Genomic DNA, 230,686 nt, shown 5'->3' on the forward strand with positions numbered 1-230,686 from the left:
GGCCCTGGGCATCGGACAAACGGTACTTGGTGCGCCGGTCACCCATCAAGTCGCGCAGGTCACGGATGCTCATGCCCGTCACTTCATGCATGCGGATCAGCAGTGATGCGCCCACCGGCAGCCGGTGGTGACGGATCTTGCTGATGACGGGCGGCGCCACTTCCAGCAGGCGCGACAATGCGGCATCGTTCTTGAGCTGCATTTTGCCCAGCAAAATGTCGAGCAGGTGGTTGGGGTTGTAGCTTTCCTGGGATGCGAGAGCGTGGTGTGCCATGATGTTCCTCGTCTGTAGTGATGATGAAATGGTGCTGCTATGAACTTAAGGCACGCTTAGCGCACCGCAAGTTCCCAAGGCGTCAGACTGCTTGCCTTTCACACAATATTTTATGCCCAAACCCCTGCATTCCAGCTGCCCGTGGGGGCGTGAAGGTTGTTTGACCTCAACCATCGGCGGAAAAACTTAGCAACATGGCCATTTCATCACATAAAGCAATTTTGTGGCGCACGCCAGCCGGGGGCCCGGTCCAGGTCCGGCGGCCGCGATTTGCGGCGCGATTTACTGCGCGATTTACTGTAAACTAGCGCCTGTCAGCACCGCGCCACCCGGCCCGGTCCGTCATACAGTCATTCCGCCATTCCGCCACACGACGAAGCAGCCCATTGAAAACCAAGACCCCCGTCCAGCCCTACTATTTCATTCCCGAGCCGCTCGATAACGCCCGGCTGACCCACCTGTGCGGCCCGCTCGACGAAAACCTGCGCCAGATCTCGGCCGCGCTGGACGTCACCATCTTCCGCCGCGGCGAAAAGTTCATCGTCAGCGGCAGCAACGCCGAACGGGCGGTGGAAATCCTGGAGCAGTTCTACGCCATCGCCAACAAGGTGGTGCCGATCGAGGAAGTGCAACTGGCGCTGGTCGAGCAGCGCGCCGGCCTGGCCGGCGTGGTGGAGCAGCACCCCGAGGCGCCGTTCGTGGAACCGGACATCGCCAGCCCCGTGCTCAAGACCCGCCGCAGCGACCTGCGCGGCCGCACCCCGCACCAGATCCGCTACCTGCGCAACGTGCTGGAACACGACATCAGCTTCGGCATCGGCCCGGCCGGCACCGGCAAGACTTACCTGGCCGTGGCCTGCGCCGTGGACGCGCTGGAACGCGATGCCGTCAAGCGCATCATCCTGACCCGCCCCGCCGTGGAAGCCGGTGAACGGCTCGGCTTCCTGCCGGGCGACCTGGCGCAAAAGGTCGATCCCTACCTGCGCCCCCTGTACGATGCCCTGTACGATTTGCTGGGCTTTGACCGTACGCAAAAAATGTTCGAAAAACAGGTGATCGAGATCGCCCCGCTGGCCTACATGCGGGGCCGCACGCTGAACCACGCCTTCGTGATCCTGGACGAGGCCCAGAACACGACGGTGGAACAGATGAAGATGTTCCTGACCCGCATCGGCTTCGGCAGCAAAGCCGTGGTCACGGGCGACGTGACCCAGGTCGACCTGCACAAGACCCTGAAGAGCGGCCTGGTGGACGCCGTGCAGGTGCTCAAGGACGTGCGCGGCATCGCCTTCACCCAGTTCACCAGCGAGGACGTAGTACGCCATCCGCTGGTGGCGCGCATCGTCGACGCCTACGAGACGGCCCACGCCCACCACGCCGAAATCGCCCCTTTACTCAAAGCCACCGCCATTAAAAATGTCCGAAAAAAATAAACTGAGCCTGTCGGTGCAATATCCCGATCCCCGCCTGCAAGAAAGCATCACCCGCCCCAAAGTGCGGCGCTGGGTGCAGGCCGCGCTGCTGGCGCCGGCCGAATTGACCATCCGCTTCGTCGACGCCGAGGAAGGCCGCGCCCTGAACCGCGACTACCGGGGCAAGGACTACGCCACCAACGTGCTGACCTTCGCCTACAACGAAGGCGAACAGGAGCTGCCGGACGATGCGCCCACCCAGGCCGACATCATTCTGTGCACCGATGTGCTGGAACAGGAAGCGGCCGAGCAAAAGAAAACGGTGGAGCAGCACACGGCCCACCTGATCGTGCATGGCGTACTGCACGCGCAAGGCTACGACCACCTGGACGACGAGGAAGCGGCCGAGATGGAAGGGCTGGAAACGGACATCCTGGCTAAGCTGGGCGTGGCCGATCCCTACGCCTGACGTCATTGCAAAGCGCCCATGGCGTCGTTGCGGTACGGGTGCGGGGTCAAGCCAAACCGGCAAAATCGGCCCCGCCATCCCGTTTGGTGTATCCTATATCCCTTCGAAACAACGGCTCACGCCTCCTATGCAAGAGCACTCTAGTGGCGTCAAATCTGACGCCAAGCCCCATCGGTCACTGTTTGAACGCCTGACCGCCCTGATTTCCCCCGAGCCCGAGAACCGTGCGGAACTGCTCGACGTGCTGCATGACGCCCACGAACGCAACCTGATCGACGCCGACGCCCTGTCGATGATCGAAGGCGTGTTCCAGGTGTCGGACCTGTCCGCGCGCGACATCATGATCCCCCGGTCCCAGATGGACGTGATCGACATTTCCAAACCCATCGAGGAATGGATGCCGGCCGTGCTGCAGACGGCCCACTCGCGCTTCCCCGCCATCGAGGGCGAGCGCGACAAGGTGATCGGCATCCTGCTGGCCAAGGACCTGCTGCGCTACTATGCCGAGGAATCGTTCGACGTACGCGACATGCTGCGCCCGGCCATCTTCATCCCCGAATCGAAACGCCTGAATGTGCTGCTGCGCGATTTCCGCGCCAACCACAACCACATGGCCATCGTGGTGGATGAATACAGCGGCGTGGCCGGCCTGATCACGATCGAGGACGTGCTGGAACAGATCGTCGGCGACATCGAGGACGAATACGATTTCGACGAGGAAGAGGACAACATCCTGTCCATCAAGGAAGGCCAGTACGGCCCCCGCTGGCGTATCAAGGCGCTGACCGAGATCACCCAGTTCAACGAGGAACTCGACACCGCCCTGCCGGACGACGACGTCGACACCATCGGCGGCCTGGTCGCCAAGCACCTGGCGCGCATGCCGCACAAGGGTGACGTGTTCGACCTGGACGGACTGCGCTTCGAAGTGCTGCGCGCCGACGCGCGCCAGGTGCACGTGCTGCTGGTGGAAAAACTGCCGGCCATGCCGGAGCAAGACGCGTAACATGCGTTTTCGCCGCACCGATCCCAACGCCCCACCCAAGCCCCAGCGCAGCACCCGCGGCCGGATGACCATCACGGCCCTGGCCGGCGCGGCCAGCGTGTTCGCCTTCGCCCCGTTCGGCTGGTGGCCGCTGGAAATCGCCAGCCTGGCCATCCTGTTCTACCAGGTGCTGCGCAGTTCCAGCGTCAAGGGCGGCGCCCTGATCGGCTGGGCCTACGGCTCCGGCTGGACGGCCGCCGGCATCTGGTGGATCTACGTCTCGCTGCACACCTACGGCGGCATGCCCGCGCCGCTGGCTGCCGCCGCCGTGCTGCTGCTGGCCTGGGCCATGGGCGCCTACGTGGCGCTGGCCATGGCCGGCGCCTCCTGGCTGCGCCAGCGCTGGGCGCTGCCGCTGCCCGCATCCAACCTGCTGCTATTGCCGGCCACCTGGTCGCTGTACGAATGGGTGCGCGGCTGGCTGTTCACGGGCTTCCCGTGGCTGTCGGCCGGCTACGCCCACAACCACAGCCCGCTGGCCGGCTACGCGCCCGTGCTGGGCGTGTATGGCCTGGGCTGGCTGGCGGCCATGTGCGCCGGCGCCCTGCTGCTCCTGCTGCACCGCAGCCGCTGGCGCGCGCTGGCCCTGGTGGTGGCCATCCTGGCCGGCGGCGGCGCGCTCACGCAACTGCACTGGACCTACCCGGAAGGCAAACCGATTTCCGTACGCCTGATCCAGGGTAACGTGCCCCAGGACGAGAAATTCAACGGCGCGCACGTGCTGGCCACGCTCAAGCAGTATCGCGACGCCATCATGGCCGCCCCGGCCGACCTGATCGCCACGCCGGAAACGGCGGTCGTCATGCTGCCGCAGCAGCTGCCGCCCGACTACCTGCCCGCCATCAGCCAGTTCCTGCAACGCAGCGGCAGCAGCCTGGCGCTGGGCATCCCCATGGCCGACAGCCAGACGGCGTACTTCAACAGCGTGCTGGGCATGACGCCCGTGGCCAACGCCGCCTACTACCGCTACGACAAGCACCACCTGGTGCCATACGGCGAATTCATTCCGCTCGGCTTCCGCTGGTTCGTCGATCTGATGAACATCCCGCTGGGCGACCAGACCAGCGGCGCGGACATCCAGCCCGCCTTCGCCATCAAGGACCAGCGCGTGCTGCCCAACATCTGCTACGAAGACTTGTTCGGCGAGGAGATCGCGGCCCAGCTGAACCACCCGGCCGGCGGCCAGAAGCCGGCCACGCTGCTGCTCAACGTATCGAACCTGGCCTGGTTCGGCGACACCATCGCCATCCCGCAGCACTTGCAGATCTCGCAGATGCGCGCGCTGGAAACGGGCCGTCCCATGCTGCGCGCCACCAACACGGGCGCCACGGCCGTCATCGACGGGCGCGGCGACGTGGTGGCGCGCCTCGCCCCCAACACGGCCGGCACGCTGGCGGCGACCGTACAGGGCATGGCCGGCAGCACGCCCTACATCCTGTGGGGCAACAAGCTGCTGCTGATGCTGCTGGCGCTGGCCCTGGCGGGCGCCTGGCTGTGGGGGCGCCGCGTGACAAATACGGCAAAAAATCAGCCTAAAGCCCCCTAATCTCTACAGCTGCCCCCAAAACCCGCTAAAATTAGCCGCTTTAGCGAAACTGCAACCGTTGCGCCCCGCTGCGCGCCACCGACCAAACAAGATGCTCACATTTCAACAAATTATCCTGACCTTGCAAACCTACTGGGACAAGCAAGGCTGCGCCCTGCTCCAGCCCTACGACATGGAAGTGGGTGCCGGCACCTTCCACACCGGGACGTTCCTGCGCGCGATCGGCCCCGAGCCATGGCGCGCGGCCTATGTGCAGCCCTCGCGCCGCCCCAAGGATGGCCGCTACGGCGAAAACCCGAACCGCATGCAGCACTACTACCAGTACCAGGTGGTGCTCAAGCCGGCGCCGGAAAACATCCTGGACCTGTATCTGGGTTCGCTCGAAGCGCTGGGCCTGGACCTGAAGCAGAACGACGTGCGTTTCGTCGAGGATGACTGGGAAAGCCCGACCCTGGGCGCCTGGGGCCTGGGTTGGGAAGTGTGGCTGAACGGCATGGAAGTGACCCAGTTCACCTACTTCCAGCAAGTGGGCGGCCTCGATTGCAAGCCCGTGCTGGGCGAGATCACCTACGGCATCGAACGCCTGGCCATGTATCTGCAAGGGGTGGAAAACGTCTACGACCTGGTCTGGACCGAGTGGGAAGAAAACGGCGTCACCAAGAAGCTGACCTACGGCGACGTGTTCCACCAGAACGAAGTGGAACAATCGACCTACAACTTCGAGCACGCCAACACGGAACTGCTGTTCGCCCAATTCGCCAACCACGAATCGGAAGCCAAGCGCCTGATCGAACTGCAACTGACCCTGCCGGCCTACGAGCAGATCATGAAAGCGTCGCACAGCTTCAACATGCTCGATGCGCGCGGCGCCATTTCCGTGACCGAGCGGGCCGCCTACATCGGCCGCGTGCGCACGCTGTCGCGCCTGGTGGCGCAAGCGTATTACGACTCGCGTGAGCGCCTGGGCTTCCCCATGCTGCCCGCCTCCGCCACCGCCGCCTGAGCCGAACCAGAATAGAAACGATATGAACCAGACTCTCTTAATCGAACTGCTGACCGAAGAACTGCCGCCCAAGGCGCTGGCCAAGCTGGGCGCCGCCTTCGCCGCCGGCATCGTCAACGGCCTCCAATCGCGCGACTTCCTGGAAGCCGACAGCGTCGCCACCACCTACGCCACGCCGCGCCGGCTGGCCGTCTCCATCACCGGCGTGCGCGCCACCTCGCCGGACAAATCGATCCGCGAAAAAGTGCTGCCCGTGAGCGTGGCGCTGGACGCGAACGGCAACGGCACCGCGCCCCTGGCCAAGAAACTGGCCGCGCTGGGCTTCCCCGACCTGACCGTGGCCCAGCTGGAACGGGCCCAGGACGGCAAGGCGGAAAGCTTCTTCTACACCTACACGGCGGCCGGCAGCGCGCTGCAGGCGGGCCTGCAGGCGGCGCTGGAGGAATCGGCGGCCAAGCTGCCCATCCCCAAGCTGATGAGCTACCAGCGCCCGGACGGCGCCACCGTCAACTTCGTGCGTCCAGCCCACAGCCTGATCGCGCTGCATGGCGCCACCGTGCTGCCGCTGACGCTGCTGGGCCTGACGGCCTCCAACAGCACGCTGGGCCACCGCTTCCTGATGGCCGACGGCAGCCGCAGCATCACCATCGCCCACGCCGACAACTACGCCGCCACCCTGGCCGAACAAGGCAAGGTGATCGCCGGCTTCGACGCGCGCAAGGAACAGATCCGCGCCGCCCTGCTGGCCAAAGCTGGCGCCGACCAGGTGCTGATGCCCGAAGCGCTGCTGGACGAAGTGACGGCGCTGGTCGAATGGCCCGTGGTCTACGAGTGCAACTTCGAGGAACAGTTCCTGGCCGTGCCGCAGGAATGCCTGATCCTGACCATGCAGACCAACCAGAAATATTTCGCGTTGACGGACGCGCAAGGTAAGCTGCGTTCGCGCTTCCTGATCGTCTCCAACATCGCCACCGCCACCCCGGCCGCCATCGTCGGCGGCAACGAGCGCGTGGTGCGCCCACGCCTGTCGGACGCCAAGTTCTTCTTCGAGCAGGACAAGAAGAAGACCCTCGGTTCGCGCCTGCCGCTGCTGAAGAACGTGGTCTACCACAACAAGCTGGGCACCCAGGCCGAGCGCAGCGAGCGCGTCACCGCGCTGGCCGCCGCCATCGCCCGCGCGCTGGGCAGCGACGTACCGCTGGCCACCCGCGGCGCCATGCTGGCCAAGGCCGACCTGCTGACCGACATGGTGGGCGAATTCCCTGAGCTGCAAGGCATCATGGGCACCTACTACGCCCGCCACGACGGCGAGCACGAGGAAGTGGCGCTGGCCGCCTCCGAGCACTACCAGCCGCGCTTCGCCGGCGACGCCCTGCCATCGACCGCCACCGGCACCGCCGTGGCGCTGGCCGACAAGCTGGAAACCCTGGTCGGCATCTGGGCCATCGGCCTGCAACCGACCGGCGACAAGGATCCGTTCGCGCTGCGCCGCCACGCCCTGGGCGTGCTGCGCATGCTGGTGGAAAAGCGCCTGCCGCTGGCCATCAGCGCCGTGCTGGCCGACGCCGCCGCCGAATTCGCGGCCGTCCCCGGCTTCAAGAATCCGGCCGCCGAAGTGACCGTCTTCATGCTCGACCGCCTGCGCGGCATGCTGCGCGAGCGCGGCTTCTCGCCCAACGAGATCGAAGCCGTGGTGGCCCAGAATCCGGACCGCCTGGATGACGTGGTGCAGCGCCTGGAAGCGGTGCAAGCCTTCGCCGCCCTGCCGGAAAGCGCCTCGCTGGCCGCCGCCAACAAGCGCATTACCAACATCCTGAAGAAGAACGAGCAAGCGCTGGCACAAAGCGGCAACGCCGGCGTCAACGCCGCCCTGTTGCAGGACGCGGCCGAGAAGAACCTGGCCGCCGCCGTCACCCGCGTGCAGCCGGAAGTGGACGCGGCGTTCGCCCGCGGCGACTTCGCCGGCACGCTCAAGACGCTGGCCCAGCTGCGCGACGACGTGGACGCCTTCTTCAACGACGTGATGGTGATGGCCGAGGACGTCGCCCTGCGCAACAACCGCCTGGCCCTGCTGTCGTCGCTGCACGGCATGATGAACCGCGTGGCCGACATTTCCAAGCTGGCGGCCTAAATGGGAAGTCCGGCGCTCAAACTGATCATCCTCGATCGCGATGGCGTGATCAATCATGACTCGCCGGACTTCATCAAGTCGCCGGCCGAGTGGCACGCCATTCCCGGTTCGCTGGAGGCGATCGCCCGCTTGAACCAGGCCGGCTACCGGGTGGTGGTGGCGTCGAACCAGTCGGGCATCGCCCGCGAGTACTTCGACATGACCGTCCTCAACGCCATCCACCAGAAGATGCACATGCTGGCGCAGCAGGTGGGCGCCACCATCGACGCCGTGTTCTTTTGCCCGCACGCGGCGGCCGACAGCTGCGACTGCCGCAAACCCAAGCCCGGCATGTTCGACGAGATCGCCAAACGCTACCAGGTGAACCTGAAAGGCGTGCCGACCGTGGGCGACTCGCTGCGTGACCTGCAGGCCGGCTACGAGCGCGGCTGCGTGCCGTTCCTGGTGTTGACCGGCAAAGGCGAGAAGACCCACAGCGCCGGCGGCCTGCCGCCCGGCACCATGGTGTTCCCCGACCTGGCGGCCACTGTCAGCCACCTGCTCAAGACGGCTTCGGCCGGCGCGCCGCAAGCCGCCACCAATCAATAACTAAACCAATATCGAGTTCTGGAGTCCGCGTTGCGTGATACCGTTTTGTTCCTGCGTTCCTTGCTGTTCATGACCATCATGGTCGTTTCGACCATCATCTGGGCCTGCGTCTGCTTCCTGGCCGCGCCCCTGCCTTACAACAAACGCTTCTGGGTCACCGCGCGCTGGAACGTGTTCATGATCTGGTGCGCCAAGGCGATCTGCGGCATCCGCTACCAGGTCAAGGGCGCTGAGAATTTCCCCGACGCGCCGGCCGTGGTGCTGTCGAAGCACCAATCGGCGTGGGAAACCATCTTCCTGTTGCCCAGCATGCCGCGCCCGCTGGTGTTCGTGTTCAAAAAAGAGATCCTGTACATCCCCTTCTTCGGCTGGGCCATGGCGTTGCTGCGCATGATCCCCATCGACCGCAAAAAGGGCAAGAACGCCTTCAAGGATGTGGTCCGGCATGGCAAACGTCGCCTGAAGGACGGCCAATGGATTATTATGTTCCCCGAGGGGACCCGCATCCCGGTCGGACAGGCAGGCAAGTACAAGAGCGGCGGTACGCGCCTGGCCATCGCGACCGGCGCCGTGGTGGTGCCGATCGCGCACAACTCCGGCGAATGCTGGCCCAAGAACTCGTTTATCAAACGTCCGGGGCTGATCACGGTATCGATCGGCAAGCCGATTTCGCCGGAAGGACACACGCCCGACAGCATGATGCAACAGGTGGAAAATTGGATAGAATCAGAAATGCGCGTCATTTCGCCCCACGCCTACAGCGCTGGCTAGACGACCTGGCCACCGCCGTCAAACCGGCGCCGCAGGACGCGGCGTCGGACGCGGCGCGCCAGCAACTGGACCTGTTCGGGCAGGAGGCGTCCACGCCGGCCGCCACACCGCATAGCGCCAACCTGCTGCGCACGCCGGAGACGGCCAGTCCGCCCGTGCGTCCCGGCGTCGCGCTATGGACGCCACCTGTCACCATCACCCCCGCCGTTCCTCCCACCGCCATTCCCGTCCGGCCGCCCGAGCCGCCCCCTTCCGAACTGCCACCCAAGCGCCAGCTGCTGGTCGGCCAGTTCGTGCTCGAATACACGCTGCGCCGTTCCACCCGCCGCTCGATCGGCTTCATGATCGACGACGATGGGCTGCGCGTGACGGCGCCCAAGCGCATCAGCATCGCCGAGATCGACAACGCCATCCGCACCAAGCAGCACTGGATACTGAGCAAGCTGCATGAGCGGCGCGAACGGCGCGCGGCGCGGCTGGAAAAGCCGCCCATCGACTGGGTGGATGGCGCCCAGCTGCCCTACCTGGGCGGCGACATCACGCTGCGCCTGCTGGTGGGCGGCCGCAACCGCAGCAGCTACAACCCGGCCACGCGCGAACTGTCCATGGTGCTGGTCCCCGGCGCCACGGAATTGCTGCTCAAGGAACGTGTGAAAAGCTGGTTGCAGCAGGAAGCCAGGCTGCTGTTCGAACAGCGGCTGGACCTGTACGCAGCCCGGCTGGGGGTGAATTACCACTCGTTCGCGCTATCCTCGGCCGGCACGCGCTGGGGTTCCTGCACGGTCGAGCGCAAGATCCGGCTGAACTGGAAGCTGATCCACTTCTCGCTGCCGCTAATCGACTATGTGGTGGCGCACGAGCTGTCGCATTTGCTGGAGATGAACCACAGCGCGCGCTTCTGGAATACGGTGGGCCTGATCTACCCGGAATACGAGGAAGCGCGCAACTTGCTGCGCAAGCGCGCGCAGGAATTGCCGGTATTATTTACTTGACACGCCAGCGGTAAGCGGCGGCAGCAAAGCCAGCGTGCGGGCCGTGGCGCCGCGGTGCTGGCTGGCGAAGGCCAGCGCGCGGGCGCCCATGGCGGCGCGGGCGGCACTGTCGCCCAGCAGGCGGGCCGCCTGCTCCATCAGGGCGGGGGCATCGGCCACGCGCTCGGCGCCGCCGGCGGCCAGCGCGTCTTCCGTCACCAGCGCGAAGTTGAAGGTGTGGGGGCCGATCAGCACCGGCTTGCCCAGCGCGGCCGGTTCGATCAGGTTCTGGCCACCCAGCGGCAGCAGGCTGCCACCCACGAAAGCGCAGTCGCAGGCCGCGTAGTAGGCGAACATTTCACCCATCGAGTCGCCCAGCAGCACGTCCACCCGGGCCGGCAGCGCGGCGCCGCCATCCAATCGCAGACGGCTGCGGCGCTGCACTTGCAGGCCACTATCAGCGACCAGCTTTTCCACTTCCTCGAAGCGCTGCGGATGGCGCGGCACCAGCAGCAGCAGCACGTTGGCCGGCAGCGCGGCACGCGCCCGCCGGAACGCTTCCAGGATCAGCACTTCCTCGCCCTCGCGCGTGCTGGCGCACAGCAGTACGGGACGCGCGCCGATGTGGGCGCGCAAGGCGGCGCCCGTGTCCAGCGCCGCCTGCGGCACCACCACGTCGAATTTGATACTGCCCGTGACGGCCACGTTGGCCACGCCCAGCGCGCGCACCCGGGCCGCGTCGGCCTCGGTCTGCGCCGCCACCAGCGAAATGCCGCGTGCCGCGTCGATCAGCAAACTGCCAAAGCGCGACGCCTTGCGCAGCGACCGTTCTGACAGCCGGGCATTGGCCAGTACCACCGGCACCTGCGCGCGCACGCACTGGCCGATCAGGTTGGGCCACACTTCCGTCTCCATCAGGATGCAGATGCGGGGTTCGAAATGGCGGATGAAGCGACGCACCATACCAGCCGTGTCGTACGGCAGATAGGATTGCACCAGCCGCGCGCCATGTTTGGCGAACAGCGACTTGCCGGTGGCGCGGCCGGTCGGCGTCATATGGGTCAGCACGATGCGGCTGGTGGGGTACTGCGCCAGCAGCGCGTCGATCAACGGTTCGGCGGCGCGGGTTTCCCCCACCGACACGGCGTGCACCCAGATCGACAACGGCGCCGCACTGGCGGCAGCACCATAGAAGCCCAGCCGCTCGCCCCAGTGCTGGCGGTAGCCCGGTTCCTGGCGGCCCCGCAGCCACAGGCGCAGCAGCACCAGCGGCAGCGCCAGCGCCCACATCACGGAATAGAAAAGTCGCATGGTCAGGCCAGCAGCGTGCGGGCCGCCGCCAGCACTTCAGCCACCGATGGCGGCGCGCCACGGTCGCCCAGGTTAATGATCTTGGGCGACCAGTTGCCCTCGGTCTTCCAGCGCGGCGAATCGGCATAGATTTCCACCGTCGGCACCGTGAAGGCGGCCGCGATGTGGGTCAGGCCCGTGTCGACGCCGATGGCCAGCGCCGCATGGCGCGCCAGCAGCGTGGCGTCGGCCATCGACAATTTGGGCAGCACGCGGGCGTTGGGCAGGCCGGCGGCCAGGGTTTCCGCTTCCGCCTTTTCCTTGTCCGAACCCCACGGCAGCAGGATGGGCATGGGCGCCAGCTGGCGGCCCAGTTCGATCCAGTTCTGCGGCGCCCACTTCTTGGCGTCGCGCGCGGTGCCGTGGAAGTAGACGGCGTACGGCGTGGACGGCATCCAGTCCGGTTTGGCTTCGTCGGCCGAAACGGCGGGCAAGCCGAAGTCGGCCGGCGTATCGACCGGATAGCCCAGCGCGGCGCCGGCCACGATGCGGCCACGGGCCACGGCGTGGGTGCGCGGGTCGGTGGGCACGCTGTCGGTATGGAACCAGCGCGAGATGCCCTCGTAACCCGAGCCTTCGCTGCCGTTGGCCAGGCCGACCTTGTGGCCGCCTTTGACGATGCGCGCGGCGCCCATGATGATGCCGGTCTTGAGCAAACCCTGGGTGTCGAACACGTAGTCGTACTGCTGCGCGCGCAGGGTGCGGAAGAAGGCGCGGACTTCGGCCCGCGTTTCAGGCTTGCCCAGGCTCTTGCGCCAGCGCCGCAGCGCGAACGGAATGATGGTGCGCACGCGGGCGTTGAGCCGCACCAGGCTGACATAACCCTCTTCCACCACCCAGTCGATATTGGCGTCCGGGTAGTGGCGCGCAATGTCGGCCACCATCGGCAGGTTGTGCAGCACGTCGCCCAGCGAGGAGACGCGCACCAGCAGGATATTGAGCGGCCGCTTGCCGCCCGCTTGCGCGCCCATCACCTTAGAACGGCAGGACCGCGTCCGGCTTGGCGGCCAGGATCACGCTCTTGAACTGAGCCTGGATGCGCGCCAGCGCTTCCGGCGTCTCGGCCTCGAAGCGCATCACGATCACCGGCGTGGTGTTGGACGAGCGGGCCAGGCCGAAGCCGTCCGCGTATTCCACCCGCAGGCCGTCGATGGTGATGATCTGCTCGTGGCCGGGGAACACGGCGTCGCTGCGCAGCTTGTCCATCAGGGCGACGTTCTCGCCCTCCTTCAGCTCCAGGTGCAGTTCCGGCGTGCTGTCGGACTGCGGCAGTGCATTGAGCAGGGCCGACGGATCGGCTTCGCGGGTGAGGATTTCCAGCAGGCGCGCGCCGGCGTACAGGCCGTCGTCGAAACCGTACCAGCGGTCCTTGAAGAAGATGTGGCCGCTCATTTCGCCACCCAGCGGGGCGCCCGTCTCACGCAGCTTGGCTTTCACCAGCGAATGGCCGGTCTTGTACATCAGCGGCTGGCCGCCGCTCTTGGCGATATACGGTGCCAGGTGGCGCGTGCATTTCACATCGAACAGGATCTGCTGGCCCGGATGGCGGGTCAGCACGTCGGCCGCGAACAGCATCATCTGGCGGTCCGGATAAATGATCTGGCCATCCTTGGTGACCACGCCCAGGCGGTCGCCGTCGCCATCGAAGGCCAGGCCGATCTCGGCGTCCGTCTCCCGCAGGCAGCGGATCAGGTCCTGCAGGTTTTCCGGGTGGGCCGGGTCGGGATGGTGGTTGGGGAAATTGCCGTCCACGTCGCAGAACAGTTCGATCACTTCGCAGCCCATGCCGCGATACAGGTCGCCGGCGAACGCGCCAGCCACGCCGTTGCCGCAATCGACGGCGATCTTGATCGGGCGCGCCAGCTTGACGTCGCCGATGATGCGCTCCAGGTAGGCGGCGCGGATGTCGTGGGTGCGGTAGCTGCCCGGCGTGGCGGCGCTGGCGCCGTCATGGTCGACGATGCGCTGGTACAGCGAAGTGATGGCGTCGCCGTGGATCGCTTCACCGGCCAGCACCATCTTGAAGCCGTTGTAGTCGGGCGGATTGTGGCTGCCCGTGACCATGATGCCCGAACGTGCGTCCAGCGCATGGGTGCCGAAGTAGACCATGGGGGTGGCCACCACGCCCAGGTCGATCACGTCCACCCCCGCCGCCTGCAGGCCCTGGGCCAGTGCGGCCGCCAGTTCCGGGCCGGACAGGCGGCCGTCGCGGCCGATCACCACCGTGCGCTCGCCCTTGGCCAGCGCCGCCTGGCCGAAGGCCTGGCCGATCTGGCGGGCCACGCCCGCGTCCAGGGTTTTACCGATGATGCCGCGGATATCGTAAGCTTTGAAGATGGTTTTTGACAGGGAGACCATAGTATGAATGAGCGTGGTTAGAGGGGGCAGCAAGGCCGACATGATACCGCAGCCGGCATCGTCCCGGGTTTGAAGGTGTTTCAAAATGACCATGGCGAGGCGTGGCGCCGAAGACAGTGCGCCTGCACGGCAAGGCGCCACAACGACGCCATGGGCTTTTTGCTAGTGCTTCTTGTGGCGGATCATCCAGCGCGGCGCTCTAAAGCGCACGATGCGGACATAAATCCAGATGTAACTGGCGATAAACAGGACGCAGAAACACATCAGCACCCAGGTATAGCGCCAGAAGATCGTGGCCGGCACCACGGCCATCAACGAAAACAGCCACAGGTAGGGCGAGGTCATGGAATTGCGGCGCATCAGGGCGCGCGCTTCCTTGCGCCCCACGGCCCATTGCACGATGCGGCGGAAGATCAGGCTATGTAAATGGATGCCATCGGGCATGGTGGGCGACTTACCCCGCACAAACAGCCGGCGATAGGCGGAAAACAAGGTTTCAAACGCGGGGTAGATCAACAGCAAGGCCGCGTACCAGGTCGACACCTGGGGATTGCGCATCACCAGCAGCAAGGCCAGTTCGCCCAGCATGAAGCCGATGAAATAGGCGCCGCCATCGCCCAGGAAAATCAGGCCGACCGGATAATTCCACACCAGGAAACCGGCCGTTGCGCCAGCCACCATCAGGGCCGCCACCAGCACGAACATGTCGTTGACCTGCAGCGCCACATAACCGAGCGACAACAGCATGCAGATGGTGACCACGCTGGCCAGGCCGTTGAAGCCATCGATGATGTTGACGGCGTTGGCAATGCCGGCCACGGCCAGTATCGTCAGCGGCAAGGCCAGCCACACGTAGGGCAAGTGCCAGGCGGAGAAATAGGCCCAGTCGATGCGGTCGATGCGCGCGTCCAGCAGGAAAAAGCCCATCAGGGCGGCCACCATGGTCAGCACCAGGCGCCGCGCCGCGCTCACGCGGCCCGTGTAGTCCTCTGCGATGCCGCCGGCGAAGGCCACGGCCGAACAACCGAGCAAGGCCAGCAGCCAGTTACCCAAGATGGGCACGCGCCAGATGGAAATGCAGGAACTGAGCGCCACCGCCACGAAAATAGGCAGGCCGCCAATGCGGGCCACGGAATGCAGGTGCACCTTTTGCACCCCATCGAAATCGCCATCGAGGGCGGGTCCGTGCAAGCGCACTTCTTTAATGACCAACAGAGTCAACAGCGTGGAAGCGATGAAACTCAGTAAAAAGGAGAACATTTATTTTTTTTATCTGAACGAAAATATCGGTGACGCACGATGGTCGATCGCAGGCGGCGCGGGGCCACGGGCCCGCTGATCCGGCTGTTATCAGCACGTTAATGGGCGATTGTACCGGATTAGCCAAGGCGGCCCGCATTCCGGCACCACGGCAGCGAGCGACGGCCGTTCAGGAACCGTCGCCGCCGGCGGGCGGCTGGGGCTGGCGGCTGGGCCTGGCTATGATTGCAGGCACAGCCGCAACGCGTCCTGCCAGTGCGGCAGGCGGCAATGCGTCATCAGGTGTGCGCACGAGAGCACGGAATGGGTCGGCCGGCGGGCCGGCACCGGATAGTCCGCGCTGCCGATGGGCAGCACGCGGCAATCGATGGCGGCCATTTCCAAAATGGCGCGGGTGAACTCATACCAGGTGGTCTGGCCCTGGCTGCTCAGGTGGTAGATGCCGCCGTGTTGCCGCCACCAGGCGCTGTCGGGCGCGCCGGCCTGGGCCAGCACCAGCGCCGTCGTATCGGCGATGGTGCGGCTCCAGGTGGGGGCGCCATGCTGGTCGTTCACCACCCGCAGCTCGTCGCGCTCGCGTCCCAGGCGCAGCATGGTCAGCAGGAAGTTCTTGCCGCGCATGCCATATACCCAGCTGGTGCGGAAGATCAGGTGCGGAATGCCGGCCGCCGCGATGGCTTGCTCGCCGGCCAGCTTGCTGGCGCCGTACACATTGAGCGGGCCCGTGGCGTCGCCCTCCACGCGCGGCAAGGGATCATTGCCGTCGAACACGTAGTCGGTCGAATAGTGGACCATGGCCGCGCCCAGCGCCTTGGCCTCCTGCGCCATCAGGGCCGGCGCTTCGGCGTTGACGCGGTACGCCAGTTGCGGCTCGCTCTCGGCCTTGTCCACGGCCGTGTAGGCGGCCGGATTGACGATCAGACCGGGCCGCACGGCGCGGATCACGTCGCGCACCTGGTCCAGGTCCGCCAGGTCCATGCGCTGGCGGTCGACGGCCACCACTTCGCCTATGCCTTGCAGGCTGCGTTCCAGTTCGTAGCCGACCTGGCCCGTGCTTCCCGTCAGCAGGATCTTCATGGGTACACTTCCGCCTCGGCCAGCAGCTTGCCGGCCTGGTCCTTGCCCGACAGCAGCGGCGCGCCGTCCAGCGGCCACGTGATGCCGATGGCCGGGTCGTTCCACAGGATGGAGCGCTCGTGCTCGGGCGCCCAGTAGTCAGTGGTCTTGTAGAGGAATTCGGCCGCTTCGCTGGTGACCATGAAGCCATGCGCGAAGCCGGCCGGTATCCACAACTGACGCTTGTTCTCGGCCGACAGTTCCAGCCCGTACCACTGGCCGAAGGTGGGCGAGCGCTGGCGCAAGTCCACCGCCACATCGAACACGGCGCCGGCCGTCACGCGCACCAGCTTGCCCTGGGCCTGCTGGATCTGGTAGTGCAGGCCGCGCAGCACGTTGCGGGCGGAACGGGAATGGTTATCCTGCACGAACGGGGCGGTCACCCCTGTCACTTCAGCGAAACGGCGGGCGTTGAAACTTTCGTAGAAAAACCCGCGATCGTCGCCGAACACGCGCGGCTCCAGCACCAGCAAGCCCTCCAGTGGAGTAGTCATGACGTTCATCGCGGTACGACCTTGTCTTCGAGAATTTGCAGCAGATACTGGCCGTACTGGTTTTTCTTGAGCGGTTCAGCCAGGCGGCGCAATTGGGCCGCGTCGATATAGCCCTTGCGGTAAGCGATCTCTTCCGGGCACGCCACTTTGAGGCCCTGGCGGCGTTCGATGGTGGCGATGAATTGCGACGCGTCGAGCAGCGATTCATGGGTACCGGTGTCGAGCCAGGCCATGCCACGCCCCATCACTTCCACATCGAGCTGGCCCGCTTCCAGGTAAGCCCGGTTGACATCCGTGATCTCCAGTTCGCCGCGCGCGGACGGCTTGATCTTCGCCGCGATGTCGCACACCTGGCGGTCGTAGAAGTACAGGCCGGTGACGGCGTAGTTGGACTTGGGCTGGAGCGGCTTTTCTTCGATGCTGACGGCGCGCCGTTCGCCATCAAACTCGACCACGCCGTAGCGTTGCGGGTCGGTCACGTGGTAGGCGAACACGGTGGCGCCCGACTCCTGGCTGGCCGCGTGGCGCAGCAGCGCGTCCAGGTCGTTGCCGTAGTAAATGTTATCGCCCAGGATCAGAGCCGACGGCGAGTCGCCCACGAATTCCTTGCCGATGATGAACGCTTGCGCCAGCCCGTCCGGCGACGGCTGCACCGCGTATTGCAGACGGATGCCCCACTGGCTGCCGTCGCCCAGCAAATCCTGGAAGCGGGGCGTGTCCTGCGGGGTGGAGATGATCAGGATGTCGCGCATGCCGGCCAGCATCAGCGTGGTCAGCGGATGGTAGATCATCGGCTTGTCGTAGATGGGCAACAGCTGCTTGGACACGCTCATCGTGACCGGATAGAGCCGGGTGCCGGAACCACCGGCCAGGATGATGCCTTTGCGGTGATGAATGGGATCGCTCATTGGGTGCCTTCACGGTTGAAGTAATTGGTTTCCACCCAGCTCGCGTAGCTGCCGGACTGCACGTCGGCCACCCAGTCCTGGTGGTCCAGGTACCATTGCACGGTCTTGGCGATGCCGCTCTGAAAGGTCTCGGCCGGCTTCCAGCCCAGCTCGCGTTCCAGCTTGCCCGCATCGATCGCGTAGCGGCGGTCATGGCCGGGACGGTCCTTGACGTAGGTGATCTGGGCCCGGTAGCTGGCGCCGTCCGCGCGCGGCTTCATGCGATCCAGCATGTCGCACAGCGTGTGCACCACGTCCAGGTTGGCCATCTCGTTCCAGCCACCCACATTGTAGGTTTCACCCAGACGGCCGGCCGCCAGCACCCGGCGGATGGCGGCGCAGTGGTCGCTCACATACAGCCAGTCGCGCACTTGCTGGCCATCGCCGTAGATGGGCAGCGGTTTGCCGGCCTGGGCGTTGGCGATGATGAGCGGGATCAGCTTTTCCGGGAAATGGTAGGGGCCGTAGTTGTTGGAGCAGTTGGTGGTCAGCGTCGGCAAGCCGTAGGTGTGATGGTAGGAGCGCACCAGATGGTCGGACGCGGCCTTGGAGGCGGAATACGGGCTGTTGGGTGCATAGGCCGTGGTCTCGCTGAACGGCGCATCGTCCGGCCCCAGCGTACCGTATACTTCGTCGGTCGAGACGTGCAGGAAGCGGAACGCCGCCTGTTCTTCCCCTTCCAGCGTACCCCAGTAGGCGCGGGCCGCTTCGAGCAGGCTGAACGTGCCATTGATATTGGTCTGGATGAAAGCGCCAGGGCCGTGGATGGAACGGTCCACATGGCTTTCAGCGGCGAAGTGCACGATGGCGCGCGGCCGGTGCTGGCGCAGCAGGGCGTCCACCTGGGCCTGGTCACAAATGTCGCCTCGCACGAAGAAGTGGCGGCGATCTTGCTTGAGCGAGGCCAGATTGTTGAGGTTGCCGGCGTAAGTCAGCTTGTCGAAATTGAGAACGGGCTCATCCGATTGTGCCAGCCAGTCCAGTACGAAGTTTGAGCCGATGAAGCCGGCACCGCCTGTCACAAAGATCATTGCCTTAATATCCTGATTTGAGCACCGCATTAATCATGCACATCATTTTATGTGAAACTCGTGGGTCTCCGGGCAAAATTTATTGCCCTGCCCAGGATCACAGCATAGCCGCCCCGGCCCCACATTGAAAGTTGAAACACCACCATGAGAACCTACGTCATCGGCGATTTGCAAGGCTGCCACGACCAGACCGTGGCCCTGCTGGAACGCATCGCCAGCCGCGAAGCGGACGCGGCCGAACCGCCCGCCATCCTGTTCGCAGGCGACCTGATCAACCGCGGCCCCGACTCGCTGGCCACACTGCGCCACGTGCAAGCCTTATGCGAGGCCAGCGATGGGCGCGTCAACAGCGTGCTGGGCAACCATGACCTGCACCTGCTGGCCGTGGCGCACGGCATCCGCCCCGAGCACGACAGCGACACGCTGCGTACCATCCTGACGGCGCCCGACCGTGAAGAATTGCTCAACTGGCTGCGCCGGCGGCCCCTGATGCTGCAAGCGCAAGGCCACCTGCTGGTACACGCAGGCTTGCTGCCCCAGTGGAGCGCGGCGCAAGCGCTGGCGCTGGCCGACGAGGTGGTGGCCATGCTGCGCGGTCCCGGGCTGCCGGCCTTCCTGGCCCAGATGTACGGCAACCAGCCGGACCGCTGGGACGACAGCCTGCGCGGCGCCGACCGCCTGCGCTGCGTGATCAACGCCATGACGCGGCTGCGCTTCTGCACGGCCGACGGCGTGATGGATTTCAAGCTCAAGGAAAGCGGCACGGCCGATCCGGCCTCGGGACTGATGCCCTGGTTCGACGTACCGAACCGGCGCAGCGCCGACCACACCGTCGTGTTCGGCCACTGGTCCGCGCTAGGCCTGCTGCGGCGGCCCCATTTGATCGGCCTCGACAGCGGTTGCGTGTGGGGCGGCCAGCTTACGGCCATCTGCCTGGACGACCACACCGTGCTGCAGGTGGACTGCCCGTGCTACCAACAGCACAGCGGCAAGCAATAGGCAAGCAATAGGCGATAAATAGCCGACAAATAGGCACTAAGCGAGAAAACAGGCGTTCAGCAAAACAGACGCGAACGCCGGCGCCAACACGGGCGCCCGGGACCAGCGCGGCTCAGGCGCGGGCGGCCTTGCCGGCCTGGTCCGCGTCCGGGGCGTCCGGCACCAGCGCCACGCCCAGCGCCGTGGCCACGGCCTGGTGGGCCGCCTCGGCCAGTTCGCGCCGGTGGGCGCCCACGCTGGCCAGCGCCGGCAAGGCCTGCACGCGCGCATGGACGGGGCTGCCCTTGAGAATCGTGATCATGCTTTCCACAAAACTCATCTCGCCCACGAAATCGACGGAAGGATGGGTGCCGCCCTGCCCGTCCAGGTAGGACAGCGCGAACGGCTGCACGTCCACCTTGGCGTCGATGGCCGCCTCGAACAGGTTGGCATGAAATGGCAGCAACGTGCCCTGGGCCGCCGTGGTGCCCTCGGGGAAGAACGCGACCCGCTCTCCCGCCTGCAGGTTATGCACCAGACCCTTGAAGATGTGACGCAGGTCGCGCCGGTTGCCGCGCGCGATAAACACGGTGCCGGCCTGCTGCGCCAGCCAGCCGGCCAGCGGCCAGGAGCGGATCTCGGCCTTGGCCACGAAGCGGCAAGGATAGAGCGCGTTGATGACGAAGATGTCGAGCCAGGACACATGGTTGGCCACCACCATCGCATGGGCCAGCACGGGCGCGCCATCGGCCGCCAGTTCCACCGTCACATTGCACATGGCCAGCAGCTGGCGCGACCAGCGCCGGATATGGCCGTTGCGGGCCGCGCCGCCTATCCACGGAAAGACCAGCGCGCACGTGGCCATGCCGGCCAATAAATGAAGCACTACCCGCACCAGGCGGAACACAAGCAGAATTTTCAATTAACACCGCATCGTCAAGGGAAGCGAAGTCCATGCTCCGCAGAAATGCGGATTTTACCGGGATGCGTGGCTTACTGCCGAAAAACATCGCACCGTGCGCGCGCCGAGCGACCGGCACCCGGCCGCGCTCGCCGCGCATCGTGATTGCATAATTGACATTAATTATCATAAATGCTATACAATGCGACATCAACGACCGGCCGCGCGGCCGACTTTCCCTACCCCCCCTGCCCGGACACGCCCTATGACGATTACCCTTACCCGCAAACTGGCGCTTGGCGCCGCCATCCTGGCCCTGTGCGCCAGCGCCTCAGCCACCGACGTGGCCGCCCACATCGGCTACCACAACCCTGGCCTGGACAACTCGCCCGGGCTGCCCAGCGCCGACGTCAGCGCCAGCCATGCGACCAACGTCCAGCTCGACAGCAGCAACCTGCCCGTGCAGCCGCACGGCGGCTACAGCTCCTACATGTGGCTGAACGCCTCGTCCGCCGCCACCGGCGAACTGGCCACGGCGACCGATTTGGCGGCCAGCGGCAGCGTGGTCGCCAGCGCCAGCTGGCATGACACCATCGTCAACAGCGGCGCCGCCGCGCAGAACTACACCTTCCACTTCGCACTGAGCGACGGCAAGCTGGAAGTGGGCGGCTGGACCGGCGACGAGAACCTGCGCGACTTCCGCGCCAGCTATACGGCCGAAGTGCTGGTCAACGGCGTGGCCGTCTGGCATGCCGAACAAGGCCTGTCGCTCGACGGCAACGGCTTCCACCAAAGCGCCAGCGGTGCCAACATCGGCTCCGGCACCTTCTCGTCCACGGGCGCGCGCGGCACCTACGAGCTGGCTGGCTACACGGGCACGCTCAACCTGGGTCCGGTGGCGGCCGGCCAGTCACTCAGCGTCAGCTACGTGCTCACCAGCCGCGGCTACTGGGATGATCCGGCCGGTTGCGCCTATGAATGCGGCCGGGTCACGGCCACCATCGGCGACCCGTTGGGCGTGAATAGCGCCCGCATCACGGCCGCCGTGCCGGAACCGGAAACCTACGCCATGCTGCTGGCCGGCTTGGGCCTGCTGGGCTGGGCCGCGCGCCGGCGCCAGCGCGCCTGAGACGGCGAGGCGAAAAAAAACCGACGCAATCGCCGGTTTTTTTTTGTCCCCGCCTGTATCAGTCAGCGTGCTGGCGCGCGCTGGTAGGCCACGTGGCCGGCCACGATGGTGGTCTGCACCTGCCCGGCCAGTTCGTAGCCGAGGAACGGCGTGTGCTTGCCCTGGCTAGCCAGCGCCGTCGCGTTCACGGTCCAGCGCGCCGCCGGGTCGAACAGGCACAGATCGGCCGCGCTGCCCACGCTCAAGGTGCCGCTGTCCAGCCCCGCCACGCGGGCCGCGTCGGCCGTCACCTTGGCCACGGCCCGCGCCAGCGGACGCACGCCGCCGGCGGGCTGGCCGGCCGCGTAATCGTCGGCCCACTTGATGGCCAGCGACAGCAGCAGTTCCAGGCCGGTGGCGCCGGGCGACGCTTCGCCGAACGGCAGCAGCTTTTCATCGTCGTCGACCGGGGTGTGGTCCGAGCACAGCGCGTCGATGGTGCCATCCAGCAGGCCGGCGCGGATCGCGTCGCGGTCGCGCTGGCTGCGGAACGGCGGCGTAACACGCGCGTTCGGGTCGAAGAAGCCGATGTCGGCGTCCGTCAGGTGGACGTGGTGGACGCCCACGTCGCAGGTGACAGGCAAGCCTTCACGCTTGGCGGCGCGGATCAGTTCCAGGCCGGCGGCCGAGGAGATGCGGCACAGGTGGACGCGGGCGCCGGTGGCGCGCACCAGTTCGAAAATCGTGTGCAGGGCGATGGTTTCAGCCATCACGGGCACGCCCGACAGGCCCAGGCGCGACGCCAGCGGGCCGCTGGCGGCGATACCGCCACGGCCGATGTGGGCATCCTGTGGGCGCAGCCACACGGTGTAGCCGAAGGTCTTGGCATACTGCAGCGCGCGCAGCAGCACGGTGGTGTCTTCAATGGGTTCCTCGGCCTGCGCGAAGCCGATGCAACCGGCTTCCGTCAGCTCGGCCATCTCCGTCAACGCCTGGCCCTTCAAGCCCACCGTCAGCGCGCCCAGCGGGTGCACGTGGGCCTGGTTCAGGGTCTTGGCGCGGTGCTTGAGCATTTCCACCAGGCCCGGCTCGTCGAGCACGGGGTCGGTGTCGGGCGGGCACACCAGGCTGGTGACGCCACCCTGCATGGCCGCCTGCAGTTCCGATTCCAGCGTGGCCTTGTATTCGTAGCCGGGTTCGCGCAAGCGGGCCGACAGGTCCACCAGGCCGGGCGCCACCACCAGGCCGGTGGCGTCGATGGTGCGCTCGGCCACGAAGCCTGCCGGCGCCTGGCCCACCGCCAGCACCTTGCCGGCGGCGATGTACAGGTCGTTGATGGCGTCGATGCCGTTGGCCGGGTCGATCAGGTGGCCGTTCTTGATATGTAATTTCATGCTTGCGTTCCTGCCAAAATGCTCATCACTGCCATCCGTACCGCGATCCCGAACGTCACCTGCGGCAAAATCACCGCCTGCGGGCCGTCGGCCACGGCCGAGTCGATTTCCACCCCGCGATTCATGGGACCGGGGTGCATCACGATGGCGTCCGGCTTGGCCAGCGCCAGCCGTTCCGGCGTCAGGCCGTAGCTCTTGAAGTATTCCTGCGCCGACGGCAGCAGCGCCCCGCTCATGCGCTCGTTCTGCAGGCGCAGCATGATGATCACGTCCACGCCCTTCAAGCCTTCGTCCATATTGGTGAAGGTGCGCACGCCCATCTGCTCCAGGCCGCCGGGCAGCAGCGTGTGCGGGCCGATGGCGCGCACTTCCGGCACGCCCAGCGTGGTCAGCGCGTGGATGTCGGAACGGGCCACGCGGCTGTGCAGGATGTCGCCCACGATGGCCACCGTCAGGTTGGTGAAGTCCTTCTTGTAGTGGCGGATGGTGTACATGTCCAGCAAGCCCTGGGTCGGGTGCGCGTGGCGGCCGTCGCCGGCGTTGACCACGTGGACATGGGGCTGCCTGGTGTCGATCAGGTGCTTGGCGATCAGGTAGGGCGCGCCCGACTGCGCGTGGCGCACCACGAACATATCGGCGTGCATGGCCGACAGGTTGTCGATGGTGTCGAGCAGCGATTCGCCCTTGCTGGCCGAGGAAGCCTGGATGTTCAGGTTGATCACGTCGGCCGACAAGCGCTTGGAGGCGATCTCGAAGGTAGTGCGGGTGCGCGTGGAGTTTTCAAAGAACAGGTTGAAAACGGATTTGCCGCGCATCAGCGGCACCTTCTTGACGTCGCGGTCGGAGATGCCGACGAAGGAGGAGGCGGTGTCCAGGATGTGGTTGACGATGGACTTGGGCAAGCCCTCGATCGTCAGCAGGTGCTGGAGTTCGCCGTGTTTATTCAGTTGCGGATTAAGCATGGTCGTCATCTATGGTTAGCGTAAATTGTCCGTCGGCGGCGCGCTGCAGCACCAGCGCCTGCTGCGCCTCCAGCGTGACGCTGGTGGCCACGAAGTCGGCCGCCACGGGCAGCTGGCGCCCGCCGCGGTCGGCCAGCGCGGCCAGCATGACGCGCGCCGGGCGGCCGTAGTCGAACAGTTCATTGATGGCCGCGCGCGTGGTGCGGCCCGTGTACAGCACATCGTCCACCAGCAGGATGGTGGCGCCATCCACGTCGAACGGGATCTGGGTCGATTTGACGCCCACGTGCAAGCCCTTCTTGGCGTAGTCGTCGCGGTAGAACGAGACGTCCACGAAACCGAGGCGGGCCGACAGCCCCAGGTCGGCGGCCAGCCGTTCGGCCAGCCAGGCGCCGCCCGAGTAGATGCCGACGATGGCCGGATCGGTGGCGCCGGCCAGGCCGGTTTTCACAAGCTGCAGCAACCTGGCGTACAGCGCTTCCGCATCGAGCTGCGGGGAGTTGGAGGTAGTTGGCATGGTGGTCAAAGAGCGTCGAAATATTGTTGCAGGATGATGGCGGCGGCGCGGTCGTCGATCACTTCGCCCCGTTTGGCGCTGATCACGGCCGACGAATAACGTTCATCAACCAGTTCCACGGGCAAGTTGAAGCGCCCGTGCAGCTGATTGGCGAAACGGCGGCAGCGGGCCGTCATCTCGTGTTCCGTACCGTCCGGATGGCTGGGCAAGCCCACCACCAGCCGCGCCGGCGTCCATTCCGCGATCAGCGCACCGATGGCGTTGAAGCGGGCCGTGTTGTCCAGCGCGCTGATCACTTTTAAAGGCTGGGCCTGGCAAATCATGGTGTTACCCATGGCCACGCCGATCCGTTTGATGCCGAAATCGAAAGCGAGCACGGTGACCGCGTTCACAGTTCCCGCCCCGCCCAGGCGACGGTGGCACGGTGGCCGTCACGCATGGCCGGCCTCGGAGGTGAGCATGAGCGGATCGATGCCGAGCAGGCGCATGGCCGCCACGTAGCGTTCCTCGATCGGCAGGTCGAACAGGATGTGGGTGTCGGCGCCCACGGTCAGCCAGCCGTTGCGGCTGATTTCCTCTTCCAGCTGGCCGGGGCTCCAGCCCGCGTAGCCGATCGACACCAGCATGCGCTGCGGGCCGGTGCCGGCCGCCACTGCTTCCAGTACGTCGATCGAGGTGGTGAACGCCACTTCCTCCGTCACCGTCAGCGACGACGAGTAGCGCGCGCCCGGCGTGTGCAGCACGAAGCCGCGGTCGTCCTGCACCGGGCCGCCGAACATGATCGGTTCATCGATGTGGGCGCCAGGGCTGTCTTCCAGCTTCAGGTCGATGCGGTCGAACAGCACCTGCATCGTCATGTCGGTGGGCTTGTTGATGACCACGCCCAGCACGCCGTTCTCGTTGTGCTCGCACACGTAGACCACGGTACCACCGAAGATGGGGTCTTCCATGGCCGGCATGGCAATAAGGAAATGATTCGCCAGGTTCAGCGCGGCGCTGGCGCCGGCCTGGGCCAGCGGATCGGTCGATTCTTGTATCATGCCAGGCAAAGCCAGAGTCTTGCCAATTTTGCTTTTCTTCATACGCGGTGCTCTCTCTGCTGGGCTGCTTGCTGATCATTCAACGCGGTGTTTTGCTGTCATTTTTGCAGTGAATCTTGCTGTACTATTCGCACGGATAGCGGATTTGCCTGCTTAGAAGTTGACTTCCAAGTGTCAGATAGCGATAGTTTACACTGAATTGCCGCCGCAGCCATCCCTGGCTACTTTCCCCGTGCAGTATCTTGATGGTGGACACAAAACAGCAGCCGCCACATTGCCTTCCCGACATGCCTATGCCACCACCGTCCGCCCTGGTCTGGTTCCGCCGCGATCTGCGCAGCTTCGACCACGCCGCCCTGTCCCGCGCGCTGCAGGCGCATGAGCGCGTCTATTGTGTTTTTGTCTACGATAGCACCATCCTCGACGTCCTGCCCCGCAGCGACCGCCGGGTCGATTTCATCCATGCCAGCGTGGCGGAACTGGCGGCCGAGCTGGAACGGCTGGGCGGCCACCTGATCGCCCTGCATGGCGACCCGGCCGTGGCGATTCCGCAACTGGCGGCGCAACTGAACGCCACCGACGTCTATTGCAACCACGATTATGAGCCGCAAGCCATCGCCCGCGACGCCACCGTGGCCGCCACGCTGGCCGGCGCCGGGCGCAGCCTGCACAGCGGCAAGGACCAGGTCATCTTCGAACGCGATGAAGTGCTGTCCCAGGCGCGCACCCCGTTTTCCGTCTACACGCCGTACAAGAACGCCTGGCTCAAACGGCTGCGGGAGGAGCCGGGCGCGCTGGCGCCCTACCCGGTCGATGGGCTGGCGGCGCGGCTGGCGCCCGGCAGCTCCCGTCTGCCGACGCTGGAACATTTGGGTTTCACACCCAGCAACCTGGCCGCCCTGGCCATCCCCACCGGCATGAGCGGCGCGGCGCGGCTGTTCGAGGACTTCCTGCCACGGCTGGCTAACTACGGCGCGGCACGCGATTTCCCGGCCATCAAAGGGCCGTCGTATTTATCGCTGCACCTGCGCTTTGGCACGCTGTCGATCCGCCATCTGGTGCGTACCGTATGGGAGTTGATGGCGCGCGGCGCCGGCGGCGAGGGCGCCGCCGTGTGGCTGGCGGAGCTGATCTGGCGCGAGTTCTACGCCATGATCCTGGTTCACCATCCACATGTGACGACGCGGTCCTTCAAGCCGGCCTACGACGCCATCGTCTGGGAGACAGGACCGCAGGCCGACGCCGCGTTCGACGCCTGGTGCGCCGGCCGCACCGGCTATCCGCTGGTGGACGCGGCCATGGCGCAGCTGAACCAGACCGGCTACATGCACAACCGGCTGCGCATGGTGACGGCCTGCTTCCTGATCAAGGACCTGGGGATAGACTGGCGCCGCGGCGAAGCCTGGTTCGCGCTGCACTTGAACGACTTCGACCTGGCATCCAACAACGGCGGCTGGCAGTGGGCTTCCTCGTCCGGCTGCGATGCCCAGCCTTACTTCCGCATTTTCAATCCCGTCACGCAATCGGAGAAGTTCGACCCGGCCGGGCGCTTCATCCGGCGCTACCTGCCGCAACTGGACGCGCTCGACGAGAAGGAAATCCATGCGCCGTGGCTGCTGCCGCCCCTGCTGCTGGCGCAAAAAGGCATCACGCTGGGACGCGACTACCCGGCGCCACTGGTGCGGCACGACGCGGCGCGCGAGCGTACGCTGGCGCGCTACGCCGTGGTCAAGACGCCGGCCGGACGCTGACCGCCAGCGGCGGCCGGTCCGGCCATCAGGATTGCAGCAGGCCGGCGATGGCGTCCAGCAGTACCGGTTCCTGGAACGGCTTGCCGAAGTAAGCGTTCACGCCTAATTGCAAGGCATAGTTGCGGTGCTTGTCGGCGCTGCGCGAGGTGATCATGATGATGGGGATGGCGTGCGTGCGCTCGTCGCCGCGCACGTTGCGGGTCAGGTCGAAGCCATCCATGCGCGGCATCTCGATATCGACCAGCATCAGGTCCGGCACCTGGCCCTGCAACTGCTCCAGCGCATCCACGCCATCTTTGGCCAGCATCACAAGGTAGCCTTCGCGCTCCAGCAGGCGCTGGGTCACGCGCCGCACCGTCATCGAATCGTCCACCACCATGATGACTTTTTCCCGCGCCATCGGCACGCCCACAACCGGCGCCGCCTGGCGCGCGCGCGCCGCCGGCTGGTGCGCCAGGTGCTGCGCCATGGCCACCGGGTTGAGGATCAGGACGATCTCGCCCGAACCCAGCACCGTGGCGCCGGCGATACCGGGCATGCGCGACAGTTGCGGCCCGATGTTCTTGATCACCACCTCGCGGTTGCCCAGCACTTCATCGACCTGCACGGCCAGCCGCTCGTTGCCGTTCTTGAGCAGCATCACGGGGCTGGAACGGGGCACGGGCGGACGGGCCGCCACTTCGCCCAGTAACTCGGGCAGGTAATGCAGCGCGGCCTGCTGGCCCAGCATCGTGACATGGCCATGGCGGTAGGCTTCGGCCAGCGGCGCTTCCTTCATCTGCAGCACCTGTTCGACCAGGATGGACGGCATGGCGTAGGTCCGCCCGCCCGCGCCCAGCAGCACCACCTGGGTCACGGCCAATGTCAACGGCAGGCGGATGGTGAAGCGGGCGCCCTTGCCCCGCTCACTGACGGTATCCACCCGGCCGCCCAACGCCTGGGCTTCGGAACGCACGATGTCCATGCCCACGCCGCGCCCGGCCAGTTCGGTCAGCGCATCGGCCGTGGAGAAGCCCGGCTCGAAGATCAGTTCCATGGCCTGGGCGTCGCTTACGTCCTCGTCCTCGCCCAGCAGGCCATTGCCGCGGGCCTTGGCGCGGATGCGCTCCAGGTCCAGCCCGGCGCCGTCGTCGGAGAAGGCGATCACCACTTCATTGCCTTCCTGCGTCACCTGCACCAGCAGTTCACCCGTCTCGTTCTTGCCGGCGGCCGTGCGCGCGGCGCGCGGTTCGACGCCGTGCGCGATGGCGTTGCGCAGCAAGTGTTCGAATGGCGCGGCCATGCGTTCCAGCACGCTGCGGTCGATTTCCACCGTGCCGCCACGAATGTCGAGGTTGACCCGCTTGTCCACTTCCTTGGCGCTCTGGCGCGCCACCCGGAACAGGCGCTCGGAAATGCTGGCGAAGGGCACCATGCGCACCCGCATCAGGTCGCGCTGCAGGTCGCGCGTCTGGCGTGCCTGCTGGCTCAAATCGTCGCTGGCGTTGTCCACGCTGCGGGTCAGGCTGTCGTGGAACGAGGCCACGTCGTTGACGCTTTCGGCCATCATGCGCGTCAGTTCCTGCAGGCGCGTGAAGCGGTCGAATTCCAGCGGATCGAATTCGCGCTCGCTGGAGATTGACATGCGCGAGGCGATCTGGGATTCGGCCTGCATCTCCACCTCGCGCAACTGGCGCCGCAGGCGGGTGAGGTTTTCCGAAAATTCAAACAGCGAGGAGCGCAGCGTGCCGACCTCGTTTTCCAGCTTGGAGCGCGAGATCGACACTTCGCCAGCCTGGTTGACCAGCCGGTCCAGGATGTCGGCCCGTACCCGCACCAGCGGTGACTTGGCGGCCTGCGTTTCCTCGTCGACGCCGGTGGGCGCAGCGGGCAATGCGGGCGCCAGCGGCGCGGCCGGCGTGGCCGAGGCGCCCTCCAGTGCGCTGCCTGGCTGCGCCGCCGACGCGGCCACCGTTTCAGTCACGGCTGAAGTCTGCCCTGGCGCCGCCGGGGCAACGGCAGCCGCCACGGCGGCCGCTTCCTGCCACGCGGCTGGATTTTGCAACTGCTCGAACAGCAGCAGCGCATGGTCGTAATGGGCCAGCAATTCCTCGAACGCATGGGGCGATGCCGAACCGGCGTGCACCATGTTTTCGATGTGGGTTTCGATTTCGTGCGCGTGCTGGCCCAGGCGCATGGCGCCGGCCATACGTGCGCTGCCCTTGACCGTGTGCAGCACACGCAGCAGATTCTTGGCGTGGCTGGTGTCGGCCGGCGCATGCTGCCAGGCGCGCAGCGACTGGCCCACCTGCGGCAGCAGATCGGCGCCCTCCTCCAGGAACACGGGCAGCAAGTCGGGGTCCAGCTCGTCGTGGAACACGGCCGGCGCGGCGGCCAGCAATTGCGGTTCGGCCGGCGCCAACGCGATGACTTCCGCTTCCGCTTCCGGTTCCGGTTCCGGTTCCGCTTCCGGTTCCAGCGCGGGTTCCACTGCCGTCACTGCCGACGCCGATTGCGCTTCCTGTTGCGCGTCCTGTTCCGCTTCCTGTTCCGCTACCGTTTCCGCTTCCTGCGCCGGCGCATCCGGCGGTGCGGCCGACAGCAATGCCACTTGCGACTCGGCTTGCGCCGCCATCGCCATCTCGGCCGCTTCCGCTTCGGCCGCCACACCGGCCAGCGCTTCCGACGCCAGCGCGATGTCGTCCTCGCGCGGCGACACTGGCGCGGCGACCTGTTCGGATAGGGCCTCGCCCACTTGGGGTGGCGCCATTTGTGTCAGTGGCGGCTCGGCGAACGTGTCGTCGAAGGCGGCGTTGAACATGTCGTCGATATCGTCGGCCTGCGCCTCGTACTTCTTGCGCTTGGGCGCGGGCGGTTCGTCCGCTTCGGGAATGGTGCCGCTCAAGCCATCGTAGGCGTCGCGGAACAGTTGGTCCAGCGGCGGTTCATGCGCTTCCTGATCGGCTGCCCGCTCCGGCGACTGGCCGCCACCACCGGCCCTGGCCGGGGCCGTGACGGCGATATTGTCCAGCGTCTCGGCCAGCAGCGTATCAAGACGGGCCTCGATGGCGTCGCTGGCGGCCGGCGGCGTGGTGGCCAGCACTTCACGCAAATCATGCAGCGCCGTGATCAGCTCCGGCTGCGCAACGGGCATGTCGCCTTGCGCGAAACTTTGCAACATCTGGCGGATACGTTCGATCGTAAAGTCCAGCAGGTCGTGCTGCACCTGGTCCAGGTGCGCGGCCGGCGGCTGCAGCGACTGCAGCGTCATTTCCAGCGCGTGCGCCAGTTCGCGCAACACGCTGAAGCCGACCGTGCCGGAGGTGCCCGTCAAGGTGTGGGCGGCGTGCAGCGCGTCCGGCGACACGGGACGGCGTGGCTCGTGGCGCCATTCGCCAAAGTCGCGCGCCAGCAGGCGCACCAGTTCGTCCGTCTCGGCCAGGTAGATGTTGTACAGCGGCAGAGGAATATCGAGCCCGCCGATGTGCTTGATGTTGTCGTCCGGCGCCACCTGCGGCGCGGCGACGGTGGGGAATTCGATCACGTTGCCGGACACGGAAGGCCGGCGTGGCGCGCTGGCGGCCTCGCTGGCCCGCTTCGCTTCGGCCTCCGCCGCAGCGGCCGTCGCCGCAGTCGCCGCATGCGCTTCCGTCTCGGCCACGGCGGCTGCCTGGATGGCCGCTTCGGCCGCCGCGTCAGCCGCTTGCGCCGCCGCCGCTTCCGCCGCTTGCTCCATGTGCGCCTGCTCGACGTGCGCATCCGACACCAGGGCGGCAGCCGCCTGCTCCCGCGCCGCCGTGTCGTCAGCCAGTTCCGCCGCTTCGATTTCCTCCGCGAAGCCGGCCGCTTCCGCCACGGCCGCGAATTCCAGCGCTTCCATCGAATCGTCCGCACGCGCGGCGCCGTGCACTTCATGCATTGCCGGCGCAGTAGCTTGCGGCTCCGGCTCGCCACCCTCGCGCAGGCGATCAGCGGCGGCGATCAGCGCTTCCCCGCCACCGGACGGCATGGCGCCACCGGCCAGTTGTTCGACCCACGCGCCCAGTTCGCGCGCGGCCCGCTCCAGCAGTTCGAACAGGGGCGCACTGGCCGGCCGCAGTTCGGCCAGCCACACGTTCATCACCTTCTCGATGCTGTGCGCGGCGTCGGCGAAGCGGTTCAGGCCCACCATGCGGCCACTGCCCTTGAGCGTGTGGAAGCTGCGCCGCAGCATGGTCAGGTTGTCCAGCGTGCCGGCTTCGGTGCGCGGCAGCGCCAGCGTGGTGCCGACGAACTGCAGCACTTCCTGCGCTTCGGCGATGAAGATCTCCAGCAGTTCCGCCTCCACGGCGGCCTCGCTCGAAGGCGGCGGCGCTTCGGCCACCGGCAACGGCGGCGGCGCCGGCGGCGGCATCTCCTCATCGAGCACGGGGATCGACTCGGCCGCCGCCATCTTGCGGAACGGGACGGCGCGGAACGTGCCATGCTCGGCGTCGAAGGTGAAGCGTTCGCGCGCACCGGCCGGGTTCTGGGCCAGCATGTCGACGAAGAAGCCGAGCGCGCCCACGTTCTGGGCGATATCGTCCAGCGCCTTGGGTTCCTGGGCCGGATCGCCCGTGCCATCGGCCAGCGCGGCGATCGCGTGCTGCACCTGGCCGGCCGCTTCCATCGCGTCATCCTGGTCGAGGATGGACAGCGCGCCGTGCAGCTGGTGCATCACGCCCACCAGTTCCTTCAGGTGCGGGCGTTTGGACGCATCGACGTAGTAATCGTCGAGCACCTTTTCCACCTGGCGCAGGCCGGTCTTCATTTCCATCGCCAGCGCCACCACCGTGTCGTCCTGCTGCATCTGGCGCGCCAGGCCGCCCTGCCACTGGGCCGGCGCGGGCGGCACGTGACCCGATACCAGCGCCTGCAGGCGCGCGGCGATGGTGTCGGCGTGGGCCGCGAAATCGCCCGTCAGGTGACGGATCTGCTGCAAGCCGTGTTCGGCGAACAGCAGCGCGGTGGTGATCTCCAGCGCCAGTTCCTCGCTGCGGCCCACCGTGACAGCCTTGGCGGCCACTTCGGCCAGCTGGCGCAGCAGCATGCCCAGCGCGGGCAGGTTCAGGGCCGGGCACTCATCGGCCACCTGCTGCAGCGCGCGGCCGAAGGCGGCGTCCAGCGTGGGATCGAGTTCGGCGCTGGCCAGCCGGTCCCAGCACCCCTTGGCTTGCGTCATGGCGGCCTTGGCCCGCTCCAGCGCGGCCGCGTCGACCTGGCCGTAACGAGGCGTTTCGTAATCGGCCGGCACCAGGCCGTCGAGCATGAAGATGCGGCGCAGGCGCTGCGCCAGCGGCGGCGCGCCGGCCGCGTCCTGGGCGGCGATGAAGAACAGCGCGTCGCGCAACATGGCTTCCGGCTGCGCCGACTCACCCTGGCTCAGGCGGCGGATCTGCTGGTTGATCAGGCCGAACAACTGCTTGACGGGCACGCCGCCGGGCTGCTGGCCATCGGCCACCAGTTCCGCGAAGCTTTGCATGGCCAGCCAGAAGGCGCGGGCCCGCGCATCGTGCTGGGCGTCGGCCACCAGCGCCACCGTGTCGCGCAGGGTGGCCGCGTGCTCGCGCTGGGCCGCCGGGTCGGCGCTTTTCATGTAGGCCAGCAGCGCTTTTTCGTAGCGCTGGCGCCAGGCCGGGTAATCGGCCGGTGGCACCGTGGCCGCCAGCGGCATGGCCGGCTGGTGCGACAAATCAGGGAAGAACAGGTCGGCCGGGTGCACCCGCTCGGCGCCCACCATGCGCAGCAGGTCGCGGTAGTACGGATACAGCCGCAGCGGCTGCGACGGCGCCCCTTCCAATAACTCCTCCAGGTATTCCACCAGCGCCTGGTACAGCCGCGCCACCGCTTCCACATGGTCGGGACTGCACTTGAGGGCGCCGTCCTTGAAGCGCTCCAATACCACCTCGGCCAGGGCCGTCAAACGTGCCACGCCGTCGATGTCGACCATCTGCAGCGCGCCGTGCGCCTGGTGCAGGTGGGACTTGGCGTGCTGCAGCTGGATCGCCTGGTCTTCCGCCGCCCGCCCCCCCGCCTCGAACAGGGCGGTCCGGGAACGCGCCAGCGCCTCGCGGATTTCCACCATGACCCAGGACAGGGGACCGGTATCGAGTTGCGCCATCGCTGGATGCGGAAAATCAGTCATGCTCATATTGCCAAGGCCTTTCTAGGGAGCGCGCCAGCGTTAATGCGCGATGCGGAAGCGCGACACCGAATTTTTCAGTTCCTGCGCCAGGACCGACAGCTTGTGAATCGATTGCGCCGTCTGCTGGGTGCCATCCTGGGTCTGTTCCGTCACCGTCAGGATGTGCTGGATGTTCTGCGCCACGCCGGAGGCGGACGTGGCCTGCTGGCCGGTGGCCAGGGAAATCTCGGAAATCAGTTCGGCCAGCCGGTTCGACACTTGCGAAATGTCGTTCAGCGCGGCGCCGGCCGCGTCGGACAGGCGCGCCCCTTCCACCACGCCCTGGGTCGATTTTTCCATCGCCGCCACGGCGTCGTGGGTGTCGGTCTGGATGGTGCGCACCAGCGCGCCGATCTGCTTGGCCGCTTCGGCCGAGCGTTCCGCCAGCCGCTGCACCTCCTCGGCCACCACCGAGAAGCCGCGCCCGGCCTCGCCGGCCGACGCGGCCTGAATCGCCGCGTTCAGCGCCAGCACGTTGGTCTGTTCCGTGATGTCCGAGATCAGCTCCGTGATCTCGCCGATCTCCTGCGACGATTCGCCCAGCCGCTTGATGCGCTTGGAGGTTTCCTGGATCTGCTCGCGGATCTCGTGCATGCCCTTGATGGCGTTTTCCACCGCCGTCGAACCCTGGCGCGCTGCCGCCACCGACTGGCGCGCCACGTCGGCCGACTCGCTGGCCGAACGGGACACGTCGGTGATCTCGTGCGCCATCTTGACGACGGTGGCGCTGGCGTCCTGGATCTCGCGCGACTGCTGCTGCGAGGCCAGCAGCAGGTCGCTGGAAATGGTCTGGGCGTGGGTGGAGGCGCGCGTGACCTGTTCGGCGGTGGTGGTGACGCGGCCCACCAGCCCGCGCAGCTCCTCCACCGTATAGTTGACGGAGTCCGCGATGGCGCCCGTGATGTCCTCCGACACGGTGGCCTGCACCGTCAAGTCGCCGTCCGCCACTTCCTGCAGCTCGTTCATCAGGCGCAAAATGGCGGCCTGGTTCTGGTCGTTCATGGCCTTGGCTTCCTCTTCCTTGCGCTGGGCCTGCTGGCGCATGGCTTCCGCTTCCTGGCGCCGGCGGTCGGCGCCGCGGGTGCGGTTGTAGGAATCCTGCAGCAGCACGCGGCCGATGGCGGCCGCCGCCACCAGCGTCAGCAGGCCGCCGGCCACCATCAGCCAGAACGTCAGGTCGAGCGCTTCCTGGTCGCCACGGTAAGCCTGCTGCAACGCGATCAGGCGCTGGCGCAGCCCTTCGTTGTCGTTGAAGATCAGCTGTTCGGCGCTTTTGGCGGCCGTGAACTTGTCGAGCCGGTCCAGGATGGCGCTGACCAGCTTCTGGAATTCACTGAACTGGGTTTGCAGGGCCGTCAGCTGGTCGCGCAATTCCGGCTCGCGCGCGGCCGCCAGACCCAGCGCGGCGCTGCCGTTCAGGAAGCCGTCCAGCGTGGCGCGGAACACGGTGCTGTCGCGCCCCAGCTGGAACGCCGTTTCCGAGCTGATGCCGCCGGCCGTCATGAATTCGCTCGCGCCACGGCTCATGCGCTGGCTCAGCATGGTCAGCTTGCCGATGGCGGCCAGCTCTTTCGCGCTGCCGCCGTGCTGCACCTTGAAGTTGGAGATATCCTCGGCCTTGGCCAGCAGTTGCGGCGCCATGGCGTTGATGTTGCGCAGGGTCTGGTCCACGCCGCTCAAATCGGCCTTCATCTGCAGGATGGTGCCGGCCGCCTTGTCCGACGCGGCCCACTGCTTGCGCGCCGCCGCCACCAGCGGCGCCATGCTGGCGCTGGTGGCGCCGATGTCGCGCCCCTGGTAGCTGCCGCCATCCTGCATCAGCGCGAAGTCGCGGTTCAGTTCATTGCGGCTCTGGTCGAGCTGGCGGAACGCTTCGGCGCTGCCCTGCACGGCGTTGGGCGCGGCCTTGCCGATGCGCTGCGAGTGCATCAGCGCGTCGCTGGCGACCTGGATGCGGGTCGAGCGGCTGGCGCTGTTGATGGTGTTGAGAGCCACGAACAGCACGCTGGCGGCCAGGCTGACGGCCAGCGTGGTGGTCAGGATACTGAGCTGGCGTTGCGGCGGCAAGTGGCCGATCAGGGGCAGCCTGAAGGCGCGGCCGCTGTCGGCCGCCGCCGGGGCCGGGCCGGTGCTGGCGCCCGTGCCACGGCGGCGCAGCGCATCGCGCAGGCGCAGCGGCGCGCCCGCATCCGCTTCCGGCGCGCTCGCGGCCGAGGCGGTCCCGCTGGCGCCGAGGAACTGCGAATCGCCGGCGTCGGCGAATTCCGAGTTGGGCGCCAGTTCCTTGCCTGCGGCGGCCTTGTTGCGCGCGAAGATACCCATGTTGAATCCCATACCGCCGTCTCCCGATTGCCGAAGTGTGCTGCCTGTGATGTGTGTGCCGCCGCCGCGCCGGCTTGCCGTGCCGCTGTCCTTCCTGCAGTCCGTCCTACAGCCCCACTTGCAGGAAGCGCGGATCGCGCACCAGCAGGGCCAGGTCGACGCGGGTCCAGCGCTGGCCCTCGCCGTCCTGGAACTGCTGGCCGCACCATGGCGGCGCGCCGTCCGGCGGCGCGGCCGGCGTCATGTCATCCAGCTTGCGCAGTCCCAGCACCCGCTCCACCAGCAGCGCGCAGTTAAAGCCCAGCGCCGGCGCGAAGGTGACCATGCGGCTGTCGCCACCGGCCGCCACCGCACCCTGGCCCCGGAAACTGGCCAGGTCGATGATGCCCGTCAGGGCGCCACGGATACTGGCCAGGCCCAGGTACCAGGGCTGGGCCAGCGGCACCGGGGTGACTGGCTGCAGCGGCGCGATCTCGCTGACCTGGGTCAGGTCCAGCAGACAAGGCTGGCCGCCCAGCAGCACGCCCAGCTCGCGCCCGCCGGCGGCCACGCCGCTCTTGGCCGCCTGCATCCGCTCCAGCAGCTGCACCTGGTATTGGCGCAGCCGGCTGCGCCGCTCGGCGCCGCCTTGCTGGCTTTCCTGTTCCTGGCCGGGGCGCGCCATGTCAGCCCAGCGCCGCGATCTTGGCCAGCAGTTCGGCCGCGTCCACCGGCTTGACCAGGTAATCCTTGGCGCCCTGGCGCAAGCCCCAGATGCGGTCCGTCTCCTGGTTCTTGCTGGAGCAGATAATCACCGGCACGTCCTGCAATTCCGGGTCGCGCGCGATCGAGCGCGTGACCTGGAAGCCGTTCGCGCCCGGCATCACCACGTCCATCAGGATCAGTTGCGGCTTGTCGGCCTTGATCCGGGCCAGCGCCTCCTCGCCGTTGTCGGCGGTGGTGACGGAAAAGCCGTGCTTGACGAGGATGTCGGTCAGGTAGTAACGCTCGGTGGGCGAGTCGTCGACGATCAGTATGCGTTGTATGGCCATGCTTCCCCCTGCTGCTTGCTAGGTGTTCGATGGGACAGGCGCCGCGCCGCCGGTATGCTCGCGCACGGCCGTCAGCAGGCTGTCCTTGGTAAATGGTTTGGTCAGATAGGCGGCCGAGCCCACCATGGCGCCGCGCGCGCGGTCGAACAGGCCGTCCTTGGACGACAGCATCAGCACCGGCGTGGTATGGAATTTGGCGCTCTTCTTGATCAGCGCGCAGGTCTGGTAGCCGTCCAGGCGCGGCATCAGGATGTCGCAGAAGATCAGGGCCGGATGGTGGTCGTTGATCTTGGCCAGCGCGTCGAAACCATCCTCGGCCAGCACCACCTGGTAGCCGGCCTGGGTCAGGAAGATCTCGGCGGAGCGGCGTATCGTGCTGCTGTCGTCGATCACCATGATTTTCAAAGCGGTAGCTTGCGGCGTCGTCATAGTCGGTTCGCTGAAAAGTTGCTACACGATAACACAGAGCGGAAGCCGGTGGTACACCGCCTCGCGCAGCGCGGCGGCGGCGCCGGCCAATTAGAGTACAACGCCTACAACGCCACCATCTCGAAATCGTCCTTGCGGGCGCCGCATTCGGGGCAAGTCCAGTTCATCGGCACGTCGGCCCAGCGGGTGCCGGGCGCAATGCCTTCGTCCGGCAAGCCGGCCGCTTCATCATAAACCCAACCGCAAATGAGGCACATCCAAGTCTGGAACTCCTGCGTTGTTTCATTGCTACTCACGTTCTGTCACCCTTCAATCTAGTAAAATGCTGAATCAGGTATCTTAATCCACCCGTCGTGCAAAACCAAACTTCTCCCCTGATATTAAGCTTCGGCGCCTGCGATCCGGTTGGCGCCATGGGCGTCCAGGCCGACCTGGCCACTTTTTCCGCGCTCTCCTGCAGCGGCCTGCCCGTCACCACCGCGTTGCTGATCGGCGACAGCGCCCGCATCGAGGATGTGCAGGAAGTGGACCCCGACTGGGTCTGCGACCAGGCCCGCGTGCTGCTGGAAGACATGACCATGGCCGCCTTCAAGGTGGGCGCGCTGACCAATGTCGAACAGGTGGCGGCCATCGCCGAGATCCTGTCGGACTATCCGGACGCGCCGCTGATCCTCGATCCATTCAGTTCCCGCCTGCCGGCCCAGGGCGACGAGGCCCAGGACGAGCTGCTGACCGTGCTGCGCCAGCTGCTGGTGCCGCAAGCGTCGCTGCTGATGCTGTCGCAGGTGGAACTGGGCCGGCTGGCCGAAACCTGGCGCGAAGGCGAGGAAGGCACGCTGGCCGCCGACATCGACTACCTGCTGGCCCTGGGCTGCGAATACGTGCTGGTGACAGGCACCGCCGCCACCGAAGGCCAGGCCGACGGCCACTACGCCAACACCCTGTACGGCGCCGACGGACGCGTCAGCCACGACAACTGGCAGCACCTGGCCGGCCCCTTCATCGGCGCCGGCAGCACGCTGTCGGCCGCCATCGCGGCCCACATGGCGTGCGGCGCCGACGCCGCGCAAGCCGTGCACGAGGCGCAGCGCTACACCCATGCCGCCCTCACCCACGCCCAGCGCTACGGCATGGGCAAGCTGGTACCGAACCGATTTTTTGGCCTGAGCGCGGCCCCTTGCGCGCCCGGCTCCAACCTCACCCTGGACTGATAAAGCCATCATGACCATCTCGAACAACGACAAGCTGTTTGCCCGCGCCCAGAAAACCACGCCCGGCGGCGTCAACTCGCCGGTGCGCGCCTTCCGCTCGGTGGGCGGCACGCCGCGCTTCATCACGCGCGCCGAAGGCCCCTACTTCTGGGACGCCGACGACAAGCGCTACATCGACTACATCGGCTCCTGGGGTCCGGCCATCGTTGGCCACGCCCATCCGGAAGTGGTGCAGGCGGTGCAGCAGGCGGCCGCGCGCGGCCTGTCGTTCGGCGCGCCGACCGAGGCGGAAATCGACATGGCCGAGGAAATCTGCAAGCTGGTGCCGTCGATCGAACAGGTGCGGCTGGTATCGTCCGGCACGGAAGCGACCATGAGCGCACTGCGCCTGGCGCGCGGCGCCACGGGCCGCGACAAGATCGTCAAGTTCGAAGGCTGCTACCACGGCCACGCCGACTCGCTGCTGGTGAAAGCGGGCAGCGGCCTGCTCACCTTCGGCAACCCCACCTCGGCCGGCGTGCCGGAAGACTTCGTCAAGCACACCCTGGTGCTGGACTATAACAACGTGGAGCAGCTGGAAAACGCGTTCGCGGAAATGGGCGACCAGATCGCGTGCGTGATCGTGGAACCGGTGGCCGGCAACATGAACCTGATCCAGGCCAGCCCCGCCTTCCTGCAAGCGATGCGCGCCCTGTGCACCAAGCACGGCGCGGTGCTGATCTTCGACGAAGTGATGTGCGGCTTCCGCGTGGCACTGGGCGGCGCCCAGCACGTGTACGGCATCAAGCCGGACCTGACGGCGCTGGGCAAGGTGATCGGCGGCGGCCTGCCGGTGGCGGCCTTCGGCGGCAGCGCGGCCCTGATGAGCAAGATGGCGCCGCTGGGCGCCGTGTACCAGGCCGGCACGCTGTCGGGTAACCCGGTGGCCGTGGCGGCCGGCATGACCACGCTCAAGCTGATCCAGCAACCGGGCTTCTATGAGCAACTGAGCGCGGCCGCCAAGCGCCTGGCCGATGGCCTGACGGCGGCGGCCAGGGAAGCCGGCGTGACCTTCTGCGCCGACGCCATCGGTGGCATGTTCGGCCTGTACTTCAGCGCCACCCCGCCGCGCAACTACGCCGAAATGATGGCCGGCGACCGCGAACGCTTCAACGTGTTCTTCCACGCCATGCTGGACGAAGGCGTGTACTTCGCACCGGCCGCGTTCGAAGCGGGCTTCGTATCGGCCCAGCACAGCGATGCCGTGATCGACGAAACCATCGCCGCCGCGCGCCGCGTATTCGCCAAGCTGGCCGCCTGAGTCCAGCCAGCGCAATGAAGAACGGGGCCCGCGTGGCCCCGTTTTTTTTCCTGCTGCAGCGCTGTCAGTCCGCCGCCGGCGCTTCATCCCTGGGCTTCTGGATCACGCCCGTGTTGAAGTTGTATTCGAACAGGTCGCCGTAACGGCCCCACTCGATGGCCACCCGCAGTGCCCGTTCCGCCTCGTCCTCGCTCAGGGTGAAGCGCAGCAGCTTGAGGAACAAGTCTTCCGGCAGATCGCCCGATTTGTCCTGCGACAGGCCGTGGCAGATGTAGGCCACCAGTGGCACATGCTCCAGCAACTGCTTGCCGAAGATGTCCTGGCGCTCCGTGTTGTCGGCCGCCACGTAGGCGCTGCCCAATGGCGTGAGCAGGATGTCGCCGCTGGTCAGGTAGGCGAAGCCCAGCAGGATCAGGGCGTTCAGCACTTGCAGCAGCTCGTCGTCGGTCAGCTCCGTCTCTTCCGCCAGTTGCGGCAGGTCGGCGCGGCCGGAGAACGGTTCCTCGGCCAGCAATTCCAGGATCGCTTCCATGTGCGAGATGTCGGCCTGCGGCAGGCGGTCGCCCAGCGCCAGCTTGACTTCCTTCTCGCTGATCAGGCCCGGACGGGCGGCGCCGGCCGTCATCAACTCATACACCTTGTCGATCAGCGCCCGCACTTCCGGCCCGGCCGCCTTGCGCGGCTGTGGCAGCGAAATCGGCAGCTCGGCCCGCACCCGGCCCGGATCGCTGGCGAAGATCAACACGCGGTCGGCCATCATGACGGCTTCCTCGATGTTATGCGACACCACCAGGATGGCCTTGGTGGGGATGCGGCCCGACTGCCACAGTTCCAGGATTTCTTCGCGCAGCCGTTCGCCCGTCAGCACGTCGAGCGCGGAAAACGCTTCGTCCATCAGCAGCACTTCCGGCTCCATCACCAGCGCGCGCGCGATGCCCACGCGCTGGCGCATGCCACCCGACAGCTCGCGCGGCAGCGCGCCTTCGAAGCCGGACAGGCCAATCAGGTCGATCACCTTCTCGGCCCGGCGCGCCCGCTCGTCGGCCGCCATGCCCTGCGCCTCCAGGCCCAGCTCCACGTTCTTTTGCACCGTCAGCCACGGGAACAGGGCGAACGACTGGAACACCATGCGGATACCGCGCGCCGTGCCGTACAGCGGCATGCCGCGATACAGCACCTGGCCGTCATCGGCCGGGATCAAGCCGGCCATGATGCGCAGCATGGTGGACTTGCCGGAGCCGGACTGGCCCAGCAGGGCCACGATCTCGCCTTCGTTAAGGGTGAAGTCCACGCCTTCGAGCACGGAGCGGGCGGAGCCGTCGGCGCCGCGGAAATGCTTGCCGACCGCTTTCAGTTCGACGATAGGGGTGCTCATATGATCAGTCTTTCAAATCGGTGAAGTCGATGCTAGAAGTGCAGCCGGCTCTCGGCCATCGTGTACAGGCGGCGCCACACGAAGTGGTTAAAGCCCATCACGAAAATGCACATCACGCCGATGCCCAGCGCGATGCGGGGGAAATCGCCCTTGGCCGTCATCTCGGCGATGTAGCTGCCCAGGCCATGGGCCTTGACGGTGGTGTCGCCCCAGCTCACGTATTCGGCCACGATGGAGGCGTTCCACGAACCGCCGCTGGCCGTGATGGCGCCCGTGACGAAGCTGGGGAAAATGGCCGGCAGCAGGTAGCGCCGCCATTTGAGCCAGCCCGTGAGGCCGAAGTTGTGCGCCGCATGGCGCAGTTCCGTGGGCACGGTGGAGGCGCCGGCGATCACGTTGAACAGCAAATACCACTGGGTGCCGAGGATCATCAGCGGCGACAGCCAGATATCGGGATTCAAATGGAAGCGCACGATGGCCACCACGGCCACGGGGAACACCAGGTTGGCCGGGAACGCGGCCATGAACTGGGCCACGGCCTGGGTGCGCGAAGCCCAACGGGGATGCATGCCGATCCACACGCCCACCGGCACCCATACGACGGCCGCCAGCGCCAGCAACAGCAGCACGCGCGACAAGGTATACAGGCCCAGTACCAGCACCCGCCCCACTTCGCTCCAGCCCACTTCGGCGCGGATGAAGTGGCCCAGCTCCCACAAGGCATAGAACACGACGGCGGCGATCACGGCGTCCCACACCCGCTGCGGCAGCAAGGAAGCCTGCTGCGGCCGGGCGCGGATCGAGGTGCCGTCGTGCTGCAAACGGAACATGGCGATGGAACGGGCCAGCAGGCCGCCGCACCATTCCACCAGTTGCTGCGTGCGTTCCGTGCGGCGCAGCCAGGTCAGGAGCCACGATTCCTGCGCCGTGTCGCTGCCCGTCTCCTCGAAGCGGAATTTGTCAGCCCACGCCAGCAGCGGACGGAAGAACAGCTGGTCGTACAGCAGCACGCCCACCAGCATGGCGGCGATGGCCCAGCCGATGGCGCCCAGGTCGCGCTGCTCGATCGCCAGCGCGATGTAGGAGCCGATGCCGGGCAGCTTGATGTTCTGGTTCGACACCGAGATCGCTTCCGACGCCACCACGAAGAACCAGCCGCCGGACATGGACATCATCATGTTCCACAACAGGCCAGGCATGGCGAACGGCAGTTCCAGGCGCCAGAAGCGCTGCCAGCCCGACAGCTGGAACACGCTGGCCGCCTCCGACAATTCGGCCGGCACGGTGCGGAAGCCCTGGTAGGCGGAGAACGCCATATTCCACGCCTGCGACGTGAAGATGGCGAAGATGGCGGCGCATTCCACCCCCAGCAGATTACCGGGAAACAGGGCGATGAAGGCCGTCACCGTGATCGACAAAAAGCCCAGGATGGGGATCGATTGCAGGATGTCGAGCAGCGGCACCAGCACTTTTTCGGCCAGCCGGTACTTGGTGGTGAGGGCGGCGAACACGCAGCTGAACACCATCGACGCGCCCAGCGCGATGAACATGCGCAGCGTGGTGCGCAGCAGGTAGTACGGCAGGTAGTATGGTTCCAGCGACAGCGGCAGCGTCTCGCCCACGGCGTAGGGGCGCACCATCTGCTGGCTGCCGTAGGCCAGCAGCACGAACACGGCCAGCACGATGGGCAACATGGCCAGGTCCCACCGGTTGCCGCCCGCCTCGACCACCTGGCGGGGGAAAAACTGCCGTTTTTTTGTCATTGCTGGTTCTTTCATGGCGACGGCGCGCGTTGTGACGAAGGCGGAAAAATCCCGCTAGTTTAACCGATGATCGTGACGGCAAAGTGACGTCCGGCGCCATTCTAATGGATAGGCGTGGCAGGCTGAACGGGCGCCGGGGATGTTCGCCGGCAATGAAACATTATTTCAAAATTCGACTATTTTTGAAATTTTATTCAATGTGTGAGAGTTGGTGAATATGCAAGCATGGTATTAGGCTCATAATTCTGTTTATCATCTGCAACAACGTAGCGCCATGAAACTGATCGCCGAAAAACGCTCGAAATCCGATTTGTACGATGTGCTGCGCTTCGTGCGCAACAACGGCAGCTGCACCGACACGCTGATGCCGCGCCAGGGCATCCTGCCGCATGACCTGCTCCATTACGTGGTGGAGTCGGCGCTGCCGCTGCGCCATGGTTTTCTCAGCCTGGTGGCCCGTGGCGCCGACGTCGGCCAGCCCATGGAGGCCGTGCACGATCCCGTCGACCAATACGCGGAACTGGAGGCGGTGCAGACGGAAGCCATCGTGGCTGGCCTGCAGGCCCAGTTATGGCAGGGCGATTTCGACGAGGATGCGTTCCTCGACGGCGCCGCCCAAGCCTGCCACGCGCGCGACAAACCGCCCTTCGACTTCACCCCGTTCGACGTGCGCAGCTGCCTGTACGAACGGGCGCTGGCGCTGCACCGGCAATGGTGCGCGGCGCCCTACTTCAGCACCCTGTCGCTGGAATTCAGCCCGCGCGCGGCGTGAACCGGCGCGCGGTGAGCATTACTTGAGCCAGCCGCGCCGGCGGAAGTACCAGAACGGCGCGATGGCGCTGGTGACCATCAGCAGCAGCGCGAACGGATAACCGAGCGACCAGTCCAGTTCCGGGAACCAGCCGTGGAAGTTCATGCCGTAGATGGACGCGATCAGCGTCGGCGGCAGGAAGGCCACGCTGGCCACCGAGAAGATCTTGATGATCTTGTTCTGGTTGATGTTGATGAAGCCGACCGTGGCGTCCATCAGGAAGTTGATCTTATCGAACAGGAAGGACGTGTGGCCGTCCAGCGATTCGATATCACGCAGGATCTGGCGCGCCTCCTCGAACTGCTCCGTGTTGAGCAATCGGCCCCGCATCAGGAAGCTGACGGCGCGCCGGGTATCCATCATGTTGCGGCGGATCCGGCCGTTCAAGTCCTCCTCCAGCGCGATCGCGTTCAGGGCGGCGGCCGCGTCCTGGTCGGTGAACTGCTTTTGCAGCACCCGCGCGCTCACTTCCTCCAGGTGCAGGTAGATGCCTTCGAGCGCGTCGGCCGAATATTCGGCGTCGGTCGCGTACAGGTCCAGCAGCACGTCCATGTAATCGGCGATGGAGCCGGGGCGCGAACGGGCGCGCATGCGCACCAGGCGGAACACGGGCAGGTCGTCCGTGTGCACCGAGAACAGCATCTTGCGGGCCAGGATGAACGCCACCGTCACCACGCGCGACGGGCCGTCGTCCTCCTCCAGCAGGAAATCGGTGCGCAGATGCAGGTCGCCGTTCTCCGCCTCGTAGTAGCGGGCCGAGGCCTCGATGTCCTTGACTTCATCCTCGCCCGGCAGGGTCACGCCATAAATGGCCTTGACCCAGGCCCGTTCGTCCTCGGTCGGATCGGTCAGGTCGACCCAGACCGGCGCCACGTTCTCCAGATCGGCGCGGCTGTCGATGGGAACCTGGTTGAGCCGGCCGTTTTGCAGAACGAAGACATTAATCATGGGCACTCTCGGACAACGATGGAGGGGGCGCGGCGCGGCGCGTCAAAACAGCGCAAGTGTACCTGCTCGCCTCGCCGCCGGCCACCCCGGCACAGCCTTTTTTTGCGCGGCTTCCGCCTAGCGGGTAGCCTTCTCGATCATCTTGTCCTGCATGTTGGGCGCGCTGTCGGCGGCCGGTTCCGGTTTGGGCGCCTTGGGCGATTCGATGCCGCGCGTTTCGTGCACCTTGACGATGGTGCTGGTGGGATTGCGATCGGTGCAGTCGACGTCCGACAGCACCGTCTTGCCGTCGATGACGCACTTGCGCAGCACGCCGGCCGGACGGGCGGGTTGGGCTTGCTGAATCGCTTGCCGGGCCGCCTGTGCAGCCCCTTCCGCCCCTTCCGCCGCATTCGGCACGCTGCCTGGCGCGCCCGGCGCCGCGCCCTGAGCCGACGCCGGTGGATGGCCGGTCAGCTTGCCCAGCGCTTCCGCGAACAGGTTGCGCTCACTGCGCATCGACATCATGGCGGCCATGGCGATGGCGGCCAGCGTCGCCATCAAAATGGCGACCTGGATCAGGCCCAAGCCGCGCTGGTGCTGGATACGTTGCATGACAACTCCTTCGCTCACAGGTGGAACATCAAGGCAGTTCGGCCGCGCCCATGCGGTGCAGGATCACGCCCGTGCGGCGCGCCAGGTAGCCGGAATCGCGGTGCTTGTCGAAAAAGCGCGGGTTGGGCAGCATCACGGCCAGCTTGGCCGCCTGCGCCGCGCCCAGGTTGGCCGCGCTCACGCCGTAGTAATGGCGCGCCGCCGCTTCCGCGCCGAAGATGCCGGTGCCGAATTCGACCACATTCAGGTAGATCTCGAAGATGCGTTCCTTGTCCATCACCGCTTCCAGCATATAGGTGATGACCAGCTCCTGCCCCTTGCGCAGATAGCTGCGCGAGCCGGACAGGAACAGATTCTTGGCCAGTTGCTGGGTGATGGTGGAACCACCGCGCACCACCTTGTGCTTCTGGCTGTTTTTCTCATACGCTTTTTGCAGCGCGTCCCAGTCGACCCCATCGTGCTCGGAGAAATTGGCGTCCTCCGACGCGATGATGGCGCGCTTGAGGTTATTCGAGATGCGGTCGTACGGCACCCACAGCTGCTGGATATTGGCGTTCGGGTTCTTCTCGCGCAGCACGGCCTGCTGTTCGCGCATGAAACTGCTCATGCCCGGGTTATGGTCCACCCACCAGCAGATGTGGAGGAAGAACCATAACTGCACCAGCACCAGCAGCGCCAGCGGCGCGATCACCAGCCACTTGATCCAGCGCCGCCGTCCGCCTTCCTTCTTGCGGGCGCCCGTCACAGGGCGGCCCGCATCTGGTGCAGCAGCTCGCCCGTGGCCGGATGCACGCCGCGCCACACGGCGAACGCTTCAGCCGCCTGCTCCACCAGCATGCCCAGACCGTCGCGCACCAGCGCGCCATGCTCGCTCGCGTACTGCATGAACACGGTGGGCTGGGCGCCATACATCATGTCCAGCGCCAGCGTACCCGGTGCGAACACGCCGTCCGGCAGCGGCGGCAGGTCGCCCTGCAAACTGGCTGAGGTGGCGTTGATGACGATATCGAACGGCCCCGCCACTTGCCCGAAACCGCAGCCGCTCACCACGTCCGCGCCGCCCAGCGCGGCGAACTGGCGCGCCAGTTCCTCGGCCGTGGCCACGGTGCGGTTGGCGATCACCAGCCGGGCCGGCCGGTGTTCCAGGATGGGCAGCACCACGCCACGGGCGGCGCCGCCGGCGCCCAGCAGCAGCACCCGCTTGCCGGTGATGGCCACGCCGGCGTTGTTGACGATGTCGGCAACGAGGCCGGCGCCATCCGTGTTGTCGCCTATGATGCCCTGCTCCGTGAAGTGCAAGGTATTGACGGCGCCCGCTGCCTGCGCCCGCACCGTCAGCGCCTGCGCCAGCTTGTGGGCTTCCAGCTTGAACGGCACGGTCACGTTGGCGCCCTTGCCGCCTTCGGCGATGAAGGCATGCACGGCGGCCGCGAAGCCGTCCAGCGGCGCCAGGCGCGCCTCGTAGGTCAATGCTTGCCCGGTCTGGGCCGCGAACGCGGCGTGGATGGCGGGCGATTTGCTGTGGCCGATGGGATTGCCGAATACGCAGTAGCGGTCCATCACTGGGCACCGCCGCTCAGGTTAGCTTCCATTTTTTCTTCACGGGTGAATTTGAATCGGGTGATGATGACCCACAGGTCATCCTTGTCGCTGGACAGCATCTTGGGCGGGAAGCGCCCGAACGGTTGCGCGCGCCGCACGATTTCCAGCGCCTTGGCGTCCAGCGCCGGGTTGCCGGAACTGCGTTCCACGCGCGCGCCGCCATCCTTGGTGTAGATGTGGCCATCCTGGAATACGGGGATGTAGACCACCAGTTCGCCATACAGCTTGCGCCCGTTCTGCTGGGGGAAGTTGAGCGTGCCCACTTCCTCGATGCGGCGCTGCATGGTCTTGTAATACTCGGCATAACCCACTTCGCGCGTGCTGGGCGTGATGAAGGTCTTCTTGGGCCGCTTGTTCTGGTCGTCGATGGTTTCGCTGATCTCGGCCGCCATGCGGGCGATGGCCTTGCTGCTGTCGAGCAGGTCGGCGCCCGTGGGCAGCGGATCGGGCTTGCTCTTTTCCGTCACCGGCGGGGCCGTGAACGGAGTGGGCTTGCTTATCTGGCTCAGCAGGTTACGCTGCTGCTCTTCCAGTTCCGCGATGCGGCGCCGGCTGGCCTTGACGCTGTCGCCCATCTCCATCTTGCGCATGTCGGGCAGGGGCGACTTGGCGCGGCCCGTGTCCACATTGCCGCCGCCATCGAGGTTGGCCTGGGCCAGCGCCTCGGCCTTGAGCGGCGCGCGCGCGTGCTTGGCGTTGACCAGGATGACTTCCAGGCCGGGGTCGGTGGGCTCCACCTTGAACGCCTTGGGCGAGATGAAATGGACCGCGAGCAAAGCCCCGTGCGCCAGCAACGAGACGCCGAACGCCATCATCAGGAAACGGTTTTCTTGGAGAGACTTCACGCTGTGCCAGACCGCAGGGAAAACAAAGTGGGCTGATTTTAACCCGAACCGGTGGGACGGCGATCCAGCCGCCGCCCCACCCCAAGGCTATCACCTAGTCAGCCAGCGGCGCTTCGGCCGTTGACTCGCCCGTGACGATTACAGGCTCGTCCGTGGCGGGCGCCGCTTCGGCCTGTTCCTCGGCGGCCGTTTCCACGGCGGACACGTCATCCTCGTCCTCGTAATCGAGCTCGGCATCCGTGGCCACCGTATCGGTGGTCGGGATTTCCAGCAGACGCGCCTCGATCGACAAATCGACCTCGTCCCAGCGCAGGATGTCGAGCTTGACCTGCGCCCCGCGCGCCACCTGCGGCATGCCGGGCAGGCGGATGATGAGGGGAATATCGACCAGGCGCAGCACTTCATCCTTGAGCACCACCGCTTCCACCTGGCGCGCATCCTCCTGGCCCAGCCAGCGCAAGCACCAGTAGCGTTCCATATTGGACTGGAAGTCGGCGTAGGCCGCATAGGCCGCGTCGAAGGCGGACACGATGGCGAACAAATTGGCATCCTTGGGCTTGAACGGGGCCACCAGCGGCGCCGTCACGCCATGCTCGGCGCAGGCCAGGATTTGCCACTGGTTGACCAGGTCGGTGTAGCGGCGCAGCGGCGAGGTGCTCCACGCGTACTGGTCCACGCCCAGGCCCTGGTGGGGCGCGGCGTGCGTCACCATGCGCACCTGCATCTTGGCGGCCCAGCCGCCCGTGCCGCCACCCTGGCTGCGGTAGATGCCGGGCACGCCGTGCTCGTGCATCATCTTGCCCCAGCTGCTGTTGGCAAAGATCATCAGCTCGGCCACGATCTTGTCCAGCGGCGCGCCGCGCTTGCGGCGGCTGACGGTGACCACGTCGTCTTCCACGTAGAAGTTAAAATCGACGCGGTTGTTCTGCTCGGGCTTGAGGCCGAACGCTTCGCGCTTGGCCATGCGGCCCTGCTCCAGGTGCTGGGCCCACTGCCACAACAGGGCCAGCTCATCCTTGTGGGCATACTCGCCCACGCCGCTGGCCAGGGTTTCCTCGTTGACCAGCTCGTCCAGGTCATTGTGGCGCAGGTTGTTGGCGATCGGCACCAGCTCGGCGCGCGTCACGGTGGACACCACGCTCCAGTCGGCCGGATTCAAGGTGGCGTACAGCGACAGGGCCGGGCAAGTCTTGCCTTCGGCCAGCGTGAACGCTTCCACGATGCTGTCGGGCAGCATGGTGATCTTGTCGCCAGGCATGTAGACGGTGGACATGCGGGCGCGCGCCATCTTGTCGACCGCGTCGTCCGGCTTGATGCCCAGCGCCGGCGCGGCGATGTGGATACCGACCCGCACCGTGCCATCGTCCAGCCGTACGACGGAAAACGCATCGTCGATCTCGGTGGTGGTGACGTCATCGATGGAGAACGCGCGCACGTCCGCCACGGGCAGGTTGGTGGGCGCCACCGGCAGCGGCACCTCGGGGAAACCGGCGCCGCGCGGGAAGTTCTCGAACAGGAATTTAGACAGGTGCAACTGCTTGGGCGAGGCCACGCCGCCCACGGCCAGCATCAGGCGCTGGGCGTTGGTGTGCAGTTCGTCGCAAGCCGCTTCCAGCGCCTTGTATTCGATGGAATTCTTGTCCGGCTTGAACAGCAGTTGCTGCACGATGTTCTGCAGGGACGCGGGCAACTGGTTGGCCTTCAATTCGTCCACGTACTGGGCCTGGATGATGGCTTGCTGTTTCTTCTTCTCGATGCCGGCCTGGGCCGCGCGCAGCGATTGTTCCGGCGCCGCCTTGTAGCGGCCCCGGCCCTTTTTGTAGAAATAGATGGGCGCGCCGTGCAGGCTCAGGATCAGGCCGGCCGCCTCGAACGGCAGCGGCGCGTGGCCGAAATATTCGGCGCCCAGTTCCGCGAAGCCAAACTCCTCCTCGCCCGCCACTTCCCACAGGAAGTCCAGGTCGATGTCGGCGGCCACGGCCCGGGCTTGTTCCTGCAGCTCGGCCGGCGATGGCTTTTCATACTGCAGCAGCACATCCTTGACCTTGACCTTGGTGCGCTTGCCGCTGGCCAGTTCCACCTGGTAAGCCTCGCCCGCTTGCGACAGGACGGTGCCTACCTTGAAATCGCCGGATTCTTCGAAAAATAAATTCATTGCTCGCTTCTATTCGTTATCGTTATGTTGTGTTGCACCAGCTCCAGCACGGCTGGCAGGAAAACTTCCGTCACCAGCAGCGTGCCCTGGCGGCGCCGGTACAGGCAGCGCCGCGCATACAAAATCTGTGGCCCATCCAATCCCAACGCGGCACTGGCGCGCCGCATCAGCGGATGGCCTGGGCGCAAGCGCGCATAGTGCAGCGCACCGCGCCGCACCATCGGGTCGCCGAACAAGGTCGAACCCAGCGAGCGTTCGCCCAGCGCGCTGAACAGTGGCCAATCGGCCGCCGTGGCCGACATGGGCACCACCGTGTGGCCGAACACCACGGGTCTATTATCACACCGTAGCAGCACTTCGCGTTCCCACACGCGCCCCGGGCGATGCAGGCCGATGGCCGCCATCTCGTCCGTCAGGCAGCGCGCCGGGCGCTGGTGCAAACATTGCACGCGGAACGCCTGGCTGTGGTCCTTGAGCTTGGCCGTCAGCGAACCGCCGCCCGTGAGCCAGTGGCGCAGTTCGAACGGCGCGTTGAGCGCGTTGACGTGGCCATACCAGTGCGCCTGCCGCAGCGTGGGCGCCCTCACCGGCCCGCCCCGACGCCGCAGAACGCCAGCACCGGCGCTACATAATCGGCGAAGCCGGAAATGGCGTGGTCGCTGCCGGCGATCACTTGCTGGGCCGCACCCGCGTAGTGGCGCACCATGTCGCGGTAGTCCAGCACTTCGTCACCCGTGGCCGCCAGCAGGAAATACCGTTCCGGCCGCGTGATGCGGGGTACGGCCAGCGCTTGCAGCTCCTCAATATAGTCACGCTTGAATTCGAACGGCTCGTCCGAATGGAATTGCGTGCCCACGCCCACATACGGTTCCAGGTCCAGCATGGGCACCACGGCCGGGTTCAGCACGGCGGCACGGCAGCCGAGTTTCTCGGCCAGCCAGGTGGCGTAATAGCCGCCCAGCGAGGAACCGATCAGGGCCAGCTCGCCGGCCGGTACGCCTGCCACCAGCTTCAGCGCCAGTTCCATGGCCGCCTTGGGCGAGGCCGGCAATTGCGGGCACAGGTAGCCGGTCCCCAGGCCCAGCGCCTGCATGTGCTCGCCCACCAGGCGGGCCTTCATGGAACTCGGCGAGGAACGGAAGCCGTGCAGATAAAGAATCATCGGTCCAGCGCCTGCAGGATTTTCTGGTGCACGCCGCCGAAGCCACCGTTACTCATCACCACCACCTGATCACCGGGACGGGCGGCGGCGGCGATGGCCGCCACCAGCGCATCGATATCCTCGAACGCGCTGGCCCGCTGGCCCAGCGGCGCCAGCGCGTCGCCCAGGCTCCAGCCCAGCGCCTGCTGGCTGCCGTAGCCGAACACCAGGTCGGCGTCGGCCAGGCTGCCCGGCAGCGCATCCTTCATGGCGCCCAGTTTCATGGTGTTGGAACGCGGTTCCAGCACGGCCAGGATGCGGCTCGCTTGCCCCAGCTTCTGGCGCAGCCCGCCCACGGTGGTGGCGATGGCCGTCGGATGGTGGGCGAAATCGTCGTACACGGTAACGCCGTTGACCACGCCGCGCACTTCCATGCGCCGCTTGACGCTCTGGAAGCTGGCCAGCGACTGCGCGGCCTGGGCCACGGGCACGCCCACATGGCGCGCGGCGGCGATGGCGGCCAGCGCGTTGGCGCGGTTGTGCTTGCCCGTGAGCTGCCAGTGCACGGTGCCGGACGGCTCGCCGTTGAAGATCACATCGAAACTGCCATCGTCATGTTCGCGCAAGGTCCAGTTGACGCCGTCGCTCAGGCCGAAGCTTTCGCGCTCACTCCAGCAACCGCGTTGCAGCACCCGTTGCAGCGACGCTTCGTCGCCATTGACGACCAGCCGGCCGATGCCGGGCACGGTGCGCACCAGGTGGTGGAACTGGGTCTCGATGGCGGCCAGATCGGGGAAGATGTCGGCGTGATCGTATTCCAGGTTGTTCAGGATGGCCGTCTTGGCATGGTAGTGGACGAACTTGCTGCGCTTGTCGAAGAAGGCCGTGTCGTATTCGTCCGCCTCGATCACGAAGAAGTCCGAATCCACGCCGGGGCCGGACAAGCGGGCCGAGATGCCGAAATTGACAGGCACGCCGCCGATCAGGAAGCCGGGCGCGTAGCCGGCGTCTTCCAGGATCCAGGCCAGCATGGCCGAGGTGGTGGTCTTGCCGTGCGTGCCGGCCACGGCCAGCACCCACTTGTTGCGTAATATATGTTCGCCTATCCATTGCGGGCCCGACACATAGGGCAGGCTGCGGTTGAGGATTTCCTCGATCAAGGGATTGCCGCGCGTGACCACGTTGCCGACCACATACAAATCAGGCTTGAGCTGCACCTGTTCCGCCCCAAAACCCTGGATCAGTTCGATGCCCTGGGCTTCCAGCTGGGTGCTCATGGGCGGGTAGACGTTGGCGTCGCAGCCGGTGACGCGGTGGCCAGCCTGCTTGGCCAGCACGGCCAGGCCGCCCATGAAGGTGCCGCAAATGCCGAGGATATGAATATGCATGTGATAAAGTCGGTGGGACGATGGTCAGAGATGGGATTTTACCTGACGCGGACGGTTTTTCCCCTTTTGCCTAATCAGGTATCATTTGCGACATGATGCCCAAGCCAAACGACGAAGCCCGGCAGTTGCGCGCGGAAATAGCCGCCGCCGCCGCCCGGCTGATAGCCCAGGACGGGGCCGAGTACGACAACGCCAAACGCAAGGCCGCGCGCCAGGTGCTGGGCGAGGCACACGGTAATATTAATATGTTGCCCGCCAACTTGTTGCCGTCCGACACAGAAATCGAACTGGAAGTGCGCTTGTACCAGGCGCTGTTCCATGCCGACAGCCAGCCCGCCCATTTATTCCGCCTGCGCACGATGGCGCTGCAAGTGATGGAGCTGCTGGCAAAGTTTACGCCCTACCTGACCGGATCCGTACTCAGCGGTACGGCCGGCCCCCACGACGACATCCATTTGCAACTATTCGCCGACAGCGCCAAGGAAGTGGAAATCTTCCTGCTGAACCAGAACCTGACCCTGGACTTCTCGGAAGCGCCCCACTTCAAGGGCCCCCGTTTCGACCCGGTGGAAGTGGTCAGCTTCCTGTGGCAGCAGGAAGGCGTGCACGCGGCCCTGTATGAACTGGACGATTTGCGCGGCGCCCAGAAACTGCGCGCCGACGGCAAGCTGGTGCGGGCCGACTTGGCCGCCGTGCGCGCGCTCTTAATCAGCAGCACCCACTCCGACGAAAAAATTATCAACCCAACATGAAAAAAAATAATCTGATCGCCTATTCCGTCATCGCCCTGCTGTTTGGCGCCATGGGCGCCTGGGTCGGCACCCACCAGAAGGAAGCGGCGCCGCCCGTGACGGCCACCATCGCCCCCGGCGTCACCGGTCCGGTGGACGCCTTATATAAACAGTCGCTGCCCGACGTGAAGGGTGCCAGCCAGGCCCTGGCCCAGTACAAGGGCCAGCCTTTGCTGGTCAATTTCTGGGCCCCGTGGTGCGCGCCGTGCGTGCAGGAGATGCCGGAGCTGTCGGCGCTGGCAGCCGGAGATGCGGGCAAGAAGCTGAAAGTTATCGGCATAGGCATTGATTCGCCGTCGAATATCGCCGAATTTGCCAACAAATTCAAAATCGCCTATCCGCTCTACGTGGCCGGCATGGGCGGCACCGAGCTGTCGCGCCAGTTCGGCAACACCGGTGGCGGCCTGCCATACACGGTATTGATCGGGGCCGATGGACAAGTGAAGAAAACCTATTTAGGCCGACTGAAGTTCGATCAATTGCGCGCCGATCTGGGCGCGCTGTAATCAATTTCATCAGTTTTTTTCTCTTGCCATCGCCCTCCGTTGGCGGCAAAATGCGGAACTTTCGCGGAAAATGGTCCTGAATCCATGGCACAACACCTCTTGTTACTCAACGGCCCCAACCTGAATTTGCTGGGGACGCGCGAGCCTGAGGTCTACGGCGCGAGCACCTTGGCTGATGTGGAACAGGCGGCCCAGGCACAGGCCACGGCCGCCGGCGCCACCTTGTCTTGTTTTCAGAGCAACCACGAAGGCGCGTTGATCGACCGCATCCATGCCGCCAGAACGGAAGGCGTGGACGCCATCGTCATCAACCCGGGTGGATTGACCCACACCAGCGTGGCCCTGCGCGACGCGCTGGCCGGTGTGGCCATTCCTTTCGTTGAAGTCCATATTTCGAATATTTACCAGCGCGAAGCATTTCGCCACCATTCTTTCCTTAGCGCAATAGCAATCGGTACGATCTGCGGCCTTGGCATCGAGGGATATCGCTTTGCCATCGACTTCGCCCTTAAAAGGCGTTAATCTACGCGATCTGCGCGCAATTTTAGCGCGGCGTGGCCCACGAGGCGGCGCTGCACCCACTCAAAACAAGATAATTCCTGGGGGTTACACATGGATTTACGCAAGCTCAAGACCTTGATCGACCTGGTCGCAGAATCGGACATCGCTGAACTGGAAGTCACCGAAGGCGAAAGCAAAGTGCGCATCGTCAAGTCCTCGGCCATGGCACAAAATCAAGTCGTGATGATGCAGCCGCAAGGCATGCAGCAGCATTTCCAGCCAAGCGCCGCCCCGATGGCCGCCGCCGCGCCGGTGGCTGCCGCCGCCGTCGTGGCCGCCGAGCCTGCCGGCCACGTGGTCAAGTCGCCCATGGTGGGCACCTTCTACCGTTCCTCGGCGCCGGGCAGCCCGGCCTTCGTGGAAGTGGGCGCCACCGTCAAGGAAGGCGACACCCTGTGCATCATCGAAGCGATGAAGCTGCTCAACGAAATCGACGCCGACAAGTCCGGCACCATCACCCAGATCCTGGTCGAGAACGGCCAACCGGTCGAATTCGGCCAACCGCTGTTTGTGATAGGCTAAGTCGTTCGCCTGCCCCCGCCCGTGGCGGGGCGCGCCCGACTTCCTCCCCGCACTCCCCTCTACAGCAGCCGCCGGCCCGCCGGCGCTCACAGACCTACGCGAACCTATCATGTTTGAAAAAATCCTCATCGCCAACCGTGGCGAAATCGCCCTCCGGATCCAGCGCGCCTGCCGCGAAATGGGCATCAAGACGGTGGTCGTCCACTCGGAAGCGGATAAAGACGCCAAATACGTGAAGCTGGCCGACGAATCGGTGTGTATCGGCCCGGCCCAGTCGTCGTTGAGCTACCTGAACATGCCGGCCATCATCAGCGCCGCCGAGGTGACGGACGCGGAAGCGATCCACCCCGGCTACGGCTTCCTGTCGGAGAACGCCGACTTCGCCGAGCGGGTGGAAAAATCGGGCTTCGTCTTCATCGGCCCCCGTTCCGATTCGATCCGCCTGATGGGTGACAAGGTATCGGCCAAGCAAGCCATGATCAAGGCGGGCGTGCCCTGCGTGCCCGGTTCCGACGGCGCGCTGCCGGACGATCCCAAGGCCATCGTGCAGATCGCCCGCAAGGTCGGCTATCCCGTCATCATCAAGGCGGCCGGTGGCGGCGGCGGTCGCGGCATGCGCGTGGTGCACACGGAAGCGGCCCTGATCAACGCCGTGGCCATGACCAAGACGGAAGCGGGCACGGCCTTCGGCAACCCTGAAGTCTACATGGAGAAATACCTGGAAAATCCACGCCACGTGGAAATCCAGATCCTGGCCGATGAGCACAAGAACGCCGTCTGGCTGGGCGAGCGCGACTGCTCCATGCAGCGCCGCCACCAGAAAGTGATCGAGGAAGCGCCGGCACCCGGCATTCCCCGCAAGCTGATTGAAAAAATCGGCGACCGCTGCGCGGAAGCGTGCCGCAAGATCGGCTACCGCGGCGCGGGCACCTTCGAATTCCTGTACGAAAACGGCGAGTTCTACTTCATCGAGATGAACACCCGCGTGCAGGTGGAACACCCGGTCACGGAAATGATCACCGGCATCGACATCGTGCAGGAACAGATCCGCATCGCCTCCGGCGAGAAGCTGCGCTTCCGCCAGCGCGACGTGATGCTGGCCGGCCACGCCATCGAATGCCGCATCAACGCCGAAGACCCGTTCAAGTTCACCCCGTCGCCAGGCCGCATCCTGGCATGGCACACCCCGGGCGGCCCCGGCATCCGGGTCGACTCGCACTCGTATGCGGGGTATTATGTGCCACCGCACTACGATTCGATGATCGGCAAGGTGATCGCCTATGGCGCCACCCGCGAGCAGGCCATCCGCCGCATGCAGATCGCGCTGTCGGAAATGGTGGTCGAGGGTATCCAGACCAACATCCCGCTGCACCGCGAGCTGATGATCGACGCCCGCTTCATCGAAGGCGGCACCAATATTCACTACCTGGAACAAAAGCTGGCCGACATGCCCGAGCTGCACAAACTGAGCCTGGGCAACAAGACCGACAGCAAAGGATCGTAATGAGCTGGACTGAAATCGTCATCGAAATCGCGCGCGACCACGCCGAAGCCCTGTCGGACGCCCTGATGGAGGTGGGCGCCCTGTCCGTTTCCGTCGAGGACGCGGACGAAGGCACGGACGCCGAGCGTCCCCTGTTCGGCGAGCCGGGCATGGAACCCAAGGAAGCGGCGTGGGAACACAGCCGCGTCGTCGCGTTGACGGAGCAGGATGCCGACCAGGCCGCCATCGTGGCGGCCGCCGCCGGGCAGATCAAGCTGGCCGCCGTGCCCAAGTTCACGCTGCGCAAGGTGGAAGAGCAGGACTGGGTGCGCTTGACCCAGTCGCAATTCGCCCCCATCCACATCGGCAAGAACATCTGGGTCGTGCCCAGCTGGCACGAAGCACCCGATCCTGACGCCCTGATCCTGGAACTGGACCCTGGCCTGGCCTTCGGCACGGGCAGCCATCCAACCACCCGGCTGTGCATGGAGTGGCTGGAAGCCCATCCTGCGCCCGGCAAGACGGTGCTCGACTACGGTTGCGGTTCCGGCATCCTGGCCATGGTGGCCAAGAAGCTGGGCGCGCAGCAGGTGGCCGGCGTCGACATCGACCCGCAGGCGATCGAATCGGCGCGCGACAATAGCGTACGTAACCAGTGCGAAGTGGAATACTTCCTGCCCGATACGTTCGCCCAGTCGGCCTACGCCAACCAGCGCTTCGACGCGGTGGTGGCCAACATCCTGTCCAGCCCGCTCAAGCTGATGGCGCCCATGTTGTCGGGCCGCGTGGCCGAAGGGGGCACGCTGACCCTGTCGGGCGTGCTGGCGCGCCAGGCCGAGGAAGTGGCGGCCGCTTACGCGCCCTTCATCAAGCTGGGCGTATGGGCCGAGCAGGATGGCTGGGTCGCCCTGCATGGCCGTCTCGGCAGCGACACGGTGCCGCCCGCGCGCGACGCCTAAGCCACCGCAGCGATGGCGCTCGCCACTAAATGCCCCCACTGCAACACGATATTTCGGGTCGCCCATGACCAGCTGAAATTACGTGGGGGCATAGTGCGCTGCGGCGCCTGCAATGAAGTTTTCGACGGTAACGCGGCCCTGCTGGAGCCGCCCGTGCCGCCAGCGGCGCCCATCCCGGCGCCGCCGCCCGCCCCCGCTCCTGTTCCCGCCCCGTTATCGGCTGCGGTCCCGTTCGACGCCGCCATGGCCGCGCTCGACACGCATGCCGCGGCGGCCTTGCAGCCGGCGACGGAAGATGCCAGCGTCACGCTGGAACTTGATACGGCAGAATCGGCGGATACGGCCGAATTAGCGAATACAGCCGAATTAGCGGATGCCGCCGACGCGGCAGATACGTCCGGAACGGCCGATGGCGCCGATGCGTTCATCACCATCACGAGCGACGCCGCCTACGTGCAGCCAGCCACGGCCTACGCGCAAGCCGGCGCGCCGTTCGCCGTGCCGACGTCCCCCTCCTACGCCAGCGGCATCGACGCCACGCCCACGCTGGCGCCCATGCCGACGACGGCCGAAGACAAGCTGGAACTGGACCTGGACCTGGATCTGGACCTGGGGCCGGCCACCGGAATGCAGGATTGGGATACTGCGGCCAGCGCGCCGGCCGACGCCATCCACCTGGCCGAAGCGGCCGCCGCAAACGCCAGCACGATCCCCGACGTCGCGCCCACGCCAGCAGTGGCGGCGGAGCACGACCTCGTCGCCCCAGTGGCCGAACCTGAACGCGACGCCCCGTTCACGCTGGACGACAGCTTCCAGCTCGAACCGGACGACATGGCCGATGCCGGACCGGCGCTGGAAATCGAAGCGGATCGCCTGGCGCCGCTCAACGCGCTGGCCGATGGCCGCCGCGAACCAACCTGGGGCGAACCGGCCACGCCGCCGCCCGCCGCCATCGCATCGGCTACGGCACCGGCAGCGTTGTCCGACACCAACGCCGACGATGAGGACGAAGTGTTGGTCGACCTGTCACCCGCCGCGCGCGCGCAGGTGGAGGCCCCGCTGCCCATCACCGCCAGCCGTGGCGATGATGAACCGGCGTTCGCCGCCCACGCCGTGGCCGACGGCCTGGCCGCCGACCTGGCCAGCGCCGACACCAACACCGACACCACGCCGGATGAACCAGGCTTCGTCAAACGCCACCATCGCCGTCAGCGGCTGGGCAAGCTGTCCACCATCGTCATGAGCCTGGGCTCGGTGCTGCTGGTGGGCGCGCTGGTGGGCCAGGGCGCCACCACCTTCCGCAACCAGCTGGCGGCCAACGTGCCCCAGCTGAAGCCCGCGCTACGGTCGCTGTGCACCGCGCTGGGCTGCCAGGTGGAACTGCCGGCCCAGATCGACTATGTCACCATCGAACAGGGCGAACTGCAAACCCTGAGCGAGTCCACCTTCTCGTTCACCACCCTGCTGCGCAACCAGGGTCCGACCGCGCAAGCGTGGCCCGACATCGAACTGCGGCTCGACGACGCCAGCGACAAGGCCGTGCTGCGCCGCGTGTTCGCACCGCGCGATTACCTGGGCCCGGATGCGGACCTGGGCAAAGGCTTCGCCCCCCACTCCGAACAATCCGTCAAACTGTACTTTGAGCTCAAGCAGCTCAAGGCCTCCGGCTATCACATCGCCGTTTTCTATCCGTAAGGACCAATCATGAACCAGACCACCCTGATCTGCGGCTCGCTCGCCATCGACACCATCATGCAATTTGGCGGCCGCTTTAGCGACACGCTGCTGGCCGACCAGCTGCACAAGGTGAACGTATCGTTCCTCGTGCCCACCATGCGCACGGAATTTGGCGGCTGCTCCGGCAACATCGCCTACAACCTCAAGATGCTGGGCGGCGATCCGCGCATCGTCGGCGTGATGGGCCAGGACAGCGGCCCTTACCTGGAACGCCTGCGCCAGTTCGGCATCGCCACTGACAACATCCTGGTCAAGCAGGACGCCTACACCGCCCAGTGCTTCGTGACGGCCGACGCCGACAACAACCAGATCAATGCCTTCCACCCCGGCGCCATGTCGTTCGCGCACGAGAACCCGGTGGCCAAGGCCGGCCCGGCGCGGGTCGCCATCATCTCGCCGGATGGCCACGAGGGCATGCTCAAGCACGCCGCCGACCTGGCCGCGCTGGGCATCCCCTTCATGTTCGACCCCGGCCAGCAGCTGCCCATGTTCAGCGGCGAACAACTGATCGAATTCATCGACAAGGCCACCTACGTCTCGGCCAACGACTACGAGATCGAACTGCTGATGGACCGCACCGGCCTGACCTTGCCGGACATGGCCAGCCGCCTGGAAGCGCTGATCGTCACGCGCGGTGACAAGGGTTCGGAGATCTATACCAAAGGCCAGCGCATCGAGATTCCGGCCGTGCAGGCGGAAGCCGTGCTCGACCCGACCGGCTGCGGCGACGCCTACCGCGCCGGCCTGCTGTTCGGCATCACGCGCGGCTGGAGCTGGGAAACCACAGGCCGCCTGGCCAGCCTGCTGGGCGCCATCAAGATCGCCCGCAAAGGCGCGCAGAACCACCTGCTGACGGCCGCCGACATCGCGGACCGCTTCGAGGCGGCGTTCGGCTACCGCTACTAAGCGACTGCGGCAAGGGCCCAGGCCCATGCAAAATGCCCCGGCTGCGGCGACGCAGGCGGGGCATTTTCATTTTACGGGACTGTTTGGCCGGCGCTAGGCCGCCTCACCCAACAACAGGACAGCCACACCATCGGGCGTGAGCTTGGCCGCGCTAATTTCCAGCAACTTGCGTTTATTGGTCTGGCCATGCGTGAGCGCGATGGCGCTGCGCGGCACGGACAAGGTATCGGACAGGAAGCGGATCAACGCTTCATTGGCCTTGCCCTCGATAGGCTGGGCATGCAGCTTGATCTTGAGCGCATCATCGAGCACGCCCACCACTTCCGTCTTCTTGGCGTTGGCCTGGATCTGCACCGCCAGCCGCACGCCGCCTGGCAGTGGCGAACACCAGGTACGGCTCATCGGACCGCGAACAGCATGCCCAGCACCAGCTGCGCGATCTGCAGCAGGATGATGGCCACCAGCAGCGACAGGTCGAGGCTGCCCACCAGCGGCACCACGCGGCGGATGGGGCGCAGCAGCGGGTCATTCAGGGCCCGCACGAACGGCGCCAGCGGCGCATGGGGATTGATCCAGCTGAAGATGGCTTCCACCACCAGCAGCGCCATGAAACCGTACAAAATCCATTCGAGGAAGCGCTGCAAGGCGGCCAGCAGCACGGCCGGCGCGCTCCAACCGGCCAGGAACAGCACCGACGTGGCCAGCAGCACGATCAGGAAGGCGCCGATCAGGCTGGCCCAATCGTAACCGCCCACGCCGGGCACGATGCGGCGCAGCGGGCGCACCAGCCAGTCGGACAGTTGAAAGGTGAATTGCGCCACGGACGATGGCGGCCGAACACGGATCGCTTGCATCCAGAAACGTAACAGCAAGGCGCCACCCAACAACGTGGCGGCGGCATCGACGATCAACTTGATAATACTAAGCACGGATTCCCTCCAAAAAAAAACCGCTGTGTGATTGTCTCACACAGCGGTCGCTTGCCTTAACAGGCATCCACGCTTTTTCTTAGGAAGGGCGGGTGCTGGTAGGGAAAGGCCATGCGGCGGCTGGCGCCACCACCGTTTTCACGGCAGGTGCGGCAGGTGCGGCAGGTGCTGCCGGAGTGGCGGCTGGCTTGGCGGCAGCTTTAGGCGCGGCGGCTTTCTTCGGCGCGGCCTTCTTGGCGGCTGGCTTGGCTGCTGCTGGCGCGGCGGCTGCCGGTGCGGCTGCTGGCGCGGCGGCCGGTGCTGCGGCGGCCGGTGCTGCCGGTGCTGCTGCGGCGGCTACTGGCTTGGCGGCTGGCTTGGCGGCGGCTTTTTTCGCTACAGGCTTGGCGGCTGGTTTGGCCGCAGCCTTAACTGGCTTTTTTGCTGCTGGCTTAGCCGCGGCCTTTGCAGCCGGTTTGGCTGCCGCTTTTACCGCTGGTTTTTTGGCGACAGCTTTTTTGGCTGCTGGCTTGGCTGCTGCTTTAGCGGCTGGCTTGGCGGCTGCTTTGGCGGCTGGCTTGGCAGCGGCTTTCGCGGCTGGCTTGGCGGCGGCTTTCTTGGCGGCCGGTTTGGCGGCGGCTTTCTTCGCTACCGGCTTGGCGGCTGCCTTGGCGGCTGGCTTGGCGGCGGCTTTCTTGGCGGCTGGCTTGGCGGCAGCTTTTTTCGCTGCTGGCTTGGCTGCCACTTTGGCTTTGGCTGCTGGCTTGGCTGCTGCTTTCGCTTTCACGGCTGGCTTGGCGGCGGCTTTCTTGGCGGCTGGCTTGGCGGCCACTTTGGCCTTGGCTGCTGGCTTGGCCGCTGCTTTGGCTTTCACTGCCGGCTTGGCTGCTGCTTTTGCTGCTGGCTTGGCGGCCGCTTTTTTCACGGCTGGCTTGGCGGCGGCTTTGGCGACTGGCTTGGCGGCGGCTTTTTTCGCCACTGGCTTGGCTGCTGCTTTGGCTTTCACCGCTGGCTTGGCGGCGGCTTTCTTCACGGCTGGCTTGGCAGCGGCTTTAGCGGCTGGCTTGGCGGCGGCTTTGGCGGCTGGTTTGGCGGCGGCTTTGGCTACTGGTTTAGCGGCGGCTTTTTTCACTGCAGGTTTAGCGGCGGCTTTGGCGGCTGGCTTGGCAGCGGCTTTGGCTGCGACTGCCGGCTTCTTGGCCGCAGGAGCAGCCTTGGCGGCTGGTTTCTTTACTTCGGATTTCTTAGCGGCTGTTGCCATTTTTGTTCTCCTTCATCTGGGATGGGAAAAATTCACGCACAAGATTAAAACCCGTCCGGCCCCGGATTGGGCCAGGCGAATTATTCATCGGCGCAAACTACGGTTTGCGCTAATGAATTCGGCACCAGCTGAACTGCTGCAAATCCTCACGATTGCAGCGCTTCAGCCATCGACACAGCACACCGCCCATCAACGGTCGGCGCCTGCGTCCAAATCTTGTTGCGACATCTTCGGTGTGTCGGGCGTATGCTCAGCACCGTTAACCTCCGTCGCAGCCACAACACGTTTTATTTTTCAAAGAAAAAACCGCCCAACCTGAACTCAATCAGGCAAGGCGGTCGAAAAAAAACGGTGTGGTCTTGTGCATATCCGTGCGAATCTGTGTCCCATTTTTTCGATCTTCGGCGGCATCGTCGCGGCATCGCGCGGCTTCTTCTTCCACGCTTTCGCTAGCACGCCTTTTCAATCTCGTAAAGTACACGAAAACCTTGTCGGTGCGCAACAGGCGCGCAAGGATTTCGCCAGCTTTTTTTACAGGATAGGCGCCACAACTCGCATGCGCTTGCCAATTCGCAGTCGCCGCGCGCGGCGGCGGTACGCACGCATGACGCTTCGGTGGCCACAAAGGTCCGCACGCGGGCGCGACTCACAACTCATCGACTTCAAACCAACCCTTATGCCAATTGGGTGTCTGCGTTTTCGACTGCGCCGGTCGGAATTGACGGCGCGCGCTGTGGCGCTTCGACTGCGCGCGAAGCTGGTGCTTCACACTGTTTTTAAATTCGTCGCGATTATGAGACACAGTTCGGCGCTTGGCAAGGACAATGCGGCAGCGGTGCGCGCGAGCGCGCGCATGCGGGGTGCGGCGCAACTCAACGTCGCGCCACCGCTTGCAGTCGCGCGCCCATTTTTGGCCGGCCGGAAAACGGCGCCGGAAAGAAAAAGGCCAGACGAAAAATTCGTCTGGCCTTGTCGATCACCATCGCCGCACGCGGCGATGGTGACAGCGTGGGAAAAGCTTAATCCCAGTTCAGCGCGCCGCCGGTCTGGTATTCGGTGACGCGGGTCTCGAAGAAGTTGCGCTCCTTCTTCAGGTCGATCATCTCGCTCATCCAAGGGAACGGATTCTCTTCCTGGTCGAACAGCTGCTCCAGGCCGATCTGCTGCGCGCGGCGGTTGGCGATGAAGCGCAGGTAGCCCTTGAACATGGGGGCGTTCAGACCCAGCACGCCGCGTGGCATGGTGTCTTCCGCGTAGGCGTATTCCAGGTCCACGGCCTTCAGGAACAGGTTCTTGATCTCTTCCTTGAAAGCCGGGGTCCACAGCAGCGGATTTTCCATCTTGATGGTGTTGATCAGGTCGATGCCGAAGTTGCAGTGCATGGACTCGTCGCGCAGGATGTACTGGTACTGCTCGGCGGCGCCCATCATCTTGTTCTGGCGGCCCAGCGCCAGGATCTGGGTGAAGCCGACGTAGAAGAACAGGCCTTCCATCAGGCAGGCGAACACGATCAGCGACTTGAGCAGGACCTGGTCGCTTTCCACGGTGCCGGTGGTGAACGCGGGGTCGGTCAGGTTGTTGATGAACGGGATCAGGAATTCATCCTTGTCGCGGATCGACTTGATCTCGTTGTAGGCGTTGAAGATCTCGCCCTCGTCCAGGCCCAGCGACTCGACGATGTACTGGTAGGCGTGGGTGTGGATGGCTTCCTCGAACGCCTGGCGCAGCAGGTACTGGCGGCACTCGGGGGCCGTGATGTGGCGGTAGGTGCCCAGCACGATGTTGTTGGCGGCCAGCGAGTCGGCCGTGACAAAAAAGCCCAGGTTGCGCTTGACCAGGCGGCGCTCGTCTTCCGTCAGGCCGTTGGGGTTCTTCCACAGCTCGATATCGCGCTGCATGTTCACTTCCTGCGGCATCCAGTGGTTGGCGCAACCGGCCAGGTACTTGTCCCAGGCCCATTTGTATTTGAACGGAACCAGCTGGTTGACGTCCGTTTTGCCGTTGATGATGCGTTTATCGTCGGCGTTCACGCGCAGCGCCACTTGCTCGGCGCTCGCTTCGCCGTTCAGCACGGCTTGGTTGACTGCTTGCGGTACCGCCGGAGCGGCTTCTTCGTCCCAGGACAGCGACATGGTGTGTTCCTTCTGAATTCGATATAAACAGAACCGCCCGGCGGGCCGGGACGGTTCACTCTTGATTAGTATGCGCTTATTGGCAGGCTTCGCATTCCTCGAAACCGTCGTCGCCCGGACGCAGGTAGCAGGCGGCGCCGTCGGCCACCGGCGCGGCCGCCGCTGCTGGCGCGGCCGCAGCCATAGCGCTGGCCGACATGCCGCCGTCCACCGCCACCGCATTCAGGGCGCCGGTCTTGGAGGTCGACTTCTCCATGTGGGTGGCGGCGATGGTGCGCAGGTAGTAGGTGGTCTTCAGGCCACGCAGCCAGGCCAGCTTGTAGGTCTCGTCCAGCTTCTTGCCCGAGGCGCCGGCCATGTAGATGTTCAGCGACTGGGCCTGGTCGATCCACTTCTGGCGACGCGAGGCCGCTTCCACCAGCCAGCTTGGCGACACTTCGAACGCGGTTGCATAAATGTCACGCAAGTCTTGCGGGATGCGGTCGATCTTGGTCAGCGAGCCGTCGAAGTACTTCAGGTCGGCGATCATGACCTCATCCCACAGGTCGCGCGCCTTCAGGTCGCGCACCAGATAGGCGTTGATCTCGGTGAACTCGCCCGACAGGTTGGACTTCACGTACAGGTTCTGGAAGGTCGGTTCGATGCAGGCCGACACGCCGATGATGTTGGAAATGGTGGCCGTCGGGGCGATCGCCACGCAGTTCGAGTTACGCATGCCGAACTGCTTGATGCGGGCGCGCACCGGGGCCCAGTCCATGGCGGCCGAACCATCCACTTCCAGATAGCCGCCGCGCTCCTCGGCCAGCAGCTTGACGGAATCCTGCGGCAGGATGCCGCGATCCCACAGCGAACCCTTGTACGAGGCGTAGTGGCCGCGTTCCTCGGCCAGCTCGGTCGAGGCCAGGTAGGCGTAGTAGCACACCGCTTCCATCGAGGTGTCGGCGAACTGCACCGCTTCCATCGACGAGTAAGGCACACGCATCATGTGCAGGCAGTCCTGGAAGCCCATCACGCCCAGGCCGACCGGACGGTGGCGCATATTGGCGTTGCGGGCCTTGTCGACGGCGTAGTAGTTGATATCGATCACGTTATCGAGCATGCGCATGGCCGTGCGGATGGTCTTTTGCAGCTTGACGTGGTCGAGCTTGCCCTCTTTCATGTGGGCCGGCATGTTGACCGAACCCAGGTTGCAGACCGCGATCTCGTCCGGACCGGTGTTCAGGGTGATCTCCGTGCACAGGTTGGAGCTGTGCACCACGCCCACGTGCGACTGCGGCGAACGGATGTTGCATGGGTCCTTGAAAGTGATCCATGGGTGGCCCGTTTCGAACAGCATGGACAGCATCTTGCGCCACAGGTCCAGCGCCGCGATCTTCTTGCAGACGCGGATTTCGCCGGCGGCCGCCTTGGCTTCGTAGCCCAGGTAGGCTTGCTCGAAGGCCTTGCCCACCTTGTCGTGCAGGTCGGGGCAGTCGGATGGCGAGAACAGGGTCCAGTCGCCCTTTTCCATCACGCGCTTCATGAACAGGTCGGGAATCCAGTTGGCCGTGTTCATGTCGTGGGTGCGGCGGCGGTCGTCGCCCGTGTTCTTGCGCAGGTCGAGGAATTCCTCGATGTCCATGTGCCAGGTTTCCAGGTAGGCGCACACGGCGCCCTTGCGCTTGCCGCCCTGGTTCACGGCCACGGCCGTGTCGTTGACCACTTTCAGGAACGGCACCACGCCTTGCGATTTGCCGTTGGTGCCCTTGATGTGGGCGCCCAGCGCGCGCACCGGGGTCCAGTCGTTGCCCAGGCCGCCGGCGAACTTGGCCAGCAGCGCGTTTTCCTTGATGGCGTCGTAGATGCCTTCCAGGTCGTCCGACACGGTGGTCAGGTAGCACGACGACAGTTGCGAACGCAGCGTGCCCGAGTTGAACAGGGTCGGCGTGGAGCTCATGAAGTCGAACGACGACAGCAGGTGGTAGAACTCGATGGCGCGCGCTTCGCGGTCCTGCTCGTTCAGGGCCAGGCCCATCGCCACGCGCATGTAGAACGCCTGCGGCATTTCGATGCGCACATCGCGCACGTGCAGGAAGTAACGGTCATACAGGGTTTGCAGGCCGATGTAGCCGAACTGCAGGTCGCGGTCGGCCACCAGGGCCTTGGCCAGGCGGGCCAGGTCGAACTCGGCCAGTTTCGGGTCCAGCAGCTCGGCGGCGATACCCTTGGCCACATATTGGGGAAAGTAGCTGACGTAGGCGGCGGCGGCGCCGGCTTGCGCCACTTCCTGGCCGAACACTTCCTTGCGGATGGTGTGCAGCAGGATGCGGGCCGTCACTTGCGAGTAGGCCGGGTCTTTTTCCATCAGCGCGCGGGCGGCCAGGATGGCGGACTTGTGCAGCTCTTCGACGGGCACGCCGTCGTACAGGTTCTTGACGGTTTCGGCCAGGATGGCGTCCGCGTCCACATGCTTTTCCAGGCCGATGCAGGCAGCGTTGATCAGGCCGGAGACCTGGTCCATGTCCAGCAGGCGGCGCGCGCCGTTTTCCGTCACGTGGATCTGGGGCGCGGCCACCTTGGAGGCGCCGGCGGCCTCTTTCTGCAGGCGGCGCTCTTCCATGTGCTTGGCGCGGTACAGCACGTAGGCGCGGGCCACGTCATGTTCGCCCGAACGCATCAACGACAATTCCACCTGATCCTGCACATCCTCGATGTGGAAGGTGCCGCCGGACGGCTGGCGGCGCACCAGCGCGGCCACCACGGCGGCCGTCAGCTGTTCCACCAGGTCGCGGATGCGGGCCGAAGCGGCGCCCTGGCCGCCATTGACGGCCAGGAAGGCCTTGGTCATGGCGATGGCGATCTTGGACGGCTCGAACGCGACCACGGCGCCGTTACGGCGGATGATGCGGTAGTCGCCCAACGCCGCCGCTGCCGTGGCCTGGCCGCCAGCGATACCCGCGGTCGCTGCTGGCACCAGCGCAGGTTGGATGGAAGTGTCTTGAGTAGATTGCATTTAAGCTCCCCGATAACAGCGTGCAGTCGTAGCTGCGCGGCGTATGTTGTATAAAAAAGGCCAAAATGAAGCGGCCAGCCTGATCCTACGGCTGGTGTTACAGCGACAAAAAGGGTGAATAAGGGTTCCTGATGCTGGTGGACCGAGGCCGATACCGCTTGGAACCTGGAACATGAGATACCACTACATTTAGTGAATCGGCTTATTCGATACACTGATTGTAGTGGTCAGCATGGGGCAAGACAAGTGGAAATTTTTTATTTCAGATCAATTTTTCGGTTGACTTTCCGGAACGCCTACAGGGAAGCGCAGTTGCCGGTAAGCAGGTACTAACCGCCCCTCCCCCGCTGCCTTTTCCTTCAGCAGACGGCCCCAGATTTCGATATACCTTTGCCAACTAAACAACGGTCCGGGGTCGGTCTTGCGGCCCGGCGCGATGTGTTCGTGGCCTTGCACATCGGTCAAGGGATAGCGTTCCTGCAGCGCCAGCGTCAACGCCGCCAGCGCCTCGTACTGGGCCGTTTCGAACGGCACCGTGTCGGTCCCCTCCAGCTCGATCCCGATCGAAAAATCGTTGCAGGCGGTCCGCCCCTGGAACGCCGACTTGCCCGCGTGCCAGGCCCGTGCGTCGCCGGCCACGTACTGGATCACGCGGCCGTCGCGCCGCACCAGGAAGTGGCTCGACACCTTCAAACCGCGCAGGTCCGCGAACGCGGGATCGGCATTATAGTCTACCCGGCCGGTAAACAAGTCGGACACGTGGGGCGTGCCGAATTGGCCCGCCGGCAGGCTGATGTTGTGGACCACCAGCAGCGTGACGGCGGCACCGTCCGGGCGCGCGTCCGCATGGGGCGAGTCGTAGCGCAGCACGTCGTGGCACCAGCCGTCCGCGCCCACGTCGAAGCGGGCCGCCATCACGCCTCCGGTTCCTGGATGTTGAGCTTTTGCATCTGGTAGCGCAGCTGGCGGAAGCTGATGCCCAGCAGCTGGGCCGCCTGGGTGCGGTTGTACTGGGTCTGGGCCAGCGCCCGCTGGATGATGTCGCGCTCGATCTGATTCAGGTATTCAGGCAGATTCGCCGGCAGCGCATCAAGGTGCGGCAGCGCCATGGCCGCGCCGGCCGCCGCGCCCCCCGCGCTGAATGGCACGCCTGGGACGCCTGGCGTGCCCGCGGTGGGCACGGGCGTGGGCACGGGCGTGGGCAAGTGCATGGATGGCTGCGGCGGCTGCGACGCCGGCCCGGCCGCCGCCATGAACTGCCCGCCCGCCCCGTCCACGCCGAACGCGGCCGCCTCGCTGGCCGCCAGTTGCCGGGCGAAGCCGGGCGCGGGCGACGGCAATGGCACCACGGCCTCCACCATCTTCGCCCCCTTCAAGGCCAGGTCGCCCACTTCGATCACGCCATCGTCGGCAAAGGCCAGCGCCCGTTCCAGGATGTTCTCCAGTTCCCGCACATTGCCGGGGAAGCTGTAGCCGCGCAGCACCTCCAGCACGCCCGGCCCCAGCACCACCTTGTGCTCGAACGTCCCCAGCCGCTCCAGGATGGCGTCCGTCAACGGCTCCAGGTCGTCGAGCCGTTCGCGCAGCGGCGGCAGACACAGCTCGATCACATTCAGGCGATAAAACAAGTCTTGCCGGAAGCTGCCCTGCTCCACGCACTGAGCCAGGTTCTTGTGGGTGGCGCTGATGATGCGCACGTCCACCGGCTCCTCGGCCGTGGCGCCGATCTTGCGCACCCGCCGCTCCTGGATCGCGCGCAGCAGCTTGACCTGCATGGCCAGCGGCAGGTCGGCCACCTCGTCGAGCATCAGGGTGCCGCCGTTGGCCGCCTGGAAGAAGCCATCGCGCTCGTCGGCCGCGCCCGTGAACGCGCCCTTGCGGTAGCCGAAGAACTCGGCCTCCATCAGCGCCTCGGGGATGGCGCCGCAGTTGACGGCCACGAACGGCTTACCGGCGCGCGAACTCTGGGCGTGGATCTCGCGCGCGGCCAGTTCCTTGCCGCTGCCCGATTCGCCCGTGATGGCGATCGGCGCCATCGAACGGGCCAGGCGGGCGATCTGGGCCCGCAGCGCCTGGATCACGGCCGAACTGCCTTTCAGGCGGCTGGCTGGCTGGCCGGCGCTGGCCACCTGGCCGGCGGCCGGTACGGTCAAGCGCAGGGCCGACTGCACCATGATGCGCAGCTGGTCCAGCGCCACCGGCTTGGAGACGTAATCGAAGGCGCCGGCCTTGAGCGCCACCACGGCGTTGTCCGCGCTGCCGAAGGCGGTGACGACGGCGATCGGCGTATTCTTATAGGCGGCGCACACTTCGCGCACCAGTTCCAGCCCCAGCCCGTCGGGCAGGCGCATGTCGGTCAGCACCAGCGCGTATTCCGGGCCGGCCAGGCAGGCGCGCGCCTCGGCCAGCGTGGCGGCGCTGTCCACGTCCAGGCCCATCTTGAGCAGGGTGATTTCCAGCAGCTCGCGCAGATCGGCTTCATCATCGACGACCAGCACACGGGGAACACTCATGAAACTGCCTTTCAAATGAGGCGACCTGGCTTACACGCCCGCCGACAGCGCAGGCGCGGCGGCCGGCCGGGCGAAAGTGATCACAAACCGCCCGCTGGAACGGCGCACGCCGTCCGGGCCGGGCGCCGGCTCGAACCGGTATTCATAGTCCAGCATTGCTTCGTTATTCAAACACAATTCGCGCGCCAGATATAGTCCCAATCCCGTGCCCTTGCTGGAGGTGGTGTAGAACGGCTCGAACAAATGGGCCCGCACTTCGGGCGAGATACCGGGGCCGTCGTCCTGCACGTGCAGTTCCATGCGGCGCGCACGGCCCGTCACCAGCGTCAGGCGGATGCTGGCCGGCGCCCCGCTGGCGTAGCGCACGGCGTTATTGAGCAGGTTAAGCACCACTTCGCGCAGGTGCAGGCTGTCGAAGCGCACCAGCGTGCCGGGCGTGGCCGCCAGCGCCAGCACGTCGCCGGGCAAGCCGTGGGTTTCGTCGAATTCAGTCTTGAGCTCGGCCAGGAACTGGTCCAGCGCCAGCGGTTCGCCGTGCGGCTGCACCTTGCGCGACAGCTGCAAAATGTCCTCCACCATGCGGTTGACCCGGCTCACATTGTCGCCCACGATCTTGAGCAGGCGCAGGTGCACGGCGCTGTCCAGGTCCTCGGCCAGCAGGGCCGTGGCGTGGCCGATGGCCGACAGCGGGTTGCGCACCTCGTGCGCGATGCTGGCCGTGAGCCGGCCCATGGAGGCCAGCTTGAGTTGCTGGGCCTGATTCTCGATGCCCGTCACGTCCTGCAGGAAGATCACGCTGCGCTCCGTGCCCAGGCCGTCCGTGTCCACTGCCGCGAAACGGGCCTGCAAGTGGGCCGCCAGGTCAGGCCGGCCATGCCACACGGCCGGCCCGCCGTCCGGCGCCGGCTCGGCCGGCTTGATGGTGACGTAGGCCGTGCCGTGCGCGGGATCGGCCAGCCAGTCGTCATACGCTTGCGCCAGCGGCCGCAGGGTGGCCACGTCGCCCAGGCGCAAACGCAGTTCCGGCCCGGCCAGGCCCAGCATCTGCTGGGCGGCCGGATTGCCGGCGAATACCTGGCCATGCGGATCGACCACCAGGATGCCGTCGCCCACGTTGGCCATCACCAGCCGGTTCACGGCTTGCTGCACGCCGATCTCGATGCCCCGCTCGATGGCCAGTTCCTCCTGGCCGATCAGCCTGGCGGCCATGCGGTTGACCACCCACACGGCGGCGAAGAAGGCGGCGCCGTACAGGCCGGCCTGCAGCACCACCATGTCGCCTTCCATCAGCAGCATGCGCCAGCCGCTCTCGCCCAGCAGGAACAGCGTGACCAGCGAGGTACAGAACAGCGCCAGCACCAGCGGCGCCAGGATGGCGGTGCCGGCCAGCGGGAACAGGTAGAGGATGGCCAGCCCGCTGCGCACCCCGCCGGCGGCGATGTAGAGCAGCGAGATGGTGGCCAGGTCGCAGGCGATCTGCGACATCAGTTGCAGCAGGAAGCGGCGCTGGACGTACAGCGTCATCAGGGCGAAGACCAGCGCCAGCAGCAAATAGCCCAGGCACACTTCGCCGTAGAAGAACTGGCCGGCGGCACGCAGGCCACGGCTGTCCACGCTCAGGTAGGCCAGCAGCACCAGCGCGATCACCACCCGCGTGGCGTTCAGCGTTTGCAGCGAGCGCCAGAAGGTGGCGCGGTTCGCGCGCGCATCAGCGGCCAGCGCTGGCAGGGAGGAGGTCACTACTCAGGCGGCCGGCAAGCTGGCGTGGGCGGCGCTGCAATAATCGCGGCCGCCGGCCTGCACCGTTTCCGAGGCCGGGTAATAGATGCCGCAGTGGGCGCAGCACAGCATGGTTTCCACCTCCGCGTTGGCGCGGCCGCGGGCGGCCGGGCGGGCGGCGGGACGCTCGGGCTGGCGTGGTTCAGGCGGACGCTGGCCGCCCTGCAGCTCGCGCAGCTTGCTGCGGATCGCGAACAGCACCAGGAACGCCAGCGCCAGCCAGAACAAAAGACGACTCATACAAAACCCCGGTGTAAAACGACTTCAAACACGAAACGGCTGCCGACGTAGGCCAGCAGCAAGGTGGCGAACCCCGCCAGCGTGAACGTGAGCGCCGTCTTGCCGCGCCAGCCACGGAAGCGGCGGCCCGCCAGCAGCGCGGCGAACAGCAGCCAGGACAGGAGCGTAAACACGGACTTGTGGTCCCACTTCAGGGCCTGGCCAAACAATTGTTCGGAAAAGACGATACCCGACAACACCGTCAGGCTCAGCAGAACGAAACCGAAGCCGATCATGCGGAACAGCAGTTTTTCCATCGTCAGCAGGGCCGGCAACTGGTCCAGCGCGGCGGCCAGGAAACCGCCGCCGGCCGTGGTACGCGTATGCAGGCGCGATTCCTGCAGCGCCATCAGCACGGCGTGGAAGGCGGCGATGGTGAGGGTGGCGTAGGCCAGCGTGGCGATGGCGATATGCCAGCCGAACATGACGGACTTGCCTTCCAGTGCGATCAAATTACCGGGAAACAGCGCCTCCAGCGCCACCGCCACGGCGGCGCTCGGCATGACCATGCGGCGCAGGCCGTCCAGGCTGTAGTTGCGGTTTTCCAGCCAATAGGCCGCCACCGACACCCACAGCGCGGCCGACAGCATGGCCGCGAAGCCGAAGCGCAGCGAACCGGGGGCCGTCACTTCCAGCCACAGGGTCACGCCGTGCAGCAGCCAGGCGACGGCGGTGAGGGTGGCGATCAACGGCCCCTGCCGGGATGGCAGCAAGGCGCACACAAGGTACAGCACGGCGGCTGAAATAAGGAAGTAAGTCTGCATAACGGTCAGTTTACACCATGGCGGGCTGAAATCGGCCCGAGCTTAGTCTCGGCTTAGGGAGGGAAACCGGGGACGGACCCACATTACGGGGCGCTGACTGCGGCCACGCTAACTGATAAAGGGTCCGTCCCCTGGGTGGGTGCTCAATCGATGGCCGCCACGCGGATTTCGTCGTTGTGGTGGCGCTGCTGCTCCTCCATCACCAGCTGGCCCAGTTCGCGCTTGAGGGCGTTGAACTCGGGTGCGGCCGGGTCGCGCAGGCGGGGCAAGTCCACCAGCAGGTCGCGCTTGACGGTGCCGGGCCGGTAAGTCATGACGATGATGCGGTCGGCCAGGTAGATCGCTTCCTCGATGCTGTGGGTGACGAAGATGATGGTCTTCTTCAGCTCCGACCAGATGCGCAGCAGTTCGTCCTGCAGGTTGCGCCGGGTCAGCGCGTCGAGCGCGCCGAACGGCTCGTCCATGAGCATGATGGGCGAATCGAGCGCCAGCACGCGGGCGATGGCCACCCGCTGGCGCATGCCGCCCGACAAATCCTTGGGATAGCGCTGGCGGAATTCACTCAGCGACAGCATGGCCAGCAGCCGGTCCACGGTGGCCGCGATCTGGGCCTTGGACTGGCCCTTGATCTCCAGCCCGAAGGCGATATTGTCGGCCACCGTCATCCAGGGGAACAGCGCATATTCCTGGAACACCATGCCGCGCGCCGGCCCCGGCCCCGTGACGGGCTGGCCGTCGGCCGTGATGTCGCCGCCGCTGGGCAGGGCGAAACCGGCCACAGCGTTGAGCAGGGTCGACTTGCCGCAGCCGGACGGTCCCAGCAGGCAGACGAACTGGCCGCGCGGGATTTCCAGGTTGATGTCGCGCAGCGCCACCACTTCCCGCCCGGCGCCGGAAAATACCTTGTCGACGTGGCGGATGACGATGTGGGGCGCGCTGCTACTACGCGTTTCGCTCATATATATTAGAGGGTTCAGTTATCCAGGCCGCGATGCCAGCGCAGCAGGTGGTTGTTCAGCCGGTTCATCAGCACATCGATGCCCAGCCCGATCAGGCCGATGCTGATCATGCCGGCGATGATCTTATCCGACCAGAAGTACTCGCGCGCTTCCAGGATGCGGAAACCGAGGCCATTGTTGACGGCGATCATTTCCGACACGATCACCACGATGAAAGCCGTGCCTATCCCGATCCGCACCCCGGACAAAATGTAAGGCACGGCGGCCGGCAGCATCACCCGCACAAACATGGTGGTACCGGATGCGCCCAGGTTGCGGGCCGCGCGTATATAGATGCCGTCCACCTGGCGCACCCCGGCGATGGTATTCATCAGCACGGGAAAGAAGGCGCCCAGCGCGATCAGGAACACGGCCGGCGGATTACCCAGCCCGAACCACAGGATGGACAGGGGAATATAGGCGATCGGTGGGATCGGCCGCAGCAGTTGCACCAGCGGGTTAAGCCAGGCGTACACCCGCGGGTTGGCGCCCATGGCCAGCCCCAGCGGCAAGGCCAGCCCGGCCCCGACGGCGAAGCCGACGATCACCCGGTACAAGCTGCCCATGGCGTCGCCGATCAGCTCCCCCGAAAAGGCCCAGCGCAGCCAACTGCCGGCGGCCGGGTCGTAGGGCTGCAGCGGCAGCAAGTATTCGAACCACTTGTGCACCACCGCCCACGGCGACGGCAACACCTGCGGGTTGACCCAGCCCAGCGAGGCGGCGCCCTGCCACAGGGCGATCACCAGAGCCGGCACCACCAGGCCCACGCCCGCCTCACGCCAGCGCGACTTTGCCATGAGCATCCTTTCTTATTTGACGTTCAGGCTTTTCTTGGCCGCGTCCAGCAGATCCGTCTTGACCCAGTCGCGCGCCACAGGCGGCTTGGCCATGCGGCCCACGCCGGTCTTGACCATGACGTCGGTGGTGATCTGGATGTGCTCGGGCGTGATGTCATACGAATAGGGCGAATTGCCGATCGCATCGTCGAAGTCCTGCTTGCTCAGCTGGCCCTTGAACACGACCTCACGCACGTATTTCTCGGCCACGGCCTGGTCGTCGATGAAGGTCTTGGTGGCCTCCACGAAGCAGCGCATGAACTTCTCGGCCAGCGGCCGCTTCTCCTTGTAGAACTTCTCCGTCATCACCATGGTGCGCACGGGCGCGCCGATGGGCGTGTCGTAAGGCTTGAGGATTTCGTTGCCGTAGCCCTTGTTGATGGCTTGCGAGGACTGCGGTTCGGACTGCATCATGGCGTCGATATTCTTGCCCAGCATGGCCTGGTTCAAGTCGGCGTAGGCCAGATACACCAGTTGCACGTCCTTGCCCGGCTGGTCCGAGGCCGTCATGCCGGCCTGCTGCAATTCGGCCAGCAGCAGCACTTCCTGGATGCCGCCGCGCGTGACGCCCACTTTTTTACCCTTCAAATCCTTGACGGACTTCATGTGCAGGTCGGCACGCCCCACCAGACGGGCGCCGCCCTTGGCGAAACCGGCCACCGCGTAGATGGGCGCGCCCCCGGCGCGGCCCGAGATGGCCGCCTCGGACGCGGTGGTGCCCACATCCAGTTCGCCGGCGATGATGGCCTGCATCACGTCCAGCCCCTTGGCGAACACGTGCTCATCGACCTTGATGCCGCACTTGGGGGCGATCTCCTTAATATAGGACACGGCGCCGTAGTGGGCGAATTTCAGGTTCCCGAGCCGCACCACTTCCTGCGCCTGGGCCTGTGCCGCCCACCACATGGCGGCCAGCGCCACCGTCTTGATCATCGCCTTGCTTTTCATCGTGTCTCCCTCGTTGCTGAAAGTTGCACAGATCATAGCAAGTGGCGTCGCGCTTGCCTACCGCGGCGGTGCCATCCCCTGCGCCGTCCGATGGCCCGCCGCCGCCACGATGCGGTAAAATGGCGGCCATCGTCCGGCCCCGGCCGGCCAACCTCCAGACTGATTCCAGGTTCATCATGCTAGATAATCTCACCCAGCGTCTCGCCAAGGTCGTCAAGACCATGCGCGGCGAGGCCCGTTTGACCGAGGCCAACACCGCTGAAATGCTGCGCGAAGTGCGGCTGGCGCTGCTGGAGGCCGACGTGGCCTTGCCGGCCGTGCGCGAGTTCATCGCCCGCGTCAAGGAAAAATCCATGGGCGAGGAAGTGATTTCCTCGCTCTCGCCCGGCCAGGCCCTGGTGGGCGTGGTGCAGCGCGAACTGGCCGCCATCATGGGCGCCGACCTGGGCGAACAAGCCGCCCAGCTCAGCTTCGCCCAGCAGCCGCCCGCCATCATCCTGATGGCCGGTCTGCAAGGTGTGGGTAAGACCACCACCGTCGGCAAGCTGGCCAAATACCTCAAGGAAGAAAAGAAGAAGAAAGTGCTGACCGTGTCGGCCGACGTCTACCGTCCGGCCGCGATCGCCCAGTTGCAATCGGTGAGCGGCCAGGTGGGCGCCGACTTCTTCCCGTCCACGGCGGCCGACAAGCCGGTCGACATCGCGCTGGCCGCGCTGGACTGGGCCAAGAAGCATTACCACGACGTGCTGATCATCGACACCGCCGGCCGCCTCGGCATCGACGAAGAGATGATGCGCGAGATCGCCGCCATCCACGGCGCCGTGAAACCGATCGAAACCCTGTTCGTGGTCGACGCCATGCTGGGCCAGGACGCCATCAACACGGCCAAGGCCTTCAACGACGCGCTGCCGCTGACCGGTATCGTGCTCACCAAGCTGGACGGCGACTCGCGCGGCGGCGCGGCGCTGTCGGTGCGCCACATCACGGGCAAGCCCATCAAGTTCGCCGGCGTGTCCGAAAAGCTGGACGGACTGGAAGCGTTCGACCCGCAGCGCATGGCCAACCGCATTTTGGGCATGGGCGACATCCTGGCGCTGGTGGAAGAGGCGCGCAAGGGCGTGGACGCCAAGGCGGCGGCCGACCTGGCGCAGAAGATCAAGGTAGGCGGCAAGTTCGACATGAACGACTTCAAGGCCCAGCTGGGCCAGATGAAGAAAATGGGCGGCATGGCCAGCCTGGTCGACAAGCTGCCGGCCCAGTTCCAGCAAGCAGCCGGCAACGCCAACATGGACCAGGCCGACAAGCAGGTGCGGCGCATGGTCGGCATCATCGACTCGATGACGCCGCAGGAACGGGCCAAGCCGGAACTGATCAAGGCCACCCGCAAGCGCCGCATCGCGGCCGGCGCCGGGGTGCAGGTGCAGGAAGTCAACCGCATGCTGACCCAGTTCGAGCAGATGCAGACCATGATGAAAAAGCTGTCGGGCGGCGGCATGATGAAGATGATGCGCTCGATGAAAGGCATGATGCCGGGCCTGCGTTAAGGCTTTTTCGCCGCCATCGGCTGCCCTCCAGACACCGCCCGCGCGCCCCGCGCCAGGCGGTGTTTTTACGTGCGAAACAGGGGCGCGGCGCCCTTGAACGGCACGGGCGGTGACGGACGCCCTGATTTAAGTGGTGTTTCCGGGAAAAAACGCGAAAAACACTTGCATCCCCGGACAATCCCCACCAATATTAGCCGTGCGATCAATTGCGCAATTTTCCATGTGTTCGTTAAGGAGGCTAGAAGATGGCAACAGCCAAAAAAACCCCAGCAGCAGCACCAGTCAAGAAAGCGGCGGCCGCTAAGCCCGCCGCCGTGAAAAAAGCAGCACCCGCCGTGAAAAAAGCGGCCGCTCCCGCCGCACCGCGCAAACCGAACGCCGCTTTCATGAAGGCCATGACGCCTTCGACCGTGCTGGCCGCCGTGGTTGGCGCCGCCCCGTTGCCGCGCACTGAAGTGACCAAGAAAGTGTGGGACTACATCAAGAAGCTCGACCTGCAGGATCCGGCCAACCGCCGCATGATCAATGCCGACGACAAGCTGAAAGCAGTCTTCGGCGGCAAAGCCCAGGTGTCCATGTTCGAGATGACCAAACTGATCTCCGACCACCTGAAATAAGCACCCTCCCAAAAAAATCGGGGACGTAACACGATTTATCCGTGCGGATAAATCGTGTTACGTCCCCGATTTTTTTGGCTTACAACGGCGACTTGAACTTCCAGTTCTGCCACGCCGACAGCACGGCGTTGGGATATTCCGGGCGGCCGCGGCTGCCGTTGTAGCGGCCCAGTGCCAGATAGAGATTGCCCGCTTCCATATCCAGGTACATGCGCAGGATGGCGCAGCCGTAGCGCAGATTGGTCTGCATATGGAACAGGGCGCTGCGGTTGCGGTCGCCGATCACGTTGGTCCAGAACGGCATCACCTGCATGTAGCCGCGCGCGCCCACCATCGACACGGCGTACTTGCGGTAGGCCGATTCCACCTGGATCAGGCCCAGCACGAGGCCGGGATCGAGCCCGGCCCGGTGCGCCTCGTACCACGCCGTTTCCAGAAATTCCGTGCGCATCTGCTGGTCCGGCAGGCGCCGTTGCAAGCGGGCCGACATTTGCGTCAGCCATCCCTGGTAACGCTGCTGGTCGGCCTGGTCGCGGAAGACGGGCTTGGGCGGCCGCGCATCCAGGATGGCGTTCGACAGCGCCACCCGCACCGCGTCGGCCAGCGCCTCTTCCTTCTGGCTGCCGGCGTGGGCATTGGGGCCCTGCAGCGCCCCCGTGGCCAGCGCCAGCGCCATCGCCCAGCGCTGGGGCCGGGCCCACCAGCGGCGCCGGTCGGCGCCGTCGGCTGGAACGGTTGCAGTCAGGGTGTCCACGGTCAGGCGGCCAGCTTGCCTTTGATGAAGTTGATGATGTCGGCCAGCGGCACGGCGGTCGCTTCGGTGTCGCGGCGGCCCTGGTATTCCAGGTTGCCTTCCTTCAGGCCACGCTCGCCGATCACCACGCGGTGCGGCACGCCGATCAGTTCCCAGTCGGCGAACATGGCGCCCGGACGCAGGCCGCGGTCGTCGACGATGACGTCGATGCCGGCCGCCTGGGCTTGCGCGTACAACTGCTCCGTCTCCGCCTTGACCAACTCGCTGCGGTCCATGCCCATCGGGCACAGCACCAGTTCGAACGGCGCCAGCGAGGTAGGCCAGATGATGCCCTTGTCGTCGAAGTTCTGCTCGATGGCCGCGCCCAGGATGCGGGTCACGCCGATACCGTAGCAGCCCATCTGCAACGGGGCCGGCTTGCCGTTCTCGTCCAGGAACGTGGCTTTCATGCTTTCCGAATAGGCCGTGCCCAGCTGGAACACGTGACCCACTTCGATACCGCGCTCGATGGCCAGCACACCCTTGCCATCCGGCGAGGCGTCACCTTCAACCACGTTGCGCAGGTCGGCCACCAGGGTCGGCTCGGCCACGTCGCGGCCCCAGTTGGCGCCCGTGTAGTGGAAACCGGCATCGTTGGCGCCGCACACGAAGTCGGCCATGTTGGCCACGGTGCGGTCGGCCACCACGGTGACGGGCGCCTTGGTGCCGATCGGGCCCAGGTAGCCAGGCACGCAGCCGTACACTGCCAGGATTTCCGCCTCGGTCGAGAAGCGGTGCGCGGCCAGGCCAGGCACCTTGCCCACTTTGACTTCGTTCAGTTCATGGTCGCCGCGCAGCAGCAGCATGAAGTATTGGGGGGTGATCTTGCCATCCTGTTCGTGATCGACCGTCAGGGCGATGGTCTTGACGGTGCGGTTCAAAGGCAGGCCCAGCAGCTCGGCCACCTGTTCGCACTTGGTGGCGTTCGGGGTCGACGCCTTGACCAGCGCTTCGGCGGCGGCGGGACGCGCGGCCGCCAGCGGCAGCGCCTCGGCCGCTTCCATATTGGCCGCGTAGTCGGAGGTCGGGCAGTACACCAGCGCGTCCTCGCCGGTGCTGGCGATCACGTGGAATTCGTGCGAACCGGTGCCGCCGATGGCGCCGTTGTCGGCCGCCACGGCGCGGAACTTGAGGCCGAAGCGGTTGAAGATGCGGGTGTAGGCGTCATACATGACCTTGTACGACGCTTGCATGCCGGCCAGGTCGCGGTCGAACGAGTAGGCATCCTTCATGGTGAATTCGCGGCCGCGCATCAGGCCGAAGCGGGGACGGCGCTCGTCGCGGAACTTGGTCTGGATGTGGTAAAAATTCAACGGCAGTTGACGGTAGGATTTAATTTCCGAACGAACAACATCGGTGATCACTTCCTCGGAGGTGGGCTGGATCGCGAAGTCGCGGCCATGACGGTCCTTGACGCGCATCAGTTCGGCGCCCATCTTGTCCCAGCGGCCCGTTTCCTGCCACAGCTCGGCCGGCTGCACCAGCGGCATCAGCAGCTCAATGGCGGCGGCGGCGTTCATCTCTTCGCGCACGATGGCTTCGACCTTGCGGATCACCCGCAAACCCATCGGCATGTAGGTGTAGATGCCCGAGCCCAGGCGTTTGATCATGCCGGCCCGCATCATCAACTGGTGGCTGACGATTTCGGCATCGGCTGGCGCTTCTTTAAGCGTGGAAATAAAAAATCGGGAGGCGCGCATAACGGTGAATTCTTTTTAAAAAGAGAGGGTTATAATCAACCTAATTTTAAAGGATTAGCTGGCTGATGCGTCCATACTTTATACAAATGCGTTCAATTGATGGCGTTGCGGCCGTTTTCGTACCCCGAAAACAGGGTCGGCACGCGAATTTGTGGGCAAAAATGTAAGCCGGACGCACAGTCGCAGAAAGTTTTGAGGTGCAACATGCTCGATCGTGAGGGGTTTCGGCCCAACGTCGGCATCATCCTGCTCAACGCCCATAACGAGGTGTGGTGGGGCAAGCGGGTGCGCGAGCACTCATGGCAATTTCCGCAGGGCGGCATCAAATACGGGGAAACGCCGGAACAGGCGATGTACCGGGAGCTGGAAGAGGAGATCGGGTTAAGGCAGGAGCACGTCAAGATCGTTGGCCGCACACGCGACTGGCTGCGCTACGAAGTGCCTGACCATTTCATCAAGCGGGAAATCCGCGGCCACTACCGGGGGCAAAAGCAGATCTGGTTCCTGTTGCGCATGTGCGCGCGCGACAACGACGTCAATCTGCGCCTGACCGACCATCCCGAATTCGACGCCTGGCGCTGGCATGACTACTGGGTGCCGCTGGACGTGGTGATTGAATTCAAGCGGGATGTGTATCAGCGCGCGCTGCAGGAATTGTCGCGCTTCCTGACCTGGCCGGCGCATGGCAACGGCCAGCACCGCCACACGTCGCGCTATTTGCGCCAGCCGCACGCGCCCCGTCCCGCGACGGCGGCGCCTTGCGCGGAAGGCATTTTGACCACCGACGGGCAGCCGCAAGGCACGCCGGCGGCGGCCACGCCAGCCGCGCAGCAAGCGCCCCGCCCTTCCCGGCAGGCGCAGGCGGCCCCCATGGCAGCGGCCGGTCCGGCGGAAGCGGTGGACGTGGTCAAGGTCGGCGGCTGACGGCCGGCAGGTCTGAACGCGGTAAATCGTAGCAACGGACGGGACGGCCAGACGGCGGTCCCGCCCGTTTTCGTTTCCCACCCGCCGCCCGCCCCCGTCACGCGACGCGGCACGGCCGGTCGCGCGCCAGTGGCGGCACGCACGGGGGCGCGAGCCGGCCCGCGCGGCAACGGGTACAATGGCGGCTGGCTGTTCCTTCCCCGATACCACCCATGTTCAACCCCTCCTCCGACGACGTGCGCCGCTTCTTCTGCGAGACGTTCCGCAAGCAGCGCGCCAACGACATCCTCAGCCCCATCGAAGCCATGGCGGCCGACTGGATCCGCCACCACCCCGAATATGAAGACCTCCTGAGCGACGTGGAGGCGGCGCTGGCACGCGACTTCAGCGTCGACAGCGGCCAGACCAACCCATTCCTGCACCTGTCGATGCACCTGTCGATCGACGAACAGATCTCGATCGACCAGCCGCCCGGCATCCGCGAGGCCGCCACGGCCCTCACCTTGCGGCTGGACTCGGCCCACGAAGCGCATCATCAAATCATGGAATGCCTGGGCGAGATGATCTGGACCGCCCAGCGCTCCGGCCTGCCGCTCGATGGCGACGCCTACGTGGAAAGCGTGCGGCGCCGCCTCAAATAGGCGTCGGCAAGCAGCGCGGCGCACGCAAAAAAGCCACGGCGAGCGTGGCTTTTTTCATTTGCTGCCCCCGGAGGGCGGCTTAGCGGTGCGGCGTGGACAGCGAGCCAGGCAGGCTGTGCAGGTAAGCGGCCAGGTCCTTGATGTCCTGGTTGCTGAGCGCCTTGACCTGGCCGCCCATGATGGCGTTGCCGCGGCCGTTGGCGCCATCGCCACGCTTGTAGGCCGTCAGCGCGTGTTCCAGGTAATCCTTGTGCTGGCCAGCCAGCTTGGGATAGCTGGGGTCGATGGGGGTGTTGAAATCCTTGCCGTGGCAAGCGAAGCAGCTGTATTTTTCCGTCAGGGCCTTGCCGGCGTCGATATTGCCGCTGGCGAGGGCCGACAGCGAGACGGCGGAGCAGAACAGGGCGGTGATCAGTTTTTTCATCGGTTCAGTCCTTATTTCGCCGTTTGCTGGGAATAGTATGCCGCCACGTCCGCCATGTCCTGTTCCGACAGGCTGCTCGCGATACCCTTCATGGAAGGATGCTTGCGCTCGCCCTTCTGGTAGGCCTTGAGCGCGTTCTCGATGTACTTGGCCGATTGGCCACCAATCATGGGCACCTGAAACACTTCGGGGAAGGTCGCCTTGTAACCGGGGATGCCGTGGCAGCCGATGCACATTTCGATTTTGGCGGGAGCGGCCTGGGCGTTCCCTACGATGTCGGCAGCCGAGGCGGCGTGGGCGAAACCTGCAAGCACGAGAAGTGCGTAGATTTTTTTCATGGTGTGGTGGCTAAGTAATCAATAGGAATCGGATACAGCCCAAGCGCAAAACTTAACTTTTGCACTATCAATCAGCGATTCTAACTCAAGAATGTTTCCATAGTCTATCAAGAATCATGGACAAACCGGCCGATCTTCGCTAGGCGTGGCGCATTATTCCCACCCCGCTTTGAGGGCGGCCTCTAGTGAACTGCCTTATACTTCAACGATAAATTCTGCGACACGCAGCGTCCATCCCCTTATCCATAGTGAGATCGCCACCCATGCACGCCAACCAAGCACCCGCCCCGCGCTTCGAGGGTTCCGACAACTACGTCGCCACCAACGACCTGAAACTGGCCGTCAACGCGGCGCTCACGCTGCAACGCCCGCTGCTGATCAAGGGCGAACCGGGCACCGGCAAGACCATGCTGGCAGAGGAAGTGGCGGCCGCGCTCAACATGCCGCTGATGCAATGGCACATCAAGTCCACCACCAAGGCCCAGCAAGGTTTGTACGAATACGACGCCGTGTCGCGCCTGCGCGATTCGCAACTGGGCGATGAGCGCGTGCGCGACATCCACAACTACATCGTCAAGGGCGTGCTGTGGCAGGCCTTCACGGCGCCCGAACCGGTGGTGCTGCTGATCGACGAGATCGACAAGGCCGATATCGAATTCCCCAACGACCTGCTGCGCGAACTCGATCGCATGGAATTCTACGTCTACGAGACGCGCGAGATGGTGGTGGCCAAGCACCGCCCACTGGTCATCATCACCTCCAACAACGAGAAGGAATTGCCGGACGCCTTCCTGCGCCGCTGCTTCTTCCACTACATTAAATTCCCCGACCGCGACACGATGGAGCAGATCGTGGCCGTGCACTACCCCAACCTGAAGCGCGAACTGCTAGCCCAGGCCCTGCAGACCTTCTACGAGGTGCGCGAAGTCCAGGGCTTGAAGAAAAAGCCATCCACCTCCGAATTCCTCGACTGGCTCAAGCTGCTCATGGCCGAGGACATCCCGGCCGAAGCCCTGCGCAGCCAGGACGCCAAGACCATCGTGCCGCCGCTGCATGGCGCCCTGCTCAAGAACGAGCAGGACATCCACCTGTTCGAGCGCCTGGTGTACATGGCGCGGGCCAACCGCTGATGAACGCCGCGTTGCAATCACCCCTCCCCGTTACGCTGGAGTGGAACGGCGTGCGGCTCGAGCCGCTGGCGCCGCACCACGCGGACGGCTTGCGCGCGGCCGCCGCCGACGGTGAGCTATGGCAGCTGCGTATCACCTCCGTGCCCACGCCGGAGCAGACCGACGCCTATATCGACAAGGCCATCGCCATGCGGCCATCGCGGCTGGCGTTCGCCGTGATCGACGCGGCCAGCGGCGCCGTGATGGGCACCACCAGTTTCCACGACATCGTGCCGGAACTGGACCGCACCGAGATCGGCTACACCTGGTATGGGCGCAGCCGCCAGCGCAGCCACGTCAACACCACCTGCAAACTGCTGATGCTGGGCCACGCGTTCGACACGCTGGGCTGCGCCGTGGTCGGCCTGCGCACCGATAACTTCAACCACACCTCGCAGCGCGCCATCGAACGGCTGGGCGCCAAACGTGACGGCGTGCTGCGCCACCACGCGCTGCGCCGCGACGGCACCGTGCGCGACACCGTCATGTACAGCATCGTGCGCGGCGAGTGGCCGGAAATCAAAGCCCACCTGCACTACAAGCTGCAGCAGGGCGGAGGGCGCTGACCATCATGCTGATCGATTTCTTCTTCACCCTCAAGGACGCCAAGATCCCCGTCACGATCAAGGAATTCCTGACCCTGCTCGAAGCGATGCAGAAGAACGTCATCGCGCCGTCGATGGACGACTTCTATTATCTGTCGCGCCTGACGCTGGTCAAGGACGAAGCCCACTTCGACAAGTTCGACCGCGCCTTCGCCCAGTACTTCAAGGGCATCAACGCCGCCTTCGAGACCAACAGCGCCATCCCGCTGGAATGGCTGGTGCAGCGCATGAAGCGCGAGCTGAGCGACGAGCAGATGGCCCAGCTGGAGAAATTCGGCTACGACAAGCTGATGGACCGGCTGGCCGAACTGCTCAAGGAACAGAAGGAGCGCCACGAAGGCGGCAGCAAGTGGATAGGCACGGGCGGCACCTCCCCGTTCGGCAACGGCGGCACTAACCCGGAAGGGGTGCGCATCGGCGGCAAGGGCGGCAACCGCACGGCCGTCAAGGTGTGGGAAGCGCGCGCCTACAAGGATTACGACGGTGAACGCGAACTGGGCACGCGCAACATCAAGGTGGCGCTGCGCCGCCTGCGCAAGTTCGCGCGCGAAGGGGCCGAGGAGGAATTGGCGCTCGACGCCACCATCCGCGCCACGGCCAGCAACGCCGGCTACCTCGACATCAAGATGCGCCCCGAGCGCAAGAACAAGGTCAAGGTGCTGATGCTGTTCGACGTGGGCGGCACCATGGACGACCACATCGAGCGCACGGAAGAACTGTTCTCGGCCTCCAAGACGGAGTTCAAGAACATGGAGTTCTTCTACTTCCACAATTGCGTGTACGACCACCTGTGGAAGAACAACCGGCGCCGCCACGCGGAACGCTTCGCCACCTGGGACGTGCTGCGCAAGTACCCGCCGGACACCAAGCTCATTTTCGTCGGCGACGCCACCATGAGTCCCTACGAGATCCTGCAGCCGGGCGGCTCGGTGGAGTACAACAACGAGGAGGCGGGATCGGAATGGCTGGCCCGCTTCACCAACGCCTTCCCCAAGTTCGTGTGGCTCAATCCGGAACCGGAAGGCATCTGGCAGTACCGCCAGTCCGTCTCCATCATCCGCCAGTTGATGAACAACCGTATGTTCCCGCTGACGATGGAAGGGCTGGAACGGGCCATGCGCACGCTGAGCAAATAAACGAAGGTTGGGAGGGGGCGAAATAGCGGCCAGGCCAGGCCAGGCCAGGCCGTGCCGTGCCCCGCTCCGCCCTGCGCGGCGGCCAGGTCGCTACCGCTCACGTGCAAGCCGGCGCCGGCCATCACCGTCAGGTTGCCGTCGGTGGCACCCACCGTGCTGCGCGCCTGGCCGCTTTGCGTGCTCGCGTCCCGGGCGCGGTCGGTGGTGGTGGTGCGGGTGCCGTAGCTGATGCCGAATCCACCGCCACCGCTCAGCAAGCCATGCTCCTGCACACTTTGGTGCGAAGTCGCGCCTTCCTGACCGCCTTTGCCGACTTGGCCCGCCTGCAGCTTGAGGTCGCGCCCAGCCGTGGCCACCAGCGCGCTGTTGGCGGCGATGGTGCCGCCGATGTCGTTCAAGTCCGTCCTGGCGGCCACCGCCACGGCGTCACCGTGGATGCGTCCGCCCAGGTTCTGCACGTTGTCGGCCGCCAGCTTGACCACCTCGCGCCCGGTGATGTGCCGCTGTTGAGCAGGTCGCCCTTGGCGCGGACAGCCACTTGCACGGATGCCAGCATGTAATCCGAGCTGCGCCATTTATCATAGCCGGCGAAGCGCTGGTCGGTCTCGATCAGGTAGTGGGCCGAGGACGACGGATTGACGCGGTAAAGGCTGGCGTTGGGGAGGCGCGTGGCCGGCATGCCCACGCGCACAACTTGCGCGCCGCCGGTCGCGTGCGCGCCCTAGCCCTGTTCGATGCGCCCCACATGCGCCGCGTCGGGGCCACTGCCTCCAGTGGCGGCCTTGACCGCGCTGGCCGCGCCCGTCGGGCCGGCCAGCACATTGGCGGCGACGGTGATGTCCACGTGATGGAGGCTCTGTGCAGCGACGGCGGTGGCGGCCTGCTGGCCGCTGGCCACCTCGACGTTGCCGGGCTGGCCAGCGTGACCGGCGCGCACCGTGCCGATATGAAATCAAAAAGCGCCAACTATTGAAAACAAAAGTTCCTAGTTGAATTCCGGGCGCTTTGCGCGACCTGACCCCGACTCGGGAGCCCGACTCCGCATTGTGTTATGCAGTCTTACTTCACGAGGAGACTACCTCGATTAAATTTACAGGTCGCCATTGATTCCGGAATAGGTCGCCGGCATTCTTCTTTTAGCATTATTTTTTCTTGATCGACAAGTGGAGTAATAGGCTCTAGCGTGACGGATTTTACAATATCCTGAAACACAGCCCGTTTCTTGTTAAACTCGTCTGACTGCGATTGCTCCCCCCCCTTCACCCATGCTTTCATTTCCATTGCCATCAAATAGGGCGTATCCGGAATTTTCAACACCCACAACTCCACAGTGAATACGCCGTTTTTATTTCGAGGCGAATCCCATCTCCTATTTACAGACCAGTTCAATCCATTTATCGTTAGCTGCTCAGAATTCTCGAACCATTTATCAGTTCCTTTCAGTGGATTCGCTTTTACAATCTTTAGAGTAGCACCCACCTTCTCTGAGAGAAAAGCATCCTCGCAATAGTTATCAAAACGCTCAAATTTTCCATTCTTATAAATTCCGACAGTATAAAAATCTGAGCCATTGTCTATATCCCCGCCTATAAGAAACATCACTTCTTTTCGATTTTTATTAAGCGTTGTTGGCTGCACCACTGTACCATGCCATTGCCAAAGTGGACCTTCACTTTCTTCTGACAACGACTGCAAGCCAGCGATTCCTTTCAATTGATTACTTTCAAAATTACATCCATGCAACTCAGAAAGATTTGGTTCATGATCGAACCATGAAAAACCAATGCGCCAACGTTCCAAAAAGCGAAATTTATATTGATATATCGTATTTGAATTCCTTGGCATGCTCGGAACGCCATTAACGTAAAGTATATTACTTGGCAAATCATGGCAAGCAGGAAGATAGAGCAAAACTATTACGATAAATATTATATTTCTCATTTTCCACTCAAGCTAACATTCTTCTGCAGCACGTTGTTGATATATCTAATTACATTGGAATTATTCTGATTAGTTGGTAATTGACCAAACGGAAGCGGGTCTGCAATTGTCACACACCCATTTGCACCACTTCCGTAACAGCTATGCGCACTATTGCTATTATTATAAACATTCCCGAACTCAATGACAGAATCAATCAATTTACCAGGTCCAAATATTCCATTCAATCCAGCAAGCACTGGCACTGGGTCGTTGGCCATATAAGTATATGATACCTTCATTGTTTTAGAATCGGTTTTCGCATTATTGATGCTTGCAGCAGATTCAAAGTAGCTATTTGCCAACACACCGCCGCCAACACCAACGGCAATTAGTTTTTCATTTACAAATCCTTGGTCATGCAGAATATCAAATGAATTAACCTGCACGATAGTTCCTCGGCTATGTCCAAGAGCGACCATTTTATCCTGCCCCTTGTCTTTTATAATATTTGCATAATTAACATCAGCGTTTGTATAACCAAATACCGGGGCGAGCAACTTCTCATAGCCAGCCACCAATATATCGCTAAACGAAGATGCCGGTTTTTCAATATGCATCAAAAGAATAGAGTCAGGTTTTTCAGAATTAGAGTTGACAGGCACGTTCTGGTAAGCCAATTGCCCAGCGCGGCCTAACTCATTCAGAATACCATTGACCGCGATGACGCCGGCATTTTTAATGGCAGTCTTCTCATCGCCCTTTTCGACTTTTGTAATTGTCACCTTACTTGGATCGGATACGCACTCCTCTCGTGAAACTGTACAGGTTACGGTATACAGTATGTTGTCCTTCTTGAACATCACCTCATGCGCTTGATCGGTGTATGCCGTGGCTTCCTTAAACAAGGCATTCTTCGCGTCCTGCACAGTTTTTGCCTCCAAAGCCAAGGTATTGTAATCCTGCTGTTGCACCGTGTTATTGGCCGTTTGCGTCTCACGACTGAGCGCCGTGATCGTCGCCTGCTGATCATGACCAGTCAATGCCAGCTGCTTTTGGCCATCCGTAATGGTGATCACGCCATTGCTGATCGCGCTGCGTGTCGTTCCTGCCGAGCTGTTTGATTCCGAGCCATTGTTCATAGCATTGCCCAGCAGCGCCTTGCCGGCTTCGTATTTGCTGTCCCACGGATTAGCCCCGCCACCATAATTTGCAAGCTCGGTCTTGTATGGTTTGGTTTCAGCAGCAGTTCCATCCGCGACTTTTTTACTGGAGTCCGCATCACCCGTGCCACTGGTAGCTTTGTCGCTCCCCTCTTTCTTCCCGCTGGTGCCCCCAAAACTCACACCCCCGCTCACCCCAGCCGAGCTCGCCTCCGCGAATGATTGATTCTGGATATCGCTCTGCGTCAACGTGCTTGTGATCAGAACATTTTTGTCGATCCCATCCTTCGTACTGCTGATCACGGCGCCCTTCAAGTCCGTGTTGCCGCCCACCTTGAGCTGGAAACCGCCATCGCCGGCCTGGATGCCGCTTTGCTCCTGCACGCTGGCGTAGTCGCTGTGGATCTTGCTCTGGTTGACGCTGCCGCTGATGCTGGCTCCCACGCCCACCGAGCCGCTCACGCTGAGGCTCTGGTTCTTGCTGTCGAACTTGGCCGTGTCCTGCAGGCTTTCCAGGTTCAGGTTGCCGCCCACGTTGGCCACCACTTGCTGGCCGCTGGCCACGGCGCCCTTGAGGTTGGTGTCGCCGCCGCTGACGATGTCGAGCTTTTGGCCCGCCGTCACATGGCTGTTCAGTTGCGTGGTGCCTTCGCCATCCTCCTTGCCCCGGCCCGCGCTCAGGCTGGCCGTGAAGCCGAACGAGGTGCCTTTGGTGCCGATGGTCGCGCCCACCCCAGCCGCCGCGCTCATGCTCTTGCTTTCGCTGTGCTGGCTTTCCGTGTCTTGCGCCGCCAGCAGGTTGACGGCGTTGTCGGCCTTCAGCTTGACGTCGCCCTTGGCGCTCAGGTCGCTGCCGAGCACGGTAATATTGCTATCCTTGCCGCCGCCCGTGGCGCTGATGGTCAGATCGCCGCCGGCCGTGAGCGCGCTGCCGCTATTGCTCACACTGGCCGTCGTTTGCGTCTGCTGCGATTCGGAGTGGCCCGCCGTCAGGCTCACGCTCACGCTCACGCCGTTCTTGGCGAGGTCCGACGCCGCGTTCTTGGCCGCCATGCCCGCCATGGCCGCCGTGGCCGCCGCCAGTGCCTGCACCCGCGCATTCTTGGTGTTGCCGATCGCCTTGCTGGCGCCGTCCAGCGCCTGCAACGCGGACACCACCGAACTACTCACGGCTAAGGTGAAACCGTCCTGCACTTGCGTCAGCGTGAACTTGCCCTTGCTGGCGTCTTGACCGGGGTCGATCACGACGTTCTTGCCGCTCAGGTTCATATCCTGCGTGGCGGCCAGGTCGCTGCCGCTCACGTGCAAGCCCTCGCCGGCCGTCACCGTCAGGTTGCCATCGGTGGCGCCCACCGTGCTGCGCGCCTGGCCGCTTTGCGTGGTGGCGTCCTGGGCGCGGTCGGTGGTGGTGGTGCGGGTGCCGTAGCTGATGCCGAAGCCGCCGCCGCTCAGGAAACCATGCTCCTGCTCGCTGTGGTAGGCCGTCGTACTCAGCGTTTCCGTGGCCGCCGTGATGCGCACGTCGTTGCCGGCCGTGAGCGCCGTGCCATGGTCGCCCACCACGGTCGAACCTTGCACCGCCAGGTCGTGTCCGGCGCCCAGCGCCACCGTGGCGCCGCCCAGGCTGCTGCCCACGGCGCTGCTGCTGTCGCGCGTGTCGCGCGTGGTCACCAGCGTTTTCTTCAGGAAGCCCGTGTCCATGTGCTGGGTCGCCACGTCGGTCTTCTGCGTGGCCACGCCGGCCGTGATGTCGAGGTTGTTGCCGGCTTGCGCGCTCAGGGCGCCGCCGGCCTGCAGGTCGGCCGCGCGCAGCTTGATGTCGGCGCCGGCCTTGAGGGCGATGGCGCCCGTGGCCTGGATCTGGCTGCCCACCTCGGTCGAGGCGCTGTCGTGGCGGAAGTTGTTGGCGTCCCAGATCAGGTTGTTGGCGCTGGCTGTCGTCACCGTGCCCAGCGCGATGTCGCGCCCGGCCGCGAGGGCTGTGGCGCCATCCTGGCCGCCGTTGCCGAGCTGGGCCGCCTGCAGCTTGAGGTCGCGCCCGGCCTTGGCCACCAGCGTGCCGCCGCCGGTGGCGCCGTCGCCCGTCACGTACAGCGCGGCCACGCGGTCGATGGTGATGCGGCTGAAGCTGTTGCCGCCCACGGCGCTGGCCGCGCTTTGGGTGGTGGTTTCGATATTGATGTCGCGCCCGGCCTTGGCCACCAGCGCGCTGTTGGCGGCGATGGTGCCGCCGATGTCGTTCAAGTCCGTCCTGGCTGCCACCGCCACAGCGTCGCCGTGGATGCGTCCGCCCAGGTTCTGCACATTGTCGGCCGTCAGCTTGACCACCTCGCGCCCGGCGATGGTGCCGCTGTTGAGCAGGTCGCCCGTGGAGTGCACGTCCACGTCCTTGCCCGACAACAGCGCGCCGCCGCCATCGAGGTCGCCCGGCTTGACCCGCACATACACTTGCGGCGCCAGCACTTTCTGCACCGAGCCGTCGGCCAGCGTCACGTCCTGTTCCACCAGCCACACGATGTCGCTGCTCAGGGCCGCCATCTGGGCCGGCGTCAAGGCCACGCCGGGACGCAGGTTCCACTGCTTGGCGTAGGCCACGCCGGCATCCATCAGGGCCTTGTATTGCGCGTCGTCGCTGGTGTAGTCGCCCAGGAAACGGCGGCCCGTCAGCTGCGCCACCTGGTCGCGCACCAGCCCTTGTTCATAGAAGCCGTCGCCGAGGCGTTTTTGCGTCACGTCCGGCGCCACTTGCACGGATGCCAGCATGTAGTCCGAGCTGCGCCAATTATCATGGCCGGCGAAGCGCTGGTCGGTCTCGACCAGGTAGTGGGACGTGGACGACGGATTGACGCGGTAAAGGCTGGCGCTGGGGAGGCGCGTGGCCGGCGTGCCCGCGCGCACCACTTGCGCGCCGCCGGTCGCGTGCGCGCCCTGGCCCTGTTCGATGCGTCCCACATGCGCCGCGTCGGGGCCACTGGCTCCGGTGGCGGATTGGACCACACCAGCGGCGCCTGTGGGCCCCGTATGCACAGCGGCGCCAACGGCCAGGCCCACGTGATCGGGACCCTGGGCCACAACGGCGGTGGCGGCGTGCGTACCGCTGGCCACGCCCACACTGCCGGCCTGGCCCGCTTGGCCGGCGCGCGCCGTACCATCAAGTCCGGCGGCGCCGGCGGCGGCTTCCGCATGCCGCGCGGCGACACCGGCGCCGGCATAGCGCACGTCCACGGCCGCGCCGGCGGCGGGCGCATCGGACGTCGCGCTGGCCGCCGCCTGGGCGCCGGTGGCGGCCGCGACGCTGGCCGCCTGGCCCGCGTTGCCGGTGCGTTGGCTGCCGTTCAAGCCGCCCGCGCCGGCGGCACCCGCCGCTTGCTGCCCGCCGGCCGCGTCCACGCCATCCACGCTGGCGCCCGCCATGACGATGGCCGCCTGCCTGATCGTCGCGCCGGCCCGGCCGGCCGCGCTGGTGGCGCCAGTGACGCTGACGGCCGCCGCGCCCCCCGGCGCAGCCGCTATCTGGTCGGGTGCGACGTTGCCTTCATGCCGTTCCGCGCTCACCGTGATCGTTTCAATCGTGTCTGGCGGCGCATAGGCCGTGCTGGCGCTACCCGTGTCGTCGGTGCCGCTTTTGTGGATGCGCCAGTAATGGGTGGCAGTGCCGCTGTCGCTGGTGATGCGCTGGCCCTGTGTGGCGTCGTTGGTCAGGTTACCCGCAATGGCCAGCGCACCGCCGGCCAGGATGTGGCTGTTGCTGTTGAACACGGTGCCGGCCGCGATGGACAGGTTGCCGCCGGCCACGATGCGGCCCGGGTCCGAACTGGCGACGACGGAGCTGCGAGTGCTGCGGGTATAGTCGTACTGCGTGAAGTCGTCATAGTCGCCCCACCAGTCGCCATAGCCGGCCGTGGTCCACAGGTGCAGCGACTCGTCGATATAGGTGTACACCCCGGGTGTGCCGGCCAGATAGCGCGGCGACGGATAGCTGATGCCCTTGCTGCTGTTGCCCTGATATTCCGTCACGGCCGTCACGCTGGCGGTGTCCATGCTCAGCGTGAAATGATTGTTCAGGTTGTTGACCTGGCTGGCCGCCAGGCTCATGCCGCCCAACGCTTCGATACTGGCGCTGGCGTTGTTGACCACGCTGGCCTGGCCACTGGCGATGCCGCCCGCGCCGAGCGCGCCACCGATGGCCAGGTCGCCACCGCTGAAGATGAGCGCATGCTCGATGTTGTTGATCGTCTGGGCGCCGATGTCGAGCCGGCCCCGGGCGGCGATGGTGGCGGCGACGCCGCCTTCGACGTTGTTGTTGAGGGTGCCCGCGCCTATGCTCAGATGGTCGCCATAGATGCGCCCCGTACCCAGGTTGTTGAGCGTGCCCGCATCCACTTCCGTGGTGCCGCCGTCGATCACGCCATGGTTGTTCAACACGCCGGTCGCGCTGACCCGCGTGGTGGCGGCGTGGATGTCGCCGCTAGCCGTGTTCTCGATATTGGCCGCCGTGATGGCCAGCGTGCCGCCGGCGCGCAAGGTACCCGCGTTTTGCAAGTCGCCGCCCAGCACGAGGGTGGCGTTGCCGTTGGTGGTCAGCTCGCCACCCGCGCCCTGGCTGTAGCCGCCGCTCAGGTCCAGCGTCAGGTCGGCCAGCGACAGCAGGCGGCCGTCGAACGTTATGCTGGCCGCGCGGATGCCCGTCAACTGGGTGGCGATCAGGGTGCCGCCCGTGTTGGTGACGGTCAGCGCCCGGCTGGCGCCGGCGTCGGCCAGGTTCAGTTTGCCGCCTGCGCTCATCAGGCCGCCGCTGTTGTCGACGCTGGCGCCACTGGTGACGGTCACATCCTGGTCGGCCCGGATGGCGCCGCCCACGTTGTTCATGACGCCCGCCTTCAGGCTGACGTTCTTCGCCTCTATCCCCTGGTTGGCGCCTTGCGTGTCGCGGTTGTCGATCTGCGCCGCGCTCAGGTTCATGGCGCCGTTTGAACGGATCAGGCTGTGGCGGTTGTCGATGGTGCCCGCGCCGGCCTGCAGCGTCAGGTCGCCCTCGGTCTGGATTTTCCCGCCCTGGTTGTCCAGGCCGGTAATGGCGAAGTTGACGCTGGACTTGCCTACAAGTTGCCCGGCCAGCGTGTTGCTGATGCGGCCGGTGCTGCCGGTGACGGCGCCGCCGGCGCCGAACCAGCCGCCCGCGTTGTTCCAGTCGCCCACATGCAGGGTGGCCGCGCCGCCACTGACGATGCCGCCCACGCTGCCGGCATGCTGCGTCCCATAGGCCGCCGCGTTGGTGTTGGTCAGCGCCGCGCTGCCCGTATCGAGCGCCAGCGTGGTGGCGGCCTGCAGCAGCCCGCCGTCATTGTTCAACGCGCCGCCATGCACATCCAGTGCCTGGCTGGCGGCGACCGTACCAAGCCGGTTGTTGATCGCCTGGCCATGGCTGTCGATGACGACGTTGACGCCGACGATGGCGCCGGCGGCCCCGGAACCGGACGCTTGCGTGTTGCTCAAGCCGCCGTTGCGCAGCGCGATGTCAGCCTCCGCCTGGATCACGCCGCCATCGTTGACGGTGGCGCCGGAGGTGCTCACGTTCACATTGCCGTGCACGGAAGCGAGCTTGCCTGCCGTGTTGTCCAGCACATTGGCCGTCAGCGTCGCATCGCCGTTCGCGGCCAGCAAGCCCGATCCATTGTGGATGCCCTGCGCGGCGGCGACACTCAGCGTGCCGCCGGCGCTGACCTCGCCGTGCTGGTTGGCGATGTCGCCGCCGTTCAGCGCGAGGTCGCCGGCGGATGCGATGCGGCCACCGGCACTGTTGTCGAGCGTGCCCGAAGCGCTCACGGCCAGGGTGCCCGCACTGGCCCCCTGCACCACGCCGCCGCGATTGTCGAGCGCGCCCGTGGCGACTGTCGTGTCGCCATTGCTGGCGATCACGCCGCCCCGGTTGTCCAGCGTGCCGCTGGCGGCGATGCTGGCATGCGCGGCGCCCAGCTGGGTCAAGCTGCCCTGGCGGTTATCGAGATTGCCCGCCGCGATCGTGAGCTGCTGGGCCACGGTGCTGGCGTTGGTGTGGTCGATATTGCCGGCCGTGATGGCCAGGGTGCCGTTGCCCGTGATCTGGCCGCGCGCATCGCTGACGTTGGCCGCGTTGATGGCCAGCGTGCCGCCGCCCGCGTGTTCTATCCTGCCGTCCGTGTTGATCAGCGTGCCCGCGCCCAGGGTCAGGTTGCCGCTGTTGACAGCGATGCGGCCCTGGCTATTGTTCAGCGTACCACCGGGCGCACGCAGCACGATGGCGGTGTCGCCGCCGCCCGTCTGCAGGATCGTGCCTTGCGTGTTGTCCAGCCCGGCCACTTGCGCCACCAGCTGTCCGGCGCTCAGCGTGCCGTGGCCGTTGGCCAGGGTCTGGCTGGCCGTGATAGCCAGCGTGCCGGCCGCCGTCACCACCGCGTTGCTGGTGCTGACGTTGCCGCCATTGGCCGTCAACGCGATCTGGGCGGCACTGGTCTGGCTGCCGCTTACGTCCACCGTCGCACCCGCCAACACGGCTTGGCCGGCGGCCAGGTTCTGGCCATGGGAGATCATGGCTTGCGTGGTGGTGACGCGCAGGTCGCCCGCCGGGGCCAGGCTGCCGTCCGCCTTCACCCCCGCGCCCAGCAGACCGGCCGCGCTGCTGTCCACACTGTTGGCGCTGAGCGTTGTATTGCCCTGGGCCGCGATCACGCCGCTGTTGACGAGCGCGCCGGCCACGGTCAGATTCTGGTTGCCGGCCGCGTACAGGCTGCCGCTGTTGACGACGCTGGCGGCCACCGTGTCGAGCTGGCCGCCGGCGTAGATGACGCCGGCCGTGTTGTTCAGATTCGCCACGTGCAGCGCGGCGTTACCGGCCACGGCTTGCAGGCTGCCATGGCTGTTGTCCACGCTGCCGCCTTGCAACGTCAGGTTGGCTCCGGCGGCGACCAGGCCGCCTGCGTTGTTGAGCGCCGTGCCGGCGGTGACGCTGGCGTTGCCGACGGCGACGATGTGGCCTGCACTGTTGTTCAGCGACACCGCACCCAGCGCCAGGTCGCCATTGCTGTCGACCTGGCCGCCACGGTTGTCCAGCGCGCCGCTGGCCACAATGCTGCCCTGCCCGTTGCCGAGCTGGGCGAACTGGCCGCCCCGGTTGTCCACATTGGCCGCCGTGATCGCGATGCGCTGGGCGGTGGTGCTGGCGTCGCGGTGGTCGATGTCGCCGGCCGTGATGCGCAGTGCGCCGTTGCCGACGATCTGGCCGCGCTGGTCCTGCAGCGTGCCGGCCGTCATGGCCAGGGTGCCGGCGCCGGCATGCTCTATCCTGCCATCCTGATTGATCAGCGTGCCCGCGCCCACGGTCACGTTGGCGCCGTTGAAGGCGATGCGGCCAGCCGTGTTGTCCAGGGTGCCGGCCGGTGCGCTCAGGTTGAGCGTGGTGTCGCCACCACCGCTCTGGGCGATGACGCCGTGGCCGTTGTTCAGGTTGGCCACGTTGAGCGCTAGTTGCCCCGCGACCAGGCTGCCTTGCGTGTTGTCCAGCGTCTGGGTGGCGGCGGCCGCTGCCGTCATGCTCAGCGTACCGGCCGTGCCGATCCTGGCCTGGGCGGTGCGCACGTCGCCGCCGCTGGCCGTGATGGCGATGTTGGCCGCGCCCGTCTGGCTGCCGGCCAGATCGACCGCGGCGCCACTCAGTTGCGCGTCGCCGGCCGCCACGTTGTTGCCGTTCGCCTGCATGGCATGGGTCGCCGTCACCGTCAGCTTGCCACTTTGTGCCAGGCTGCCGTCGGCATGGATGCCCGCGCCCAACCAGCTGCCGGCGCTGCTTTGCACGCTGTCGGCCGCGATCGTCAGGTTGCCCAGCGCGGCGGTCGATCCCGTGTTGATGACGGCGCCGCCCGCCTGTATGGTCTGGTCGCGGCCCGCGTACAGCACGCTGTCGTTGCGCACCTCGCCCGTGATACGCAGCGTCAAATCCGTGCCCGCGCTGACCGTGCCCTGGCTGTTGAGCAGGCTGGCCGCGTTCACCGCCATGGCGCCGTCGCCGGCCTGCAGCAGGCCCCGCGTATTGTCGAGCGCCTGGACGTCCGCGTTCAAGGCATGGGCGGCGCCCAGGGTGCCGTCGCTATTGTTCAACGCCCCCAGGCTGGTCACGCCGGCCGAGGCGGCCGACGTGATGCGGCCATGACTGTTGTCCAGCGTGCCGGCCCGCGCCTGCAGTACGCCATTGGCGGCGATTTCGCCGCTGGCGTTGTCGAGTTGCCCCGTCACTCCCAGCGTCATGCCGCCCGCGCCGCTTTGCAGCAGGTGGCCACCATGGTTGCTCAGGCTGTTGGTCTGCACGCTCAAGTCGCCGGCCAGCGTGGTGGCGCCGTCGTGCATGAAGTCGCCGGCCTGGATGCGCAAGCCGCCGTTGCCGGTGATCTGGCCGCGCTCGTCGTCCAGCGCGCCGCTGGTGGTGATGGCCAGCGTGCCGCCGCCCGCATGGTCTATCTTGCCGTCCGTGTTGACCAGCGTGCCGGCGGCCAGGGTCAGATTACCGCTGTTGACGGCGATGCGGCCGCGGGTATTGTCGAGCACACCATCGCTGGCGGTCAGTATGATGGTGGTGTCGCCGCTGCCCGTCTGCAGGATCGTGCCTTGCGTGTTGTCCAGCCCGGCCACCTGCGCCACCAGTTGTCCGGCGCTCAGCATGCCGTGGCCGTTGGCCAGGGTCTGGCTGGCCGTGATGGCCAGCGTGCCGGCCGCCGTCACCACCGCGTTGCTGGTGCTGACGTTGCCGCCATTGGCCGTCAACGCGATCTGGGCGGCACTGGTCTGGCTGCCGCTTACGTCCACCGTCGCACCCGCCAACACGGCCTGGCCGGCGGCCAGGTTCTGGCCATGGGAGATCGTGGCTTGCGTGGTGGTGACGCGCAGGTCGCCCGCCGGGGCCAGGCTGCCGTCCGCCTTCACCCCCGCGCCCAGCAGACTGGCCGCGCTGCTGTCCACACTGTTGGCGCTGAGCGTTGTATTGCCCTGAGCCGCGATCACGCCGCTGTTGACGAGCGCGCCGGCCACGGTCAGATTCTGGTTGCCGGCCGCGTACAGGCTGCCGCTGTTGACGACGCTGGCGGCCACCGTGTCGAGCTGGCCGCCGGCGTAGATGACGCCGGCCGTGTTGTTCAGATTCGCCACATGCAGCGCGGCGTCGCCGGTCACGGCCCGCAAGGTACCCGCCGTGTTGTCCACGTCGCCGCTGTGCAGCGTCAGCTGGGTACCGGCCAGGATGGCGCCGCCGGCATTGTCCACGCCGCTCGCCACGATGGTGGCGGCGCCGGCAGTGGCGATGCGGCCCTGGTTGTTGCGCAGCTGGTCGGTGTGGATGGCGGTGTCGCCGTTGCTGTCGAATTTGCCGCCGCCGTTATCCAGCGTGCCGCCGACCGTGATGGCGCCTTGGCCGCCGCCGAGCTGGGCGATCTGGCCGGCCCGGTTGTCGAGGTTGTCGGCCGCGATGACGACACGCTGCGCGCTGGTGCTGGCGTCGCGGTGGTCGATGTCGCCGGCCGTGATCCGCAAGTCGCCATTGCTGGTGATCTGGCCATGCTGGTCGCCCAGGGTGGCGGCATGGAGCGCGAACGTGCCGGCGCCCGCATGCTCGATCTTGCCGGACGTGTTGAGCAGCGCGCCCGCGTCCAGGGTCAGGTTGCCGCTGTTAACGGCGATGCGGCCAGCCGTATTGTCCAGCGTTCCGCCGGGCGCGCTCAGCCTGATCGCCGTGTCGCCAGCGCCGCTTTGGACGATGGCGCCGTGATTGTTGTTCAGATTGGCCACGTTGAGCGCCAATTGTCCCGCGCTCAGGCTGCCTTGCGTGTTGTCCAGCACTTGCGTGGGCAATGCGGCCGTCACGCTCAGTGTGCCGGTCGCGCTGACGTTGGCGCTGACGGTGCGCACACTGCCGCCGCTGGCCGAGATGGTGAGATTGGCGGCGCTGGTCTGGCTGCCGCTCAAGTCCACCGACGTCCCGCCCAACAGCGCGTCGCCGCCGGCGATGTTGTTGCCGTTCATCAGCAAGGCGTGGACCGACGTCACCGTCAGCCTGCCGTTCCCCACCAGGCTGCCGTTGGCGCGCACGCCCGCGCCCAGCAGGCTGCCGGTACTGCTTTGCACGCTGTCCGCCGTGATGGTCGTATTGCCTTGCGCGGCGGCCGCGCCGGTGTTGATGAAGCTGCCGCCGATCTGCAAGGTCTGGTCGCGGCCCGCGTACAGCAAGCCGTCGTTGTTCACATCACCCGTGGCATGGGCCAGCAAATCCGTGCCCGCGCTGACCGTGCCATGGCTGTTGAGCAAGTTTGCCACCTGCAGCGACACCGCGCCGCTGGCGGCCTGTATCTTGCCGCCGGAATTATCGAGTCCCTGAGCGGCGACGTTCAGCCCGTACGCGCCGGCCAGGACACCGCCGCTGTTGTTGAGCGCTCCATGGCTGGTCACATCGGCCGCGGCGGCCGACGTGATGCCGCCATCGCCGTTGTCCAGCGAGCCGGCCTGCACATGCAGCGTGCCGTTGGCGGCGACGTCGCCGCCGGCGTTATCGAAGCGCCCCGCGACACTCACCGACATGCCGCCATCGCCGATTTGCAACAAGTGGCCGTACCGGTTTCTCAGACTGTTGGCCTGCACGGACAGATTGCGGGCACTGGTGCTGGCGCCATCATGGTTGAAGTCGCCCGCGTCGATGCCCAGCGCGCCATTGCTCCTGATCTGGCCGCGGGCATCGACCAGGTTCGCGGCGCTCATCACCAGCGTCCCCGTGCCGGCGTGTTCTATCCTGCCGTCCGTGTTGTTCAGCGTGCCCGCCGCCAGCGTCAAATTGTGACTGTTGACGGCGATCCGGCCCTGGGTGTTGTTGATGATGCCGTCCGGCGCGCTGAGCACGATGGAGGTATCGCCGCCGCCAGTCTGGACCATGGCGCCTTGCGTATTGTCCAGACTGGCCACTTGCGCCACCAGTTGGCCGGCGCTCAAGCTGCCATGCGCGTTGGCCAGGCTCCGCGCCGCCGTGATGGCCAGCGTGCCGGACGCCGTCACCGTGCCATTGCTGGTGGTGACGTCGCCGCCGCCGGCGCTCAGCGCGAGGTCGGTGGCGCTGGTCTGGCCGCCGCTGAGGTCCACCGTCTTGCCACTGAGAATGGCGTCGCCCACGGCCAGGTTTTGGCCATGGGCCGCCAGTTCCTGCCGCGCCGTCACGCGCAGGTCGCCCGCGCGCGCCAGGCTGCCATCCGCTTTCACGCCCGCGCCCAGCACGCTGGCCGCGCCGCTCTCGACGCTGTCGGCGCTGAGTGTGGTGTGGCCCTGCGCCGCGATCACGCCAGTGTTGACCAGCGCCCCGCTGGCGGCCAGGCTCTGGTCGCCGGCCGCATACAGGCTGCCGCTGTTGGTGACGCTGGCGGCCATCGTGTCGAGCTTGCCGCCCGCGTACACATTGCCGGCAGTGTTGTCGAGCTTGGCCACCCGCAGCGTGGTATCTCCGCTCAGGGCTTGCAGGCTGCCCTGCTGATTGCGCACATCAGCCGCCTGCACGGTCAGCGTGGTGCCCGCGATGATGGCGCCGCCGGCGTTGTCCACGCCGCTGGTGGCGATGCTGGCGTCGCCGGCGGCGGCGATCCGGCCATGCCCGTTCTGCAAGCCATCGGCGCTGATACTAAGGCCGCCATTACTCTCGATGTGGCCGGCGCTGTTGTCGAGACTGCGGGTCGTTTGCACCGTGGCCAGCCCGGTACCGGTCTGGCTGATGGCGCCGCCACTATTGTCCAGGCTGGCGGCCGTGATCGCGATGGCGCGCGCGGCCAGCGTGGCGCCGCGCTGGTCGATCGCACCGGCCGTGATGGTCATGCTACCGTTGCCGGCGATGTGGCCGCGCTGGCCGCTCAGGGTGGCGACCGTCATGGCCAACGCGCCATCGCCCGCATGTTCGAGCTTGCCGTCCGTGTTGAGCAAGCTGGCCGCCTCCAGCGTGAGATTGCCGCTGTTGCTGCCCAGGTAGCCTTGCCGGTTATCGAAGGTGCCCGGCAGCGCCAGCGTCAAGTCGTCAGTGCCGGACTGGGCGATATGCCCTCCCATATTGGACAGGTCGTGGGCCGCGATGCTCAACCGGGACGCCGCCACCTGGGCGCCGTCCGTGCGCACGGTCCCGGTGGCGCCCAGCGCCAGCGCGCCCGGCGTGGCGACGGTGGCGCGGCTGGCGTCGAGATCGCCAGCCGTCGCGCTCAGCGCCATCTGCGCGGCCGACAGTTGCGCGGCCGACAGGTCGAGCTGGCGCGCCGTGACCGCGATGCCGGCGCCGGCGGCCACAGTGCCGTGCAGGGCGACGGCCTCGGCGGCCGTGGCCCGCAACTGGCCCGTCGTGCCCAGCTTGCCGTTCCCGCCGACGCCGGCGCCCAGCAAGGCGCCAGTGCCGGCCTCAATGCGCGAGGCGGCGCCGTTGGCCAACAGCGTGGTATCGCCCTGGGCCGCGATGGTGCCGTTGCTGGTGATGTTGGCGCCGCCGGTGAGCGCGGTGTCGCCGTCGGCATAGATGGTGCCGCTGTTGTCGATGTCACCGGCGGCGGCGACGCGTAGCGCCGCGTTGGGCCCGGCCGCGCGCAAGCTGCCACTATTGCTGAGCCAACCGTTAGCCTGCAGTACCAGCTCGCCGGCGCTGCTGGCCAGGGTGCCGGCGTTGCGTACGCCCAGGCCGGCCTCGGTGCCGATCAGGGTGATCTTGCCTGCATACATGCCGCCCAGCTGTGCCACGTCGAGCGCGAACAGGGGCGCCGGCCCCATGCCGGCCGCCGGCGTCATGGCCACCGCCGCGTCCGGCGCCAGGTCGATGCGGTTGGCGCCGACTGCCACCTGCAGCTCCTTGGCCCAGATGCCCGCGTTCAACTGCACGGCGCGCGCCAGGATGGCCGTATAGTCGGCCTGCGTCGTGTCCAGCCCGCGGCCGCCGACCGTCACGGCGCCCCGCTGCACCAGGTAGCCGGTCAGCACGCCGTCATTCATTTGCGCCAGGCCGGTGGTGATGGTGACCCGGTTGGCATTGATGAAGCCGCCGCCATCGACGTGCACGCCGGCCGGATTGGCGATGACCACCTCGGCCCGGGGGCCGGCCACTTCCACGAAGCCGCGCAGCTGGCTGGGGTCGCTCGCGTTGACTTCGTTGAGGATCACGCGCGCGGCATCGCGCTGCATCCATGGATTGCCCTGCACCCAACCGCCGAGCTGGCTTTGCACGTCGCGATAGCTGTTGTTCAGCACGGCGCCCTTGTCCGTCACGTCGAACTGCACGTAGGTGTTGCGCGACACGCCAGCCGCGCTGGGCGTCTGGATATTCACCTGTGTCACGCCGCTCGACGTTTGCAGCACGGTCGGACGCTGCTTGCCGGGCGCGTTGGGATCGGCCACGATTTGCGCGTGGACCGGGACGGCCAGCAAGGCCACCATGCCCAGCGCGTTCGACAGGGCCAGCCACAAGGGCCGCAACGCCGCCGTCACCCCCTGCCGATGGCACGCCTGGCCCGCTGGCGCCGCATCGCCGCCACCGCTGGCCGCCTTGCCCGGCACGCTAGCGTTCTCCCCCACGACCATCAGCTGGCCACGGCGTTCATTGAAGATGATGCGGTACAGGTGCTTATTCATATGCGTTCTGGTTTAAGAGTGGATGCAATCGATAACAACTCAGACGAAGTTCAAGCGGCGGCCAGCGGGCCAAAAGGCCAGTCGCGCCACCACCAGGATGTATTGCTGGGCTTTCAAGGGCGCCAGCAAGGTCTGGTTCGGCGCCATTAAAGGCTATTCGCGGTGGCGCGCGGAATGCAGCCACAGCCACGTGGCGGCGCCCAGCACTTCCGCCTCGCTATGGCCGGACAGGCCGAGCGCGGGCGCGGTGATGTTGCAAGCTGTCGATGACATGGCGCTCCTCCTAATAATTCACGTTGATCGAAAAGCCGGCCGTGCGACGGGCAGTGCGAAACGGCGGCGGCTTGCGCACGGGGGCGCCGGCGAAGCCGTCGAACTGCAGCGTGCGCCACTGGCCGCGCAGCCCCAGCACCGCGCCCGTCAGGCGCTTGCCCACCAGGTTCGCGCTGGATGGTCCCGCTACTTCGCCATGGTCCAGGCCCACATACAGTTCCTGCGCCGACGCGCCCAGCGGTACGCCGATTTCGTTGCGCAACAGCCAGCCCCGTTCAGCCACCAAGCTGTTCTCGCCGTCGAAGCCGCGTACCGTATAACGGCCGCCGATGGCGAACCGGTCTTGCGCGATCAGAGTGGTGCGGTTGTGCTGGCTGCGCCAAGCACCCTGGTAGCGCAACTGCTGCCCGGCCACGGTGAACGGCACGCCGATGGTGGCGTCGGTGGCGATCAGGCCGAAGCGCGACGTGCCCTCGCCGCGCGCCTCCTCGACCGCCCGCTGGGCGTGCCAGGCGCCCGTCCCACGGCGGTAATTGAGGTGCAGTTCCAGCGTCGCCGGGCCGATGGTGGCGCGCTGTTCGAGGCCCATTTCCCAGCCGGCCATGCGGCGGCGCTGGACTGCCACTTCCGTGTCGTCGATGAAATTGCGCGATGAACGGGCCCAGCCCCGCAGCGATACCGTGCTTTTGCTGACGGCGTCGCGGTACACCACGCGTGCCAGCTTAAGGTCGCCATTCTTGCTCTCACCGCTGTAGGTATAGGCCTGGAACGCGCCCGGCACCGACTGGCGATAGCGGTTGTGGGCGGCCGTGGCCCCCAGCAGCCAACGGCCGTAGGGCAGCGAATAATGGGCGGTGGCACCCTGCCCGCTGGACTGGGCGTGGCTCAGGGCGTGATTGACGCTGATGAAGAACAGATCGTTCAGCGCCAACGGGTGATCGTAGGAAATCGTCATCGCCGCCTGGTATTTGCCGGTAGCGGCGCTGCCGGAGTCGTCCAGGGACAGACTGGCCCGCAGTGGCCAGCCTTGCCGCCACAGGACGGCCAAGTCGCTGTCGCCCGGGCCCGCGCCCGCGCCCTCGGCCGGCAGGATCTGGATGTCCGCATCGGCCGTCGGGACGCGCTTGAAGTTTTCCAGCCCCTGCTCGACGGCGCGCAAGTCAAGCAGCTCGCCCGGCGCGACCGGGATCGCGTTCCACAACGTGGCGCGCGCGCCGCTGCCGGGCAAGGTGCGGATGGCGCGCACCCGCCCCGCGATCAGCGTCAGCTTGAGCGTGCCACCGCTCAAGTCCTGCGGCGCCACCAGCACCCGGGTGGTGACGTAACCGCGCGCGAGAATGGCGTTTTGCACGCGCTGCAGCACCTGGTCGATGGCCCGCGCCCCCAGGCAGTGGCCGAGCGGGTTGTCCGGCTGGCCCGTCTGCGCCACGCCTGCCGCCGCCAGCGCCCACTGGAAGCGTGCGGCGGCCTCCCCCTCCAGCACCATGTGCCCGATGACAAAGCAGGGCGATTCATCGAAGCGCAGACGGCCGCCATCGGACGGGCCTGCGCCCGTCGGCAAGCGCACTTCGGGCTGGCGTTCGAACTGCTCGCGCAGCGCGCGGGCCCGCTCTTGCTCGCGCAGCGCTTCCTGGTTGGCCGCCGCCTCCTGCGATATCGCCTGGCTCCAGGCGCGCGCCGCCGGCCAGGCAGCCAGCGCCAGCGCCAGCGCCAGGCGGCATGCGAGACCGGCACGCGTGGCCGTGGCCGGAGCCGCAAACGACGGGGTGCGCGCGGGCCTGCGGCCGGCGCGGGTGCGCGCCGCCAGGCCGTCCCGCGGCACGGGAAGCTGATACATGGGTGTCCTCTGATTGTTGAGAAAAGCGGCGACGGCCAGTGGCGGCCATACCTGCCCGGAGACATCGCAAGCGATGCGGTCCCGATCAGGGATCAGGCAAGCATTTGTACTGCTGCTGGCGTGGTGGATGCAGGCGTCATCACCGGCCGCCGGCCTGCCAGGATGGCGGGTGCGGCGCGCGGGATAACGCAAGGTCATCGATCAATGCAAAAACAGCAATTAGCGAAAATATTATAACCAAGTGTAATAAATATTTCCACACGGATACAAAAGTTTTTTGAAAATAAAGATGGGCGATTCGCTAATTTTGTGACGGTTGGAGAGATTTATCCGGGCAGCGCTGTGCTACACGCGCGCGGCGGGAGGCTGTGGCTGGGCCGGGCTACACGCGGCGTCAGGCCGGGCGTCAGGCCGGCAGTTGCAGCCGGTAGCCGACGGCCGTTTCCGTCAACAGGTAACGGGGCTGGGTGGGGTCGTCCTCCAGCTTGTGGCGCAGGTGGCCCATGTAGATGCGCAGGTAGTGACCGTTCTCGGCCTGCGACGGGCCCCACACGGCACGCAGCAGCTGGGGATTGGTCATCACGCGCCCGGCGTTGGCCACCAATACCGCCAGCAACCTGTATTCGGTCGGCGTCAGGTGCACGTGCTGGCCGTCGCGGGTCACGCGCCGGTTCGGCAAATCCACCTCCACCGCGCCAAAGCGCACCGGCCCCGCATTGCCGGCGGCGGCCGGCTGGCGCTGGCGGCGCAATGTGGCGCGCACCCGCGCCAAGAGCTCTCCCACGCCGAACGGCTTGGTCAGGTAATCGTCGGCGCCGGCGTCGAGCGCGCGGATCTTGTCGGCCTCGTTGGCACGGGCCGACAGCACGATCACCGGCACGGCCGACCATTTCCGCAGGTCGGCGATCAAGTCCACGCCATCGCCGTCGGGCAGGCCCAGGTCCAGCACCACCAGGTCCGGCTTGCGGGTGCCGGCGTCGATCAGCCCGCGCTGCAACGTGACCGCCTCGTGCACCAGCCAGCCCTCGTCCTCCAGCGCGCCGCGCACGAAGCGGCGGATCTGCGGTTCATCCTCGACCAACAGCGCGATCGGCATCGGTTCATTCATCGGTGAGTCCTGGTCGTTCTGGTTCTGGTTCTGGTTCCGGCTCGGGCAACGGCGGCGGGCTGCCCACGGGCAGCGAAAACACGAAGGCCGCGCCGCCGGCCGGCGATGACGCGGCATTGATCTTGCCGCCATGGGCTTCGACGATGGCGCGGCAGATGGCCAGCCCCAATCCCACACCCGGCTTGGCTGATTCCCGTTCACCACGCGTGAATTTCTCGAAGATGGCTTCCTCACGGCCGTGCGGCAGACCGGGTCCGTCATCATAGACCATCACGTCCACCCAAGTGCCGCGCGGTTCGGCGGCCACCGTCACGTGCGAACCGGGCGGCGTGTACTTGGCCGCGTTCTCCAGCAGGTTGCACAGCACACGCTCGATCAGCACGGCGTCGAAACGCAGCAGCGGCAAGTCCGGCGCCAGCCGGGTGGCCACCACGTGCGCCGCCAGTTGAGCCCCGCTCACGCGCAGCGCGCTGCCCACCACCTCCTCCAGCGGTTGCCATTGCAGGTTGAAGGTCACATCGCCGCTCTGGATGCGGGCCATGTCGAGCAGGTTGGACACCAGTGCGCTCATGCGGCGCGCCTCGTCGTGCAGCGCGTCGGCCAGCGCCAGCTGGGGCGGCGCCAGCGGCGGGCGCGAGCCGGCCAGCGATTCGGACATGCCCACCAGTGACGTGAGCGGCGTGCGCAAGTCGTGCGACAGGGCCGCCAGCAGCGAATTGCGCAACCGTTCCGATTCCATGTTCACCAGCGCGTCCTGCGCCACTTCGATGTAGTGCACCCGCTCCAGCGCGATGGCGGCCAGGGTGGCGAAGGTGTCCAGGTGCTGGCGCTGTTCCGGCACCATGATCCAGCGCCGGTGCTCGGGCTGGATGGCCAGCACGCCGCGGGTGCGCATGGGCGCCACCAGCGGCAGGTAGAAGATGCGGCTGGCCGGCAGCGTGTCCGTGCCCAGGCCTGCGCATTCGGCGTGGTCGAACGCCCACTGGGCGATGCCGGCGTCGAATACGGCCATGTGGGCCATGGCGGCGGCATCGGACGGGTCTTGCGGCGGCAGCTTGAGCCGGCCGCCGGCGTCCGGCACCAGCAGCGTGGCGCGGGCCCGGAACGCGCTCTGGATGAAACGCTGGGTGATCTCGAAGATCTGCTCCGTCTGCAGCGCGCCGGACAGCTCGCGCGCGTACTCGTACAGCGCGCGCGAGCGGGCCTCGCGGCGCGACGCCACGTGCGCCTGGAAGCGCAGGCCGGCCGTCAGGTGGCCCGTGATCAGGCCCACGGCCAGCATGACGGCGAAGGTGACCAGGTATTGCAGGTCGGAGATGGCGAACGTGAAGCGGGGCGGCACGAAGAAGAAGTCGAAACAGGCCACGCTGACGCAGGTGGCCACCACGGACGGGCCGCGTCCGAAACGTACCGCCACCAGCAGCACGGCCAGCAGGAACAGCATGGCGATGTTGGCCAGGTCCAGGTAGGCCAGCATGGGCGTGGCCAGCAGCGCCGTGGCCAGGCTGGCGGCGCCGGCCCACAGGTAGCCGGCCATGCGCTTGCTGTCGTCCTCCTCGCCGTCGCCATCCGCGTCGGCGCGGGCGCGGGGCGGCGCGGGCTGCTCATCCTGGCGCGGGGCGCCGATCTCGATCAGGTCGATCTCGGGCGCCTGCTCGGCCACGCGGCGCAGGTGGGAATGGCGCGCTGGCCAGCGGTGCCGGCGCTGGCGGCGCGCCATGACGATCTTGGACAGGTTGTGGCCGCGCGCGTAGTCAGCCACGGCCGCCGCCACATCCTCGCCCGACAGCACGGCCGTGGTGGCGCCCAGGCTTTCGGCCAGCTTGAGGGTGTTCAGTATCCGTTCCCGTTCGCCGGCCGGCAGCCGTTGCAGGGCCGGGGTTTCCACGTAGACGGCGTGCCAGGCCGTGCCCAGCTGGCTGGCCAGGCGCGCCGTGCTGCGTACCGTGTGCTCGGCGCCGGGACGGGGACCGACGCAGGCCAGCAACGCAGCGCCCGTCTTCCAGATATCGCCGATCGATTGCTCGACCCGGTAGGCGCGCACGTCGCCCTCGATACGGTCGGCCGTGCGGCGCAGTGCCAGTTCGCGCAGCGCGATCAAATTGCCTTTGCGGAAAAAATTCTGCGACGCGCGCTCGGCCTGCTGTTGCTGGTACACCTTGCCGCCCTTGAGGCGGGCCAGCAATTCGTCAGCCGGCAAGTCCACCAGCACCACTTCGTCGGCCTCGTCGAACACGGTGTCGGGCAGGGTCTCGGCCACGCGGATGCCGGTGATGCCGCCCACCACGTCGTTCAGGCTTTCCAGGTGCTGCACATTGACGGTGGTGAGCACGTCGATGCCGGCGTCCAGCAATTCGCCCACGTCCTGCCAGCGCTTGGGGTGGCGCGAGCCGGGCGCGTTGGAGTGGGCCAGCTCGTCGATCAGGATCAACGGCGGGCGGCGCGCCAATGCCGCGTCAATGTCGAATTCGGCCAGTTGCTTGCCGCGATAGTCGAGCTGCCGCAGCGGCAGCACGTCCAGCCCTTCGAGCATGGCGGCCGTCTCGCTGCGGCCGTGGGTTTCGATCACGCCCACCAGCACAGGCTGGCCGTCGGCCTGCAGCTTGCGGGCGGCCGCCAGCATGGCGTAGGTCTTGCCTACACCGGCGGAGGCGCCGAAATAGATGCGCAGCTTGCCCCGCGCCGCCTTGCGTTCCTGGGCCTGCACTTGCGCCAGCAAGGCGTCCGGGTCGGGTCGTTCGCTATCGTTGGGAAACATGGATACCTATCGAAATGGCCGACAGCGGCCAGTTTAACGCTTCTGGCCACGCTTTTGGCCCGATGCCGCGTCCAGCGCCAGGTTCAGTGCCAGCACGTTGACGCGCGCCTCGCCGAAGAAGCCAAAATATTGGTTCTGGCGGTGGGCCGCGATCAGCGCAAATACACGCTCAGGGCTCAGCTGGCGGACGGCGGCCACGCGGCGCGCCTGGTACTGGGCGGCGGCCAGGCTGATCTCGGGATCGAGGCCGCTGCCGGATGCCGTCACCAGGTCAACCGGGATCGGCAGCTCGTTGTTGGGATCGGCGGCACGCAAGGCGGCCACGCGGCCTTTGACAGCGTCGGTCTGGGCCGGATTGTTGGGGCCCAGGTTGGAACCGCTGGAACCGGCGCCATTGTTGGGCATGGGGCTGGTGGCGGATGGGCGTCCCCAGAAATAGCGGGGCGACGAGAAGGCCTGGCCGATCAGTTCCGAGCCGACGGGTTTGCCACCGGCCTCGATGATGCTGCCGCCGGCCTGCGCCGGGAAGGCGGCGGCGCCCACGCCGGTGACGGCCAGCGGATACAGCACGCCGCAAATGATGGTCAGGGCGCCGAACAGGACGACGGCGGGACGGATGGTGGAAAAGAATTTGGAAGACACGATGGCTCCAGAGTGTAAGGCCCCGCCCGCGCGCACGCGGGCCGGGGCGGACTGGTTAGACGAGATGGAACATGGCCAATACCATGTCGATCAACTTGATGCCCGCGAACGGCAGGATGACGCCGCCCACGCCGTAAATCCAGATGTTCCGGCGCAGCAACGCGGCGGCGCCGATGGCGCGGTAGCGCACGCCCTTGAGCGCCAGCGGGATCAGGAACACGATGATGAGCGCGTTGAAGATCACGGCCGACATGATGGCCGAGTTGGGGCTGGCCAGGTGCATCACATCCAGCGCCTTCAAGGCCGGATAGGTGCCCACGAAGGCGGCCGGGATGATGGCAAAGTACTTGGCGATGTCGTTGGCGATCGAGAAGGTGGTCAGCGAGCCGCGCGTCATCAGCATCTGCTTGCCGATCTCCACGATCTCGAGCAGCTTGGTGGGGTTGGAATCAAGGTCCACCATATTACCCGCCTCCTTGGCGGCCTGGGTGCCCGAGTTCATGGCCACGGCCACGTCGGCCTGGGCCAGCGCGGGGGCGTCGTTGGTGCCGTCGCCCGTCATGGCCACCAGCCGGCCTTCGGCCTGGTAGCTGCGGATCAGTTTCAGCTTGTCCTCGGGCGTGGCTTCGGCCAGGAAGTCGTCCACCCCCGCCTCGGCTGCGATGGCGGCCGCCGTCAGCTTGTTGTCACCCGTGATCATCACGGTCTTGATGCCCATGCGGCGCAGTTCCGCGAAGCGCTCCTTGATGCCACCCTTGACGATGTCCTTCAACTCGACCACGCCCATCACGCGGCTGCCGTCCACCACCACCAGCGGCGTACTGCCCCGGCGCGACACGTCGTCCACGGTGCGCGTGACCTCGACCGGATACGGCTGGCCCAACGCCTCCACATGCTTTTTGACCGTGTCGGCCGCGCCCTTGCGCACGGCGCGCTCGCCGATGTCCACGCCACTCATGCGGGTGTTGGCGGAGAACGGCACGAAAGTGGCGTGCAGCGATGCCATCTCACGTTCGCGGATGTTGAAGCGCTGCTTGGCCAGCACCACGATGCTGCGCCCTTCCGGCGTTTCGTCGGCCAGCGAAGCCAGTTGCGCCACGTCGGCCAGCTGCTGCTCCGTCACACCGGGCGCGGGAAAGAAGGCCGACGCCTGGCGGTTGCCCAGCGTGATGGTGCCCGTCTTGTCGAGCAGCAGCACGTCCACGTCGCCGGCCGCCTCCACGGCGCGGCCGGAAGTGGCGATCACGTTGGCCTGCATCATGCGGCTCATGCCGGCCACGCCGATGGCCGACAGCAGGCCGCCGATGGTGGTGGGGATCAAACACACCAGCAGCGCGATCAGCACCGTGATGGAAATCGGGCTGCTGGCGATGCCGGCCGCCTTGGCCGCGTCCACCGAGAACAGCGAGAACGGCAGCAGCGTCACCGTCACCACCAGGAACACGATGGTGAGCGCCACCAGCAGGATGGTCAGCGCGATCTCGTTGGGGGTCTTCTGGCGCTTGGCGCCTTCCACCATGGCGATCATGCGGTCGAGGAAAGTCTCGCCGGGGTTGGCCGTGACCTTCACCACCAGCCAGTCCGACAGCACGCGGGTGCCGCCGGTGACGGACGAGAAGTCACCGCCCGATTCGCGGATCACGGGCGCCGATTCGCCCGTGATGGCGCTTTCGTCGACCGAAGCCACGCCTTCCACCACTTCGCCGTCGATGGGGATCACGTCGCCCGCTTCCACCAGGATGACATTCCCCTTGCGCAGCTCAGTGGCGGCCAGCGGCGCCCAGGTGGCGCCGTGCCGCGGGCTGGCCAACTTCTTGGCCGTGACGGTCTGCTTCAGGCTGCGCAGCGAGGCCGCCTGCGCCTTGCTGCGGCCCTCGGCCAGCGCTTCGGCGAAGTTCGCGAACAGCACCGTGAACCACAGCCAGATCGAGGTCGCCAGGATGAAACCCGATGGCGCCTCGCCCTGCCCCACCAGCGACTGCACATACAGCAGCGAGGTGATGATGCTGCCGACGTAGACAACGAACATCACAGGGCTGCGCAATTGCGTGCGCGGACTGAGTTTCTTGAACGAGTCCACGATGGCCGGCATCACCAGCTCCGATTCGAACAGCTTGAGCTTTTTGGCGGGCGGATTGGTAAAGATCGTCATCTCGGGTTGAGAAGTTTGGGTGTTTGACATCTTGAGCTCCTGGGATTAGCGGGCGAACTGCGGCGCGAACAGCTGCAAGTGTTCGACCACCGGGCCGAGCGCCAGCGCCGGAACGTAATTGAGCACACCAACCAGCGCCACCACGCTCACCAGCAGGCCGATGAAGATGGGACCGTGGGTGGGCATGGTGCCGGCGTTGGCCTCCAGCCGCTTCTTGCCAGCCAGCGAACCGGCGATGGCCAGGATGGGCACGATCATGGCGAAGCGGCCGAACCACATGGCAATGGCCAGCATGGTGTTGTAGAACGGCGTGTTGGCGGACAGGCCGGCGAAGGCGCTGCCGTTGTTGTTGGCGGCCGAACTGAAGGCGTACAGGATCTCCGAGAAGCCGTGCGCGCCAGGGTTGGTGATGCCGGCCTTGCCGGCGTCCATCATCACGGCGATGGCGGTACCGGCCAGCACCAGCGTGGGCGTGACGAGGATGGCGATCGAGGTCATCTTCATTTCATACGACTGGATCTTCTTGCCCAGGTATTCCGGGGTACGGCCTATCATCAGGCCGGCGATGAACACGGCCAGGATGGCGAAGATCAGCATGCCGTACAGGCCCGAACCCACGCCGCCGAAAATCACTTCGCCGAACTGGATCAGCAGCATGGGGATCATGCCGCCCAGTGGCATGAACGAATCATGCATGGCATTGACGGCGCCGCAGGAGGCGGCCGTGGTGACGGCGGCGAACAGGGTCGAGGCGCTGATGCCGAAGCGGGTTTCCTTCCCTTCCATGTTGCCGCCGGCCTGCAGGGCGCTCATCTGCTGGTCCACGCCCAGCGCCTGCAGCGCGGGGTGGGCCTGCTGCTCGGCGCTCATGACGGACACGGTGCAGACCACGAACAACAGCGTCATCGCGGCCAGCACGGCCCAGCCCTGGCGCGGGTCGCCCACCATGCGGCCGAAGGCGAAGCACAGGCCGGCCGGGATGATGAAAATGGCGATCATCTGGAAGAAGTTCGACAGCGGCGTCGGATTCTCGTACGGGTGGGCGGAATTGGCGTTGAAGAAGCCGCCGCCGTTGGTGCCCAACATCTTGATCGCTTCCTGCGACGCGACCGGGCCCATGGCGATGGTCTGGGTGGTGGCCGTCAGCGTTTCCGTGACTGGTTCACCCTTGGCGTCCTTCAGCGGCTGGCCGTCGGCGCCCACTTTTGGCTGGGTGTAGGTGACGGGGTCGAGCAGCGTCACTTCCTTATAGGCCGAGAAGTTCTGGATCGCGCCCTGTCCCACCAGGAATACGGCGAACACCAGCGACAGCGGCAGCAGCACGTACAGCGTGGAACGGGTGATATCGACCCAGAAGTTACCAATGGACTTGGCCGAGCGCGACGAGAAGCCGCGGATCAGCGCATAGGCGACGGCCATGCCGGTGGCGGCCGAGAAGAAGTTCTGACCCGCCAGCACCAGCATCTGGGTCAGGTAGCTCATGGCTTGTTCGCCCGAGTAGCCTTGCCAGTTGGTGTTGGAGACAAAACTGACGGCCGTGTTGAACGCCGAATCCGGGGAGATGTTGGCCATGGCCTGCGGATTCAGGGGCAGCCATTGCTGCACACGCTGCAGGCCGTACACGGCCAGCGCACCCAGGGCGTTAAACATCAGCAGGGCCACGGCGTAGGCTTTCCAGCCCTGGCCTTCGACCTTGCCGTCCTTACTGTCTTGGTCCACGATGCCGGCAGCGCGGTACAACAGCCGCTCCACCTTGCCCAGCCAGCCCAGGCCGGGGATAGCCGAGCCGTCGCCCACACGGGTGAGTACAATGCCCAGCGGGTAGGCCAGGGCCAGCAGCACGACGAGGAACAGCGCCAGCAGCATGAATGATTGCGTGGTCATCACAGTTCCTCCGCCTTGAGCAGAGCCACCACCAGATAGACCAGCAGGCCGGCCGAGGCCAGCGCCCCGATCACATAAAAGGTGTTCATTGCTGGCCTCCCAGCTTGTCGCAGCCGGCGGCAAAAGCCACCGTCACGGCCAGGAAAGCCACCATCGCACCAATAAAAACGATATCCATTTCGCCCCTCACGAGTCTTGTTTTGACAAGGAGAAGGTTATCGAGATCGATCTAAAAGTGGTGTAAAGACTCGGGGATGGGGTGTAAACAAGCCGTAAAAATCCTGCCGGGGGTCAGGCGTCTTTCTCGACAAAGCGCTTGAGGCGGGATAGCGCCTGTTCCCACTCGCGGCCGATGGCGTCGAGCGCACGCCTGGCGTCGTTGATGCTGGCCGCTTCCAGCTGCCACAAACGCTCGCGGCCCAGCCGGACGTCGCTGACGACGCCCGCCTCGGCCAGCACATGAAGGTGCTTGGTGACGCCCTGGCGGCTGATCGCCGTGCCCTGGGTCAGCTGGGCGATCGACAGCGCGCCGCCGGCGCTCAGCGCCGACACCAGTTTCAAACGGGTGGGGTCGCCCAGCGCCGCGAATACATGGGCCAGTTCCGGGTCCGGCGCGGACGCGCCGCCCGTACCGGCCTTGCCGTGGTGTTGCGTGCTACTGGCTGACATAGCGCTCCACGTTCTTGAGTTGGAACTCCCAGCCGCCCTCGTGCATCTCGAAGGCCTGGCGGCGGCGATGTTGCGGGATCTGGTCGAAGCCCGATTCGACCACGGTCAGCAGGATGCCTTGGCCCGGTGCGTCCTTGAGGGTGAAGGTCACCAGCGTGGGCTGCTCCTGGGTGTAGTCGATGGTCTGGTCCATCGGGTAGGGATGCCAGTGGAAAGACAACAGGTCCTGCGGCTCGATGCGGTCCAGCACCACGTCCAGGAAGATGTGCTCCATGCCTTCCATGGTCATTCGTCCACGCGCGCGCTGGCCCGGCTTGAAAGTCTGGCCCGCCATGTCGGCGCCGAACCAGACGCCGAATTGCTCGGCGTTCGACAAGGCGCGCCATACGTGCTCACGGGGTGCTTTGATCAGGATACTGCGTTCGATACGGTCGGTTTCCGATGCGGTTGTCATGCTGCGGTTCTCCTTTCCATTCGTCTGCGGTTGTGCAACCACGTGGTTGCCAGATCAGGATAGGACACACACCGGAGAAATGCAACCATTTAGTTGCATATGATGAGCACGGTGCACGCGCGGCCTGCAAGGGCCGCATGCGCACCGCTCAGGTCAGAAGGTCTTGCTGACGGAGACCACCAGCGCCGTCTTGCCGAGGAATTTGCCGTTGGCCGGCGACGCGTAAGCCGCCTCGCTGGCGTTGGTGCCGATCACGGCCAGCGCGCCGCTGACCACGCCGAAGTCCTTGGTCACGCCCAGCTTCCAGTCCGTGTAGCTGGCCACGTCCGTGCCCTTGACTGTCTGGTGGCCCGCGTGCAGGTTGACGGTCAGGCCTTCCGCCACGTCGATGTTGGCGCCCACGTCCAGGTAGCCGCTGTTCTTGCTGTCGACGTAGCCGAACAGGTTAGTCAGCGCGTGCGAGTACTTCACGTAGGCCGGGCCGTAGCCAAGCTGGCCGTAGATCTCGGTGGTGTTGGCGTTGGCGAAGCCGGCCACGTGGCCCAGATCATTCGACGGGTAGACATAGCTCAGCACACCCACGTCATACGACACGGCCTCCGTCACCTGTCCCCGCTTGCCCGCGTACAGGTCCCATTCGATGTCGCCGCCGCCGCCCGCGTCCTTGGTCCACTTGATGGTGGACAGCCAGGTACCGGCATAGAAACCCGTGGGGTTGTTGGTGTAGTCGAAGCCGCCCTGCAGCGCCGGCTTCAAGCGGGTTTGCGAAATGCCGCGATAACGGTAGTCCGACACGACAGCGGCATTAAAACTCGTTTCGTTATCCGGTTTGGCGGCCGGTGCGGCGTCCTCCGCGCGGACGGCGCCGCCGGCGAAGGCGGCCAGGATGGCGGAGGCAAGTATCAGTTTCTTCATGTTCTGGTTTCTCTCGGTGTTGGAGGATGAGACGCACACGCAGGGTGGCATGCGGCCCGATTGCCGCTCCGCGCGACGGCGGAGCGAGAGCAACCAGCTTAATGAGAGTGTTGTAAAAACGGTCTAAAAAGGCAGGGAGGCGCTGTAAACGCCGCGTATAAATGCGGTGCCGCGCTCAGGCCATGCCCATCAGCTTCTTGATGGTGGCCCGCAGCAGCGGGTCCGTCACCGGCAGGTCGAGCAAGCCTTCGGCGCCCGCCTCATTGCCTTTGCGGGCGTCGTACACGAAGGGCGGCGCCACCAGCATCACGACGGCCGGCTGCAAGGGGCCGGCGCAGGCGCGCAGTTCGGCGCACAACAAATAGGGATCGAGATGGATGGCGGTGTGGATCAGCGCCACGGACACGGCCCGCGCGCCGCAGGTGAGCAGCGCCTCCGTCTCGCTGCCGGCCCACTCCACGGGGATGCCCAGCGGCTGCAGCAGCTTGCCCAGATGGGTGGCGAAGGTGGCGTTGTGGTCCACCACCAGCACCGTGCCGCGCACGGGGCGGCGCCGCATGGCCGCGTAGTCGGCCGGGTCGGTCAAGTCCAGGTCCAGCCGTTCGCGCCGGCGCCGCTCGGGCAGCGGCGGCATGCCGGCCGCAGTCAGCTTGGCCAGCGCGTCGGCCCGGCACGCCACCAGTTGCGCCAGTTCGGCGTACACGGCATCCCAGTCCAGCGGCCGCTCCAGGTGGGGATACGGCAGGGCCAGCGCCGGCGTGCCCAGGATCAGGGCCGGCCGGATGGCGCCCGCCGTCAACGCCGACAGCGCGGCCAGCGCCTTGAAGTCGTCGCCGTTGGCGATCAACAGGTCGGGCTCTTGCAAACTGTGTTCGGACAGGCAAAAATACGCCGGCCCCGGCCCGGGTGCGCGTTCCAGCTGGAGCGCCACGGCCTGCGCCTCGTCTGGCGCGAAGCCGAGCAGGCGTACGGCGAAGGGAAATTGCGCGGTTGGCATGAGATTTGAGGTGTTTTTTCGTATTTAACCACAGTTTGCCCCCCATCCCGGCCGCGCGAATACCACCACCACGGCCCGTTGAGGATAGAATACGCAGGCGCCCTAATAAGCCTGTACATAAACCCAGTATCGAATTGATAAGCCTGACCACGTATGGCCACTAAAAAACCCGTATCCGACTACAGCGAATCATCCATCCGCGTCCTCAAGGGCCTGGAACCCGTCAAGCAGCGCCCGGGCATGTACACCCGCACCGAGAATCCGCTGCACATCATCCAGGAGGTGATCGACAATGCCTCCGATGAAGCGCTCGGTGGCCACTGCAAGAACATCATCGTGACCCAGAACGCGGACGGCAGCATCACCGTGGAAGACGACGGCCGCGGCATCCCCGTCGGCCTGCACCCGGAAGAAGGCGTGCCGACCGTCGAAATCGTGTTCACCCGCCTGCACGCGGGCGGTAAGTTCGACAAGGGCTCGGGCGGCGCCTACGCCTTCTCGGGCGGCCTGCACGGGGTCGGCGTTTCGGTCACCAACGCGCTGTCCAAGCGGCTGGAAATCACGGTCTGGCGCAAGGAGCCGGACGGTAATGGCCTGCACAAGCTGGCCTTTGAACACGGCGACGTGGTCGAGCCGCTGTCGTCGGCCCCCGCGCCGCGCGACGGCAAGAAGTCCGGTACCCGCGTCACGGCCTGGCCCGACGCCAAGTACTTCGATTCGCCCCTGATCTCGCAGGTGGAACTGCAACGCCTGCTGCGCTCCAAGGCCGTGCTGCTGCCCGGCGTGTCCGTCACGCTGACCAATGCCAAGACGGGCGACACCCAGACCTGGCAATACAACGAAGGCTTGCGCGGCTACCTGACGGAAGCGCTGGCCCAGTGCTCCAACGGCGAAACCGTGATTCCCCTGTTCGAAGGCGCGCAATTCGCCGGCCCGGACGCGGAAGGCTTTGCCGAGGGCGAAGGCGCGGCCTGGGTGGTGGCCTGGACCGAGGAAGGCGCCGTGGTGCGCGAATCCTACGTCAACCTGATTCCCACGCCGAACGGCGGCACCCACGAATCGGGCCTGCGTGAAGGCCTGTTCGGCGCCGTGAAGAACTTCGTCGAGATGCACTCGCTGCTGCCCAAGGGCGTCAAGCTGCTGCCGGAGGACGTGTTCGCGCGCGTCTCGTTCGTGCTGTCGGCCAAGGTGCTGGACCCGCAGTTCCAGGGCCAGATCAAGGAGCGCCTGAACTCGCGCGACGCGGTGCGGCTGGTATCGACCTTCGCCAAGCCGCCGCTGGAACTGTGGCTGAACCAGCACGTCGAATACGGCAAGAAGCTGGCCGAACTGGTGATCAAACAGGCCCAGTCGCGTTTGCGCTCGCTGCAGAAAGTGGAAAAGAAAAAATCGTCCGGCGTGGCTGTTTTGCCGGGCAAGCTGACGGACTGCGAATCGTCGGACGTGCAGCGCAATGAACTGTTCCTGGTCGAGGGTGATTCGGCCGGCGGTTCGGCCAAGATGGGCCGCGACAAGGAATTCCAGGCCATCCTGCCGTTGCGCGGCAAGGTGCTCAACTCGTGGGAAACGGACAAGGACCGCCTGTTCGCCAACAACGAGATCCACGACATCGCCGTGGCCATCGGCGTCGATCCGCACTCGGTGGGCGACGCGCCCGACCTGTCCGGCCTGCGCTACGGGAAGATCTGCATCCTGTCCGATGCGGACGTGGACGGCTCGCACATCCAGGTGCTGCTGCTCACGCTGTTCTTCCGCCACTTCCCGGCGCTGATCGCCAAGGGCCACATCTGCATCGCCCGCCCGCCGCTGTACCGCGTGGACGCGCCGGCGCGTGGCAAGAAGCCGATCCAGAAGCTGTACGCGCTCGACGACGGCGAACTGGTGGCCATCGAAGACAAGCTGCGCAAGGACGGCGTCAAGGACGGCGCCTGGGCCATTTCCCGCTTCAAGGGCCTGGGCGAGATGAACGCCGAACAGCTGTGGGAAACCACCATGAACCCGGACACGCGGCGTTTGCTGCCGGTGGCGCTGGGCGAATACGCCCACACGGAATCGGCCGCCCGCTTCAACATGCTGATGGGGAAAGGCGAAGCGGCCGCCCGCCGCGCCTGGATCGAGGAACACGGCAACGAAGCCGAAGCCGACATCTGATCCCCCCGAGAATACATAACGACTAGACCATGACTCAAGCTAATCTCTTTGACGATCCCCTGCCGGATCCGGACGACGCGGGCACGCCCGGCGGCCCCACCGACGGCGGCGAAACGCTGACCCTGTCCACCTTCGCCGAACGGGCCTACCTCGATTACGCCATCTCCGTCGTCAAGGGCCGCGCCCTGCCCGACGTATGCGACGGCCAGAAGCCCGTGCAGCGCCGCATTTTGTACTCGATGAACGAACTGGGGCTCAATTCCACCGCCAAGCCGCGCAAGTCGGCCACCGTGGTGGGCGACGTGCTCGGTAAATTGCACCCGCACGGCGACCAGTCGGTGTACGACGCGCTGGTGCGCATGGCGCAGGACTTCTCGCTGCGCTACCCGCTGATCGACGGCCAGGGTAACTTCGGCTCGCGCGACGGCGACGGCGCGGCCGCCATGCGGTACACGGAAGCCCGCTTGACCCCGATCGCCCGTTTGCTGCTCGACGAGATCGACCTGGGCACGGTGGACTTCCAGCCCAACTACGACGGCTCGTCCGAGGAACCATCGCTGCTGCCGGCGCGCCTGCCCATGGTGCTGCTGAACGGCGCCTCCGGTATCGCCGTCGGCCTGGCCACGGAAATCCCGTCGCACAACCTGACCGAAGTGGCGCAGGCCACCGTGGCCATGATCCGCAATCCCAAGATCGGCCACGACGAGCTGATGACGCTGATCCCCGGCCCGGACTTCCCCGGCGGCGGCCAGATCATCACCCCGCCATCGCAGATCCAGGACATGTACGCGACCGGCCGCGGCAGCATGAAAGTGCGGGCCCGCTGGAAGATCGAGGAACTGGCGCGCGGCCAGTGGCAAGCCGTGGTCACGGAACTGCCGCCCGGTACCTCGTCGCAAAAGGTGCTGGAGGAGATCGAGGAACTGACCAATCCCAAGGTCAAACTGGGCAAGAAGGCGCTGTCGCCGGAACAGCTGGCACTGAAATCACTGATCCTCAATTCGCTCGACACCATCCGCGACGAATCGGGCCGCGCCGCGCCGGTGCGCCTGGTGTTCGAACCGAAGTCGAAGAACCAGGACCAGACCGAATTCATGCTGATGCTGCTGGCGCATACGTCGCTGGAAACGTCGGCCTCGATCAACCTGGTGATGATAGGTGGCGATGGCCGTCCACGCCAAAAGGGCCTGGGCGAGATCCTGCAGGAGTGGATCGACTTCCGCTTCGAGACGGTGACCCGGCGCAGCAAGTACAAGCTGGGCAAGGTGAAAGACCGCATCCACATCCTGGAAGGCCGCGAGACCATCCTGCTCAACATCGATGAAGTGATCCACATCATCCGCAATTCGGACGAACCGAAAGCGGCCCTGATCGCACGCTTCAACTTGTCGGACCGCCAGGCCGAAGACATCCTGGAAATCCGCCTGCGCCAACTGGCGCGCCTGGAAGCGATCAAGATCCAGCAGGAACTGGCCGAACTGCGCAAGGAAGAACAGACGCTGCAAGACCTGCTCGACAACCCATCGTCCATGAAGCGCCTGGTCATCCGCGAGATCGAAGCGGACGCCAAGCTGTTTGGCGACGCGCGCCGCACCCTGATCGAGGAAGCGCAGAAGGCCGTGGCCGAACAGAAGGTGGTGGACGAACCGGTCACCGTCATCATTTCGGAAAAAGGCTGGGTACGCGCGCGCACCGGCATCGGCCACGACGCCACCCAGTTCACCTTCAAGGCTGGCGACGCGCTGTACGGCGCGTTCGAATGCCGCACGGTGGACACCCTGCTCGGCTTCGGCAATAACGGCAAGGTGTATTCCGTGCCGGTGGCCGCGCTGCCCAACGCGCGCGGCGATGGCGTGCCGATCACCACGCTGGTTGATTTGTCAGGCGGCGCCCGTATCCAGCACTACTACGCGGGACCGGCCACCACCCAGCTGATGCTGTCCACCACGGCCGGTTATGGCTTCCTGGCCAAGGCCGGCGACATGGTCAGCCGCATCAAGGGAGGCAAGGCCTTCATCACGCTGGACGAAGGCGATCTGCCGCTGCCGCCAGCCGTGGTGCCGGGTACGGCCAATGCCGTGGCGGTGGTGTCGGAAGGTGCGCGCCTGCTGGTGTTCGGCCTGGACGAGATGAAGACGCTGGCCAATGGCGGCCGTGGCGTGATCCTGATGGAGCTGGACGCCAAGGAAACCCTGGTGGCGGCCCGTCCGATCAGCCAGAAAGGTGTGCTGATCAACGGCATCGGCCGTGGCGCCAAGCCGCAGGAACTGCGGATCGTCGGCGAAACGCTGCTGGCCCACATCGGCAAGCGCGCCCGCAAAGGCAAACCGCTGGCGTCGAAGATCAAGCCGGAGACGCTGACGGCCATCGTCTAACTAACGCCAACGCGTAAACGTAAATGGGGACGTAACACATTTTCAAATGTGTTACGTCCCCATTTGTTTGGGCCAGCGATTTACTTCATCGTGTCCCGCTGCTCGGCCTTGGCGACCTTGGCGCGGGGGTGCTTGGCCTTGGTCTTGGCTTGCGCGGGATCTGGCTTGGCTTCCATGGCCGACTGTTCGGCTGGCGCGGCCGCTTTCATCTCGGTCGCATCGGCCTTGACGGCGGCGGCGTTGGCGTCCGCTTGCGCGGCCGCTGGTGCTGGCTGCGCTTCAGCCGCTGGCGCCATGGGAGCGGCGGCCGGTGCTGCTGCGGCTTCCGTTTGCGGCGCGGCAGGCGTCTGGGCGTAGGCGGCGGTGGCCAGCACGGAGGCCAGCAGAGCGGTCATCAATTTAGTCATCATCACTCCTTTTTAAGGTTCAGTTAAGCGAAGTGCAGATTAATGGCCGCACCGTTGCCGCTCTGTGCGATACATAACCAAGCTCGACAATTTCCTGCTGGCACTCCCCCCTGCGTTCAGCGTTGCGCCGGCCGCGAATACAGGTCGATGATGGTGCTGATGGCGTCCTGGCACACGGTGCAGAATTGCTCGCTGCGGTCGAACATCAGGCACTGCATCTGCGGCCGGTAATAACCCTTGGCCTCGTAGTTGGCGCCTTCGAACGCGCCCACCGTGCGCCGCTCGGGTGCGCGCGAGAACAGCTCCTCCTCATGCGCCAGCTCGCGCTTGAACAGCGCGCTCATTTCCGATTCCGGCCGCTGCTGCTTGCGCAGCGCCACCCGCTGCTGCTGGATGTCGCGCGAATAGGCTTCGAATTCCGCCTTCGGCCAGGCGGTCGGCAACGCCGTCCCCGGCGCCACGAATTTTTTCCATTTCAGGTTGGCCGGGTCGCGCAGCGCGGTGGCGTTGGGCTCCCACGGTTCGATCCGCGTGCCGCTGGGCTGGTACACGGCCGGCGACGTGTAGTACTCGTCGGCCAGTCCCGCGAAGTGGTGGCCGAATTCGTGGATGAACAGGTATTTGGCCCAGTCGCTGTTGGCCGCCGCCGTGCTGAACTGGCCGAAGATGCCGCCTCCGCCGTAGGTGTCGTTGTTGACCAGGATTTCGATGAATTCATACGGCGCGTTTTGCGCCAGCTCGCGCAGGGCGCGGTTGTCGGTGGCCAGCACATAACGTTCGCTGCCGAAAATGTCGTAGCGCGTGCCCAGGCGCGAAGCATGGTGCACGCCCGTGGATGGACGCGAGACGCCCGATGCCGGAGTCGGCGCAGCCAGCGCCCACACATTGAAATCTTTGGCACGCTCGCGGAACGGCGACACGGCGAACAGCTGATCGGCCATGCGGCGCGCCGTCGCCTCGAACTTCTTCATTTCGCCGGCCGTGTAGCCGTCGCCCAGGATCAGCAAATCGACCTTGTCCGGCGACGGGCCGCTCACGCGGATGGGGATCGGGCGCAGCGCCGACGGTTCCTGCTTGCGCAGCACGTCCGGCGCATCCGGGTCCAGCTCGGTGCTCCAGGCCAGGGTGAAGGCGTTGTTCTCGTCGCGCTTGAGGATGCGCACCGTGACGGCATGTTCCGGCTTGGGGAAACGCACGGATTCCTCGAAGCCGCGATTGGTCTTCTCCGCTTCGGGCGTCGTGCGCCATTCGTTGAACACGGTGGAAAAACCGCGCGAATACAGCAGCTTGCCACTGGCCTTGTCCACCACTTCGACCAGGTTGACGCCACGGTCCGTATCGTCCACCGTGCGTGCCATATTGCCCGGCCACGGCAACGGTTCGATCACCACCCGTTCAACGGCGTACTGCTCGACGGTGGCATTGCCCGTGTGTAGGTAATCAAGGCGGATGGTGGCGGGCGCGGCCGGCTGGGCCGCGTGCGCCGGTATCGTCTGGGCGATCGCGGCGCCCCCCAGGGCCAGCGCGAGTTTCAGCCAGCGGCGGCCGGCGGTGACAAAAAACGATGGCAAGGCCATGACTACTCCTTCGGAAGGACAAGTTGCACAGGGGCGTATCGGGGCCGCGTATTGTAATCCGGAAAACCGCGTTCGCACTGAGTCAGCAATGGCGGCGTATCGCCCATCTGTGGCGGCGACCACTCCTGCATGTTGCGCCATCGCAGAACATATGTCGCGAGAACAAAGAATAATGGCTTCCGGCCTCAGGCGTAAAAAGCGAAAGGCGGGGAGCGTATGCGGCAGGCAGCCATCGGTGAATGCACAAGCAGCGTCTGGGACAGGCTCACCGCCTCGCCTGGCGTGGCCGACGCGCCGGAGGGAGCCAGGCAGCTATCAATTGAACAGTTCAAACGCGCCATCGCGCGCGACCTTGAGGCGCTGCTCAACACGCGCGTCGCCTTTCCAGACGGGGACTTGGCCGGTCAACCGCTCTGCCAGCGCTCGATCCTCAATTTCGGCCTGAACGACTTCGCCCAACTGTGCCAGTCCGACAGCGAGGACCGGAAGGAAATCTGCGCCCGCCTGCGCGAGGCCATCGAACGCCATGAGCCGCGCCTGGCCAAGGTGCGGGTGGCGCTGAGCGCCGCCCCTGGCATGGTCAACCGGCTCAGCTTCGTCATCTCGGGCCACCTACGCGCCCTGCCCGCCAGCGGCAAGGCGCAATTCGATGTGCGCCTGGAACAGTCCAGTCTGCATTACTCGGTCAGCTAGCCACAGCGCCGGCGGCGCAACGGAGGACGCATCAGATGAAGAAGCTCAGAACCTACTATGAGCGCGAACTCGGCGCCCAGCTGGGTTTCAACCAGGAATTCGCCGCCCGTTTCCCCGCCCAGGGAAGCCGGCTGGGGATGGTCGATGGCGCCAATGGCGATCCACACATTGAACGCTTCATCCAGGCCAATGCGCTGTCGAACGCGCGCATCGCCAAACTCATTGATGATAGTGACGGCAAGCTGACCGAAGCTTTACTTGGCGTCAATTATCCGCAATATGTGCGGCCACTGCCCGCCAGCGCCATCGTGTGCGCCGACACGGCCGCCAGCGTGGAAACCATGACGGCGGCCACCATCATTCCACCAGCCGCGATGATGAGCGCCAGGACGCCGGAGGGGGAAAGCTGCAAATTCCAGACCGCCTTCCCGCTGCAACTGACGCCGCTTCGTTTGAGCAAAGTCACCTTCCACGCCAGCATCCACCCACCGCCTGCCCTGCGGCGCCCCGCCGCCGTCACCAGTGCGCTCAGCGTCGAGATCGAGAGCAAGGCGGCGACCATGGGCCTGGATCGGCTCAAACTGGACTACTGGCGCCTGTATATCGATGCCGAACCATCCTTGTGCGCGCAGATCCGGGATGTGCTGTTCATGCATGTGGCCTGCGCCTACATCGCGCTGGACGATGGCACCTGGATCACGCTGGACGCCGTGCCCATCAAACCGGTCGGCTTCGAAGCGGGGCAGATGCTCCTGCCCGCTGCCGCGTCCGCGCACCCGGCCTACCAGTTGCTGACCGAGTATTTCGGCTACGGTGAAAAATTCAATTTCTTCGACGTGGAGTGGCCCATGCTGGCACACCACGTCCGCGCCCCATGCCAACGCCTGACCCTGCATCTGGGCTTGACCGGCGTGGCCGCCGACAGCGACATCGCGCGCCGCCTGGCCACCTTGACACAAAAACACTTCGTGCCCGGCTGCACACCCGTCATCAACCTGTTCAAACGCAGCGCCTGCCCTATCGAACTCAACCACACTGCCACGGACTACCCGCTGATGCCCGACGCCCATCCCGTCGCCGCCTACGATATTTACAGCGTGGACAAGGTCTGCGCGATCCAGGATGGCCCCAATGGGCAGGCGCTGGCCGAATTCCGGCCCTATTACGCGATGCGCCATGGTGAAGGCGACGGCGAACGGGGCCGCTACTACCTGGTACGGCGCGACCCGCTCAAGGCGCTCAGCGATCCCGGCCACGACCTGCGCATCGCCCTGGTGGACCTGGCGCTGGACCCGCTGGCCATGGGCGACGCCTGCGTCTCCATCGACCTCACCTGCACCAATCGCGACTTGCCCAGCCGGCTACGCCCCGGCGGCTCCGACAGCGACCTGGCGCTGGAGCGGGCTCCGGACGGTTCGCCCCTGCGCCTGCTGCGCAAGCCAACCAGGCAACACCGTTTCAGCGCCGATGCCCATTGGCGCCTGATCGCCCACCTGTCGCTGAACTATTGCTCGTTGGCGCAAGGTGGCTTGAACTACCTCAAGGAAATGCTCGCGCTGTACGACATCACCCAGTCGCCGGTGGCGCAACGCCAGATCGCCGGCATCACGGCGCTCGAACACCGGCAAGCCCGGGTCTGGCTGCGGGATCACGGCCGCAGCGCGCTGGTGCACGGTATCGAAGTGCGGTTGACGCTGGATGAGGACGCCTTCGCCGGCAGCGGCATGCATGTGTTCGTCCAGGTGCTCGACCACTTCTTTGGCCTGTATGTGCACCTCAATAGCTTCACGCAACTGACGGTCCTGTCGCACACCAACGGAAGGGAACTGATCCGATGCAAACCAAGAAATGGCGCCCAGCAGCTAGTGTGATGCGGCGCCTGATCGAGCGCCCGCAACAGTTCCAGTTCTTCCAGGCCGTGCGCTTGATCGACCTGCTGCTGAAGCGGCGAGAACACGCTCGGCAAGTCACGCTGGAACAGGTAATCCGCTGCAAGAACAGCATCTCGCTGCGCTTTCCGCCCAGCCAGATCGAAACCATGTCGGTCGAGGCCAGCGCGCCGCTCGACACCGACGCCGCGCTGCGGCGGACGCTGGAGGATGGACAGTTGCAGCGCATCCACCTCACGCCCGCCTTCATGGGCTTGCTGGGCGTGAGCGGTGTGCTGCCCTATTGCTACACGGATGCCATCGCCGCGCAAATTCATCTGGACAGGAACGAAAGCGGGCGCGCCTTTCTCGACAGTTTCACCCACCGTTCGCTGACGCTGTTCTATCGGGCCTGGGAGAAATTTCATGTGGAATACCGCCGCGACGGCGAAGGCAAGGATGGCCTGCTGCCGTTGCAACTGGCGCTGGCCGGCGCCGGACCACGTCTGCCGGTGGCGCACCGTCCCGCGCCACCTGCCGGCCCCATTCCCGACGAAGTGCTGGCGCATTACGCGGGCCTGTTGCGCCACCGTCCCGTCTCGGCGGCCGTGATGACGAAGGTGTTGAACGAATACTTCGGCCTGCCGTTGCGGCTGGAGCAATTTGCCGGAACGTGGGAAACACTGCGGCCCGACGAGCGCGCTTGCCTCGCCAAATCCAGTTGCCAGCTAGGGATGAACATCAACCTGGGACCGCGCTACTGGCGCCGCGACCTGTGCGTGCGCCTATGGCTGGGGCCGCTAACGCGCGCCCAATTCAACCATTTCCTGCCCGATGGTGCAGGCGCCCAGGCTCTCAGGGCGATGCTGGCCCTGTTCGCCGTCCCGCCCATCCGCTTTGAGGTGCACCTGATATTGCGGGCCAGCGACATCACGCCCATCGTGCTCGATTTCCGCGCCAGGCTAGGCCGCGGTGCCGTGCTGGGCGGACCGGCGACCCGCGATCAGGGCATGAGCCGCTATGCCATCCAGTTCTGACACGACCGAACAACGCAGGAAAACTTGAAGGAGATCATGGTGGACGACCGCATCGATGTTGAAGGCACGCACGCCTTGGAACACCTACTCACCGCCAGGAACCGGCCGCTGCGCATGCGGCTCGGTCTCACGGGCGACGGCGGCGACGAACCACTGCTGCCGCAGCGCATCGATGGCGTGGAAGCCATCTGCGACGGCATCGAGCTGCGCATCCATTGTCTGGCCCTGAGCGCCAGCATCGCGCTCAAGACCCTGATCGGCCAGCCGGTGGAAGTGCAGATCGTCACCGACCAGGGGGACTTGCGCAGCATCTGCGGCATCGTCATGGAAGCCAGCCAGGGCGAGAGCGACGGTGGCCTGGCCTCGTATCAACTGGTGATGCGCGACGCGCTGGCCGTGCTGGACCTGAGCGTCAACACCCGGGTCTTTTTCAACCAAAGCGAACTCGACATCGTGCAAGCCGTGTTGCGCGAAGCGCGCAGCAACATCCCCGCGCTGGCGGCCACCTTCGAATTCGAGCTCGACACGGCGCTCAGCCTGCGCAAGGACCCGGTGCGGCGGCAAATCATCCAGTGCAACGAAGGAACCGGCGCCTTCCTGCGCCGCCTGCTGAAACGGCGTGGCATCGGCTGGTTCTTCCGCCCGGGCCGCGCGGCGACTGGCGGCCAGGGGGCGGACGAGGCATCGGCCACGCCGGCCCACACCATGGTGCTGTTCCACGACGCCAGACGCCTGAAACCTAGCCCCGCCGGCATCGTGCGTTTCCACCGCGACAGCGCGACTGAGGAGCGCGACACCATCACCGCCTGGAGCGGCACCCGCAGCCTGCGGCACGGTCGGGCCACCCACTTCAGCTGGGACTACGGCAACCCGCGCGGCACCAGCTTCATGACAGCCAGCGCCGACAGCGAAGCCGATCAAGGGGCGAAGGGCGACAAACTGGCGGCGGGACTGGAACGTTATCTGGTGGAGGCGCCCCATGTGCGCGACAACTACGACGACCTGTGCGCCCTGGCCCAACAAAGCATGGCGCGCTCGGACTTCGAAGCCAAATGCTATTACGCCGAAGGCGGCGTGCGGGCCTTCGGCGCCGGCGAATATTTCAGTCTCGACGGCCATCCCGACCTGGACCGCCATCCCGAGGAGGAGCGCCAGTTCATCATCCTGTCGCAGCACATCACGGCCCAGAACAACCTGCCCAAGGGCTACGACGAGCGGGTCGAGCGCTTGTTCGCGCGCAACCGCTGGCATATCGACTTTCCGCCAGCGCCCACCACGGGGCCCAGCTGGTTCGCCGGCGGCGAGATGCGCTGCCTGACCCGCATCACCTGCGTACGGCGCGACACGCCCTTCGTGCCGGCCTACGACACGCGCACCGACCTGCCCCATCCGCAACTGCAGAGCGCCATCGTGGCGGGGCCGGACGGCGAGGAAGTCCATTGCGACGCCCAGGGCCGGGTCAAGGTGCGCTTCGGCGGCATGCGCGAACAGGACGATGGCAATAGTGACGGCGACGGCGCGGTCGGCAACTACGCCTGGGTGCGCGTGGCGAGCAGCTGGGCTGGCAGCGCCGCCGGCAGCGGCATGCACTTCGGCGCGTTGATGCTGCCGCGCCCCGGTGCCGAAGTATTGGTCGCGTTCCTGGGCGGCGATCCCGACAAACCCATCATCATCGGCCAGCTCTACAACAGCGTGGCGCGGCCGCCCTACCTCGGCGCGGGCGATTTACCCGGGAACAAATACCTGTCCGGCGTGAAAAGCCGCGAAATCGGCGGCAAGCGCGCCAACCAGTTGCGCCTGGACGACACGCCCGGCCAGATCAGCACCCAACTGGCCAGCGATCACGGCCGCAGTGAATTGAACCTGGGCTGGCTCACCGAACCGCGCGACAAGGGCGCCGGCAAGGCGCGCGGCGAAGGCGCCGAATTGACGACCGACGCACAACTGGCCCTGCGCGGGGGCAAGGGCATGTTGCTGTCGGCCTGGCGGCGGCTCAATGGCGACAGCAAGCAACTGGAGCGGACCGATTATCTGACGCTGATGCAGGACTGCCTCGACCTGTTCCGTTCGCTGGGACAGTACGCGGCCCAACATCAGGGCCTGCCCGTGGACGACGGAGCGCAGGGCGAGGCGCAGGCGGCGATCAAACAGTGGGAGAACGGCAGCAATACGACGCCACAGGGCGGCGCCGGCGTGATCGGCGTCACGGCGCCGGACGGCATCAGTTTCGCCACCAACAAGGCCATTGTCAGCTATGCCGCCACCAATATCGACACGGTGGCGCAGCAGCATCTGCAACTGATATCGGGCCAGCGCTTCAATCTCAACGCCGGCAAGGGGATCTCGCTGTTCTCGCAGCAAGACGGACTGGCCATGATCGCGAACTACGGCAAATTGCTGCTGCAAAGCCAGCACGACACCACCCAGATCGACGCGGCCAAGGACATCAAGATCAGCGCCAGGGGACGGGTGACCATCATGGCCGAGGAGATCGTGCTGGTCAATTCGGGCGGGGCTTACCTCAGCCTCAAAGGCGGCACGCCCGAAATCGGCGGACCGGGCCCATTGACGATCAAGACCGGCGGCCACCATTGGAGCGGCCCGGCCAGCCAGAGCGCGGAGTTGCCCACGTTTGCGCAAGGTGATCTTGGCCGCAGGCCGCGATTGTTGCGCAGCAGCGATGGCAAGCCGGTCAAGGACATGGGATTGCATGTCGAACGTGACGGCGACGGTCCGCTGTCCGGGAAGACCGACGGCAACGGCGAAGGCGGAAAAGTGGAAGGCGACCGCATCCAGGAATTGAAGGCGGGGTTCTACAAGCCCCGTTCCTGAACCGGGCTAAACAACCAATACAAGGCGCCAATCTCGGCCAAGTTCACCATTTCTCAGGCAAAGGGGGCACGATGAGCGAAACAACAGTGGATCAGCCGCCCAAGGGCAGCGCGGCGAACGGTACTTGCGGCCCGCTCGATGATCCAAAGAACATCGTCGTGGGCTGGAAGACAGGCATCACTCTGCTGAATCATGATTACCTCGATGTGCTCATGCGCCTGCCGCTGCCCGGCATCGTCATCTTTGTCCATGGCGTGAATTCCGACGGAGAGTGGTACACGGAGGCGGAAAAGGGGCTGTGCGCGGGACTCAACGACCGCCTCAAGCGACGCGACGAACATATGACCTACCCGACGGCCGAGGGAGGACAGCTGACGCCGGCCAGCTACTTAGACGAGCTGACGCCGGACGGGCATATCAATCCGAACATGACCCCCAAGACATTTATCAAGGGTGACGAACACTTCACGCCCGTCATTCATTTCCGCTGGGGCTACAAGGCCAACGCCGAAGAACTGCAAAAATTTGGCGATTCGATCTACCTAAACGAGCAGGATTACTGGGGCGGCGGCCCGTTCGCGAACGGCTGCACGGCGCTGCCCGACCTGTGGAGCGAGGGACTGTCGGACCAACTGTTCCTCTGGTTCCACGTCAATCATTTGAACCCCACCAACGACCGCAACGTCTACTCCTGTCCACCCCGTCCCTACTTCGTGCTGGCCGCGCTGCGGCTGGCCAAACTGGTCGCCGCCATCCGCGCCAAGCAGGCCGACGTACCCATCACCCTCGTCTGCCACAGCCAGGGCAACATGATCGGCATGGCAGCCGCCTTCCTGGGCGACCGCATGGCCCCGGTCACGGATGCGGCCGGGCTCACCGGCCGCTGCGTGGCCGACACCTATGTGCTGTGCAACGCCCCCTACAGCCTGGCCAAGGAAAACAGCGCCGAGGACTGGACCGAGAACCACATGAAGGACAAGCATGGCGGCAGCGGCCGCCAGACCGCCAACGCCCGCATCGGCACGCTGCGCGCGTTCTTCGACATCATTCGCCAGCCCGCCTCCGCTCCGCAGAAGATCGAGGACATCAACCAGTTCATGGAAAACGAAAACCACAGATTCGACGCGGCCGAGGATCGCATGCGATACGGCTATGGCATCGCCCCTTCGACCTGCCAACGCGTGACACTGTACTGCAATCCGCACGACGAGGTGATCTCGTCGGCTTCAGTGCAGGGGATAGGCTGGCGTGGTTTGAGCCGGGCCGAGATCGACGCCACCGGCGGCACCACGCTGTTCTGCCAGCGCGTGTTCGCACAGGGGTACAAGGTTGGCGAGAAGGGGGGATACCACTACTGGGACAACCACTATCGGCAACCACGGCCGGGCAGCCTATGGTACTGGAACCCGCAATCGTTGACGGCCAAGTACTCCTTGTCCAAGGGGCTGGAAGCAAACCCGAGAAAATTCGGCCAGGTGCTGAGCATTTTATCCGCGCCAATCGCCATCGTGGCCCTCTATCTGGCCAAGGTGCGCATCAATGCCTTACCGGACAACGACTGGGCCATTCCCATCGACGCGCCCCCGTTGCCGGCACCGTTCGAACCGGAGGCATTGCGCTTTGGGCTGGCATGCAAACAATTCGACCAGGGTTACGAAGTAGCGGGCCAGTCTCGCGACAACAAGCGCATGCGCACTGCCGACGACCCGTACGCCGGCGAGCGCGACTTGCCGCCACCGGTGGCCACTGAAACGGGTTACACCACGGATGCCGCCAAAGGCAATGAGCAAAGCGAGGCGGCGATGCGCTACGAGGACCATGCCCGCCTGCGCATGCAGGCCAGACGCGAGGGTTTGGTCAAAAAAGGCGAACAAGTGATCGGCGAGGACAAGCCGGAAGAAGCCAGCGCGGAATACAAGGCTTGGCAACAGAAGAAGATCAAGACCTATCTGGCCGAAAACCTCGACACCCACGCCACCGATCATTCGACCATCCTGACCAACTCCATGCACGCGCAAAAGGCGCTGGCTTATGACGTGGCTGTGGGCCTGTGCGAGATCCGCGACGAGGACTTGCATAAGCTTCGGGTGGCTGCGGACTGGCGGTTCTTGAAGGGCCTAGAGAAAGACGATCCGAACATACGCTTCGCGGAATACTTTGAAACCGGCTTGTTCGAAGAAGTTAGTCCGCATAAATGGGCGACCTCGCCACGCAGTGAAGGACACATGCCGGAAAACATCATCGACCAGCGCGAGCATCCTGCCCCTCGCGCACAAGTACACCCAGGAGGCCATCCATGAGTCCCCTGATCTCAACCCGCCCGCGACGGCTCGCTTGGGCGATCCTCGCCTTTGTCCTTGCTTTTGGCGCCATGTTCCTGCTGACATGGATAGCCACCGCCGACGCACCACGCAAACTCACTGATGGAGAAGTCATGAAACGCTTCCTGATCATGCCCGCACTCGCCGCATTCTCTACCTTGGCTTTGCTCACTTCCTGCGTGGGAGGGCCGGGTGCGACCGTCAAGGACACTCACGCCAACGCACCAGCAGCCGCAGAACCCGCCAAACCCTTCATGGCCCAAGTCGTCGGCGTGCAATGGCTCAATCCCCTGCACCGAAAGGACTATCCGACGGAATGGGAACTACTTTGGACGCTCGGGTTGGCTCAGCCCAACAAGAATGACGACATGGTCAGAACGGAGCCGAAAAAATTCTCAACATTACAAACCATCGGCTCTATCGCTGTCGGAAATGACGGCAAGGAAACCTTTGAGGGCTACCATGAGAAATACCTTGATGAACTCACCGTGTTGTTCCATGACATCTATTTCTCCGGCTCCAGTTATTTCTACAACGCGCATTCACTCAAGGACAAATCGACCTGGCGCGAATTGGCTGGCATTCATGTCGAATATGCGCTACCTGACGGCAGACTTGATCCGATCGCCGCGACCCAATACACACGCAATCGCATCATTAAAATGTTTCACATAGGAAACACCCATCTTCCCACCACCTGGTCCCGCAATACCCCGCCCGACGTGCAAGTGACGATGGGCGGCCCGAACGCCGGTTTCACCTCGCTCTCGGCCGCGTTGCGCTACCTGCAGGCGCACCCGAACGAAACCGTGTGGGCCATGAACTGGGACGCCCCCAATTTCCCCCCCAGTGACGAAGGCATCAACGAAAACATGGTGCTGCTGGTGCTGGCCGGCCCCAACTATAAAACTGAGCGCGACGCGCTGGCCTGGATCGGCTATCCGGCCACGCACTCCTCGACCGAGTTCGAAACGAAGAAGGGCATGCCGCCGCGCCCCGTGCAGGCACTGCAAGCCACGCTGAATACCGCCGTCGAAAACGCCGGCAAGCAAACCATCGACATCGGCTATATGATCCACGATGCCAACCTCACCCACCCGGACTCCCAGGAACGCCTGCGCAACCTGGCGCACGCACTCACGCTGGATGCCCCTGAGCTCGACATGATGAAACACGCCTTCAACACCCCCGCCCTGCTCGGTGAAATGGGCGCCGGCACGGCGCTCACCAACGTCGCGCTGGGTATCGCCTACGCCAACCATTTCGGCAAGAACGTGCTGGTGGCCGGCACCACCGACCCGGAGCACCCCACCGCCGTGCTGGTGGTGCCGCCGGCGACAGTGCGCCCGATCGACCCGGACAAGCCCTGGTATCGCGCGCGCGGTGGCAATCACGCCTACCTGATGTGGTGGGGCATCCGACACGACGAAACCTCGCGCATGCAAGGCTATTCCGATTGATCACGAGATCAGCAAGCGAGCCTTCGCGAATAGATCGTACACGACGCGATACGAGCGAGCACGCACTCAAACCAATGAGGGAAATATGCCGGACAAGATCATCGACGAGCGCCAGCATCCCGCCCATGGAACACAGGCTCACACAGAAGGCCATCCATGAGTCCCCTGATCTCCACCCGTCCCAGACGATTCGCCTGGGCGATCTTCGCCTTCATCGTTGCCTTTGGCGCCATGTTTCTGCTCACATGGATTGCCACCGCCGACGCACCAAGCACGCTCACTGAAGAGGATGTCATGAAACGATTCCTGATCATGCCCGCACTGGCCGCGTTCTCCACCTTGGCTTTGCTCACCTCCTGCGTGGGCGCCCCCGGCGCAGCCGTCAAAGACACCCACGCCGCCGCACCGGTAGTCGCCGAACCCGTCAAACCCTTCATGGCCCAAGTCGTCGGATTGCAATGGCTCAACCCACTACACCGAAAAGACTACCCGACGGAATGGGAATTGCTGTGGACACTGGGTCTGGCTCAGCCCAACAAAAATGATGACATGGTAAGAACCGAGCCACAAAAATTCTCTACGCTACAAACTGTCGGTTCGATTGCGGTTGGAAATGACGGAGAAGAGACATTCAAGGGGTACCATCATAAATACATTACTGAACTGTTATACCATTTTCGCGATATCTATTTCTCCAGCTCCTACTACTTTTACAACGCCCACTCGCTGAAAGACAAGTCGACTTGGCGCGAACTTGCCGGCATTCATGTCGAATATGCGCTGCCGGCCGATAAGATCGATCCGTTAGAGGCGGCGCAATACACGAGGGATAGCATTATCAGCTTTTTCGAAATCGGTAACAAAAGCTTTCCCACGACTTGGTCCCGCGACACTCCCCCCGACGTGCAAGTGACGATGGGCGGCCCGAACGCTGGCTTCACCTCGCTCTCGGCCGCGTTGCGCTACCTGCAGGCGCACCCGAACGAAACCGTGTGGGCCATGAACTGGGACGCCCCCAATTTCCCCCCAAGTGACGAAGGCATCAACGAAAACATGGTGCTGCTGGTACTGGCCGGCCCCAACTATAAAACTGAGCGCGACGCGCTGGCCTGGATCGGCTATCCGGCCACCCATTCCAGCACCGAGTTCAAAACGACGAAGGGCATGCCGCCGCGCCCCGTGCAGGCACTGCAAGCCACGCTGACCAGAGCCGTCGAAAACGCCGGCAAGCAAACCATCGACATCGGCTACATGATCCACGATGCCAACCTCACCCACCCGGACTCCCAGGAACGCCTGCGCAACCTGGCGCACGCACTCACGCTGGAGGCCCCGGAGCTCGACATGATGAAACACGCCTTCAACACCCCCGCCCTGCTCGGTGAAATGGGCGCCGGCACGGCGCTCACCAACGTCGCGCTGGGTATCGCCTACGCCAACCACTTCGGCAAGAACGTGCTGGTGGCAGGCACCACCGACCCGGAGCATCCCACCGCCGTGCTGGTGGTGCCGCCGGCGACAGTGCGCCCGATCGACCCGGACAAGCCCTGGTATCGCGCGCGCGGTGGCAATCACGCCTACCTGATGTGGTGGGGCATCCGACACGACGAAACCTCGCGCATGCAAGGCTATTCCGATTGATCACCTGAACGACAACCAACCCAAGGAGAATAGATCATGCGCGGCGTAATACGGTTGAACGACCCCACCAGCTACTATTTGTATTGATACAGCGGCAGCTGCAAGTGAATCGGCCGGATATCGAGCCGCAGGTTGTAGATGGAATACGCCTCGGCCATGGGCGACTGGTAGCCCACGCTGTCGGCCGTCTTGGTGAACTTGAACTCGAAGCCCAGGTCCGGCGACGCTTCGTCCGGCGCGGACAAGGCCAGCCCCAGCGCCTCCTCCTGGCTGTTGTCGATCAGCTTTTCCATCAGTTGGACGACGGCGTTGCTGCCCAGGATATCGCCGCTGAACACGGGCATCTTGGAATACGGCCGCGCGGGATCGAGCTTGCCGGCCGCCTTGTCGGGCGCGGGCGTGTAGCGGCGCGTGGCCAGGTTGTACTTGTCGCCATGATCCAGATAGCTGATCACGACGTTCTTGACGTTGAATTCGGCCGCCGCCTCGTCGGTGGTGGCACGCGCCAGGTCGATCAGCAGCGCGCCCGTGTAGCCGACGATTTCCACTTCGCGCCGGCTGTCGATCACCATGGCCGTGTTCTCGTCCACCCCCAGCCCGATCTGGTAGCCTTTTTTGAGCATGGCGGGAATCATGCGGGCGAAGCGCCCCCGCACCAGCAGGTGCTGGTCGACGAACACGTCCTCGCCGATAAAACCGAGGCCGGGGGCGATCTCGCGCCCTTCCGTCACGCCCTGCTTGAGCGTGGCCAGCACGGTCTTCGGTTCGTTGAACATGGTGCTGCTCATGATGGCGGCGCCGGCGCTGGTGCCGGCGATCACGCCGCCGCGCCGGTACACTTCCCACACGGCTTCCAGCGTGGCGCTGCGCTGGCCATCCTCGCGCAGCAAGGCGCGCGTGATGCGGGCCTGGTCGCCGCCGGCGAAGAACACGCCGCCGGCATGGCGCACGGAGTCGGCCAGCCGGGCGTCGTCGGCGGCCTTGCGGAAATCGCTGTCGGCCAGCTTGACGGCCACCGGCACCAGGAAGGCCTTGGCGCCGTACTGGTCGAGTCGTTTGATGATGGATAAGCCGGCCTGTTCAGGATAGGCCGAGGCGGAGGGGAAGACGGCGATGCGGGCGCCCTTGCCGCCGGCCAGCTGCACGATGCGCTGCCACACTTCGGCGTTGTCGCCCCGCAGGCCGCCGCCGATGATCACCAGCGTGCCCTTGGGCGCGGCCGCCTCGTCGGCGTGCACTGTCCCCGCAGCGCAGCAAAACAACACCGCGCTCCCCAGATAAGCCAGCAAAGTCGTGAGCACTCGCATATCTCGTCCGATCCAGGAAAACAGGCCGGGCCAGAATCCTCCCGCCTCAGGAGACAATATACCTGATTTGCCGGCTGGGTTTATGAGCGCACAAATATATTGCCGTTTCCGGTCATGCGTTCGCAACGCAGGATGCCATCCGGCCATACTTTCCTCCTGACGCGGCCCGAGTGTCGCCATTCGCCCCCACCGCAGCCCCTGAACGGGCCGGTTCGGGCGGGATCGGCCCCCTATTTATCCTGTGCCGGTCCATCCTTGTTTATAATCAAGCAAATCATTCGGTCCACCTAGCCCCTTCTTATCATCATGACAGCACAACTCTCCAAAAAAAGCGAAGCCTGGTCGGCGCGCTTCTCCGAACCGGTCTCCGACCTGGTCAAGCGTTACACCGCCTCCGTGTTCTTCGACAAACGCCTGGCCAAGGCCGACATCCAGGGCTCGCTGGCCCACGCTGAAATGCTGGCCGCCCAAGGCATCATCAGCGCCGCCGACCGCGCCGAAATCGAGCGCGGCATGACCCAGATCGCCCAGGAAATCGACGCCGGCCAGTTCGAATGGCTGCTGGACCTGGAAGATGTGCACCTGAATATCGAAAAACGCCTGACCGAACTGGTGGGCGACGCCGGCAAGCGCCTGCACACGGGCCGTTCCCGCAACGACCAGGTGGCCACCGACATCCGCCTGTACGTGCGCTCGGCCATCGACGACATCCTGGGCCTGCTGGCTTCCCTGCGCGGCGCCCTGACCGACCTGGCCGAGGACAACGCCGAAACCATCCTGCCCGGTTTCACCCACATGCAGGTGGCCCAGCCCATCACCTTCGGCCACCACATGCTGGCCTACGTTGAAATGTTCGGCCGCGACGCCGAGCGCATGGCCGACTGCCGCAAGCGCGTCAACCGCCTGCCGCTGGGCGCGGCCGCGCTGGCCGGCACCACCTTCCCCATCGACCGCGTGCGCGTGGCCAAGACCCTGGGCTTCGACGACGTGTGCCACAACTCGCTGGACGCCGTCTCGGACCGCGATTTCGCGATCGAATTCACGGCCGCCGCCTCGCTGATCATGACCCACGTGTCGCGCATGTCGGAAGAACTGGTGATCTGGATGAGCCCACGGGTGGGCTTCATCGACATCGCCGACCGCTTCTGCACCGGCTCGTCCATCATGCCGCAAAAGAAAAACCCGGACGTGCCGGAACTGGCGCGCGGCAAGACCGGCCGCGTCTACGGCCACCTGATGGGTCTGTTGACCCTGATGAAAGGCCAGCCGCTGGCCTACAACAAGGACAACCAGGAAGACAAGGAACCGCTGTTCGACACGGTCGACACGGTGGTCGATACGCTGCGCATCTTCGCCGACATGGCCGGCGGCATCAGCGTCAAGCCGGACGCCATGCGCAGCGCCGCCCTGCAAGGCTACGCCACCGCCACCGACCTGGCCGACTACCTGGTCAAGAAAGGCCTGCCATTCCGCGACGCGCACGAAGCCGTGGCGCGCGCCGTGCGCGCCTGCGTGGACCAGGGCTGCGACCTGGCCGACCTGTCGCTGGATCAGCTGCGTGCCTTCTCCGACCTGATCACCGACGACGTGTTCGCCGTGCTGACGCTGGAAGGCTCCGTGGCCGCGCGTGACCACGTAGGTGGCACCGCGCCCAACCAGGTGCGCGCCGCCATTGCCCGCGTACGCGCCCAGCTGGCCGCCGGTTAAGCGCACTGCGGCACCCGCCCGCACCGCATGCCGCCCGCACCACGGGCGGCATGCAAAAACTTCCCCCCAGGGCGCCAACGCAGCGCCCCGGTAGTAACACCTACACGAGAACGAGGAGACCGGAATGTTTATGTCGATATCGCGGGCCATCGACCTGCTCAATGAAAAAGTGGCGAACGCCGTGGCCTATGCGCTGCTGGCCGCCGTCACCATCTGCACCGTGAACGCCCTGGTGCGCTACATCTTCAACGCCAGCTCCAACGCCTGGCTGGAAATCCAGTGGTATCTGTTCGCGGCCATGTTCATGCTCGCCTCCAGCCACACCCTCAAACGCGACGAGCATGTCCGCATCGACGTCATCGCCGGCCGCTTCTCCAAACGCACCCAGGTCTGGATCGACCTGTTCGGCTTTGTGTTGTTCCTGATGCCGATCTCGCTGGTGATCCTGTACTTCGGCGTGCCGTTCGCGCTCGGTTCGATCCAGAGCGGCGAGATGTCGAGCAACGCCGGCGGCCTGATCGTGTGGCCGGCCAAGCTGCTGGTGCCGGTCGGCTTCGCGCTGATGGTGCTGCAGGGCGTGTCCGAGATCATCAAGCGCATCGCCTTCCTGGCCGGCAAGATCGATGGCCACGAATTCGCCAAGCACGTGGCCACGCCGGAAGAGGAAATCGCGGCCATCAAGGCCGCCAACAAGCTGCAGTAATCCCCCCTACCTCCCACACTATAAGAGAGCGGAACGCGAGACATGGAATTATTCTTGACAGCGAATCTGGCGCCCATCATGTTCGGCGCCCTGGTGATCTTCCTGCTATCGGGCTTCCCGGTGGCGTTTTCCCTGGCCGCCAATGGCCTGTTCTTCGGCCTGGTGGGCATCAAGCTTGGCCTGCTCAACATCGAACTGCTGCAGGCGCTGCCGAACCGCATTTTCGGCATCATGGCCAACGACACGCTGCTGGCCATCCCCTTCTTCACCTTCATGGGCCTGGTGCTGGAACGTTCCGGCATGGCCGAGGACCTGCTCGATACCATCGGCCAGTTATTCGGCCCCATCCGCGGCGGCGTGGCCTATGCCGTGATCTTCGTGGGCGCGCTGCTGGCCGCCACCACCGGCGTGGTGGCCGCCTCCGTGATCTCGATGGGCCTGATCTCGCTGCCCGTCATGCTGCGCTACGGTTACGACAAGCGCCTGGCGTCGGGCGTGATCGCCGCTTCCGGCACGCTGGCCCAGATCATCCCGCCGTCGCTGGTGCTGATCGTGATGGCCGACCAGCTGGGCCGCTCCGTGGGCGATATGTACAAGGCCGCCTTCGTGCCCGGCCTGATGCTGACGGCGCTGTACGCCGGCTTCGTGCTGCTGGTTTCCATCTTCTGGCCGAAAATGGTGCCGGCCCTGCCGCTGGAAGCGCGCAACCTGCGCCAGCCTAATGGCGACAGCGGCGTGCGTTCGCTGCTGGCCCTGCTGGTGGGCGCCGTCGGCGCCTCCTACGCCTTCGCCCGTTACTACGGCGCCGCCCATCCAACGCTGGCGGCCGATGAACTGGGCATCTTCTCGGCCGGCGTAGGCATCATCGGTTCCTTCCTGTTCGCGCTGCTCAACCGCCATTTGAAACTGGGCCTGCTGTCGCGCATGGCCGAACGGGTGGTGTTCGTCATGATCCCGCCGCTGGCCCTGATCTTCCTGGTGCTGGGCACCATCTTCGTCGGCCTGGCCACGCCCACCGAGGGTGGCGGCATGGGCGCCATGGGCGCCATCATCCTGGCCATGCTCAATGGCCGCCTGTCGTGGAGCCTGACGCGCCAGGCCATGCACTCGACCACGCGCCTGGCCTGCTTCGTGATCTTCATCCTGATCGGTTCGACCGTGTTCTCGCTGGTGTTCCGCGGCGTGAACGGCGACCTGTGGGTGGAACACCTGCTGTCCAGCCTGCCCGGCGGCAGCACCGGCTTCCTGATCGTCGTCAACCTGATGTTCTTCCTGCTGGCCTTCTTCCTCGACTTCTTCGAGCTGGCCTTCATCCTGGTGCCGCTGGTGGGTCCGGTGGCCGACAAGCTCGGTATCGACCTGATCTGGTTCGGCGTGCTGCTGGGCGTGAACATGCAGACTTCGTTCATGCACCCGCCGTTCGGCTTCGCCCTGTTCTACCTGCGCTCGGTGGCCTCCAAGGAAGTGAAAACGTCCGACATCTACTGGGGCGCCATTCCGTTCGTGCTGATCCAGGTCATCATGGTGGGCTTGATCATCACCTTCCCGCGCCTGGTATCGGTGGAGAAGAAGGTCGACATGCATGAACAGCTGGAGCTGAAGATCGACACCCCGTCCAGCGACGAAAGCGCGCCGCCGGCTGAACCGAAACAGGACGACGAGGCGCCGCAACTGAACTTCTCGACCGACTCAGACAAGAAGTGATGGGCGCCCGCCACAGCGTCGCACCAGCCGCCCAAGCCTGAGCTGTCACACGCTGCCGCATGGGCGCTGGTGGCAGCCCAAGGCGGCGGCGCGGGGGCGGTGGCGCGGCCGAGCCGGCGGCGGATTGATGCGGGAAGGATACAATATCCCCCATGAGCCTGAAAATTTCCCGTATCCTCCACGCCGGCTATGTGTTCGAGTGCGGCGCCACGCGCATCGCCTTCGATCCCGTCTTCGAAAATCCGTTCAGCCGCAACTGCCACGCGTTTCCCGACGTGCGCTTCGACCTTGAGCAGATCCGGCGGCAGCGTTTTTCCGCCGTCTTCATCTCGCACTTCCACGACGACCACTGCTCGTTCGACAGCCTGGACCTGCTGGACCGCGACACGACGATCTACCTCTACTGCCTGTTCGACGAACTGTTCGCCATGCTGCGCGAACTGGGCTTCCGCGACGTGCGGGCGTTGCGCATCGACGAAGCGGTCACTATCGGCACGATCGAGGTGGTCCCACGCGAAGCGATCGATGCCGATGTCGACTCCATGTTCCAGATCCGGGCCGAAGGGCTGAATGTGCTCAACGTGGTGGACGCCTGGATCGCACCCGTTACGCTGGCCGAACTGGCGCGGCAAGCGCCATGGCACATGGTGCTGTGGCCATTCCAGACCATGCGCGAGGTGGAGGTGCTGATGCCATCGCGCGCCGGGATCGACCCGGTGGAGATTCCCGCCGAATGGCTGGATCAACTCAAAGTGCTCAATCCACGCTACGTGGTGCCCAGCTCCTGCCAGTTCCAGCAGGAGCCATGGTCGTGGTACAACCGCGCCTTCTTCCCGCTCACTTATCGGCTGTTCCAGCAGACGGTGGAGGCGGCGCTGCCGCAGGCGCGGGTGGTGCGCCTCAATCCCTCCGTCTCGGTGACGCTGGACGCGACCTCATTGCAGCCATCGGCGCCGCTGCCATGGGTGATCCCGGTGGGTGAGCAGGACGTCGATTACCAGTACGACGGCCATGCGGCGCCGCCGGCGACGGCCGACATCGCGCGTCACTTCGCGCCGCTGACGGCGCAGCAGACGCAAACGGTGCTCGACTATTGCCACGCGGGGCTGCTGGAAAAGTATGCGGGGATGGAACTGGAACCGGGCGGCTATTTCGACCAGCCGCGCGTGTGGCGTTTGTCGCTGTACGGTCATGACGGAACGGTCACCCACTTGCGCTACCGGGTGCACGGCGACAGTATCGCGCGCCTGCCCGATGACGATAGCAGCCCCCTGGGCTGGACCACGGAAGTCCCGCTGGCCAAAGTGTATGCGGCGCTGGTGTTGGGCGAATCGCTCACGTCGATGTATATGCGCATCAACGATGAGCGCTTTGACGCGGCGACGGAGGAGGAAATCGCGGACGCGGAGATCGTGGACGATCCCCTGATCCGCTGCCTGTTCAACGACGCTTTTGGCGCCTACCAGGCGGCCCAGCTGCGGCGTTTGAAGGCGGGGAAGAACTAGCAGGAAGGGAGAAAACCAACTGCACGCCCCGGCCATGGCGGCCGGGGACGCAAGACAGGCTTACTTCTCGACGAAGGCCCGTTCCACGACGTAGCTGCCCTGGTTGTTCATGTTGCCTTCCTTGAAGCCCTTGGCCTTCAACATCTCGGACAGGTCGTGCAGCATGGCGGGGTTACCGCAGATCATCACGCGATCCTGTTCCGGATCCAGCTGGTCCAGGCCGAATTCGGCCGCCAGCGCGCCCGTCTCCAGCAGTTCCGGAATGCGGCCCGAGCGCACGAATGGCTCGCGGCTGGCCACTGGGCAGTAGATCAGCTTGTCCTTGATCAGGTCGCCCAGGTATTCATGGTCGTGCAATTCAGCTTCGATGAATTCCTTGTAGCCGAATTCGCTCACGAAGCGCACGCCGTGCACCAGCACGATGTGGTCGTAATCTTCATAGTACTCGGGGTCGCGGATGATGCTCATGAACGGCGCCAGGCCCGTACCGGTGCTCAGCAGGTACAGGTTGCGGCCCTTCATCAGGTTATCCTTGATCAGCGTGCCGGTCGGCTTCTTGCCCACCAGGACGGTGTCGCCCACCTTCAAGTGCTGCAGGCGCGACGTCAGCGGACCATTTGGCACCTTGATGCTGTAGAACTCCAGGATTTCATCGTAGTGAGGGCTGACGATACTGTAGGCGCGCACCAGCGGACGGCCTTCCACTTCCAGGCCCATCATCACAAACTGGCCGGACAGGAAACGCAAGCCAGCGTTGCGCGTGGTTTTGAAGCTGAACAGCGTTTCGTTCCAGTGATGGACCTCGGTCACCGTTTCTGAGTAGTAATTCGGGAAATTGGCAGTGGTCATACGGGTAAGGGTTGCAAGTTGATGGAGTTGCATCTAAAGCATGGCGACGGGGCGCCGAAGGAGTAATTGTACATGTTCCACCACATGCCTGCATTTTAGGCGCCCGCCGCCCGCCGCCGGACAGGCTGAAACTGCTATCATCGGCGCAGCGCGGACACTGAGATCCGCGCGCCCCGGACACACCCACAGGAGACTCTATGACCATCGGCGGCAGCAGCATCGAACAGGCATTGGCCACCCTTTCCGACATGACGGCGGGCGCCGTCCCGATCGGCCGGGAAGAGCACCAGCAACGCATCCTCAAGGCGCAGGCTTACATGCGCGACCAGGGCATCGCGGCCATCTACGTGAACGCGGGCGCCAATCTGACCTACTTCACCGGCACCCGCTGGTCGGCCAGCGAACGCATGGTGGGCGCCATCCTGCCGGCCCACGGCGCGCTCGAATACATCGCTCCCGCCTTCGAGGACAGCACGCTCAAGGACTTCATGCTGGTGGAAGGCCGCGTCAATTGCTGGGATGAGCACGAAAGCCCCTACCAGCTGTTCGTCGACACCCTGCAGCGCATGGGCGTGGTGCCGGACGCCGACCGCCCGCCCCGCGTGGGCATATGCGAAAGCGCCGCCTTCTTCATCTTCGACGGCATCCGCCCGCTGGCGGCCGGCTACACGCTGGAAAATGCCCGCACCGTGACGGCCTGGTGCCGCAGCCGCAAGTCGGCCGCCGAAATCGCCCTGATGCAGCGCGCCAAGGACATGACGCTGGCCGTGCACGTGGCCACGGCCAGCATCCTGCACGAAGGGATCACCACGGTGGAAGTGGAGGAATTCATCCAGCGCGCGCACCGCAAGGTGGGCGCCTCGGGATCCTACTTCTGCATCGTGCTGTTCGGCGAGGCCACGGCCTACCCGCACGGCGTGAGCTATGTGCAGACCCTCAAACGGGGCGACACGGTGCTGATCGACACCGGCTGCAAGCTGCACAATTACATTTCCGACATCACCCGCACCTACGTGTACGGCCAGCCGAGCGCGCGCCAGCGGGCCGTGTGGAACAGCGAGCAAAAGGCGCAACTGGCCGCCTTCAACGCGGCGCAACTGGGCGTGCCGTGCGAGGAAGTGGATCGCGCCGCCCGCCGCGCGCTGGAGGAGGACGGCTACGGCCCCGGCTACAAGCTGCCCGGCCTGCCCCACCGCACCGGCCATGGCATCGGCCTGGACATCCACGAGTAGCCCTACCTGGTGGGCGGCGACAAGACGCCGCTGGATGTAGGCATGTGCTTTTCGAACGAACCGATGATCTGCATCCCCGGCCACTTCGGGGTGCGCCACGAGGACCACTTCTACATGACGGAAGCCGGTCCCAAATGGTTCACGGAACCGGCCCACAGCATCGACGAGCCGTTCCGCGGCAAATAACCCCTGGGGCCAGCGCCCCCGATGGTGATCAGGCGCGCTTCATCACCAGGGTCAGGATGTCGTAGCTGGCCACCAGTTCGTCGTTCTGGTTGGTCACCTGCACGTCCCACGCGACCACGCCCTGGCCCACGCCCTTGTCGTCGGTGCGGTTGCGGTCCACCTTGCGCTTGCACGTCAGGCGCGCGCGGATGGTGTCGCCGATCGCCACCGGCGTGATGAAGCGCAGGTTGTCCAATCCATAATTGGCCAGCACGGGGCCGGGCGCGGGCGAGACAAACAACCCGGCCGCCGCCGACAGCACGAAGTAGCCGTGCGCGATGCGCTTGCCGAACTGGGTGTCGCGCGCGGCGATCTCGTCGAAGTGCATGTAGAAGTAGTCGCCCGAGACGCCGCCGAAGTTGACGATGTCGGCTTCGCTCACGGTGCGGCGGTGGGTCAGCAGCGAGTCGCCGATCTGCAGATCGCCGAAATACTTGCGGAACGGGTGCTGCTCGCTCTCGCGCACAGCCGCGCCGCGCACATACTCGCCCGTGACGGCGGCCAGCATGGTGGGCGAGCCCTGAATCGCGGCCCGCTGCAGGAAATGGCGCACGGCGCGGATGCCGCCCAGTTCCTCGCCGCCACCGGCCCGGCCCGGACCACCGTGCTTGAGCTGCGGCAGCGGCGAACCGTGGCCGGTGGAATCCACCGCCGCTTCCCGGTCCAGTATCAGCACCCGGCCGTGCGAGGCGGCCGCCATCGGCACGCAATAGGCGGCCGTGCGCACATCCCTGGTCACCAGCGTGGACACCAGGCTGCCCTTGCCACGCGCGGCCAAGGCCATCGCTTCGTCGATGCCATCATAGGCGATGATGGTGCTGACGGGGCCGAACGCTTCCACGTCGTGCACGGCATCGTTGCGCAGGCCGTCGCGGCACAGCAGCAGCGTGGGCGGGAAGAAGGCGCCGTTCTCCACGCCCTGGCCCACGGGCTTGAAGCCGTCACCGGCGCTGAACACGATCTCGTTCCCTTTGGCCAGCATCGCCACCCGTTCGGCCACGTCGCGCTGCTGGTCCTTGGAGGCCAGCGCGCCCATGCGCACGCCTTCCACCGACGGGTCGCCCACGCTGACCTTGGCCAGCCGTTCGCGCAGCCGTTCGCCCACGGCCTGTACCTGCTGCTGCGGCACGATGATGCGGCGGATGGCCGTGCATTTCTGCCCCGCCTTGCCCGTCATCTCGCGCGCCACTTCCTTGATGAACAGGTCGAACTCGGGGTCGTCCGGCGTCACGTCCGGCGCCAGGATGGCGCAGTTGAGCGAATCCGCTTCGGCCGTAAACGGCACGGAATTGGCCACCAGGTTGGGGTTGGTGCGCAACCGCGCGGCCGTGTCGGCCGATCCCGTGAAGGTGACCACGTCGGCGCCCGTCAGGCGGTCCAGCAGATCGCCCGTACCGCCGATCACCAGTTGCAGCGCGCCTTCCGGCAGCAGGCCGGATTCATGCATCATGCGCACCAGCGCCTCGGTCAGGTAACTGGTGGCCGTGGCGGGCTTGCCGATGCAGGGCATGGCGGCCAGGAAGCTGGGCGCGAATTTTTCCAGCAAACCCCAGATGGGGAAGTTGAAGGCGTTGATGTGCACCGCCAGCCCGCCGCGCGGCACCAGGATGTGGGTGCCGGCGAAACCGCCGCTCTTGCCGAGCGCCATGGCCGGGCCTTCGTGCAGCACGTTGGACGACGGCAGCTCGCGGCTGCCCATGCTGGCATAGGCGAACAGGGTGCCGGTGCCGCCTTCGATATCGACCCAGCTGTCGGCGCGGGTGGCGCCCGTCAGGTGCGAGATGGCGTACAGCTCTTCCTTGCGGCTGGCCAGGTACAGGGCCAGCGCCTTCAGGCGCGCGGCCCGCTGCTGGAAGTCCATCGCCATCAGCGCCGGCACACCCGTCTTGCGGGCGTAGTGGACGGCTTCGCTGAAGTCGATCCGGTCGGCGTGGGTGTGGTAGATCACGGCGTTGGTCAGGGCGTTGTGCAGCGGCGTGGCTGCTTCGGCGCCGAGCCAGCGGCCACCGATCAGGCTTTGCAGGGTGTGGATGTGAGCCATCGTTTTGTCTCCGTTCGATTCTTCGTCCGGCCCGCGCGCGGCGGGCCTGCTTGTTGTTTCAGGGCGCCGCGTTCTTGTGCAGGTGCAGCGGCAGCGAGGTTTCCCATTCGATGCGCTTGCGGTCCGGTTCCACCTGCGTCAGCGCTTCCACTTCGCGCATGGTGTGCATGGAGCGCACGGCCAGCTCCTGGTATTGGGCCGTGCCGTCGCTCTTCCAGCGGATCTCGTCGTCGCTCAGGGTGCGCAGCACGCGCGCGGGCGAGCCCACGGCCATGCTGCGCGGCGGGATCACCATGCCGGCCTTGACGAAGGCCATGGCCGCCACGATGCTGTCGGCGCCCACTTCGGCCTTATCCATCACCACCGCGTTCATGCCTACCAGCGCGTTGCGGCCGATTCGGCAGCCGTGCAGCACGGCGCCGTGGCCGATGTGGCCATCCTGCTCGACCACCGTGTCGCAACCGGGGAAGCCGTGCATGACGCAGGTGTCCTGCAGGTTGGCGCCCTCCTCCAGGATCAGCCGTCCGAAGTCGCCCCGCAGGGCGGCCAGCGGGCCGATGTAGCAACGCGGGCCGACGATCACGTCGCCGATCAGCACCGCACTAGGGTGCACATAGGCGGTGGGATGCACCACCGGCGTCACGCCATTGATTTCATAGACTTTGACCATGCCGTCGCTCCCCCGCGTCACACGCGTTCGATGATGAGTGCAATGCCCTGGCCCACGCCGATGCACATGGTGCACAGGCCATAACGCCCGCCCGTGCGTTCCAGCTGGTTCAGCGCCGCCAGCACCAGCCGCGCGCCGGATGCGCCCAGCGGGTGGCCGATGGCGATGGCGCCGCCATTCGGGTTCACGTGCGGCGCGTCGTCAGCCAGGCCCAGGTCGCGCGTGACGGCCAGGCCCTGGGCGGCGAACGCCTCGTTCAATTCGATCACGTCCATCTGGTCCAGCGTGAGCCCGGTCTGGGCCAGCACTTTCTTGGTGGCCGGCGATGGACCGAAGCCCATGATGCGCGGCGCCAGGCCGGCCGTGGCCATGCCCACCACGCGGGCACGCTTCTTCAAGCCGTATTGTTCGGCGGCGGCGGCCGAGGCCAGCAGGATGGCGCAGGCGCCATCATTCACGCCCGAGGCATTACCGGCGGTGACGCTACCGTCCGGCGTGACCACGCCTTTCAGCTTGGCCAGCATCTCCAGCGTGGTATCGGGACGGGGATGTTCGTCTGTATCCACGACCTTGGGTTCACCTTTTTTCTGATGCAGCGTGACGGGCACGATCTCGTCGCGGAACACACCGGCCGCGTGGGCGGCGGCCCAGCGCTGCTGGCTGCGAATCGCGAACGCGTCCTGGTCGGCGCGGCTGATGTTGAATTCCGTGGCCACGTTCTCCGCCGTCTCCGGCATGCTGTCGATGCCGTAGCGCGCCTTCATCACAGGGTTGACGAAGCGCCAGCCGATGGTGGTGTCCTCGATCCTGGCCGCGCGCGAGAACGCGCTGTCGGCCTTGCCCATCACGAACGGCGCGCGCGTCATGCTCTCCACGCCGCCCGCGATCACCAAGTGCGCCTCGCCGGACTTGATGGCGCGCGCGGCGATGCCCACCGCGTCCAGGCTGGAACCACACAGGCGGTTGATGGTGTTGGCTGGCACCTCCACCGGCAGGCCGGCCAGCAGCGCGGCCATGCGGCCCACGTTGCGGTTGTCCTCGCCGGCGCCGTTGGCGCAGCCGTAGTAGATGTCGTCCACGGCGGCCCAGTTCACGCCGGGGTTGCGCGCCATCAGGGCGGCGATGGGCAGCGCCGCCAGGTCATCGGCGCGCACGCCGGCCAGGGCGCCGCCGTAGCGGCCGAAGGGGGTGCGGATGGCGTCACAGATAAAGGCGTCGTTCACGTAAATTCCTCGTTGGGATGGTGGTTGGCTTGATCAGGCAGTGGTTCAGGCGCTGCTTCAGGCGGTGTTTCAAGATTTCGGGCGCTTGTCGACCACGCGCTTGGCCTTGCCCGTCAGCGTGCGTTCGATGCTGTTGGCCGCCAGCAGGCGCACCTTGGTGCTCACGCCCACGTAGGTCTTGATGTGGTGTTCCAGTTCGCGCGACAGGGCTTCCGTTTCGAATTCCGTCAAGCGGCCCGACACTTCGGGACGCAGTTCGCCGATCACGTCCAGCTTGTCCAGGTGGCCTTCGCGCGAGACGACCAGTTGATACACGGGCGCCAGCTTGGGCATCTTCAGCACCAGTTCCTCGATCTGGCTGGGGAACACGTTCACGCCGCGAATGATCAACATGTCGTCCGAGCGCCCCGTTATCTTGCCGATGCGGCGCATGGACCGCGAAGTGGGCGGCAGCAAGCGCGTGAGGTCGCGCGTGCGGTAGCGGATCACGGGCAGCGCCTCCTTGGTGAGCGAAGTGAACACCAGTTCGCCGTCGCTGCCGTCGGGCAGCACTTCGCCCGTTTCCGGGTCGATGATCTCGGGGTAGAAATGGTCTTCCCAGATCACAGGGCCGTCCTTGCTCTCGATGCACTCGCTGGCCACGCCCGGTCCCATCACTTCGGACAGGCCGTAGATGTCGACCGCGTCGATGCCGGCGCGGCGTTCGATCTCGGCGCGCATGGCATCGGTCCACGGCTCGGCGCCGAAGATGCCGACCTTGAGTGAACTGGCCGCCGCGTCCAGCCCCTGGCGCTGGAATTCCTCGACGATGTTGAGCATGTAGGAAGGCGTGACCATGATGATGGACGGCTTGAAGTCCTGGATCAGTTGCACCTGCTTTTCCGTCTGCCCGCCGGACATGGGAATGACGGTGCAACCGAGCCGCTCGGCGCCGTAGTGCGCGCCCAGCCCGCCCGTGAACAGGCCGTAGCCGTAGGCGATGTGCACCATGTCGCCGCGCCGGCCGCCGGCCGCCCGGATCGAGCGGGCCACCACGCCGGCCCAGGTATCGATATCGTTCTGGGTATAGCCCACCACGGTCGGCTTGCCGGTGGTGCCGCTGGACGCATGCACCCGCACCACCTGCTCGCGCGGCACGGCGAACATGCCGAACGGGTAGTTATCGCGCAGTTCCTTCTTGCCAGTGAACGGGAAGCGGGCCAGGTCGGCCAGCGATTTCAAGTCGTCCGGGTGCACCCCGGCCGCGTCGAACGCGGCCCGGTAGTGCGGCACGTTGTCGTAGGCGTGGCGCAGCGACCATTGCAGCCGCTGCAGCTGCAGCGCCTGCAGTTCATCCTTGCTGGCGCGCTCGATGGGTTCCAGATCGTCCGGGCCGGGAATACGATTTACCATTGCTCTCTCCTTGCGGGCGACACAGCGCCCCCTTGCTGCGATGTGCGGCGGATCAGCCTTGCGGTGCGGCCGGTTGCTGCGGTTGCAGCAGCGGCGGCGACGGCGGCGGCGTCACCTCGCCGCTCACGCGGTGCGATTTGCCGCGCATGAGCGCCAGTACCCGCCCGCCCTGGTCGCTGACCCGGATGTCGTAGACCCCGCTCTTGCCGGCCAGCGCCTGCTCCACCGCTTCCGCAGTCAGCACGTCGCCCAGCCGGCCGGGGGCCAGGTATTCGATCGTGCAGCCGGCGCCCACCGTGTTTTGGTTGTGGCTGTTGCACGCAAACGCGAAGGCGCTGTCGGCCAACGCGAAAATAAAGCCGCCGTGGCAGGTCTGGTGCCCGTTCAGCATATCTTCCCGCACCGGCATGCTCATACGCGCGTAGCCGGGACGGATGGAATCGAGTGTCATGCCCAGCCCCTGGCTGGCGCGGTCGCGCGCGTACATGGCCGCACCAGCCGCATCGGCCAGCGCCTGCGCCTGTTCTGGCGTCAGCGCAGGCCGGTGGGCGTGGGCGTCCTTATGGGCGTCCTTGTGGGCTTCCGGGCGTACTTCTTTGAGGGCGGGGTTATGCATGGATGGCGGCTCCCGAAGCTTGGCGGCGGCGCAGCAGCGGCGACACGCGGTAGCGGTCCTCGCCATAAGCGATGGCCAGGTTATGCAGCACGGTGACGACATGGTCCACGCCCACGGCGTCGGCCCAGGCCAGCGGGCCACGCGGATAGTTGACGCCCTTCTGCATGGCGATATCGGCCGCCTGCGCGCTACACACACCCTGCTGCACGGCGTCGGCCGCCTCGTTGGCCAGCATGGCGACGGTGCGCATCACCGCCAGGCCGGGCACGTCGTCGAGCCGGGTGACGGTGAAACCGGCCGCCTGGAACAGGCCGACGACGGCGTTGAAGGCGGCCGGGCTGCACTGGTCGGCGCAGGCCACGGCGATGCGCTTGGCCGTGGCGAAGTCCAGCGCCAGGTCGAACAGCACCGTATCGGAATGGTGGTTGTCGCGCGCGCGGGCGGTGGCCGTGCGGCCGTCCGTCAGGTAGACGGCGGCGCCGTTGCAGTGGAACGCGGGCGCCTCGCCGCTGGCGTGGCCTTCCGGCGCGTGGCGCGGCGGCACATTGATACCACGCTCGCGCAGGCGGGCCGCCAGCGCCTCGACGACAGGCGCATGCGCGCCCGGCGCCATTTCGACGTTGACCTGGGCGGGGCAGGACTGGGGCGCTTCACAACGCGGCTGCGGCACGCTCGCACCTGCGCCGTATGGATAGCAGCCACGGCCCGATTTGCGGCCCAGGAAACCGGCGTTGACCAGCTCCTGCTGCAGCACCGACGGCGTGAAGCGGGGATCGTTGAAATAGGCCTGGAACACGGACTGGGTAACGGCGAAATTGACGTCATGCCCGATCAAGTCCATCAGCTCGAAAGGCCCCATGCGGAAACCGCCCGCCTCGCGCAGCACGGCGTCGATGGTGGCCGCGTCGGCCGCCTGCTCGTTGAGCAAGCGCCAGCCCTCGGCGTAGAACGGCCGCGCCACCCGGTTGACGATGAAGCCCGGCGTGGACTTGGCGTGCACCGGGCTCTTGCCCCAGGCGGCGGCCGTGTCGGACACGGTGGCCGCCACGTTGGCGTCTGTGGCCAGGCCGCTCACCACTTCCACCAGCGCCATCAGCGGCACTGGATTGAAGAAGTGCATGCCCACCAGCCGTTGCGGCACCCGCAGTGGCCCGCCAATGGCGGTGACGGAAATGGAGGAGGTATTGGTGGCCAGGATGCAGTCGTCGCCGACGATGGATTCCAGCTCCGTGAACAGGGCGCGCTTGGCGTCCAGGTTTTCCACGATCGCTTCCACCACCAGGCCCGCGTCGGCCACTTCGGCCAGCGTGGCGGCAGCTTGCAGGCGCGCGGCGGCGGCGGCGGCATCGACCGCGCTCATGCGCTCTTTTGCCACCAGCTTGTTGAATATGCCGATGATGCCGGCGATGGCCTTGGCCACCGCTTCCGGCCGAGCGTCGTGCAGCTTGACGGTATAGCCGGCGGCGGCCGCCACCTGGGCGATGCCGCTGCCCATGGCGCCGCTGCCGATGACGGCCACCACGCGTGTAGTCGGGAGCGCGGCCATGCTCATTTACCCGTGAAGTGCGGCGCGCGCTTGGCCATGAAGGCGGCCACGCCTTCGCGGTAATCGTCGCTGTTACCCAGTTCGCTCATCATGTCGCATTCGAGCGTGAGCTGTTGTTGCAGGGTGTTGGCCGGGCTGGCGTACAGCGCCTGCTTGGTGAAGGCCAGGCCCTTGGTGGGCGCGCTGGCGAAGTGTCTGGCCATGGCGGCCGTTTGCGACGCCAGTTCGTCGTCGGGAACACACTTCCAGATCAAGCCCCAGGCTTCGGCCTGTTCGGCGCTGAGTTTCTCGCCCAGCATGGCCATGCCCATGGCGCGGGCCGTGCCTACCAGCCGTGGCAGGAAGTAGGTGCCGCCCGTGTCCGGAATCAGGCCCAGTTTGCAGAACACTTCCACGAAGCTGGCCGATTTGGCGGCCAGTACGATGTCGCAGGCCAGCGCGATGTTGGCGCCCGCGCCGGCGGCCACGCCGTTGACGGCGCAGATCACGGGCATGGGCAGCGCGCGCAGCGCCAGCACCAGCGGCGCGTAGTTCTTCTCCACCGAGTCGCCCAGGTCGACGCCGCGCGCGCCCGGTTCCACGGCGCGGTCGGCCAGGTCCTGGCCCGCGCAGAAGCCGCGCCCGGCACCGGTCAGCACGAACACGCGCACACTCTTGTCGCCATTGACGCGGTGCAGCGCGTGCTTGACTTCATCGTGCATGGCCTGGGTAAAGCTATTGAGCTTGTCCGGGCGGTTCAGCGTGAGCTGGGCTATGCCGTCGTTGATCTCGAACAGGATGTTTTCGTAGTTCATGGCGTCTCGCGGATGGTTATTCTGTTGATGGAGTTTATTCAGCCTGGTCGAAATCGACCACCAGCTTGTCCGTCACGGGGAAGCTCTGGCAGCTCAACACGAAACCGCGCGCGATCTCGTAGTCCTCCAGCGCGTAGTTGACGTCCATGTCGACCTTGCCGTCCACCACCTTGCAGCGGCAGGTCGAGCAAACCCCGCCCTTGCAGGAATAGCGCATGTCGACGCCGGCCCGCAGGCCCGCGTCCAGCACGGATTCCTTGTCCTTGTCCATGGTGAAGGTGCTGTGGTTGCCGTCCATGATGACCGTCACTTCCGTCTCGTGGCGGGCCAGCGCCGGGTCCAGCGCGCGCTTCTGGTGCTGGTGCTTGGGGATGCTGGCGGCGAACAGTTCGATCTTGATCTGCGATTTCGGCATGCCCGCTTCCTGCAGCGCCTCCGACACGCCGTGCATCATGTCCTCCGGGCCGCAGATGAAGGCCACGTCATAGTCCTTGATATCGATCCAGTGCTGCAGGAACTGCTGGCATTTTTCCTTGGTGATGCGGCCGTTGAACAGGTCGATATCCTGCTGCTCGCGGCTCATCACGTAGGCCAGGTTGAGGCGTTCCAGGTATTGGTCCTTGAGGTCCGTCAGTTCCTCCTTGAAGATCACGGACGAGGAGGCGCGGTTGCCGTAGAACAGGGTGAAGCTGCTGTTGGGCTCCGCCATCAGCGTGGTCTTGATGATGGACAGGATGGGCGTGATGCCGCTGCCGGCCGCGAAGGCCAGGTAACGGCGCCGGCTTTGCGCATCGAGCGGCACGTTGAAGTGGCCCATGGGCGGCATCACTTCCAGCGTGGCGCCCGGCTTGAGCGTGTCGTTGGCCCAGCCGGAGAACAGGCCGCCAGCGGTGCGCTTGATGGCCACCCGCAGCGTGCCGTCCTGCACCGCCGAGCAGATCGAATAGGAGCGGCGCACGTCCTCGCCGTTGATGTGGGTGCGCAGCGTGAGGTGCTGGCCCTGCTGGAACACGAAGCTCTCGCGCAGTTCCGGCGGCACGGCGAAGGTGACGGCGATGGTGTCGCGCGTTTCATTGCGCACCTGCGAGACAGTCAACGGATAGAATTTGCTCATAGTGGTCAGTGGCACTTGAAGTAGTCGAAAGGCTCGCGGCAGTCCAGGCACTTGTAGAGCGCCTTGCAGGGCGTGGAGCCGAACTGGCTGGTGAGTTCCGTGTGGGTGGAGCCGCACTGCGGGCAGGCGACGACGGGCTGCGGGCCGGCGCCCGGCAAGGCGCCCCGCTTGACGCCAGCTCCCGCGCGCAGGCCGCTGATGTCGATCGCCTGCTGGGCCGGCGGCGCGATGCCGTAGCCGCGCAACTTTGCCTTGCCGGACTCGCTCATCCAGTCCGTGGTCCAGGCGGGCGTGAGCTGGGTGTGCAGCCGCACGTCGGCCATGCCATGTGCGCGCAAGGCGTCGGCGACAGCGTCCGCGATCACCTGCATGGCGGGGCAACCGGAATACGTGGGCGTGATGGTGACGGTGCAGGCGCCGCCTTCGGCCACCTCCACCGCGCGCACGATGCCCAGGTCCACCACCGAGATCACGGGGATCTCGGGGTCGGCCACTTCGGCCAGCCAGGCCCACACCTGTTCGACGGTGACGGCGGCCGTTTGCATTACCACTCCGCGCCGGGATAAGCGCGCTGCAGGAACTGCATCTCGGCCAGCAGGTAGCCCAGGTGTTCGCTGTGCACGCCCTGCTTGCCGCCTTTTTGCATCCACGCGTCCGGCGACGGCATGACGAGGGTGGCCTCGGCGAAGATGGCGGCCACATGTTCCAGCCACTGGGCCCGCAGCGGTGCGGCGGCCGGCGCCACGCCCGCATCCACCATGGCCTGGTCGACGGCGTCGTAATTGAACATCTCGCCCGTGTACATCCACAGCGCGTCGGCCGCGGCCTGCGTCTTGGCGTGGCTTTCCGGCGTGCCGTCGCCCAGGCGCACCACCAGGTCGCCGCTGCGGCGCAGGTGGTAGGTCACTTCCTTGAGCGATTTTTCCGCGATGCCGGCGATGCGCGCATCCGACGATTTGGTCAGCGCGCCGATCTGGAAGTAGTGCCAGGTGTCGAAGAAGAACTGGCGCATCATGGTATCGGCGTAGTTGCCGTTGCGCTGTTCCAGCAGCAGGCAGTTGCGGAACTGGTGCGCGTCGCGGTGGAAGGCCAGGCGGTCTTCGTCGCGGCCCGCTCCTTCCAGCTCGCCCGCGTAGCTGTACCACAAGCGGGTCTGGCCCAAGAGGTCGAGCGAGACGTTGGTGAGCGCCATATCCTCCTCCAGCGCCGGCCCTTTGCCGCACAATTCGGAGATGCGCTGGCTCAGCACCAGGGCGTTGTCGCCCAGGCGCAGCAGATAGTTGAACTTGTTGTCATCCACAGTGCGCGCTCCCGCTTACAGGTTCTTGACTTCTTCCGGCATCGGGAAGAAGGTCGGATGGCGATACACCTTGCTGTTGGATGGCTCGAACAGGGCGCCCTTGTCGTCCGGGCTGCTGGCCACGATATCGGCCGCGCGCACCACCCAGATGCTCACGCCTTCGTTGCGGCGGGTGTAGACGTCGCGCGCGTTATTGACCGCCATTTCGGCGTCCGGCGCGTGCAGGCTGCCCACATGCTTGTGCGCCAGCCCGTGCTGGCTGCGGATGAACACTTCCCACAATGGCCATTCTTTGCTCATGCGATTCTCCTCGGTGTATTGTTCTCAGGCTCGTTCTCAGGCGGCCGCTTTGGCGGTGGCGTGTTTGTCAGCGTAGGCGGTGAGCGCATCGCGGAACCACTGGCCATCCTCGTAGGCCTTGACGCGGGTGGCCAGGCGCTCGCGGTTGCAGGGGCCGTTGCCCTTCAGGACGGCGTGGAACTCGGCCCAGTCGATCTCGCCGAATTCGTAGTGGCCCGTGACGGCGTTGAACTTCAGGTCCGGGTCGGGAATGGTCAGGCCCAGGTATTCAGCCTGGGGCACGGTCTGGTCCACCATCCGCTGGCGCAGTTCGTCGTTGGAGAACAGCTTGATGCGCCACTGGGCCGATTGCGCGCTGTTGACCGATTCCGCATCCGACGGGCCGAACATCATCAGCGACGGCCACCACCAGCGGTTCAGCGCATCCTGCGCCATGGCTTTCTGCTCCGGCGTGCCCTTGGCCAGCGACAGCATGATGTCGTAGCCCTGGCGGGCGTGGAACGATTCCTCCTTGCAGACGCGGATCATGGCGCGCGAATACGGGCCATACGAGCAGCGGCACAGGGGAATCTGGTTGATGATGGCCGAGCCGTCCACCAGCCAGCCGATGGCGCCCATGTCGGCCCACGACAGCGTGGGGTAATTGAAGATGCTTGAATATTTGGCTTTGCCCGCGTGCAGGGCGGCCAGCAGGTCGTCGCGCGACACGCCCAGCGTCTCGGCCGCGCTGTACAGGTACAAACCGTGGCCCGCCTCGTCCTGGATCTTGGCCAGCAGGATGGACTTGCGCTTGAGGGTGGGGGCGCGCGTGACCCAGTTCCCTTCCGGCAGCTGGCCCACGATTTCCGAGTGCGCGTGCTGGGAGATCTGGCGCACCAGCGTCTTGCGGTAGGCGTCCGGCATCCAGTCTTTGGCCTCGATCTTGACGCCGGCGTCGATGCGTTCCTGGAACGCGCGCTCCTCCGCGCTCATGTCATCCAGGTTGCGAACTTGCTTCAGGCCCGTTTCCACCATCTGTGCGTACATGATCGATCTCCAAGTGCGAAGCGCTCATATTACGATACGAAAATTCGTTTGGCTACGGTTTTTTTGAGTCACATCGAAATTTCGTATCTTGTCGTATGCAAGTCAGAAAATAATCCTGCGCCCATGCCGAGGCAAAGTAAACTGCTGCCTGAACTGAATCATTAAATTTGCGGAAACCGACTTGCCCATGACAACTACGATGACCTGCGACGACTGGATCGCCCACTTCCTGGCCACCGACCCGCCCCGTTCCAAGTCGCTGGTGGTGACCATCTTTGGCGACGCCATCGTGCCGCACGGCGGCATGGTGTGGCTGGGCAGCCTGATCAACCTGCTGGAGCCGTTCGGCGTCAACGACCGGCTGCTGCGCACCTCCGTGTTCCGTCTCGCGCAGGAAGGCTGGCTGGGCGCCCAGCGCGACGGCCGCCGCAGTTCGTATGCGATTCCGGCCGACGCCATGGCCCGCTTCAGCCGCGCCTACCGCCGCATCTACGCGCCGCTGCAACTGCACTGGGACGGCAACTGGACCCTGCTGTTGAGCGCTGGCGGCAACATCACGCCGGCCGAACGGGGCGCGCTGCGCAAGGAGCTGCTGTGGCAGGGCTACAGCATGATCGCACCCGGCATCTTCGGCCATCCGGCCGCCGAGGCCGACGTGTTGGAGGAAATGCTGGGCCGCGTGGGCGTGCGGGACAAGCTGTACGTGTGCCGCGCCAGTACCGTGCCGCAAGTGAGCGCGCGGCCGCTGAGCGACATGGTGGCCGAGGGCTGGGACTTGTCGGACGTGGAAGCGGGCTATGGCAAGTTCACGGACCAGTTCACGCCGCTGCTGGACTTGCTGCGCCAGCAGCCCGCCATCCCGGCCGAGCAGGCGTTCGTCATACGCAGCCTGCTGATTCACGCTTACCGCCGGGTGCAACTGCACGATCCCCAACTGCCGGTGGAACTGCTGCCGGAACCGTGGCCGGGCGCCCAGGCCTACGAACTGGCGCGCGATATTTACCGGCTCGTGTTCGCGCAGGCCGAAGACTTCATCATGGCCACCCTGCGCCGCGAGGATGACCACGCACCCGAGGCCGACGACAGCTTTTACCAGCGCTTCGGCGGGCTGCGCTAAGCCGCGCCGGCGCCGCGATGGGCCATAGGGGGAGGATGGCCAAGGGCTAGCGGGGCGTGCGCTAGCGGCCCACATCGATAGTCAACGTTGGGAAATTGCCCCATTCCGGCCGCACGCACGGAAATCCTGAACATGGCTTGACTAGAATTGGATTCTAGAACAATATTCTAGTCATGACGACACCCGACACCACAGCCATCCCGCTCGACCGCAAAAGCGCCATCCTGGCCGCCGCCCTCGCCGTGTTCGCCGAAAAAGGCATCGAAGCGGCCACCATCGACGACATCCGCCAGCGCAGCCTGGCCTCCGTGGGCAGCATCTACCACCACTTTGGCACCAAGGAGAACATCGCCGCCGCCCTGTTCGCGCAGGGTCTGGACGATTACTGGAACCGGTTGTTGGCCGGCGTGCGCGAGGCGGGTGACGCGCGCGCGGCCATCCACATCCTGCTGGCCACCCACCTGGAGTGGATCGTGGCGCGGCCCGAACTGGCGCGCTTCCTGTTCGCCCGGCGGCAAGCCGTGAGCCCCGCCCATGAGCAGGCCATCCGCCAGCTGACGGGCGATCACTTCAAGACCATGCTGGCCCTGCTCAAGCCCTGGTTCCAGCAGGGGATGTTGCGCCGGCTGGCGCCCGAGCTGTATGCCCCACTGCTGCTGGGCCCCGCGCAGGAACTGGCCCGCAACTGGCTCGGTGGACGCCTGCGGGACGACCCGCGCGCCGCCATCGAAGAACTGAGCGCCGCCGCCTGGCGCAGCCTGGCCACGGACGCCGCGCTGGCCGCCACCCTGTCCCGCCCCGATCATCAGGAGCCAAGCAAATGACACGCACCCGCCACACCCTGCACGCCCACGACGGCCACGCGCTGACGGCCTACTCCCACGAACCGGCGCAAGCGGCGCTCGCCACCCTCGTGATCGGCCCGGCCATGGCCGTGCCCCAATCGTTCTACAACGACTTCGCCACCTTCCTCGCGCAGCAAGGCTACCGGGTCTGGACCTTCGACTACCGGGGCATGGGTGAATCGCGGCATGGCGCGCGGCGCGCCTGCAAGGCCAACATCACGGACTGGGTCACGCAGGATTACGACGCCGTGCTGCAGCACGCCGGCGCCGCGCAGGACGGCTTGCCGCTGTTCGTGCTGGGCCACAGCCTCGGTGGCCAGACGGTGCCGCTGCTGCCGTCCATCGACAAGGTGAGCGGCGTGATCAACATCGCCGTCGGCAGCGGCGCGCTGCGCCACAACCAGCCCAGCGTGCGCCGCAAGGCGCCCCTGTTATGGCACGTGTTCACGCCCCTGCTGTGCCCCGTGTTCGGCTACTTCCCCGGCACGCGCATCGGCGTGGTGGGCGACATACCGCGTCGCGTGATGTACCAGTGGCGCCACTGGTGCCTGCAGCCGGAATACCTGCTGCAGGGCGAACCGGGCGCGCGCGAGGCGTACGCGCGCGTGCGCCAGCCCGTGCTGGGGCTGACGTTCAGTGACGATGAACTGCTGCTGGAATCGGGCTCGCGCATGCTGCACGAGGCCTATCGCGGCGCGCAGGTGGACTACCGCGAGCTGAGCCCCGGCCAATTCGGCTTGAAACGTATCGGCCACTTCGGCTTCTTCCGGCGCGAGCAGGAAACCATCTTGTGGCCGCTGGTGAGCGACTGGCTGGAACAGCGCCTTACTTGCGTCCCATGCTGATCAAATAGTTCTGCATGGTCGCTTCCGCCACCGAGGCCCACTGGTTCTGGTCCTGGCGGAAGCGCTTCCACGGCTCGTAGATCTTCTTGAACTTGGCGTTCTTGGCCGCTTCCTCCTCCATCACCTGCTGGGTGACCTTGTAGGCTTCGTCCATGATCTCCTTGGAGAACGTGTGCAGCTTGACGCCGCCCTTGAGCAGGCGCGCCAGCGCGGCCGGGTTCTTGGCGTCGTACTCGGCCTGCATCACCACGTGGCACTCGTAGCTGGCCGCTTCGATGGCGGCCTGGTATTCCTTGGGCAGCTTGTCCCACTCCTTGTGGTTGATGTAGAACGACAGCTGCGGCCCCGCCTCCCACCAGCCCGGCGCGTAGTAATGCGGCGCCACGCGCGACAAGCCCAGTTTCTCATCGTCGTACGGCCCCACCCACTCGGCCGCGTCGATGGTGCCCTTCTCCAGCGCCGCGTACAGGTCGCCGGCTGGAATCTGCTGCGGCACCACGCCCATGCGCTCCATCACGCGGCCGGCGAAACCGGCCACCCGCATCTTCATGCCCTTCATGTCGGCCACCGAGCGGATCTCCTTGCGGTAGAAGCCGCCCATCTGGGTGCCCGTGTTACCGGCCATGAAGTTGACGATGCCGTATCCCTTGAAGAATTCGCGCATCAGTTCACGGCCGCCGCCCTGGTCGTACCACGCCGTCTGCTGGCGCGAGGTGAGGCCGAACGGCACGGCGCAATCGAAGGCGAACGCGGGATCCTTGCCGAAGTAGTAGTAGGACGGCGTGTGGCCCATCTCCACCGTGCCGGCCTGCACCGCGTCCAGCACCTGGAAGCCCGGCACGATTTCGCCTGCCGCGAAATTGCGGATCACGAACTTGCCGCCCGTGAGTTCGGCCACCCGCTTGGTGAACTTGTCGCAGGCGCCGAAGATGGTGTCGAGCGTCTTGGGGAAGCTGGAGGTGAGGCGCCAGCTGATGGCGGGCTGGCTTTGCGCCAGGGCCGGCGCGGACAGGGCGGCGGCGGCGGCGCCGGCGGCCGATTTGGTGAGGAAGGAACGACGCTGCATGAACTGGACTCCAAATAATGGTTGCGTTGGCACGACAAGCTGGCCGTTAAGTGTAGAGCCATATTGCCAGGCGGGCAATCGCGGGCGCCCCGTTTGCGGGCCCGCGATGCGCAAAGCTTGTATCATTGCGACAATTGCGCCACAAGCGCAGTCCCTTCACACTGAATTCAACAGGACCATAGCAATGCCCATCAAAATCAGCCACCAATTCGACGCCGGCGCGATCGACGTGCTGCGCGCGGACGACCCGTCCGCCATCGAGCTCAATATCCGCAAGGACTCGCACGCCGACATCACCCAATGGTTCTTCTTCCGCGTGCAGGGCGCGCGCGAGACGTCGCTCACCATGCGCTTCCTGAACGCGGGACAGACCGCCTATCCGGATGGCTGGAATGAGTACGAGGCGGTGGCCAGCTACGACCGCGAAACGTGGTTCCGCGTGCCCACCAGCTTCGATGGCCAGGTGATGACGATCGACCACACGCCTACCCACGACAGCGTGTACTACGCCTATTTCGAACCCTACTCGTGGGAACGCCACCTGGCCCTGCTCGATTCGGCGCAGCTGTCGCCGCTGGTGCAACTGGAAGACCTGGGCAGCACCATCGATGGCCGCGACCTGAATATGCTGGTGATCGGCAATCCGGCCGCCGAGAAGAAAGTGTGGGTCATCGCCCGCCAGCACCCTGGCGAGACGATGGCGGAATGGTTCGTCGAAGGCATGGTGGAAGCGCTGCTGGACCCGGCCAACCCGTTCGGCCGCCAGTGCCTGACGGAGGCGGAATTCTACGTGGTGCCGAACATGAACCCGGACGGATCCGTGCGCGGCAACCTGCGCACCAACGCGGCCGGCGCCAACCTCAATCGCGAGTGGATGACCCCGACCATGGCGCGCAGCCCGGAAGTGTTCCTGGTGCGCGAGAAGATGCACGAAGTGGGCTGCGACCTGTTCCTCGACGTGCACGGCGACGAAGGTTTGCCCTATGTGTTCGTGGCCGGCAGCGAATCGCTGCCCGGGTTCACGGCCGAACAGGCGGCGGCCCAGCAAAAGTTCATCAGCGACTTCAAGATCGCCAGCCCGGACTTCCAGGATGAACATGGCTACGGCGCCACGCCATTCACGGCCGAGACGCTGACCATGGGTTCGCCCTACGTCACCCACGCCTTCGGCTGCCTGTCGCTGACGCTGGAAATGCCGTTCAAGGACAACGCCAACGATCCCGATCCCGAAGCCGGCTGGAGCGGCGCCCGCAGCGCCGAATTGGGCAAGTCCATCCTGCAACCGGTGCTGCAAGCGCTGCGCGCCCAGTAAGCACTCACTCGCATCCGAGGCCAGTGCCCCGCGGGGTCAGCCTCATCGCCCCACGGGGGGCAGTGCCAACATTCGTACACGGACTCGTGCACGATGTAGGCACTGGCCCCGCTTCCCGTTGGCACGGCGCCCGCCTCCCAGCCGCCGCTTTCCTCTCCGCATTGCCCCCGCCTTCCCACCCCGCGTCAAATCAAGCTCCCCCAACTGGCGTATTGCCACCAACCAAATCGCAAATTATAATCATTCTCATTTGCAGTTAAATTCACCGCAAGATGACTATGCAGACAACGATTTCCGCGACCATGACGCGCCTGGCGGGCGCCGCCCTGCTGCTGGCCCTGAGCGCCTGCGGCGGCTCCTCCTCCTCCGGCAATGCCACCGCCCCCTCGCCTACTTCCAGCCTGAGCGAACCCGCCCAACTGGGGGCGTTGATCTTCAGCGACCAGTCGTTGTCCGCCTCCGGCCGCCAGTCCTGCGCCAGCTGCCATAACCCGGCGAATGCTCACGGCCCCACCAGCGACCTGGCGGCCGAACTGGGTGGCCCGGACGGTACCACGCCCGGCTTCCGCGCCGCGCCCTCGCTGCGTTACCTGGACCGCACGCCCGCTTTCGCCTTCGCCAAGGACGGTACGCCCACGGGCGGCTTCGACCGCGATGGCCGCGTCCAGTCGCTGGCCGAGCAAGGCCAGCGTCCGTTCCTGGCGCCGCACGAAATGGCCAACGCCAGCGTGGACGATGTCATCGCCCGTCTAAAGAAAACGCCGTACGCGGCCCGCTTCCGCCAGCAATTCGGCGACACCATCCTCGACCAGCCCGAACAAGCGTTCAGCCGCATGACCTTCGCGCTACAGCAGTTCCAGCTGGAAGATGCATCGTTCCACCCCTACGATTCCAAGTACGACCAATTCCTGGCCGGTAAAGTGAAACTGGCCGACGCCGAACTGCGTGGCCTGGCCCTGTTCAACAACCCCACCAAGGGCAATTGCGCGGCCTGCCACACGAGCGCCCGCGGCGCGGACGGCGCGGCGCCCCTGTTCACGGACTTCACCTTCGACAACCTGGGCGTGCCGCGCAACCCGCGCCTGGCCGCCACCGCCGACCCGGCCTACTTCGACCTGGGCCTGTGCGGCCCGGACCGCACCGACCTGACCGAGCGCGCCGACCTGTGCGGCGCCTTCAAGGTGCCAACGCTGCGCAACGTAGCCACCCGCAAGGTGTTCTTCCACAACGGCGCGTTCAGCAACCTGACGGACGTGGTGCGCTTCTACGTCACGCGCGACACCAATCCCGCGCTGTGGTATCCGGTGGCCGCCGACGGCACGGTGCAGAAGTTCAATGACCTGCCGCCTCAATATCGCGCCAACGTCAACGTGACGGAAGTGCCCTACAACCACCAGCCCGGCATGGCGCCCGCGCTGTCGCCGGACGAAATCAACGACCTGGTGCAGTTCCTGGGCACGCTGACCGACGGCTACCAGAATTAATCTTAAAACCCGCAGACAAGAGAGAACATGATGAGCAAGATGATGAATAAGCGCGTGATCGCCATGGCCCTGACGGCCGCCTTCCTGAGCGCGCCGCTGGCCGCCACCGCCGGCGAAGCGGAACTGATGCAGCGCATCGAAAAGATGGCCGCCGAACTGGAACAGCTGAAGGCTGAACTGCGCGCCAGCGTCAAGAAGACGGATGCCGTCGAGCAGCGCCAGCAAGCCATGGCCGCCGCTCCGGCCCCTGCCGCCACCCCTGCCGCCGCCGCACCCGCGCCACAAATCGCCGCCTCCGCGCCCGCCACCATCGTCACCGGCTACGGTGAAATCAATTACAACCGTCCCACCAAGGACGCCAGCGGCGCCCAGGCCGACGTGCGCCGCGCCGTGATCGGCATCACCCACCGCTTCGACGAGAAGACCAAGCTGGTTTCCGAATTCGAATGGGAACACGGCGTGGTGTCGGCCGACGACAAGGGCGAGAGCGAAGTCGAACAGCTGTACGTGGAGCGTGAATTCAGCAACGGCCTGCGCGGCAAGGCCGGCCTGTTCCTGATTCCTTCGGGCCTGCTCAACACCAATCACGAACCGACCGCCTACTACGGCGTCGAGCGCAACTTCGTCGAAACGGCCATCATTCCATCGACCTGGCGCGAAGTGGGCGTGGGCCTGTCGGGCGACACGGCCGCCGGCCTGACCTGGGATACCGGCATCACCACCGGCTTCGACCTGGGCAAGTGGGACGCCACCTCGGAAGATGGCCGCGAATCGCCGCTGGGCGCCATCCACCAGGAAGGCCAGCAAGCCAAGTCGCGCGACCTGAGCGTGCACGCGGCCCTGAACTGGCGCGGTGTACCGGGCCTGCTGGTGGGCGGCTCCGTCTTCACCGGCAAGGCTGGCCACAAGGCGGCCGGTTTCGCCGGCCAGGATGCCCGCATCACCGTCTACGACCTGCACACCCGCTACACGCCGGGCCACTGGGACCTGTCGGCCCTGTACGCGCGCGGCCAGATCAACAACACGGAAGCGCTCAACGCCACGCTGGTGGGCAGCCCGACCCCGGTGCCAAGCAGCTTCGCCGGCTGGTATCTGCAAGCGGCCTACCAGTTGCTCAAATCGGGCGACTACGTGCTGAGTCCCTTCGCCCGCTATGAGCAGTTCAACACGGCCAAGACCTACGCTGGCCTGCCGCAAGGCCTGGACGTGGCCACCGGCACGGACGAGAAAGTGGCCACCGTCGGCGCCAACCTGAAAGTGGGCGAAGGCGTGGTGCTGAAAGCCGACTACCAGAAATTCCGCGAAGATAAGACCCGCGACCGCCTGAACCTGGGCGTGGGCTTCTCGTACTGATTCCGGTACCGACCATGCGCTACCTGGCCCTGATCCCGCTGGCGGCCGGCGCCGCCTGCGCGCCTGCCTTCGCCACCCAGTACCTGAACGTGGAGCAGGCGCAAAAGCTCATGTTCGCGGACGCCACCAGCTTCCGCGAACAGAATCTAGCGCTCACCCTGCCGCAGATGCAGCAGGTGGAAAAGCTGGCCGGCCTGCCGGCCCGCTCCGTCAACTGGCGCGTGTTCGGGGCCTACAAGGGCGACGCCCTGCTTGGTTTCATGGTGCTGGATGACGTGATCGGCAAGTTCGAACTGATCTCGTACGCCGTCGGCCTCAATCCCGACGCCACCATCCGCCAGGTGGAAATCCTGGCCTACCGCGAAAGCCACGGCGGCGAAATCCGCACCCCGGCCTGGCGCCGCCAGTTCGTGGGCAAGACGGCGCCCGCCGGGCTGGCCATCGGCGACGGCATCGCCAACATCAGCGGCGCCACGCTGTCGTGCACCCACCTGACGGACGGCGTGCGGCGCATCACCGCCATCGCCCAGGTGGCGCTGAAAAAATGATACGGCGCGCCCAGCCCTGGCTGGGAACCATGGTGGAAATCACCGTGGCTGGCGCCGATCCGGCGCCGGACGCGCAGCAAGCCGTCACGCACGCCATCACGCAAGCGTTCGCCCAAGTGGCGCTGGTGCACCGCTTGATGAGCTTTCACGATGGCGCCAGCGACGTGGCCCGCCTCAACCTGGCCTGGGCCAGCGAAACCATCGCCGTCCATCCCCACACCTGGCAAGTGCTGCACCTGGCGCAGCAGGTGGCGGACCAATCGGACGGCATCTTCAACATCGCCTGCGCACCGCGCCTGGTGGACTGGGACTGCCTGCCGGCGCCCCAGCCGGACCTGCCGGCCTACCGCCCCGGCGTGACCGTGCTGCGCTGCGAAGCGAACCACATGGTGCGCAAGGCGGCGCCGGGCTGGATCGACCTGGGCGGCATCGCCAAGGGTTACGCCGTCGACCTGGCCATCGCCGCGCTGCGCGAGGCCGGCGTGGTGAGCGCCTGCGTCAACGCCGGTGGCGACCTGCGCGCCATGGGCGACGCGCCCTGGCCGGTGGCGATCCGCGACCCGCGCGCGCTGGCACAGGCGGGCGCCCGCCTCACCCTCACCAACGAAGCGCTGGCCACCTCGGCCAACTATTTCACGGCGCGCCGTCACGCCGGACGCCAGGTCAGCGCCCTGGTGGACGGCCGCGACGGCAGCCCCATCACGGATGGCGCCAGCGTCTCGGTGCGGGCCGCCACCTGCGCCGTGGCCGACGCGCTGACCAAGGTGGTGCTGGCCAGCGGCGATGCCGAACATCCCGCATTGCGCGCCATGGGCGCCACAGCCTTTATAATCTAGGCGATGCACACTCAGACCACCCAACAACGGGCCTCCGCCCGCCACCACATCAACCTCAAGCTGGAACGCTGGCACCGGCGCAGCGTCTTCGTCAGCCTGGCCTTGTTGCTGGCCAGCGGCGCCGCCTGGCTGGTGGCGCGCTACTGGCTGCGCCAGGCCGGCCAGTTCGGTGAAACCGTGCACCCGCTGGAGCCGTGGGCGATGAAGCTGCACGGCGCGGCCGTCATGCTGACCCTGTTCTTTCTTGGCAGCCTGATGAACGCCCACATCCGGCGCGCCCTCAAGGCCGGCCGCAACCTGGCCACGGGCTGGGGCATGATCGTCACCATGCTGTTCCTGATCGCCACCGGCTTCGGCCTGTACTACCTGGCCGGCGAAAGCGACCGCCCCGTGTGGTCCGCCCTGCACTGGGTGGTGGGGCTGGCGACGGGCGTGCTGTTCCTGCTGCACATCCTGCTGGGACGGCGCGGCAACCCGCACCGCCACCACTAGAGCGTCGCCCTTCCTGCGGCGCCGCAAGTGATGGCGCGCGCTGCGGAACATAGCGGCTTACTTGTCCTTGTAGACGCCGCAGCTGACGATCAGGTCCTCGTATTTTTCAAAATACATGGATTTCGGTTCAATGGTCTTGGAAATGGGGTTGACGAACTTGTAGTCCTGCCAGCCCTTGCCCTTGGTCTTGGCCAGTTCCAGGCGCTCGCGGATGTACAGCTTACCGTCCTGGTCCTTGATGTCGATCAGGTTCACACCCTGCATGCGCTTGTTGCTGCCATGGGCCAGTTCCACGCCCTTCAAGTCCATGATGGTCACGTACAGGTCGCGGTCGCGATAGGTGGGGCTGAGGGTGTTGATTTCCGCGATGGTCTTGTCGCGGCCGTTGGCCTTGATGGCGGCGATCACCTTGTGCACCATCTGCACGGCCTGTTCCGCCGTCCCATGTTCTTCCGCAAAGCAGTTGCCGACCAGGCACAGCGCGCTGATCAGGAATGCCGAAATGAATTTAGCCATGTTGATGTCTCCGTTGATGGTGAGCCGCCGGATGATCAAACCAACAAGATTGATAACCGAACGTATCCACCAGTATCCCCCCGCAACGTGCTGCCGCTCAATAAGGGACTACACGTAGCCACCAAATAGAATGGGGACGTAGCACATTTTTAAATGTGCTACGTCCCCATTTTTCAGGCGCTGACGCTTATTTGCCGCCGCGTCCGGCGCTGATCAGGTAGTTCTGCATGGTCGCCTCGGCCACCGACGCCCACTGGTTCTGATCCTGGCGGAAGCGCTTCCACGGTTCATAGATCTTCTTGAACTTGGCGTTCTTGGCCGCTTCCTCGTTCATCACGTCGTTGGCCGCCTTGTAGCAGGCATCCATCGTGTCTTTCGGGAAGTTGCGCAGCTTGACGCCATTCTTCAGCAGGCGCGCCAGCGCCACCGGGTTCTTGGCGTCATACTCGGCCTGCATCACCACGTGCGCCTCGTAGGTCGCCACTTCCAGCGCGGCCTGGTATTCCTTGGGCAGCTTTTCCCATTCCTTGATGCCGACATAGAACGAGAACGAAGCGCCCGCCTCCCACCAGCCCGGCGCGTAGTAGAACGGCGCCACTTTGTAGAAGCCCAGTTTTTCATCATCGTACGGGCCGACCCATTCGGCCGCGTCGATGGTGCCCTTTTCCAGCGCCGGATAGATGTCGCCGCCGGCCAGTTGCTGCGGCACCAGGCCCAGACGTTCCATCACCTTGCCGGCGAAGCCGCCGATGCGCATCTTGGTGCCCTTCAGGTCGGCCACGGTCTTGACTTCCTTGCGGAACCAGCCGCCCATCTGGGTGCCGGAGTTACCGCCCAGGAAGTTGATGATGCCGTAGCCCTTGAAGAATTCCCGCGTCAGATCGCGTCCGCCGCCCTGGTCGTACCAGGCCGTGTGCTGGCGCGAGGTGAGGCCGAACGGCACCGCGCAGTCGAAGGCGAAGGTGGCGTCCTTGCCGAAGTAGTAGTAGGAGGCGCTGTGGCCCATCTCCACCGTGCCCGCCTGCACCGCGTCCATCACTTGCAGGCCGGGGACGATCTCGCCGGCCGCGAAGCTGCGGATATTGAATTTACCGCCCGTCAGCTGGGCCACGCGGCGCGTGAAGGTATCGGCCGCGCCAAAGATGGTGTCGAGCGATTTGGGGAAGCTCGACGCCAGGCGCCAGTTGATGGTGGGCAGGCCATCGGCGGCCAGGGCTGGTGCGGCGATCACGCCGGCGCCCGTGCCCGCTGCCGCTTTCTTCAGGAAGGAACGACGTTCCATGCTGTGTATCTCCTCTGTTTGTGTGTAGGCATAACGCTGATGCACGTCACAGTGTATGAGCAGTGAGGAAAGCTTGCAACGAAAATAAAGACGGCCGCGCGAGGCGGCCGTGCTGCACTGCGGCGAGGACGATAGGACAGCGGCCGGTCAGGCGCCGGCCACCACCATCTTCTCGATCAGGATGGAGCCGGTCTGCTTGGTGCCGCGCACCAGCACGTCCGCGCCCACGGCCACGATCTGGGCCAGCATGTCCTTCATGTTGCCGGCGATGGTGATCTCCTCCACCGGATACTGGATCACGCCATTCTCCACCCAGTAACCGGAGGCGCCGCGCGAATAGTCGCCCGTCACGTAGTTGGTGCCCTGGCCCATGAGCTCCGTCACCAGCAGGCCGGTGCCCATCTTCTTGAGCATGGCCACGAAGTCGTCCGACGGCTTTGTATTGGACGAAGTGAGCGACAGGTTGTGCGAACCGCCCGCGTTACCCGTTGTTTTCATACCCAGCTTGCGGGCCGAATAGGTCGACAGGAAGTAGCCCTGCACCACGCCATCCTTGACCACGTCGCGCTTGACGGTGCGCACGCCCTCCTCGTCGAACGGGGCCGAGCCGACGGCGCCGATCACATGCGGATCCTCGTGGATCTGGATGTGGGACGGGAACACGGCCGTACCCAGCGAATCGAGCAGGAAGGTGGACTTGCGGTACAGCGCACCGCCCGAGGTGGCCTGCACGAACGCGCCCAGCAAACCGGCCGCCAGCGGCGCCTCGAACAGCACCGGGCAGGTGCGGGTATCGATCTTGCGCGCATTCAGGCGTGCCAGCGCCCGTTCGGCGGCGTAGCGGCCGATGGCCTCGGGCGAGGACATCAGCTTCGCATCGCGCACGGAGCTGTACCAGTCGTCGCGCTGCATCTTGGCGCCCTTGCCGGCGATGGGCGCCACCGACAGCGTGTGGCGCGAATATGGATAGCCGCCGATGAAGCCGCGCGAATTGGCCGACACGAAGTGCGACTGCTGCACATGCACGCCGGCGCCCTCGCTGTTGGTGATGCGCGGATCGACGGCGAATGCGGCCGCCTCGGCGCGCTGGGCCAGCGCCACCGCTTCCTCGGTCGTGATATTCCATGGGTAGAACAGCTGCAGGTCGCGCGGGTCCATCTCCAGCATGTCCGCGTCGGCCAGGCCGGCGCAATCATCGTCGGCCGTGAAGCAGGCGATGTTGTAGGCAGCTTCCACCGTCGCGCGCAGCGCGGCCGGCGAAAAGTCGGAGGTGCTGGCGTTGCCGCGCTTCTGGCCGATGAACACCGTCACGCCCATGCCCTTGTCGCGGTTTTGCTCGATCGTCTCGATCTTGCTCTTGCGGACCGAGACGGACAGGCCGCTGCCCTCGCTGATTTCGACGGCGCAATCGGTGCCGCCCTTCTCGCGGGCGTAGGCCAGCACGTCGCGTGCGAGCTGTTTCAATTGGTCCTGGCTATGGGTAAAAACGGAGTCGCTCATGTGGTGATTTCTTCGGATGACCGCTAAAACAGTTATCATAGCAGTCGTTTACAGTTTATAGGGGCGGCCTTGCGCCAAACCGCAAGTTAATATTATGGTAAATCCAAACCGCGGTGCCGTCGGCTACCAATCATCCGAGTTCGAGCAGGAATACGAACGTCCCTCCAAATCGGAGCTCAAGCGCCTGATGAATGCGCTGCAGGAACTGGGCGAGGCGCTGGTGGCCGAGCCGCGCGACCGCGTCAAGCGCGTGCCCATGCCCGAGGACGTGCGCGACGCCATCCTCGAATGCCAGACCATTACCAACCACGAAGGCCGGCGCCGCCAGATGCAATTCGTGGGCAAGAAGATGCGCACCCTGGACGAGGCCGAAGTGGCCCTGATCCAGAAGACCATCGACGGCTGGAAAGGCGCCTCCAAGGCCGATACGGCCGCCATGCACGCGCTGGAGCGGCGCCGCGAGAAGCTGCTGGCCGACGACAAGGCGCTCACCGTGCTGCTGTCGGAGAACCCGGAACTGGACGTGCAGCACCTGCGCACCCTGATCCGCAATGCCCGCAAGGAACAGGCCGAGAACAAACCGCCCAAGGCCTACCGCGAAATCTTCCAGATCCTCAAGCAGGTCGAGGCCAAGAAGAACAAGCCGGCCGCCGACGCGCAGGATGACGACGAAGACGGCGAGTCCGGCGATGAGTAACAACGCGGAACTGGTGATCGGCCTGGTGTCGGTATCGGACCGCGCCAGCGGCGGCGTGTACCAGGACCAGGGCATCCCCGCCCTGCAGGACTGGCTCACGCGCGCGCTGACCACCCCATTCCGGGTCGAAACCCGTTTGATCGCCGACGAGCGTCCCCAGATCGAAGCGACCCTGGTCGAGCTGGTGGACCAGGCCCGCTGCCACCTGGTGCTGACCACGGGCGGCACCGGTCCGGCGCGGCGCGACGTCACGCCCGAAGCCACGCTGGCCGTGGGCAGCAAGGAAATGCCGGGCTTTGGCGAACAGATGCGCCAGATCAGCCTGCGCTTCGTGCCGACCGCCATCCTGTCGCGCCAGACGGCCGTGATCCGCGAGACGGCCGGCCACGCGGCCCTGATCATGAATCTGCCGGGCCAGCCCAAGGCCATCCAGGAAACGCTGGAAGGCTTGCGCGACGCCGACGGCAACAGCGTGGTGGGTGGCATCTTCGCCGCCGTGCCCTACTGCGTGGACCTGATCGGCGGCCCGTACATGGAAACCGATCCCGCCGTCTGCAAGGCGTTCCGGCCCAAGTCGGCGCTGCGCCCGGCCGCCACCTGACCCGCATGCGCCGGCGCCGCCGCACCGTGGCGCTGGCCGCGCTGGGCGCGTTGGCCGCCGGCGCGCTGTCCATCGTCCCCTCTTACGCAAGGAAAGCCATGAGCACTCTGCTGCAAACCATCGACATCGAATCGGCCCCCAATCCCACCGTGGCCATCATCTGGATGCACGGCCTGGGTGCCGACGCCAACGACTTCGTGCCCATGGTGCGCGAACTGGACCTGGCCGGCCTGCCCGGCATCCGCTTCGTGTTCCCCAACGCCGAGATGATGCCCGTCACCATCAACGGCGGCTACGTGATGCGCGCCTGGTACGACATCGTGGCCACCGACCTGGGACGCCATGAGGACGAAAAAGGCTTGCGCGTGTCGCAGGGCCAGGTGGAGGCGCTGATCGCACGCGAGAACGCGCGCGGCATTCCGCTGGAACGCATCATCCTGGCCGGCTTCTCGCAAGGCAGCGCAATGACGCTGCAAACGGGCTTGCGCCAGGCCGGCAAGCTGGCCGGCATGATGTGCCTGTCCGGCTATGTACCGATCGCCGACAAGGCCATCGCGGAACACACGGCCGCCAGCAAGGCCACCCCGATCTTCATGGCGCACGGCCGCATGGACCCGGTGGTGCCGGTGGCGCGCGCCGAACAGTCGCGCGACCTGCTCAAGCAGCTGGGCTACAACGTGGAATGGCACGAATACCCGATGCAGCACTCCGTGTGCCAGGAGGAAGTGGCGCACATCAGCGCGTGGCTCAAGCGGGTGCTGGGCTGACCCAGACACCTGCACAAGGCGCCCGCCGTCACTTCGGCAACGGCGCCGCGCGCGATGGCGGCGCCGGGGTCTGCGCCGCGTTCATCACCATCGCCAGAAAAGTGTAATAACCGTTTATCCCCATCAGGTCGACCACGCCGTGTTCCCCGAAGCGCGCCAGCGCGGCCGCGTAGGTATCGTCGCCAACGCGCTGGCGCTGGTGCAGCTCAATACAGAAGTCGTGCACCAACGCCTCGTCTTCCGCCATGCCTTCGGGCCGCTGGCGCGCGGCGATGGCCTCGATGATAGCCGGCGCGATGCCGCTATCGTGCGCGATGGGCGCGTGAATGGCCCATTCCACGGGCTGGCTCCACTGCCGCGCCGTCACCAGTATCGCCAGTTCCGACAGGCGCGTACCAATGGCGCTGCGGTAACGCAGATACTCCCCCATGCGCTGGGCCGCCTCCATCAGTTCCGGGCTACGTATCAACGGCACGAACGGCCCATACAGCGCACCGCGCGGGCCGTCGATCACGGCCTGCGCCGCCACCTGCTGGGCGGCGCTGAGCTGGGCAAAAGGAATGGGAGGGAGGCGGTCGGTCATTGGGGCGTCTTGTAGTGATTTTGCTGGAATCTTCCAGCATATTCTGCGGCAGCACAACCCTTGCCTCCGAGTACGTTCAACTTAGCCCGATATGGCGCCGCCCTATTTGACCGGCCGCAGGCTGTCCGGTCTGCCGTGCCAAAAAAATACGATTGCTCTCGGTAAATATCAACAGTACGCAATCCAATTCCGCTTATCCTTCGCTGTCGCCCCTTTCCTCTCCCCAAAGAGAACGCAATGAACAACACCAGCCACATCATCCACCGCAACCTGCGCCACCAGCCGCCCACCGCCACCAGCGCCTCCGGCATGCTGATCCACGACGCCAGCGGTAACAGCTATCTTGATGCCAGCGGCGGCGCGGCCGTGTCCTCGCTGGGCCACGGCCACCCCGACGTGCTGGCCGCCATGCACGCGCAGATCGACCGCAACGCCTATGCCCACACCGGCTTCTTCACCACCGACGTGGCCGAGGAACTGGCGGCCCGGCTGGCGGCGGACGCGCCGGGCGACCTGGATCACGTCTACCTCGTGTCGGGCGGCTCGGAGGCGATCGAAACGGCGCTCAAGCTGGCGCGCCAGTATTTCGTGGAGTCCGGCCAGCCGGAGCGCACCATGTTCATCGCCCGCCGCCAGAGCTACCATGGCAACACGCTGGGCGCGCTGGCCCTGGGCGGCAACGAGTGGCGCCGCCAGCATTTCGCGCCGCTGCTGATGGACGTGGCGCGCGTCTCGCCCTGCTACGAATACCGCGACCGCGCGCCCGGCCAAAGCGTGGACGATTACACCTTATGCCTGCTGGCGGAACTGGAAGCGTGCATCGTCGAGACGGGGCCGGAGCGGGTGATCGCGTTCTGCGCCGAGCCGGTGGTGGGCGCCACCGGCGGCGCCGTGCCGCCCACGCCGGGCTACTTCCGCGGCGTGCGGGCGCTGTGCGACAAGTACGGCATCCTGTTCATCGCGGACGAGGTCATGTGCGGCATGGGCCGCACCGGCACACTGTACGCGATCGAGCAGGAGGATGTGGTGCCGGACCTGGTGGCGCTGGGCAAAGGCCTGGGCGCCGGCTACGCGCCCATCGGCGCCGTGCTGGCGCGCGCGCCCATCGTGGCGCGCCTGCGCGACGGCAGCGGCGTGTTCCAGCACGGGCATACCTACATGGGCCATCCGGTGGCGGCCGCCGCCGCGCTGGCGGTGCAGCAGGTGATCCGGCGCGATGACCTGCTGGCCCAGGTGGCCGTGCGCGGCGCGGCCTTGCGGCGCCTGCTGGAACGCACCTTCGGCGCCCATCCCCATGTGGGCGATATTCGGGGACGCGGTCTGTTCCTGGGACTGGAACTGGTGCGCGACCGGGACAGCAAGGAACCGTTCGCACCGGAGTTGAAACTGCACGCCGCCATCAAGGCGCAGGCCATGGCGTGCGGTCTGATGGTGTACCCGATGGGCGGCACCATCGACGGCCGGCGCGGCGACCATGTCCTGCTGGCGCCACCGTTCATCGCCACCGAGGCCGATCTGGTCGAGGTCGTGGGTCGCCTGGGCGAAGCGCTGGCGCGCGCCCTGGCGCGCGTGCGCTGACAAATGCGATTGGGGACGTAACACAATTTCGCGAAATCGAAATCGTGTTACGTCCCCAAATTCGTTAAGCTTGGCAGAATTCGAAACGCCGAACCGGGGTCAGGCTCCCCGCCTTGGCGCCAGGGTCTGACCCTGTTGCTTACGGCGCCTGCCAGGCGATGACGTCGGCCTGCTGTTCGCCCAGGCCGGCGATGCCCAGCCGCAGCTGGTCGCCTTTCTTGAGGAAGCGCTGCGGCTTGCGGCCCTGGCCCACGCCGGGCGGGGTGCCGGTGGCGATGATGTCGCCCGGCTCCAGCGTCATGAATTTGGACAGGTAGCTCACCAGCTGGGCCACCGTGAAGATCATGGTGGCCGTGCTGCCGGTCTGCATGCGCTTGCCGTTCAGGTCCAGGTACAGGTCCAGCTGCTGCACGTCGTAGATGTCGTCCTGCGTCACCAGCCATGGGCCGACGGGGCCGAAAGTGTCGCAACCCTTGCCCTTGTCCCACTGGGGACCGCGCTCCAGCTGGAACGCGCGCTCAGACACGTCGTTGACCACGCAGTAGCCGGCCACGTACTTGAGCGCATCTTCCTCGCTCACGTATTGGGCGCGGGTGCCGATCACCACGCCCAGCTCCACTTCCCAATCCGTCTTCTTCGAGCCTTGCGGCAGCATGATGGGATCATCCGGGCCGTTCAGGCAGGAGATGGCTTTCATGAACACGATCGGTTCCTTGGGCACGGGCATGCCCGCTTCGGCCGCATGGTCCGAATAATTGAGGCCGATGCCGATGAACTTGCCCACCTTGGCCAGCGGTACGCCGTAACGGGGATTGCCGCGCACGGCCGGCAGTGTCTCGGGGTCAATCTTGGCCAGCTTGCGCAGGGCCTTGGCCGACAACTGTTCCGGGCCGATATCGTCGATCACGCCCGACAGGTCGCGCAGCTTGCCGAAGTCGTCGATCAAGCCAGGTTTCTCTTTGCCGGGACGGCCGTAACGCACGAGTCTCATACTTATCCTTGTTAGCCAGACGGGGGAACCGCAATGCCCGCCATTCTAACCGAAGGATTAGTACACGCTTTCGCGCAGCCACTTGTTGGCGATGATCTTGGTGCCGCGCACCACGGGACAACCCGCGTGCAGGGTTTGCTGGTCCGGCCGGTGGCTGGCGTCCGTGTTGAGGAAGAACAGGGCGCTGCCCTTGCGGGGAAAGACTTCCAGGCCGATGTTGGGAAACGCCGTGCCGCCCCCCTGCTCCACGTCGCTCAGGTAAAGGATGAAGGTGGCCAGGCGCTGGCCGCCGCGCCGCAAATGGGCGCGGTGCCCGTCCGAATCGGGATTGAGCCAATCGTAATGGGGCCGGTATTGCTGCGCCACGCCGTACTTCTGCAACTGGAACGGTTCGCCGCACTCCAGCGGCCACTGGGCGATGGCGGCCAGCCGCTGTTCGATGCGGTCGGCCAGTGCGTGCTCGCCGCGCTGGATGACAGCCATCTCGCTGGTGCGCCCGTCATGCACGGTGCTGGCGCCGTCCTCCTCGCTGGTGACGGTGGAACGGGTGTAGCGCTGGTCACAGTGAGCCACGATGGCGTCGCACTCGTCCTCGTCCAGCACATTGCCCAGCAAGACCACGCGCGGCTGGCGCAGCGCGCACAGGATCTCCACCGCGCGCCCCGCCACGGCCAGCCGGTTGCTGGTGGTGTCCACCTGCGGCATGCCCGCTTGCCGGCCCGGCGCCGCCAGCAGGTCGGCGCCCAGCGCCTCGCCAATGGCGGCGCGCGCGAACGCCATGCTGTACTGGCCGGAGCGGGCCATGCTGTCGGCCATGTCGCGCGGGCTGCAGGCGCGTGCCAGGTTATCCCGGATCCAGGCCTGCCAGTCGGGCGGCAGGGTGGCGAACACGGAAGTGGTCATGCTGTGCCTCCCAGTAGAGTGCGGTGTCAGTGCGCGGGGCTGCCGGATGGAAGGTTGATTTTACCCCCACACGCGGTGCCGGCGCGCACCGGCGTGCGCGCGCGCCAGGCGCGCCACGCATAACGCAACAGTCCCGGCAACTGCAGCGCCACCAGCACGGCGAAGCCGCAGCGGTAGGCGGCCGCCGGATACTGGTGCAGCAGGTTGGCCCGCCAGCAGCCCAGCAATTCCCCGAAGCCGGCCTGCACGGCGAACGCGCCCAGGAAGATCAGCAGGTTGAGGCAGGTGGCGGCCCGTCCCGTCAGCGCCGGCGGCATGCTTTGCGCGACGATCGCGTATTCGATGCCGGTGATGGTGCCCACCAGCGTAAACAGCACCGACAGCAGCTGGTAGCTGGGTGCGTAGCCGATCACGAAGCCCAGTTGCACGGCGATGAACAGGGCGATGCCGGCCGCCGCCACCGTCAGCGGCCGCACGCCGCGCCGGCCGGCCCATTCCGTCACCATGCCCACGAAGATGGCGCCGAAGATGATGGCGGCCATGCCCAGGTACAGCAGATAGCCGACGGCCGCGTCGGAGAAGCGGGCCACGTCGCTCAGCCAGCGTCCTATCCACAAACCCTGCATGCCGAAGAACACCGTGTGCGGCACCAGCACCAGGGCCGCCGTGTCGCGGAACGCCGGGTGGCGGTACACATCCAGCACGGCCTGGCGCGTGAGCGGCGCGGCGCGCGTGGGCGGCGGCGTGGGCGACAGACAATGGATCAGCAAGCCGACGGCAGCAGCCGCCAATCCCAGCCCGAGGAACAGGCCGCGCCAGTCCGTGTATTGCAGCGCCAGCCGCACCGGCAAGGTGGCCGAGGCGGCGCCCAGTCCGCCCACGGCGATCAGATAGCCGTGCACGGACGGCAGCCTGGCCGGCGCGATCCAGGTCGAGATGGCTTTGACGGCCGACATGAAGCAGCCGCCCAGCCCGAAGCCGATCAGCGCCCGCGCCCACACCAGCTGGGCGAAGTCGCGCCCGCCCGAGAAGGCCAGCGCACCCAATGCCGCCACCAGCAGCAGCACCGGCTGCACCCGCCGCGGCCCCCAGCGGTCCAGCGCCATCCCCACCGGCAGTTGCACCAGCGCGAAGGCGAAGAAGAAGGCGCTGGTGAGCAGGCCAAGCTGGCCGGGCGTGAGGCCCAGCGCCGCCACCAGCTGGGGCGCCAGCATGGCGTTCACGGTGCGCATCAGGCACGACAGGTAGTGGCCCAGCGCGAACGGCAGGAACACCAGACAGAACATGGCCAGCCCACCCAGCTGGCCCGGTTGCCGAGTGGACGTGGCCATGGCGTGCTCCCTAGGCCACCTGGCTGTGGAGCGCGCAGGAACCGCCGCCATCCTCTTCGTGGCGGGCCGGCGTGAGCGGGATCACCTTGCGCGGCGTCGACGGATGGCCATCCCCTTCCGTCTCGAAGAAGAACTTGTCGCGGCCGAAGGCGGGACGCAAATCATCCATCCAGGTCGCTTCCGGGTCGTAGCGGGCATAGAACGGCTTGCGCACCCAGTCGGCGTTGCGGGCCTGCAGGAACTGCAGCGCGAACACCTTCTCGCCGGCGATGTTGGCCACGCCGTCGATCACCACCTTGCCGGGGAAGGCGCTCATGGACGGCCCGCGCACCGTGCGCGCCAGGCCCGACACCATCTGGTAGGCGGCCTGGAAGATCTCGTGCGCCTTCACCAGCGGCAGCTGGAAGTATGCGCGCGGGCCGGTGTCGCGCTCGACGAACATGTAGTACGGGATGGCGCCCAGCCGCACGCCCGTCTGCCACAGCTCGGCCCAGCTTTTCGGGTCCTCGTTGATGTGGCGGATCAGCGGCCCTTGCATGCGCAGCGTGGCGCCGGTGCCGACGATGCGCTTGACGGCTTGCTGGGCGATCGGCTGGCGCAGTTCCACGGCATGGTTGTAATGGCCCATGATGGCCATGTTCTTGCCGCTGGCGACCACCCGCTCGAACAGGCGCAGCAAGTCGTCGGCGTCGGCGTCCGTCACGAAGCGTTGCGGCCAGTAGGCCACCGACTTGGTGCCGATGCGGATGTTCTGGATGTGGGCCAGTTCCGGCACCAGCAGCGGTTCGATGTAGGCGGCCAGCGAGCGGGTGTTCATGATCAACGGGTCGCCGCCCGTGATCAGCACGTCCGTCACCTCCGGGTGCAGCTTCAGGTACTCGGCCAGCTCGTTCGATTCGCGGGCGTCGAACTTCATGTCATCCATGCCCACGAACTGGGGCCAGCGAAAGCAGAAGGTGCAATAGGCGTGGCAGGTCTGGCCGGCGCTGGGGAAGAACAGCACCGTCTCGTTGTACTTGTGCTGCAAGCCCTTGAGCGGCGCGTCGTTCACGCGCGGCACGTTGTGCGTCATCTGGCCGGCCGGGTGCGGGTTCATGCGCATGCGGATGGAGCGCACCAGTTGCACCAGGGCGGCCTGGTCGCCGCGGCCCTGCACCAGGTCGCGCAGGCGGGCGTACTCGTGCTCGGGCAGCATGTCGCGGTGCGGGAAGGTGAGCCGGAAGATGGGATCGTCGGGAATGTTGTTCCAGTCGATCAGGTGGTCCATCACGTAGGCGTTGGTGCGGAACGGCAGTACATGCGACACCACTTGCACGGCTTCGCGCAATTCGGGCGGCATGGCGGCCCACTGGGGCGCCTGGGCGATGGTCTGGCGGATATAAGGTTTGAACTTGACGCTGGCGGTTTCGGTAGTCATGGCGTGCTCCTGTCGCGGTGGGGTTGCCGGGAATTCCATGCTAGGCCGCGCCGGGCCTGAGGGATTGCCGTACATCAACTAGCGGAGGGAAAAGTTGCGCTGTGGAACAAAACCTTGACACGCTTTGGTGGCGGAGTCTGGCCGGGCCACGCGCTTGCGTTAGCGCAAACGGGGACCGGCACAGGCGGCGTACAGTACGTCATGCGCATAGGCAACATTTCCACCAACGCCGACTCACCTCAAGGATCGCCATGAACCGCTTAGCACACACCGCCGCCCTGGCGCTCGCCGTCGTCCTGGCTGGCGCGGCCACCGCCGCCACCGACCCCACTGAAAAAGACGCCATCGCCATGGCCGAACGGGGCGCGGCCTACATGAAGAGCCACGGCCGCGAAGAGATGATGAAGCGCATCAGCGCCAAAGACCCGGACTTCGTGCAGGGCACGCTGTACGTGGACATGCGCGACCTGCACACCGGCATCGTGCTGGCCCACCCCATCAATCCCTCCATCGTCGGCAAGGACTTGCTCGACGTGCCCGACGCCAGCGGCAAGCGCTACCGGCGCGACATCATCGAACTGGCCCAGAAACAGGGCAAGGGCTGGGTCGACTACCAGTACCGCAACCCCACCAGCGGCAAGATCGAACCCAAGACCACCTACATCCTGCGGGTCGGCGATGTGGTGCTGGAAGCGGGCATCTATAAGAAATAAACGAGAAATCATCCACCTGCGCTAGGAACGGCCATGCTGAAGCGACTGAGGATAGGTCCGAAACTGCTGTTGGCGCCCGGCCTGGTGCTGCTGCTGCTGATGTGCACCTCGGGCGCCGGCTACTACGGCATGGTGCGCCAGAACGCCTCGCTGGAAAACCTGGTGCAGGTGCGCGCGGCACGCCTGAAGGCGGCGGCCGACGTGGGCGGCGAAACCAAGCACGCGCACGCCAACATCTATCAGTTGCTGGCCTGGACCAACGGCAGCTTCACCCAGGACCGGATCGACGCGCTGGCGCAGGAACTGCGGGCGCGCCACGCCGACATCGCGGCGCAACTGGCGGCGCTGGCGGCGCTGGCCGACCCGGCCGAGCGGCCCTTCGTGGACGCCTCCACCGAGGCGCTGGCGGCCTACCGCAAGGCGGTGCGCGAAACCATGGAGATCGCCCAGGTGGACCAGTCGATCGCGGCCAACTCCATGGCCAGGGCCGAGCAGCAGTTCAGCCGCCTGAACGGGGCGCTGGCCAAGCTGGCGGCGCTGGAACAGCAACTGAGCGTGCAGGCGCACGGGCGCGCCAAGGCTGAATTCCACACGCTGGGCGTGACCATGGCCGCTTTGCTGCTGCTGTCGGTGGCCTTGTCGTTGCTGGTGACGATGCGGGTACGGGGCGCCATGCTGCGCGACATCCACGCCATCGCCGCCGTGGTGGTGAAGCTGGCCGCCGGCAAGCTGAGCGCCGGCCGCGCCAACGACGGCCACGACGAGATCGCCCACACGGCCCGCCTGCTCGACGGCACCATGGCCCAGCTCAGCGCCACCTTGCGCACCATCCTGGGGGCGGTGCAGAACATCGACCTGGCCGCGCACGACATCGCCAGCGGCAACCTGGACCTGTCCACCCGCACCGAGCGCCAGGCCGGTTCGCTGGAGCAGACCGCCAGCGCCATGGACAGCCTGACCGTGGCCGTGCGCGACAACGCGGCCCACGCGCAGCAAGCCTGCCAGCTGGCCGACGGCGCCTCGCAACTGGCCGAACGGGGCGGCACGGCCATGGGCCAGGCCGTGACGACGATGGACTCGATCCGCGCCAGCGCGCGCCAGATCGTCGACATCACGGGCGTGATCGACGCCATCGCGTCGCAGACCAACATCCTGGCCCTGAACGCGGCCGTCGAGGCGGCCCGCGCCGGCGAGCAGGGCCGCGGCTTCGCCATCGTGGCGGCCGAAGTGCGCACGCTGGCCCACCGCTCGGCCGCCGCCGCCAGCCAGATCAAGGGCCTGGTGGCCGCCTCGGTGGCCACCATCGACAGCGGCAGCGCCTCGGTGCAGCAGGCCGGCGAACGCATGGGCGAGCTGGCCGCCTCGGTGCGCCAGGTGAACGACATCATCCGCCGCATCAGCGCGGCCAGCGCCGACCAGGCCCAAGGCATCGCGGAAGTGAACCAGGCCATGGGCCAGATGGACGAGGTGACCCGGCAGAACGCGGCGCTGGTGGAACAGGCCGCGGCGGCGGCGTCCAGCCTGCAGGAGCAGGCCGAACACCTGACCCGGGCGGTGGCCGTGTTCCAGCTCGGCGAGGCGGCCGCGACGCCCCCGTCCCCGGCGGCCAACCCGGCCGCCATCTGGTCCGGCCGGCCACGCCCGTCCCGGCCAGCGGCCGCAAGCATGACAAATGCACATCGAAACGGCATGCCCCAGCCCCGCCGTGCGTAAAAATCCAGCATTGCCATCACATTTTCACGCCAAAATCGCGCAACGGGGAGCGGGAAGCGGCGATAATCGGAAGTAGGCGAACTCGGCGCGAGGCACCCGGCTGGTTTATAGTGCTGGTTTGAGAAGTTGTTTCCAATGACCATGGCCAGGCGCCACGACAACACCATGGGCTTGTTGCAACAACTTCCTGGCGCCGTCGCCGTTCCGTAACTTGAAAACCATCATGACCTCAGCCGCAGCCCCAGTTTTGCCAGTCGAACACACGGTGGAAGACGCCCTGCTGCGTTCCATCCGCATTCCGCCGCGTCCCAGCCTGCTGGTCGACCTGCAGCAGGAACTGGCCGAGCCGGACCCGTCGCCGCGCCGCATCGCGCGCATCATCGGCAACGACGTGGGCATGTCGGGCGCCCTGCTCAAGCTGGCCAATTCACCATTCTATGGCGCCGGGCGCAAGGCCAAGTCGGTCGAGCAAGCCATCAATTTCCTCGGCATCAACCACTGCGCGGCGCTGCTCACAGGCTTGCTGGCCAAGCAAGCCATCGACGGCAACGACGCCACCCTGGACCAGTTCTGGGAAGTGTCGGCCCGGCGCGCCCAGGCGCTGGTATTCACCTCGCGCCAGTTGCGCATCGCTCCGCCCGACATCGCCCACACCTTCGGCCTGTTCTGCGACATCGGGGTGCCCTTGCTGATGAACCGCTTCCCCGGCTACGTGGACACCTTCGCCGCCGCCAGCAACGACCCGGTGCGCCGCTTCACGGAAGTGGAGGACGCGCGCCACCAGACCAACCACGCCGCCATCGGCTGCCTGCTGGCCCGTAACTGGGGCCTGTCGCCGGACGTGTCGTGGGCCATCCTGCTGCACCACGACTACCGGGTGCTGGACGACCCCGCCACGGACGACGCCGTGCGCTCGCTGGTGGCGCTGTCGGTGCTGGCGGAAAAAGGCATCCAGCGCTACCACGGCAACGCCGTCTCGCTGGAATGGGAAAAAGGCGGCGCCCCGGCCTGCCGCCACCTGGGGCTGTCCGAGGACGAGACGGCCGACCTGCTGGACGAACTGCACGAAACCTTTCACAACGAGCGCTGACGCCTCATGGCGCAGCGCCGGGGCCGTCCGCACGGCCCCCGCCCCCCGACTTCAGGAAACCATGCCCAAGAACAAACGCCCCGTGCCCCGTAAATCGGCCGACACGCCCGAAATCAAGGATGAACTGCAAACCCGCAACCTGTGCGAACTGGCGCTGGAACTGGCGGAGCAGGAAGACCCGGACACCATGAGCGAATTGCTGCGCCAGCGCGCGGCCACTTTCCACAAGCTGGTGCGCAAGCTGCTCAACCAGCACAAGGACGAGGTGCTGTACGGCGCCGTCGAGCTGGCCAAGTACGAGGACGTGGGCGCCTACCACTACCTGCGCGACGCCATCGAGGAGGCGGCCGGTACCGTGCTGCTGCGGCGCGACAACGCGCCCGAGCTGGAGATCGACGCCTTCGCCATCCCCCTGTTCGTGCACAGCACGGGCGGCCTGGACCCGGCCCACGAGTTCCAGGACGGCGACGCCTACGACGCCCTGCTGGCCAGCTTCACGCAAGCCCAGCTGGAAAGCCCCAAGGCCAAGGTGGTGCTGATCGGCCACGCCTATGACCTGGGCGAGATCGACCGCATCACCTACAGCGAACTGCACGAGATGGTGCGCGACGCGGCCACCTCGATGACGGAAAAGAAAATGGTGGCCACGCCCGCCATCGAACGCAGCCTGGCCGGCTGGACCCCGGCCGGTTTCGGCCCCGACGACGCGGCCGTGGAACTGCGCTTCCTGGTCGGTTTCGCGCTCAAGCGGGCCGACGACCCGTTCTACAAGGTGCCGGCCGACGAGGCGGCGGCCGACGCCTATTTCGCGCGCCGGATGGAACGCTACCAGCGCTGGACCGAGCAGTACGCGCCCCTGGTGCGGCGCTGCCTGGGCGGCGCGCGGCCGTTGGAATTGAATTTCCTCTACCAGGACCTGTTCTTCGGCGCCAAGCAGCAGGGCGTGGCCGAACACGACATGCTGCAACTGCTGGCCACGCTGAACCAGGCGCTGGCCGCGCGCGGCGTGGCGGCGGACCAGGCCACGGCCATCGTCGGCCCGGCCGATGTCGACCACGAGATGCAACTGCGCACCTGCGTGTACCTGGACGGCGCGGCGCTGGCCGCCTACGACAAGCCGCTCGACCTGGGTGCGGACCTGGAAACGGAAGTGGCCGACGTGCGCGACGCACTGGCCAGCATCGGCTTGCGCCAGCTGTCCGTGGCCTTGAAATTCGACCCCAGCGGCGCCCCCGTGGAGCCGCAAGCCCTGTAAGGTCCGGGCCGGTCGGGACGTCCCCGCGGCCGTTTGACACGGGCTGGGGAGCCGAGGATACTTTGGCTCAGTAGCGGCTCCCCGGCCGCGGCCTGCGCGGCGCAGGCTTCCAGCTCCGCCGTACCGTAGTACGCAAGCGGCGCCCCGGCCGGGCGCGCTGGAGGAGATCGTCATGCTGAGCCGTCTTTGTATCCTGTGTACCGTCCTGCTGGCGGGTTGCGCCGGCCTGTCCCAGGACCGGGTGGCGACCGCCCCGCCGGCCCGCCTGTTCCAGGACCAGTTGTTCGCGCCGCCGTCGGCCCCGGTCAGCACCGACCAGCTGTTCGCCGTCACGCCCGCCATGGACGCCTACCTGAAGGAACAGGTGCTGCACCAGCAACATGGCAAGGACAAGCGCCAGGCCCTGTTCGACGCCCTGTACCGGCGCGACAAGCTGCAACTGGAATACGATTCAGCCATTACCCGCAACGCCCAGCAGACGTTCGAGGCGCGCCGTGGCAACTGCCTGTCGCTGGTGATCATGACGGCGGCGCTGGCCCACAAGCTGGGGCTGGAAGTGCAATACCAGAGCATCTCCATCGATGATGCGTGGAGCCGCAGCGGTGACCTGTATTTCTCCAGCGGCCACGTCAACCTGGTGCTGGGCGAGCCCAAGGTGGACATCAGCAGGGGCTATAACTCCCAGAAATACCTGACCGTGGACTTCATTCCCATCCCGGAACTGGCCCGGCAACTGGCCCAGCCGCTTGAGGAACGCACGGTGGTGGCCATGTACATGAACAACCGGGCCGCCGAACTGCTGGTGCAAAACAAGCTCGACGACGCCTACTGGTGGGCCCGCGGCGCCGTCGGCCAGGATCCCCGCTTCCTCAACGCCTACAACACGCTGGGCGTGATCTACCAGCACCACGGCGACCTGGCGGCGGCCGAACAGGTGTTGCGCCATGCCTGGAACCAGGCGCCCGACAACACGGTATTCCTGTACAACCTGGCACAGGCGCTGAGCGAACTGGGCCGGCCCCAGGAGGCGCAGGCGCTGCGCGCGCGACTGGCCCAGCTGGAACCGTATCCGCCGTTCTACTTCTTCAACCAGGGCCAGCAAGCGATGCGGGCCGGCGACTTTGCCCGCGCGCGCGCGCTATTCCAGCGCGAACTGGACCGTTCGCCGGACTACCATGAGTTCCACTTCTGGCTGGCGGTGGCGTCCTTCAAGCTGGGCGACCTGGCGCGGGCCGACAGCCACATGAAGCAAGCCATGGAGAACAGCACCACGCGCGGCGACCACGACCTGTATGCGGCCAAGCTGGACCGGCTCAAGGCTTACGAGGCGCAGTCCAGCCGGCAATAGCCATCGTGCGCGCATGAAAGTGTTGCGCCGGCCTCCATCGCGGCTTGACAGAATGTTGCGCTTGCGCAACAATTGCAAAATACATAAACTGTCCGCCCGAGGATACCGCCATGCACCGATACTGGTCCGCTCTCACGCTCGCCTCCCTGTTGACCGCCTGCGGCGGCGGTGGCGGGACCACGGACGGCACGCCGGTGCCGGCCGCCAGCGCGGCGCTCAGCTTCAGTCCGGATAAAGTCGCCATCTCGGCCGTGGCCGGCACTTCCACCACCGCCACCGTCACCGCCACCGTGGCCCGCCCGGCCGACTTCGGCGGCGCCACCGTGTACGCCTATCTGGTCGATGGCGCCGGCGTGCTGCTGCCCAATGTGCAACTGGTGGCCGATGGCAGCCAGGCTTACCACGCCACCTTGCAGACGGCGCCCACGCTGGCCGCCGGCGGCTACCAGGGCAATTTCACCGTCAAACTGTGCCGCGACAGCGGGTGCGCCGGCCAGTTCCCCGGTTCGCCCATGCTGCTGCCCTACGATATCCAGGTGGCACCGGCCGGCTCGGCGCCGTTCAGCGCCAGCGGCACCGTGCCGCTGACGGTCACCATGCATCAGGGCGGCGCCGTGCCGGCGCCGGCCGCCATCAGCGTGCAGGCCGTGGGGCGCAGCTGGAGCGCGGTCAGCGGCGCCGCCTGGCTCACCCTGAACAACACCAGCGGCAGCGGCAACGCCACCATCACGGCCACCTATGCGGCCGCCAGCCTGGCGCCTGGACTCTACAACACCACCGTCACGCTGACGGCCGGCGACGGCCTGGTGGCCACCGTGCCCGTGGCGCTGACGGTGCTGGCGCCGGCCTTCCAGGTCAGCAGCGACGGCGTCACCTTCACGGCCATCAACGGCGCGCCCATCGCCGCCCAGGATGTGCAGTTGGCCACCGACAACGCCCAGGCCACGCGCTGGATCGCCAGCAGCGGCGCCGGCTGGCTGCGCGCCAGCCCCAGCCAGGGCTACACCCCAGCCACCACCACGCTCTCCATCGATCCCACCATCGGCACGCTGGTGAGCGGCAATTACAGCACCAACCTGACGCTGACGGCCACCGGCGTCACCACGCGCCAGTTGCCGGTGGCGCTCAAACTGGTGCGCCCCACCCTGCTGGTGTCGAACGCCGCCGTGACCCTGGGCGGCAGCTACGGGCGCGACTTCAGTCCGCGCAGCATGACACTGAGCCTGAACACGGGCGCCAACCTGTGGCCATGGCAGTTGTCGGCCGCCCCCGCCTGGGCCAGCGCCAGCGCGTTCGCCGGCAGGGTCGGCGCCACTGCCAGCACCATCACGTTCACGCCCAACGCTGCCGCCGCGCCGGCCAGCGGCGCCACCGTCCAGATGCTGGCCGGGGCCACCGTCAACGGCGACGTCGTGGCAACGCCGATCACCTTGACCATCAACAAGGACAAGCACAAGCTGCTGCCGTCCGAGCTGGGGGTGGCCATGAGCGGCACACCCGGCTGGTCGCGCGTGACGCGGCGCATCAGCATGGTCGACAATTACGGCCTGGTGCCGGACTGGACTGCCGCGAGCGACCAGCCATGGCTGACGGCCAGCGGCAGCGGCGCCAGCCTGATCCTGTCGGCCGACCCTAGCGCGCTGGCGCCCAATAGCCTCAATTACGCCACCGTGACGGTGGCCCCGACCGACCCCGCGATACCAGCCGCCACCCCGATCCGGGTCGCGTTCTGGAAGGGCACCACCACGCCGACGGCGCCCGTGTCGCCCCACCCGCTGTACCGCAACGTCGTGACCGACCCGATCCGGCCGCTCGTGTATGCCCACAACGGCGGCACCACCATCGACATCTACAACGTCTATACGGGCCAGCTGACGGACACCCTGACCGGCTTTGGCGGCGCGCTCGGCGACATGGCCGTGTCGGCCGACGGCGCGCTGCTGTACGCGTACGACCTCGACAACAGCAAGCTGGAAGTGCGGGTACTGGCCACCAAGGCCGTGCAGGCGCGCTGGACGCTGGCGCACAAGCCCGACCGCACGTCGCGCCTGGCCCTGTTGCGTCCCAACGGCGTGGACCTGGTCGCGCTCAACGACGGCAGCATCTACAACAGCGCCGGCAAACTGCTGGCCAGCCTGCCGATCCAGGGCGGCACGCTGAGCGCGGCGGCCGATGGCAAGCGCTTATATGTGCAGGACGAGGACGGCACGGCCGTGCACCTGGCCACCTACACGGTCGATTATGCCGACATCGGCGGCGGCCCCCTGTTCACCGCGCCCCTGCCGGCCGCCAGCCACCTGGGCAACGGCGGCGCCGGCCAGGACATTGCCGTCAGCGCCGACGGCGCCATCCTGTACGCGGCCAGCGCCAGCCCCACCCAGTGCAGCGTGCTGGGCACGAACGATCTGGGCACGCTGTCCTACCTGGCCAGCGGCGGCAACGCGCCCGACAATGTGGAAGTGGGCAGCGATGGCCGGGTCTACTGCGGCGTGGCCGGCAAGTCCGCTGCGGCCGACGTCTGGGTCTACAGCGCGGCCGGCGCGCTGCTGCAACAGCGCAAGTTCGTGCCCGTGGGACGCCAGCTGGCGCCGCGCCAGATGGTGATCTCGGGCGATGGCTTCATCCTGATCGGGCTCAACGACGACGGCGTGCTCAATATCGTGCCGGTGGGGCCGTGACGCCGGGCGGCAAGTGCGGGAACCGCTGCAAGCGGTGACCGACTATATGTTGCTGGGTTCTGGTTGCGGCCGTGCGCCCGTCGCTATCGGCGATTTGATTTTGACTGAGGTGCTGCAGGGCTTCCGGACAGACCGCGATTTCAACCTGCGACTTTGATCACGTTTCTATTCCTTGCTTTTCGTGCGATGACAAATGATTGCACGGCACATCCGCCAGAACGGGCCGCAATGCCCGCCATCGCATCGCTTTAACTGCATACGCCATGGTATGGGCTGGGCTACTTGATGGCAGCGCAATAATGTCGTAAGCAGCGGCCAGCTCGCCTAGTACCTTGAGCCCATGCCGTCCAGCCGTGCCACCGTTGAAGGCAATCGCTTGGATGTTAGGGTAGCGCAACAGCAAGCCACACAAGTCGTTGTCGTTGCGCTCGCGGATATTGCTGTCCAGGCTGCCTTTGCGATGCGCCTCGGCCACCACATCCCAAAGGCCAACGCCGTGTCGAAGCAGGGATTGCAGACGGGCGGCATAATCCAGCACGACCAGATCGACGCCCAGCACGTCCGACATCAAGGCCCAGAATTTGTTCTGGCGGTTGGCATAATATTGCTGTAACGCCAGCGACTGTTCGCCCGGCAAACTGCCCAGCACCAGCACGCGCGTATGGTGGTCGACCACGGGATCGAAACAGCGCTTGCGCGTGACGGACGGCGGCTGGCCGGGATGGGCGGATGGCGTGGACATGAACAGGCACTCGGCGGCGCCAGGATGGGAAACCACGCCATGGTAGCACTCCACCCCGCCACCATCCAGGGGCGCCGCCGCCCATCCAACCGTCCGCCATAGACGGAAACTTCCGGTATAGAATCCCCCGGCAAGCTCATCAAGAGCACAACCAAGCCTTATCCGCCGGAGCCCCCCATGCCCACCAGCCGCACCATCGACACCCTGCTGGCCCAGTACAGCGAGAGCCATGTGAACCAGCTCAACGAATGGATCCACATCGTGTGTGTGCCGGTGATCGTGTTTACGCTGCTGGGCCTGCTGTGGGCCATCCATCCGCTGCTGGCGCTGGCCGTGGTGGCGACGGCCTTGCGGTATTACGCCGGCCTGTCCAAACCGTTCGCGGTGGGCATGCTCCTGATGGCTGCCTCCATGCTGGGCCTGCTGTCGGCCTTGCCGCCCCGCGCCGTACTGCCGCTGTCGCTGGCCATGTTCGTGCTGGCCTGGATCGGCCAGTTCATCGGCCACCAGATCGAGGGCAGGAAACCTTCATTCTTCGACGACGTGCGCTTTCTCTTGATCGGCCCGCTGTTCGTGCTGGGCTTCCTGTACCGCCGCCTGAAACTGGCTTATTGATTCAAGGCCGGCCCGCCACCGCGAACACCAGTTGCCCGCGCGCGGGACTGTCGTCGGCCAGCAGGATGACGGATGCCGTGCTCAGCAGCACATAGCCGATCAGGGTGGCCACTTTGTATCGCAGCGCGTGGGGCATGGCCGTCTCCGGTGGTGAAAGATCGTCTTTTTATAATAGCCACCTCGCCAGCTGGTGCGGCGCTCAATCCCGCGCCGCTGCGCCACATCAAGCGGGAACGTGGTGAAATCGTCAAGAATATGGCTGCTAGGCAAGCTCGCCACAAGCCCGGTATACTCCGTCGATGTCCTCTCCAATTCTGTTTCTCACCGCCTGCCTGATCTGGGGTTCCACCTTCTTCGCCATCACCCTGCAACTGGGCCAGGTGGCGCCGGCCGTGTCCGTCGTCTACCGTTTCGCCATCGCCTCGGTCGCCCTGTTCGCCTGGTGCCTGGCGCGCGGCGACCACCTGCGCCTGCCCTGGCGTACCCAGCGCTGGCTGCTACTGCAAGGCATCGCCAGCTTCGGCCTGAGCTACATCTGCACTTACACGTCCGAGCAATACCTGGTATCGGCCCTGGTGGCCGTGCTGTTCGCGCTGATGGTGTTCTGGACCCCGATCTGCAGCCGGCTGATCCTGGGCACGCCGCTCACGGCCCGCATCTGGACCGCGGGCGCGGCCGCCATGGCCGGGGTGACGCTGCTGTTTTACCAGTCCATCGCCAGCGCGTGGAGCGCCATGGCCGGCGGCGGCAACGGCCACGTCCTGCTGGGCCTGGGGTTGGCCCTGTGCGCCACCATCTCTAGCTCGGTCGGCAACGTGCTGGTGGTCAAGGTGCGCGAACAATCGTCCAATGTGCTGCTGACCATGGCCTGGTCCATGCTGTGGGGCACCCTGATGGTGGCGGCCTGGGTGCTCGTCAGCGGCCAATCATTCACGCTGCCCACCACGGCCCGCTACTGGGGCGGCCTGTTCTACCTGGCCATCTTCGGTTCCGTGATCGCCTTCGCCGCCTATTTCACGCTGATCCTGCGCATCGGATCGCACAAGGCCGTCTACATCGGCGTCGTCACGCCCGTCATTTCCGTGCTGCTGTCGATCCGGCTGGAACATTTCCAGCCCGGCCCGCTGGAATGGCTGGGCATGCTGATCTGCCTGGCCAGCGTGGCCTGGGCCTTGCGGGCCGACGCGCCCGCCCCTACCGTCAACCCCGAACTTGAAAGCGCCGCATAATTCATGAGCAACGCACAACTGACCATCCGCCCGGCCACCCCGGCCGACGTGGACGCCATCTTCGGCATGATCCACGAACTGGCCGTGTTTGAAAAACTGGAACACCTGGTGGTGGCCAACCCCACCATGCTGCACGACGGCCTGTTCGGCGACCACCCCGCCTGCGAAGCCATCGTGGGCGAGCAAGCGGGCGAGGTGGTGACGTTCGCCCTGTTCTTCCACAACTTCTCCACCTTCCTGTGCCGCAAGGGCCTGTACCTGGAGGACCTGTACGTGAAGCAATCGTGCCGCGGCAAGGGTTACGGCAAGCAGATGCTGGTGGCGCTGGCCCAACTGGCGGTGGAACGCAACTGCGGCCGCTTCGAATGGTCGGTGCTGGACTGGAACGAAAACGCCATCAATTTCTACCGTGGCGTGGGCGCCGACCTGCTGCCGGACTGGCGCATCTGCCGCGTCACCGGCGCCGCCCTGCAGCAACTGGCATCGGCCTGACAGATCAGCTTCAAAAGCAAAAAAAAATCCCACGAGCGCCAAGCGCCGCGTGGGATGGAACCCATGTTGAGTGGGAGGGGAGATTGAATCAACGCCTCCACTATAAGCGGCCTCCCGACGGCTGGCGCAGGTACTTTACATTTGCTTACGCCAGCTCAATATTGCTTACATCCATCTAACATTCCGCCTCCCCTCCGGCGCCTATTGATGCGGCACAAAACCGGCTCCCTAGCGGGCCGTACCATGGACTGTCACCTCGTCCGGGAGTCCGCCATGAACAAATTTCCGCCTTTCGCCTTGCTGATTTACAAGGCTTATCTGCGCTCGCGGCTGGATCATTGCCAGCGCCACCTGCACACCATCGCCGCCCAGCGCGAGAACGACTTCCAGGCCGAACGCCTGCTGCACCGTGAAGTGGCGGTGGTGCGCGCGAAATTACATACGCTGTGACGCGGCGCGCCCCGCCAGCCGCTCCAGCAATTCAAACGCGCCCTGGGTCAGCAGAGCCAGCACGGCGGCCGGGATGGCGCCGGCCAGCAGCATGTCGTTATCGTTCAGGGCCAGGCCGATGGTGATGCGCTCACCGTAGCCGCCGGCGCCGATGAAGGCGGCGATGGTCGCCGTGCCGACACTCATCACGGCGGCCGTCTTCACGCCGGCCAGGATCACCGGCAACGCCAGCGGCAGTTCCACATGCCACAGGCGTTGCGCCGGCCTCAGACCGAGTGCCAGCGCCGCCAGCCGCAACCCTTGCGGCACTTGCAGCATGCCAGTGCAGGTATTGCGCACCACCGGCAGCAACGCATACACGAACAGCGCCACCAGGGCCGGCACCGCGCCGATGCCCAGCAACGGGATCAACAACGCCAGCAGGGCCAGCGAAGGCACCGTTTGCAGCACGCCCACCAGCGCCAGCACGCCCTGCCGCAGGCGCGGCACATAAGCGGCCAACACACCCAATGGGATGCCGGTCAAACAGGCCAGGCCCACCGCGACCAGCACCAGCGTGATGTGCTGGCGCGTGAGGGGCCATAACTTATCGTCGAAGATTTTGGCCAGCAGGCCATCATGCGGGACCAATGATGCTGGACTGGCCGCGGCCGGCGCGGGCGATGGTGCGGCGCTTGACGGCGCCAGCGGATGCGCCGCCAGCCAGCCGTGCGCCACAACGGCGAAGGGCTGGCCGTCGATCTCGGCGGCGCCGTTCATGGCGATCATGTCGGCCGCGCTGATGCGGCCTTGCAGCCGTCCGAGCGCGGCCCAGGCGGCGGGAAAGCGGGCCGCCGCGTCCAGCCGGTACAGCAGCACGGCATCGTAGCGGGGGAAGTAGCGGCGGTCGTCATCAAGCACGCGCAGCCCGTAGCGGGCGATCTTGGCGTCGGTGGAGTAGATGTCGATCACGTCCACCTGGCCCTGCTTGAGGGCGTCGTAGGCGATGCCGTGATCGAGGCCGGCCGGCTGCTGCGGCAAGCCGTAACGGCGCGCCAGTCCAGGCCAGCCATCGGCGCGGCCGATGAATTCGTGCGACAGGCCAAAGCGCAGCGCGGGCCGGGCCGCCAGCTCGCTCAATGCGTGCGGGCCATCGGGGCCGCCGCGCACGGCCAGCGCGTAGGTGTTGTTGAAGCCAAGCGGCACGGCCACGCCCAACCCCAGCGGCGCCAGCTCGCGCCCGATCTGTTCCAGCGTGGCCGGTTCCTGATGGCGCAGGATCTCCTGGTCGATGGTGCCCAGGTATTCGGGATACAAATCGATCTTCCCGGCCCGCAGCGCGGCCAGCACGATGGCCGTGTTGCCCAGTCCTTGCAGGTGTTCGCTGCGGGCATACGGGGCCGCCGTTTGCGCCAGCAGTTCACCCAGAATGTAGGATTCCGTGAAACGCTTGGAACCGATGCGCAACGTGCCTTGCGCGCTATCGGCCGGCGATGCTGCCGCCGCGCCGGCACACATGCACGCGCAGGCGAACATCAGCCAGCACGCGGCCTGCCAAAGCCGGCCGGTCCTTCGCCCCGCGTCCCCCTGTCCGCCCCGTTCGCGCACGCGCACTCCCCTATCGTCTCGCCAGTCCGGCAAGCTTACCATCGCCGGCCGGCGTACGCGCGCGGCTGCGGGTGGGCGTCAGGCCCCGGCGCGCAGCATGGATGCCTTGAGCGCCTGGTTCAGCGTTTCATAGCACTCGTCCAGGTGGGCCTTGTTTTCGCGGCTGCCCGGCTTGGCCAACGCAGTGCGGATCGCGCGCTGCAATTCCAGCGCGTGCTCGCGTTGCAGGCTGCGCGCGTCGGCCGGCGTGGTCGCCGTAGGCCGCAGCAGCATATTGGCCACGCGCTTCAAATGTGCGCGCTGCAGATTGCGCCGCATGCCCGTGATCTCCTTGCCCGTCTTCAGTTCGCTCCACACGGCCGATTGCACGGTGCCATACAGCTCGTCGAGACTGAGCGCCTTCTTGCCATCGTCCAGCTTCTCCTGCGAGTCGAGCAAGCGCATGGCCACCGTATCGGACAACAGCTGGTCCAGCGCCGCCGATTGCAACGTCAGCACGCGCCCGCCCACCGACACGTCCGGCCGGCCCCGGGATTCGAAATGGTCCGGCCCCAAACGGCTGATCATGGCCGGTGCGAACTTGAAGCTGTCGGCCTGGAACAGGCTGCCCGTCAGCATCTGCAACGCGGCCCGCTGGCGTGGCAAGGCCACTGGCGTGAACGTGGCCCGCCCCGTGCCCGCGTGGTCGCGCAGATAGGTCTGGCCGCCCACATACTTGACCACCACCGGCAGCGCGCGCGCGAACTGGATGAAACCGTAATCGAAACTGCGGCGCAGCGATTCATAGCTTTCGCCGGGCTTGAGCTGGCGCGTTTGCAGCCGGTCCCACAACTCGCGTGACAGCGACAGGCGCCGCTGCACATACGCCAGTGGATCGTTGCCCAGGTCGAAGGCGTTGACGTCAGGGTCGGCCGCGCGGCCGTCCACTTCCTGGTCGGTGCCGAACGCCAGTTGCGGCTCGTTCGAGCGGGACGCGATTTTCGCCAGCTCGTCCTTCTCCTGCTCCACCGCGATCGGCCTGTAGGCGTATTCGATGGCCCAGTAATCGTAAGGCCCCAGCGTGGAACCGACGTACTCTCCCTGACGCTCGCCCTTGACGGACAGGTTGAACGGCGCGTAATCCATCACCGATCCCGTCATGCCATTGCGGGCCGTGAACGCGGCGTCTTGCAGTTGCTTGAGGTCGTAGACGGTGGAGGCGCGGAAGTTGTGGCGCAGGCCCAGTGTGTGCCCCACTTCATGCATGACGACGGAACGCACATAAGCCTGCGCCACGGCGTCGGCCTGCGGGCTATCGAGCTCGAATTCACCGCGCGACTCCAGCACGTCCAGCGCGAAGCCCATTTCCTGGGCCGAGTCCAGCATGTAATCGCAATGCGTTTCGCCGTCGGCGGCCGGCTGCGCGACGGCGCCGCCGCCACTTCCTTCACTTTCGCTGGCCACGCGGCGCGCATCGCGCGCGAACACGTCGGACATGGCGATGTCGGCGTCCAGGATCTCGCCGCTGCGCGGATCGACCTGGGTTGGGCCGATGGCGAACGCGGCGTCGCTGCCGATGAACCAGCGGATCGATGCATGGCGTGCGTCCAGCGTGTCGAAATGGTCCTGCTCCGTTTGCTGGCGCACGACGATGGCGTCCTTGAAGCCGATCCGTTCAAAGGCGGCGTTCCAGGCCAGCACGCCCTGCTCCACGGACTTGCGGTATTTTTCCGGGATGTTCTTGTCCAGCCAGTACACGATGGGCTGTTTCGGTTCCGACAGCGGCAACGCCGCATCCTTCTTCTCCAGCCGCCAGCGTTCGATCACGTGGCTGGCCGTGGTGGGCCGGATATCGTCCGTGAAATCCTGGGTGGTGGTGACGAAGTGGCCAATGCGGTCATCCGCCGGGCGCGCGTGCATCGGTTCTGCCGGCAGCGGCATGAAGCTGTAATAGAAACCGAGGAACATGCTGCGCGGGTCCGGCAGCGTGGTGGGCGGGCCGGGCAACGGCAAGGGCTGTGGCGAGAGCGGTGGCGCGGCGATCCGGGGCACGGCGTAGTGCGCGCTCACGCGCAAGCCCGTCATGGCCTCGTCGCCCCGCAGCGTGACGAAACTGCTGTTGCGCGGGTCCAGCACGAACGGCAGCCGGTAAGCATATTCCAGGCGGGTGGAATAACCGGGAATGTCGCTGAATAACAACGCATTGGCCTCGATCAGCACCCCATGGGTCTGCGGATGGGGCGCGCTGGCCACGGGCGCGGCGGCCAGCAGGCTGTCCGAATACGCCTGCGACACGGCCAGCGCCTGCGGCGTGCCGCCGCGCGCGCTGTAGCGCGTGTTCTTGGCGATCATCTGCACCAAGGCGCCGATGCGGTGGAAATACACCACCTGGCTCTCACCCATCTGGCCGCCGTACAGGCCACGCTCGCCGATGCCGTTGGTGGTGTTGATGGACATGAAGATGGGCCGGTCGAACATCTCCGGGCGCAGCTCCAGCCACACCTTGTCGTCCTTCTGGTACAGCGGCAGGAAGCCCGGCACCTGGGCCGCGCCGCGCACCACTTCCGCGAACGGCTTGGGCGCGGACGCCGCGGCCAGCATGGCCGCCAGCGGATTGGCTGGCGCGGCGGCAGCGCCTGGGTTGCCCGCGCCGGCCGTGGTGGCTGGCGCGTCACCCGTATGCGGCGTGGAGGCGGGAGCGGGATCCTGCGCCAGCGCCTGGGCGGCCAGCGCCAGCAACACGGTGGAAACGAGGGATTTCAAGGCGAACGACGGCGGCAACACGGGCATGGTGATCCTGGTACTGGCAGAAAGTCGGGAAAAACGCTCGTGATAATGTACCTGATCAAACCGCCGCACGGACGGAATTTCGAGGATTCCCTCTAAGAAGTTGTTTCAAAATGACCATGGCCAGGCGTGGCGCCGCAGACAGTGGGAACGGCACTGCCGTTCCGCACGGCAAGGCGACACAACGACGCCATGGGCTTTTTGAAACGACTTCTAAATCGCCGGCGCCCGCAACACCCCGCCATTGACCACGCCCACGCAGGGATTGAAGCCGATAGCATACGACAAATCAGCCGGCCGCGCGATGCGCCACAGGGCGAAATCGGCCCGTTTGCCGACCACCAGGCTGCCGATATCGTGTTGGCGCCCCAGCGCGCGCGCCGCGTGCAGGGTGCAACCGGCCAGCGCTTCCTGCGGCGTCAAGCGCCACAAGGTGCAGCCCATGTTCATGGTCAGCAGCAGCGACGTCATGGGCGAAGTGCCGGGATTGCAGTCCGTGGCCAGCGCCATGGGCACGCCCGCCGCGCGCAGGGCGGCCACAGGCGGCTGCACCGTCTCGCGCAGGAAGTAATAGGCGCCCGGCAGCAGCACGGCCACCGTGCCGGCCCGCGTCATGGCGGCGATGCCGTCCGCGCTCAAATGTTCCAGGTGATCGGCCGACAAGCCGCCAAAGCGCGCCACCAGTTGCGCCCCGCCCTGGTCCGACAACTGCTCCGCGTGCAGCTTGACGGGCAGGCCGTGGCGCTGGGCGGCCACGAACACGCGCTCGGTCTGTTCGGCGGAGAAGCCGATGCGCTCGCAGAACGCATCCACCGCGTCGGCCAGGCCCTGTTCGGCCAGCGTGTCGAGCATGGCGCACACTTCCGCGATGTAGTGTTCGGCGCGGCCCGCGAATTCCGGCGGCAGCGCGTGCGCGCCCAGGAAGGTGGTGGCCACGCTCACCGGCAGCTCCTGGCCAAGCCGGCGCGCCACGCGCAGCATCTTCGCTTCCGTTTCCAGGTCCAGGCCATAGCCGGATTTGATCTCGATGGTGGTCACGCCTTCGGCCAGCAGGCTGGCCACGCGCGGCACGCTTTGCGCCAGCAGCTCGTCCTCGGTGGCGGCGCGCGTGGCGCGCACGGTGGACATGATGCCGCCGCCAGCGCGGGCGATGTCTTCATAAGTAGCACCGTTCAGGCGCGCCTCGAATTCGTCGCTGCGGTTGCCGGCGTGGACGATGTGGGTGTGGCAGTCGATCAGTCCCGGCGTGAGCCAGCAGCCATCGCCATCATGCACGGCGCCAGCCGCTTCCTGCGCGCCGGCCGGCAGCTCCGCGCGCGGACCAAGCCAGGCGATGCGGCCATCGCGCACGGCGATCGCCCCATCGCGGATTTCGCCGTAACCGTCGGCCATGGTGGCCAGGTGGACGTTGATGAACAGGGTGTCCCAGGCTGCGGTCATGCGTCGGTCTGCTTTCTTGCTTGAGTACTCAAGTATTTAATGAGGGATGATATCGGCCACCAGCACGGTGGCCTGGATGGTGTCCATGGTCCAGGCCTGGTCCGTGTCGAGCACCACGGCGTCGTAGCGCACCAGCGCGATGCGCTCCGTGGCGCTGCTCAAGGTCAGGCTTTCGCCGTCGGCCAGGAACAGCACGGTGGTGTTGCTGCGCCGCGCCAGCTCCTGCCGGCCGCTCACCACGCGCCGTTCCAGCCGGTGGCGGCAGCGGCCGCGCCGCGTCATCACGTTGAAGTCCGTCGTCAGGTCACCCGTGATAGTGGCTTCGACCGTGGACTCGCCGGGAAATTCAATCAAGGGTTCGCTGGGGCTGAGCACGAAGCGCTCGTGGCCGAAATCCAGCAGCACGCCGTCGCCGTCCACCAGCGCCAGCGAGCGGTCGATGCCGGGGAACGGCGAGAACGGCCCGTCCTGGGTGATGGTGGCCAGGCTGATACGCCAGTCGAAGTGGTCGAAGTCCGCGCCGGGCGGCGCGACGACGATTTCCGTGGTGCTGCCGCCACCGTTCTTCCATGGGGTGGGCCGTAGGCTTGCATACTGGATCAGCTGGGTCATCTGAACTCCCTCAGTTCGGCCAAAGTCTGGCGGAAGCGTGCGGCGATGGCCTGCTGCGCCACATGCTGCTGCTTGCGCACTACCCACTGGCCGCCGACCATCACGTCCCGCACCAGGTTGTCGTTGCCGCTGAAGATGAAGGTGCCCAGCACCTCGTCCAGCGCCAGCCCGAACAGGTTGGGATGATCGTCGTCCAGCACGATCACGTCGGCACGCTTGCCGGGCGCCAGCGCGCCCAGCGGACGTCCCGCCGCCTGCGCCCCGCCTTGCAGGGCGCCCTGCCACAAAAAATCGCCCACGTTGCGCTGCGTAGACGATACCGCAATATTACGCCGCTGTTGCACCAAACGCTGCCCATATTCGAGCCAGCGCAATTCTTCCACCGCGCCCTGCGAGATGTGGCTGTCGCTGCCGATGCCGAACCGGCCGCCCGCCGCCAGGTAATCCTGCAGGGGGAACAGGCCGTCGCCCAGGTTGGCCTCCGTGGTCGGGCACAGGCCCGCCACGGCACCGCTGGCCGCCAGCGCCGCCACTTCATCTTCCAGCAAATGCGTGGCGTGGATCAGACACCAGCGCTGGTCCACGGCCACGTTATCCATCAGCCACTGCACCGGGCGGCGTCCGCTCCAGGCCAGCGACTGCGCCACTTCCGCCTGCTGCTCGGCGATGTGGATGTGCACCGGACGTTCGGCCGGCAACACCTTCAGCACCTGCCCGATCTGCTCCACCGTGGCCGCGCGCAGCGAATGGGGCGCCACGCCCACTTCCGTCTGGCCATCGCGCAACGGTTCCAGCGCCTCGATCACGGCCAGCACGTCGCGCACGTCCGTGCGGAAACGTTGCTGTTCCGGTTTGAGCGCCTGCTCGCCGAAGCCGGAATAACTATACAACACGGGCAGCATGGTGATGCCCATGCCGGTCAATCGTGCGGCCGCGATCACCCGTTCCGCCGTCTCGGCCAAGCGCGGGTACATGGCGCCGTCCGGCGTGCGCTGCACGTAATGGAATTCACACACGGCCGTGTAGCCGTGGCGCAAGCATTCAGAGAACAACTGGGCCGCGATGGCCTCGATCTGGGCCGGCGTGATGTTGCGGGCGAAACGGTACATCAGGTCGCGCCAGGTCCAGAAGCTGTCCGGGCCATCGCCGGCGCGCTCCGTCTTGCCGCCCAAGGCCCGCTGGAAGCTGTGCGAATGCAGGTTGACCATGCCCGGCAGCGCGTACTGCGCCAGTTCCACGCCGGCCGGTTGCGCCGCATCGGGCGTGACGGCCGTCAGGCTGCCGGCCGCGTCCCACTCCAGCAGCACGTCCTGACGCCAGCCATCGGGCAGCAAGGCGTGGCGGGCATATAGCGCGCGGCCGGCCATCATGCGCCAGCCCAGTCAGCGGCCGCCTGCGTCATCTGCCGCAACAGGCCCCGGACCTGGTCGGCCAGGTCGCTACGGTAGGCGAACGGCGCGCTTTCATTCATGTAGGTGGACTGGCACATCTCCAGCTGGATCGCATGCACGCGCGCGTCCGGCTTGCCGTAGTGGCGCGTGATGTGGCCGCCCTTGAAGCGGCCGTTCACGGCCACCGTGTAGTGCTCCTGCGCACGCGCGTGGGACACGATGGCTTGCGTCAAACCGGGCGCGCAACTGGCGCCGTCGGCCGTGCCGAAATTCAGGTCGGGCAGCTTGCCGTCGAAGAAGCGCGGCACGACGGAGGCGATCGAATGCGCATCCCACAGCACCACCTTGCCGTGGATGGCCAGCAGCCGGTCCAGCTCCGCGCGCAACTGCTCGTGGTAAGGCCGCCAATATAGCTTCAGGCGGCGCTGCACTTCCGCCTCGTCCGGCGCGGCGCCCTGCGGATACAGGGGCTCGCGGTGGAAGGTGTCGAGCGGGCACAGGCCGGTCGTGTCCTGGCCCGGATACAGGTTGGTGTTCTCGGGCGGCCGGTTCAAGTCGATCACGTAGCGCGACCAGCGCGCCGACAGCGTGGAGGCGCCCATCTCGCCCAGGAAATCGTACAGCCGCACCAAATGCCAGTCCGTGTCGGCCTTTTCCACCGAGGCCGGCGTCATGCGGGCCGCGATATCGTCCGGGATGTCGGTGCCCACGTGCGGCATCGACACCAGCAGCGGAATCGTGCCCGCTTTGAATTGAAAGTCCATCGTCATCTCTCCAATTTTTCCTGCCGGCCCGCCGTCATCAGGGATGCAGCGGCGCGAACAGGTTCTTGCACGACGCGCTCAGTTCACCTTTCAACACCATCTGCTTGGCGGCCTCGATATCGGGCGCGAAGAAGCGGTCGGCGTCGAAGAACGGCACTTGCTGGCGCAGTTGCGCATGCACGTGCTCCAGTTGCGGCGACGTGCGCAGCGGACGGTGGAAGTCGATGCCCTGCGCCGCCGCCAGCAGTTCGATGCCGACGATGGCAGCCGTGTTGTGGGCCATGTCGTCCAGCCGGCGCGCGCCGAAGGTGGCCATGCTCACATGGTCCTCCTGGTTGGCCGAGGTGGGGATCGTGTCCACGCTGGCCGGATGGGCCAGCGACTTGTTTTCCGACGCCAGCGCGGCCGCCGTCACATGGGCGATCATGAAGCCGGAGTTGACGCCGGGGTCGCGCACCAGGAACGGCGGCAGGCCGGACAAGGTGGCGTCGATCAGCAGCGAAATACGGCGCTCGGAGATGCTGCCGATTTCCGCGATGGCCAGCGCCAGCGTGTCGGCCGCGAAGGCCACCGGCTCGGCGTGGAAGTTACCGCCCGAGACGATGTTGGGCAGGCCGCCGGCGGCGTCCTGGAAGATCAGCGGATTGTCGGTCACGGCGTTCGCTTCGATCAGCAGGGTGCGCGCGGCGTTGCCGATCAGATCCATGCAGGCGCCCATCACTTGCGGCTGGCAGCGCAGGCAGTATGGGTCCTGCACGCGCTCGTCGCCCACCAGGTGCGAGGCGCGGATCGCGCTGCCCGTCACCAGCTGGCGGTAGATGGCGGCGGCGGCGATCTGGCCCGGCTGGCCGCGCACCTCGTGCACGCGCGCGTCGAACGGCGAATCGCTGCCCTTGGCCGCGTCCAGCGACAGCGAACCGGTCACCATGGCCGCTTCCAGCAGGCGTTCGGCCATGAACAGGCCATGCAGCGCCAGCGCGTTCGACACTTGGGTGCCGTTAATCAGCGCCAGCCCTTCCTTGGCGGCCAGCACCACCGGCGCGATGCCGGCGGCCTTGAGCGCGTCGGCGGCCTGCATCAGCTCACCGTTCACGCGCACTTCGCCCACGCCCAGCATGGCCAGCGTCATGTGCGACAGCGGCGCCAGGTCGCCCGAGGCGCCCACCGAACCCTTGGCCGGAATGGCCGGCATGATGCCGGCGTTGTACAGCGCGATCAGGGTATCGACGATCAGCGGACGCACGCCCGAGTAGCCGCGCGCCAGGCTGCCGATCTTCATCAGCATCACCAGCCGCACCACGCCGTCCGACAGCAGCGCGCCCGTGCCCACGGAATGGGACAGGATCAGGTTGCGCTGCAACTGCTCCAGCTTCTCGTCCGGGATGCGGGTCTTGGCCAGCAGGCCGAAACCGGTGTTGATACCGTAGGCCGCGTCACCCTTGGCGACGATGGCCTGCACGGCGGCGGCCGAGGCCTCGATCACGGGATAGGCTTCGGCCGCCAGCGTCAGGCGGCCGGCGTCGTTCCACACGGTCCGCAGTTCGGACAGGGTGATCTTGCCCGGCTTGAGGGTCCATGCGTTTTTCTGTGCTTGTTTCATCGTAGTGCTCTCTGAATTATTTGATCATAGGCGAAGCGGGGAATTCAGGCGGCATGCCGCCTGCCCGCGCAGCGGTTCGCCCTTGCAAGGGCGAACTCCCGTCCTACAGGACCATAGGCAGGTTGAGGCCATTGCGCTTGGCGCAGGCGATGGCCGTCTCGTAGCCCGCGTCGGCATGGCGCATCACGCCCGAGCCGCAGTCGTTGACCAGCACCCGGCCCAGGCGGCGCGCGGCGGCGTCCGTGCCGTCGGCCACGATCACCACGCCGGAATGCTGCGAGTATCCCATGCCCACGCCGCCGCCGTGGTGCAGCGACACCCAGGTGGCGCCGCCGGCCGTGTTGAGCAGCGCGTTCAGGAGCGGCCAGTCGGACACGGCGTCCGTGCCATCCATCATGCTTTCCGTTTCGCGATTGGGGCTGGCCACGGAACCCGTGTCCAGGTGGTCGCGGCCGATCACGATAGGCGCCTTCAGCTCACCCTTGCGCACCATCTCGTTGAACGCCAGGCCGGCGATATGGCGCTCGCCCAGGCCCAGCCAGCAGATACGCGCCGGCAGCCCCTGGAAGGCGATGCGCTCGCGCGCCATGTCCAGCCAGCGGTGCACTTGCGCGTGGTGCGGGAACAGCTCCTTGATCTTGGCGTCGGTCTTGTAGATATCCTCCGGATCGCCCGACAGCGCCACCCAGCGGAACGGACCGCGCCCCTCGCAGAACTGGGGACGGATGTAGGCCGGCACGAAGCCGGGGAAGTCGAACGCGTTTTTCACGCCCTGGTCAAACGCGACCTGGCGGATGTTGTTGCCGTAATCGACCACCTTGGCGCCCAGCGCCTGGAACTCCAGCATGGCTTGTACGTGGGCGGCGCAGGAATCGGCGGCGGCGGCCTGCAGGCGCGCGTGGCGTTCCGGGTCTTGCTGCGCGCTCTTCCAGTCGGCCACGCTCCAGCCGCGCGGCAGGTAGCCGTTGATCAAATCGTGGGCGGACGTCTGGTCCGTCACCATGTCCGGAACCAAGCCGCCTGCCTTGGCACGGCGCACCAGTTCCGGCAGCACTTCGGCCGCGTTGCCCAGCAGGCCGATGGAGATCGCGTCGCCGCGCGCCGTGTGGTGCTTGATCAGCTCCAGCGCCTCGTCGATGCTGGCGGCCTGCTTGTCCAGATAGCGGGTGCGCAGGCGGAAGTCGATGCTGCTCTGCTGGCATTCCACGTTGAGCGACACGGCGCCGGCCATGGTGGCGGCCAGCGGCTGGGCGCCGCCCATGCCGCCCAGGCCCGCCGTCAGGATCCAGCGGCCCTTCATGTCGCCGCCGAAGTGCTGGCGGCCCGCTTCCGCGAACGTCTCGTAAGTGCCCTGCACGATGCCCTGGGTGCCGATGTAGATCCAGCTGCCGGCCGTCATCTGGCCGTACATGAACAGGCCCTTGCGGTCCAGCTCATTGAAGTGTTCCCAGTTGGCCCACTTGGGCACCAGGTTGGAATTGGCGATCAACACACGCGGCGCGTCCTCGTGGGTCTGGAACACGCCCACCGGCTTGCCGGACTGGATCAGCAAGGTCTGGTTGTCCTCCAGCTCGCGCAGCGAGGCCAGGATCTGGTCGTAGCAAGCCCAGTTGCGGGCCGCGCGGCCGATGCCGCCATACACCACCAGATGCTTGGGATTCTCCGCCACTTCCTTGTCCAGGTTGTTCTGGATCATGCGATAGGCCGCTTCCGCGCCCCAGCTCTTGCAGGTGCGCTCCGGGCCGCGCGGGGCGCGGATGTCACGGCTGGCGTCGTAGCGGGGATCGTTGTCCAGGGCGGTCGATGGGGTGGTCATGGTGGCTCCTCAAGGTGGTTGGGGGCGGCCGGGCGCGACACTCCACGCACAGCCTGTGCATGATTGAAGCATAAGTTGTCTATACAACTAAGTCAACCGGTTTTTCGCTGCCGGCCTGGAAGTGTGATAATTGGATAGAATTTGATCGGAATCAAGTTTTCTTCACGACCAAATTTATATACTGATAGCAATAAGTAGAGGAATGCCAACCTATGCCGCGACTCCGCCAGGTATTTCTCAGCCCGCCAGCATGTCCTGATCCAGCGTTTTTCCTGCGATGGCGCCGGCGCGTTGCCACTGCCTTTCGGCACTAGCAACGCCAGGTGACAACACCACGGCCGCCACATCGCCAGCGCCAGTCCGCATTGCCGTCACATTTTTGCCGCCCGAATCCAACCCCCATTCTGGCTTGTGCAAGTGACGGCGCCGACACCAGGTGCAGTTCCAACATCAAGAAAATACTGTCAGTTATGCGCCAACTCATGTACAGGCTTGCTCTGCTCACCTTGACCTACTTTGCCACCGGCTGGCTGGGCCTACGTATTCCCTACGTCGGTTCCCACATCACGCTGGTCTGGCTGCCCACCGGCATTGCCGTGGCGGCCCTGCTACGCTGGGGCAAAGCGGTACTGCCAGGGGTATATCTCGGCGCCTTCCTGGTCAACCTGTCGATCGGCTCCCCCGTCACGCTGGCCGCCGCTATCGCCATCGGCAATACCCTGGGCCCGGCGCTGACGGCCGGCTGGCTCCGGCGGCTGGGATTCCTGCCGGGCTTCGAGCGCCAGCGCGACGTCGGTTACTTCGTGCTGGCGGCCGGTGGCGGCATGGCCATATCGGCCCTGTGCGGCGTGGCGAGCCTGGTGCTGGCGGACCTGATGCCAGCGCCGTCGGCAGGTTTTGCCCTGCTGGCATGGTGGATGGGCGACACCGTCGGCGTGCTGCTGGCGGCCCCGCTCGTGCTGAACCTGACACGCGCCAACGCCCGCATGCTGGGCCGCACCCCTGGCGAACTGCTGCTGTGGCTGGCAGCCGCCTCGGTCGTGGCCTGGCTGGCCTTCATCCACGATTATGCGCACCTGGGCCACACCTTGCCGCTGGCCTTTACCACGCTGCCCCTGCTGGCATGGGCGGCCGTGCGTTTCGGGATCGTCGGCGCGGCCCTGGCCGGCCTGGGATTTTCCGTCCTGGCAGCGTGGGGTACGGCCACCGGGCACGGCACCTTCTTCGTGCCAGACGCCCAAGTCAGCCTGGTTTTGCTGTGGAGCTATATGGCCATCACGGTCCTGACCGGCCTGCTGGTCACGGCCCTGCAGGCCGAACGGCTACGCATGGAGGCGACGCTGCGCGCCAGCGAACAGAAACTGCGCGGACTGTACGAATTGTCGCCGCTGGGCATCGCCCTGACCGACATGAACGGCCACTTTATCGATTTCAACGAAGCGTTCCGCGCCATCAGCGGTTACCCCGAAGATGAGCTCAAGGCCATCGACTACTGGACCCTGACCCCCAAACAATATGAGGCCGATGAGGCCCAGCAGCTGGAGTCGCTCCAGCGTCGCGGCCATTACGGGCCGTACCGGAAAGAATACCGCCGCAAGGATGGCACCCTGGTCCCCATCAATCTCAACGGCGTGCTGCTGCATGGGGCGGACGGCCAGGGCTATATCTGGTCCATCGTCGAGGACGTGACGGAGAAGCGGCGTGCCGAAGCGGCCTTGCAGCAGACCACCAAGGACCTCAACAACCTGATTTCCCGCATGCCGGCCGGCGTGTACAAATTCAGGATGCGCCAGGATGACGGCATCCAGTTCGACTTTGTCAGTGCGCGCTTTTGCGAGCTGCTGGAAGTGGAGGCGGACGTCGTCTATCGCGATCCCTACGCGGCGTTCGCGGCCATCCATCCGGCCGAGCTGGACGGGTTTATCCGGCTCAACGGCCAGGTGCGCGAGACGCTGGAAACGTTCCGCTGGGAGGGCCGCCTGTGCGAGGACGCGCGTGCGCACTGGGTGCACATCGAATCGTCGCCCACCGTCATGGACAATGGCGACATCCTGTGGGACGGCATCGTCTACGACATTTCGAGCGCCAAGCAACTGGAGGCGCGGCTGCAGAAAATGGCCCATTACGATGAGCTGACCGGCATCCCGAACCGGGGCCTGTTGACCGACCGCATGCATCAGGCCATCGCGCTGTCCCAGCGCACCGGCAGCAAGATCGCCGTGTGCTACCTGGACCTGGACGGCTTCAAACCGATCAACGATACCCATGGGCATGCGGCCGGTGACAAGCTGCTGATCGAAATCGCCAGGCGCCTGCGCACCAGCCTGCGCGCCAGCGACACGGTGGCCCGCATCGGTGGCGACGAATTCGTGCTCCTGATGCCCGGAATCGAGCACTTGGACGAAATCGAGGAATCGCTGCACCGCATCCTCGAACGGGTGCGGCAGCCGATCGACATCGGCGGCAAGCAGGTGACGGTGTCCTGCAGCGTCGGCGTGACGCACTATCCGCACGATAACGGCGAGCCGGACAGCCTGCTGCGCCACGCGGACCAGGCCATGTTCCAGGCCAAGCAGATGGGCAAGAACAAGTTCCGCTTCTACGCCGCGGACTGACCGTACCGGGGCCGCCGCCCGGCCGGGGCCGGGCGGCGCAGGCTAGGACGCGGGCCGGATGTTCTGGTTGTTGCGGAACAAATTATCCGGGTCGTACTGGGCCTTGATGCGGGCCAGCCGCGCTAAGTTGGGGCCATAGGCGTCGACCACGCGCTCACCCTCGTCCTGGGTCAGGAAGTTGACGTACACGCTGCCCGACGCATACGGCGCCGAGGCGCGGAAGAACTCGCGCGCCCACGCGATGCAGGGTGTGTCCTCGGCCGGATTTTCCCAGCGCGTATGGACGTTCATCGCATACAGCGCGTCGCGGTGCGGATAGGCGGTGGCATCGGGCGCCGGCGCGCTGGCCCTGCCACCCAGCAGGCCCAGGAAGATTTCGCACTGCGGCGATGGCAGGTTGCCCGCGTAGCGCACCACGGTGTCGATCGCCTCGTCGCCAAGCTGGGTGAAATTGTGCGACTTCCAGTAATTGCGGGCGCCCGGCGCCAGCAACGGATCGAACATCTGCTGCCAGGCCGTGTAGGGCATGGCGCCCAGGTGTTCGCCGAGCGGCTGGCCGAAGCCCCGCATGATGTCGAGCGCGTCCTTCAGTTCGGCCATCGGCAGCGGCGAGAACACGGCCAGCGCCACCATGTCGGCGCCGTGCGCCGTGGCCGGCAGGAACGGCAGCGGTGGCGCCTTGCGCAACACGGCCCACACGGTCAGTTCTTCCGGCAGGCGGTCGACCAGATCGCGGTACTGGGTCAGCACGCTCTTGGCCTGCGCATGGGGAAACACGATCAGGCCGGCGCTCACTTGCGGCCCCACCGGATGCAGCAGGAATTCGAAACTGGTCACCACGCCGAAGTTGCCGCCGCCACCACGGATGGCCCAGAACAGGTCGGGATGGTCGGAAGCGTTGACGTGCAACAGCTTGCCGTCGGCGGTGACGATATCGGCCGCCAGCAGATTGTCCACGGCCAGCCCGCGCGTGCGGCTGAGCCAGCCGAAGCCGCCGCCCAGCGTCAGCCCCGCCACGCCGGTGGTGGAATTGATGCCCAGCGGAGTGGCCAGGCCAAACGCCTGCGCCTCGTGGTCAAAGTCGCCCAGCGTGGCGCCGCCCGCCACCCAGGCCCGCCGTTGCAAGGGATCGACGCGCACCGAGCGCATGGCCGACAGGTCGATCACCAGGCCGTCGTCGCACAGGGCGCTGCCGGCGATGTTGTGGCCGCCGCCGCGCACGGCCAGCCGCAGCCCATGGTCGCGGGCAAAAGTCACGGCGGCCAGCACGTCGGCCGCGCCCGCGCAACGGACGATGTAGGCTGGGCGCCGGTCTATCATGGCGTTCCAGATGGTGCGGGCCGCGTCGTAGCCGGCGTCGGCCGGCTGCAGCAATTGCCCCCTGAGGCTGGCGCGCAGATTGTCGACCGCGCCGGTCGTCACTGTATTCATTCCCCACCTCCGCTTTTTGTTGTCCAAGCGCCGGATTATTGCTTCGGGCCACACAGCCCGGTACGGTGATCACACGCTCCGGAGCCACTTTTCATCATAGGCAAGCGGCGGCGACATGCAAGCGAAGCGCGGGGGGCTCTGCGCGATCCGGCCATGCGCGTTGCCGGTGCTCAATGCAGAACGCCGCACGGCCCCGAGGGAACGTGCGGCGTGTGTTGGCGGGAGCGGGAGCGAGAACTAGAACAAGCCTTGCAGCGAAATGGAAATCAGCTTGGAGTCGCCGAAGAACGGATAGGCATAGTGCGATTTGTCCTTGCTGACGTCGTACTGGGCCTTGAGCGCCATGTTCTTGCGGAAGTCCCAGCGCAGCGACAGGTACTGGGTGTTGCGCGCCTCGATCGGCTCAGTCACCGTGGTGTAGCGCGAGAAAGTGTACATGGGCGTCCATTCGCCATACTGGTAGCCGACCCCGATCAGCGCGTACTTGTAGACGTTGTTGATACCCTTGGCGTCATCCACCTGCTCGTAGCGGTCCAGCTCCGACTTGATCAGCCAATCCTTGTAATCCATGTTGGCCGAGATGCCCATGATGCGCGTGCCCTGCGCGTCCACCAGCGTGGTGCGGCCGCCACCGGGCGCGTCCTGCCAGGTGGTGTCCTTGTACCACATCATCATGCCGCGCACGTCGAACACGCCATTGTTGGCCGACACGTAGCCGCCCACCATGTCCTTCCACGATTCATGGGTCGGCGTGGTGTAATAGATCTTGGTGTCGTAGGCGTCGTTGTGCTGGGTGTAGCCGCCGCCCCACACGTGGAAGGTGCCGGCCCAGTCGGTCGCGCCCAGTTGCGTGCGATAGGTGACGTTGGCGCCCTGGTAGGCGTAGATCGGCCAGCCATACACGTCCGGCGCCGGCCGCACCCAGGGGTAGGCGTAGCCGATGTACAGGTAGTCGCTGTAGTAGTAAAGCGGGATGCGGAACTGGCCGGCCTGCACCGTCCAGGCCGAATCGGCCGACGGTTGCCACGTCACATAGGCCCAGTCCAGCGTGGGCCGCGAGCCGCGGTTGGGATTGTTGGCGCGCACCAGCACCTGGGCCGTGGCCGACAGCGTGGGCGAGAATTCCTTCTTCAACTGGAAGCCCACCAGCGATTCGCGGTCGAACTGCCAGCCTTCGCTTTTCTCGTAGACGGAGGCGTATTCCCAGCCCTGCACCGTGCACGGGCACTTCCATTGCTGGTAGGTCCACGGCGCGCTGCTGCCCTGGGCCGAGCCGCTCAGCACCTTGGCGCCGGTGAGGTTGTAGAAGCCGGTCAGTTTCAGCGAGCCGTCGTCGCTGAGGTCGATGGCGGCGGCGCTGCCGGATGCCAGCAACGCGAGCGCCCAAGCCATGATATTTTTTTTCATCGAGCTATCTCCAGTTCAGGACGGGGCGTTCAAGGTACGGTGGCGATGACCTTCACGGTATCATCGACGGCCGCTTTTTCGATATAGCCGATGGCGTTCACATTGTCGGCCACCGCCTTCTTCACTTCGGCGCTGGACTTGCATTCCTTGGGCGGCTTGCCCTTGGCAGTGAACACGATCTTGGACCAGATGGCCTCCACCTGGGCCGGCGTCTTCTCCAGCACCTTCTTGGTGAATTCGGCCCGGATCGGCGAACCTTCGGCCTGCTCGATGGGCGTGAACAACACCGATCCGCCCAGGAAGAACTGGGCCGCCTGCGACGGGAACATGCGGGTGGCGGCATTTTGCGGGTTGACGATGATGACCAGCTCCGCCCGCGCCGGGGCCGCCATGGCCGCCAGCAGCAGCGCCGCGGCCGCCCACTGTGTCTGTGCTTTCATCTAGCCTCCTGTTGTCGTGGCAACAGCCTGCGAAGTAAAGCCCGTGGCGCGTTGTGCCAGCACGCCGGGTCGATTTCAGTCTAACGTCAGGCCGTTTCACGACGCGAGTGGTATTTGGCGAGAATTGACTTACGGCATGCAAGGTGTTTCATGCGCGCAACATCGCGTCCTGCCCCCGCACCGCCTGCCGTACCGGCCTGCCGTGGCCGCCGTTACAGGTACAATGTCGCCTTCGCCGTCCATCGCACACCATAGTGAACAGCCGACTCCTCTACCTGCGCCTGCTGCGCCAGTTCCGTCCTTACGCCTGGATCGCCGTCGCCACCCTGACGGCCGTGGGCGTGGCCTCGGCCACCGACGTGCTGCTGATCCGCCAGTTGCAGAACGTGGTGGACGCGCTGGCCCCGGCCAGCAGCCTGACGCGCAGCGCCGGCCCGGCCACCGGCCTGCTGGGCGCCATGCAGGATCTGCTGGGGGTACTGCTGCCGCACGCCCCCACCCGCGCCGCGCTGTGGACCATCCCCGCCATCATCGTCAGCCTGGCCGTGGTGCGCATGCTGGCCAGCTTCGCGGGAGAATATGGTGCCGCCTGGCTGTCGAGCCGGGTCCAGGCCAATCTGCGCGAAACCATGTTCGCCCGCATCCTGCGCCTGCCCAACCGCTATTTCGACGGCACCTCCACCGGCACCACCCTGTCGCGCGTGGCGTTCGACGCCAGCCAGGTGGCCCAGGCCGGCCTGAACGTGATCAACGTGGCCGTGCGCGACTCGGTGGCCACGGTCGGTTATCTGATCTCGCTGTTTTCCATCGACTGGCAACTGGCCGTGTTCTGCCTCGGCCTGTTGCCGCTGGTGGCGTTGATCGTCACCTTCGCCGGGCGCCGCATGCGCCACCTGAGCCAGAGCGCCCAGCAAGCCATGGGCGAGTTGACCAATGTGCTCGACGAGAGCATCAGCGGCCAGCGCGTGGTGAAGATCTTCGGCGGCCAGCAGTACGAACAGCGCCGCTTCGACCGCGTGGTCAAGCTCAATCGCCAGCTGGCCGTCAAGCACGCCTCCACGGCCGCCATGAACTCGGCCGCCATCATGCTGCTGGTGGGGATCACCCTGTCGTCCGTGATCTACTTCGCGCTGCTGCGGGCCCAGGCCGGCGCGCTGTCGCCGGGCGCCTTCGTGGCCTTCATGGGATCGTTGATGGCCATGCAGTCGCCCATCAAGAACCTCACCAAGATCAACGAACCGATGCAGCGCGGCCTGGCCGCCGCCGAATCCGTGTTCGGCCTGATCGACACGGCCTCCGAACCCGATGGCGGCCAGCACGCCATCGAACGGGCGGCCGGCCGGCTGGCGCTGGAACAGGTCAGCTTCCACTATCGCCCGGACGACGCCGAGGCCCGTCCCGCGCTCGATGGCGTGTCGCTAGCCATCGCCGCCGGCGAGACGGTGGCCCTGGTGGGCAGCTCCGGCAGCGGCAAGACCACGCTGGCCGGGCTGCTGCCCCGCTTCTATGATGTGAGCGACGGCCGTATCACGCTCGATGGCGTGGACTTGCGCGACTACAGCCTGGAGGCATTGCGCCAGCAGATCGCGCTGGTGAGCCAGGACGTGGTGCTGTTCAACGACACGTTGGCCGCCAACATCGCCTATGGCGACCCGGCGCCGTCGGCCGAGCGCATCGAGGCGGCCGCGCGCGCCGCGCACGCGCACGAGTTCATCATGCGCCAGCCGCAGGGTTATCAGACTTCAGTTGGCGAGAATGGCTTGCGGCTGTCAGGCGGCCAGCGCCAGCGGCTGGCCATCGCCCGCGCGCTGTACAAGGATGCGCCCATCCTGATCCTGGACGAAGCCACCAGCGCACTGGATACGGAATCGGAGCGCCTGGTGCAGGCGGCGCTGGAAGTGCTGATGCGCGGCCGCACTACGGTCGTCATCGCGCACCGGCTGTCGACCATCGAGAACGCCGACCGCATCGTCGTCATGGATGCCGGCCGCATCGCGGAAATGGGCAGCCACGACGCGCTGCTGGCGCAGGGCGGGCTGTATGCGCGCCTGTACCAGACCCAAAAGAGCGTGCAGACGGCGTCGTGATTGAACGTCCGGCGCCGCTTACGTGGCGTCGTGAAAAATCAGTCCCAGCGTGTGGCGCGATCCTGACCTGAGCCGGCTCACCCCATGCCGCATGCCGGCCCGGTACACGCCGCGCACGCCCTGGGCCGGACGCTGGAACACGGGGAAGATCACCATGTCGCCGCGCGCCAGCGGCACCACCTCCACCCGCGACTGCTGACGCGGGCGCTGTTCCGTCAGCACGAATTCCCCGCCTTCGAAATCCACTCCCGGTTGCGACAGCAGCACGGCCGCCTGCAACGGGAATACGTGCTCGCCGTATAAATCCTGATGCAGGCAGTTGTAGTCGCCGGGACGGTAGCGCAGCAACAGCGGCGTGGGCCGCTGCTGGCCGGCCGCATGGCAGCGCGCCAGGAATTCCGCATGGTCGGCCGGGAAGCGGGCGTCCATCGCCAGCAGCTCGTGCCAGCGGTTGGCGATGGCGGCCAGCGGCCCATACAGGGCCTGGCGCAGCGCCGCCACCGTGGACGGCAGCGGATAGCGAAAGTACTGGTACTCGCCACTGCCAAAGCCATGCTGCGCCATCACGATGCGGCTGCGGAACAAGTCTCCATGGTCGTACTGAACCGCCATGGCCGCGCACTCGTCGGCCGTCAGCATGCCCGGCACGACGGCGTAACCGTTCATGTCCAGTTCCTCGGCGATGGCTTGCCAGTCCAGCCCCGCCACGTGGGTGGCGATACCCACCGCCGCGCCGATCGCGCGCCGCGCGGCGGCCTGGCGGGCCGCCTGCTCGGCGGCGCCGGCGTCCGCCGCGGCGTCCACGCCCACAATCCCACCCGCGCCCGCCCCTGCACCGGCGCCCACACGCGCACCATCAGCCGTGCCGCTTGCGCCGGCCGGCGGCACCGCCAGTCCAGGCGCCGTCTTGCGCGGCTGGCGCGGCGGCGCGCCGGCGCCGAAATCAAGTTCACCGTTCTTCACTGAGTACTTCCTCCTGTTGTTCCACCGCGCCGCACTGCGCGCCTTCCCGCTCCAGCAAGGCCGCCTTGCGCTCCACGCCCCAGCGGTAGCCGGACAGTGCACCGTCATTGCGCACCACGCGATGGCACGGCACGGCCACCGCCAGCGCATTGGCCGCGCAGGCGCCCGCCACGGCCCGCGCGCCATTCGGCAAGCCCACCCGTTCGGCCAGTTCCGCGTAGCTGACGGTGCTGCCGGCCGGGATGGCGCGCAAGGCCTGCCACACGCGCTGCTGGAACGCCGTGCCGCGCACGTCCAGCGGCAAGTCCAGGCCGATGCCGGGCGCCTCCACCATGGCCACCACGCGCGCGACCACCTGCTCGTAATCCGGTTCGGCGCCCAGCAGCTCGGCGTGGGGGAAGCGGTCCTGCAGGTCGCGCGCCAGGGCGTCCGGATCATCGCCCATCAGGATGGCGCAGATGCCCCGCTCCGTGCTGGCCACCAGGATCGCGCCCAGCGTGCTGGCGCCGATGGCGAAACGGATCGCCGCGCCGCTGCCGCCGGCCCGGAACGCGCGCGGCGTCATGCCCAGCACGCCGGGCGACTGGGCGTAGAAGCGGCCGCTGGAATTGAAACCGGCCGCGTAGATGGCGTCCGTCACGGACGGCGCGGCCGCCAGTCCGTCCTGCAAGCGGCGCGTCCGTTCGGCCGCCGCGTACGCCTTGGGCGTGATGCCCGTGTGGGCCTTGAACAGGCGGTGGAAGTGGAAGCGGCTCACGCCCACGGCGGCGGCCAGCGTGTCGAGGTCGGGCACCTGCCCGGCCGCCGCGATCAGCCGGCAGGCCTGGGCCACCAGCGCGCGCTGGCGCTCGGCCAATGGCGGCTGGTCTGGCTTGCAGCGCAGGCAGGGCCGGAACCCGGCCTGCTCGGCCGCCTCGCGGCTGTCGTGGAAGGCCACATTGCGCCGCAGGGCCGCGCGCGCGCCGCACGAGGGGCGGCAGTACACGCCCGTGCTGCGCACCGAGTAATAGAACACGCCGTCGGCGTTGGCGTCGCGCTGTTGTACGGCTGCCCAGCGCTGTTCATCGCTGGCGTAAGGGGTCTGGCTCATGGCCGCTCCGTGGAATGATGATGGATGATGCCATGTTAGTGGCCGCCGCGCAGCCCCGCACTCCGGCACTTGCTTTTGAATTGGCGCTGGCGCCCCCCCGGGGCTTACGGCAGACCTCGTCAAAATGCTAAAATGGCAGCGCGCCGTCCAGCCCAGGCCGGCCTACGGAGAAGCCGTTTGGACCAGTCAGCCCCGCAAGAAAACACCCCGATTTTCCAGCGCATCAAGGATTACCTGCTGGCCCAGATCGCCGCCGGCACGTGGAAGGAAGGCGATGTGATCCCGTCCGAGCAAGCGCTCACGCGCCAGTTCGGCGTCTCGCGCATGACCGTCAACCGCGCCGTGCGCGAGCTGACGGCCGAACAGGTGCTCACCCGCCGCCAGGGCGCCGGCACCTACGTGGCGCAGCAGAAGTACCAGGCCACCCTGCTGGAAATCAAAAGCATCGCCGACGAAGTGCGCGCGCGCGGCCACGTGCACCGTTCCAATTTACGCCTGCTGGAACGGGGCAAGGCCGGCGAGTTGCTGGCCAAGCAGTTCGACCTGCCGCCCGGCCACCAGCTGTTCCACTCCGTCATCGTCCACTTCGAGAACGGGGTACCGATCCAGGTCGAGGACCGCTGGGTCAATCCGCTGTGCGCGCCAGATTACATGGAACAGGATTTCAGCCACCTCACCCCCAATGAATACCTGATGGCAGCCGCCCCCTTGCAGGGCGCCACCTACAGCATCGAAGCGCTGGCGCCGCCGCGCGAGATCGCCGAGATGCTGGCCATCGACACCCGCCAGCCCTGCCTGGTGCTGAAACGGCAGACCCATTCGGCCGGCATGGTGGCGTCGCTGGCCACCATGTGGCATCCGGGTCACCGCTACCAGTTCGCCGGCAGCTTCGCGTAATAAAATTTCATTTCCGGCTGCGAAATGAAATTTTATTTCATCGCGCGCCGGGCCGGCGCGGCGCCCCGTCCCGCCATCCCGCCTAGCACTTTTTCGCCCGCACATTCTCACCGATTGTCACCGGAACGCCTGTAATGACGGGCGAATTTGCGCCAACGCAGACCGCGTGAGCATGGCCGTTGCGTTCCGCAAAAGTTAACACTGCCGGCAAATTTTCGATGCTATAGTTGTTCAGAATAAAAGCTGGCGCCGGCGCGCGCCCGCTCGCCGTCTGAAAGGGAAGCCCTTGTTGCCCAACCGTCCAGCGCCCCACCGCACTCCGCACCGGCGCCGTCCGCCGCGCTGGCTGACGGCCGGGGTGCTGCTGTTCGCGGCTGCGCTGCCGGCGCTGGGCGCGGAAAAGGTGGTAGTCCAGCTCAAGTGGCAGCACCAGTTCCAGTTCGCCGGCTACTATGCGGCCCAGGCCCAGGGCTATTACCGCGCGGCCGGACTGGACGTGACGCTGCAGGAAGCGCGCGCCGGCGAAGACCCGGTGCAGCGCGTGGTGGACGGCCATGCCCAGTACGGCACCGGCGACAGCACACTGCTGCTGGATCGGGCCAAGGGCCAGCCGGTGGTGGTGCTGGCCGCCATCTTCCAGCATTCCGCCGCCGCCCTGCTGCTGCGCCATGATGCGACAGGCAAGCGCGTGCCGTGGGCCGGCGGGCGCATCATGCTGGCGCCGGGCAGCGAGGAACTGACGGCCTACCTGCGCCACGAACAGGTGCCGCTGGAACGCATGACGCAACTGCCCTACAGCCTGAACGACGACGTGCTGCTGGAGCACCGGACCGACGTCATCTCCGTCTATTTGACGGACGCGCCCTACGTGCTCAGCCGCGGCAACGCCAGCTACGAACTGCTGTCGCCACGCGCGGCCGGCATGGACTTCTACGGCGACAACCTGTACACCACCGAGAGCGAGCTGCGCGAACACCCGGCCCGCGCGCGCGCCATGCGCGAGGCCACCTTGCGCGGCTGGCAGTACGCCATGGCGCACCAGGGCGAACTGGCCGACCTGATCCGGGCCCGCTACCCGGAACACCACAGCCGCGAACACTTGATGTACGAGGCGGCGCACATCGCGCCGCTGCTGGAGCAGGGCTTGATCGAACTTGGCTACAGCAATCCGCAACGGTGGCGCGCCATCGCCGCCCTGTTCGCGGCCCAGGGCATGCTGCCGGCCGGCTTCGTGCCGGACGGCCTGCTGTACCGGCCCGCCCCGGCCGGCTTCAACCTGCCCTTCGGTGACCTGGCCGCCGCCGCCGCGTCGCTGGCGCTGTTGGCGCTGGCGGCGACCAGCCTGTGGCGGGTGCGCGCGCTGAAAGCGGCCTTGCGCCAGACCGAGGACCGGCTGGGCGGCGCCCAGCGCCTGGCCAGCCTGGCGCTGGAAGGGTCGGGCGAAGGCATGTGGAGCTGGCTGCCGCAGGAAGACCTGCTGGAACCGTCGGCCCGCTACTGCGCGCTGCTCGGTTATGAGCCCGGCGAATTCCAGCCCGCGCCGGGCGCCTGGCTGGCCCACGTGCACCCGGACGACCAGGCCCGCGTGCGGGCCGAGATCGCCGCCTTCCTGGACGATGCCGCGCCCCTGCCCCAGCGCTTCATCAGCGAATGCCGCATGCGCTGCCGCGACGGCGGCTGGAAATGGGTGCAGGCCCGCGGCGCCGTGCTGGAACGCGATGGCAACGGGCGCGCCGTGCGGGCCGCCGGCACGCTGGCCGACATCAACGAACACATGGCGGCCGAGCAGGCGCGCGTATGCGCCATCCTGGAGGCGACCCCGCACGCCATGCTGATCGCCGACCGCGGCGGCCAGGTGCGCTACGCCAACCAGGCCTGCGCCCGCGTGTTCGGCTACGACGGCAGCGCCATGCAGGGCCGCTCCATGGACCAGCTGGTGCCCGACGCCATGCGCAGCAACGGCCATGTGCGCGAACTGTTCTCGCGGCCCCAGTTGCCGGGCCGGGTGCTGATGGCTTGCCGCGCCGACGGCAGCCGCTTCCCCGCCATGCTGCATTTGTCGCCGATCGCGCTGTCGGGCCAGGACTTGTCGGTGGTGGCGCTGCGCGACATGACCAAGCGCCAGCGCGCCGAGGAAGCGCTGCATTCGAGCACGGAGCGCTACCGCCTGATCGTGCAGACGGCGGCCGAGGGCATCTGGATGTGCGATGCGCGCGACCAGACCAACTTCGTCAACCCCACCATGGCCCGCATGCTGGGCTACGACGTGGAACACATACTGGGCCGGCCGATGACGGATTTCATGGACGCGCCCAGCGCCGAGCGGCTGCAGCAGCACTTGCGCCAGCGCGCCTCAGGCCAGCCGGAACAGGGCGACGTGTGCCTGTACCGGCGCGACCGCAGCATGTTGTGGTGCCTGCTGTCGACCACCGTCATCTACGCCGAAGATGGCAGCTACGGCGGCACGCTGGCCATGCTGACCGACATCACGGAACGGCGCGCGGCCGAGGCGGCGCTGCGCGATTCCAGCCAGCGCCAGGCGTCCATCTTCAACGCCGTCACCAACGGCCTGGTGGTGCTGAACGGGGCCGGCCGGCTGGTCGACAGCAACGCCGCCGCCGCCCGCATGCTGGAACACGGCGCACCCGGCCTGTGGGACGCACTGCGCGAAGACGGCACCACCTACGATGCCGACAGCCATCCGCTGCAGCGGGCGCTGGCCAGCGGCCAGCCCGTGCGCAACGTCGTGATGGGCTTGCACCTGCCCGGCGGCGCCGTGCGCTGGCTGTCCGTGAACGCGGAACCGATCACTGACCAGCAGGGCTTGGTGTCGCTGGTGGTGGCCAGCCTGACCGACATCGGCGAGCGCAAGGAGGCCGAGGACGCGCTGCGCCGCAGCGAGCAGCGGCTGCAGGAGATCATCCAGATGATGCCCACCGGCCTGTTCATCAAGCACCCGGACGGCCGCTTCCTGCTGATGAACCACGCCTGCGAGCAGCAACTGGGCTTCGCCTACACCGACCTGCCCGACGGCGACGACAGCGTGATGCACTCCCCCGAACAACTGGCCGCGTTCCGCCAGCGCGACCGCGAAGCGTTCGCCGGCAAGGTGCTGATCGACTACGAGCAGACCATCTGGCACCGCGTGCAGGACCAGCAGCGCCACCTGCGGGTGCTGAAGAAGCCCGTGTTCGACGAGGAAGGCAAGCCCGCCTATCTGATCTGCATGTCGCTCGACATCACCGACAGCAAGGTGGCCGAGCAGGCGCTGCGCGAACTGAACGAGCACCTGGAGGAACGGGTGGCCCAGCGCACCGAGCAGCTGGACCAGGCCAAGCGCCTGGCGGAGGAAGCCAGCCAGGCCAAGGGCCAGTTCCTGGCCAACATGAGCCACGAGATCCGCACGCCCATGAACGGCGTGATCGGCATGGCTTACCTGGCCCTCAAGACGGAACTGGAGCCACGCCAGCGCGACTACCTGGAAAAGATCCGCTTCGCCGGCGAGCACCTGCTGGGCATCATCGACGACATCCTCGACATCTCCAAGATCGAGGCCGGCCGGCTCGACATCGAACAGACCGACTTCGCCCTGGAACACGTGATCCAGACCCTGACCACGGTGCTGGCGCCGAAAGCGGCCAGCCGCGAGCTGACGCTCACCTTCGACCTCGACCCGGCCCTGCCGCCGGTGCTGCGCGGCGACCCGCTGCGGCTGGGCCAGATCCTGATCAACTACACCAGCAACGCCATCAAGTTCAGCGAGCAGGGCGAGATCGGCATCAAGATCCGCCAGCTGGCCGCCGACGCCCACAACTGCGTGCTGCGCTTCGACGTGCGCGACCACGGCATCGGCCTGTCGACCGAGGAGATGGACAAGCTGTTCCAGTCGTTCCAGCAAGCCGACACCTCCACCACCCGCGCCTATGGGGGCACCGGCCTGGGACTGGCCATCTGCAAGCAACTGGCCCAGCTCATGGGCGGCGAAGTGGGGGTCGACAGCGCGCCCGGCCAGGGCAGCACGTTCTGGTTCACGGCGCGCCTGGGCATCTCGGGCGCCACCGTGCCGTCCATCATCCACCAGGTGAGCGACGCGGCGGCCGAACTGGTGGCCTCGGCCCGCACCGCCACCGTGATGCACTCGCTCAAGGATGCCCGTATCCTGCTGGTGGAGGACAACAGCTTCAACCAGCAGATCGCGCTGGAAATGCTGGAGGACGCCGGCTCCTCCGTGTGCCTGGCCAACAATGGCGCCGAGGCGCTGGAACTGCTGCGCCAGGCCGCCTTCGACTGCGTGCTGATGGACGTGCAGATGCCGCTGATGGATGGCCTGGAGGCGACCCGGCAGATCCGCGCCGATCCGCGCCTGGCCGACACCCGGGTGCTGGCCATGACGGCCACCGCCACCAGCGAAGACCGGGAACGCTGCATCAACGCCGGCATGGACGACTTCATCAGCAAACCGATCCAGCCCGACCTGATGTACCAGACCATCGCCAGCTGGCTGCCCGAGCGCAGCGCGCCGCTGCCGCCCACGCCGCGCGGCGCGCCCGCGTTCCGCGCCACGCTGGGCGGCGACCCGGCCGTGATCGATCTGTCGATCCTGGCCCGCTTGCTCAGCTACGACCCGCACAAGGTGCGCAAATTCGCCTTCAAGTTCCTGCAGACCACTCAGGATGGCTTGCGCCAGATGGAGGCGGCGCTGGAACGGGGCGAGCTGCAGCCGGTGCGCGAGCTGGGCCACCGCATCAAGTCCTCGGCCCGTACCGTGGGCGCGCTGGGCATGGCCGACATGTGCCTGCAACTGGAACACCTGGCCGACGACGCCACGGCCGGCGCCACGGCGCGCGCGCTGCTGGCCAAATTGTGGCCGCTGCTCGACCTGGTCACGGAACAGATCATGACCCACACCACTTTCGCCGACGAGCGCTGACCGTGAACCTGCCCGCCCCCGCCCCCTCCCCGCCCACCGTGCCCGCGCTGCGCGTGCTGCTGCTGGACGACGACGTCTTCATGCTGGAGCTGCTGGCCGACATGGTGACCAGCCTCGGCCAGCACACGGTGACCTGCGAAACGAGCAGCCTGCGGGCGCTGGAACTGTTGCGCGCCAACGGCCCGGATTTGCTGATCTGCGACCTGGGCTTGCCGGAGCTGGACGGCATCGAACTGCTGCGCATGCTGGCCGAGCAGGGCTTTGACGGCGCCGTGGTGCTGCTGTCCGGGCTGGACGTGGGCGTGCTGCGGGCGGCCGAGCGGCTGGCGCGGGCCCAAGGCCTGGCCTTGCTGGGCGCCTGTGCCAAGCCGCTGGCGCGCGAACGGCTGGCCGCCCTGCTGGCGCAGGCGGCGGCCCGGCCGCGCCACGCCGGCGTTGGCGTGGGCACGACGCCGGGCATGGCGCCGGGAGTGGCGCCATGAGCGGCATCCCCCCGTGCGTGCTGGTGGTGGACGACGACGCGTTCCAGCGCGCCATGCTGGCCGACATGCTGGAGGAACTGGGCGTGGCCACGGTGTTGCAGGCCGACGACGGCTTGGCCGGCACGGCCGTGCTCGATGGCGCGCCGCCGCTGCCGGCCGTGGTGGTGGCCGACCTGTGCATGCCGGGCCACGATGGCTTCCAGCTGCTCGAAGCGCTGGCCGCGCGCCGCTACGGCGGTGGCCTGATCCTGCTGTCCGGGCAGCAGGAAACCGTGCTGCACGCGGCCAGCGCGCTGGCCCGCTTCCACCAGTTACATTTGCTGGGCGCGCTGGCCAAACCGCTGCGGCTGGACGCGCTGCGGGCGGCCCTGGGACAACTGACTTGACGGACCATGCGGCCGGCGAGCGACACTTCCCTCCAGACCACGCTTACCCCGGCCCCGTGGCATAGCCGCCAATTACGGCGAGCAACGCGCGCACCCACCGGCCGGGAGTGACCCGGACGAGCGCGCAGGCGGCCTTGAAGTTGAAGGTGACCAGGCGATGCAAAGGGCCGCCCTCGGCAGCCTTGAGCACCTCCCTGGCGACGTCGTCGGCGGTGAGGGTAACCCCCAGTAGCGCGATGAAGCGGTTTTGCTGGCGGCCATCGAGCATCGGCGTCCGGACGAACGGCGGCATCACGTCGCGCACCGCGATCCCGAAGCGGGACCACTCCACGCTTAGCGCCTCGGTGAAACCCCGCACCCAGAACTTGCTGGCGGAATACACTGCCATGCTCGGTATGCCCGCCACGGACGAGGCGGAAGAAAGATTGACGACCGCGGGTCGCCCCCCCGCCTGGGCGCACGAGCGCAGCCAGGGAAACGCGGCCTGGCAGCAATGGGCCACACCGGCATTGTTCACGGCGAGCACCAGCTCGATACCCGTCGCGGCTTGCTCCTCGAAGTGCCCCATGTACAGGAGGCCCGCCGAATTGACGAGCAGGTCCAGCCGCGTTGCGCTGGCTTGGTGCATAAACCTTTCGAGTTCCCACCGCACCGTCCTGAAGTCGCTCACGTCGGCGGCCAGGGGAATCACCGCGTGGCCGAGGTCGGCCGTCGCCGCCCGCACCGTCCGCCGGTCCAGGTCCAGGGCGCCGACCGTCCAGCCCTGTTGCGCGAGCCGGCGAACCGTCGCGTTACCTATGCCGGACGCGGCGCCTGTCACCACGGCGAGACGTCGAGCCGTCATGGCAGCACGGCGCCGGCGTTCAACCGCAATTGCAGGCCGCCGGTATGGACGATGAAGGCTGGCCTGGCATCCTCCAGCCCCAGGGCTTGCAGATGCACCGCCATCCGGTGCCCGCTGTTGCCGACGCGCAGTCGAACCGATCCGGGCAGGCATATCGGTCCCTTGGCCCGGATGTTGATCAGCGTGCGCAGCATCGCGCCCTGATGGCGGGAATATAAGATCAGGCTGATCAGGGGCACGGTGATGCCCAGGCCGGTCTTGCCGGCCAGGGTGCATATCGGATCGCTGCCCTCGGGGTCCCGCACGGCCCCGTGGAACTGCCGCCCCCGCAGCGAGAAATCGATGGGCGTGACGAACTTGGGGTAGCCCCAGGTATCCCGGCCGGCGGCACAAGCGGCCGGCGTCGTCACCGGCAAGTCGATGACGTTGAACCCGACGATGCCCTTGTCCAGGGAGTTGAACAGGGAAAGCAATGGCATTGCCGGCACGCGGCTGCCCTTGGGGACGCAGGCGATCGCCGTGCCGACCTCGTTATAGCTGCCGATCGAGGTGGCGCGATATTGGTAGAATGCCACGGCGGCCAGGGCTTTGCGACCGAACCGGACGACCTCCAGCCCCTCGCTCAGGCATTTCTGGGCGCGGTCGCCATCGACCCAGAAAAAGGCCATGAATTGCGAGCTGTCATAGTAGAGGATAGGCATGGCCACCTCGCCTTCCGAGGTGGAGACGAGGTGGCTCGGATATTGGAAGAACGGATCGGTATTCCACGGTTTCATGCTTAGACCCCTACGGTGAATTGGTTATCGAGCAGCTGCCCCTGCCAGTCTTCGATGAGCGACAGACGGTTGATTTGATTGGTCCCTTCGAAAATCCGGGTCAGGCGCACGTCGCGGAAGATCTGCTCGACGCGGTGTTCGTGGAGCCCACCGTGATCGGCCAGCAAATCCATGGCCATTTCGCAGACCTGCTGTGCCCGGTCGGTGACGTGAAATTTACATAGCGAGGCGTGCAGTTGCCGGGGTCGCCAGGCGTGGCGCGCTTCCTGCCAGACCAGGCTGCGCATGGCGCGGGTTTCGGCCACCATGGTCGCCAGATGGAGCTGGACGTGCTGGTAATGGATCAGGGGCTTGCCCGCAAGCCGGTACTGGCGGGCGAACCGGAGCGCGGTCTCGGTCGCGGCGCGGGCGAAACCGAGCCCCATGGACGCGACGGGAATCCGCGACGCGTTGAGCGTTGCCCGATTGATCACCCAACCGCCGCGCAATCGTCCAACCACGCGACGATGGGGGACGAAGACGTTGTCGAACTCGACTTCGGCGGCGCCGGAGGCGCGCATACCCATCTTCAATTCAGTACGGGGAACCGACACGCCTTGCGCATCGCCATCGACGTAAAAGCACGTCCACGACTCCATGCCCTCGCCTTTCAGCGCGGCGAATACGGTCATGCTTCGGGCCAAATCGCCACCGCTGATGAAGCACTTGCGGCCGTTCAGCAAATAGCCGCCTTCGGTCGGTGTGGCGACCACGCCCGGGCGATAGCATTCGGCGCCATGCCCCTCCTCGACATCGGAGCCCGCCTGGGGTTCGGTGATGGCGAAGGCCACCAGATGCGGGTCGCCGCGCAAGTTGCTGCGATAGACCGGCAACAGGTCGCGCATGATGGTTCCGACGTTCCCCGAGAGCAGCAAGGGCATGCAGCCGAGATGGTGGGCGGAGAGCAGCAGCATCAGGCCGCCGCAAGCCCGGCTGAATTCCTCGACCACCAGGCTGCAGGCCCAGATCGGCGGCTGGGTCGCGGCCGCCCAGGGGAGGCTGCCCAGCGGCGGCGGCAGGAAGTAGCTGAGCCAGCCTTCCTTGCCCGCCTTGGCGAGCAGCGTCCGCACCGCCGGATGGCAATCGCCGGGCGCCAGGTGAGGGGCCTGGTCGATCTCGGCCGACAACGGCAGCAGGTGCGTTTCCGCGAAGGCCCGGGCCTTGCGGCGCAGTGCGCCAAGTGCGCCGGGCAAGCGGGAGAAATCCGTTTCCCACAGGTCCGGCAAGGGACCGTCGGTGATCAAGCGACTGATCAATGGCAAGTTCCGATATTGCCGCTGCGGCGATAGCGGATGACCGAAGGGCAGGTGGCCGTCCAGATGAGCGATGGTAGTCATACCTGTTCCTCCCGTAGTCCAGCCAGAAGCAGCGGTATCTCGAGGATGCCGCCCGCTTGCAGCTTCAGCATGTTTTGATCGCGAACAATTTTTTCCGCGCCGACGTCGCGCATGTAGCCGAGCCCGCCATGTGCCTGGATCGACTGGTTGGCGGCATGGCAAAGCAAGGTGTGCGTGGTCGCGCGCGCGGCAGCCACTTCTTGCATGGACAGGTCCTCGATCGGGCGCGATAGCCCGGCGATCACGGCGTTGGCCTGCCGCACGGCCAGTTCGATATCGCCCAGCATTTGCTGGACGGCCGCATGGCCGGCGATGGCCTTGCCGCCCTGGCGCCGGAGCGTGGCGTAATCCACGGCCAGATCCCTGGCGCGCTCCACCGCGCCGGCGCCGATCGCCAGCAGGCCGAGCATGTCCAACTTCAAGACGCGGGCGTAAAACGTCCGGTCGTCGCCCGGCGCGGCGTGAAGCGGGAGGTCGGCGGCCGGCGCCACCTGGGCCCGAAAACTGGAAAGTTCATCGAAGCCATGCTGCGGACGCAGTGGCTCCACCAGCAGATCGCGACGCGGCGGCATTTGCCACGCGATCCGGTTATCTGCCCAAACGGGCCAGAGCACGGCCTTCCAACTCGATGGGGCGGTCAGTACCCCAGGATGGCTGCGCCGATCGAGCCAGTCCGCCAGTGTCGGATAGGCCGCGCGGGGATCGCGGCCGGCGAGAAATTGCCCCAGGCTGGCTTGGGCCAGACCGTAATGGCCGACGCTCACCAGGGTGGCGCCGAGCACGGTTTCCCCCAGGCGCTCCCGCGCGCCCACGCAGCCCGCCACATGGCGCGCCAGGGCCGACCGATGCCAGGCGAAGGCGAGTCCCGCATTGCCTCGCCCGATATGCCGCAGCAGCCCCATGTTGAAAGCCATCGCGCCGGCCCCGTCGGCGTCTTCCCACAGGGAGAAACCGGGTTCGCCACCGTTGACGGGCAGCAAGCCCAGCTCGACCGCCTCGCCGGTGAGCGCGACGAGCATTTCCTCGCTGATCGGTAGTTCCGGGCGTTCGGATGCGTAGCCTATCCGCTCGCGTGCAAAGATTTCCACTTCGCAAAGCAACGCATCGACGTCGCTGGCGTCAATAGTCACGGTCTCCTCCTTGTCGTTTTATAGATATGAAATGAACTGCAGCAACTGTGAACGATGGTAGCAAGGTGACCGCTTAAGCCTGTATAGTGGGCACGGTCATTAAATTAATAATTCCGGACAATCGACGGTATGGCGAATTGGGACTTTCCCCGGGGCATAGCGGGGATGCGCGTGTTGGCCGAGCTGGGCGTGTCCCACGGCCTGAGCCTGGGACAGTGTCTGGCGGGGAGCGGCGTGCGCCAGGGGGATCTGGAGAATCCCTCGGCGGTGGTGAGCGCGGAACAAGAACTGCGACTGATCCGCAACCTGCTCGCGTATTTGAAGGACGTTCCCGCCCTCGGCGTGATCGCGGGTATGCGTTACCACTACACCACCTTCGGCATGCTGGGCTTTGCCATGGTGACCAGTCCGGACATCCACGAAGCCCTGAGTGTGGCGATGCGCTATTTCAACCTGACGTTCGCACTGTCGCGTTTCGAGACCAGCGACACCGAATGCGACACTCTCGTCAGCGTCGACGCATCCGCGCTGCCGGTCGAATTGCGGCGCTTCGTCACCGAACGCGATATGGCTGCGCTGGCCACGGTGCAACGGGAACTGATCCCCGATCCGAGCATGCTCAAGTCGGTCGAACTGGCATTTCCGCCGCCCAAGGAAATGGCCCCCTACCGTCAGGCGTTCGGTCAGCTTCCCGACTTCGGCAAGGCACGCAATCTCGCGGTCTTCGATCGGTCGAGGATGCGGCAACCATTGCCGCAGGCTAACGAACTGGTGCTCAAATCCAGCGAGGAACAATGTGGCCGGATACTGGCGCGCCATGGCGCCCGGCTCGGGATGACGCATAAGGTCAGGGAGCATCTGGCGCGCAACGCCGGCCTCGGTATGGACCAGATAGCGCGTGCGTTGTTCATGACCGCCCGGACCTTGCGTCGCCAGCTGACCGAAGAAGGCGCTTCGTTCGCGACCCTGCGCGACCAGGTGCGGCTCGCGCTGGCCGAGGAATATCTGGTCGTCTTGAAACTGTCCGTGGAGGAAACGGCCTATCGCCTCGGCTATGCGTCCGCGCCGCCGTTCATCGCCGCTTTTCGGCGCCTGACCGGTGAAACACCACTGGTCTTCAAAAGACGACAGGAGGCTGAGCGCAACCGGCAGCTGCCCCTCGTGTAGGGTGGCGCCGCGTTCCTGTTGGCCGATCAGCGGCCATGGGACCGAATCGCTTTCCACCAGCGCGCGCGGGCGGCGGCGCCATCGTCCTGGTGCCGCCGCCCGCAGCCAGCGCAAGCCCGCCCGCAACTAATTTCGGCAATCCGCCCCCTTTCCTGAAAAATGGGTTATTATTTCAGCCATCCCCGCCTGCCAACCTTTCTTGCCACCCCTTCCGCAGATTGAAATCCAGCAGACCGCCTCCACGTGCCCACTGTAGTCCGGCGACGTCGAAGGCCAAGAATGGCTGAGCCCAAGGCGTAATCTCTATCCCACTTTGACCCTCTGACTGAGGAAAACATGAGCGAAAATATCAAACATATCAGCGATGCATCCTTCGACACCGACGTACTGAAATCGGACCGCCCTGTGCTGGTCGACTTCTGGGCTGAATGGTGCGGTCCTTGCAAGAGCATCGCCCCCATCCTGGAAGAAGTGGCCAAGGAATATGACGGCAAGATCGTGATCGCCAAGATGGACGTGGACGCCAACCAGGCCGTACCGGCCAAGTTCGGTATCCGTGGCATTCCCACCCTGATCCTGTTCAAGAACGGCGTGGCGGCAGCCCAGAAAGTGGGCGCCATGGCAAAAGGCCAACTGACCTCTTTCATCGACAGCAATATCTAAGTATCATGCAGCCCACCGGCGGCGCCGCGTTCGCGACGCCGCCGCGAACGGCCGGACGCGCCCCCGAGGCGGCGTCCATGTGATCAACCCCACGCAACTCCCTCCCCTACCTTTACGTTCCCGTCACGGGACACTCAACACATATGCATCTATCTGAATTGAAGGCCTTACACGTCTCGGCACTGCTGGAGATGGCGATCGGTCTTGATATCGACAACGCGGCCCGCCTGCGCAAACAGGAACTGATGTTCGCGATCCTGAAGAAGCGCGCCAAGTCCGGCGAGCAGATCTTTGGCGACGGCGCCCTGGAAGTGCTGCCCGACGGCTTCGGTTTCCTGCGCTCGCCCGACGCCAGCTACATGGCCTCGACCGACGATATCTACATCTCCCCGTCCCAGATCCGCCGTTTCAATCTGCACACGGGCGATTCGATCGAAGGCGAAGTGCGCACGCCCAAGGATGGCGAACGCTATTTCGCGCTGGTCAAGGTAGACAAGGTGAACGGCGAATCGCCGGAAGCCTCGAAGCACCGCATATTGTTTGAGAACCTGACGCCGCTGCACCCGAACGAGCCGCTGCGCCTGGAACGTGAAATGAATGGCCAGGAAAACATCACCGGCCGCATCGTCGACCTGATCTCGCCGATCGGCAAGGGCCAGCGCGGCCTGCTGGTGGCCTCGCCCAAGTCCGGTAAATCCGTCATGCTGCAGCACATCGCGCACGCCATCACGGCCAACCATCCGGACGTGACCCTGATCGTGCTGCTGATCGACGAACGTCCCGAGGAAGTGACGGAGATGCAACGTTCGGTGCGCGGCGAAGTGGTGGCCTCCACCTTCGACGAACCGGCTACCCGCCACGTGCAAGTGGCCGAGATGGTGCTGGAAAAAGCCAAGCGCCTGGTGGAAATGAAGAAGGACGTGGTGATCCTGCTGGACTCGATCACCCGTCTGGCGCGCGCCTACAACACCGTGATCCCGGCCTCGGGCAAGGTGCTGACCGGCGGTGTGGACGCCAACGCCCTGCAGCGCCCCAAGCGCTTCTTCGGCGCCGCCCGCAACATCGAGGAAGGCGGCTCGCTGACCATCATCGCCACCGCCCTGATCGAAACCGGTTCGCGCATGGATGATGTGATCTACGAGGAATTCAAGGGTACCGGCAACATGGAAGTGCACCTGGAACGCCGCCTGGCGGAAAAACGCGTGTACCCGGCCATCAACCTGAACAAATCGGGCACCCGCCGCGAGGAATTGCTGATCAAGCCAGACCAGCTGCAGAAAATCTGGATCCTGCGCAAGCTGCTGTACTCGATGGACGAGATCGAAGCGATGGAGTTCATCCTCGACAAGATGAAGGCGACCAAAACCAACGCCGAATTCTTCGACATGATGCGCCGGGGCGGCTAACGCCGCCCAAAGTGAGGCGCGGGGAGCTTGGCCATGCATGGCCAAGCCGTTACGCAGGCGTGTGGCTACGCCCCACGAAACCCCTGCTCCACCGCCGGGGCGGCTAACGCCGCCCAAAGTGAGGCGCGGGGAGCTTGGCCATGCATGGCCAAGCCGTTACGCAGGCGTGTGGCTACGCCCCACGAAACCCCTGCTCCACCGCCGGGGCGGCTAACACCGTCTGACCATGGGAGGCCACGTGCCTCCCATTTTTTTTGCCCGCTTGCCGCCCTCCCCGAAGGGCTGTATAATCTTCGGTTGCATTAATTCAACCACTGGCAAGTGAGCGGCAATCGGGTCAAGAAGCGGGCCGACCGACGAAGTGCTGTTTGGCTACCAAACCATACCGAGGCTACAAATGAAAGCAGACATCCATCCAGATTACCGCGAAGTTGTGTTCCACGACCTGTCGTGCGACTTCAAATTCGTCACCCGTTCGACCATCCAGACCCGCGAAACGATCAACCACGAAGGTAAAGATTACCCTCTGGTCAAGATCGAGGTGTCGGCTGAATCGCACCCGTTCTACACCGGCAAGCACAAGATCGTCGACACCGCCGGCCGCGTCGAGAAATTCCGTCAGAAGTTCGGTGCCGTCGGCTCCAAAACTTCCGTCGCCAACGGTTAATTCCGCAGCGACCACAAGAAAGGCAGCTACGGCTGCCTTTTTTTGTTTGTTTTCCTGCATACTCCCGTCTACCTTTTATTCCGCCCCGATTCGATGAAGCCAGTCCGTCTTCCCGCCGCCGCCACCCTGGCGTTGCCACGCTGGGCCCTGTTCGCGCTGGGCTTGTTGTACATCCTGCCCGGCCTGATTGGCCGCGAACCATGGAAGAACGACGACGCGGCCAGCTTCGGGGTGATGTGGACCATGGCCCAGGGCGGCTGGCAGGATTGGCTGTGGCCCAATATCGCCGGACTGTCGCTGACCGACGAAGGGCCGCTGGCGTTCTGGCTGGGCGCGGTCGGCATCAAACTGTTCGGCTGGCTGCTGGGCGACGTGCTGGGGGCGCGCGTGGCCACCATCGCCGTATTCCTGCTGGGCGTCGGTTCGCTGTGGTACGCCACCTTCAACCTGGGCCGCCGCCAGGATGCCCAGCCGCTGCGGCTGGCCTTCGGCGGCCAGCCCGAGCCCACCGATTTCGGCCGCACCCTGGCCGACGCGGCCATGCTGATCTACCTCGGCTGCCTGGGCTTGCTGCTGCACAGCCATGAAACCACATCGGAAGCGCTGCAAGTGTCGCTGGTGGCGCTGCTGCTGTACCGCGCCGTGCGCTACATGGAATTGCCGTCGCTGCGCAACGCGGCCATGACAGGCCTGGCGCTGGGCTTGCTCACCTTGAACCGCGGCTGGATGACACCCGCCTTCCTGACCCTGGCCCTGTTCCTGTGCACCCGTTTCCTGGAACTGCCAGCCGTGCGCAGCCTGCGCGACCTGCTGCTGGCCGTGGCCGTGGCCGCTGCCATCACCGCCGCCTGGGTGCTGCCGGCCCAGTGGCTGCAACCGTATGGCGCCAGCCCCGTGCCGGGCTGGCTGGCGTGGAACGCGGGGCAACTGGCCCTGCCCACCGTGCATGCGCTGCGCTTCTTCTTCCGGGTCGGCCTGTGGTTCTTCTGGCCCGCCTGGCCGTTCGCCGGCTGGGCCGTGTACGCCTGGCGCCGCCAGCGCCATGTGCTGCACATCGTGGTGCCCGTCACCTTCGTCACCATGGGCGCCTTGCTGGCCCTGTTCCACCCCAATCCCGAGCAAGGCCAGTTGCTGGTGCTGCTGCCGGCCCTGTCCATCATGGCCGCGTTCGGCCTGCTGACGATGAAACGGGGCGCCATCAACGCCATCGACTGGTTCTCCGTCATGGTGCTGACCCTGTGCGCCGCCATCATCTGGATCTTCTGGTGCGCCAAGCTGACCGGCTGGCCAGCCCAGGCCGCCAAGAACGCGCTCAAGCTGGTACCCGGCTTCAAGCCGGAGCTGGGGCTGGCCGCCTTCCTGGTGGCGGCCGCCGCCACCTGCGGCTGGATCGCGCTGGTGCATTGGCGCATCTCGCGCCAGCCAGCCGTGCTGTGGCGGGCCGTGGTGCTGTCGTCCGGCGGCCTGATCCTGATCTGGATCTTGCTGATGACGCTGTTCCTGCCGGACATGAACTACAGCAAGAGCTACGCCAGCGTGGCGCACCAGATCGCCGACAAGCTGCCGCCCGGTATCGATTGCATTGAAACCAACGTTGGACCGGCCCAACGGGCCTCGTTCGCCTACTATGCCCATTTGCCGTTCACGGGCATGGCCGGCGGCCGCTGCCAGGTGTTGTTGCTGCAAGACAGTATCCGCGTCCGCGACGACAAGGAAATCCTGCCCCAACACCGGGGCCGGCAGTGGCAATTGCTGTGGGAAGGCCGGCGTCCGGCCGACCGCGAGGAACGCTTCCGCCTGTACCGCCGGGCCGATTAAGGCGGGCCGCACCGTCTGCGCTTGACGTCAGGCAAGCGCAAGTCCACGACAGGGCCGCTCGCTTGCTGCTATGCTAGACGCACAGACCGGGCCCTTTCCGCCCGGTGCGCAAGCGACCCACCATGCACATCCCATTTCTCCGCCCGGCGGCGGGGCTGGCCATCGCGCTGCTGATGCAGGCCGGCCCGGCCCGTTGCGCCGACATGCCGACGCTGACGCTGCTTACCGAGCACGCCCCGCCCGCCAGCATGCTGGAACGGGGCCAGGTGACGGGGCGGGAAACGGACAAGATCCGCGCCATCATGGATCGTGCCGGCACCGCCTACCGGCTTGATGTCTTGCCCTGGAAGCGGGCCTACCACATGGCCCAGACCCAGCCGGCCACCTGCGTCTATTCCACCTCGCGCACCCCGGAGCGCGAGGCGCTGTTCAAATGGGTGGGGCCGACCATGCAGGCCGACTGGGTATTCTATGGCCGGCTCGACCACGAATTTCCCCTGCGCACGCTGGAAGACGCCCGTTCATTGCGCATCGGCACCTACAACGGCGATGCGCGCGACGAATTCCTGCGCAACCGCGGCTTCCAGGTCGACGCCACCACCAACGACCTGGCCAATCCGCAAAAGCTGCTGCTCAAGCGGATCGACTTGTGGGCCGTCGGCTTGCGTCCGGGCAGCCCCGGTCCCGAACGGCCGGCCTGGAAAGGCATCATCGGCCCCCTGCTGGTATTCCACCAGGTGCAAATCTATCTGGCCTGCAACCAGGCCGTGCCGGACCAACTGGTGGAGCGGCTCAACACGGCGCTGGCCGAATTGCGGCGCGACGGCACCTTGGCCAAAATCGAACGGCGCTACGCCAACTGGACTCCGGCCCCGTCACCATAGGTGCACAGTCCGCGCGCTGCGGGCTGTCAGCGGGCCGCCACGTACACCCGTCCCGGCGCGATGCCCGCGTGGTGCGCGAACGGCATGCGCTCCAGATGACTGACGGCGATGCTGTCGCCCCCATCACGGAACACGAACAGGGTGCCATCCTCGGACGTGAACACGCCCGCCGCCAGCGGGAAGATCTCCACCTTGGCTTCGTTGCGTACCTGGGTGAAATAGCGGTGCCGCTTCTGCTCGAACGTCAGCACCAGTCCCGTTTCCAGCAGATAGGGCTGGGCATAGGCGCCAAATTCCTGGGGCGCCAGTCGGTACGGCGCGGTGGCCGCGTAATGTTTGCCGATCCTGACCTGGACGCTGTCGCCCGCCACGGCCGGCGCTTGCTGTTGCGCGATGGCAAGGCTGGCCCACATGACGCCGGCCAGCGCGCCGATCATCCATTTGCGTTGCATGATTTCGCCTCCGAACAGTACGCCCGCGACTCCCGGGCACGCCGCGCGCCCGCGCGGCGCATATTCCATCGTAGCAGCCGGCGGCGCTTTTCCTAGCCGAAAATGACCGGCCGTGCCCGCCGCCAGGGGCGCGGCGCGAGATAATTGGCCAGCAGGGTTGCCCTGCTGTTGCAAATCAGTGATAATGCGTGTCGCGTCGCCTCGGTGGTGGAATTGGTAGACGCAGCGGACTCAAAATCCGCCGCCGCAAGGCGTGCCGGTTCGATTCCGGCCCGAGGCACCAACAGTCAAAATCAGTTAGTTCCAAGAAATCTCAAAACCCGCTATTCTCATAGGAGAAGCGGGTTTTTTGTTGTTTAATATTTTCGCAAGGCGTAGCATCGAATTTCAGACGAATGATGGACTTTATAACCAAGGTCCATCACAGGTCCATCAAAAAAGTCCATCATTTCTCCCAGCAAGATTCGTCACGGAGGCAGCTATGGCACTTACCGAATTGTTCCTGCGCAGGGTGAAATACACCGGCTCGCCAACCGGCGACCGGTACAGTGATGGGCGAGCGCTCTACTTGCTCGTCAAGGCCGCCAACAAGTACTGGCGGATGAACTACCGCTACGGCGGAAAACAGAAAACCCTGACCATTGGCGCCTATCCCGAAGTCCCCCTGGCGATTGCACGCGAGCGGTGCACTGAGGCACATAAGCTGTTACGGCTGGGAGTTGATCCCCAGCCCAGCAAGACCCTGCAGGGTCCCGAGCCGCTGGACGAGGACAGAAACACCTTTGCAGAGCTGTCGCAGCTATGGCTGACCAAGCTGGCACCGGACCACTCCCCCAACACCATCCGAAAGCTCTCGAACTGGCTCGACCATGATGTACTGCCGATCCTGGGTGGTAAGCCAGCCGCTTCAATCAAGCCGCGCGATATCCTGGCGACGCTGCAAAAGATGGAAACGCGCGGCGCCATCGACTCGGCCCACCGCGTGAAGCAAATGTGCGGGCAGATCCTCCGCTTTGGGGTAGCACTGGGCTGGGTTGAGCGCGACGTAACGCCGGACCTGAAAGGTGCACTGGCCGCTGTCCCGGCAGGA

The 230,686-nt window shown here is 65.9% G+C and carries 190 protein-coding genes, 1 tRNA gene and 2 pseudogenes (2 of these 193 running past the window's edge); 84 read left to right on the forward strand and 109 right to left on the reverse strand.

Features of this window, described 5'->3' with window-relative positions:
• Positions 1 to 274, reverse strand: partial view of a hypothetical protein gene (locus H3H39_RS13610; protein ID WP_182153925.1) — the 5' portion only. Its footprint begins 59 nt before the window's first position; only the first 274 of its 333 coding nucleotides appear in the window; the start codon lies at positions 272 to 274; the stop codon falls past the left edge of the window.
• Between the two features lie 386 nt (positions 275 to 660).
• Between H3H39_RS13610 and H3H39_RS13615 the strand changes: the two genes are divergently transcribed.
• The 9 genes from H3H39_RS13615 to H3H39_RS13655 all read left to right on the forward strand — a co-directional run bounded on the left by H3H39_RS13615 (position 661) and on the right by H3H39_RS13655 (position 10,231).
• Positions 661 to 1,707, forward strand: a complete 1,047-nt coding sequence (locus tag H3H39_RS13615) for a PhoH family protein (RefSeq protein ID WP_182153926.1) — start codon at positions 661 to 663, stop codon at positions 1,705 to 1,707.
• Positions 1,691 to 2,155: an rRNA maturation RNase YbeY gene (gene ybeY, locus H3H39_RS13620; protein ID WP_182153927.1), complete on the forward strand. Its 465-nt coding sequence runs from the start codon at positions 1,691 to 1,693 to the stop codon at positions 2,153 to 2,155. Before H3H39_RS13615 ends, ybeY begins: the two co-directional genes overlap by 17 nt.
• Positions 2,156 to 2,282: 127 nt before the next feature.
• On the forward strand, positions 2,283 to 3,161 hold the full coding sequence (locus H3H39_RS13625; protein ID WP_182153928.1) for a CorC family transporter: 879 nt from the start codon (positions 2,283 to 2,285) through the stop codon (positions 3,159 to 3,161).
• A 1-nt stretch (position 3,162) separates the two neighbouring features.
• Entirely contained in the window at positions 3,163 to 4,746 is a 1,584-nt protein-coding gene (lnt, locus tag H3H39_RS13630) for an apolipoprotein N-acyltransferase (protein ID WP_182153929.1), read from the forward strand.
• Positions 4,747 to 4,837: 91 nt separating this feature from the next.
• Positions 4,838 to 5,749, forward strand: coding sequence for a glycine--tRNA ligase subunit alpha (glyQ, locus tag H3H39_RS13635; protein WP_182153930.1), 912 nt, complete (start codon positions 4,838 to 4,840; stop codon positions 5,747 to 5,749).
• 22 nt (positions 5,750 to 5,771) lie between these two features.
• A complete protein-coding gene (gene glyS, locus H3H39_RS13640) occupies positions 5,772 to 7,880 on the forward strand; it encodes a glycine--tRNA ligase subunit beta (protein WP_182153931.1) in 2,109 nt (702 codons plus the stop codon).
• Positions 7,881 to 8,468 carry a D-glycero-beta-D-manno-heptose 1,7-bisphosphate 7-phosphatase gene (gene gmhB, locus H3H39_RS13645; RefSeq protein WP_182153932.1) on the forward strand — a complete coding sequence of 196 codons (588 nt, stop codon included), beginning with the start codon at positions 7,881 to 7,883 and terminating at the stop codon, positions 8,466 to 8,468.
• Positions 8,469 to 8,498: 30 nt separating this feature from the next.
• Positions 8,499 to 9,239, forward strand: a complete 741-nt coding sequence (locus H3H39_RS13650) for a lysophospholipid acyltransferase family protein (protein WP_182153933.1) — start codon at positions 8,499 to 8,501, stop codon at positions 9,237 to 9,239.
• 5 nt (positions 9,240 to 9,244) lie between these two features.
• Complete coding sequence (locus H3H39_RS13655) at positions 9,245 to 10,231, forward strand: M48 family metallopeptidase (RefSeq protein WP_229218047.1); 987 nt, start codon at positions 9,245 to 9,247, stop codon at positions 10,229 to 10,231.
• Here the strand turns inward: H3H39_RS13655 and waaA are convergent.
• From waaA to rfbB, 8 genes are all read right to left on the reverse strand, one after another.
• On the reverse strand, positions 10,220 to 11,521 hold the full coding sequence (gene waaA / locus H3H39_RS13660; protein ID WP_182153934.1) for a lipid IV(A) 3-deoxy-D-manno-octulosonic acid transferase: 1,302 nt from the start codon (positions 11,519 to 11,521) through the stop codon (positions 10,220 to 10,222). The genes H3H39_RS13655 and waaA overlap by 12 nt on opposite strands.
• Before the next feature lie 2 nt (positions 11,522 to 11,523).
• Positions 11,524 to 12,531: a lipopolysaccharide heptosyltransferase I gene (gene waaC, locus H3H39_RS13665; protein WP_182153935.1), complete on the reverse strand. Its 1,008-nt coding sequence runs from the start codon at positions 12,529 to 12,531 to the stop codon at positions 11,524 to 11,526.
• Between the two features lie 4 nt (positions 12,532 to 12,535).
• The gene (locus tag H3H39_RS13670) at positions 12,536 to 13,918 is read right to left on the reverse strand and encodes a phosphomannomutase/phosphoglucomutase (RefSeq protein ID WP_182153936.1); all 1,383 of its coding nucleotides are present in this window, start codon (positions 13,916 to 13,918) and stop codon (positions 12,536 to 12,538) included.
• Between the two features lie 162 nt (positions 13,919 to 14,080).
• Positions 14,081 to 15,178 carry a glycosyltransferase family 4 protein gene (locus H3H39_RS13675; RefSeq protein WP_182153937.1) on the reverse strand — a complete coding sequence of 366 codons (1,098 nt, stop codon included), beginning with the start codon at positions 15,176 to 15,178 and terminating at the stop codon, positions 14,081 to 14,083.
• A 219-nt stretch (positions 15,179 to 15,397) separates the two neighbouring features.
• Positions 15,398 to 16,255 (reverse strand): dTDP-4-dehydrorhamnose reductase, encoded by an 858-nt coding sequence (gene rfbD / locus H3H39_RS13680; protein ID WP_182153938.1) that lies wholly within the window; start codon positions 16,253 to 16,255, stop codon positions 15,398 to 15,400.
• Positions 16,252 to 16,797, reverse strand: coding sequence for a dTDP-4-dehydrorhamnose 3,5-epimerase (rfbC, locus tag H3H39_RS13685; RefSeq protein WP_182153939.1), 546 nt, complete (start codon positions 16,795 to 16,797; stop codon positions 16,252 to 16,254). The genes rfbD and rfbC overlap by 4 nt, the downstream gene beginning before the upstream one ends.
• Positions 16,794 to 17,696, reverse strand: coding sequence for a glucose-1-phosphate thymidylyltransferase RfbA (gene rfbA / locus H3H39_RS13690; protein WP_182153940.1), 903 nt, complete (start codon positions 17,694 to 17,696; stop codon positions 16,794 to 16,796). Before rfbA ends, rfbC begins: the two co-directional genes overlap by 4 nt.
• Positions 17,693 to 18,766, reverse strand: a complete 1,074-nt coding sequence (rfbB, locus tag H3H39_RS13695) for a dTDP-glucose 4,6-dehydratase (RefSeq protein ID WP_182153941.1) — start codon at positions 18,764 to 18,766, stop codon at positions 17,693 to 17,695. Before rfbB ends, rfbA begins: the two co-directional genes overlap by 4 nt.
• 144 nt (positions 18,767 to 18,910) lie before the next feature.
• Here rfbB and H3H39_RS13700 point away from each other — a divergent pair, with 144 nt between their 5' ends.
• Positions 18,911 to 19,765, forward strand: coding sequence for a symmetrical bis(5'-nucleosyl)-tetraphosphatase (locus tag H3H39_RS13700; protein ID WP_182153942.1), 855 nt, complete (start codon positions 18,911 to 18,913; stop codon positions 19,763 to 19,765).
• 112 nt (positions 19,766 to 19,877) lie between these two features.
• On the opposite strand, the gene H3H39_RS13705 is transcribed toward H3H39_RS13700, so the two are convergent.
• Positions 19,878 to 20,666, reverse strand: a complete 789-nt coding sequence (locus H3H39_RS13705; protein ID WP_229218027.1) for a lysophospholipid acyltransferase family protein — start codon at positions 20,664 to 20,666, stop codon at positions 19,878 to 19,880.
• A gap of 244 nt (positions 20,667 to 20,910) precedes the next feature.
• Between H3H39_RS13705 and H3H39_RS27905 the strand changes: the two genes are divergently transcribed.
• On the forward strand, positions 20,911 to 21,774 hold the full coding sequence (locus H3H39_RS27905; protein ID WP_229218028.1) for a PEP-CTERM sorting domain-containing protein: 864 nt from the start codon (positions 20,911 to 20,913) through the stop codon (positions 21,772 to 21,774).
• A gap of 62 nt (positions 21,775 to 21,836) precedes the next feature.
• Here the strand turns inward: H3H39_RS27905 and H3H39_RS13715 are convergent, their stop codons facing one another.
• From H3H39_RS13715 to H3H39_RS13735, 5 genes are read right to left on the reverse strand one after another with little or no spacing between them, the layout of a single operon-like run.
• On the reverse strand, positions 21,837 to 23,147 hold the full coding sequence (locus H3H39_RS13715; protein WP_182153943.1) for a dihydroorotase: 1,311 nt from the start codon (positions 23,145 to 23,147) through the stop codon (positions 21,837 to 21,839).
• Positions 23,144 to 24,109, reverse strand: a complete 966-nt coding sequence (locus tag H3H39_RS13720) for an aspartate carbamoyltransferase catalytic subunit (protein ID WP_182153944.1) — start codon at positions 24,107 to 24,109, stop codon at positions 23,144 to 23,146. Before H3H39_RS13720 ends, H3H39_RS13715 begins: the two co-directional genes overlap by 4 nt.
• Positions 24,102 to 24,626: a bifunctional pyr operon transcriptional regulator/uracil phosphoribosyltransferase PyrR gene (pyrR, locus tag H3H39_RS13725; protein WP_182153945.1), complete on the reverse strand. Its 525-nt coding sequence runs from the start codon at positions 24,624 to 24,626 to the stop codon at positions 24,102 to 24,104. Before pyrR ends, H3H39_RS13720 begins: the two co-directional genes overlap by 8 nt.
• A gap of 5 nt (positions 24,627 to 24,631) precedes the next feature.
• Positions 24,632 to 25,018: a Holliday junction resolvase RuvX gene (gene ruvX / locus H3H39_RS13730; protein WP_182153946.1), complete on the reverse strand. Its 387-nt coding sequence runs from the start codon at positions 25,016 to 25,018 to the stop codon at positions 24,632 to 24,634.
• Positions 25,019 to 25,057: 39 nt separating this feature from the next.
• The gene (locus H3H39_RS13735; protein WP_229218029.1) at positions 25,058 to 25,666 is read right to left on the reverse strand and encodes a YqgE/AlgH family protein; all 609 of its coding nucleotides are present in this window, start codon (positions 25,664 to 25,666) and stop codon (positions 25,058 to 25,060) included.
• A 293-nt stretch (positions 25,667 to 25,959) separates the two neighbouring features.
• On the opposite strand from H3H39_RS13735, the gene H3H39_RS13740 reads away from it, so the two are divergent.
• Complete coding sequence (locus tag H3H39_RS13740; protein WP_182153948.1) at positions 25,960 to 27,417, forward strand: cryptochrome/photolyase family protein; 1,458 nt, start codon at positions 25,960 to 25,962, stop codon at positions 27,415 to 27,417.
• Between the two features lie 25 nt (positions 27,418 to 27,442).
• On the opposite strand, the gene H3H39_RS13745 is transcribed toward H3H39_RS13740, so the two are convergent.
• The 6 genes from H3H39_RS13745 to H3H39_RS13770 form a co-directional block, all read right to left on the reverse strand.
• Complete coding sequence (locus H3H39_RS13745) at positions 27,443 to 33,559, reverse strand: hybrid sensor histidine kinase/response regulator (RefSeq protein WP_375540424.1); 6,117 nt, start codon at positions 33,557 to 33,559, stop codon at positions 27,443 to 27,445.
• 39 nt (positions 33,560 to 33,598) lie between these two features.
• Positions 33,599 to 35,932 carry a methyl-accepting chemotaxis protein gene (locus H3H39_RS13750; RefSeq protein ID WP_182153950.1) on the reverse strand — a complete coding sequence of 778 codons (2,334 nt, stop codon included), beginning with the start codon at positions 35,930 to 35,932 and terminating at the stop codon, positions 33,599 to 33,601.
• A gap of 94 nt (positions 35,933 to 36,026) precedes the next feature.
• Positions 36,027 to 36,584, reverse strand: a complete 558-nt coding sequence (locus tag H3H39_RS13755) for a chemotaxis protein CheW (RefSeq protein WP_182153951.1) — start codon at positions 36,582 to 36,584, stop codon at positions 36,027 to 36,029.
• 1 nt (position 36,585) lies between these two features.
• Positions 36,586 to 36,951, reverse strand: coding sequence for a response regulator (locus H3H39_RS13760; protein ID WP_182153952.1), 366 nt, complete (start codon positions 36,949 to 36,951; stop codon positions 36,586 to 36,588).
• Positions 36,952 to 36,969: 18 nt separating this feature from the next.
• Positions 36,970 to 37,380 carry a response regulator gene (locus H3H39_RS13765; protein ID WP_182153953.1) on the reverse strand — a complete coding sequence of 137 codons (411 nt, stop codon included), beginning with the start codon at positions 37,378 to 37,380 and terminating at the stop codon, positions 36,970 to 36,972.
• Between the two features lie 104 nt (positions 37,381 to 37,484).
• Entirely contained in the window at positions 37,485 to 37,637 is a 153-nt protein-coding gene (locus H3H39_RS13770; protein ID WP_128143240.1) for a rubredoxin, read from the reverse strand.
• A gap of 96 nt (positions 37,638 to 37,733) precedes the next feature.
• Between H3H39_RS13770 and thiD the strand changes: the two genes are divergently transcribed.
• Positions 37,734 to 38,591 (forward strand): bifunctional hydroxymethylpyrimidine kinase/phosphomethylpyrimidine kinase, encoded by an 858-nt coding sequence (gene thiD, locus H3H39_RS13775; RefSeq protein WP_182153954.1) that lies wholly within the window; start codon positions 37,734 to 37,736, stop codon positions 38,589 to 38,591.
• Positions 38,592 to 38,601: 10 nt separating this feature from the next.
• Positions 38,602 to 39,891 carry a glutamate-1-semialdehyde 2,1-aminomutase gene (hemL, locus tag H3H39_RS13780; protein WP_182153955.1) on the forward strand — a complete coding sequence of 430 codons (1,290 nt, stop codon included), beginning with the start codon at positions 38,602 to 38,604 and terminating at the stop codon, positions 39,889 to 39,891.
• Between the two features lie 64 nt (positions 39,892 to 39,955).
• Here hemL and H3H39_RS13785 read toward each other — a convergent pair whose 3' ends face one another.
• Together H3H39_RS13785 and H3H39_RS13790 are read right to left on the reverse strand one after the other, a co-directional pair.
• Positions 39,956 to 41,266 (reverse strand): ABC transporter ATP-binding protein, encoded by a 1,311-nt coding sequence (locus H3H39_RS13785; protein WP_182153956.1) that lies wholly within the window; start codon positions 41,264 to 41,266, stop codon positions 39,956 to 39,958.
• 32 nt (positions 41,267 to 41,298) lie between these two features.
• Positions 41,299 to 43,029 carry an ABC transporter permease gene (locus H3H39_RS13790; RefSeq protein ID WP_182153957.1) on the reverse strand — a complete coding sequence of 577 codons (1,731 nt, stop codon included), beginning with the start codon at positions 43,027 to 43,029 and terminating at the stop codon, positions 41,299 to 41,301.
• 274 nt (positions 43,030 to 43,303) lie between these two features.
• Here H3H39_RS13790 and H3H39_RS13795 point away from each other — a divergent pair, with 274 nt between their 5' ends.
• Positions 43,304 to 43,801 (forward strand): hypothetical protein, encoded by a 498-nt coding sequence (locus H3H39_RS13795; protein ID WP_182153958.1) that lies wholly within the window; start codon positions 43,304 to 43,306, stop codon positions 43,799 to 43,801.
• A gap of 18 nt (positions 43,802 to 43,819) precedes the next feature.
• Here H3H39_RS13795 and corA read toward each other — a convergent pair whose 3' ends face one another.
• The 9 genes from corA to mpl form a co-directional block, all read right to left on the reverse strand.
• A complete protein-coding gene (gene corA, locus H3H39_RS13800) occupies positions 43,820 to 44,788 on the reverse strand; it encodes a magnesium/cobalt transporter CorA (protein ID WP_182153959.1) in 969 nt (322 codons plus the stop codon).
• A gap of 117 nt (positions 44,789 to 44,905) precedes the next feature.
• Entirely contained in the window at positions 44,906 to 45,382 is a 477-nt protein-coding gene (locus tag H3H39_RS13805; RefSeq protein ID WP_182153960.1) for a DUF4124 domain-containing protein, read from the reverse strand.
• A gap of 28 nt (positions 45,383 to 45,410) precedes the next feature.
• Positions 45,411 to 46,085 (reverse strand): monofunctional biosynthetic peptidoglycan transglycosylase, encoded by a 675-nt coding sequence (mtgA, locus tag H3H39_RS13810; protein WP_375540429.1) that lies wholly within the window; start codon positions 46,083 to 46,085, stop codon positions 45,411 to 45,413.
• A gap of 38 nt (positions 46,086 to 46,123) precedes the next feature.
• On the reverse strand, positions 46,124 to 46,942 hold the full coding sequence (gene aroE / locus H3H39_RS13815; protein WP_182153962.1) for a shikimate dehydrogenase: 819 nt from the start codon (positions 46,940 to 46,942) through the stop codon (positions 46,124 to 46,126).
• Positions 46,942 to 47,799 (reverse strand): TonB family protein, encoded by an 858-nt coding sequence (locus H3H39_RS13820; protein ID WP_182154113.1) that lies wholly within the window; start codon positions 47,797 to 47,799, stop codon positions 46,942 to 46,944. Before H3H39_RS13820 ends, aroE begins: the two co-directional genes overlap by 1 nt.
• 124 nt (positions 47,800 to 47,923) lie before the next feature.
• Entirely contained in the window at positions 47,924 to 49,984 is a 2,061-nt protein-coding gene (locus tag H3H39_RS13825) for a ribonuclease catalytic domain-containing protein (RefSeq protein WP_182153963.1), read from the reverse strand.
• Positions 49,981 to 50,571: a chorismate--pyruvate lyase family protein gene (locus tag H3H39_RS13830; RefSeq protein WP_182153964.1), complete on the reverse strand. Its 591-nt coding sequence runs from the start codon at positions 50,569 to 50,571 to the stop codon at positions 49,981 to 49,983. The genes H3H39_RS13825 and H3H39_RS13830 overlap by 4 nt, the downstream gene beginning before the upstream one ends.
• Positions 50,568 to 51,146, reverse strand: coding sequence for a YqiA/YcfP family alpha/beta fold hydrolase (locus H3H39_RS13835; RefSeq protein WP_182153965.1), 579 nt, complete (start codon positions 51,144 to 51,146; stop codon positions 50,568 to 50,570). The genes H3H39_RS13830 and H3H39_RS13835 overlap by 4 nt, the downstream gene beginning before the upstream one ends.
• Entirely contained in the window at positions 51,143 to 52,513 is a 1,371-nt protein-coding gene (mpl, locus tag H3H39_RS13840; protein ID WP_182153966.1) for a UDP-N-acetylmuramate:L-alanyl-gamma-D-glutamyl-meso-diaminopimelate ligase, read from the reverse strand. The genes H3H39_RS13835 and mpl overlap by 4 nt, the downstream gene beginning before the upstream one ends.
• 92 nt (positions 52,514 to 52,605) lie before the next feature.
• On the opposite strand from mpl, the gene H3H39_RS13845 reads away from it, so the two are divergent.
• The 9 genes and pseudogenes from H3H39_RS13845 to H3H39_RS13880 all read left to right on the forward strand — a co-directional run bounded on the left by H3H39_RS13845 (position 52,606) and on the right by H3H39_RS13880 (position 59,978).
• The gene (locus tag H3H39_RS13845; protein WP_182153967.1) at positions 52,606 to 53,265 is read left to right on the forward strand and encodes a hypothetical protein; all 660 of its coding nucleotides are present in this window, start codon (positions 52,606 to 52,608) and stop codon (positions 53,263 to 53,265) included.
• A complete protein-coding gene (locus H3H39_RS13850; protein WP_182153968.1) occupies positions 53,262 to 53,810 on the forward strand; it encodes a TlpA family protein disulfide reductase in 549 nt (182 codons plus the stop codon). The genes H3H39_RS13845 and H3H39_RS13850 overlap by 4 nt, the downstream gene beginning before the upstream one ends.
• An 84-nt stretch (positions 53,811 to 53,894) precedes the next feature.
• Entirely contained in the window at positions 53,895 to 54,332 is a 438-nt protein-coding gene (gene aroQ / locus H3H39_RS13855) for a type II 3-dehydroquinate dehydratase (protein ID WP_182153969.1), read from the forward strand.
• Positions 54,333 to 54,422: 90 nt separating this feature from the next.
• Positions 54,423 to 54,893, forward strand: coding sequence for an acetyl-CoA carboxylase biotin carboxyl carrier protein (gene accB / locus H3H39_RS13860; RefSeq protein WP_182153970.1), 471 nt, complete (start codon positions 54,423 to 54,425; stop codon positions 54,891 to 54,893).
• Positions 54,894 to 55,002: 109 nt separating this feature from the next.
• On the forward strand, positions 55,003 to 56,397 hold the full coding sequence (gene accC, locus H3H39_RS13865) for an acetyl-CoA carboxylase biotin carboxylase subunit (RefSeq protein WP_182153971.1): 1,395 nt from the start codon (positions 55,003 to 55,005) through the stop codon (positions 56,395 to 56,397).
• Positions 56,397 to 57,335 (forward strand): 50S ribosomal protein L11 methyltransferase, encoded by a 939-nt coding sequence (gene prmA / locus H3H39_RS13870; protein WP_182153972.1) that lies wholly within the window; start codon positions 56,397 to 56,399, stop codon positions 57,333 to 57,335. The genes accC and prmA overlap by 1 nt, the downstream gene beginning before the upstream one ends.
• A gap of 12 nt (positions 57,336 to 57,347) precedes the next feature.
• A pseudogene (locus H3H39_RS28610) lies at positions 57,348 to 57,416 on the forward strand (MJ0042-type zinc finger domain-containing protein); the annotation flags it as partial.
• 12 nt (positions 57,417 to 57,428) lie between these two features.
• A complete protein-coding gene (locus tag H3H39_RS13875) occupies positions 57,429 to 59,030 on the forward strand; it encodes a DUF3426 domain-containing protein (protein ID WP_446033171.1) in 1,602 nt (533 codons plus the stop codon).
• Between the two features lie 9 nt (positions 59,031 to 59,039).
• On the forward strand, positions 59,040 to 59,978 hold the full coding sequence (locus tag H3H39_RS13880) for a carbohydrate kinase family protein (protein ID WP_182153974.1): 939 nt from the start codon (positions 59,040 to 59,042) through the stop codon (positions 59,976 to 59,978).
• Between the two features lie 93 nt (positions 59,979 to 60,071).
• Here the strand turns inward: H3H39_RS13880 and H3H39_RS13885 are convergent, their stop codons facing one another.
• From H3H39_RS13885 to H3H39_RS13895, 3 genes are all read right to left on the reverse strand, one after another.
• A complete protein-coding gene (locus H3H39_RS13885) occupies positions 60,072 to 60,380 on the reverse strand; it encodes a DUF167 domain-containing protein (RefSeq protein ID WP_182153975.1) in 309 nt (102 codons plus the stop codon).
• Positions 60,377 to 60,907 carry a YggT family protein gene (locus H3H39_RS13890; RefSeq protein ID WP_311196919.1) on the reverse strand — a complete coding sequence of 177 codons (531 nt, stop codon included), beginning with the start codon at positions 60,905 to 60,907 and terminating at the stop codon, positions 60,377 to 60,379. The genes H3H39_RS13885 and H3H39_RS13890 overlap by 4 nt, the downstream gene beginning before the upstream one ends.
• Positions 60,908 to 60,986: 79 nt before the next feature.
• Positions 60,987 to 61,865 (reverse strand): hypothetical protein, encoded by an 879-nt coding sequence (locus H3H39_RS13895; protein ID WP_182153976.1) that lies wholly within the window; start codon positions 61,863 to 61,865, stop codon positions 60,987 to 60,989.
• On the opposite strand from H3H39_RS13895, the gene H3H39_RS13900 reads away from it, so the two are divergent.
• A complete protein-coding gene (locus tag H3H39_RS13900; RefSeq protein WP_182153977.1) occupies positions 61,843 to 62,466 on the forward strand; it encodes a hypothetical protein in 624 nt (207 codons plus the stop codon). The two genes, H3H39_RS13895 and H3H39_RS13900, sit on opposite strands and share 23 nt — an antisense overlap.
• Before the next feature lie 42 nt (positions 62,467 to 62,508).
• Positions 62,509 to 63,207 carry a hypothetical protein gene (locus tag H3H39_RS13905; protein WP_182153978.1) on the forward strand — a complete coding sequence of 233 codons (699 nt, stop codon included), beginning with the start codon at positions 62,509 to 62,511 and terminating at the stop codon, positions 63,205 to 63,207.
• On the opposite strand, the gene H3H39_RS13910 is transcribed toward H3H39_RS13905, so the two are convergent.
• From H3H39_RS13910 to H3H39_RS13955, 10 genes are all read right to left on the reverse strand, one after another.
• Positions 63,167 to 64,279, reverse strand: coding sequence for a ribonucleotide-diphosphate reductase subunit beta (locus tag H3H39_RS13910; protein ID WP_182153979.1), 1,113 nt, complete (start codon positions 64,277 to 64,279; stop codon positions 63,167 to 63,169). The two genes, H3H39_RS13905 and H3H39_RS13910, sit on opposite strands and share 41 nt — an antisense overlap.
• Positions 64,280 to 64,355: 76 nt before the next feature.
• On the reverse strand, positions 64,356 to 67,271 hold the full coding sequence (locus tag H3H39_RS13915; protein WP_182153980.1) for a ribonucleoside-diphosphate reductase subunit alpha: 2,916 nt from the start codon (positions 67,269 to 67,271) through the stop codon (positions 64,356 to 64,358).
• A 267-nt stretch (positions 67,272 to 67,538) separates the two neighbouring features.
• The gene (ampD, locus tag H3H39_RS13920) at positions 67,539 to 68,186 is read right to left on the reverse strand and encodes a 1,6-anhydro-N-acetylmuramyl-L-alanine amidase AmpD (protein ID WP_182153981.1); all 648 of its coding nucleotides are present in this window, start codon (positions 68,184 to 68,186) and stop codon (positions 67,539 to 67,541) included.
• Positions 68,186 to 69,784, reverse strand: a complete 1,599-nt coding sequence (locus H3H39_RS13925) for a sigma-54-dependent transcriptional regulator (RefSeq protein ID WP_182153982.1) — start codon at positions 69,782 to 69,784, stop codon at positions 68,186 to 68,188. Before H3H39_RS13925 ends, ampD begins: the two co-directional genes overlap by 1 nt.
• A gap of 30 nt (positions 69,785 to 69,814) precedes the next feature.
• Complete coding sequence (locus tag H3H39_RS13930; protein WP_182153983.1) at positions 69,815 to 71,524, reverse strand: sensor histidine kinase; 1,710 nt, start codon at positions 71,522 to 71,524, stop codon at positions 69,815 to 69,817.
• A 3-nt stretch (positions 71,525 to 71,527) separates the two neighbouring features.
• Positions 71,528 to 71,803, reverse strand: a complete 276-nt coding sequence (locus tag H3H39_RS13935; RefSeq protein ID WP_182153984.1) for a PP0621 family protein — start codon at positions 71,801 to 71,803, stop codon at positions 71,528 to 71,530.
• Positions 71,800 to 72,606 (reverse strand): cytochrome C assembly family protein, encoded by an 807-nt coding sequence (locus tag H3H39_RS13940; protein WP_182153985.1) that lies wholly within the window; start codon positions 72,604 to 72,606, stop codon positions 71,800 to 71,802. Before H3H39_RS13940 ends, H3H39_RS13935 begins: the two co-directional genes overlap by 4 nt.
• Positions 72,607 to 72,749: 143 nt before the next feature.
• Positions 72,750 to 73,565 (reverse strand): ABC transporter ATP-binding protein, encoded by an 816-nt coding sequence (locus tag H3H39_RS13945; RefSeq protein WP_182153986.1) that lies wholly within the window; start codon positions 73,563 to 73,565, stop codon positions 72,750 to 72,752.
• 14 nt (positions 73,566 to 73,579) lie between these two features.
• On the reverse strand, positions 73,580 to 74,401 hold the full coding sequence (locus tag H3H39_RS13950; RefSeq protein WP_182153987.1) for an ABC transporter permease: 822 nt from the start codon (positions 74,399 to 74,401) through the stop codon (positions 73,580 to 73,582).
• A gap of 12 nt (positions 74,402 to 74,413) precedes the next feature.
• A complete protein-coding gene (locus H3H39_RS13955; RefSeq protein WP_182153988.1) occupies positions 74,414 to 75,388 on the reverse strand; it encodes an ABC transporter substrate-binding protein in 975 nt (324 codons plus the stop codon).
• A gap of 176 nt (positions 75,389 to 75,564) precedes the next feature.
• On the opposite strand from H3H39_RS13955, the gene ffh reads away from it, so the two are divergent.
• Positions 75,565 to 76,932, forward strand: a complete 1,368-nt coding sequence (gene ffh / locus H3H39_RS13960) for a signal recognition particle protein (protein WP_182153989.1) — start codon at positions 75,565 to 75,567, stop codon at positions 76,930 to 76,932.
• 245 nt (positions 76,933 to 77,177) lie between these two features.
• On the forward strand, positions 77,178 to 77,549 hold the full coding sequence (locus H3H39_RS13965; RefSeq protein WP_182153990.1) for an SWIB/MDM2 domain-containing protein: 372 nt from the start codon (positions 77,178 to 77,180) through the stop codon (positions 77,547 to 77,549).
• 79 nt (positions 77,550 to 77,628) lie between these two features.
• Here H3H39_RS13965 and H3H39_RS13970 read toward each other — a convergent pair whose 3' ends face one another.
• Positions 77,629 to 78,225: a lytic transglycosylase domain-containing protein gene (locus tag H3H39_RS13970; protein ID WP_182154115.1), complete on the reverse strand. Its 597-nt coding sequence runs from the start codon at positions 78,223 to 78,225 to the stop codon at positions 77,629 to 77,631.
• Between the two features lie 80 nt (positions 78,226 to 78,305).
• Positions 78,306 to 80,042 (reverse strand): proline--tRNA ligase, encoded by a 1,737-nt coding sequence (locus H3H39_RS13975; protein WP_182153991.1) that lies wholly within the window; start codon positions 80,040 to 80,042, stop codon positions 78,306 to 78,308.
• 204 nt (positions 80,043 to 80,246) lie between these two features.
• Between H3H39_RS13975 and H3H39_RS13980 the strand changes: the two genes are divergently transcribed.
• Positions 80,247 to 80,966 carry an RNA pyrophosphohydrolase gene (locus H3H39_RS13980; RefSeq protein WP_229218030.1) on the forward strand — a complete coding sequence of 240 codons (720 nt, stop codon included), beginning with the start codon at positions 80,247 to 80,249 and terminating at the stop codon, positions 80,964 to 80,966.
• 212 nt (positions 80,967 to 81,178) lie between these two features.
• On the forward strand, positions 81,179 to 81,607 hold the full coding sequence (locus tag H3H39_RS13985) for a DUF1841 family protein (protein WP_182153992.1): 429 nt from the start codon (positions 81,179 to 81,181) through the stop codon (positions 81,605 to 81,607).
• A gap of 79 nt (positions 81,608 to 81,686) precedes the next feature.
• Here the strand turns inward: H3H39_RS13985 and H3H39_RS13990 are convergent, their stop codons facing one another.
• Together H3H39_RS13990 and H3H39_RS13995 are read right to left on the reverse strand one after the other, a co-directional pair.
• A complete protein-coding gene (locus H3H39_RS13990; RefSeq protein ID WP_182153993.1) occupies positions 81,687 to 82,031 on the reverse strand; it encodes a c-type cytochrome in 345 nt (114 codons plus the stop codon).
• A gap of 11 nt (positions 82,032 to 82,042) precedes the next feature.
• Positions 82,043 to 82,369, reverse strand: a complete 327-nt coding sequence (locus tag H3H39_RS13995; RefSeq protein ID WP_182153994.1) for a c-type cytochrome — start codon at positions 82,367 to 82,369, stop codon at positions 82,043 to 82,045.
• A gap of 263 nt (positions 82,370 to 82,632) precedes the next feature.
• Between H3H39_RS13995 and H3H39_RS14000 the strand changes: the two genes are divergently transcribed.
• The 3 genes from H3H39_RS14000 to H3H39_RS14010 are packed head-to-tail and all read left to right on the forward strand — an operon-like array spanning position 82,633 to position 85,279.
• A complete protein-coding gene (locus H3H39_RS14000; protein WP_182153995.1) occupies positions 82,633 to 83,499 on the forward strand; it encodes an AAA family ATPase in 867 nt (288 codons plus the stop codon).
• 11 nt (positions 83,500 to 83,510) lie between these two features.
• A complete protein-coding gene (locus H3H39_RS14005; RefSeq protein WP_229218031.1) occupies positions 83,511 to 84,104 on the forward strand; it encodes a GNAT family N-acetyltransferase in 594 nt (197 codons plus the stop codon).
• A gap of 5 nt (positions 84,105 to 84,109) precedes the next feature.
• Complete coding sequence (locus H3H39_RS14010; RefSeq protein ID WP_182153997.1) at positions 84,110 to 85,279, forward strand: vWA domain-containing protein; 1,170 nt, start codon at positions 84,110 to 84,112, stop codon at positions 85,277 to 85,279.
• Between the two features lie 721 nt (positions 85,280 to 86,000).
• Here the strand turns inward: H3H39_RS14010 and H3H39_RS14015 are convergent.
• The 14 genes from H3H39_RS14015 to H3H39_RS14080 all read right to left on the reverse strand — a co-directional run bounded on the left by H3H39_RS14015 (position 86,001) and on the right by H3H39_RS14080 (position 115,704).
• Entirely contained in the window at positions 86,001 to 86,216 is a 216-nt protein-coding gene (locus tag H3H39_RS14015; protein WP_182153998.1) for a hypothetical protein, read from the reverse strand.
• 122 nt (positions 86,217 to 86,338) lie between these two features.
• Complete coding sequence (locus tag H3H39_RS14020) at positions 86,339 to 87,220, reverse strand: hypothetical protein (RefSeq protein ID WP_182153999.1); 882 nt, start codon at positions 87,218 to 87,220, stop codon at positions 86,339 to 86,341.
• Positions 87,217 to 102,015 (reverse strand): hemagglutinin repeat-containing protein, encoded by a 14,799-nt coding sequence (locus tag H3H39_RS14025; protein ID WP_182154000.1) that lies wholly within the window; start codon positions 102,013 to 102,015, stop codon positions 87,217 to 87,219. The genes H3H39_RS14020 and H3H39_RS14025 overlap by 4 nt, the downstream gene beginning before the upstream one ends.
• A gap of 283 nt (positions 102,016 to 102,298) precedes the next feature.
• Positions 102,299 to 104,125, reverse strand: coding sequence for a ShlB/FhaC/HecB family hemolysin secretion/activation protein (locus tag H3H39_RS14030; protein ID WP_182154001.1), 1,827 nt, complete (start codon positions 104,123 to 104,125; stop codon positions 102,299 to 102,301).
• Between the two features lie 406 nt (positions 104,126 to 104,531).
• Positions 104,532 to 105,233, reverse strand: coding sequence for a two-component system response regulator KdpE (kdpE, locus tag H3H39_RS14035; RefSeq protein WP_311196922.1), 702 nt, complete (start codon positions 105,231 to 105,233; stop codon positions 104,532 to 104,534).
• Entirely contained in the window at positions 105,226 to 107,991 is a 2,766-nt protein-coding gene (gene kdpD, locus H3H39_RS14040; RefSeq protein WP_182154002.1) for a two-component system sensor histidine kinase KdpD, read from the reverse strand. The genes kdpE and kdpD overlap by 8 nt, the downstream gene beginning before the upstream one ends.
• 33 nt (positions 107,992 to 108,024) lie before the next feature.
• The gene (gene kdpC / locus H3H39_RS14045; protein WP_182154003.1) at positions 108,025 to 108,633 is read right to left on the reverse strand and encodes a potassium-transporting ATPase subunit KdpC; all 609 of its coding nucleotides are present in this window, start codon (positions 108,631 to 108,633) and stop codon (positions 108,025 to 108,027) included.
• A 55-nt stretch (positions 108,634 to 108,688) separates the two neighbouring features.
• Entirely contained in the window at positions 108,689 to 110,785 is a 2,097-nt protein-coding gene (gene kdpB, locus H3H39_RS14050; protein WP_182154117.1) for a potassium-transporting ATPase subunit KdpB, read from the reverse strand.
• Between the two features lie 45 nt (positions 110,786 to 110,830).
• Complete coding sequence (kdpA, locus tag H3H39_RS14055) at positions 110,831 to 112,669, reverse strand: potassium-transporting ATPase subunit KdpA (RefSeq protein WP_182154004.1); 1,839 nt, start codon at positions 112,667 to 112,669, stop codon at positions 110,831 to 110,833.
• Complete coding sequence (gene kdpF / locus H3H39_RS14060) at positions 112,669 to 112,758, reverse strand: K(+)-transporting ATPase subunit F (RefSeq protein ID WP_182154005.1); 90 nt, start codon at positions 112,756 to 112,758, stop codon at positions 112,669 to 112,671. Before kdpF ends, kdpA begins: the two co-directional genes overlap by 1 nt.
• A 202-nt stretch (positions 112,759 to 112,960) precedes the next feature.
• Positions 112,961 to 113,338 (reverse strand): ArsR/SmtB family transcription factor, encoded by a 378-nt coding sequence (locus H3H39_RS14065; protein WP_182154006.1) that lies wholly within the window; start codon positions 113,336 to 113,338, stop codon positions 112,961 to 112,963.
• Positions 113,325 to 113,792 carry an SRPBCC family protein gene (locus H3H39_RS14070; protein ID WP_182154007.1) on the reverse strand — a complete coding sequence of 156 codons (468 nt, stop codon included), beginning with the start codon at positions 113,790 to 113,792 and terminating at the stop codon, positions 113,325 to 113,327. Before H3H39_RS14070 ends, H3H39_RS14065 begins: the two co-directional genes overlap by 14 nt.
• Positions 113,793 to 113,945: 153 nt before the next feature.
• On the reverse strand, positions 113,946 to 114,707 hold the full coding sequence (locus H3H39_RS14075) for a TorF family putative porin (RefSeq protein WP_182154008.1): 762 nt from the start codon (positions 114,705 to 114,707) through the stop codon (positions 113,946 to 113,948).
• 175 nt (positions 114,708 to 114,882) lie between these two features.
• Complete coding sequence (locus tag H3H39_RS14080) at positions 114,883 to 115,704, reverse strand: response regulator (protein ID WP_182154009.1); 822 nt, start codon at positions 115,702 to 115,704, stop codon at positions 114,883 to 114,885.
• 153 nt (positions 115,705 to 115,857) lie between these two features.
• Between H3H39_RS14080 and H3H39_RS14085 the strand changes: the two genes are divergently transcribed.
• Both H3H39_RS14085 and parC read left to right on the forward strand, forming a co-directional pair.
• A complete protein-coding gene (locus H3H39_RS14085) occupies positions 115,858 to 117,855 on the forward strand; it encodes a DNA topoisomerase IV subunit B (protein WP_182154010.1) in 1,998 nt (665 codons plus the stop codon).
• Positions 117,856 to 117,884: 29 nt separating this feature from the next.
• Positions 117,885 to 120,230 carry a DNA topoisomerase IV subunit A gene (parC, locus tag H3H39_RS14090; protein ID WP_182154011.1) on the forward strand — a complete coding sequence of 782 codons (2,346 nt, stop codon included), beginning with the start codon at positions 117,885 to 117,887 and terminating at the stop codon, positions 120,228 to 120,230.
• An 80-nt stretch (positions 120,231 to 120,310) separates the two neighbouring features.
• Here parC and H3H39_RS14095 read toward each other — a convergent pair whose 3' ends face one another.
• Complete coding sequence (locus H3H39_RS14095) at positions 120,311 to 120,637, reverse strand: hypothetical protein (protein WP_182154012.1); 327 nt, start codon at positions 120,635 to 120,637, stop codon at positions 120,311 to 120,313.
• Between the two features lie 116 nt (positions 120,638 to 120,753).
• The gene (locus H3H39_RS14100; RefSeq protein ID WP_182154013.1) at positions 120,754 to 122,214 is read right to left on the reverse strand and encodes an IgA Peptidase M64; all 1,461 of its coding nucleotides are present in this window, start codon (positions 122,212 to 122,214) and stop codon (positions 120,754 to 120,756) included.
• A 216-nt stretch (positions 122,215 to 122,430) separates the two neighbouring features.
• Here H3H39_RS14100 and tssE point away from each other — a divergent pair, with 216 nt between their 5' ends.
• The 7 genes from tssE (at position 122,431) to H3H39_RS14135 (ending at position 134,066) form a co-directional block, all read left to right on the forward strand.
• Positions 122,431 to 122,907 carry a type VI secretion system baseplate subunit TssE gene (tssE, locus tag H3H39_RS14105; protein ID WP_182154014.1) on the forward strand — a complete coding sequence of 159 codons (477 nt, stop codon included), beginning with the start codon at positions 122,431 to 122,433 and terminating at the stop codon, positions 122,905 to 122,907.
• A gap of 35 nt (positions 122,908 to 122,942) precedes the next feature.
• Positions 122,943 to 124,778, forward strand: coding sequence for a type VI secretion system baseplate subunit TssF (gene tssF / locus H3H39_RS14110; protein WP_182154015.1), 1,836 nt, complete (start codon positions 122,943 to 122,945; stop codon positions 124,776 to 124,778).
• Positions 124,742 to 125,812, forward strand: a complete 1,071-nt coding sequence (tssG, locus tag H3H39_RS14115) for a type VI secretion system baseplate subunit TssG (RefSeq protein WP_182154016.1) — start codon at positions 124,742 to 124,744, stop codon at positions 125,810 to 125,812. Before tssF ends, tssG begins: the two co-directional genes overlap by 37 nt.
• A 24-nt stretch (positions 125,813 to 125,836) precedes the next feature.
• Positions 125,837 to 128,644 carry a type VI secretion system Vgr family protein gene (locus H3H39_RS14120; RefSeq protein WP_229218032.1) on the forward strand — a complete coding sequence of 936 codons (2,808 nt, stop codon included), beginning with the start codon at positions 125,837 to 125,839 and terminating at the stop codon, positions 128,642 to 128,644.
• Positions 128,645 to 128,715: 71 nt separating this feature from the next.
• On the forward strand, positions 128,716 to 130,944 hold the full coding sequence (locus H3H39_RS14125; RefSeq protein ID WP_182154017.1) for a T6SS effector phospholipase Tle3 domain-containing protein: 2,229 nt from the start codon (positions 128,716 to 128,718) through the stop codon (positions 130,942 to 130,944).
• Positions 130,941 to 132,425: a virulence factor gene (locus H3H39_RS14130; RefSeq protein WP_182154018.1), complete on the forward strand. Its 1,485-nt coding sequence runs from the start codon at positions 130,941 to 130,943 to the stop codon at positions 132,423 to 132,425. The genes H3H39_RS14125 and H3H39_RS14130 overlap by 4 nt, the downstream gene beginning before the upstream one ends.
• Positions 132,426 to 132,581: 156 nt before the next feature.
• The gene (locus H3H39_RS14135) at positions 132,582 to 134,066 is read left to right on the forward strand and encodes a virulence factor (RefSeq protein WP_182154019.1); all 1,485 of its coding nucleotides are present in this window, start codon (positions 132,582 to 132,584) and stop codon (positions 134,064 to 134,066) included.
• Positions 134,067 to 134,140: 74 nt separating this feature from the next.
• On the opposite strand, the gene H3H39_RS14140 is transcribed toward H3H39_RS14135, so the two are convergent.
• Positions 134,141 to 135,373: a cyanophycinase gene (locus H3H39_RS14140; RefSeq protein WP_182154020.1), complete on the reverse strand. Its 1,233-nt coding sequence runs from the start codon at positions 135,371 to 135,373 to the stop codon at positions 134,141 to 134,143.
• Between the two features lie 306 nt (positions 135,374 to 135,679).
• On the opposite strand from H3H39_RS14140, the gene argH reads away from it, so the two are divergent.
• The 4 genes from argH to H3H39_RS14160 all read left to right on the forward strand — a co-directional run bounded on the left by argH (position 135,680) and on the right by H3H39_RS14160 (position 140,992).
• The gene (gene argH, locus H3H39_RS14145) at positions 135,680 to 137,080 is read left to right on the forward strand and encodes an argininosuccinate lyase (protein WP_182154021.1); all 1,401 of its coding nucleotides are present in this window, start codon (positions 135,680 to 135,682) and stop codon (positions 137,078 to 137,080) included.
• Between the two features lie 130 nt (positions 137,081 to 137,210).
• On the forward strand, positions 137,211 to 137,783 hold the full coding sequence (locus H3H39_RS14150; protein WP_182154119.1) for a TRAP transporter small permease subunit: 573 nt from the start codon (positions 137,211 to 137,213) through the stop codon (positions 137,781 to 137,783).
• Positions 137,784 to 137,825: 42 nt separating this feature from the next.
• Positions 137,826 to 139,487: a TRAP transporter large permease gene (locus tag H3H39_RS14155; protein ID WP_182154022.1), complete on the forward strand. Its 1,662-nt coding sequence runs from the start codon at positions 137,826 to 137,828 to the stop codon at positions 139,485 to 139,487.
• A 152-nt stretch (positions 139,488 to 139,639) separates the two neighbouring features.
• Positions 139,640 to 140,992, forward strand: coding sequence for an MBL fold metallo-hydrolase (locus H3H39_RS14160; RefSeq protein ID WP_182154023.1), 1,353 nt, complete (start codon positions 139,640 to 139,642; stop codon positions 140,990 to 140,992).
• A gap of 60 nt (positions 140,993 to 141,052) precedes the next feature.
• On the opposite strand, the gene H3H39_RS14165 is transcribed toward H3H39_RS14160, so the two are convergent.
• Positions 141,053 to 141,841 (reverse strand): ferredoxin--NADP reductase, encoded by a 789-nt coding sequence (locus H3H39_RS14165; RefSeq protein WP_182154024.1) that lies wholly within the window; start codon positions 141,839 to 141,841, stop codon positions 141,053 to 141,055.
• Between the two features lie 248 nt (positions 141,842 to 142,089).
• On the opposite strand from H3H39_RS14165, the pseudogene H3H39_RS14170 reads away from it, so the two are divergent.
• Positions 142,090 to 143,259, forward strand: a pseudogene (locus H3H39_RS14170) (M24 family metallopeptidase).
• A 28-nt stretch (positions 143,260 to 143,287) separates the two neighbouring features.
• Here the strand turns inward: H3H39_RS14170 and paaZ are convergent.
• The 12 genes from paaZ to paaA all read right to left on the reverse strand — a co-directional run bounded on the left by paaZ (position 143,288) and on the right by paaA (position 155,320).
• Positions 143,288 to 145,339 carry a phenylacetic acid degradation bifunctional protein PaaZ gene (gene paaZ, locus H3H39_RS14175; protein ID WP_182154025.1) on the reverse strand — a complete coding sequence of 684 codons (2,052 nt, stop codon included), beginning with the start codon at positions 145,337 to 145,339 and terminating at the stop codon, positions 143,288 to 143,290.
• A 58-nt stretch (positions 145,340 to 145,397) separates the two neighbouring features.
• Complete coding sequence (gene paaY / locus H3H39_RS14180; RefSeq protein WP_182154026.1) at positions 145,398 to 146,009, reverse strand: phenylacetic acid degradation protein PaaY; 612 nt, start codon at positions 146,007 to 146,009, stop codon at positions 145,398 to 145,400.
• Between the two features lie 17 nt (positions 146,010 to 146,026).
• Complete coding sequence (gene pcaF, locus H3H39_RS14185) at positions 146,027 to 147,232, reverse strand: 3-oxoadipyl-CoA thiolase (protein WP_182154027.1); 1,206 nt, start codon at positions 147,230 to 147,232, stop codon at positions 146,027 to 146,029.
• A gap of 69 nt (positions 147,233 to 147,301) precedes the next feature.
• Positions 147,302 to 148,624 (reverse strand): phenylacetate--CoA ligase PaaK, encoded by a 1,323-nt coding sequence (gene paaK / locus H3H39_RS14190; protein WP_182154028.1) that lies wholly within the window; start codon positions 148,622 to 148,624, stop codon positions 147,302 to 147,304.
• 52 nt (positions 148,625 to 148,676) lie between these two features.
• Positions 148,677 to 149,111, reverse strand: coding sequence for a hydroxyphenylacetyl-CoA thioesterase PaaI (gene paaI, locus H3H39_RS14195; protein WP_229218052.1), 435 nt, complete (start codon positions 149,109 to 149,111; stop codon positions 148,677 to 148,679).
• A 121-nt stretch (positions 149,112 to 149,232) separates the two neighbouring features.
• Complete coding sequence (gene paaH / locus H3H39_RS14200) at positions 149,233 to 150,786, reverse strand: 3-hydroxyacyl-CoA dehydrogenase PaaH (RefSeq protein ID WP_182154030.1); 1,554 nt, start codon at positions 150,784 to 150,786, stop codon at positions 149,233 to 149,235.
• A gap of 2 nt (positions 150,787 to 150,788) precedes the next feature.
• The gene (gene paaG, locus H3H39_RS14205; protein ID WP_182154031.1) at positions 150,789 to 151,580 is read right to left on the reverse strand and encodes a 2-(1,2-epoxy-1,2-dihydrophenyl)acetyl-CoA isomerase PaaG; all 792 of its coding nucleotides are present in this window, start codon (positions 151,578 to 151,580) and stop codon (positions 150,789 to 150,791) included.
• 34 nt (positions 151,581 to 151,614) lie between these two features.
• Positions 151,615 to 152,694 (reverse strand): 1,2-phenylacetyl-CoA epoxidase subunit PaaE, encoded by a 1,080-nt coding sequence (paaE, locus tag H3H39_RS14210; RefSeq protein ID WP_182154032.1) that lies wholly within the window; start codon positions 152,692 to 152,694, stop codon positions 151,615 to 151,617.
• A 5-nt stretch (positions 152,695 to 152,699) separates the two neighbouring features.
• On the reverse strand, positions 152,700 to 153,239 hold the full coding sequence (gene paaD, locus H3H39_RS14215) for a 1,2-phenylacetyl-CoA epoxidase subunit PaaD (protein ID WP_182154033.1): 540 nt from the start codon (positions 153,237 to 153,239) through the stop codon (positions 152,700 to 152,702).
• Entirely contained in the window at positions 153,239 to 153,994 is a 756-nt protein-coding gene (gene paaC / locus H3H39_RS14220) for a 1,2-phenylacetyl-CoA epoxidase subunit PaaC (protein ID WP_182154034.1), read from the reverse strand. The genes paaD and paaC overlap by 1 nt, the downstream gene beginning before the upstream one ends.
• Before the next feature lie 15 nt (positions 153,995 to 154,009).
• Complete coding sequence (paaB, locus tag H3H39_RS14225; RefSeq protein ID WP_182154035.1) at positions 154,010 to 154,294, reverse strand: 1,2-phenylacetyl-CoA epoxidase subunit PaaB; 285 nt, start codon at positions 154,292 to 154,294, stop codon at positions 154,010 to 154,012.
• Positions 154,295 to 154,330: 36 nt separating this feature from the next.
• The gene (paaA, locus tag H3H39_RS14230; protein ID WP_182154036.1) at positions 154,331 to 155,320 is read right to left on the reverse strand and encodes a 1,2-phenylacetyl-CoA epoxidase subunit PaaA; all 990 of its coding nucleotides are present in this window, start codon (positions 155,318 to 155,320) and stop codon (positions 154,331 to 154,333) included.
• Between the two features lie 187 nt (positions 155,321 to 155,507).
• Between paaA and paaX the strand changes: the two genes are divergently transcribed.
• The 3 genes from paaX (at position 155,508) to H3H39_RS14245 (ending at position 158,127) form a co-directional block, all read left to right on the forward strand.
• Entirely contained in the window at positions 155,508 to 156,437 is a 930-nt protein-coding gene (paaX, locus tag H3H39_RS14235; RefSeq protein ID WP_229218033.1) for a phenylacetic acid degradation operon negative regulatory protein PaaX, read from the forward strand.
• 173 nt (positions 156,438 to 156,610) lie between these two features.
• Positions 156,611 to 157,261, forward strand: a complete 651-nt coding sequence (locus tag H3H39_RS14240) for a TetR/AcrR family transcriptional regulator (protein WP_182154037.1) — start codon at positions 156,611 to 156,613, stop codon at positions 157,259 to 157,261.
• On the forward strand, positions 157,258 to 158,127 hold the full coding sequence (locus H3H39_RS14245) for an alpha/beta hydrolase family protein (protein ID WP_182154038.1): 870 nt from the start codon (positions 157,258 to 157,260) through the stop codon (positions 158,125 to 158,127). Before H3H39_RS14240 ends, H3H39_RS14245 begins: the two co-directional genes overlap by 4 nt.
• Here the strand turns inward: H3H39_RS14245 and H3H39_RS14250 are convergent.
• Positions 158,108 to 159,193 carry a TRAP transporter substrate-binding protein gene (locus tag H3H39_RS14250; RefSeq protein WP_182154039.1) on the reverse strand — a complete coding sequence of 362 codons (1,086 nt, stop codon included), beginning with the start codon at positions 159,191 to 159,193 and terminating at the stop codon, positions 158,108 to 158,110. The two genes, H3H39_RS14245 and H3H39_RS14250, sit on opposite strands and share 20 nt — an antisense overlap.
• A gap of 184 nt (positions 159,194 to 159,377) precedes the next feature.
• Here H3H39_RS14250 and H3H39_RS14255 point away from each other — a divergent pair, with 184 nt between their 5' ends.
• The 6 genes from H3H39_RS14255 (at position 159,378) to H3H39_RS14280 (ending at position 165,218) form a co-directional block, all read left to right on the forward strand.
• On the forward strand, positions 159,378 to 160,505 hold the full coding sequence (locus H3H39_RS14255; protein ID WP_182154040.1) for a M14 family metallopeptidase: 1,128 nt from the start codon (positions 159,378 to 159,380) through the stop codon (positions 160,503 to 160,505).
• 272 nt (positions 160,506 to 160,777) lie between these two features.
• Entirely contained in the window at positions 160,778 to 161,989 is a 1,212-nt protein-coding gene (locus tag H3H39_RS14260) for a cytochrome-c peroxidase (RefSeq protein WP_375540425.1), read from the forward strand.
• 27 nt (positions 161,990 to 162,016) lie between these two features.
• Positions 162,017 to 163,342, forward strand: a complete 1,326-nt coding sequence (locus H3H39_RS14265; protein ID WP_229218034.1) for a putative porin — start codon at positions 162,017 to 162,019, stop codon at positions 163,340 to 163,342.
• Between the two features lie 14 nt (positions 163,343 to 163,356).
• Positions 163,357 to 163,890, forward strand: coding sequence for an FMN-binding protein (locus tag H3H39_RS14270; RefSeq protein ID WP_182154042.1), 534 nt, complete (start codon positions 163,357 to 163,359; stop codon positions 163,888 to 163,890).
• The gene (locus H3H39_RS14275) at positions 163,887 to 164,726 is read left to right on the forward strand and encodes an FAD:protein FMN transferase (RefSeq protein WP_182154043.1); all 840 of its coding nucleotides are present in this window, start codon (positions 163,887 to 163,889) and stop codon (positions 164,724 to 164,726) included. Before H3H39_RS14270 ends, H3H39_RS14275 begins: the two co-directional genes overlap by 4 nt.
• Positions 164,727 to 164,729: 3 nt before the next feature.
• The gene (locus tag H3H39_RS14280) at positions 164,730 to 165,218 is read left to right on the forward strand and encodes a DUF4405 domain-containing protein (RefSeq protein ID WP_182154044.1); all 489 of its coding nucleotides are present in this window, start codon (positions 164,730 to 164,732) and stop codon (positions 165,216 to 165,218) included.
• A 57-nt stretch (positions 165,219 to 165,275) separates the two neighbouring features.
• On the opposite strand, the gene H3H39_RS14285 is transcribed toward H3H39_RS14280, so the two are convergent.
• The 3 genes from H3H39_RS14285 to pmbA form a co-directional block, all read right to left on the reverse strand.
• Entirely contained in the window at positions 165,276 to 165,734 is a 459-nt protein-coding gene (locus H3H39_RS14285) for a cache domain-containing protein (protein WP_182154045.1), read from the reverse strand.
• 187 nt (positions 165,735 to 165,921) lie between these two features.
• The gene (locus H3H39_RS14290; protein WP_182154046.1) at positions 165,922 to 167,016 is read right to left on the reverse strand and encodes a TRAP transporter substrate-binding protein; all 1,095 of its coding nucleotides are present in this window, start codon (positions 167,014 to 167,016) and stop codon (positions 165,922 to 165,924) included.
• A gap of 147 nt (positions 167,017 to 167,163) precedes the next feature.
• Positions 167,164 to 168,516 carry a metalloprotease PmbA gene (gene pmbA / locus H3H39_RS14295; protein ID WP_182154047.1) on the reverse strand — a complete coding sequence of 451 codons (1,353 nt, stop codon included), beginning with the start codon at positions 168,514 to 168,516 and terminating at the stop codon, positions 167,164 to 167,166.
• A gap of 94 nt (positions 168,517 to 168,610) precedes the next feature.
• On the opposite strand from pmbA, the gene yjgA reads away from it, so the two are divergent.
• From yjgA to H3H39_RS14310, 3 genes are all read left to right on the forward strand, one after another.
• A complete protein-coding gene (yjgA, locus tag H3H39_RS14300; RefSeq protein ID WP_182154048.1) occupies positions 168,611 to 169,213 on the forward strand; it encodes a ribosome biogenesis factor YjgA in 603 nt (200 codons plus the stop codon).
• On the forward strand, positions 169,206 to 169,814 hold the full coding sequence (gene mog, locus H3H39_RS14305; RefSeq protein WP_182154049.1) for a molybdopterin adenylyltransferase: 609 nt from the start codon (positions 169,206 to 169,208) through the stop codon (positions 169,812 to 169,814). The genes yjgA and mog overlap by 8 nt, the downstream gene beginning before the upstream one ends.
• Positions 169,815 to 169,912: 98 nt before the next feature.
• Complete coding sequence (locus H3H39_RS14310; protein ID WP_182154122.1) at positions 169,913 to 170,581, forward strand: alpha/beta hydrolase; 669 nt, start codon at positions 169,913 to 169,915, stop codon at positions 170,579 to 170,581.
• A gap of 28 nt (positions 170,582 to 170,609) precedes the next feature.
• Here H3H39_RS14310 and H3H39_RS14315 read toward each other — a convergent pair whose 3' ends face one another.
• Positions 170,610 to 171,164 carry a carboxymuconolactone decarboxylase family protein gene (locus H3H39_RS14315; protein WP_182154050.1) on the reverse strand — a complete coding sequence of 185 codons (555 nt, stop codon included), beginning with the start codon at positions 171,162 to 171,164 and terminating at the stop codon, positions 170,610 to 170,612.
• A 237-nt stretch (positions 171,165 to 171,401) separates the two neighbouring features.
• On the opposite strand from H3H39_RS14315, the gene H3H39_RS14320 reads away from it, so the two are divergent.
• Positions 171,402 to 172,742, forward strand: coding sequence for an aspartate aminotransferase family protein (locus H3H39_RS14320; protein ID WP_182154051.1), 1,341 nt, complete (start codon positions 171,402 to 171,404; stop codon positions 172,740 to 172,742).
• Between the two features lie 139 nt (positions 172,743 to 172,881).
• Here the strand turns inward: H3H39_RS14320 and H3H39_RS14325 are convergent, their stop codons facing one another.
• Genes H3H39_RS14325 through H3H39_RS14340 form a run of 4 tightly spaced genes read right to left on the reverse strand, consistent with a single transcriptional unit; the run spans position 172,882 to position 177,384 of the window.
• Positions 172,882 to 173,733, reverse strand: coding sequence for a fumarylacetoacetate hydrolase family protein (locus H3H39_RS14325; RefSeq protein WP_182154052.1), 852 nt, complete (start codon positions 173,731 to 173,733; stop codon positions 172,882 to 172,884).
• A 57-nt stretch (positions 173,734 to 173,790) separates the two neighbouring features.
• Positions 173,791 to 174,636 carry a prolyl hydroxylase family protein gene (locus tag H3H39_RS14330; RefSeq protein ID WP_182154053.1) on the reverse strand — a complete coding sequence of 282 codons (846 nt, stop codon included), beginning with the start codon at positions 174,634 to 174,636 and terminating at the stop codon, positions 173,791 to 173,793.
• A gap of 26 nt (positions 174,637 to 174,662) precedes the next feature.
• The gene (locus tag H3H39_RS14335) at positions 174,663 to 175,967 is read right to left on the reverse strand and encodes an MFS transporter (protein ID WP_182154054.1); all 1,305 of its coding nucleotides are present in this window, start codon (positions 175,965 to 175,967) and stop codon (positions 174,663 to 174,665) included.
• Positions 175,968 to 175,977: 10 nt separating this feature from the next.
• Positions 175,978 to 177,384 carry a KamA family radical SAM protein gene (locus H3H39_RS14340; RefSeq protein ID WP_182154055.1) on the reverse strand — a complete coding sequence of 469 codons (1,407 nt, stop codon included), beginning with the start codon at positions 177,382 to 177,384 and terminating at the stop codon, positions 175,978 to 175,980.
• A 251-nt stretch (positions 177,385 to 177,635) separates the two neighbouring features.
• On the opposite strand from H3H39_RS14340, the gene H3H39_RS14345 reads away from it, so the two are divergent.
• The 6 genes from H3H39_RS14345 to H3H39_RS14370 all read left to right on the forward strand — a co-directional run bounded on the left by H3H39_RS14345 (position 177,636) and on the right by H3H39_RS14370 (position 186,181).
• Positions 177,636 to 178,097, forward strand: coding sequence for a cache domain-containing protein (locus tag H3H39_RS14345; protein WP_182154056.1), 462 nt, complete (start codon positions 177,636 to 177,638; stop codon positions 178,095 to 178,097).
• Between the two features lie 33 nt (positions 178,098 to 178,130).
• Positions 178,131 to 179,810 carry a methyl-accepting chemotaxis protein gene (locus tag H3H39_RS14350; protein WP_182154057.1) on the forward strand — a complete coding sequence of 560 codons (1,680 nt, stop codon included), beginning with the start codon at positions 178,131 to 178,133 and terminating at the stop codon, positions 179,808 to 179,810.
• Positions 179,811 to 180,033: 223 nt separating this feature from the next.
• Positions 180,034 to 180,900: an HDOD domain-containing protein gene (locus H3H39_RS14355; RefSeq protein ID WP_182154058.1), complete on the forward strand. Its 867-nt coding sequence runs from the start codon at positions 180,034 to 180,036 to the stop codon at positions 180,898 to 180,900.
• Between the two features lie 61 nt (positions 180,901 to 180,961).
• The gene (locus tag H3H39_RS14360; protein WP_182154059.1) at positions 180,962 to 182,155 is read left to right on the forward strand and encodes a DUF2863 family protein; all 1,194 of its coding nucleotides are present in this window, start codon (positions 180,962 to 180,964) and stop codon (positions 182,153 to 182,155) included.
• A gap of 172 nt (positions 182,156 to 182,327) precedes the next feature.
• Entirely contained in the window at positions 182,328 to 183,503 is a 1,176-nt protein-coding gene (locus H3H39_RS14365) for a tetratricopeptide repeat protein (RefSeq protein WP_182154060.1), read from the forward strand.
• Between the two features lie 110 nt (positions 183,504 to 183,613).
• Positions 183,614 to 186,181, forward strand: coding sequence for a BACON domain-containing protein (locus H3H39_RS14370; protein ID WP_182154061.1), 2,568 nt, complete (start codon positions 183,614 to 183,616; stop codon positions 186,179 to 186,181).
• Between the two features lie 157 nt (positions 186,182 to 186,338).
• Here H3H39_RS14370 and H3H39_RS14375 read toward each other — a convergent pair whose 3' ends face one another.
• Positions 186,339 to 186,923 (reverse strand): DNA-deoxyinosine glycosylase, encoded by a 585-nt coding sequence (locus H3H39_RS14375; RefSeq protein ID WP_182154062.1) that lies wholly within the window; start codon positions 186,921 to 186,923, stop codon positions 186,339 to 186,341.
• Positions 186,924 to 187,100: 177 nt separating this feature from the next.
• On the opposite strand from H3H39_RS14375, the gene H3H39_RS14380 reads away from it, so the two are divergent.
• Positions 187,101 to 187,538: an Mpo1 family 2-hydroxy fatty acid dioxygenase gene (locus H3H39_RS14380; protein WP_182154063.1), complete on the forward strand. Its 438-nt coding sequence runs from the start codon at positions 187,101 to 187,103 to the stop codon at positions 187,536 to 187,538.
• A gap of 1 nt (position 187,539) precedes the next feature.
• Here the strand turns inward: H3H39_RS14380 and H3H39_RS28200 are convergent, their stop codons facing one another.
• Positions 187,540 to 187,674 (reverse strand): hypothetical protein, encoded by a 135-nt coding sequence (locus H3H39_RS28200; protein ID WP_255462650.1) that lies wholly within the window; start codon positions 187,672 to 187,674, stop codon positions 187,540 to 187,542.
• Between the two features lie 163 nt (positions 187,675 to 187,837).
• On the opposite strand from H3H39_RS28200, the gene H3H39_RS14385 reads away from it, so the two are divergent.
• The 3 genes from H3H39_RS14385 (at position 187,838) to H3H39_RS14395 (ending at position 189,709) form a co-directional block, all read left to right on the forward strand.
• Positions 187,838 to 188,767 (forward strand): DMT family transporter, encoded by a 930-nt coding sequence (locus tag H3H39_RS14385; protein ID WP_182154064.1) that lies wholly within the window; start codon positions 187,838 to 187,840, stop codon positions 188,765 to 188,767.
• Between the two features lie 3 nt (positions 188,768 to 188,770).
• Positions 188,771 to 189,259, forward strand: a complete 489-nt coding sequence (locus H3H39_RS14390) for a GNAT family N-acetyltransferase (RefSeq protein WP_182154065.1) — start codon at positions 188,771 to 188,773, stop codon at positions 189,257 to 189,259.
• Between the two features lie 273 nt (positions 189,260 to 189,532).
• Positions 189,533 to 189,709: a hypothetical protein gene (locus tag H3H39_RS14395; protein ID WP_182154066.1), complete on the forward strand. Its 177-nt coding sequence runs from the start codon at positions 189,533 to 189,535 to the stop codon at positions 189,707 to 189,709.
• On the opposite strand, the gene H3H39_RS14400 is transcribed toward H3H39_RS14395, so the two are convergent.
• The 9 genes from H3H39_RS14400 to H3H39_RS14440 all read right to left on the reverse strand — a co-directional run bounded on the left by H3H39_RS14400 (position 189,695) and on the right by H3H39_RS14440 (position 202,102).
• Complete coding sequence (locus H3H39_RS14400; protein ID WP_375540426.1) at positions 189,695 to 191,224, reverse strand: glycine betaine ABC transporter substrate-binding protein; 1,530 nt, start codon at positions 191,222 to 191,224, stop codon at positions 189,695 to 189,697. The genes H3H39_RS14395 and H3H39_RS14400 overlap by 15 nt on opposite strands.
• A gap of 150 nt (positions 191,225 to 191,374) precedes the next feature.
• A complete protein-coding gene (locus H3H39_RS14405) occupies positions 191,375 to 194,065 on the reverse strand; it encodes a zinc-dependent metalloprotease (RefSeq protein ID WP_182154067.1) in 2,691 nt (896 codons plus the stop codon).
• Between the two features lie 210 nt (positions 194,066 to 194,275).
• Entirely contained in the window at positions 194,276 to 195,502 is a 1,227-nt protein-coding gene (hutI, locus tag H3H39_RS14410; protein ID WP_182154068.1) for an imidazolonepropionase, read from the reverse strand.
• Between the two features lie 36 nt (positions 195,503 to 195,538).
• Positions 195,539 to 196,114, reverse strand: a complete 576-nt coding sequence (locus H3H39_RS14415) for a HutD/Ves family protein (RefSeq protein WP_182154069.1) — start codon at positions 196,112 to 196,114, stop codon at positions 195,539 to 195,541.
• Positions 196,111 to 197,484, reverse strand: a complete 1,374-nt coding sequence (locus H3H39_RS14420; protein WP_229218035.1) for a formimidoylglutamate deiminase — start codon at positions 197,482 to 197,484, stop codon at positions 196,111 to 196,113. Before H3H39_RS14420 ends, H3H39_RS14415 begins: the two co-directional genes overlap by 4 nt.
• Positions 197,481 to 198,269 carry an N-formylglutamate deformylase gene (gene hutG / locus H3H39_RS14425; RefSeq protein WP_182154070.1) on the reverse strand — a complete coding sequence of 263 codons (789 nt, stop codon included), beginning with the start codon at positions 198,267 to 198,269 and terminating at the stop codon, positions 197,481 to 197,483. Before hutG ends, H3H39_RS14420 begins: the two co-directional genes overlap by 4 nt.
• 37 nt (positions 198,270 to 198,306) lie before the next feature.
• The gene (hutH, locus tag H3H39_RS14430; RefSeq protein WP_182154071.1) at positions 198,307 to 199,869 is read right to left on the reverse strand and encodes a histidine ammonia-lyase; all 1,563 of its coding nucleotides are present in this window, start codon (positions 199,867 to 199,869) and stop codon (positions 198,307 to 198,309) included.
• Positions 199,870 to 199,972: 103 nt separating this feature from the next.
• A complete protein-coding gene (hutU, locus tag H3H39_RS14435; RefSeq protein WP_182154072.1) occupies positions 199,973 to 201,685 on the reverse strand; it encodes a urocanate hydratase in 1,713 nt (570 codons plus the stop codon).
• A 237-nt stretch (positions 201,686 to 201,922) separates the two neighbouring features.
• Positions 201,923 to 202,102: a hypothetical protein gene (locus H3H39_RS14440; protein WP_182154073.1), complete on the reverse strand. Its 180-nt coding sequence runs from the start codon at positions 202,100 to 202,102 to the stop codon at positions 201,923 to 201,925.
• Positions 202,103 to 202,167: 65 nt separating this feature from the next.
• Between H3H39_RS14440 and H3H39_RS14445 the strand changes: the two genes are divergently transcribed.
• A complete protein-coding gene (locus H3H39_RS14445) occupies positions 202,168 to 204,300 on the forward strand; it encodes a sensor domain-containing diguanylate cyclase (protein ID WP_182154074.1) in 2,133 nt (710 codons plus the stop codon).
• A gap of 42 nt (positions 204,301 to 204,342) precedes the next feature.
• Here the strand turns inward: H3H39_RS14445 and H3H39_RS14450 are convergent, their stop codons facing one another.
• The 3 genes from H3H39_RS14450 to H3H39_RS14460 form a co-directional block, all read right to left on the reverse strand.
• Positions 204,343 to 205,731: an FAD-binding oxidoreductase gene (locus tag H3H39_RS14450; RefSeq protein WP_182154075.1), complete on the reverse strand. Its 1,389-nt coding sequence runs from the start codon at positions 205,729 to 205,731 to the stop codon at positions 204,343 to 204,345.
• Positions 205,732 to 205,968: 237 nt separating this feature from the next.
• Entirely contained in the window at positions 205,969 to 207,138 is a 1,170-nt protein-coding gene (locus H3H39_RS14455; RefSeq protein ID WP_182154076.1) for a hypothetical protein, read from the reverse strand.
• A gap of 29 nt (positions 207,139 to 207,167) precedes the next feature.
• Positions 207,168 to 207,578: a type 2 periplasmic-binding domain-containing protein gene (locus H3H39_RS14460; RefSeq protein ID WP_229218036.1), complete on the reverse strand. Its 411-nt coding sequence runs from the start codon at positions 207,576 to 207,578 to the stop codon at positions 207,168 to 207,170.
• 254 nt (positions 207,579 to 207,832) lie between these two features.
• Between H3H39_RS14460 and msbA the strand changes: the two genes are divergently transcribed.
• Complete coding sequence (gene msbA / locus H3H39_RS14465; protein WP_182154077.1) at positions 207,833 to 209,665, forward strand: lipid A export permease/ATP-binding protein MsbA; 1,833 nt, start codon at positions 207,833 to 207,835, stop codon at positions 209,663 to 209,665.
• 18 nt (positions 209,666 to 209,683) lie between these two features.
• Here the strand turns inward: msbA and H3H39_RS14470 are convergent, their stop codons facing one another.
• On the reverse strand, positions 209,684 to 210,469 hold the full coding sequence (locus tag H3H39_RS14470) for a 2OG-Fe(II) oxygenase (protein ID WP_375540430.1): 786 nt from the start codon (positions 210,467 to 210,469) through the stop codon (positions 209,684 to 209,686).
• A gap of 145 nt (positions 210,470 to 210,614) precedes the next feature.
• Positions 210,615 to 211,718 carry a bifunctional DNA-binding transcriptional regulator/O6-methylguanine-DNA methyltransferase Ada gene (gene ada / locus H3H39_RS14475; RefSeq protein ID WP_182154078.1) on the reverse strand — a complete coding sequence of 368 codons (1,104 nt, stop codon included), beginning with the start codon at positions 211,716 to 211,718 and terminating at the stop codon, positions 210,615 to 210,617.
• 132 nt (positions 211,719 to 211,850) lie between these two features.
• Between ada and hutC the strand changes: the two genes are divergently transcribed.
• The 4 genes from hutC (at position 211,851) to H3H39_RS14495 (ending at position 218,413) form a co-directional block, all read left to right on the forward strand.
• A complete protein-coding gene (hutC, locus tag H3H39_RS14480) occupies positions 211,851 to 212,615 on the forward strand; it encodes a histidine utilization transcriptional repressor HutC (RefSeq protein WP_182154079.1) in 765 nt (254 codons plus the stop codon).
• A 286-nt stretch (positions 212,616 to 212,901) separates the two neighbouring features.
• Positions 212,902 to 217,545: a PAS domain S-box protein gene (locus H3H39_RS14485; protein WP_375540427.1), complete on the forward strand. Its 4,644-nt coding sequence runs from the start codon at positions 212,902 to 212,904 to the stop codon at positions 217,543 to 217,545.
• A 2-nt stretch (positions 217,546 to 217,547) separates the two neighbouring features.
• Complete coding sequence (locus H3H39_RS14490) at positions 217,548 to 218,027, forward strand: response regulator (protein WP_311196925.1); 480 nt, start codon at positions 217,548 to 217,550, stop codon at positions 218,025 to 218,027.
• A complete protein-coding gene (locus H3H39_RS14495) occupies positions 218,024 to 218,413 on the forward strand; it encodes a response regulator (protein ID WP_182154081.1) in 390 nt (129 codons plus the stop codon). Before H3H39_RS14490 ends, H3H39_RS14495 begins: the two co-directional genes overlap by 4 nt.
• Positions 218,414 to 218,456: 43 nt before the next feature.
• Here the strand turns inward: H3H39_RS14495 and H3H39_RS14500 are convergent, their stop codons facing one another.
• From H3H39_RS14500 to H3H39_RS14515, 4 genes are read right to left on the reverse strand one after another with little or no spacing between them, the layout of a single operon-like run.
• Positions 218,457 to 219,257: an SDR family NAD(P)-dependent oxidoreductase gene (locus H3H39_RS14500; RefSeq protein WP_182154082.1), complete on the reverse strand. Its 801-nt coding sequence runs from the start codon at positions 219,255 to 219,257 to the stop codon at positions 218,457 to 218,459.
• On the reverse strand, positions 219,254 to 220,033 hold the full coding sequence (locus tag H3H39_RS14505; RefSeq protein WP_182154083.1) for an acetoacetate decarboxylase family protein: 780 nt from the start codon (positions 220,031 to 220,033) through the stop codon (positions 219,254 to 219,256). The genes H3H39_RS14500 and H3H39_RS14505 overlap by 4 nt, the downstream gene beginning before the upstream one ends.
• A gap of 2 nt (positions 220,034 to 220,035) precedes the next feature.
• Complete coding sequence (locus H3H39_RS14510; RefSeq protein WP_182154084.1) at positions 220,036 to 221,409, reverse strand: acyl-CoA dehydrogenase family protein; 1,374 nt, start codon at positions 221,407 to 221,409, stop codon at positions 220,036 to 220,038.
• Positions 221,406 to 222,539 (reverse strand): acyl-CoA dehydrogenase family protein, encoded by a 1,134-nt coding sequence (locus tag H3H39_RS14515; protein ID WP_182154085.1) that lies wholly within the window; start codon positions 222,537 to 222,539, stop codon positions 221,406 to 221,408. The genes H3H39_RS14510 and H3H39_RS14515 overlap by 4 nt, the downstream gene beginning before the upstream one ends.
• 129 nt (positions 222,540 to 222,668) lie before the next feature.
• On the opposite strand from H3H39_RS14515, the gene H3H39_RS14520 reads away from it, so the two are divergent.
• The 6 genes from H3H39_RS14520 (at position 222,669) to H3H39_RS14545 (ending at position 229,144) form a co-directional block, all read left to right on the forward strand.
• Positions 222,669 to 223,706 (forward strand): AraC family transcriptional regulator, encoded by a 1,038-nt coding sequence (locus H3H39_RS14520; protein WP_182154086.1) that lies wholly within the window; start codon positions 222,669 to 222,671, stop codon positions 223,704 to 223,706.
• Positions 223,707 to 224,042: 336 nt separating this feature from the next.
• Positions 224,043 to 224,369, forward strand: coding sequence for a thioredoxin TrxA (gene trxA / locus H3H39_RS14525; RefSeq protein WP_182154087.1), 327 nt, complete (start codon positions 224,043 to 224,045; stop codon positions 224,367 to 224,369).
• 143 nt (positions 224,370 to 224,512) lie between these two features.
• Positions 224,513 to 225,775, forward strand: coding sequence for a transcription termination factor Rho (gene rho, locus H3H39_RS14530; RefSeq protein WP_182154088.1), 1,263 nt, complete (start codon positions 224,513 to 224,515; stop codon positions 225,773 to 225,775).
• A gap of 397 nt (positions 225,776 to 226,172) precedes the next feature.
• The gene (locus H3H39_RS14535; protein WP_182154089.1) at positions 226,173 to 226,442 is read left to right on the forward strand and encodes a type B 50S ribosomal protein L31; all 270 of its coding nucleotides are present in this window, start codon (positions 226,173 to 226,175) and stop codon (positions 226,440 to 226,442) included.
• A gap of 93 nt (positions 226,443 to 226,535) precedes the next feature.
• Positions 226,536 to 228,260, forward strand: a complete 1,725-nt coding sequence (locus H3H39_RS14540) for an ArnT family glycosyltransferase (protein ID WP_182154090.1) — start codon at positions 226,536 to 226,538, stop codon at positions 228,258 to 228,260.
• 122 nt (positions 228,261 to 228,382) lie between these two features.
• The gene (locus tag H3H39_RS14545) at positions 228,383 to 229,144 is read left to right on the forward strand and encodes a substrate-binding periplasmic protein (RefSeq protein WP_229218038.1); all 762 of its coding nucleotides are present in this window, start codon (positions 228,383 to 228,385) and stop codon (positions 229,142 to 229,144) included.
• Between the two features lie 26 nt (positions 229,145 to 229,170).
• On the opposite strand, the gene H3H39_RS14550 is transcribed toward H3H39_RS14545, so the two are convergent.
• Positions 229,171 to 229,596 (reverse strand): hypothetical protein, encoded by a 426-nt coding sequence (locus tag H3H39_RS14550; protein WP_182154091.1) that lies wholly within the window; start codon positions 229,594 to 229,596, stop codon positions 229,171 to 229,173.
• A 198-nt stretch (positions 229,597 to 229,794) separates the two neighbouring features.
• Between H3H39_RS14550 and H3H39_RS14555 the strand changes: the two genes are divergently transcribed.
• A tRNA-Leu gene (locus tag H3H39_RS14555) sits at positions 229,795 to 229,879 on the forward strand.
• Positions 229,880 to 230,077: 198 nt separating this feature from the next.
• Positions 230,078 to 230,686: the start of a tyrosine-type recombinase/integrase gene (locus H3H39_RS14560; protein WP_182154092.1), read on the forward strand. Its footprint extends 612 nt past the window's final position; the window shows 609 of its 1,221 coding nt (coding positions 1-609); the start codon lies at positions 230,078 to 230,080; its stop codon lies beyond the right edge, outside the window.

Origin of the sequence: Rugamonas apoptosis (assembly GCF_014042355.1) — a bacterium.
Classification (GTDB): Bacteria; Pseudomonadota; Gammaproteobacteria; order Burkholderiales; family Burkholderiaceae_D; genus Rugamonas; species Rugamonas apoptosis.

Coding starts and splice junctions, on each gene's coding strand:
- ybeY (WP_182153927.1), top strand. CDS start 1,691: ATGTCCGAAAAAAATAAACTGAGCCTGTCGGTGCAATATCCCGATCCC.
- H3H39_RS13625 (WP_182153928.1), top strand. CDS start 2,283: ATGCAAGAGCACTCTAGTGGCGTCAAATCTGACGCCAAGCCCCATCGG.
- lnt (WP_182153929.1), top strand. CDS start 3,163: ATGCGTTTTCGCCGCACCGATCCCAACGCCCCACCCAAGCCCCAGCGC.
- glyQ (WP_182153930.1), top strand. CDS start 4,838: ATGCTCACATTTCAACAAATTATCCTGACCTTGCAAACCTACTGGGAC.
- glyS (WP_182153931.1), top strand. CDS start 5,772: ATGAACCAGACTCTCTTAATCGAACTGCTGACCGAAGAACTGCCGCCC.
- gmhB (WP_182153932.1), top strand. CDS start 7,881: ATGGGAAGTCCGGCGCTCAAACTGATCATCCTCGATCGCGATGGCGTG.
- waaA (WP_182153934.1), bottom strand. CDS start 11,521: ATGCGACTTTTCTATTCCGTGATGTGGGCGCTGGCGCTGCCGCTGGTG.
- waaC (WP_182153935.1), bottom strand. CDS start 12,531: ATGGGCGCGCAAGCGGGCGGCAAGCGGCCGCTCAATATCCTGCTGGTG.
- H3H39_RS13670 (WP_182153936.1), bottom strand. CDS start 13,918: ATGGTCTCCCTGTCAAAAACCATCTTCAAAGCTTACGATATCCGCGGC.
- H3H39_RS13675 (WP_182153937.1), bottom strand. CDS start 15,178: ATGTTCTCCTTTTTACTGAGTTTCATCGCTTCCACGCTGTTGACTCTG.
- rfbD (WP_182153938.1), bottom strand. CDS start 16,255: ATGAAGATCCTGCTGACGGGAAGCACGGGCCAGGTCGGCTACGAACTG.
- rfbC (WP_182153939.1), bottom strand. CDS start 16,797: ATGAACGTCATGACTACTCCACTGGAGGGCTTGCTGGTGCTGGAGCCG.
- rfbA (WP_182153940.1), bottom strand. CDS start 17,696: ATGAGCGATCCCATTCATCACCGCAAAGGCATCATCCTGGCCGGTGGT.
- rfbB (WP_182153941.1), bottom strand. CDS start 18,766: ATGATCTTTGTGACAGGCGGTGCCGGCTTCATCGGCTCAAACTTCGTA.
- H3H39_RS13700 (WP_182153942.1), top strand. CDS start 18,911: ATGAGAACCTACGTCATCGGCGATTTGCAAGGCTGCCACGACCAGACC.
- H3H39_RS27905 (WP_229218028.1), top strand. CDS start 20,911: ATGACGATTACCCTTACCCGCAAACTGGCGCTTGGCGCCGCCATCCTG.
- H3H39_RS13715 (WP_182153943.1), bottom strand. CDS start 23,147: ATGAAATTACATATCAAGAACGGCCACCTGATCGACCCGGCCAACGGC.
- H3H39_RS13720 (WP_182153944.1), bottom strand. CDS start 24,109: ATGCTTAATCCGCAACTGAATAAACACGGCGAACTCCAGCACCTGCTG.
- pyrR (WP_182153945.1), bottom strand. CDS start 24,626: ATGCCAACTACCTCCAACTCCCCGCAGCTCGATGCGGAAGCGCTGTAC.
- H3H39_RS13735 (WP_229218029.1), bottom strand. CDS start 25,666: ATGATACAAGAATCGACCGATCCGCTGGCCCAGGCCGGCGCCAGCGCC.
- H3H39_RS13740 (WP_182153948.1), top strand. CDS start 25,960: ATGCCACCACCGTCCGCCCTGGTCTGGTTCCGCCGCGATCTGCGCAGC.
- H3H39_RS13745 (WP_375540424.1), bottom strand. CDS start 33,559: ATGACTGATTTTCCGCATCCAGCGATGGCGCAACTCGATACCGGTCCC.
- H3H39_RS13750 (WP_182153950.1), bottom strand. CDS start 35,932: ATGGGATTCAACATGGGTATCTTCGCGCGCAACAAGGCCGCCGCAGGC.
- H3H39_RS13755 (WP_182153951.1), bottom strand. CDS start 36,584: ATGGCGCGCCCCGGCCAGGAACAGGAAAGCCAGCAAGGCGGCGCCGAG.
- H3H39_RS13760 (WP_182153952.1), bottom strand. CDS start 36,951: ATGGCCATACAACGCATACTGATCGTCGACGACTCGCCCACCGAGCGT.
- H3H39_RS13765 (WP_182153953.1), bottom strand. CDS start 37,380: ATGACGACGCCGCAAGCTACCGCTTTGAAAATCATGGTGATCGACGAC.
- H3H39_RS13770 (WP_128143240.1), bottom strand. CDS start 37,637: ATGTGCCTCATTTGCGGTTGGGTTTATGATGAAGCGGCCGGCTTGCCG.
- hemL (WP_182153955.1), top strand. CDS start 38,602: ATGACCATCTCGAACAACGACAAGCTGTTTGCCCGCGCCCAGAAAACC.
- H3H39_RS13785 (WP_182153956.1), bottom strand. CDS start 41,266: ATGAGCACCCCTATCGTCGAACTGAAAGCGGTCGGCAAGCATTTCCGC.
- H3H39_RS13790 (WP_182153957.1), bottom strand. CDS start 43,029: ATGACAAAAAAACGGCAGTTTTTCCCCCGCCAGGTGGTCGAGGCGGGC.
- H3H39_RS13795 (WP_182153958.1), top strand. CDS start 43,304: ATGAAACTGATCGCCGAAAAACGCTCGAAATCCGATTTGTACGATGTG.
- corA (WP_182153959.1), bottom strand. CDS start 44,788: ATGATTAATGTCTTCGTTCTGCAAAACGGCCGGCTCAACCAGGTTCCC.
- H3H39_RS13805 (WP_182153960.1), bottom strand. CDS start 45,382: ATGCAACGTATCCAGCACCAGCGCGGCTTGGGCCTGATCCAGGTCGCC.
- aroE (WP_182153962.1), bottom strand. CDS start 46,942: ATGGACCGCTACTGCGTATTCGGCAATCCCATCGGCCACAGCAAATCG.
- H3H39_RS13820 (WP_182154113.1), bottom strand. CDS start 47,799: ATGATGGCGTTCGGCGTCTCGTTGCTGGCGCACGGGGCTTTGCTCGCG.
- H3H39_RS13825 (WP_182153963.1), bottom strand. CDS start 49,984: ATGAATTTATTTTTCGAAGAATCCGGCGATTTCAAGGTAGGCACCGTC.
- H3H39_RS13835 (WP_182153965.1), bottom strand. CDS start 51,146: ATGATTCTTTATCTGCACGGCTTCCGTTCCTCGCCGAGTTCCATGAAG.
- mpl (WP_182153966.1), bottom strand. CDS start 52,513: ATGCATATTCATATCCTCGGCATTTGCGGCACCTTCATGGGCGGCCTG.
- H3H39_RS13845 (WP_182153967.1), top strand. CDS start 52,606: ATGATGCCCAAGCCAAACGACGAAGCCCGGCAGTTGCGCGCGGAAATA.
- H3H39_RS13850 (WP_182153968.1), top strand. CDS start 53,262: ATGAAAAAAAATAATCTGATCGCCTATTCCGTCATCGCCCTGCTGTTT.
- aroQ (WP_182153969.1), top strand. CDS start 53,895: ATGGCACAACACCTCTTGTTACTCAACGGCCCCAACCTGAATTTGCTG.
- accB (WP_182153970.1), top strand. CDS start 54,423: ATGGATTTACGCAAGCTCAAGACCTTGATCGACCTGGTCGCAGAATCG.
- accC (WP_182153971.1), top strand. CDS start 55,003: ATGTTTGAAAAAATCCTCATCGCCAACCGTGGCGAAATCGCCCTCCGG.
- prmA (WP_182153972.1), top strand. CDS start 56,397: ATGAGCTGGACTGAAATCGTCATCGAAATCGCGCGCGACCACGCCGAA.
- H3H39_RS13880 (WP_182153974.1), top strand. CDS start 59,040: ATGAACCAGACCACCCTGATCTGCGGCTCGCTCGCCATCGACACCATC.
- H3H39_RS13885 (WP_182153975.1), bottom strand. CDS start 60,380: ATGAGCCGTACCTGGTGTTCGCCACTGCCAGGCGGCGTGCGGCTGGCG.
- H3H39_RS13910 (WP_182153979.1), bottom strand. CDS start 64,279: ATGTCGCTGTCCTGGGACGAAGAAGCCGCTCCGGCGGTACCGCAAGCA.
- H3H39_RS13915 (WP_182153980.1), bottom strand. CDS start 67,271: ATGCAATCTACTCAAGACACTTCCATCCAACCTGCGCTGGTGCCAGCA.
- ampD (WP_182153981.1), bottom strand. CDS start 68,186: ATGGCGGCCCGCTTCGACGTGGGCGCGGACGGCTGGTGCCACGACGTG.
- H3H39_RS13925 (WP_182153982.1), bottom strand. CDS start 69,784: ATGAGTGTTCCCCGTGTGCTGGTCGTCGATGATGAAGCCGATCTGCGC.
- H3H39_RS13935 (WP_182153984.1), bottom strand. CDS start 71,803: ATGAGTCGTCTTTTGTTCTGGCTGGCGCTGGCGTTCCTGGTGCTGTTC.
- H3H39_RS13940 (WP_182153985.1), bottom strand. CDS start 72,606: ATGCAGACTTACTTCCTTATTTCAGCCGCCGTGCTGTACCTTGTGTGC.
- H3H39_RS13945 (WP_182153986.1), bottom strand. CDS start 73,565: ATGAGCGAAACGCGTAGTAGCAGCGCGCCCCACATCGTCATCCGCCAC.
- H3H39_RS13950 (WP_182153987.1), bottom strand. CDS start 74,401: ATGGCAAAGTCGCGCTGGCGTGAGGCGGGCGTGGGCCTGGTGGTGCCG.
- H3H39_RS13955 (WP_182153988.1), bottom strand. CDS start 75,388: ATGAAAAGCAAGGCGATGATCAAGACGGTGGCGCTGGCCGCCATGTGG.
- ffh (WP_182153989.1), top strand. CDS start 75,565: ATGCTAGATAATCTCACCCAGCGTCTCGCCAAGGTCGTCAAGACCATG.
- H3H39_RS13965 (WP_182153990.1), top strand. CDS start 77,178: ATGGCAACAGCCAAAAAAACCCCAGCAGCAGCACCAGTCAAGAAAGCG.
- H3H39_RS13970 (WP_182154115.1), bottom strand. CDS start 78,225: ATGGCGCTGGCGCTGGCCACGGGGGCGCTGCAGGGCCCCAATGCCCAC.
- H3H39_RS13975 (WP_182153991.1), bottom strand. CDS start 80,042: ATGCGCGCCTCCCGATTTTTTATTTCCACGCTTAAAGAAGCGCCAGCC.
- H3H39_RS13980 (WP_229218030.1), top strand. CDS start 80,247: ATGCTCGATCGTGAGGGGTTTCGGCCCAACGTCGGCATCATCCTGCTC.
- H3H39_RS13985 (WP_182153992.1), top strand. CDS start 81,179: ATGTTCAACCCCTCCTCCGACGACGTGCGCCGCTTCTTCTGCGAGACG.
- H3H39_RS13990 (WP_182153993.1), bottom strand. CDS start 82,031: ATGAAAAAACTGATCACCGCCCTGTTCTGCTCCGCCGTCTCGCTGTCG.
- H3H39_RS13995 (WP_182153994.1), bottom strand. CDS start 82,369: ATGAAAAAAATCTACGCACTTCTCGTGCTTGCAGGTTTCGCCCACGCC.
- H3H39_RS14000 (WP_182153995.1), top strand. CDS start 82,633: ATGCACGCCAACCAAGCACCCGCCCCGCGCTTCGAGGGTTCCGACAAC.
- H3H39_RS14010 (WP_182153997.1), top strand. CDS start 84,110: ATGCTGATCGATTTCTTCTTCACCCTCAAGGACGCCAAGATCCCCGTC.
- H3H39_RS14020 (WP_182153999.1), bottom strand. CDS start 87,220: ATGAGAAATATAATATTTATCGTAATAGTTTTGCTCTATCTTCCTGCT.
- H3H39_RS14025 (WP_182154000.1), bottom strand. CDS start 102,015: ATGAATAAGCACCTGTACCGCATCATCTTCAATGAACGCCGTGGCCAG.
- H3H39_RS14030 (WP_182154001.1), bottom strand. CDS start 104,125: ATGTATCAGCTTCCCGTGCCGCGGGACGGCCTGGCGGCGCGCACCCGC.
- kdpE (WP_311196922.1), bottom strand. CDS start 105,233: ATGAATGAACCGATGCCGATCGCGCTGTTGGTCGAGGATGAACCGCAG.
- kdpD (WP_182154002.1), bottom strand. CDS start 107,991: ATGTTTCCCAACGATAGCGAACGACCCGACCCGGACGCCTTGCTGGCG.
- kdpB (WP_182154117.1), bottom strand. CDS start 110,785: ATGACGATCTTTACCAATCCGCCCGCCAAAAAGCTCAAGCTGTTCGAA.
- kdpA (WP_182154004.1), bottom strand. CDS start 112,669: ATGACCACGCAATCATTCATGCTGCTGGCGCTGTTCCTCGTCGTGCTG.
- kdpF (WP_182154005.1), bottom strand. CDS start 112,758: ATGAACACCTTTTATGTGATCGGGGCGCTGGCCTCGGCCGGCCTGCTG.
- H3H39_RS14065 (WP_182154006.1), bottom strand. CDS start 113,338: ATGTCAGCCAGTAGCACGCAACACCACGGCAAGGCCGGTACGGGCGGC.
- H3H39_RS14070 (WP_182154007.1), bottom strand. CDS start 113,792: ATGACAACCGCATCGGAAACCGACCGTATCGAACGCAGTATCCTGATC.
- H3H39_RS14075 (WP_182154008.1), bottom strand. CDS start 114,707: ATGAAGAAACTGATACTTGCCTCCGCCATCCTGGCCGCCTTCGCCGGC.
- H3H39_RS14080 (WP_182154009.1), bottom strand. CDS start 115,704: ATGCCAACCGCGCAATTTCCCTTCGCCGTACGCCTGCTCGGCTTCGCG.
- H3H39_RS14085 (WP_182154010.1), top strand. CDS start 115,858: ATGGCCACTAAAAAACCCGTATCCGACTACAGCGAATCATCCATCCGC.
- parC (WP_182154011.1), top strand. CDS start 117,885: ATGACTCAAGCTAATCTCTTTGACGATCCCCTGCCGGATCCGGACGAC.
- H3H39_RS14095 (WP_182154012.1), bottom strand. CDS start 120,637: ATGACTAAATTGATGACCGCTCTGCTGGCCTCCGTGCTGGCCACCGCC.
- H3H39_RS14100 (WP_182154013.1), bottom strand. CDS start 122,214: ATGGCCTTGCCATCGTTTTTTGTCACCGCCGGCCGCCGCTGGCTGAAA.
- tssE (WP_182154014.1), top strand. CDS start 122,431: ATGCGGCAGGCAGCCATCGGTGAATGCACAAGCAGCGTCTGGGACAGG.
- tssF (WP_182154015.1), top strand. CDS start 122,943: ATGAAGAAGCTCAGAACCTACTATGAGCGCGAACTCGGCGCCCAGCTG.
- tssG (WP_182154016.1), top strand. CDS start 124,742: ATGCAAACCAAGAAATGGCGCCCAGCAGCTAGTGTGATGCGGCGCCTG.
- H3H39_RS14125 (WP_182154017.1), top strand. CDS start 128,716: ATGAGCGAAACAACAGTGGATCAGCCGCCCAAGGGCAGCGCGGCGAAC.
- H3H39_RS14130 (WP_182154018.1), top strand. CDS start 130,941: ATGAGTCCCCTGATCTCAACCCGCCCGCGACGGCTCGCTTGGGCGATC.
- H3H39_RS14135 (WP_182154019.1), top strand. CDS start 132,582: ATGAGTCCCCTGATCTCCACCCGTCCCAGACGATTCGCCTGGGCGATC.
- H3H39_RS14140 (WP_182154020.1), bottom strand. CDS start 135,373: ATGCGAGTGCTCACGACTTTGCTGGCTTATCTGGGGAGCGCGGTGTTG.
- argH (WP_182154021.1), top strand. CDS start 135,680: ATGACAGCACAACTCTCCAAAAAAAGCGAAGCCTGGTCGGCGCGCTTC.
- H3H39_RS14150 (WP_182154119.1), top strand. CDS start 137,211: ATGTCGATATCGCGGGCCATCGACCTGCTCAATGAAAAAGTGGCGAAC.
- H3H39_RS14155 (WP_182154022.1), top strand. CDS start 137,826: ATGGAATTATTCTTGACAGCGAATCTGGCGCCCATCATGTTCGGCGCC.
- H3H39_RS14160 (WP_182154023.1), top strand. CDS start 139,640: ATGAGCCTGAAAATTTCCCGTATCCTCCACGCCGGCTATGTGTTCGAG.
- H3H39_RS14165 (WP_182154024.1), bottom strand. CDS start 141,841: ATGACCACTGCCAATTTCCCGAATTACTACTCAGAAACGGTGACCGAG.
- paaZ (WP_182154025.1), bottom strand. CDS start 145,339: ATGGCTCACATCCACACCCTGCAAAGCCTGATCGGTGGCCGCTGGCTC.
- paaY (WP_182154026.1), bottom strand. CDS start 146,009: ATGGTCAAAGTCTATGAAATCAATGGCGTGACGCCGGTGGTGCATCCC.
- paaK (WP_182154028.1), bottom strand. CDS start 148,624: ATGGTAAATCGTATTCCCGGCCCGGACGATCTGGAACCCATCGAGCGC.
- paaI (WP_229218052.1), bottom strand. CDS start 149,111: ATGTACGCGCGCGACCGCGCCAGCCAGGGGCTGGGCATGACACTCGAT.
- paaH (WP_182154030.1), bottom strand. CDS start 150,786: ATGGCCGCGCTCCCGACTACACGCGTGGTGGCCGTCATCGGCAGCGGC.
- paaG (WP_182154031.1), bottom strand. CDS start 151,580: ATGAACTACGAAAACATCCTGTTCGAGATCAACGACGGCATAGCCCAG.
- paaE (WP_182154032.1), bottom strand. CDS start 152,694: ATGAGCAAATTCTATCCGTTGACTGTCTCGCAGGTGCGCAATGAAACG.
- paaD (WP_182154033.1), bottom strand. CDS start 153,239: ATGCAAACGGCCGCCGTCACCGTCGAACAGGTGTGGGCCTGGCTGGCC.
- paaB (WP_182154035.1), bottom strand. CDS start 154,294: ATGAGCAAAGAATGGCCATTGTGGGAAGTGTTCATCCGCAGCCAGCAC.
- paaA (WP_182154036.1), bottom strand. CDS start 155,320: ATGTACGCACAGATGGTGGAAACGGGCCTGAAGCAAGTTCGCAACCTG.
- paaX (WP_229218033.1), top strand. CDS start 155,508: ATGACAACTACGATGACCTGCGACGACTGGATCGCCCACTTCCTGGCC.
- H3H39_RS14240 (WP_182154037.1), top strand. CDS start 156,611: ATGACGACACCCGACACCACAGCCATCCCGCTCGACCGCAAAAGCGCC.
- H3H39_RS14245 (WP_182154038.1), top strand. CDS start 157,258: ATGACACGCACCCGCCACACCCTGCACGCCCACGACGGCCACGCGCTG.
- H3H39_RS14250 (WP_182154039.1), bottom strand. CDS start 159,193: ATGCAGCGTCGTTCCTTCCTCACCAAATCGGCCGCCGGCGCCGCCGCC.
- H3H39_RS14255 (WP_182154040.1), top strand. CDS start 159,378: ATGCCCATCAAAATCAGCCACCAATTCGACGCCGGCGCGATCGACGTG.
- H3H39_RS14260 (WP_375540425.1), top strand. CDS start 160,778: ATGACTATGCAGACAACGATTTCCGCGACCATGACGCGCCTGGCGGGC.
- H3H39_RS14265 (WP_229218034.1), top strand. CDS start 162,017: ATGATGAGCAAGATGATGAATAAGCGCGTGATCGCCATGGCCCTGACG.
- H3H39_RS14270 (WP_182154042.1), top strand. CDS start 163,357: ATGCGCTACCTGGCCCTGATCCCGCTGGCGGCCGGCGCCGCCTGCGCG.
- H3H39_RS14275 (WP_182154043.1), top strand. CDS start 163,887: ATGATACGGCGCGCCCAGCCCTGGCTGGGAACCATGGTGGAAATCACC.
- H3H39_RS14280 (WP_182154044.1), top strand. CDS start 164,730: ATGCACACTCAGACCACCCAACAACGGGCCTCCGCCCGCCACCACATC.
- H3H39_RS14285 (WP_182154045.1), bottom strand. CDS start 165,734: ATGGCTAAATTCATTTCGGCATTCCTGATCAGCGCGCTGTGCCTGGTC.
- H3H39_RS14290 (WP_182154046.1), bottom strand. CDS start 167,016: ATGGAACGTCGTTCCTTCCTGAAGAAAGCGGCAGCGGGCACGGGCGCC.
- pmbA (WP_182154047.1), bottom strand. CDS start 168,516: ATGAGCGACTCCGTTTTTACCCATAGCCAGGACCAATTGAAACAGCTC.
- yjgA (WP_182154048.1), top strand. CDS start 168,611: ATGGTAAATCCAAACCGCGGTGCCGTCGGCTACCAATCATCCGAGTTC.
- mog (WP_182154049.1), top strand. CDS start 169,206: ATGAGTAACAACGCGGAACTGGTGATCGGCCTGGTGTCGGTATCGGAC.
- H3H39_RS14310 (WP_182154122.1), top strand. CDS start 169,913: ATGAGCACTCTGCTGCAAACCATCGACATCGAATCGGCCCCCAATCCC.
- H3H39_RS14315 (WP_182154050.1), bottom strand. CDS start 171,164: ATGACCGACCGCCTCCCTCCCATTCCTTTTGCCCAGCTCAGCGCCGCC.
- H3H39_RS14320 (WP_182154051.1), top strand. CDS start 171,402: ATGAACAACACCAGCCACATCATCCACCGCAACCTGCGCCACCAGCCG.
- H3H39_RS14325 (WP_182154052.1), bottom strand. CDS start 173,733: ATGAGACTCGTGCGTTACGGCCGTCCCGGCAAAGAGAAACCTGGCTTG.
- H3H39_RS14330 (WP_182154053.1), bottom strand. CDS start 174,636: ATGACCACTTCCGTGTTCGCCACCCTGCCGCCCGACTGGCAGGCCTGG.
- H3H39_RS14335 (WP_182154054.1), bottom strand. CDS start 175,967: ATGGCCACGTCCACTCGGCAACCGGGCCAGCTGGGTGGGCTGGCCATG.
- H3H39_RS14340 (WP_182154055.1), bottom strand. CDS start 177,384: ATGACTACCGAAACCGCCAGCGTCAAGTTCAAACCTTATATCCGCCAG.
- H3H39_RS14345 (WP_182154056.1), top strand. CDS start 177,636: ATGAACCGCTTAGCACACACCGCCGCCCTGGCGCTCGCCGTCGTCCTG.
- H3H39_RS14350 (WP_182154057.1), top strand. CDS start 178,131: ATGCTGAAGCGACTGAGGATAGGTCCGAAACTGCTGTTGGCGCCCGGC.
- H3H39_RS14355 (WP_182154058.1), top strand. CDS start 180,034: ATGACCTCAGCCGCAGCCCCAGTTTTGCCAGTCGAACACACGGTGGAA.
- H3H39_RS14360 (WP_182154059.1), top strand. CDS start 180,962: ATGCCCAAGAACAAACGCCCCGTGCCCCGTAAATCGGCCGACACGCCC.
- H3H39_RS14365 (WP_182154060.1), top strand. CDS start 182,328: ATGCTGAGCCGTCTTTGTATCCTGTGTACCGTCCTGCTGGCGGGTTGC.
- H3H39_RS14370 (WP_182154061.1), top strand. CDS start 183,614: ATGCACCGATACTGGTCCGCTCTCACGCTCGCCTCCCTGTTGACCGCC.
- H3H39_RS14375 (WP_182154062.1), bottom strand. CDS start 186,923: ATGTCCACGCCATCCGCCCATCCCGGCCAGCCGCCGTCCGTCACGCGC.
- H3H39_RS14380 (WP_182154063.1), top strand. CDS start 187,101: ATGCCCACCAGCCGCACCATCGACACCCTGCTGGCCCAGTACAGCGAG.
- H3H39_RS28200 (WP_255462650.1), bottom strand. CDS start 187,674: ATGCCCCACGCGCTGCGATACAAAGTGGCCACCCTGATCGGCTATGTG.
- H3H39_RS14385 (WP_182154064.1), top strand. CDS start 187,838: ATGTCCTCTCCAATTCTGTTTCTCACCGCCTGCCTGATCTGGGGTTCC.
- H3H39_RS14390 (WP_182154065.1), top strand. CDS start 188,771: ATGAGCAACGCACAACTGACCATCCGCCCGGCCACCCCGGCCGACGTG.
- H3H39_RS14395 (WP_182154066.1), top strand. CDS start 189,533: ATGAACAAATTTCCGCCTTTCGCCTTGCTGATTTACAAGGCTTATCTG.
- H3H39_RS14400 (WP_375540426.1), bottom strand. CDS start 191,224: ATGTTCGCCTGCGCGTGCATGTGTGCCGGCGCGGCGGCAGCATCGCCG.
- H3H39_RS14405 (WP_182154067.1), bottom strand. CDS start 194,065: ATGCCCGTGTTGCCGCCGTCGTTCGCCTTGAAATCCCTCGTTTCCACC.
- hutI (WP_182154068.1), bottom strand. CDS start 195,502: ATGACCGCAGCCTGGGACACCCTGTTCATCAACGTCCACCTGGCCACC.
- H3H39_RS14415 (WP_182154069.1), bottom strand. CDS start 196,114: ATGACCCAGCTGATCCAGTATGCAAGCCTACGGCCCACCCCATGGAAG.
- H3H39_RS14420 (WP_229218035.1), bottom strand. CDS start 197,484: ATGATGGCCGGCCGCGCGCTATATGCCCGCCACGCCTTGCTGCCCGAT.
- hutG (WP_182154070.1), bottom strand. CDS start 198,269: ATGGACTTTCAATTCAAAGCGGGCACGATTCCGCTGCTGGTGTCGATG.
- hutH (WP_182154071.1), bottom strand. CDS start 199,869: ATGAAACAAGCACAGAAAAACGCATGGACCCTCAAGCCGGGCAAGATC.
- hutU (WP_182154072.1), bottom strand. CDS start 201,685: ATGACCACCCCATCGACCGCCCTGGACAACGATCCCCGCTACGACGCC.
- H3H39_RS14445 (WP_182154074.1), top strand. CDS start 202,168: ATGTACAGGCTTGCTCTGCTCACCTTGACCTACTTTGCCACCGGCTGG.
- H3H39_RS14450 (WP_182154075.1), bottom strand. CDS start 205,731: ATGAATACAGTGACGACCGGCGCGGTCGACAATCTGCGCGCCAGCCTC.
- H3H39_RS14455 (WP_182154076.1), bottom strand. CDS start 207,138: ATGAAAAAAAATATCATGGCTTGGGCGCTCGCGTTGCTGGCATCCGGC.
- H3H39_RS14460 (WP_229218036.1), bottom strand. CDS start 207,578: ATGAAAGCACAGACACAGTGGGCGGCCGCGGCGCTGCTGCTGGCGGCC.
- ada (WP_182154078.1), bottom strand. CDS start 211,718: ATGAGCCAGACCCCTTACGCCAGCGATGAACAGCGCTGGGCAGCCGTA.
- hutC (WP_182154079.1), top strand. CDS start 211,851: ATGGCAGCGCGCCGTCCAGCCCAGGCCGGCCTACGGAGAAGCCGTTTG.
- H3H39_RS14495 (WP_182154081.1), top strand. CDS start 218,024: ATGAGCGGCATCCCCCCGTGCGTGCTGGTGGTGGACGACGACGCGTTC.
- H3H39_RS14500 (WP_182154082.1), bottom strand. CDS start 219,257: ATGACGGCTCGACGTCTCGCCGTGGTGACAGGCGCCGCGTCCGGCATA.
- H3H39_RS14505 (WP_182154083.1), bottom strand. CDS start 220,033: ATGAAACCGTGGAATACCGATCCGTTCTTCCAATATCCGAGCCACCTC.
- H3H39_RS14510 (WP_182154084.1), bottom strand. CDS start 221,409: ATGACTACCATCGCTCATCTGGACGGCCACCTGCCCTTCGGTCATCCG.
- H3H39_RS14520 (WP_182154086.1), top strand. CDS start 222,669: ATGGCGAATTGGGACTTTCCCCGGGGCATAGCGGGGATGCGCGTGTTG.
- trxA (WP_182154087.1), top strand. CDS start 224,043: ATGAGCGAAAATATCAAACATATCAGCGATGCATCCTTCGACACCGAC.
- rho (WP_182154088.1), top strand. CDS start 224,513: ATGCATCTATCTGAATTGAAGGCCTTACACGTCTCGGCACTGCTGGAG.
- H3H39_RS14535 (WP_182154089.1), top strand. CDS start 226,173: ATGAAAGCAGACATCCATCCAGATTACCGCGAAGTTGTGTTCCACGAC.
- H3H39_RS14540 (WP_182154090.1), top strand. CDS start 226,536: ATGAAGCCAGTCCGTCTTCCCGCCGCCGCCACCCTGGCGTTGCCACGC.
- H3H39_RS14545 (WP_229218038.1), top strand. CDS start 228,383: ATGCACATCCCATTTCTCCGCCCGGCGGCGGGGCTGGCCATCGCGCTG.
- H3H39_RS14550 (WP_182154091.1), bottom strand. CDS start 229,596: ATGCAACGCAAATGGATGATCGGCGCGCTGGCCGGCGTCATGTGGGCC.